195 protein-coding genes and 6 pseudogenes (1 of these 201 only partly in view) are annotated in these 228,243 nt (G+C 70.5%); 90 read left to right on the top strand and 111 right to left on the bottom strand.

All coding sequences use genetic code 11. From position 1 onward, the window contains the following. Positions 1-2,244: the 5' portion of a protein kinase gene (locus D7X30_RS00985; RefSeq protein WP_233591300.1), read on the bottom strand. Its footprint begins 1,755 nt before the window's first position; only the first 2,244 of its 3,999 coding nucleotides appear in the window; the start codon lies at positions 2,242-2,244; its stop codon lies off the left edge, out of view. Positions 2,245-2,353: 109 nt separating this feature from the next. Beyond that, on the bottom strand, positions 2,354-4,237 hold the full coding sequence (locus tag D7X30_RS00980; RefSeq protein WP_120560949.1) for a lipase maturation factor family protein: 1,884 nt from the start codon (positions 4,235-4,237) through the stop codon (positions 2,354-2,356). 139 nt (positions 4,238-4,376) lie between these two features. Between D7X30_RS00980 and D7X30_RS00975 the strand changes: the two genes are divergently transcribed. Then, on the top strand, positions 4,377-5,030 hold the full coding sequence (locus D7X30_RS00975; protein ID WP_233591299.1) for an MBL fold metallo-hydrolase: 654 nt from the start codon (positions 4,377-4,379) through the stop codon (positions 5,028-5,030). A 3-nt stretch (positions 5,031-5,033) separates the two neighbouring features. On the opposite strand, the gene D7X30_RS00970 is transcribed toward D7X30_RS00975, so the two are convergent. Both D7X30_RS00970 and D7X30_RS00965 read right to left on the bottom strand, forming a co-directional pair. After that, on the bottom strand, positions 5,034-5,828 hold the full coding sequence (locus D7X30_RS00970) for a hypothetical protein (protein ID WP_120560948.1): 795 nt from the start codon (positions 5,826-5,828) through the stop codon (positions 5,034-5,036). Continuing rightward, entirely contained in the window at positions 5,818-6,720 is a 903-nt protein-coding gene (locus tag D7X30_RS00965) for a dimethylarginine dimethylaminohydrolase family protein (RefSeq protein WP_233591298.1), read from the bottom strand. The genes D7X30_RS00970 and D7X30_RS00965 overlap by 11 nt, the downstream gene beginning before the upstream one ends. A gap of 182 nt (positions 6,721-6,902) precedes the next feature. On the opposite strand from D7X30_RS00965, the gene D7X30_RS00960 reads away from it, so the two are divergent. Next, positions 6,903-8,513, top strand: coding sequence for a Na+/H+ antiporter (locus D7X30_RS00960; RefSeq protein ID WP_120560947.1), 1,611 nt, complete (start codon positions 6,903-6,905; stop codon positions 8,511-8,513). Between the two features lie 22 nt (positions 8,514-8,535). On the opposite strand, the gene D7X30_RS00955 is transcribed toward D7X30_RS00960, so the two are convergent. Then, the gene (locus D7X30_RS00955; RefSeq protein WP_120560946.1) at positions 8,536-9,198 is read right to left on the bottom strand and encodes an SRPBCC domain-containing protein; all 663 of its coding nucleotides are present in this window, start codon (positions 9,196-9,198) and stop codon (positions 8,536-8,538) included. Next, a complete protein-coding gene (locus D7X30_RS00950; protein ID WP_120560945.1) occupies positions 9,195-9,845 on the bottom strand; it encodes a 2OG-Fe(II) oxygenase in 651 nt (216 codons plus the stop codon). Before D7X30_RS00950 ends, D7X30_RS00955 begins: the two co-directional genes overlap by 4 nt. Before the next feature lie 288 nt (positions 9,846-10,133). Between D7X30_RS00950 and D7X30_RS00945 the strand changes: the two genes are divergently transcribed. Continuing rightward, entirely contained in the window at positions 10,134-12,404 is a 2,271-nt protein-coding gene (locus tag D7X30_RS00945; RefSeq protein WP_199724137.1) for a di-heme oxidoredictase family protein, read from the top strand. A 77-nt stretch (positions 12,405-12,481) separates the two neighbouring features. On the opposite strand, the gene D7X30_RS00940 is transcribed toward D7X30_RS00945, so the two are convergent. Continuing rightward, positions 12,482-13,789 (bottom strand): hypothetical protein, encoded by a 1,308-nt coding sequence (locus D7X30_RS00940; protein ID WP_120560943.1) that lies wholly within the window; start codon positions 13,787-13,789, stop codon positions 12,482-12,484. Between the two features lie 315 nt (positions 13,790-14,104). On the opposite strand from D7X30_RS00940, the gene D7X30_RS00935 reads away from it, so the two are divergent. Next, the gene (locus D7X30_RS00935) at positions 14,105-14,812 is read left to right on the top strand and encodes a hypothetical protein (RefSeq protein ID WP_120560942.1); all 708 of its coding nucleotides are present in this window, start codon (positions 14,105-14,107) and stop codon (positions 14,810-14,812) included. A 16-nt stretch (positions 14,813-14,828) separates the two neighbouring features. Here D7X30_RS00935 and D7X30_RS00930 read toward each other — a convergent pair whose 3' ends face one another. Continuing rightward, positions 14,829-17,777: a hypothetical protein gene (locus D7X30_RS00930; protein WP_147443059.1), complete on the bottom strand. Its 2,949-nt coding sequence runs from the start codon at positions 17,775-17,777 to the stop codon at positions 14,829-14,831. A gap of 144 nt (positions 17,778-17,921) precedes the next feature. Here D7X30_RS00930 and D7X30_RS00925 point away from each other — a divergent pair, with 144 nt between their 5' ends. Beyond that, positions 17,922-19,631 (top strand): GTPase, encoded by a 1,710-nt coding sequence (locus tag D7X30_RS00925; protein WP_120560940.1) that lies wholly within the window; start codon positions 17,922-17,924, stop codon positions 19,629-19,631. A gap of 222 nt (positions 19,632-19,853) precedes the next feature. Here the strand turns inward: D7X30_RS00925 and D7X30_RS43760 are convergent. Beyond that, a pseudogene (locus D7X30_RS43760) lies at positions 19,854-20,021 on the bottom strand (M23 family metallopeptidase); the annotation flags it as partial. A 607-nt stretch (positions 20,022-20,628) separates the two neighbouring features. On the opposite strand from D7X30_RS43760, the gene D7X30_RS00915 reads away from it, so the two are divergent. From D7X30_RS00915 to D7X30_RS00885, 7 genes are all read left to right on the top strand, one after another. Then, on the top strand, positions 20,629-21,267 hold the full coding sequence (locus tag D7X30_RS00915; protein ID WP_120560939.1) for a TetR/AcrR family transcriptional regulator: 639 nt from the start codon (positions 20,629-20,631) through the stop codon (positions 21,265-21,267). A 20-nt stretch (positions 21,268-21,287) separates the two neighbouring features. Next, entirely contained in the window at positions 21,288-22,187 is a 900-nt protein-coding gene (locus tag D7X30_RS00910) for a sterol desaturase family protein (protein WP_120560938.1), read from the top strand. A 180-nt stretch (positions 22,188-22,367) separates the two neighbouring features. Continuing rightward, the gene (locus D7X30_RS00905; protein ID WP_120560937.1) at positions 22,368-23,957 is read left to right on the top strand and encodes a glucose-6-phosphate isomerase; all 1,590 of its coding nucleotides are present in this window, start codon (positions 22,368-22,370) and stop codon (positions 23,955-23,957) included. 954 nt (positions 23,958-24,911) lie between these two features. Then, a complete protein-coding gene (locus tag D7X30_RS42530; RefSeq protein ID WP_233591297.1) occupies positions 24,912-25,136 on the top strand; it encodes a hypothetical protein in 225 nt (74 codons plus the stop codon). Between the two features lie 120 nt (positions 25,137-25,256). Continuing rightward, positions 25,257-25,838 (top strand): class I SAM-dependent methyltransferase, encoded by a 582-nt coding sequence (locus D7X30_RS00895; RefSeq protein ID WP_120560936.1) that lies wholly within the window; start codon positions 25,257-25,259, stop codon positions 25,836-25,838. Positions 25,839-25,895: 57 nt separating this feature from the next. Continuing rightward, positions 25,896-26,666, top strand: coding sequence for an SDR family NAD(P)-dependent oxidoreductase (locus D7X30_RS00890; protein ID WP_120560935.1), 771 nt, complete (start codon positions 25,896-25,898; stop codon positions 26,664-26,666). A 42-nt stretch (positions 26,667-26,708) separates the two neighbouring features. After that, positions 26,709-27,236, top strand: coding sequence for a hypothetical protein (locus D7X30_RS00885; RefSeq protein WP_120560934.1), 528 nt, complete (start codon positions 26,709-26,711; stop codon positions 27,234-27,236). On the opposite strand, the gene D7X30_RS00880 is transcribed toward D7X30_RS00885, so the two are convergent. The 10 genes from D7X30_RS00880 to atpG all read right to left on the bottom strand — a co-directional run bounded on the left by D7X30_RS00880 (position 27,226) and on the right by atpG (position 36,252). Further along, entirely contained in the window at positions 27,226-28,236 is a 1,011-nt protein-coding gene (locus D7X30_RS00880; protein ID WP_120560933.1) for a cytochrome d ubiquinol oxidase subunit II, read from the bottom strand. The two genes, D7X30_RS00885 and D7X30_RS00880, sit on opposite strands and share 11 nt — an antisense overlap. Next, positions 28,226-29,572 carry a cytochrome ubiquinol oxidase subunit I gene (locus D7X30_RS00875; protein WP_233591390.1) on the bottom strand — a complete coding sequence of 449 codons (1,347 nt, stop codon included), beginning with the start codon at positions 29,570-29,572 and terminating at the stop codon, positions 28,226-28,228. Before D7X30_RS00875 ends, D7X30_RS00880 begins: the two co-directional genes overlap by 11 nt. A 36-nt stretch (positions 29,573-29,608) precedes the next feature. Beyond that, positions 29,609-30,106: a hypothetical protein gene (locus D7X30_RS00870; RefSeq protein ID WP_120560931.1), complete on the bottom strand. Its 498-nt coding sequence runs from the start codon at positions 30,104-30,106 to the stop codon at positions 29,609-29,611. Then, positions 30,103-30,507 carry a phage holin family protein gene (locus D7X30_RS00865; protein WP_120560930.1) on the bottom strand — a complete coding sequence of 135 codons (405 nt, stop codon included), beginning with the start codon at positions 30,505-30,507 and terminating at the stop codon, positions 30,103-30,105. The genes D7X30_RS00870 and D7X30_RS00865 overlap by 4 nt, the downstream gene beginning before the upstream one ends. A gap of 193 nt (positions 30,508-30,700) precedes the next feature. Beyond that, positions 30,701-31,732 carry an ADP-ribosylglycohydrolase family protein gene (locus tag D7X30_RS00860; protein WP_120560929.1) on the bottom strand — a complete coding sequence of 344 codons (1,032 nt, stop codon included), beginning with the start codon at positions 31,730-31,732 and terminating at the stop codon, positions 30,701-30,703. A gap of 434 nt (positions 31,733-32,166) precedes the next feature. Next, a complete protein-coding gene (locus D7X30_RS00855) occupies positions 32,167-32,436 on the bottom strand; it encodes a hypothetical protein (RefSeq protein ID WP_120560928.1) in 270 nt (89 codons plus the stop codon). A 139-nt stretch (positions 32,437-32,575) separates the two neighbouring features. Beyond that, complete coding sequence (locus D7X30_RS00850) at positions 32,576-32,980, bottom strand: F0F1 ATP synthase subunit epsilon (RefSeq protein ID WP_120560927.1); 405 nt, start codon at positions 32,978-32,980, stop codon at positions 32,576-32,578. Between the two features lie 29 nt (positions 32,981-33,009). Beyond that, a complete protein-coding gene (locus D7X30_RS00845; protein ID WP_120560926.1) occupies positions 33,010-33,567 on the bottom strand; it encodes a hypothetical protein in 558 nt (185 codons plus the stop codon). A 12-nt stretch (positions 33,568-33,579) separates the two neighbouring features. Next, complete coding sequence (atpD, locus tag D7X30_RS00840; protein ID WP_120560925.1) at positions 33,580-35,025, bottom strand: F0F1 ATP synthase subunit beta; 1,446 nt, start codon at positions 35,023-35,025, stop codon at positions 33,580-33,582. A 330-nt stretch (positions 35,026-35,355) separates the two neighbouring features. Further along, entirely contained in the window at positions 35,356-36,252 is an 897-nt protein-coding gene (gene atpG / locus D7X30_RS00835) for an ATP synthase F1 subunit gamma (RefSeq protein ID WP_120560924.1), read from the bottom strand. Between the two features lie 273 nt (positions 36,253-36,525). Here atpG and D7X30_RS00830 point away from each other — a divergent pair, with 273 nt between their 5' ends. Both D7X30_RS00830 and D7X30_RS00825 read left to right on the top strand, forming a co-directional pair. Further along, entirely contained in the window at positions 36,526-37,173 is a 648-nt protein-coding gene (locus D7X30_RS00830) for a vancomycin high temperature exclusion protein (RefSeq protein ID WP_169822710.1), read from the top strand. 115 nt (positions 37,174-37,288) lie between these two features. Then, positions 37,289-37,564, top strand: a complete 276-nt coding sequence (locus D7X30_RS00825) for a hypothetical protein (RefSeq protein WP_120560922.1) — start codon at positions 37,289-37,291, stop codon at positions 37,562-37,564. Positions 37,565-37,666: 102 nt separating this feature from the next. Here D7X30_RS00825 and D7X30_RS00820 read toward each other — a convergent pair whose 3' ends face one another. After that, a complete protein-coding gene (locus D7X30_RS00820; protein ID WP_120560921.1) occupies positions 37,667-39,157 on the bottom strand; it encodes an SMI1/KNR4 family protein in 1,491 nt (496 codons plus the stop codon). Between the two features lie 215 nt (positions 39,158-39,372). Here D7X30_RS00820 and D7X30_RS00815 point away from each other — a divergent pair, with 215 nt between their 5' ends. Then, positions 39,373-39,732, top strand: coding sequence for a co-chaperone YbbN (locus D7X30_RS00815; protein WP_014400290.1), 360 nt, complete (start codon positions 39,373-39,375; stop codon positions 39,730-39,732). A 4-nt stretch (positions 39,733-39,736) separates the two neighbouring features. Here the strand turns inward: D7X30_RS00815 and D7X30_RS00810 are convergent, their stop codons facing one another. Beyond that, positions 39,737-41,602, bottom strand: coding sequence for an ABC transporter ATP-binding protein (locus D7X30_RS00810; protein ID WP_120560920.1), 1,866 nt, complete (start codon positions 41,600-41,602; stop codon positions 39,737-39,739). Between the two features lie 37 nt (positions 41,603-41,639). Then, the gene (locus tag D7X30_RS00805; protein WP_233591296.1) at positions 41,640-42,596 is read right to left on the bottom strand and encodes a universal stress protein; all 957 of its coding nucleotides are present in this window, start codon (positions 42,594-42,596) and stop codon (positions 41,640-41,642) included. 460 nt (positions 42,597-43,056) lie between these two features. On the opposite strand from D7X30_RS00805, the gene D7X30_RS42185 reads away from it, so the two are divergent. Next, positions 43,057-43,218: a hypothetical protein gene (locus tag D7X30_RS42185; protein WP_199724136.1), complete on the top strand. Its 162-nt coding sequence runs from the start codon at positions 43,057-43,059 to the stop codon at positions 43,216-43,218. A gap of 86 nt (positions 43,219-43,304) precedes the next feature. On the opposite strand, the gene D7X30_RS00800 is transcribed toward D7X30_RS42185, so the two are convergent. Further along, complete coding sequence (locus tag D7X30_RS00800) at positions 43,305-43,514, bottom strand: CsbD family protein (protein ID WP_014400294.1); 210 nt, start codon at positions 43,512-43,514, stop codon at positions 43,305-43,307. Between the two features lie 302 nt (positions 43,515-43,816). Here D7X30_RS00800 and D7X30_RS00795 point away from each other — a divergent pair, with 302 nt between their 5' ends. Beyond that, complete coding sequence (locus D7X30_RS00795) at positions 43,817-45,601, top strand: methyl-accepting chemotaxis protein (RefSeq protein ID WP_120560918.1); 1,785 nt, start codon at positions 43,817-43,819, stop codon at positions 45,599-45,601. Between the two features lie 166 nt (positions 45,602-45,767). Then, the gene (locus D7X30_RS00790) at positions 45,768-46,127 is read left to right on the top strand and encodes a VOC family protein (RefSeq protein WP_120560917.1); all 360 of its coding nucleotides are present in this window, start codon (positions 45,768-45,770) and stop codon (positions 46,125-46,127) included. 6 nt (positions 46,128-46,133) lie between these two features. Here D7X30_RS00790 and D7X30_RS41845 read toward each other — a convergent pair whose 3' ends face one another. The 3 genes from D7X30_RS41845 to D7X30_RS00775 form a co-directional block, all read right to left on the bottom strand. Continuing rightward, complete coding sequence (locus tag D7X30_RS41845; protein ID WP_158619175.1) at positions 46,134-47,030, bottom strand: hypothetical protein; 897 nt, start codon at positions 47,028-47,030, stop codon at positions 46,134-46,136. Next, a complete protein-coding gene (dgt, locus tag D7X30_RS00780) occupies positions 47,008-48,456 on the bottom strand; it encodes a dGTP triphosphohydrolase (protein WP_120560916.1) in 1,449 nt (482 codons plus the stop codon). Before dgt ends, D7X30_RS41845 begins: the two co-directional genes overlap by 23 nt. 75 nt (positions 48,457-48,531) lie before the next feature. Beyond that, positions 48,532-50,115 carry an NAD(P)/FAD-dependent oxidoreductase gene (locus D7X30_RS00775; protein ID WP_120560915.1) on the bottom strand — a complete coding sequence of 528 codons (1,584 nt, stop codon included), beginning with the start codon at positions 50,113-50,115 and terminating at the stop codon, positions 48,532-48,534. 212 nt (positions 50,116-50,327) lie between these two features. Here D7X30_RS00775 and D7X30_RS00770 point away from each other — a divergent pair, with 212 nt between their 5' ends. The 7 genes from D7X30_RS00770 to D7X30_RS00740 all read left to right on the top strand — a co-directional run bounded on the left by D7X30_RS00770 (position 50,328) and on the right by D7X30_RS00740 (position 59,844). Further along, positions 50,328-50,813, top strand: a complete 486-nt coding sequence (locus D7X30_RS00770) for a chemotaxis protein CheW (RefSeq protein ID WP_120560914.1) — start codon at positions 50,328-50,330, stop codon at positions 50,811-50,813. Beyond that, entirely contained in the window at positions 50,810-52,513 is a 1,704-nt protein-coding gene (locus tag D7X30_RS00765; RefSeq protein WP_120560913.1) for a protein-glutamate O-methyltransferase CheR, read from the top strand. Before D7X30_RS00770 ends, D7X30_RS00765 begins: the two co-directional genes overlap by 4 nt. Before the next feature lie 12 nt (positions 52,514-52,525). Beyond that, the gene (locus D7X30_RS00760; protein ID WP_120560912.1) at positions 52,526-53,140 is read left to right on the top strand and encodes a chemotaxis protein CheW; all 615 of its coding nucleotides are present in this window, start codon (positions 52,526-52,528) and stop codon (positions 53,138-53,140) included. Continuing rightward, the gene (locus D7X30_RS00755) at positions 53,137-54,780 is read left to right on the top strand and encodes a methyl-accepting chemotaxis protein (RefSeq protein ID WP_120560911.1); all 1,644 of its coding nucleotides are present in this window, start codon (positions 53,137-53,139) and stop codon (positions 54,778-54,780) included. Before D7X30_RS00760 ends, D7X30_RS00755 begins: the two co-directional genes overlap by 4 nt. 3 nt (positions 54,781-54,783) lie before the next feature. Then, the gene (locus tag D7X30_RS00750; RefSeq protein WP_120560910.1) at positions 54,784-56,934 is read left to right on the top strand and encodes a response regulator; all 2,151 of its coding nucleotides are present in this window, start codon (positions 54,784-54,786) and stop codon (positions 56,932-56,934) included. Next, positions 56,931-57,977, top strand: coding sequence for a chemotaxis-specific protein-glutamate methyltransferase CheB (cheB, locus tag D7X30_RS00745; protein WP_120560909.1), 1,047 nt, complete (start codon positions 56,931-56,933; stop codon positions 57,975-57,977). Before D7X30_RS00750 ends, cheB (D7X30_RS00745) begins: the two co-directional genes overlap by 4 nt. A 133-nt stretch (positions 57,978-58,110) precedes the next feature. Beyond that, complete coding sequence (locus tag D7X30_RS00740; protein WP_120560908.1) at positions 58,111-59,844, top strand: ATP-binding protein; 1,734 nt, start codon at positions 58,111-58,113, stop codon at positions 59,842-59,844. Position 59,845: 1 nt separating this feature from the next. On the opposite strand, the gene D7X30_RS00735 is transcribed toward D7X30_RS00740, so the two are convergent. Continuing rightward, positions 59,846-60,766 carry a LysR family transcriptional regulator gene (locus D7X30_RS00735; protein WP_120560907.1) on the bottom strand — a complete coding sequence of 307 codons (921 nt, stop codon included), beginning with the start codon at positions 60,764-60,766 and terminating at the stop codon, positions 59,846-59,848. A gap of 123 nt (positions 60,767-60,889) precedes the next feature. On the opposite strand from D7X30_RS00735, the gene D7X30_RS00730 reads away from it, so the two are divergent. From D7X30_RS00730 to dctA, 3 genes are read left to right on the top strand one after another with little or no spacing between them, the layout of a single operon-like run. After that, positions 60,890-61,657: an SDR family oxidoreductase gene (locus D7X30_RS00730; RefSeq protein WP_120560906.1), complete on the top strand. Its 768-nt coding sequence runs from the start codon at positions 60,890-60,892 to the stop codon at positions 61,655-61,657. Positions 61,658-61,712: 55 nt separating this feature from the next. Next, positions 61,713-63,494: a monovalent cation:proton antiporter-2 (CPA2) family protein gene (locus D7X30_RS00725; RefSeq protein WP_120560905.1), complete on the top strand. Its 1,782-nt coding sequence runs from the start codon at positions 61,713-61,715 to the stop codon at positions 63,492-63,494. 16 nt (positions 63,495-63,510) lie between these two features. Further along, a complete protein-coding gene (gene dctA / locus D7X30_RS00720) occupies positions 63,511-64,836 on the top strand; it encodes a C4-dicarboxylate transporter DctA (protein WP_120560904.1) in 1,326 nt (441 codons plus the stop codon). A 16-nt stretch (positions 64,837-64,852) separates the two neighbouring features. Here dctA and D7X30_RS00715 read toward each other — a convergent pair whose 3' ends face one another. Next, the gene (locus tag D7X30_RS00715; protein WP_233591295.1) at positions 64,853-65,275 is read right to left on the bottom strand and encodes a response regulator; all 423 of its coding nucleotides are present in this window, start codon (positions 65,273-65,275) and stop codon (positions 64,853-64,855) included. Positions 65,276-65,516: 241 nt separating this feature from the next. Between D7X30_RS00715 and D7X30_RS00710 the strand changes: the two genes are divergently transcribed. From D7X30_RS00710 to D7X30_RS00695, 4 genes are all read left to right on the top strand, one after another. Beyond that, the gene (locus tag D7X30_RS00710; RefSeq protein ID WP_120560902.1) at positions 65,517-65,711 is read left to right on the top strand and encodes a hypothetical protein; all 195 of its coding nucleotides are present in this window, start codon (positions 65,517-65,519) and stop codon (positions 65,709-65,711) included. Between the two features lie 100 nt (positions 65,712-65,811). Further along, the gene (locus tag D7X30_RS00705) at positions 65,812-67,290 is read left to right on the top strand and encodes a sensor histidine kinase (protein WP_120560901.1); all 1,479 of its coding nucleotides are present in this window, start codon (positions 65,812-65,814) and stop codon (positions 67,288-67,290) included. Continuing rightward, the gene (locus D7X30_RS00700; protein WP_120560900.1) at positions 67,272-68,669 is read left to right on the top strand and encodes a sigma-54 dependent transcriptional regulator; all 1,398 of its coding nucleotides are present in this window, start codon (positions 67,272-67,274) and stop codon (positions 68,667-68,669) included. The genes D7X30_RS00705 and D7X30_RS00700 overlap by 19 nt, the downstream gene beginning before the upstream one ends. Before the next feature lie 443 nt (positions 68,670-69,112). Then, positions 69,113-70,633, top strand: coding sequence for an ATP-binding protein (locus D7X30_RS00695; protein ID WP_120560899.1), 1,521 nt, complete (start codon positions 69,113-69,115; stop codon positions 70,631-70,633). Positions 70,634-70,659: 26 nt separating this feature from the next. Here the strand turns inward: D7X30_RS00695 and cheB (D7X30_RS00690) are convergent, their stop codons facing one another. From cheB (D7X30_RS00690) to D7X30_RS00660, 7 genes are read right to left on the bottom strand one after another with little or no spacing between them, the layout of a single operon-like run. Beyond that, on the bottom strand, positions 70,660-71,691 hold the full coding sequence (gene cheB, locus D7X30_RS00690; protein WP_120560898.1) for a chemotaxis-specific protein-glutamate methyltransferase CheB: 1,032 nt from the start codon (positions 71,689-71,691) through the stop codon (positions 70,660-70,662). After that, positions 71,688-72,509 (bottom strand): protein-glutamate O-methyltransferase CheR, encoded by an 822-nt coding sequence (locus D7X30_RS00685; protein ID WP_120560897.1) that lies wholly within the window; start codon positions 72,507-72,509, stop codon positions 71,688-71,690. Before D7X30_RS00685 ends, cheB (D7X30_RS00690) begins: the two co-directional genes overlap by 4 nt. 13 nt (positions 72,510-72,522) lie before the next feature. Further along, on the bottom strand, positions 72,523-74,892 hold the full coding sequence (locus D7X30_RS00680; protein ID WP_120560896.1) for a HEAT repeat domain-containing protein: 2,370 nt from the start codon (positions 74,890-74,892) through the stop codon (positions 72,523-72,525). Continuing rightward, complete coding sequence (locus tag D7X30_RS00675) at positions 74,889-77,432, bottom strand: methyl-accepting chemotaxis protein (protein WP_120560895.1); 2,544 nt, start codon at positions 77,430-77,432, stop codon at positions 74,889-74,891. The genes D7X30_RS00680 and D7X30_RS00675 overlap by 4 nt, the downstream gene beginning before the upstream one ends. Next, complete coding sequence (locus D7X30_RS00670) at positions 77,413-77,859, bottom strand: chemotaxis protein CheW (protein ID WP_120560894.1); 447 nt, start codon at positions 77,857-77,859, stop codon at positions 77,413-77,415. Before D7X30_RS00670 ends, D7X30_RS00675 begins: the two co-directional genes overlap by 20 nt. Beyond that, a complete protein-coding gene (locus D7X30_RS00665) occupies positions 77,856-79,928 on the bottom strand; it encodes a chemotaxis protein CheA (RefSeq protein WP_120560893.1) in 2,073 nt (690 codons plus the stop codon). Before D7X30_RS00665 ends, D7X30_RS00670 begins: the two co-directional genes overlap by 4 nt. After that, on the bottom strand, positions 79,925-80,317 hold the full coding sequence (locus D7X30_RS00660) for a response regulator (RefSeq protein ID WP_120560892.1): 393 nt from the start codon (positions 80,315-80,317) through the stop codon (positions 79,925-79,927). Before D7X30_RS00660 ends, D7X30_RS00665 begins: the two co-directional genes overlap by 4 nt. Before the next feature lie 202 nt (positions 80,318-80,519). Here D7X30_RS00660 and D7X30_RS00655 point away from each other — a divergent pair, with 202 nt between their 5' ends. Next, a complete protein-coding gene (locus D7X30_RS00655) occupies positions 80,520-82,064 on the top strand; it encodes a response regulator (RefSeq protein ID WP_120560891.1) in 1,545 nt (514 codons plus the stop codon). 80 nt (positions 82,065-82,144) lie between these two features. Then, entirely contained in the window at positions 82,145-82,540 is a 396-nt protein-coding gene (locus D7X30_RS00650; RefSeq protein ID WP_158619174.1) for a response regulator, read from the top strand. Positions 82,541-82,550: 10 nt separating this feature from the next. On the opposite strand, the gene D7X30_RS00645 is transcribed toward D7X30_RS00650, so the two are convergent. After that, positions 82,551-82,931: a response regulator gene (locus D7X30_RS00645; RefSeq protein WP_120560889.1), complete on the bottom strand. Its 381-nt coding sequence runs from the start codon at positions 82,929-82,931 to the stop codon at positions 82,551-82,553. 185 nt (positions 82,932-83,116) lie between these two features. Between D7X30_RS00645 and D7X30_RS00640 the strand changes: the two genes are divergently transcribed. The 4 genes and pseudogenes from D7X30_RS00640 to D7X30_RS42525 form a co-directional block, all read left to right on the top strand. Next, positions 83,117-86,014 (top strand): PAS domain-containing protein, encoded by a 2,898-nt coding sequence (locus D7X30_RS00640; RefSeq protein ID WP_120560888.1) that lies wholly within the window; start codon positions 83,117-83,119, stop codon positions 86,012-86,014. 72 nt (positions 86,015-86,086) lie between these two features. After that, on the top strand, positions 86,087-86,731 hold the full coding sequence (locus D7X30_RS00635) for a TIGR02269 family lipoprotein (RefSeq protein WP_120560887.1): 645 nt from the start codon (positions 86,087-86,089) through the stop codon (positions 86,729-86,731). A gap of 24 nt (positions 86,732-86,755) precedes the next feature. Further along, on the top strand, positions 86,756-87,484 hold the full coding sequence (locus D7X30_RS00630; RefSeq protein WP_120560886.1) for a double-CXXCG motif protein: 729 nt from the start codon (positions 86,756-86,758) through the stop codon (positions 87,482-87,484). Between the two features lie 164 nt (positions 87,485-87,648). Then, positions 87,649-88,061, top strand: a pseudogene (locus tag D7X30_RS42525) (hypothetical protein); the annotation flags it as partial. Here D7X30_RS42525 and D7X30_RS00620 read toward each other — a convergent pair. The 4 genes from D7X30_RS00620 to D7X30_RS00605 all read right to left on the bottom strand — a co-directional run bounded on the left by D7X30_RS00620 (position 88,028) and on the right by D7X30_RS00605 (position 92,681). After that, the gene (locus tag D7X30_RS00620) at positions 88,028-89,206 is read right to left on the bottom strand and encodes a serine/threonine protein kinase (protein ID WP_158619173.1); all 1,179 of its coding nucleotides are present in this window, start codon (positions 89,204-89,206) and stop codon (positions 88,028-88,030) included. The pseudogene D7X30_RS42525 and the gene D7X30_RS00620 overlap by 34 nt on opposite strands. Positions 89,207-89,323: 117 nt before the next feature. Continuing rightward, a complete protein-coding gene (locus D7X30_RS00615) occupies positions 89,324-91,258 on the bottom strand; it encodes a serine/threonine-protein kinase (RefSeq protein ID WP_158619172.1) in 1,935 nt (644 codons plus the stop codon). Beyond that, positions 91,255-92,190 carry a DUF2381 family protein gene (locus D7X30_RS00610; protein WP_147443058.1) on the bottom strand — a complete coding sequence of 312 codons (936 nt, stop codon included), beginning with the start codon at positions 92,188-92,190 and terminating at the stop codon, positions 91,255-91,257. The genes D7X30_RS00615 and D7X30_RS00610 overlap by 4 nt, the downstream gene beginning before the upstream one ends. Before the next feature lie 95 nt (positions 92,191-92,285). Further along, positions 92,286-92,681 (bottom strand): hypothetical protein, encoded by a 396-nt coding sequence (locus D7X30_RS00605; protein WP_120560882.1) that lies wholly within the window; start codon positions 92,679-92,681, stop codon positions 92,286-92,288. Between the two features lie 256 nt (positions 92,682-92,937). Here D7X30_RS00605 and D7X30_RS00600 point away from each other — a divergent pair, with 256 nt between their 5' ends. Next, positions 92,938-94,272, top strand: coding sequence for a hypothetical protein (locus D7X30_RS00600; protein WP_120560881.1), 1,335 nt, complete (start codon positions 92,938-92,940; stop codon positions 94,270-94,272). Between the two features lie 183 nt (positions 94,273-94,455). After that, positions 94,456-96,099: an ATP-binding protein gene (locus D7X30_RS00595; RefSeq protein ID WP_120560880.1), complete on the top strand. Its 1,644-nt coding sequence runs from the start codon at positions 94,456-94,458 to the stop codon at positions 96,097-96,099. Here the strand turns inward: D7X30_RS00595 and D7X30_RS00590 are convergent. Together D7X30_RS00590 and D7X30_RS00585 are read right to left on the bottom strand one after the other, a co-directional pair. After that, a complete protein-coding gene (locus tag D7X30_RS00590; RefSeq protein WP_120560879.1) occupies positions 96,041-96,451 on the bottom strand; it encodes a hypothetical protein in 411 nt (136 codons plus the stop codon). The genes D7X30_RS00595 and D7X30_RS00590 overlap by 59 nt on opposite strands. A 94-nt stretch (positions 96,452-96,545) precedes the next feature. After that, positions 96,546-98,519 (bottom strand): ATP-binding protein, encoded by a 1,974-nt coding sequence (locus tag D7X30_RS00585; RefSeq protein WP_120561682.1) that lies wholly within the window; start codon positions 98,517-98,519, stop codon positions 96,546-96,548. Positions 98,520-98,791: 272 nt separating this feature from the next. Between D7X30_RS00585 and D7X30_RS00580 the strand changes: the two genes are divergently transcribed. The 10 genes from D7X30_RS00580 (at position 98,792) to D7X30_RS00535 (ending at position 110,961) form a co-directional block, all read left to right on the top strand. Next, entirely contained in the window at positions 98,792-99,244 is a 453-nt protein-coding gene (locus tag D7X30_RS00580; protein ID WP_014400341.1) for a Fur family transcriptional regulator, read from the top strand. 200 nt (positions 99,245-99,444) lie between these two features. Then, positions 99,445-99,822: a response regulator transcription factor gene (locus D7X30_RS00575; protein ID WP_120560878.1), complete on the top strand. Its 378-nt coding sequence runs from the start codon at positions 99,445-99,447 to the stop codon at positions 99,820-99,822. A 46-nt stretch (positions 99,823-99,868) separates the two neighbouring features. Further along, complete coding sequence (locus D7X30_RS00570; RefSeq protein WP_120560877.1) at positions 99,869-100,354, top strand: hypothetical protein; 486 nt, start codon at positions 99,869-99,871, stop codon at positions 100,352-100,354. A gap of 164 nt (positions 100,355-100,518) precedes the next feature. Beyond that, positions 100,519-101,784 (top strand): TolC family protein, encoded by a 1,266-nt coding sequence (locus tag D7X30_RS00565; RefSeq protein ID WP_233591294.1) that lies wholly within the window; start codon positions 100,519-100,521, stop codon positions 101,782-101,784. Positions 101,785-101,883: 99 nt separating this feature from the next. Further along, positions 101,884-102,954 (top strand): efflux RND transporter periplasmic adaptor subunit, encoded by a 1,071-nt coding sequence (locus D7X30_RS00560; RefSeq protein WP_120560875.1) that lies wholly within the window; start codon positions 101,884-101,886, stop codon positions 102,952-102,954. Then, positions 102,951-106,064, top strand: a complete 3,114-nt coding sequence (locus D7X30_RS00555; RefSeq protein WP_120560874.1) for an efflux RND transporter permease subunit — start codon at positions 102,951-102,953, stop codon at positions 106,062-106,064. Before D7X30_RS00560 ends, D7X30_RS00555 begins: the two co-directional genes overlap by 4 nt. Further along, positions 106,061-106,744, top strand: a complete 684-nt coding sequence (locus tag D7X30_RS00550; protein ID WP_120560873.1) for a response regulator transcription factor — start codon at positions 106,061-106,063, stop codon at positions 106,742-106,744. Before D7X30_RS00555 ends, D7X30_RS00550 begins: the two co-directional genes overlap by 4 nt. After that, on the top strand, positions 106,741-108,117 hold the full coding sequence (locus D7X30_RS00545; protein WP_120560872.1) for a sensor histidine kinase KdpD: 1,377 nt from the start codon (positions 106,741-106,743) through the stop codon (positions 108,115-108,117). Before D7X30_RS00550 ends, D7X30_RS00545 begins: the two co-directional genes overlap by 4 nt. A 147-nt stretch (positions 108,118-108,264) precedes the next feature. After that, on the top strand, positions 108,265-109,830 hold the full coding sequence (locus tag D7X30_RS00540; protein ID WP_120560871.1) for a hypothetical protein: 1,566 nt from the start codon (positions 108,265-108,267) through the stop codon (positions 109,828-109,830). A 222-nt stretch (positions 109,831-110,052) separates the two neighbouring features. After that, positions 110,053-110,961 carry a metallophosphoesterase gene (locus D7X30_RS00535; protein ID WP_120560870.1) on the top strand — a complete coding sequence of 303 codons (909 nt, stop codon included), beginning with the start codon at positions 110,053-110,055 and terminating at the stop codon, positions 110,959-110,961. Positions 110,962-110,988: 27 nt separating this feature from the next. Here D7X30_RS00535 and D7X30_RS00530 read toward each other — a convergent pair whose 3' ends face one another. Beyond that, entirely contained in the window at positions 110,989-111,519 is a 531-nt protein-coding gene (locus D7X30_RS00530) for a DoxX family protein (protein ID WP_233591293.1), read from the bottom strand. 125 nt (positions 111,520-111,644) lie between these two features. Here D7X30_RS00530 and D7X30_RS00525 point away from each other — a divergent pair, with 125 nt between their 5' ends. From D7X30_RS00525 to D7X30_RS00510, 4 genes are read left to right on the top strand one after another with little or no spacing between them, the layout of a single operon-like run. Then, a complete protein-coding gene (locus tag D7X30_RS00525) occupies positions 111,645-112,535 on the top strand; it encodes a transporter (protein WP_120560868.1) in 891 nt (296 codons plus the stop codon). Next, positions 112,535-113,272: a hypothetical protein gene (locus tag D7X30_RS00520; protein WP_120560867.1), complete on the top strand. Its 738-nt coding sequence runs from the start codon at positions 112,535-112,537 to the stop codon at positions 113,270-113,272. The genes D7X30_RS00525 and D7X30_RS00520 overlap by 1 nt, the downstream gene beginning before the upstream one ends. Beyond that, complete coding sequence (locus D7X30_RS00515; protein WP_120560866.1) at positions 113,269-114,576, top strand: ATP-binding protein; 1,308 nt, start codon at positions 113,269-113,271, stop codon at positions 114,574-114,576. Before D7X30_RS00520 ends, D7X30_RS00515 begins: the two co-directional genes overlap by 4 nt. Next, on the top strand, positions 114,573-115,130 hold the full coding sequence (locus tag D7X30_RS00510; protein ID WP_120560865.1) for a response regulator transcription factor: 558 nt from the start codon (positions 114,573-114,575) through the stop codon (positions 115,128-115,130). The genes D7X30_RS00515 and D7X30_RS00510 overlap by 4 nt, the downstream gene beginning before the upstream one ends. Positions 115,131-115,601: 471 nt before the next feature. Here D7X30_RS00510 and D7X30_RS00505 read toward each other — a convergent pair whose 3' ends face one another. Together D7X30_RS00505 and D7X30_RS00500 are read right to left on the bottom strand one after the other, a co-directional pair. Beyond that, entirely contained in the window at positions 115,602-117,614 is a 2,013-nt protein-coding gene (locus D7X30_RS00505; RefSeq protein WP_120560864.1) for a hypothetical protein, read from the bottom strand. A gap of 258 nt (positions 117,615-117,872) precedes the next feature. After that, positions 117,873-119,452 (bottom strand): annotated as a pseudogene (locus D7X30_RS00500) (IS3 family transposase). Between the two features lie 52 nt (positions 119,453-119,504). Between D7X30_RS00500 and D7X30_RS00495 the strand changes: the two are divergent. Beyond that, positions 119,505-119,957: pseudogene (locus tag D7X30_RS00495) on the top strand (integrase core domain-containing protein); the annotation flags it as partial. A 681-nt stretch (positions 119,958-120,638) separates the two neighbouring features. Here the strand turns inward: D7X30_RS00495 and D7X30_RS41530 are convergent. Continuing rightward, the gene (locus D7X30_RS41530; protein WP_147443057.1) at positions 120,639-121,097 is read right to left on the bottom strand and encodes a hypothetical protein; all 459 of its coding nucleotides are present in this window, start codon (positions 121,095-121,097) and stop codon (positions 120,639-120,641) included. Positions 121,098-121,288: 191 nt separating this feature from the next. Here D7X30_RS41530 and D7X30_RS00490 point away from each other — a divergent pair. From D7X30_RS00490 to D7X30_RS00480, 3 genes and pseudogenes are all read left to right on the top strand, one after another. Further along, a pseudogene (locus D7X30_RS00490) lies at positions 121,289-121,681 on the top strand (NAD-dependent deacetylase); the annotation flags it as partial. Between the two features lie 120 nt (positions 121,682-121,801). Beyond that, complete coding sequence (locus tag D7X30_RS00485) at positions 121,802-122,281, top strand: hypothetical protein (protein WP_120560862.1); 480 nt, start codon at positions 121,802-121,804, stop codon at positions 122,279-122,281. A 201-nt stretch (positions 122,282-122,482) separates the two neighbouring features. Further along, positions 122,483-122,797: pseudogene (locus D7X30_RS00480) on the top strand (recombinase family protein); the annotation flags it as partial. A gap of 149 nt (positions 122,798-122,946) precedes the next feature. Here D7X30_RS00480 and D7X30_RS00475 read toward each other — a convergent pair. The 6 genes from D7X30_RS00475 to D7X30_RS00455 form a co-directional block, all read right to left on the bottom strand. Then, positions 122,947-123,213 (bottom strand): hypothetical protein, encoded by a 267-nt coding sequence (locus tag D7X30_RS00475; RefSeq protein ID WP_120560860.1) that lies wholly within the window; start codon positions 123,211-123,213, stop codon positions 122,947-122,949. A 495-nt stretch (positions 123,214-123,708) separates the two neighbouring features. After that, positions 123,709-124,239: a hypothetical protein gene (locus D7X30_RS41525; RefSeq protein ID WP_147443056.1), complete on the bottom strand. Its 531-nt coding sequence runs from the start codon at positions 124,237-124,239 to the stop codon at positions 123,709-123,711. Between the two features lie 546 nt (positions 124,240-124,785). Continuing rightward, positions 124,786-125,202 carry a hypothetical protein gene (locus D7X30_RS00470; RefSeq protein WP_120560859.1) on the bottom strand — a complete coding sequence of 139 codons (417 nt, stop codon included), beginning with the start codon at positions 125,200-125,202 and terminating at the stop codon, positions 124,786-124,788. Then, on the bottom strand, positions 125,202-125,495 hold the full coding sequence (locus D7X30_RS00465; protein ID WP_121714281.1) for a hypothetical protein: 294 nt from the start codon (positions 125,493-125,495) through the stop codon (positions 125,202-125,204). The genes D7X30_RS00470 and D7X30_RS00465 overlap by 1 nt, the downstream gene beginning before the upstream one ends. Before the next feature lie 86 nt (positions 125,496-125,581). Further along, entirely contained in the window at positions 125,582-126,064 is a 483-nt protein-coding gene (locus D7X30_RS00460) for a hypothetical protein (RefSeq protein ID WP_147443055.1), read from the bottom strand. 59 nt (positions 126,065-126,123) lie between these two features. Continuing rightward, positions 126,124-127,059 carry an Imm5 family immunity protein gene (locus D7X30_RS00455; RefSeq protein WP_120560856.1) on the bottom strand — a complete coding sequence of 312 codons (936 nt, stop codon included), beginning with the start codon at positions 127,057-127,059 and terminating at the stop codon, positions 126,124-126,126. A 615-nt stretch (positions 127,060-127,674) separates the two neighbouring features. Between D7X30_RS00455 and D7X30_RS00450 the strand changes: the two genes are divergently transcribed. The 6 genes from D7X30_RS00450 (at position 127,675) to D7X30_RS00425 (ending at position 132,135) form a co-directional block, all read left to right on the top strand. Further along, a complete protein-coding gene (locus D7X30_RS00450) occupies positions 127,675-128,256 on the top strand; it encodes a type IV toxin-antitoxin system AbiEi family antitoxin domain-containing protein (protein ID WP_120560855.1) in 582 nt (193 codons plus the stop codon). After that, complete coding sequence (locus D7X30_RS00445; RefSeq protein ID WP_120560854.1) at positions 128,253-129,158, top strand: nucleotidyl transferase AbiEii/AbiGii toxin family protein; 906 nt, start codon at positions 128,253-128,255, stop codon at positions 129,156-129,158. Before D7X30_RS00450 ends, D7X30_RS00445 begins: the two co-directional genes overlap by 4 nt. Before the next feature lie 108 nt (positions 129,159-129,266). Then, positions 129,267-130,763 carry a hypothetical protein gene (locus tag D7X30_RS00440; protein WP_120560853.1) on the top strand — a complete coding sequence of 499 codons (1,497 nt, stop codon included), beginning with the start codon at positions 129,267-129,269 and terminating at the stop codon, positions 130,761-130,763. An 84-nt stretch (positions 130,764-130,847) separates the two neighbouring features. Further along, positions 130,848-131,279: a VOC family protein gene (locus D7X30_RS00435; protein WP_120560852.1), complete on the top strand. Its 432-nt coding sequence runs from the start codon at positions 130,848-130,850 to the stop codon at positions 131,277-131,279. 11 nt (positions 131,280-131,290) lie between these two features. Further along, a complete protein-coding gene (locus D7X30_RS00430; RefSeq protein ID WP_120560851.1) occupies positions 131,291-131,653 on the top strand; it encodes a helix-turn-helix transcriptional regulator in 363 nt (120 codons plus the stop codon). Then, positions 131,650-132,135: an SRPBCC domain-containing protein gene (locus tag D7X30_RS00425; protein WP_120560850.1), complete on the top strand. Its 486-nt coding sequence runs from the start codon at positions 131,650-131,652 to the stop codon at positions 132,133-132,135. Before D7X30_RS00430 ends, D7X30_RS00425 begins: the two co-directional genes overlap by 4 nt. Before the next feature lie 19 nt (positions 132,136-132,154). Here D7X30_RS00425 and D7X30_RS00420 read toward each other — a convergent pair whose 3' ends face one another. The 3 genes from D7X30_RS00420 to D7X30_RS00410 all read right to left on the bottom strand — a co-directional run bounded on the left by D7X30_RS00420 (position 132,155) and on the right by D7X30_RS00410 (position 138,109). Continuing rightward, a complete protein-coding gene (locus D7X30_RS00420; RefSeq protein WP_120560849.1) occupies positions 132,155-133,096 on the bottom strand; it encodes a hypothetical protein in 942 nt (313 codons plus the stop codon). Positions 133,097-133,289: 193 nt separating this feature from the next. Next, a complete protein-coding gene (locus tag D7X30_RS00415; protein ID WP_158619171.1) occupies positions 133,290-134,858 on the bottom strand; it encodes an ATP-binding protein in 1,569 nt (522 codons plus the stop codon). Positions 134,859-135,064: 206 nt separating this feature from the next. Next, positions 135,065-138,109, bottom strand: coding sequence for a TonB-dependent receptor domain-containing protein (locus D7X30_RS00410; RefSeq protein WP_120560847.1), 3,045 nt, complete (start codon positions 138,107-138,109; stop codon positions 135,065-135,067). 362 nt (positions 138,110-138,471) lie between these two features. Here D7X30_RS00410 and D7X30_RS00405 point away from each other — a divergent pair, with 362 nt between their 5' ends. Beyond that, positions 138,472-138,891: a hypothetical protein gene (locus tag D7X30_RS00405; protein ID WP_120560846.1), complete on the top strand. Its 420-nt coding sequence runs from the start codon at positions 138,472-138,474 to the stop codon at positions 138,889-138,891. Positions 138,892-138,898: 7 nt separating this feature from the next. Here the strand turns inward: D7X30_RS00405 and D7X30_RS00400 are convergent, their stop codons facing one another. From D7X30_RS00400 to D7X30_RS00380, 5 genes are all read right to left on the bottom strand, one after another. Further along, entirely contained in the window at positions 138,899-139,312 is a 414-nt protein-coding gene (locus D7X30_RS00400) for a helix-turn-helix transcriptional regulator (protein WP_223639461.1), read from the bottom strand. 310 nt (positions 139,313-139,622) lie between these two features. Further along, positions 139,623-140,231, bottom strand: coding sequence for a putative glycolipid-binding domain-containing protein (locus D7X30_RS00395; RefSeq protein ID WP_120560844.1), 609 nt, complete (start codon positions 140,229-140,231; stop codon positions 139,623-139,625). A 60-nt stretch (positions 140,232-140,291) separates the two neighbouring features. Then, on the bottom strand, positions 140,292-141,116 hold the full coding sequence (locus D7X30_RS00390) for a DUF4157 domain-containing protein (protein ID WP_233591292.1): 825 nt from the start codon (positions 141,114-141,116) through the stop codon (positions 140,292-140,294). Then, on the bottom strand, positions 141,076-141,474 hold the full coding sequence (locus D7X30_RS00385; RefSeq protein ID WP_233591291.1) for a hypothetical protein: 399 nt from the start codon (positions 141,472-141,474) through the stop codon (positions 141,076-141,078). Before D7X30_RS00385 ends, D7X30_RS00390 begins: the two co-directional genes overlap by 41 nt. A gap of 152 nt (positions 141,475-141,626) precedes the next feature. Next, a complete protein-coding gene (locus tag D7X30_RS00380; RefSeq protein ID WP_370051364.1) occupies positions 141,627-142,874 on the bottom strand; it encodes a metallophosphoesterase in 1,248 nt (415 codons plus the stop codon). Positions 142,875-142,997: 123 nt separating this feature from the next. Here D7X30_RS00380 and D7X30_RS41520 point away from each other — a divergent pair, with 123 nt between their 5' ends. Beyond that, positions 142,998-143,378, top strand: coding sequence for a hypothetical protein (locus D7X30_RS41520; RefSeq protein ID WP_147443054.1), 381 nt, complete (start codon positions 142,998-143,000; stop codon positions 143,376-143,378). Between the two features lie 7 nt (positions 143,379-143,385). Continuing rightward, the gene (locus D7X30_RS00375) at positions 143,386-143,763 is read left to right on the top strand and encodes a DUSAM domain-containing protein (RefSeq protein ID WP_120560842.1); all 378 of its coding nucleotides are present in this window, start codon (positions 143,386-143,388) and stop codon (positions 143,761-143,763) included. Between the two features lie 43 nt (positions 143,764-143,806). Here D7X30_RS00375 and D7X30_RS00370 read toward each other — a convergent pair whose 3' ends face one another. The 4 genes from D7X30_RS00370 to D7X30_RS00355 are packed head-to-tail and all read right to left on the bottom strand — an operon-like array spanning position 143,807 to position 148,055. Further along, the gene (locus tag D7X30_RS00370) at positions 143,807-146,194 is read right to left on the bottom strand and encodes an MYXO-CTERM sorting domain-containing protein (RefSeq protein ID WP_120560841.1); all 2,388 of its coding nucleotides are present in this window, start codon (positions 146,192-146,194) and stop codon (positions 143,807-143,809) included. Between the two features lie 50 nt (positions 146,195-146,244). Further along, positions 146,245-146,745, bottom strand: coding sequence for a hypothetical protein (locus D7X30_RS00365; RefSeq protein ID WP_120560840.1), 501 nt, complete (start codon positions 146,743-146,745; stop codon positions 146,245-146,247). A gap of 15 nt (positions 146,746-146,760) precedes the next feature. Then, on the bottom strand, positions 146,761-147,261 hold the full coding sequence (locus tag D7X30_RS00360; protein ID WP_120560839.1) for a cupin domain-containing protein: 501 nt from the start codon (positions 147,259-147,261) through the stop codon (positions 146,761-146,763). 14 nt (positions 147,262-147,275) lie between these two features. Further along, positions 147,276-148,055: a class I SAM-dependent methyltransferase gene (locus D7X30_RS00355; protein WP_120560838.1), complete on the bottom strand. Its 780-nt coding sequence runs from the start codon at positions 148,053-148,055 to the stop codon at positions 147,276-147,278. Positions 148,056-148,154: 99 nt separating this feature from the next. On the opposite strand from D7X30_RS00355, the gene D7X30_RS00350 reads away from it, so the two are divergent. Next, the gene (locus D7X30_RS00350; protein WP_120560837.1) at positions 148,155-149,450 is read left to right on the top strand and encodes a citrate synthase; all 1,296 of its coding nucleotides are present in this window, start codon (positions 148,155-148,157) and stop codon (positions 149,448-149,450) included. A gap of 95 nt (positions 149,451-149,545) precedes the next feature. Beyond that, the gene (locus D7X30_RS00345) at positions 149,546-149,833 is read left to right on the top strand and encodes a hypothetical protein (RefSeq protein WP_199724135.1); all 288 of its coding nucleotides are present in this window, start codon (positions 149,546-149,548) and stop codon (positions 149,831-149,833) included. A 96-nt stretch (positions 149,834-149,929) separates the two neighbouring features. Here the strand turns inward: D7X30_RS00345 and ychF are convergent, their stop codons facing one another. From ychF to D7X30_RS00315, 6 genes are all read right to left on the bottom strand, one after another. Beyond that, on the bottom strand, positions 149,930-151,039 hold the full coding sequence (ychF, locus tag D7X30_RS00340) for a redox-regulated ATPase YchF (protein ID WP_120560836.1): 1,110 nt from the start codon (positions 151,037-151,039) through the stop codon (positions 149,930-149,932). Between the two features lie 45 nt (positions 151,040-151,084). After that, a complete protein-coding gene (gene atpF, locus D7X30_RS00335) occupies positions 151,085-151,633 on the bottom strand; it encodes a F0F1 ATP synthase subunit B (RefSeq protein WP_120560835.1) in 549 nt (182 codons plus the stop codon). 139 nt (positions 151,634-151,772) lie between these two features. Next, positions 151,773-152,003, bottom strand: a complete 231-nt coding sequence (locus tag D7X30_RS00330; RefSeq protein WP_120560834.1) for an ATP synthase F0 subunit C — start codon at positions 152,001-152,003, stop codon at positions 151,773-151,775. 143 nt (positions 152,004-152,146) lie between these two features. After that, a complete protein-coding gene (gene atpB / locus D7X30_RS00325; RefSeq protein ID WP_120560833.1) occupies positions 152,147-153,199 on the bottom strand; it encodes a F0F1 ATP synthase subunit A in 1,053 nt (350 codons plus the stop codon). Continuing rightward, positions 153,199-153,612: a hypothetical protein gene (locus tag D7X30_RS00320; protein WP_120560832.1), complete on the bottom strand. Its 414-nt coding sequence runs from the start codon at positions 153,610-153,612 to the stop codon at positions 153,199-153,201. The genes atpB and D7X30_RS00320 overlap by 1 nt, the downstream gene beginning before the upstream one ends. Then, positions 153,609-153,875 carry an AtpZ/AtpI family protein gene (locus D7X30_RS00315; RefSeq protein WP_120560831.1) on the bottom strand — a complete coding sequence of 89 codons (267 nt, stop codon included), beginning with the start codon at positions 153,873-153,875 and terminating at the stop codon, positions 153,609-153,611. Before D7X30_RS00315 ends, D7X30_RS00320 begins: the two co-directional genes overlap by 4 nt. Positions 153,876-154,258: 383 nt before the next feature. On the opposite strand from D7X30_RS00315, the gene D7X30_RS00310 reads away from it, so the two are divergent. Then, positions 154,259-154,753 (top strand): YbhB/YbcL family Raf kinase inhibitor-like protein, encoded by a 495-nt coding sequence (locus D7X30_RS00310; protein ID WP_120560830.1) that lies wholly within the window; start codon positions 154,259-154,261, stop codon positions 154,751-154,753. A 16-nt stretch (positions 154,754-154,769) separates the two neighbouring features. Here D7X30_RS00310 and D7X30_RS00305 read toward each other — a convergent pair whose 3' ends face one another. The 7 genes from D7X30_RS00305 to D7X30_RS00275 all read right to left on the bottom strand — a co-directional run bounded on the left by D7X30_RS00305 (position 154,770) and on the right by D7X30_RS00275 (position 162,013). After that, positions 154,770-155,384 carry a hypothetical protein gene (locus D7X30_RS00305; protein ID WP_147443053.1) on the bottom strand — a complete coding sequence of 205 codons (615 nt, stop codon included), beginning with the start codon at positions 155,382-155,384 and terminating at the stop codon, positions 154,770-154,772. 15 nt (positions 155,385-155,399) lie between these two features. After that, positions 155,400-156,230 (bottom strand): DUF692 family multinuclear iron-containing protein, encoded by an 831-nt coding sequence (locus D7X30_RS00300; RefSeq protein WP_120560828.1) that lies wholly within the window; start codon positions 156,228-156,230, stop codon positions 155,400-155,402. Between the two features lie 4 nt (positions 156,231-156,234). Continuing rightward, on the bottom strand, positions 156,235-157,077 hold the full coding sequence (locus tag D7X30_RS00295; protein WP_120560827.1) for a methyltransferase domain-containing protein: 843 nt from the start codon (positions 157,075-157,077) through the stop codon (positions 156,235-156,237). A 21-nt stretch (positions 157,078-157,098) separates the two neighbouring features. Next, entirely contained in the window at positions 157,099-159,228 is a 2,130-nt protein-coding gene (locus tag D7X30_RS00290) for a carbohydrate binding family 9 domain-containing protein (RefSeq protein WP_120560826.1), read from the bottom strand. Next, the gene (locus D7X30_RS00285; RefSeq protein WP_120560825.1) at positions 159,225-160,541 is read right to left on the bottom strand and encodes an MFS transporter; all 1,317 of its coding nucleotides are present in this window, start codon (positions 160,539-160,541) and stop codon (positions 159,225-159,227) included. Before D7X30_RS00285 ends, D7X30_RS00290 begins: the two co-directional genes overlap by 4 nt. Next, positions 160,538-161,161 (bottom strand): hypothetical protein, encoded by a 624-nt coding sequence (locus tag D7X30_RS00280; protein WP_120560824.1) that lies wholly within the window; start codon positions 161,159-161,161, stop codon positions 160,538-160,540. The genes D7X30_RS00285 and D7X30_RS00280 overlap by 4 nt, the downstream gene beginning before the upstream one ends. 573 nt (positions 161,162-161,734) lie before the next feature. Then, complete coding sequence (locus D7X30_RS00275) at positions 161,735-162,013, bottom strand: PqqD family protein (protein ID WP_158619170.1); 279 nt, start codon at positions 162,011-162,013, stop codon at positions 161,735-161,737. A 317-nt stretch (positions 162,014-162,330) separates the two neighbouring features. On the opposite strand from D7X30_RS00275, the gene D7X30_RS00270 reads away from it, so the two are divergent. Further along, positions 162,331-165,000, top strand: a complete 2,670-nt coding sequence (locus tag D7X30_RS00270; RefSeq protein ID WP_120560822.1) for a GAF domain-containing protein — start codon at positions 162,331-162,333, stop codon at positions 164,998-165,000. 17 nt (positions 165,001-165,017) lie between these two features. On the opposite strand, the gene D7X30_RS42180 is transcribed toward D7X30_RS00270, so the two are convergent. Further along, positions 165,018-167,585, bottom strand: a complete 2,568-nt coding sequence (locus D7X30_RS42180) for a serine/threonine-protein kinase (protein ID WP_199724134.1) — start codon at positions 167,583-167,585, stop codon at positions 165,018-165,020. Beyond that, complete coding sequence (hemL, locus tag D7X30_RS00260) at positions 167,569-168,864, bottom strand: glutamate-1-semialdehyde 2,1-aminomutase (RefSeq protein ID WP_120561678.1); 1,296 nt, start codon at positions 168,862-168,864, stop codon at positions 167,569-167,571. The genes D7X30_RS42180 and hemL overlap by 17 nt, the downstream gene beginning before the upstream one ends. 193 nt (positions 168,865-169,057) lie before the next feature. On the opposite strand from hemL, the gene D7X30_RS00255 reads away from it, so the two are divergent. From D7X30_RS00255 to D7X30_RS00235, 5 genes are all read left to right on the top strand, one after another. Continuing rightward, complete coding sequence (locus tag D7X30_RS00255; protein WP_120560821.1) at positions 169,058-170,365, top strand: AAA family ATPase; 1,308 nt, start codon at positions 169,058-169,060, stop codon at positions 170,363-170,365. Continuing rightward, positions 170,362-171,057 carry an HNH endonuclease gene (locus tag D7X30_RS00250; RefSeq protein ID WP_120560820.1) on the top strand — a complete coding sequence of 232 codons (696 nt, stop codon included), beginning with the start codon at positions 170,362-170,364 and terminating at the stop codon, positions 171,055-171,057. The genes D7X30_RS00255 and D7X30_RS00250 overlap by 4 nt, the downstream gene beginning before the upstream one ends. A 38-nt stretch (positions 171,058-171,095) precedes the next feature. Next, complete coding sequence (gene gloA, locus D7X30_RS00245) at positions 171,096-171,482, top strand: lactoylglutathione lyase (RefSeq protein ID WP_120560819.1); 387 nt, start codon at positions 171,096-171,098, stop codon at positions 171,480-171,482. Between the two features lie 193 nt (positions 171,483-171,675). Then, positions 171,676-173,004: a magnesium transporter gene (mgtE, locus tag D7X30_RS00240; RefSeq protein ID WP_120560818.1), complete on the top strand. Its 1,329-nt coding sequence runs from the start codon at positions 171,676-171,678 to the stop codon at positions 173,002-173,004. Positions 173,005-173,025: 21 nt separating this feature from the next. Continuing rightward, positions 173,026-173,949 (top strand): hypothetical protein, encoded by a 924-nt coding sequence (locus D7X30_RS00235; RefSeq protein WP_120560817.1) that lies wholly within the window; start codon positions 173,026-173,028, stop codon positions 173,947-173,949. Here D7X30_RS00235 and D7X30_RS00230 read toward each other — a convergent pair whose 3' ends face one another. The 3 genes from D7X30_RS00230 to D7X30_RS00220 all read right to left on the bottom strand — a co-directional run bounded on the left by D7X30_RS00230 (position 173,950) and on the right by D7X30_RS00220 (position 175,956). After that, the gene (locus tag D7X30_RS00230; protein ID WP_120560816.1) at positions 173,950-174,699 is read right to left on the bottom strand and encodes an SDR family NAD(P)-dependent oxidoreductase; all 750 of its coding nucleotides are present in this window, start codon (positions 174,697-174,699) and stop codon (positions 173,950-173,952) included. A gap of 109 nt (positions 174,700-174,808) precedes the next feature. After that, positions 174,809-175,729, bottom strand: a complete 921-nt coding sequence (locus D7X30_RS00225; RefSeq protein WP_120560815.1) for a tetratricopeptide repeat protein — start codon at positions 175,727-175,729, stop codon at positions 174,809-174,811. Continuing rightward, positions 175,726-175,956 carry a hypothetical protein gene (locus tag D7X30_RS00220; protein ID WP_171423096.1) on the bottom strand — a complete coding sequence of 77 codons (231 nt, stop codon included), beginning with the start codon at positions 175,954-175,956 and terminating at the stop codon, positions 175,726-175,728. The genes D7X30_RS00225 and D7X30_RS00220 overlap by 4 nt, the downstream gene beginning before the upstream one ends. 199 nt (positions 175,957-176,155) lie before the next feature. Between D7X30_RS00220 and D7X30_RS00215 the strand changes: the two genes are divergently transcribed. Next, on the top strand, positions 176,156-176,989 hold the full coding sequence (locus D7X30_RS00215) for an SDR family NAD(P)-dependent oxidoreductase (protein WP_120560814.1): 834 nt from the start codon (positions 176,156-176,158) through the stop codon (positions 176,987-176,989). 4 nt (positions 176,990-176,993) lie between these two features. On the opposite strand, the gene D7X30_RS00210 is transcribed toward D7X30_RS00215, so the two are convergent. The 6 genes from D7X30_RS00210 to lspA (D7X30_RS00185) all read right to left on the bottom strand — a co-directional run bounded on the left by D7X30_RS00210 (position 176,994) and on the right by lspA (D7X30_RS00185) (position 181,898). After that, positions 176,994-177,368: a hypothetical protein gene (locus tag D7X30_RS00210; RefSeq protein WP_233591290.1), complete on the bottom strand. Its 375-nt coding sequence runs from the start codon at positions 177,366-177,368 to the stop codon at positions 176,994-176,996. A gap of 195 nt (positions 177,369-177,563) precedes the next feature. Further along, positions 177,564-178,079 carry an HAD family hydrolase gene (locus D7X30_RS00205; protein ID WP_120560812.1) on the bottom strand — a complete coding sequence of 172 codons (516 nt, stop codon included), beginning with the start codon at positions 178,077-178,079 and terminating at the stop codon, positions 177,564-177,566. Between the two features lie 13 nt (positions 178,080-178,092). Beyond that, positions 178,093-179,196, bottom strand: a complete 1,104-nt coding sequence (locus D7X30_RS00200) for an MXAN_5187 C-terminal domain-containing protein (protein ID WP_120560811.1) — start codon at positions 179,194-179,196, stop codon at positions 178,093-178,095. 40 nt (positions 179,197-179,236) lie between these two features. Continuing rightward, entirely contained in the window at positions 179,237-180,538 is a 1,302-nt protein-coding gene (locus D7X30_RS00195; RefSeq protein ID WP_120560810.1) for a prolipoprotein diacylglyceryl transferase, read from the bottom strand. 86 nt (positions 180,539-180,624) lie between these two features. After that, positions 180,625-181,239 carry a signal peptidase II gene (gene lspA / locus D7X30_RS00190; protein ID WP_120560809.1) on the bottom strand — a complete coding sequence of 205 codons (615 nt, stop codon included), beginning with the start codon at positions 181,237-181,239 and terminating at the stop codon, positions 180,625-180,627. 32 nt (positions 181,240-181,271) lie between these two features. Continuing rightward, on the bottom strand, positions 181,272-181,898 hold the full coding sequence (lspA, locus tag D7X30_RS00185; RefSeq protein ID WP_120560808.1) for a signal peptidase II: 627 nt from the start codon (positions 181,896-181,898) through the stop codon (positions 181,272-181,274). A 141-nt stretch (positions 181,899-182,039) separates the two neighbouring features. On the opposite strand from lspA (D7X30_RS00185), the gene D7X30_RS00180 reads away from it, so the two are divergent. Continuing rightward, positions 182,040-182,393: a hypothetical protein gene (locus tag D7X30_RS00180; protein WP_120561676.1), complete on the top strand. Its 354-nt coding sequence runs from the start codon at positions 182,040-182,042 to the stop codon at positions 182,391-182,393. Positions 182,394-182,457: 64 nt separating this feature from the next. Here D7X30_RS00180 and D7X30_RS00175 read toward each other — a convergent pair whose 3' ends face one another. Next, positions 182,458-183,702 carry an endonuclease/exonuclease/phosphatase family protein gene (locus tag D7X30_RS00175; protein ID WP_120560807.1) on the bottom strand — a complete coding sequence of 415 codons (1,245 nt, stop codon included), beginning with the start codon at positions 183,700-183,702 and terminating at the stop codon, positions 182,458-182,460. A gap of 241 nt (positions 183,703-183,943) precedes the next feature. Here D7X30_RS00175 and D7X30_RS00170 point away from each other — a divergent pair, with 241 nt between their 5' ends. Next, positions 183,944-184,711, top strand: a complete 768-nt coding sequence (locus D7X30_RS00170; RefSeq protein WP_120560806.1) for a Mut7-C RNAse domain-containing protein — start codon at positions 183,944-183,946, stop codon at positions 184,709-184,711. Between the two features lie 81 nt (positions 184,712-184,792). Then, positions 184,793-185,614 (top strand): hypothetical protein, encoded by an 822-nt coding sequence (locus tag D7X30_RS00165; protein ID WP_120560805.1) that lies wholly within the window; start codon positions 184,793-184,795, stop codon positions 185,612-185,614. Between the two features lie 9 nt (positions 185,615-185,623). Here the strand turns inward: D7X30_RS00165 and ileS are convergent, their stop codons facing one another. From ileS to D7X30_RS00125, 8 genes are all read right to left on the bottom strand, one after another. Further along, positions 185,624-188,518 carry an isoleucine--tRNA ligase gene (gene ileS / locus D7X30_RS00160; RefSeq protein ID WP_120560804.1) on the bottom strand — a complete coding sequence of 965 codons (2,895 nt, stop codon included), beginning with the start codon at positions 188,516-188,518 and terminating at the stop codon, positions 185,624-185,626. 53 nt (positions 188,519-188,571) lie between these two features. Beyond that, positions 188,572-188,868, bottom strand: a complete 297-nt coding sequence (locus D7X30_RS00155) for a hypothetical protein (protein WP_120560803.1) — start codon at positions 188,866-188,868, stop codon at positions 188,572-188,574. A gap of 30 nt (positions 188,869-188,898) precedes the next feature. Further along, positions 188,899-189,588 carry a hypothetical protein gene (locus D7X30_RS00150; RefSeq protein ID WP_120560802.1) on the bottom strand — a complete coding sequence of 230 codons (690 nt, stop codon included), beginning with the start codon at positions 189,586-189,588 and terminating at the stop codon, positions 188,899-188,901. Between the two features lie 10 nt (positions 189,589-189,598). Continuing rightward, the gene (locus tag D7X30_RS00145; protein WP_120560801.1) at positions 189,599-189,931 is read right to left on the bottom strand and encodes a hypothetical protein; all 333 of its coding nucleotides are present in this window, start codon (positions 189,929-189,931) and stop codon (positions 189,599-189,601) included. Between the two features lie 2 nt (positions 189,932-189,933). Next, positions 189,934-190,926 carry a pilus assembly protein gene (locus D7X30_RS00140; RefSeq protein WP_120560800.1) on the bottom strand — a complete coding sequence of 331 codons (993 nt, stop codon included), beginning with the start codon at positions 190,924-190,926 and terminating at the stop codon, positions 189,934-189,936. Beyond that, positions 190,926-192,596 carry a pilus assembly protein TadG-related protein gene (locus D7X30_RS00135; RefSeq protein ID WP_120560799.1) on the bottom strand — a complete coding sequence of 557 codons (1,671 nt, stop codon included), beginning with the start codon at positions 192,594-192,596 and terminating at the stop codon, positions 190,926-190,928. The genes D7X30_RS00140 and D7X30_RS00135 overlap by 1 nt, the downstream gene beginning before the upstream one ends. A 5-nt stretch (positions 192,597-192,601) precedes the next feature. Next, on the bottom strand, positions 192,602-193,408 hold the full coding sequence (locus D7X30_RS00130) for a TadE/TadG family type IV pilus assembly protein (protein WP_120560798.1): 807 nt from the start codon (positions 193,406-193,408) through the stop codon (positions 192,602-192,604). 168 nt (positions 193,409-193,576) lie between these two features. Continuing rightward, positions 193,577-195,013: a sigma 54-interacting transcriptional regulator gene (locus D7X30_RS00125; RefSeq protein ID WP_199724132.1), complete on the bottom strand. Its 1,437-nt coding sequence runs from the start codon at positions 195,011-195,013 to the stop codon at positions 193,577-193,579. Positions 195,014-195,090: 77 nt separating this feature from the next. Between D7X30_RS00125 and D7X30_RS00120 the strand changes: the two genes are divergently transcribed. Continuing rightward, a complete protein-coding gene (locus D7X30_RS00120) occupies positions 195,091-196,110 on the top strand; it encodes a RimK family alpha-L-glutamate ligase (protein ID WP_120560797.1) in 1,020 nt (339 codons plus the stop codon). 195 nt (positions 196,111-196,305) lie between these two features. Further along, positions 196,306-196,977, top strand: coding sequence for a DsbA family protein (locus tag D7X30_RS00115; protein WP_120560796.1), 672 nt, complete (start codon positions 196,306-196,308; stop codon positions 196,975-196,977). Positions 196,978-197,038: 61 nt separating this feature from the next. Here the strand turns inward: D7X30_RS00115 and D7X30_RS00110 are convergent, their stop codons facing one another. After that, positions 197,039-198,025, bottom strand: coding sequence for a hypothetical protein (locus tag D7X30_RS00110; RefSeq protein ID WP_120560795.1), 987 nt, complete (start codon positions 198,023-198,025; stop codon positions 197,039-197,041). A 183-nt stretch (positions 198,026-198,208) separates the two neighbouring features. Between D7X30_RS00110 and D7X30_RS41840 the strand changes: the two genes are divergently transcribed. From D7X30_RS41840 to D7X30_RS00095, 3 genes are all read left to right on the top strand, one after another. Next, positions 198,209-199,144, top strand: a complete 936-nt coding sequence (locus D7X30_RS41840; RefSeq protein ID WP_158619169.1) for a hypothetical protein — start codon at positions 198,209-198,211, stop codon at positions 199,142-199,144. A 218-nt stretch (positions 199,145-199,362) separates the two neighbouring features. After that, positions 199,363-200,211 carry a carboxypeptidase-like regulatory domain-containing protein gene (locus D7X30_RS00100; protein ID WP_120560794.1) on the top strand — a complete coding sequence of 283 codons (849 nt, stop codon included), beginning with the start codon at positions 199,363-199,365 and terminating at the stop codon, positions 200,209-200,211. A gap of 151 nt (positions 200,212-200,362) precedes the next feature. Further along, positions 200,363-202,336, top strand: coding sequence for a cell wall metabolism sensor histidine kinase WalK (locus D7X30_RS00095; protein WP_147443052.1), 1,974 nt, complete (start codon positions 200,363-200,365; stop codon positions 202,334-202,336). Here D7X30_RS00095 and D7X30_RS00090 read toward each other — a convergent pair. Both D7X30_RS00090 and D7X30_RS00085 read right to left on the bottom strand, forming a co-directional pair. Further along, a complete protein-coding gene (locus tag D7X30_RS00090; RefSeq protein WP_199724165.1) occupies positions 202,333-203,379 on the bottom strand; it encodes a PD40 domain-containing protein in 1,047 nt (348 codons plus the stop codon). The two genes, D7X30_RS00095 and D7X30_RS00090, sit on opposite strands and share 4 nt — an antisense overlap. A 76-nt stretch (positions 203,380-203,455) precedes the next feature. Beyond that, positions 203,456-205,066, bottom strand: coding sequence for an N-acetylmuramoyl-L-alanine amidase (locus D7X30_RS00085; RefSeq protein ID WP_120560791.1), 1,611 nt, complete (start codon positions 205,064-205,066; stop codon positions 203,456-203,458). Positions 205,067-205,461: 395 nt separating this feature from the next. On the opposite strand from D7X30_RS00085, the gene D7X30_RS00080 reads away from it, so the two are divergent. Further along, positions 205,462-206,199: a metallophosphoesterase gene (locus D7X30_RS00080; RefSeq protein WP_120560790.1), complete on the top strand. Its 738-nt coding sequence runs from the start codon at positions 205,462-205,464 to the stop codon at positions 206,197-206,199. A 170-nt stretch (positions 206,200-206,369) separates the two neighbouring features. Next, the gene (locus tag D7X30_RS00075; protein WP_120560789.1) at positions 206,370-206,951 is read left to right on the top strand and encodes a DUF2378 family protein; all 582 of its coding nucleotides are present in this window, start codon (positions 206,370-206,372) and stop codon (positions 206,949-206,951) included. Positions 206,952-207,015: 64 nt separating this feature from the next. Here D7X30_RS00075 and D7X30_RS00070 read toward each other — a convergent pair whose 3' ends face one another. Beyond that, positions 207,016-208,032, bottom strand: coding sequence for a hypothetical protein (locus tag D7X30_RS00070; RefSeq protein ID WP_120560788.1), 1,017 nt, complete (start codon positions 208,030-208,032; stop codon positions 207,016-207,018). 400 nt (positions 208,033-208,432) lie between these two features. Next, on the bottom strand, positions 208,433-210,430 hold the full coding sequence (locus D7X30_RS00065; RefSeq protein ID WP_370051363.1) for a potassium transporter Kup: 1,998 nt from the start codon (positions 210,428-210,430) through the stop codon (positions 208,433-208,435). Between the two features lie 183 nt (positions 210,431-210,613). Here D7X30_RS00065 and D7X30_RS00060 point away from each other — a divergent pair, with 183 nt between their 5' ends. Continuing rightward, positions 210,614-213,184, top strand: coding sequence for a GAF domain-containing protein (locus tag D7X30_RS00060; RefSeq protein WP_120560786.1), 2,571 nt, complete (start codon positions 210,614-210,616; stop codon positions 213,182-213,184). Here the strand turns inward: D7X30_RS00060 and D7X30_RS00055 are convergent. The 5 genes from D7X30_RS00055 to D7X30_RS00035 all read right to left on the bottom strand — a co-directional run bounded on the left by D7X30_RS00055 (position 213,181) and on the right by D7X30_RS00035 (position 219,315). Beyond that, positions 213,181-214,197, bottom strand: coding sequence for a hypothetical protein (locus tag D7X30_RS00055; protein WP_120560785.1), 1,017 nt, complete (start codon positions 214,195-214,197; stop codon positions 213,181-213,183). The two genes, D7X30_RS00060 and D7X30_RS00055, sit on opposite strands and share 4 nt — an antisense overlap. After that, complete coding sequence (locus D7X30_RS00050; RefSeq protein ID WP_120560784.1) at positions 214,194-214,826, bottom strand: hypothetical protein; 633 nt, start codon at positions 214,824-214,826, stop codon at positions 214,194-214,196. Before D7X30_RS00050 ends, D7X30_RS00055 begins: the two co-directional genes overlap by 4 nt. A gap of 11 nt (positions 214,827-214,837) precedes the next feature. Continuing rightward, complete coding sequence (locus D7X30_RS00045) at positions 214,838-216,565, bottom strand: hypothetical protein (protein ID WP_147443051.1); 1,728 nt, start codon at positions 216,563-216,565, stop codon at positions 214,838-214,840. Positions 216,566-216,588: 23 nt separating this feature from the next. Further along, complete coding sequence (locus D7X30_RS00040) at positions 216,589-217,134, bottom strand: hypothetical protein (RefSeq protein ID WP_120560782.1); 546 nt, start codon at positions 217,132-217,134, stop codon at positions 216,589-216,591. 90 nt (positions 217,135-217,224) lie between these two features. Beyond that, entirely contained in the window at positions 217,225-219,315 is a 2,091-nt protein-coding gene (locus tag D7X30_RS00035; RefSeq protein WP_233591289.1) for an alpha/beta fold hydrolase, read from the bottom strand. Positions 219,316-219,608: 293 nt separating this feature from the next. Between D7X30_RS00035 and D7X30_RS00030 the strand changes: the two genes are divergently transcribed. Next, positions 219,609-221,096: a DUF4397 domain-containing protein gene (locus D7X30_RS00030; protein ID WP_158619168.1), complete on the top strand. Its 1,488-nt coding sequence runs from the start codon at positions 219,609-219,611 to the stop codon at positions 221,094-221,096. A 2-nt stretch (positions 221,097-221,098) separates the two neighbouring features. On the opposite strand, the gene D7X30_RS00025 is transcribed toward D7X30_RS00030, so the two are convergent. From D7X30_RS00025 to D7X30_RS00015, 3 genes are all read right to left on the bottom strand, one after another. Next, positions 221,099-221,764, bottom strand: coding sequence for a DUF3575 domain-containing protein (locus D7X30_RS00025; RefSeq protein WP_120560780.1), 666 nt, complete (start codon positions 221,762-221,764; stop codon positions 221,099-221,101). Positions 221,765-221,940: 176 nt separating this feature from the next. Then, positions 221,941-225,522 carry a M1 family aminopeptidase gene (locus tag D7X30_RS00020; protein ID WP_120560779.1) on the bottom strand — a complete coding sequence of 1,194 codons (3,582 nt, stop codon included), beginning with the start codon at positions 225,520-225,522 and terminating at the stop codon, positions 221,941-221,943. Next, on the bottom strand, positions 225,519-226,445 hold the full coding sequence (locus D7X30_RS00015; RefSeq protein ID WP_120560778.1) for an ABC transporter ATP-binding protein: 927 nt from the start codon (positions 226,443-226,445) through the stop codon (positions 225,519-225,521). Before D7X30_RS00015 ends, D7X30_RS00020 begins: the two co-directional genes overlap by 4 nt. Before the next feature lie 108 nt (positions 226,446-226,553). Between D7X30_RS00015 and D7X30_RS00010 the strand changes: the two genes are divergently transcribed. Next, positions 226,554-227,084, top strand: a complete 531-nt coding sequence (locus D7X30_RS00010) for a hypothetical protein (protein ID WP_147443050.1) — start codon at positions 226,554-226,556, stop codon at positions 227,082-227,084. On the opposite strand, the gene D7X30_RS00005 is transcribed toward D7X30_RS00010, so the two are convergent. After that, a complete protein-coding gene (locus tag D7X30_RS00005; protein WP_370051368.1) occupies positions 226,993-228,189 on the bottom strand; it encodes a GntR family transcriptional regulator in 1,197 nt (398 codons plus the stop codon). The two genes, D7X30_RS00010 and D7X30_RS00005, sit on opposite strands and share 92 nt — an antisense overlap. Between the last annotated feature and the right edge of the window lie 54 nt (positions 228,190-228,243).

Genomic DNA, 228,243 nt, shown 5'->3' with positions numbered 1-228,243 from the left:
GAGCGCCGCGGCCTCCGGTTCGGAGAAGCCCAGCCCCGACAGCGGCGGCAGCGACGCGTCTCCGCTCGTGGCGGTCCGCGACAGCGCGGCGAACACCGTGCGCCACAGCCCCAGCGCTCCCGCGGAGCGAGGGTCTCCACCCCACGCGTACACCACGCGCGGCGAGGCGCCCGCGGCCAGCTCCGACACCGCCTCCAGGAAGCGGCTGCGTCCCACGCCCGAGGGCCCCACGAAGAGCCGCGCGCCGCCTTCGCCCTTGCACGCCGACTCCACCACCATCGCCGCCTGGGTCAGCGCCTCGTCGCGCCCCACCAGCGCGTCCACGCGGGTCGCGGGCGCGCCGGACTCCACCCGCCACGCCGTGCCGCCGGGCAGCTCGCGCGCCATGCCGATGCGCACCCCGCCCGCCTCCACCAGCAGCGCCTTCACGGAGGCGCCCACCAGCAGCTCGCCGGACACCGCCGCGTCCGCCAGCGCCTGCGCCCGCTCCAGCCCCAGGCCTGACAGCCGGGGCGCCCCGGCCTCCGAGCTCGTGCGCACCACGCCGGACTCCAGGCCCCGCCGCACGTTCACGCCCGCGCTGCCCAATTCCTCCGCGCACTTCAGCGCCCGCGTCGCATCGTCCGCGCGCGCCTGCGGCAGGCCGAAGGGCAGACACCAGTGCGTGTCCGACAGCGCCATCGCCTCCACGTGGTGGCGCGCCGAGACCTGCGCCACCGCCTCGCGCAACCGGACCGCGTGGGCCGGCTCGCCCGCGACCACCAGCAACGTGAGCCGGCGCATCTGCGCCTGCGCGTCCATCGCGCGGATCTTCACCGTGGGGCCCGGGGCCTCGTCTCCCAGCGCCGGGGGCCCGTCGTCGTCCTCGTGCGCGGCAGGCGGCTCGGCCAGGGCGGAGGCCGGCGGCGCGGGCACCTCCATCGTCGGGTCGGTGGGCGGCTCGTGCACGGCGCCGTCGCCGCGGCGCGCGGGCGCCTTGGCCGTTGGCGCGTCGGGGAGGTCCTCGTCGCCCAGGTGCACGGGCGGCTCGCGCAGCGCGGGCATCACCGGCAGCCTGGGCGAGGCGTCTCCGGAGCCGGAGCCGGAACCGGACGAAGGCGTGAGCGACTTCTGCGCGGCGTCCACGCCCATGGGCGTGAGCGAGTTGCCGCACGCGGGACAGAAGCGACTGGTCGCGCTGGTGGACTGGCCACAGCGCGGGCACGACACGTTGGAGGGCTCGCGGACCTGGGGCAGCCCGGGCTCGCCGCTGCCCGCGTCGCGCAGACGCGCCAGCACCGTGTCGCCCACCAACCGCGTCACCACCGCGGGGACGCTCTCCTCCGGCGGCTCCGGCGTTTCATCCAGGTAGGACTGGAGCGCGCGGGCCACGTCCGCGCAGCGGGCGAAGCGCTGACCGGGGGCGCGGTGGAGCATGCGCAGGATGATCTGCTCCAAGAGCGGCGACAGCCCCTCCACGAACTGCGAGGGCCGGGGCACCGCCGCCAGCGCGATGCGCCGCATGGCCTCCGCGGGGTTGTCCGTGTCGATGAACGGCCGGCGCGTGCACAGCTCCCACAGCACCACGCCCAGCGCGAACTGGTCGCTGGTGCCGGAGACGGGCTCGTTGCGCACCTGCTCCGGCGACATGTATCGCAGCTTGCCCTTGAGCACGCCCGTGCGCGTGCGGCTGGCGCGGATGGTCGCCTTGGCCACGCCGAAGTCCACCACCTTCGTCAGGCCGTCCAGGCGCACCATGATGTTCTGCGGGCTGATGTCCCGGTGCACCAACTCCAGCGACGCGCCCTGGCTGTCTCGTGCGTGGTGCGCGTGATCCAACCCCAGCGCCGCGTCGCGGATCATCTGCGCGCAGACGCGGTGGGGCAGCGGCGTGCCGGCCCGCTGCGACGCCTTCGCCAGGCGGCCCAGGTTCTCGCCCTCGATGTACTCCATGGCGATGTAGAACGTGCCCTGCCACGCGCCGACCTCGTACAGCGAGACGACGTTCGGATGGTTCAGGTGCGCCGCGACGCGGGCCTCGTCGAGGAACATCTCCACCGAGCCGTCGTGCTCCAGCAGGTCCGGCAGCAGGCTCTTGAGGATGACGGGGCGCTCGAAGCCGCTCACGCCCACCTGACGTGCCAGGAAGATTTCCCCCATGCCCCCCACGGCCACGCGGCGCAGCACCGCATACCTGCCGAAGATGAGGGAAGACGAGGAAGCACCGGACACCATCGCCCTTGAACCGTACCCAGCGATCCCCATCCCCCGCCAGTCCCCGGCTCTTCGCTTTCGCACGGGGAGCCATTAGCCGCTCCGCCCCCGTGTGGGGTCCTGGCGTACCGGGCGCGAGTCACGTGGACCCAGGCATGTTTCAGACGTGCCAGGTCAGCCTCCCCGCCTGCTCGGACGACCCGGGCGCGAGGGTCAACGGCGACACATACAGCCCGCGCCGCTCCCGCTTCCACCAGGCCCCGGTGCGCTGGCGCTCCGCCCGGGACGTCATCCGGTAGTCGTGGAGCACCGCCCGTACGAGCCGGGGCGGACGGTCCGGGAAGGGGTTGGACGCGAACAGCCCCAGCACCTCCGGCGAGCCCTCCAGCAGCCGCTCCATCAGGGCCAGGAACCATGAAGGCGGCGACCCCAGCGCGGCGAACCACATCTGCCAGTCCAGCCGGGGCTGATGCGGGGCAACCTGGCGCGGTGGCTGGTCCACGCCCGACGTCTTGTATCGGAACGGGTACTCCACCCAGTGCTCGCCGTCGTCCGAGCCCTCCACCGTGATTTCCGGCCTGTCCACCGTCATCACCGCGAACAGGCCGTAGGAGTTCACCGAGTGCAGCGGCATCACCCGGTCCTCCAGCCAGTCCACCGCCCGCACCAGGCGCTCCGGGCCGCGCGGCCACCACCCCATCCGGCGCAGCTGCTCCACGGTGCCCAGCGTGAGCAACGGCACCGCCGCGGCCACGGACAGCGCCGTGCCCGGCACCGACGGCCGCCGCGCGGGCCCGGCGTCGCGCCACAGCGACTCCGGCAGCACGCGCCGCAGGGCCGCGTCGTCCAGCAGCCACAGCCCCAGGGCCAGCGACTGGACGTTGAAGAAGCCGTAGTTGCCCGTGGCAATGATGGCCGCCTGCAACGCGGAGAGGATGCCGAAGGTGGCCTGCCGCACGCGCCGGGGACCGAAGGCGAGGAACGGCACCGCCGTCTCCGCCGCCAGCACCGCCGCCGTGCCCGCGTGGCGCACCTGGCGTGGAAGCTGGTGCGCGGCCCAGCCGCCGCGCGTGGGCAGGGGCGCGGTCTCGAAGTACACGTCGCACGCGCTCAACTCGCGCCACGTCCGGTCACCCGAGTGGAACTTGCTGATGCCCGATCCGAAGTAGAGCCGGAACACGAGCATGCGGAAGAGGAACACCTCCAGCGCGGACACGTCCCGCTTCCCCAGCCCGGGCCTCACGCCGACCGGCGCGGTGAGCGCGCCCAACAACCCCATCTCCAACAGCAGCACGTCCCACTGGAACGACAGGAACTCGCGCCCCAGTGACACATAGGACAGGTACAGCGCCCACAGCGCGGCGGCGCTCGGGAGCGGGGCCACGTTGAGGAGCAGCGCCAGCGACAGGGCCTGCCCCACGCGGCAGCCGCGCACCAGCGCCGCGTCCGACGCGTCCTTCCAGAACACGGAGGGACGGCGCCAGCGGCCCTGCGCGGCCCAGCGCTCGGACTGTGCGACGTCGCGGATGGGACGGATGCCCTTCTCTCCGTAGAGCCCCAGCACCTGCTTCCCCAGCGACGTGAAGGCGACGAGGAACGTGCCGCCCAGCAGGCGCATGAAGGCCCAGCGCACCCGCCGGTGCTCCGCGGGCTCCGTCACGCGGCTGAACAACCACGTGTCCCACCGCGACGCGCGCCGGCGGTGGTGCGCGATGACCGAATACACCGCGCCCGCCACCTGCCGGACGCCGGGCAACAATCCCAGCCGCGCGGCCAGACGCGTGCTCCAGCGGGGCGACCAGGCGAGCATGCGGAAGACGGCCTCCGCGCCGGACGAGCGGCGCCCCGACGGCTCCACCAGCTGCATTGCCCGCAGCATGTCCTTCCTCGAAATGCCCAGGAGCTTGAGCAGCCACCTGCTCCCGCGCGCGAAGCGCACCCGGCCACCGGTGTCCTGGCGCCAGCGCGCCACCCAGCGCTTGCAGAAGCCGCAGTCCCCATCGAACAGCACCAGTGGTCGCATCTCGTGGGTCATCGCGCGCATCGGGTCGCTCCTTCGTCCAACGACAAAGGTGCGCGCGGCGGTCGGGATGCGAAGGGGGCAGGAGGGCTCGCTGGAGGGGCAGGCGGGCAGCGGAGCGCGGACCCCTGTCATCCGGGGACAGGTGCCTAGCTTTGTCCGCATGAGCGAGCCCAAGGCCCAGGCGAAGAAGACGGATGAAATCGTCCCCGGCGTGCACCACTGGACCGTCTCCGACGACCGGCTCGGCGGCATCCGCAGCGACGCCTACGCGGTGGTGGACGACGACGGCACCGTCACCCTCATCGACCCGCTGCCCATCGACGAGAAGGTCCTGCGCAAGCTGGGCGATATCGACGCCATCGTGCTCACCGCGGGCAACCACCAGCGCTCCGCGTGGCGCCTGCGCAAGGTGTTTGGCGTGCCCGTCTGGGCGCCGGAAGGAGCGCAGGGCCTGGAGGAGAAGCCGGACTTCGAATACGTGAACGGCACCACGCTGCCGGGCGGCCTCAACACCTTCCAGACACCGGGGCCCACGGAGGCCATGTACACGCTGTGGCTCCAGAAGAGCCCGCACGCCGTGGTGTTCATCTCCGACCTGCTGTCACACGAGGGCCGGCGCACGCCCACCTTCGTCCCCGGCGAGTACCAGGATGAACCGCTGCGCACGCGCACCAGCATCCAGCGCATCCTGGACCACCTGCCCATCCAGACCGTCTGCTTCGCGCACGGCGCGCCCATCCTCAAGGACGGCGCCAGCGCCCTGCGCAAGGCCCTGGAACAGGACGACGAGTTCCCGCACGCCCCCGCGCCCTGAGCCTCAGCCCGGAGGCACTTCGCGCACCAGCACGTGGCCGTCGTCCTGACCGGGCGGCGCCAGCTCCAGCCGTGCCCCGGCCTCCGCCCGGTCCAAGAGCGCGCCCAGCGACAACAGGTCGGTGACGGGGATGCGCGTGGCGGGCGCGGGCGCATCACCCCGGAGCATCGCCCGGGCCACGTTGGCCTCATTGGAGAGGTCCGTCTCGTAGACGAAGGTGCGCTCGTCGTAGTCGTGGCCGCCGGGGACACGCCCCACCAGCCGCATGGGCCCCAGCCGCGAGTGCACGCGCACGGCGGGGTTGTCCCACTGGGTGACGCCGCGCAGCCGCTTCGCGCGCACCATACCCAGCGTGAGCAGCTTCACCCACGCGGACGCGCCCCGCCCCGGCAGGAAGCTGAACAGCGACACGCCCACGAACAGCCCCGGCGTCAGGGACGGCGCCACGTAACAGGCCGCGCCAATGGCCGACTCCTCGTCCGCCAGCAGCAGCCGTTCGCGCGCGGGCGCCTTGAGCAGCCGCGCGGGACAGCGCAACAGCCCGATGGCGCCGGGCAGCAGGTACAGGTCCGACAGCACCCAACGCGGCACGCCGATGCCGCCGAACGCCAGCTGATTGAGCGTGAGGTATTGCCGCGCGAGCTCCGCGTTGTGCTCCGCCAGCAGGTGCGTCACCGGGATGCCGTACGGCGCCAGGTCCAGCGACGGGACGTGCACGCCGGAGCCCAGCGCCTGCAACGACAGCTCCGGGGTCGCCGCGAAGAACGCCTGGGCCTGCGACGCGAGCTCACCCGCCATCGGCTTCGAGGTCCTTCGCCACGACGTCCAACCGGTACTCGGGCGGAAGCGTGACGCGCGAGGCGTCCACCGACGCGCGCGACACGAGGCAGCGCGACGAACCTCCGCCCTTCTCCGTCAGCTCAGGCATCGGCATGGACACCACGCGCATGCCCAGGCGCTCGAAGGTCTCCACGATGTGCGCGGGCATCACCGTGGGCGCGAGCAGGTCCCTGCCCAGCGGCAGCCCGTTCGTCGCATAGCGGCGGATGTCCGCCTCCGTCACCCGCACCAGCCGGTTCGCGCCGAAGCGCTGCTCCAGGAGCGCCACCGACTCCGGCGCCATCACGTCCGGGCACACCACCAGCCGGTCTACCGCCGGCAGGGGCAGCACCGCCATGTTCCCGTGGAACGCGGGCTCACGCACCTGCACGCGCAGCACCTCGCCGGGGAAGTGCTTCTGGGCCGCCTCCAGCCCGTCGAGCGTCGTACGCCCGCCCCAGAACAGCAGCGTCACGCCGTCGAACGTCGCCACGTCGCCGTGCGCCTCCCAGATGCCCACGCCCGGGTCCACGACCTCCAGGCCCAGGCGCCGGGCCAGCGGCGTCCAATGGTCGCGCTCCGTGAAGCGATGCGCGCTCATCATCCTGGGCAGGAGGAACAGCGGGGCCTGGCCCTCGCGCGCCACCACCTGGCCGCACTCGGCGGCATAGGGCATGCCCGTCAGCGCGTCCGACGGCGAGGGCAGCGCCACCACCGTGCCGCCTCGGGACTCGATGTGCCGGGCGAGCGTCAGCCACTCCCGCCGCGCGCCGCGCGCATCCGCCGGAGCGGCCTCACGGCTGCGGAAGTTCGAACGGCCTCGCAACGCCCAGCCCCGGCCCGGGGGTGACATCAGGAAGAGGTCCATCATCCCTCGCTTCTAGCCACCGCCCCGGAGCCTCACAACGCATCCGTCTCCAGCCCTGAGAAAACAGTCTGGCAAAATGCAACGCCCGCCCGTCCCCTCTCATTTCCCTCCGAAAGGGGGTTGCCCCACCGCCCCGCGCGCATGGCATTCTCGCGCTTTTTGAGCACAAACGGGGCTGGGGATTCATGCACTTCGAGTTGGCCTTCGTGCTGCTCTTCTCCATCGCGACAGCGGTGGCGATCGCGGCGCGCTACTTCAAGTTTCCGTACACGGTGGCGTTGGTGCTGGCAGGCCTGGGCCTGGGCATCGTGCAGGCCTTCGAACCGCCGCACCTGACGAAGGAGCTGCTGTTCGCGGTCATCCTGCCGGGTCTGCTGTTCGAGGCGGCGTTCCACGTGGACTTCCGCAAGTTCATGAAGAACAAGCTGGCCATCACCTCCATGGCGATTCCGGGCGTGGTGGCGTCCATGGCGCTCACGGCGCTGCTGTTGTCCCCGGCGATGAGTGGGCTGAACGCGCTGGAGGGCTTCGGCCTCATCCACGCGATGGTGTTCGCGTCGCTCATCGTGTCCACGGACCCCATCGCGGTGGTGGGCCTGTTCAAGGCGCTGGGCGCGCCCAAGCGGCTGGCCATCCTGGTGGAGGGTGAGAGCCTGCTCAACGACGGCACCTCCGTGGTGCTCTTCACGCTGGTGGTGGGCGTGGCCGGAGGTCAGGCCTTCACCGTGGGCGGCGCGGTGATGGACTTCATCAAGGTGGCGGGCATGGGCGCCGTCATCGGCGGGGCGGTGAGCTGGGCGGCGTCCAAGGTCATCCTCCGCGTGGAGGACGCCATGGTGGAGATCACCCTCACGGTCATCGCCGCGTACGGGTCCTTCGTGGTGGCGGAGCACTTCCACTACTCGGGCGTCATCGCGGTGGTGGTGGCGGGCCTGCTGTGCGGCAACTGGGCGGCGCGCATGGGCATGGGCCCCACCACGCGCATCGCGGTGGAGAGCTTCTGGGAGTACCTGGCGTTCGCGCTCAACTCCGTGGTGTTCCTGCTCATCGGCCTGGAGGTGAAGCTGTCGTCGCTGCTCGACTCGTGGCTGCCCATCCTGCTGGCGTACGGAGCGGTGCTGCTGGGCCGCGCGGTGGTCGTCTACGGCGTGTCCGGCCTGCTGCGGTTCACGTCGGAGAAGCTGCCTTGGAAGTGGAGCGCGGTGCTCACCTGGAGCGGCCTGCGCGGCGCGGTGTCCATGGTGCTGGTGCTGGGTCTTCCGGCGGACTTCGCCCACCGAGAGCTGCTGGTGAACATGACGTTCGGCGTGGTGGTGCTGTCCATCATCTTCCAGGGACTCACCATGGCGCCGATGCTCAAGAAGATGGGCATCACCGGCCTCAAGGACGTCTACCAGGAGAAGTACGAGCTGGCCCGAGGCAAGCTGGGCGCCATCCACGCGGCGCTCGCGTCCCTGGAGTCCATGCGCCGCGGCCGGGAGATTCCGGTGGACGTGCTGGAGCCCCTGGAGCGCGACTACCAGCAGAAGGCGCAGGCGGTGGAGCAGGAGCTCACCACGCTCAAGCAGCAGTCCAACCGCTTCCACGAAGAGGAGGAGCAGGAGGCCATCCGCCGCGTCCTCATCGTGGAGAAGGACTCCCTCTTCAGCGCGTACCAGCAGGGCACGCTCAACAAGGAGGTCTTCGAGCACCTCACCGCGGAGCTGGACGAGCGCATCGCCAAGGCGAAGGACGCGGAGGCCCACGTCCCGGAGGAGGACGTCCCCGCGCCCCCGCCGCAGGCCCTGGCCTCCTGAGCGCCACCGGGGGGCGGCGGCGTCAGCTCGCGCCGCCCTCCACCCGCGACTGGAGCACCGCGCCCAGCACGTCCGCGGTGTCCTCGCGCAGCCGCGACAGGTGCGTGTAGAGCACCTCCTCCACCTGGGCCACCGCCTCCTTCGGCGCGCCTGACTCGCGCAGCCCCGCCAGCACCGTGTACGCGGCCACCGCCAGCGGCCCCACGTAGCCGCGCGACTCCTCCCAGAACTCCTCGAAGCACGGCACCGCCTCGCCCGCTACCACGCGCGCGAGCCGTCCCAGGCACGCCTCCCAGTAGGCGCGGTGCGCGTCCCGGGCCGCGTCGTCCGCGAACGGTCCCTGGCGCAACTCCAGCCGCGTGCCGTCCTCCGCGAGATGGAAGGTCAGCTCCGCCCGGGTGCGCCCCGGCGGCACCGGCCCGCCACCCTCCCAGTCCATCTCCAGCGCCAGGAACCGCCCCGGCTCCACCTGCACGATGCAGCCCACCTGGGAAAACACCCGACCCGCTGAGTCCCTCAAGCCCACCCGGTAGGGCTGCCCCAACGCACCGGGGTCCGGCGCGTGCGTGCGGTAGCAGCCCGGCGGCGCGCCGAACCAGCGGCGGATGAGCGCGGGCTCGGACAGGGCGGGGAATACAACATCCGGCGGCGCGGGCAGCTTCCACTCCAGCGTCAGGTCGCTCACGCCCGCACCCCCGAGCGCGTGCGCAGCTCGAAGCGGGGCACGTTCGTCAGCTGCTCGTCCGGCGCGCGGTACTGCTCCACCACCAGGCTGATCCGCGAGCCCCCCAGCCCCTCCGCGCCGGAGGTGATGGACTCCACCTCATGCAGCAGGTCGCCCCGGAACATCACCAGCGCGTTCTGTCGCGGCGTCAGCTCCGCCACCCGACCTCCCCGGTGGTACAGCCGCAGCGCCCCGCCCCGGAGTTCCTTCGGAACCTGGACATACAGCACGCTCACCGCCACCGGGCAGCCGATACTCGGACCGTAGAATTCAAGACTCCGGTCGATGTGCGCCGCCACGCCCCGGCCCTGCCCCACCAGCAGCGGGTTGAGCAGGAAGGCGTTGCACTCCGGCAAGAGCGTCTTCGCCAGGTACGGCGCGAACGCCGGGAAGCGCTGGTGGACCTCCGGCAGCGCGTCCCGGCGGAACGTCAGCGAGAAGCCGTACGTGCCGGAGAACTGCCCCGACAGGTTCGACTCTCCCAGGAGCGACGAGCCCAGGATGGCCGAGCGGATGGAGGCCATCGTCTCCTCCGGGAGGACGTCCGGTGTGCGGTGGAAGAAGGTGTCGAGCCGGAAGGCTCCACCCCACGGTGGCTGGAAGCGCATGGCCCGGAGTCTACCCACCCACGCCGCGCTGCCCCATCCCCCGCCGTCACCCGGGCGGAGGCCCTCCACGGCCCCAGCGCAACACAACGCGTCAATCCCTGACAACACGGCGCGTCAGGGATGACATCAATTTCACTTATTTATCAGTTATCACGTCTAAGTCGAATTCTCCGACCTCCCACCTTGCGGCTCCCAGGCGTTCAGACTTTCTTCGGACAAGCTACGAAGTCCCCTTCGCAGCGCTCGCCGTCCCACGCCCCATCCACCCCCACAATGGAGTTCGCAACCATGAGCCGAAGCAGACTCACGGGAATCGCGCTCGCATTCCTGGCCGTCAGTTGTCTGGCGGTTCCCTCCGCAGAAGCCGCCACGTATGGCGTTACGCCATCGGGCTCATCCGCCCTCTTCTATGTCGACACGACGGACTGGGCCGACATCCACTACAAGCTCAACGACGGCCAGCAGCTCAACATCCGCATGACGGTGACGGGCGGCCGCAACCAGTTCACCGTCAGCGGCCTGAGCGCCGGCAACTACATCGACTACAACTTTACGTACTGGGATGTGTCGTGCGCCTGTGCGCGCGACACGACCTGGACGCGCTACACGCATACCGGCACGGGCGGTGGCACGGACGCGGGCACGGGCACGCCTGATTCGGGCACGGGCACTCCCGACGCGGGCCCTCCGCCCAACGGCGACGCGGGCCCGGTGGTGCCGCTGTTCACGAGCAGCACCGCGCTGGAGCCGGCCACGGTGGAGAACACCTCCACGGCCCTCATCACCCGCGTGGGCGACCGCGTCCGCGACCGCCACATGCGCGAGGACCAGTACCAGGCCTACGACCACTACCTGAAGCTGTACTTCGAGAAGCGCACCCACTGGATTGAAATCGTGGACACGGTCGCCAAGGGCGGCAGCGTCATCACGGTGAACCTGTACACGATTTATCCGTATGACTCGCCGGACTTCCGCGCGTTCTTCCGCGGCCTCAACACGGTGGCGGAGTACTTCCACAACGCGGACTTCGTGAAGGTGAACGACTACAAGTACACGTCGTCGGTGAACTTCAACGCCAAGGAAGGCCGCGCCATCCGCGTGGGTGACCGGATGGAGCTGGAGATTGGCGTGTTCCTCCAGGCGCCGGTGGAAGGCCGCTTCAACTACTACTCCACGGGCATGCTCTACATCGTGGGCCAGGGCGGCATCGTGCCCTTCGAGGGCCAGGGCAGCATCCGCGACTCCTTCCCGCTGCCGGAGAAGGCCTGGGCGGGCGGCCGCACCACGCTGCACACGCCGTTCTCCAACGAGCCGGACAACCGCTTCCTCCAGATGGCCACCAACCTGGCGCCGGTGAACGCGCAGCCCTTCGTGGAGGGCCGCCGCCTGCACCACACGAACTTCCGCGACGGCAGCCACTCCGAGCCGGACAACCCCCTCTTCACCGCGCACGCGAACAAGCTGGGCAACAACTACGTCAACGTGTCCTGCATCTCCTGCCACAAGCAGAACGGCCGCGGCCTGCCGCCCACCACCACGAACACCACGCTGGACAACTACGTGGTGAAGGTGGGCAAGGTGAACGGCGGCACCGTGACGGTGGACCCCGCGCTGGGCTTCCGCTTGCAGCCGCGCGCGGTCAGCGGCACGCCGGAGGCGGACGTGCGCATCGGCAGCTGGACGACGACGGCGAGCGGCACGCTGCCCGGCGGCACGACGTACAGCCTGCGCAAGCCCAACTACAGCTTCCTCAACGTGACGCCGACGAACTTCTCGGCGCGCATCACGCCGCAGCTGGTGGGCCTGGGTCTGCTGGAGGCGGTGCCGGAGTCCCAGATTGCCGGCCTGGCGGACCCGAACGACGCGAACGGCGACGGCATCTCCGGCCGCATGCAGACGGTGAAGGACCCGGAGACGGGCGTCACGCGCATGGGCCGCTTCGGCTGGAAGGCCGGCACGGCGCGCGTGAAGCACCAGGTGGCCGAGGCGCTCAACAGCGACATGGGCGTGACGACGAACGTGTTCAAGACGCAGGACTGCGGCTCGTCGCAGCAGGGCTGCGCGGGCACGAGCACGGAGCTGGGCGACAGCGAGCTGGACAAGATGACCCGCTACATCGCCCTCCTGGGCGTCCCCGCCCGCCGCGACCACTCGGACGCGACGGCGATGCAGGGTGAGACGGTGTTCACCAACGCGGGCTGCGCGAAGTGCCACGCGCCCACGCTGACCACCAGCCAGTACAGCGCGATGAACGAGCTCCGCGGCCAGACCATCCGTCCGTACACGGACCTGCTGCTGCACGACATGGGCGCGGGCCTGGCGGACAACCTGCCGGAAGGCCAGGCCTCCGGCGCCGAGTGGCGCACGGCACCGCTCTGGGGCATTGGCCTGACGGCGGGCGTGTCCGGCGGTGAGGCGTACCTGCACGACGGCCGCGCGCGCAGCGTCACCGAGGCCATCCTCTGGCACGGCGGCGAGGGCGAGGCCGCCAAGCAGGCCTTCGTGAACCTCAGCGCCGCGGACCGCAACGCGCTCCTGAAGTTCGTCAACTCGCTGTAAGGCGACAGGCCGGCTTCAAACCCAGACGCCGGGCGGGAGGGGCCATCCGTGCCCCTCGCGTCCGGCGTCGTGCCGTTTCAGGGCGCGAGGGGCGGCGCCTCGTAGCCCACGGTGCCGGCGGCATTGCCGTCATAGGTGCTGGCGCTCTGGGTGAAGGTGGCGTTCTTGAAGACGAAGACGCCCCAGCCGGCGCCCTGCGACACGAGCGAGTCGGACAGTTGCAGCCGGCCCCGCCCCAGGCCGCTTCCCACGGAGATGCTGGCCCGGATGTCGCCCGTGCGCGTGAAGTAGTCACAGCAGAAGGGGTCCGAGCCGCCGTGGCTCACCCGCGCGTGGGCGAGGACGTTGTCCGGGTTCAGGGAGAGGATGGAGATGCCCTTCCAGTACCCCGGCGTCTCCGTCCTGCCCGTGAACACGATGGGCGCCTCCGCCGTCCCTCGCGCCACCAGGGAGCCTGTCTCCGTGATGCGGAGCCCGGACTCCGCCTCGAACTGGAGGCGCACCCCCGGCTCCAGGGTGAGCGCCCCCGCGTACTCCACGGTCGTGTCCGGAACGCCGGTGGAGACACCATAGGGCACGTCCAGCTTGCGCAGCGTCTGCGCCGTGGCGGTGTCCGCTTCCGGCGCCGCCAACAGGTGGACGGCGTTGTCGCCGTTGGCCTCCGGCTGGGTGGGGCTGTTCCCGGAGTAGATGCTCGCGCCGTCCAGCGCGCCCGCGGTGGACACGCTCACCACCACGGGGGCGCCCAGGTTGCCCCGGAAGAGGTTCCGCGAGAAGCCGGGCAGCCGCGCCTTGTTGAAGGCGAACAGCCCCTGCGTGCCGCTCTTCTCCACCGTCGTGTGCGCGATCCGCACCTGGCTGCTGGCTCCCTGGTTGGAACCCACCACCACGGACGCCCGGGCCTCCAGCCTGCCGCCCGGCCCGTAGAAGAAGTCACAGCAGAAGGGCTGCTCGCTGCCCGCGTAGGAGATGACCACGTGCTCCAGCGCGTTCTCGGGGGTGTTGGACTTGAAGGCGAGCCCCTTCCAGAAGCCCGGCGTGGGCGTCGTCCCCGTGAAGGTGATGGGCGCGGCCTCGGTGCCCACCGCGTGAAGGGAGCCCGTCGCCGTGACGAGCAGTCCCGCGTCGGGACCGAAGCGGACCACCGTGCCGGGGGCGAGGGTGAGCGCGCCGTGCACCTCCACGACGCCCGTCACCTCGTAGGAGCACCGCTCCTCCCCCGGCGCCCAGGCCGTCGTGGAGGTCAGGGCCTTGGAGATGGTCCGGACACAGCCGCTGGGGGAGGGGTCCTCGCCGGGGTCATCCCCCGGCCCGGCCGGGTCTCCGCCGCAGGCCGTCAGTACGGAGGCCACCGCGAAGGGAAGGAGGGACAGGTATCGCGTCATGCATGCCACCCAGGAAGGAGCCAGCGGCGAAGGCCGCGCTCGCGCAAGGGGGATACGCCGGCCCCGCCCGCTATTCTCACGAAGCGCGAAGTAACTCCCCGGGCTCACTGTGCACGCATGAACGGGCACACCCTACTCCACGGCGGGAACACATCCGCGGATGCGCCCTGACACCCCAAGTGGCCCAGACGACTGCGCACGGGAGCACGGTCGGCGTCCGCGATGCGCAATGGCAGACAAGTGCGGTGGAGTCCCCACTCCCGGCCTTATGAAGCGTTCCGACATTTCCGGTGTCCCTTTCCCCGGAGAACGCCCATGGCGCATCGTCCCGCCCCTCCGCCGCCGCTTTCCGACAATGCCATCCAGGTAGAGGCCGTGGCCTTCATGGATGCACGGGGACACTGGCTGACCGCCGTCGCGGCGCGGCGGGTCGCGGCGGTGCGCGAGTTCTTCCGGCAACACGCCCACCTGCGGCGCGACTTCCTCCGGGAGCGGGCCGAAGAGGAGCGCCAGGAGGGGCGGCTCGCCCTGGAGCTGTTCTCCCGCGCGGTCCAGCGCGTCCGGTGGCTGCTCACCACCGGGGAAGGCCCCACCACGCGCATCCATGGCGCGGAGGCCGGACGCGACCTGGGCCTGCTGTTCGCGGGCACGGACTCCGGACTGGATGGCCTGACGTCGGAGCGGGACCAGCGCTGGAACCTCAACCACCCGCACCCGCTCCCGCCCACCGGCTTTCGCACCAGCCGCCTCAATGAAGACGGCCCGCGGGAGGACCAGACCCACCACCTGGCCTTCTACGCGATGTTCGGCGCCTCCAACGACAGCTTCCCCGAAGAGCAGCTGAACAAGCTGATGGGCACGCTCAGCGACATGGGGCCTCCGGATGAACAACACCTGGCCTGGGACGGCATCGACCTGGGGCGCATGCTGAGCGACCCGCGCTTCGACGTGAACGCCTGGCTCTGGAAGACCGTGGGGGACACGTGCCAGGTCCCGCCGGCCGCCGAGGCCGTCGCGAGCTGAGGGCCGTTGGAGCGGCTCAAGGGATGGGCGTCAGCGGCAGCAGGACGAGCTCCTTGGGGTACTTCGCCGGGTCGTCGGGTTTGCCCCAGGGGATCCGCACGTAGGACAGCCAGCGGCCATCGGGCGACACCAGGGGGGCGCGCACGCCGTAGGCCTCGGACTCCAGGGGCAGCTTCCAGCACATCAGTGGACGCACCGCCGTGCACAGCCACGTCGGGCGGTCGCGCTTCGGGGCGTGCAGCAGGAACCGGCCCTCCCCCAGCGATGCGGAGCCTCCGCCTGCCCGCGCCGCGAGCGCCAGCTCCTCCACGGTGGGTGCACGCGTGCGCACGGGGCCCACGTCCTCGGGGACTTCGATGACCTTGAACTCCGGGGCCAGTTCGCCGCGCGAGGTGTCCGCGATCAACGAGGCCCGCGACGACAGCGGCAGGACGTCGCGCATCTGTTCCGAGAGGGGAACGGAGCGGCCTCCCATCGGGTAGCACGTGCCCGGGTGATACTGCGACTTCAGGAGCAGGTCCTCACGCGGGAACGGGCGGTCCTGCCTGGCGACCACGGGCCCCCACTCGCGCGCCGCCGGGTCGTAGCAGCGCACCTGTGCGCCATCCGCCTGGACCAGGCACAGGGTGCCATCCCGCCAGTACAACTGGGGCTGGAGCTCCGGGGGGATGCTGGGGACGAACGGCACCTGGCCGATGACCTCCGCCTTGCCCTTCACCGCCCCGACGCTCAACGGAAGAGGAAGCGTGGCGGCCTTGAGCCGCTGCTGGAGGACGCGCATGCCGTAGCGTTCCGCGCAGGCGCCGTCGGTCTTCAGCGAGACATGCAGCTCCGGGTGGCCCCCATCCGCGAGCGCCCGCCGGGCGGAGATGGCCTCCAGCGCCGTGGAGAGACAGCCCATGCGGGAGATGTGCCCGTCCTCATTCGGCTTCTTCCCGTACGAGACCTCGCGCGCGTCCTCATTCAGCTTCACCAGCCGCGCGAAGGCGTTCAGGGCCTCAATGGCGGGCGCGTCGTCGCGGGCGAGCAACGCGTGGAGCCGGGTCTCGGTCTCCGGCGCCAGGGCCCAGCGCACCGCGCCGAACGCCCCCATGTTCGCGGTCAGCGTCAGCGCCGGAAAGTCGGGCACGCCCTCCACCCACAGCGACAGACGGCCCGGCTGGCAGCGCATCTTCACATCGCCTTCCGATGACCGGCTGTCCCCGGTGACGGCGGAGGCGTAGCGGACGAACTTCAGGCCCCCGGGTACGGTCAATTCCTGACGCAGCTTCACCCAGCCGCTGTGGCAGGCATCCGCCGGGTCGAGGGGGTTGTACGGCGAGGCGGTGCGCTTCGTCTCCAGCTCGAAGGGGATGCGTGGATCCTGGCCCAGGTCGCAGGAGATCCTCGCGCGGGTAAGTCGCTCGTCGTCGTTCCACTTCAGCGCGGGCCCGTCCCAGGCCGGCTTCTGCATCACCACGTCCGTCCGCACGAGGCGCGGTGCCGTCGAAACGGGCTCGCGGGGCGCGACGTACGGCCCCAGCTCCAGGGAGCGCACGACCAGCCCCAGCGTGCGGTCATCCGAGTCCACCTTGCTCGGAGCGGCACCGCGCAGGTAGGCGACCCACCGGCCGTCCGGGGACACGCGGACCTCCGACAGCCGGTTGCCGCCCTCATCCTCAGGCCCACGGTCCCATTGGAGGGACCAGCACCCCAGGGGCCTGCCCACGGAGCAGAACTGCTTGCGGTCCTCGTCCAGGATGAACCGGCCTCCGCCGAGGAGCCGGGAGCCGGTGGACGCGAGCATCGCCTTCTTCATTTCCTCCGCTTCCGGCGCGCGCAGGCGCGGTGGACCGTCCCCTTCGGGGACCTCCATGACGACGGCCTCGTGGTCCCACGTGCTCCAGAGCAGGACGGCCCGGGGAGACAGGCGCAATTCAGGCTGGAAGCTTTCGGGAGGACGGACGTTCCGGGTCCCCAGGGGAATGCCGCAGCGACCCATCCGCGGGCTCCAGGCGGACTGATCACCCCGGTTCACGGAGACGGCCTTGCCCCAGCGCCGCGCCACGGGGTCGTAGCAGCGCATCCGCTTACCGGTGTCCTGCTGCACCACGCACAACCGACCCTGGCGCCAGAACAGGTCCGGGTCCGCTGTCGAGTCCGGCTCGGGCGGCTGGAGCTCGCCGATGGTTTCGGGCTCGCCTGTCTTCAACGGCGGGCGGTCTCCCTCCAGGTCCGGAGCCAGGACATCGCGAGGGATGTACGTCCCCAGGTCGCCGCCCGCGGCCAGGACGGCGCGATTCCGGGCGCGCTCGAGCGCGGCGGCCAGCCCCGCGACGCTGTCCGCCTCCGGCAGTTTCGTGTCACGACCGGACAAGCGGGAAGGGACGCCCTTGCCGACCAGGAAATCCAGCTCCTCCAGCGCCCCGCGGGCCCCGGCGTCGTCGCGGACCAGCAGGGGCAGGATGCGCGCTTCGCTGTCCCGGGACACCCGCAGCCTCAAGGGGGTGGCGGTGGCGCTGGTACCGATGGGCTCCAGCGTCAGCAGGGGGGCCTCGGGCACGCCTTCCACGGACAGCTCCAGCCGCCGCGCCTCACAGCGGACGCGGATGCGGGGGCGCGGGGGAGGCGGTGGCAGTTGGGTGCCAGGAGCGTCATCCAGGATGCGAAAGCGGCGCTCGACGTGTGAGCCATCTGGCAGGGACAGCTTCTGGGTGATGACCGCCTCGGCGGGCCGGCAGAAGTCCGGAATGGCCTGCGTCACGTCCACGGACTGGGAGACGGTGATGTCGGGGGTCTTGCCTGGCCCCAGGTCGCAGGCAGCGGACTCCGTGAGCTTGGGAGGAAGCGCCTTCGCCTCCGCGAAGGTCCGAGGCTCGGCGGCGAGGACCACGCCTTGCGACGGCGGTTCCGCGGCGAAGGCCAGGGTCGCGGACAGGGTCAGCAAGAGCCCCAGACACCCCCCACGAACGGAACGAAAGTGCATGTGCCCCGGACCGTATCAGCAGGCCATCCCCAGCCGTCCAGCCAGGGGCCGGTGAGCGCGAGCCGCGGGGGAATGCACGCTGGCGCACCGTCGCCGCGCATCTTCGTAGCCAGCGCGAGCCCGCCGCGCCACGCTGGCCCCTCCGTGGACGACACCCGCCTTCCCGACCCCGAAGCCCTCCGCCCGCTGCTCACCGACGCCCTGTCGCTGCCCGCGCTGAAGCCCCATGGCCCGCGCCTGGAGCGGCTCCTGGAGGACTACACGCGGGGCGTGGCCCGGAAGGACGCGCCGCTCGTCGTCGCACTGGTGGGCGCCACCGGCGCGGGCAAGTCCACCCTGCTCAACGCCCTCTCCGGCCAGAACCTCTCCCGCGAGGGCGTGGACCGCCCCACCAGCACCGTCTCCACCCTCTTCGCGCCGGAGGGCACGCCCACGGACGAGCTGGCCCGCACCGGCGCGCGCGTCGTGCGCTACACGCCCGGTCCCCAAGGCCTGTGGAGCGGCCAGGTCTTCATCGACACGCCGGACCTCAACAGCGTGGCCACGGCGCACCGGGATGTCGCGCGCGCCGCGCTGGACAAGGCGGACGTGGCGCTCGTCGTCATGCACCGGGGCAGCGTCGCGGAGGCCACCCAGGTGGAGTTCCTCGCCGAGTTCGCCCGCCGCCGCGCGCTCGTCTTCATCCTCAACTTCGCGGACGAGCTGTCCGCCGAATCCCGCGACGCGCTGAAGTCCCAGGTCCGCCGCGTGGCCACCCAGCACTACGGCCTGGCCGCGGAGGACGTGCCCGTCTTCGCCATCAGCGCGCGCGCCGCGAAGGACGGCCAGGACGTCTCCGGCGAGTTCGGCCCGCTCCTCTTCCACCTGCGCGGGCTGGCCACCCAGGCCGTCGCCGCGCGCGTGCGCCACACCAACGCCCTGGGCGCGCTGGAGGAGTTCGCCAACACCGTCCAGAAGGCGCTGGACGACACGGACGCACTGCTCGCGAAGACACGCACCGCGCTGGACGCGGGGCTCGCGCGCGCGGCGGAATCGCTTCAAGGCGACTTCGACGCGCGGCTGTCCCTGGCCCACGGGCACCTGGCGTCGGAGGTGCGCAGGCAGGCCGCGGGCCGATTCTGGGGCCCGGCGGCGTGGGGGCTGCGGCTGTCGTTGTGGGGCGCGTCCGGGATGGGCGTGGGAGCGCTCGTCGCGCGGCGCAGCCTGCCCGCGGGGCTCGCGGTGGCGGCGGCCTCCACCGTGGTGGACGCGGTGAGGGACCGCACGCGCGCCCGCGCCGCGGAGGTGGCCGTGGTGGAGCCCTTCGAGGACGACTTCCTCGCGGAGTCCGCCGCGCGCACCGCCCTGGCGGAGGCGCGCAGCGTGGCGCGCACGCAGGGACTGGAGGCGGAGAGCCTGGGCGTGCCGGACGTGGAGGTGATGCTGGCGGAGCTGCGCGTGGCCCGCGCGGGCGCCTGGCGCTACACGGCCTCCACCGCCGTCGCGGAGGCCGTGGCCCGCTGGTGGCGCACGGCCCGGTGGCTGGTGTTGCCGCTCATCAACCTGCCCCTGCTGGCGCTGCTGGGGCACGTGGGCTACCGCGTGGTGCGCGGATACGTCGAAGGCCCCCTGTTGCCGTTGGAGTACTTCCTCAACGCGGGGGCCTTCTTCGGGCTGCTCGCGGGCGCCGGAGCGCTGCTCGCGTCAGCGAGTCTCGTCGGAGCCGCTCGCCATGCGGGGAGAGCGGGCCGGGGGCGTTTTGTCGAGGCCCTCGCCGCCCTGGGCAGGAGGCTGGGAGAGGCCGTCGATGATGGCCTTGGCACCGGGCGGCAGGCCGCGCGACGCATCCTGGAGCGGATTCGCGCTGTCGGGTGACATGGACATGACGGCCTGGCCGGGCAGGTGGACGCCGCCGTTGGAGGCCATCATCGGCTGCGCGGAGTCCTTGCACAGCGGCGCCGACACCAGCGTCTCACGCACCGGATCGCCAAAGCCCGCGATGCGCGCGGGCACGGAGGGGTTGTTCCACCCGGCGCCCTGCTCCTTGGCGACCTTGAAGTGCAGGTGCGCGCCGCACGCCCAGCCCGTCGCGCCGGAGAAGCCGATGAGCTGGCCCTCCTTCACGCGCTCACCGGCCTTCACCACCACGGCGCTGAAGTGCAGGTACTGCGTCTCCAGCCCGTCGCCGTGGGAGATGACGACGTAGTTGGCCAGCGGCGCGAACTGCTCGCCGCACCCGCCCTGCTTGCTGTCGCCACGCGCCATGCGCACGACGCCGTCGTGCGACGCCACGATGGGCGTGCCTTCCGGCATCCGGAAGTCCCACGCGAACGTGTCGTTGTGCTGGTGGCTGCCGGTCTCATGACCTTGGCTCACCGTATAGATGCGACCACATGCGAAGGGCACGCCCACCTCGGGCAGGTTCGCAGCCGCCTGAGCGGGAGGAGGGAGGACAGGAGCCGAAGCCAGGAGGGAGCCGACGAGAAGAGCGGTAATGGTCATATCGGGGCGGGCGGACAACCGGTGCAAGGGCTTGCGCTATTTCCCTTGGATTTTCGCCCAGTCCCGAACGGATCACTAGCAGCCGAGCCACGCCCCGCTCCGTCCCAAGGGGGCGACCCTTGACCACACTCCAGAGGGAAAATGGCCCGAAAGCACAGGAGCGCCTGACTCCCTGTCTGCTCAGTTGGCAGGCATCAAGCCTCTCAAGCCTTGCCGCTCCAATCCCTGTCATCTGACCGGATATAAAGGCAGACGCCCGCCTGCTCGAATGCCCTACGGGCAGGCCTGGGCGTCCGCGGATCGCCCCCCTCCGGAACCGGCCTCCAGAAAGTGACTGGTCACTTTTTAAGTTGGCGGTTATCGTTCCGGCATGTCCCCGAAGTCCGCCTCCAAGAAGGCCGCGGCCCCGGTGCGCCGCACGCAGGCGGAGCGCCGCGAGTCGACGCGCCGCAAGCTGCTGGACGCCACCATCGAGACGCTGGTGGAGCAGGGCTATGCGCGGCTGACGACGGTGGAGGTGGCGAAGCGGGCGGGGGTGTCGCAGGGGGCGCTCTTCACGCACTTCGAAACGAAGGAGGAGCTGCTCGCGGTGGCGGTGGAGCACCTCTTCCCCCGCCTCATCCAGGACTTCCTCGCGGGCGTGGGAGCGCGTCCGTCCGGGAAGGACCGGGTGGGGGCGGCGGTGGACATGTTGTGGACGGCCTACCAGCGGCCGGAGTTGCAGGCCGCCATCGAGCTGTACGTCGCGGCGCGCACCAGCCCGGAGCTGCAGAAGGCGCTGGCGGTGGTGGATGGGCCGCACCGCCAGAACATGCACCGCGTGGCGCGCGAGCTGTTCCCGGACGTGGCCGCCACGCACCCGGAGTTCGACGGCGTGGTGGAGCTGGCGCTGGACGCGGTGCAGGGCGCGGCGGTGGGTGGAGCCGCCCGGCCTTCGGATCCAGCGCACCGCCGCATGTTGGACACGCTGGCGCGCTTCATGCGCATCGCGTTCGCACCCAAGGATTGATTCGCAGGAGGTCAGCAGCCATGGACATGTCGCACATCCCCGACCTCATCACCCCGGCCATCCCGGTGTTCGTCATCACCGTCATCGCCGAGGCCCTCTGGGTGCGGAAGCTGCGGCAGGAGCGCGGCGAGAGCATCAAGGGCCACACGTGGAAGGACACGTTCGCCAGCCTCTCCATGGGCCTGGGCAACGTGGCGGTGAGCGTGTTCTGGAAGGGCGTGGCGTTCGCGGGCTACGCGGCGCTCTACCACCTGACGCCCTTGCGCCTGGGCCACGGGCTGATGGCGTGGGTGCTGCTCTTCTTCCTGGAAGACCTCTGCTACTACGCCTTCCACCGCGTCCACCATGAGAGCCGCTTCTTCTGGGCGTCGCACGTGGTGCACCACTCCAGCCAGCACTACAACCTGTCCACGGCGCTGCGGCAGACGTGGACGCCGATGACGGGCTGGGTGTTCTGGGTACCGCTGGCGCTGCTGGGCTTCTCCCCGGAGATGATCGTCACGCAGCAGGCGGTGAGCCTGCTGTACCAGTACTGGATCCACACGGAGGCCATCGACCGGCTGCCGCGCCCGGTGGAGTGGCTGTTCAACACGCCTTCGCACCACCGCGCGCACCACGCGTCCAACGCGGCCTACATCGACGTGAACTACGCGGGCATCCTCATCATCTGGGACCGCCTCTTCGGCACCTTCGTCCCGGAGACCGAGCGCCCCATCTACGGGCTGACGAAGAACCTCACCACGCACAACCCGGTGCGCATCGCGTTCCACGAGTTCGCCGCCATCGCGAGGGACGCGGCCCGCCCGGGGCCGCTGAGCCAGCGGCTGGGCTACATCTTCCGCAACCCGGCCTGGAAGCCCAAGGGGGCATCGCAGCCGGCGGAGACTCCGCCCGTGGAGGCCGCGCCCTCGGCACCGTAGGGCCCGCGCCCTTCCGGGTGGAGGACAGCTGAGGGGTGGAAGCGACGTCCAGGCGACGTCCAGGCAACGGGGACCGCGACATCGTTGCGTCCGCGCCGTGCGGGCCTTGCTACGGTGCGCCGCGACGGTTCTGGCGGGCGCCGCGCATGAGGTCGGCGCCCCTTGCAAGGGAGTCGGGTCATGACGGAGCGCGAGTTGTGGGAGCGGTACCAGCGGCACCTGTGCGTCGTCCCTTCCTTGGGGCTCACGCTGGACATCTCCCGCATGAACTTCGGCGCGGACTTCCTGGACGGGATGCGCTCGCGCATGGACGCGGCGTTCCAGGCCATGGACGCGCTGGAGAAGGGCGCCATCGCCAATCCGGATGAGAAGCGCCGCGTGGGCCACTACTGGCTGCGCGCCCCGGAGCTGGCGCCGGAGGCGGAGCTGAAGACGGCCATCACGGACATGCAGGCCCAGGTGGCCGCGTTCGCGAAGGACGTGCACGCGGGCAAGGTGAAGCCCGTGAAGGCGCAGAAGTTCACGCAGGTGCTGATTGTCGGCATCGGCGGTTCGGCGCTGGGTCCGCAGCTGGTGGCGGACGCGCTGGGCAGCGGCCGGGACGCGATGCAGGTGCACTTCCTGGACAACACGGACCCGGACGGGATGGACCGGGTGCTCAACGGCCTGGGCGAGCGGCTGGCGGAGACGCTCACCGTGGTCATCAGCAAGTCCGGCGGCACCAAGGAGACGCGCAACGGCATGCTGGAGGCGGAGGCCGCCTACAAGCAGCGCGGCCTGGACTTCGGCGCGCACGCGGTGGCGGTGACGGGCGACGGCAGCGAGTTGGACACCTACGCCAAGGGCCACAAGTGGCTGCGCACCTTCCCCATGTGGGACTGGGTTGGCGGGCGCACGTCGGTGATGTCGGCGGTGGGGCTCCTGCCAGCCTGGTTGCAGGGGCTGGACGTGGACGGCTTCCTCGCGGGCGCGAAGGACATGGACGCGGCGACGCGCGTGCATGACGCGGCGGCGAACCCGGCGGCGCTGCTCGCGCTGATGTGGTTCCACGCGGGCGGCGGCAAGGGCCAGAAGGACATGGTCATCCTGCCGTACAAGGACCGGCTGATGCTGATGTCCAAGTACCTCCAGCAGCTGGTGATGGAGTCGCTGGGCAAGGAGCTGGCGCTGGACGGCAAGGTGGTGAACCAGGGCATCGCGGTCTACGGCAACAAGGGCTCCACGGATCAGCACGCCTACGTGCAGCAGCTGCGCGAGGGCGTGAACAACTTCTTCGCCACCTTCGTGGAGGTGCTGAAGGACCGGGACGGCAAGTCCCTGGCGGTGGAGGGCGAGAACACCAGCGGCGACTACCTGCTCGGGTTCCTGCTGGGCACGCGCCGGGCGCTGTTCGAGAAGGGCCGCGAGTCGATGACGCTCACCGTGCCGGACGTGAGCGCGCGCACCGTGGGGGCGCTGATTGCGCTGTACGAGCGCGCCGTGGGCCTCTACGCGAGCCTTGTGAACATCAATGCCTATCACCAGCCGGGCGTGGAGGCGGGCAAGAAGGCCGCGGGGCGCGTGCTGGAGCTGCAGGGCAAGCTGCTCTCGAAGCTGAAGGCGGCGAAGGCGGAGGCGCGGTCGGCGGATCAACTGGCGCAGGACATTGGCGCGGCGGATGAAGTGGAGACGGTGTTCAAGCTGCTGCAGCACCTGTCCGCGAACGGCGACCACGGCGTGAAGCGCTCGGGTGGAGTGCGTCCGGCGGAGGCCCGCTTCCAGTCCGTGTGACAAATCATTGCCCGCCAGGGCAATGCCTGACGGTTCCAGGCCACGGCTAGCCTGGACCGTCATGGGCCGAGCACACGCTGTGGGGCTGTGGCTGTGCGTCCTGGGCGGGCTGGCGGCATGCCCGGACGTGCACCGCCCGGGCGGCAAGCTGGACCGGGCGGCGCACAAGGATGCGGTGGAGCAGATCCCGAGATCCATATGCAGTGAGGAGGTTTATAGGCTGCTCTGTCCCGATGACGCCGAGCCGAGCGAGGAGTGCATCGCGCGGTGTGGTGGCCCATGACGCGGCCCTGGCACGTTCCCGCGAGCTTGGTGGCTTGCCTCGTCCTCCTGGCCCCCGCCCTCTTCGTCCTCCAGCAGGTGCGGGAAGCCAGTGCGACCCCCAGGCCGGAGCCGGCGGAGGGTCTGGTTCCCATGCTGACCTACGACGAGCGGATGCGGCGGGTGACCTATCACCACACCTGCTCGAAGCAGGCCGACTGTGAAGCCCCTCTCGTCTGTTACCGCGACATCCGCTTCCGGCGCTATTGCACGGACAGCGCCTGCACGGCCGACAGCCAGTGCCCCGAAGGGCAACGATGCACGAGCCTGCCGGTCCCCAGCGCGGGCGGAATCCTGGTCAGGCTCTGCGCGCTCGTTGGCATTCGCCAGGAGGGGGAACGCTGCTTGGAGACCGCTTTCGATGCGACCTCCGCATGCAGGGCCGAGTTCGAGTGCGTGGGGAGGGATGGCTACTGCGCTCGTGCCTGCACCCCTGGCCAACCCGGGGCGTGTTCGGAGGGATTCTTCTGCGCGGACGTGAAGCCGAAGCCCTCGTGTCTCCCTACGTGTGAGGAGCACGGCTGCCCTCAGGGGGAACGCTGTATCCCCTTCGCGGAAGGCACCTCCATCTGCGCATCCATCTATGGTCCGAACTGCCTGGATACCCCCTGTCCCGAGGGCCGCAAATGCGAGGTGGTCTCGCACTCGAAGTTCCCGGGCAAGGTCTGGGCGGAATGCATCCAGCGTTGCTCCGCCACGAACCCGACGTGCGGCGAAGGACAGGTCTGTGACCGCTACCACTGCATCCAGGCCTGCGACCCGAACGGCCCCAACCCCTGCGCCGAGGGCTTCCACTGCGACCGGCGCGGCGAGAAGTTCCCGTGGTCCTGTCAGCCGGACACCTGGCGCGGCGGTTGATCAGCGCCCGACGCTCTGACTGCCCCAGGGTCGACACCTTCATGGCCCTAGGCGCACGGGATGTGGAGGGCCCGGACGGGTCCCATCGTGAGGATTCGACATCCTCCAGGACCCCTCTCGATGAAACCTTCATCCGTCTTCCTGCTGGCCCCTCCCCTCCCCACTCGAGAAGCCGAAGACCCGTGGCCCTTCGCCGCGCACGGCTGTGTGCGCAGCCGCGATGACGTCACCCTGGCCTCGCTCCCCCGCGCGCGCTACCGCTCCGCCCTGGAGATTGGCGGCGGCATCGGCCTGCTCACGGAGAAGCTCCAGGCGCGCTGTGACGCCCTGCTCTCCGTGGAGACCTCCGACTCCGCCCAGGCCCGCGCCATCCACCGCTGCCGCCACCTGTCACACGTGCGCTTCCAGCAGATGAGCGTGCCGGAGCGCTACCCCGAGCAGACCTTCGACCTCACCCTCGTGTCCGGGCGCGGCGCCTGGTGGAGCCTCCCGGAGCTGGCCCTCGCGCAGCAGCGCATCCTCGAACACCTGGAGCCCGGCGGGCACCTGGTCCTGGTGCACTGGACCGGCCAGACGCGCGACATGCGCTGCAGCGGCCACGAGGTCCACGACGCCTTCCGCCGGCTCGCCCCCAGGCGCCTGCGCCACCTGCGCGGCGAGATGGAGGGCACCTGGCGCCTGGACATCTTCGAACGGCTTTGAACGCCCCCGGTGAATCCCGTCCCCCACCCGGCCCGGGCCAGCGGTAGAAGGGACGGTATGGAACTCGGAATCACGGGGAAGTCGGCGCTCGTCACCGGCAGCAGCAAGGGCATCGGGCGGGCCATCGCCATGGTGCTGTCGCGCGAGGGCGCCCGGGTGTGCATCTGCGCGCGCCACCCGGAGCAGTTGGAGGTCCTCGCGAAGGAGCTGCGCTCCGAGGGCGCCCAGGTGGCGACAGTGGTCACGGACGTGGCCACGCAGGAGGGCGCGTACCTGGCGGTGGACTCCACGGTGCGCGCCTTCGGTTCGATGGACATCCTGGTGAACAACGTGGGCGGCAGCGGCGGCGCGGGCGCCTTCGACGCGGCCAGCACCCAGCAGTGGAACGACGTCATCCAGCGCAACCTGATGTCCGCTGTGTGGTGCAGCCAGCGCGCGGTGCCGCTGATGCGCCAGTGCGGCGGCGGCAGCATCGTGCACATCAGCTCCATCTTCGGCCGCGAGTACGCCACCAGCGCGCCCTACAGCGCGGCCAAGGCGGGCCTCATCGCGCTCACCAAGGAGATGGCCGTGGACCTGGCGTCCCAGCGCATCCGCGTCAACGCCGTGGCCCCGGGCTCCATCTTCTTCCCTGGCGGCAGCTGGGACCGGCGCAACCAGCACGACCCGGAGGCGGTGTCCAAGATGGTGCGCGAGCAGATTCCCTGGGGCCGCTTCGGCACGCCCGAGGAGGTGGCGGACGTGGTCGCCTTCCTCGCCTCGGAGCGGGCGAAGTGGGTGACGGGCTCCACCGTCCCCGTGGACGGCGGCCAGGGCCGTGCCTACTGAACCCGGTTGCGGTATGGAGTCCGCGCGAATGAGGCCAATGCATTGCTGAAGCTCTACAAGAAGGACGGCGACACCCTGCGCTACTGGGAGGCATGGGAGCACGAGGGTGTCGTCACGGTGCACTGGGGCACCGTCGGTGATGGAGGCGAGCAGAAGGCCGTTCCCGTCCCCCCGGACGAGGACCCCGACATGGTCATCGCTCAAGAGGCCGAAGCCCTGGTGGACGCCGGCTACGACGAGCCCGAGCCGGACTCCATGTCCGTGCTGCTCGTCGAATACACCGTGCAGGGCAAGGGCACCGGCCACGACTTCGAGCAGCGCAACGCCGTGGAGGAGCTGCTCACGGACGCGCTCGGCTGGACGGGCAACGGCGAGGTGGAGGGCGGCGAGACGGAAGAGGGCGTCATGCGCGTGCACTGCCGCGTGATGGACCCCGACAGCGCCGCGCGCACCGTGGTGGAGGCCCTGGACTCGGAGGACCTGCTCGAAGGGGCCCGCGTGCTGGTGGCGCGAGGCGATGAGAAGCCCCGCGTCGTGCACCCGCCGCTGTTCCCCGTGCTCAAGTCGTAGGCTGGCCCCGGGGCCCGAAGACGCGGAACAGCAGCACCAGCGACGGCCCCACCGTCACCAGGCCCACCCCGAGCGCCACCAGGAGCAGCCGCTGCACCACCGGCTGCGCCGCGGCGCTCTGGAGCGTCAGGTGCGGGTAGACGAGGTACGGCGCCTGCGACACCGCCCACCCCAGCACGATGAGCCCGCCCTGCGTGGCCGCCGCCACCCGCGCGGCCCGGAAGCGCCGCGTCCACAGGAGCCCGAACGCCGTCACCGCCGCCACCGCGGTCCCCACGTGCAGCGCCAGCGCGAACGGCGTTCGTGACAGCCCGAGCCAGATGCGGGGCGCGCCCTCGCGCGACAGCAGCAGGGCGGCCAGGGCCAGCGGGAACAGGAGCCCGCCCGTCACCAGCGCCCGGCGCCGGAAGTCCTCCGCCAGCTCCGGCGTCCGCGCTTCGTGCGTGAGGTACACGGCCGCCAGGAACGCGAACAGGCCCAGCGTCAGCACGCCCACGGACAGCGCGAAGGGCGACAGCCACGACGCGAAGAAGCCGCTCACCACCGCGTGCCCCTGCATGCGGATGGCGTCGCTGGCCACCGCGCCCACGCACATGCCCAGCAGCAGCGGCGCCACCACGCTCGCCACGCTGAACACCACGCCCCAGCGGCGCTCCACCGCGTCCCCGCGCGTGTCGTAGGCGCGGAAGGTGAACGCCGTGCCCCGGAACACGATGCCCAGCACCAGCAGCGTCAGGGGAACGTGCAGCGCCACGCTCAGCGCCGCGAAGGCGCGAGGAAAGCCGCTGAAGAGCAGCACCAGCCCGACGATGAGCCAGACGTGGTTCACCTCCCACACCGGGCCGATGGCGTGGGCGATGAGCGCGCGCTGCTCCGCCTTGCGAGGCCCGCGCGCCAGCAGGTCCCACACCCCACCGCCGAAGTCCGCCCCGCCCAGGAGCGCGTACAGCACGAACGTGCCCGCCACCGCGAGCCCCAGCACCGTCGTCTCAATGGACATGGGCCACCTCGCCATCCGCGGGCGCGCCGGGCGTCTTGGACCCGGGCAGCGTGCCCGCCACCTGCCGCCAGAGCACGAAGAGCACCGTCACCCCGAGGAACAGGTACACCGCCGTGAAGGTGAAGAACGGCGCGGCCAGGTGCGGCACCGGCGTCACCGCCTCGCCCGTGCGCATCACGTCCCGGACGATCCACGGCTGCCGGCCCCACTCCGTGACGAGCCACCCCGCCTCCAGCGCCACCAGCCCCAGCGGCCCCGCCCAGAGCCACGCGCGCATCATCCCCTTGCCGTGCGGCCACTCGCGGCCGCGCCACCGGCGCCACAGCGTGGCCAGCGCCAGCAGCGCCATCAGGGTGCCCGTGCCCACCATCACCTGGAAGGCCATGTGGACCTTGGCCACCGGCGGCCAGACGTCGCGAGGGAACTCGTTCAGCCCCTTCACCTCCGCGTCTGGATCCGCGAACGCCAGGATGGAGAGCCCCTTCGGCAGGTCGATGGAGCCCGCTACGGTGCCCGTCTCCACGTCCGGCCATCCGCCCACCCGCAGGGGCGCGCCCGCCTCCGTGTCGAAGTGCGCCTCCATCGCGGCCAGCTTCACCGGCTGCTCGCGCGCCACGTGCTTCGCGGACAGGTCCCCCACCAGCGGCTGCGCGAGCGCGGTGACACACGCGAGCGGCAGCGCGATGGACAGCGCCTTCCGGTGGAACCCAGCGCCCGGGTGCTTCAGGAGGATGAAGGCGTGGATGCCCGCCATCGCGAACGCGCTGGCCTGATAGCAGGACAGCAGCACGTGCGCCGTCTGGTACTGCCAGCCAGGGCTGAACATGGCCACCAGCGGCTGCACGTCCGTGGGCCCCGACGGCGTGGGCGTGAAGCCGGACGGGTTGTTCATGAACGTGTTCACCAGCGTGACGAAGAACGCGCTCGCCGCGCCGCTCACCGCCACCATCACGCCGCTGAACAGGTGCAGGCCCGGCGACACGCGCTCGCGGCCGTACAGGTAGATGCCCAGGAAGATGGCCTCGGTGAAGAAGGCCACGCCCTCCAGGCTGAAGGGCAGGCCAATCACTTCGCCATAGCGGCCCATGAACTCCGGCCACAGCAGGCCCAGCTCGAACGAGAGCACCGTCCCGCTCACCGCGCCCACCGCGAACAGGATGGCGGTGCCCTTGGCCAGCTTCTCGCTGAGCTTCCGGTAGTCCGCGTCCCCCGTGCGCCGGTGCTTCAGGTCGCTCAACACCATCAGCACCGGCAACGCCACGCCGGCCGCCGCGAACACGATGTGGAACGCGAGCGAGAGCCCCATCTGCGCGCGCGCATAGAGCAGGTCCGTCATGGACATCAGTCTGCTTTATGCGCGCATTTTACGCATTCAGGATTTCTTATCCTTGTCCGCAGGCACCTTGGTAATGGCCCGCGAGGGCACCAGGGTCTGGATGGAGTTGCGGGCCACGGCGGTGGCGAGCGACGTGGCGAAGATCATCACCACCTTGCGGCCCAGCTCCGCGCCCAGCGGCTTGTCCTCGATGCTGGTGGCCACGCGGTCCGGGTGGGCCCAGGCGCGCTCCAGGGCCCTGCGGCGCTGGCGGCGCACGCGCTCGTCGTGGTGGCGGGCTCGGTAGATGGCGAACCCCACACCCAGGCCCACCGCCACCAGGGCGGCGGCGCCCACGGTCATGAGCAGGTCCTTGTTCTGGTTGACGTGGTAGCGCACGTCCGTGGCGCGGGTGCGCCGGCGGTCCAGCTCCTCCAGGGTGAGCAGCAGCTCGTCGCGGATGCGGTCCGCGGTCTGCTCCACCTGCTCGCGGTCCCCCATGCGCCTGGTGATGGCGTGGTCGGCGTGCGCTTCGGTCTCGGGTGCCTGGCTCATTGCAGCGTCTCCCGGGTCATCTGGAGGTCCGTCTTCAAGCGTTCCTGGGTGTGGACCAGCGGCTTCTTGGGAATCCGCTTCGTGCCCAGGAACAGGAGGAGGCCGGCCACGGCCAGCAGCACCACGCCCACGATGAGCACGCCCACGGCGGCTCCCAGGGGCAGCGCCAGGCCCAGCGCGACGAAGAGCACGGCCAGGGACGTGAGGGCCAGCACGGCCCCGGCGCCCAGGAAGATGCCCGCCAGCTTGGCCGCCTGCAGCTCCTGCTTCAGCTCCTTCTTGGCGTGCATCACCTCCGCCTTCACCAACAGGCGGGTTTCCGACAGCGCGTGCCGGATGAGTTCGGGGGTGGAGAGCGTCTCCAGCTGGCTGCGCTCCAGGCGTTCTGATTCGAGATCCACGACCGTGCCTCCGACAGGATGACTTCCAGGGCATCACCGCTGGACGCCTGCCTGGCGTCCCGGCTGTCCCGGGTCTGTCCCTCAAGGTGGTCAGGAAGGGTGTGTGGGAGAAGTCCCGCCGCACACCCCATCCACGTCCGGCTGCCTGCCTGGTGCCCCCACCCTTCCGGGCGGAGCGGGGCGGGGCTGGCGGCTAGCGGCGGGTCTTCTGATGCGCGATGGCCGTGGCCAGCGTCTCGCGCACCTGGCGGGCCCGGAACAGGCGGTCCGAGGTGTCCAGCAGGTTCTCCGCGTACAGCACCTGCTTGCGCAGGCGGGCCGGGATGGCGCGGGTGCCCAGGTGCGCGCCCAGCAGGGCGCCGGTGAGGGCCGCGGCCACGTCCGCCTCGCCGCCGCAGCGCAGCGTGAGGACCACGGCCTCGCGGAAGTCGTGCGGCACCTTCAGCGTCGCGTACAGCGACGTGAGCAGCACCGGCACCACGTGGCACGGCAGACCGTCCACGCCCTTCAGCTCGCTGGGGGGCACGCCCACCTTGCGCAGCTGGTTGAGCGCGCGCTGGGTGTCCCACGTCAGCAGGCGCGGCAGGTGGCGGATCTCCTCCGCCAGGTTCTTGTCGTGCACGGCGGCGGACAGCGCCAGGGCCTCGCAGAAGGCCGCGGGCGTGAGGGCCTCCTGCTCCATGCCCAGCGCCACGGCCTGCGCGAACGCGGCCGCGGCGGCGGCGCAGACGGGGTCCTTGTGCGTGATGACGGTGAGCACGCCCGCGTCGTGCGGCAGGCGCGCTCGCTGGCCGCTTTCGAAGAGCCCCACCACCAGCGCGCGGCTGAGCACCGACGGGCACTTCGTGCCGAGCGGAGCCCCCGCGCTCATCCACGGCGTGCCGCTGGCCAGCCGCTGCAGCGATTCCGACAGGCTGCGCGGCGGCTGGAGGATGATGCCCTCCTGCCACAGCCACGCCAGGTGCAGCGCCGCGCTGCGGCCGTCCACCTTGCCCTCGCGGATGACGCTCTCCGCGGCCGCGAGCAGGAGCTGCGTGTCGTCGCTGAACTGGCCCTTGGCGAACTTGCCGCGCGGCCGGGGCGCGAAGTCCTCCGCCAGGCCGGGCAGCCGCGCCAGGCTCGCCGGGGGGATGCCCCTCAGCGGAAAGCCGAGCGCATCCCCAATGGCGAGCCCGAGAAATGCCGCATGGAACCTGTCCTGGCGGTCTGCGGGAGTCAGCGGCATCGGAGGGGCGGAGATTACCCGAGCCTCAGCCAAGGACGAGCACCGAGATGAACGCTGCGAGGGCGCGCGACGTGATGGCGGATCGATCATGGGGCCTTGACGTGCACGGAGCGGGTGCGGTGGAGCGCTGGACAAGAAAGGTCCCGCTGGATTGCACCACGCGCGTCGCCACTGTCCGCCTCCTCTGCCGTCACCACGGCGCAACCGGGGGCGCGGTAGCTATCGCATCCCGCTGCGTTTCAGCAAGCAGGCGGGCCTGTTGAAACGCGCGAGCACGCGTGCATGTCCAACTTCGAATGCTGCGCATGGACCGAAAGGGACGCACGGGTGGCCGCGCGTGGGTGCGCAAGGCGCCGTGCGCGTGCGCTGCCCACGGGCTCAGGTGTTCACCTTGACGCGCGCGACTTCACTTCGTCCACGCGCGTGCACGCGGATCACGCGTCGTCGCGGCCCAGGTTCACCACCGCCATCAAGCGCGCCACCACGGCCTCCGCGCCCTGGTGCAGCCGCGTGCCGTCCCACAGCGCGGGGGACGTATGGCCGCCGCGCTCGCGCCAGTCCTTCTCCACCTCTTCGTAGGTGAGGTTGCGGAAGCGCACCCGGTCCTCCAGCGCGTGGTCCGTGACGAAGCGGCGCGCGGTGGCGGACGGAGGATCCGCGATGCGGTGGAACAGCTCCAGGACGGGCGACTCGGGCGTGCTCATGACTTGAGCCGCATCATGCGCCGTCCGAGCCCCGGAACGCGAAAAGGGTGGGGCGCCGGCCCCCACGTCCTTGGGGGATTCGGAGCACCACCCTTCCGGTGCTGCACGCGCGCCCGGGAAGGGGCTCGCGGGTGAATCCCTAGCGGGACTCGGAGGCGCTGATGCGCGCGGCCTCGCGGCGCACCGCGGCCTGCTCCAGCGCGTAGCGCGCGTCCGCGGCGTTCAGGTCCTTGAGGCGCGCCTGGGCCTCTTCCATGCGGCGGCGGGCACCCGCGACGTCGATGCCGTTGACGTGCTCGGCGGCGTCCGCCAGCACCAGCACCTTGTCGTTGCTCACCTCCACGAAGCCGCCCGCCACGAAGTAGCGGTCCTGCTTGCCCGCCTCGATGAGGGTGAGCGTGCCCGGCTCCACCAGCGACAGGAACGGCGTGTGGCCGGGACGCACGCCGAACAGGCCCTCTCCGCCCGGCACGATGGCCTCGTCGGCCTGCACGGACAGGATGCGCTTCTCGGGGGTGACGATCTCGACAGTCAGCTTGGCCATGAAGGTCCTCGTGCTACCGCACTACCGCATCAGAAAGTCAGCCGCTGGGTCTGCGCGCCCACCGGCTCGAACTCCAACACCCCGGCGTCCGTCAGGCGGGGGCCCTTGCCCGGGATGCCCAGCGTGCCCTCCAGCCACTTGAGGTGGTGGGCCAGCTGCCGCACTTCCGGAAGCTGCTTCGTCGTCATCAGCTCCGTCAGCCGCCGCTCCTGGAGCTTCTGCCCGGTGCGGTCGAACTGGGCCGCCACCATCACCCGCGCCCACGCCAGGCTCTGGCCCTTCGGCTTCTTCTTGCCCTTGCTGGGGAGCGGCTTGCCCTTCTCCACCAGCGGGTAGAGCACCCAGACCTTCTCCCCGTCGTTGGACGCGAAGTAGAGGTCATCCACCGTCCCCACGCACACGTCCGCCGACCAGAGGGGCCCGCTCTCCTTGAGCACCTCCAGCCGGCACTTCCCCACGCCCACGTCCACCGAGCGGACGCTGTAGAGGCCGTTCGCGCTCACCCGAGCCCGGCTGCCGCGCTCCCCCGCCAGGGCGGAAGGCGCGGCACCACAGACGAGCAAGGCGAGCGCGACGGTCAGGCGCATGGGAGCTTTACCTTACGCCGCCGCCAGCCTGCTGGCCTTCTCCCGCGCCTCTTCGATGGTGCCCACCATGTAGAAGGCGGACTCCGGGAGGTCGTCGTGCTTGCCGTCCACGATCTCCTTGAAGCTGCGGATGGTGTCCTGGAGCTTCACGTAGCGGCCGTCCAGGCCCGTGAAGACCTTGGCGACGAAGAACGGCTGGGACAGGAAGCGCTGGATCTTCCGGGCGCGCGCCACGGACAGCTTGTCCTCTTCGGACAGCTCGTCCATGCCGAGGATGGCGATGATGTCCTGGAGCTCCTTGTAGCGCTGCAGGACACCCTGGACGCGGCGGGCCACGGAGTAGTGCTCGGCGCCCAGCACGTCCGCGGACAGGATGCGGCTGGTGGAGTCCAGCGCGTCCACGGCGGGGAAGATGGCGAGCTCCGCGATGGAGCGGCTGAGCACCGTGGTCGCGTCCAGGTGGGCGAACGCGGTCGCGGGGGCCGGGTCCGTCAGGTCGTCCGCGGGCACGTAGATGGCCTGCACGGAGGTGATGGAGCCCTTGGTGGTGGAGGTGATGCGCTCCTGCAGGCCGCCCATCTCCGTGGCGAGCGTGGGCTGGTAACCCACCGCGCTGGGGATGCGGCCCAGGAGGGCGGACACTTCCGAGCCGGCCTGGGTGAAGCGGAAGATGTTGTCCACGAAGAGGAGCACGTCACGGCCCTCCACGTCGCGGAAGTACTCCGCCATGGTCAGCGCGGAGAGGGCCACGCGGGCGCGGGCGCCGGGCGGCTCGTTCATCTGGCCGTACACGAGGACCGCCTGGCTCTTCTCCAGGTTGTCGGTCTGGATGACCTTGGTCTCCTGCATCTCGTGGTACAGGTCGTTGCCTTCGCGGGTGCGCTCACCGACGCCGGCGAACACGGAGAAGCCGCCGCGCTCCACGGCCACGTTGCGGATGAGCTCCTGCAGGAGCACCGTCTTGCCCACGCCGGCGCCGCCGAACAGGCCGATCTTGCCGCCACGGGTGTAGGGGGCGAGCAGGTCGATGACCTTGATGCCGGTCTCGAACATCTGCACGCGCACGTCCTGCTCCGTGAACGGAGGGGGGGCGCGGTGGATGGGCCAGTACTCGGTGGCGTTCACCGGGCCCATTTCGTCCACCGGCTCGCCGGTGACGTTCATGATGCGGCCCAGGGTGGCCTTGCCCACCGGCACCTGGATGGGGGCGCCCGTGCTGCGCACCGGCATGCCGCGGCCCAGGCCCTCGGTGGAGTCCATGGCGATGCAGCGCACGGTGTTCTCGCCCAGGTGCTGCGCCACCTCGATGGTGAGGTTGTCCTTCTCCGCGCCCAGGTTGGGGTTGGTCAGCTTGAGGGCGGCGTACACCTCAGGGAGCCCGCCGGGCGGGAACTCCACGTCGACCACGGGGCCGAGAACCTGCGTGATCTTGCCAGTCGTCGGGACTTGAGCGCTCATGGGACTCCTCTGCCTTGTCTCGTGTGGCGAGCGGCCGGGGCGCCGCCGCCCGTCAGGAAATCGAACCCCGAAGAGGGGTGTGGGCGGGCCCCCTTTACCGGGGGGTGCCCGGCAGGGTCAAGCCTCCCGGGTCCGCGCACGTAAGTCCCGCTTAGCGGAGCGGTGTCCCGTACGCCAGTCCCTTGCCGTGTCCCTCTGCCCCGCCTGCCCGGTGGGGGGCCTGAGTGGGGGTCTGGAAACACGAAGGGCCCGTGCTGCCAAGCGCTCGTGGGAGCGCGAAGCATCGGGCCCTTGAGTCTGAAGCCGGGGGACGGCCGGGTGGGAGGCGGGCTACTTGAGGGCCTCGGCGCCGGAGACGATCTCCATGAGCTCCTTGGTGATGACCGCCTGGCGGGTGCGGTTGTAGAGCAGGGTGTAGCTGGAGATCATGTCCGTGGCGTTGTTGGTGGCGTTCTCCATGGCGCTCATGCGCGCGCCCTGCTCGCTGGCCACGCTCTCCAGCAGCGCCCGGTACAGCTTGATGTTCACCGCCTGGGGCACCAGCCGGTCCAGCACGGCCTGGCGGGACGGCTCGTACTTGAAGTCCACCAGGGCGGGCGCGGCGGCCACGGTCTCCGGGGTGGGCGTGGCGGCGGCCTTCGCCGTGGCGGGCTGCAGCGGCAGCAGCTGCGACACGACCACGTTCTGGGTGATGGCGGAGACGAACTCGTTGTAGACGACGTAGACCGCGTCGACCTCGTCGTTGAGGAAGGCGGCGGCCAGCTCTTCCGCGACGTTGGCGGCGGAGCGGTAGTTCAGCGTCGCGTACAGGCCGGCGAAGTCCTTGCGGATGGACTGGCCGCGGTTGCGGAAGAAGTCGTTGCCCTTGCGGCCCACCGTGGAGACGCGCACCTGGAGGTTGCTGTTCTCGTACAGGTAGCGGTTGGCGCGGCGGATGACGTTGGAGTTGAAGCCGCCGGCGAGGCCGCGGTCGGACGTGAGGAGCAGCAGCTCCACGCGGCGGATGGGGCGGGTGGCGAGCAGCGGGTGCGCCAGCTCCTGGTCGGCGGAGCGCACGGCCAGCTCGGAGATGATCTGCTCCAGCGTCTGCGCGTACGGGCGGGCGGCGAGGATGGCGTCCTGCGCCTTCCGGAGCTTCGCGGCGGAGACCATCTTCATGGCCTTGGTGATCTGCCGCGTGTTCTTCACCGAGCGGATGCGCTTGCGGATGTCGCGAAGGGACGCCATGGACCGGAAACTCCTCTGAGACGTGCGGCGCGCGCCCCGTGACAGCCCGGGCTGGCCATGAGGGACGGCGGGCCCCCTATATAGGCGGGGCGGGGGCCGGTCAACGGCGGGGTGCCCGGACGTAGCCCCCCTGCCGGCCTCCAATAGCCCGCCGCCACAGCCGTCCGGGGGCCGGGCGGGCGTGACCAGTTCCCGGCAGAGGACCGCGGGTGGTGCTTTCCGAGCGGGGGGCGCCGGAAGAGAATGGCCCCTTCCGACTGTTCCGCGGGGTCCATGAAGGCTGGCGGCACGACCAGGGTGTGGGTACGCAGGGGCCTGGGGCTGCTCGGGCTGGCCCTGGCCGTCCTGCTGGGTCTGTCCCACTTCGTGCGCCTGCGCTACCAGGGCCGCATCGTGCCGCTGGCGGTCGCGCCGGAGGCCCCCGTGGCCCTGGTGTTCGGGGCGGGGCTGGCGCCGGGCGCGGTGCCGTCGCCGGTGCTGGCGCAGCGGCTGGACGCGGCCATCGCGCTCTGGCGGCAGGGCAAGGTGCGGTCGCTGCTGGTGAGCGGGGACAACTCCGCGCCCTTCCACAACGAGACGCGGGCCATGCGGCGCTACCTGCTGGAGCACGGGGTGCCGGAGGACGCGGTGGTGGGGGACGAGGCGGGGCTGTCCACCTACGACAGCTGCCTGCGGGCGCACTCGGTGTTCGGCGCGAACCGGGCTGTGCTCGTCACGCAGCGCTTCCACCTGTCGCGGGCACTCTTTATCGCCAACTCGGTGGGCATCGACGCGTGGGGCGTGGCGGCGGACGAGGGGCGGGCGACTCCCTGGCGCTACACGGTGCGCGAGACGCTCTCCCGGGTGCTGGCGCTGGGGATGGTGCTGCTGGAGGTGAAGCCCGGCAGCACTGACGGCCAGCCGCCGACGGCTCCTCGCTGACGGGGGGCCGGGCCCGCCAGGCAGGCGGGCGGCGTCCATTGCCGCTCCCGTCCGGGGGGCCCATTTTCGTGGGGACACGGAAGCTTTTCTCAACCGTCCCTGTCGAGGAGACCCCATGAAGTTCAACAAGCTCGGAGACGAGGATGTGGGCGAGTCCACCTCGCTGCGCCATCGGAACCCGGACACCGGAGAGGACGAGATCAACATCTCGGACCAGGACCTGGCGCTGTCGCCGCCCATGGAGGAGGAGGCGGATGCGCGGGACATCCTGCCGGATCAGATCCAGCGCTTCGGCCGGGGCGATGAAGAGGAAGAGGAGCGCGAGTTGACCGCGCAGCCCGACGAACCCGGACCGCGCGCCCAGTCGCCGGACCTGCTGCCCGAGGGGTAGCCGGGTCCAGCAGGCTGTTGCGGTGTAAAAACAGGGCGCGTCTCCGGACATGGGACGCGCCCCTTGTTTTCAGGTGGGGCCTCGAGGGAGGCCCCGTGCGACTCAGGACCTACGGCGCGAGGACTTCTTCGCGGCGGCTTTGCCCGTGGCCTTCTTCGCGGCCCCGCGCGTGGATGCGCCCTTCTTGGCGGCGGCCTTCTTCGTGACCGCGCCCTTCCTGGGGGTGGCACCCTTCTTCGCGGCGGCGCCGCGCTTCTGGGCCGCGCCCTTCGCGGTTGCACCCTTCGCAGCGGACTTCTTCGCGGTAGCGCCACGCTTCTGGGCCGCGCCCTTCGCAGCGGACTTCTTCGCGGTGGCGCCCTTCTTCGCGGCAGCGCCGCGCGTCTGAGCGCCCTTCTTCGCGGTGGCACCCTTCTTCGCAGCGGACTTCTTCGCGGTGGCACCGCGCGTCTGAGCACCCTTCTTCGCGGCGGCCTTCTTCGCGGTGGCACCGCGCGTCTGAGCACCCTTCTTCGCGGCGGCCTTGCCCGTGGCCTTCTTGGCGGCTCCACGTGCGGGAGCGGCCTTCTTCGCGGCGCCCTTCTTGCTGGCCGCCTTGCGCGATCCTGCCCTGGTGGAGCCGGCTTCGCTCGGGGCCTCCGCTTCGGAGGCTTCAGCCTTCTTCGCGGCACCCTTGCGCGTGCTCTTCCGGGCGGACTCGGACGGCACCTCCGCGGCGGCCTTCTCGCGGCGGGCCTTCTTCACGGCGGGGCGCTTGGGCTCGGGCTCCTCGAACAACTCCTCCTGCTCGGGAGCCTCCTCGTCGGAGGCTTCGGCGGCCTCGGCCGCCTCCTCACCGGTGTCCTCGGCCAGTTCCTCCTCCAGCTCCTCCTCGCTGGACACCTCGGCCTCCTCGTCCTCGGCCTCCCCGGCTTCGAACTCGTCAGCGGCCTCCGCGGCTTCGAGTTCCTCGTCCTCGCCCGCGTCACGGGCCAGGGCGGCCAGGGCGCTCGAGTAGTCGCCGCCACGGCCAGCGTGCGCCTCCTCGTCCTCCGCCGCCTGCGCGGCCGCACCGGACAGCGCGCCCTGGAGCACGGCGTTCATGGCGCGCGCGAAGGTCCGCTCCCCGAAGCTCTCCACCTCTTCCACGGGCGGAATCAGCACCTCGAGCATGTCCTTGAGCGCGCGGTACAGCCGCATCTCCTTCTTCTCGCCGTCCCAGGTGCCGAAGACCCAGGTGTCCCCGTCCAGCGCGTCCACCCAGCCGGGCAGCGGCCCGCCGCCGTCCCCCTGCTCCTCCATCGCGGACTTGCGCGCGACGAACAGGTGCCGGTGCGCCCCCTTCAGCCCGAAGCGCCACACTCCCGCCGCGGGCAGGCCCACCACCATCAGCCGGGTCTTCTCCAGGACGCTGGGCGCCCCCTCCTCGCCACGCAGCGGGAACAGCCGCACCTCGCCCTGGAACTCACCGCCGTTGAGCGCCTGGTACAGGTCCGCCAGGTCCTCGGGGAACGGGACGCCGCACTCCGTCTCCGCGCGGCGGACCTCTTCCGCCTGCACACCCTCCGAGGTCGCCTTCGCCGACTTGCGCAGTGCCTCCAACCACTCGTGCATGACCCCTCCACGACATCGACAGCCACCAGGGCTCGCACCTTACGGCGCCTTGGGCCCCCGTGAGCAGTGTGCATGTCGGGTTTCGTCCACCCGACGCCCTGTAGACATATCTGGACAACCTGACACGCCCGCCCCCTCCATCCCTCCTGGCCGCCTGCCCCGGGTCCAGGCAACCCGGATGGAAGCCCGTCCCCCCGGGCGTTAGGAAGGGCGCCATGGCGCATCCCGTAAGCATCGAGGCGACGACCGAGACCTTCGACTCGCTCGTCATGGAACCGCGCGACGAGTTGGTGGTGGTGGACTTCTGGGGCCCCGGCTGCCCGAACTGCGACATCTACGCCGCCGCCGAACCGGAGCTCCTCAAGGAGCTGGACGGCGCCCCCATGCGCGTCGTCAAGGTCAACGCCTACGAACACGAGGCCCTGGCCACCCGCTTCGGCCTGTTCGGCATCCCCACCTTCCTGCTGTTCCGCAACGGGAAGCTCCTGGGGAAGATGAGCCAGTACTACGGCAAGCCCTACTTCCTGGGCGTCATCCGGGACCACCTTCCCGGCGGCGCCAAGGCCCAGGCCTGAGCCTTCAGTCCCGGTAGCCGCGCGCCTGCAGCCGGAACAGGTGCGCGTACCGCCCGTCCAGCGCCATCAGCTCGTCGTGGCTGCCCAGCTCCTGCACCGTGCCGTTGTGGAGCACGGCGATCTGATCCGCCATGCGCACCGTGGAGAAGCGGTGCGAAATCACGATGGCGATGCGGTCCGCGGCCAGCGCCTGGAAGCGCTCGAAGAGGGCGTGCTCGGCCTCCGCGTCGATGCTGGCCGTGGGCTCGTCCAGGATGAGCACCTCCGCGTCGTCGCGCATGAAGGCGCGCGACACCGCCAGCTTCTGCCACTGGCCGCTGGACAGCTCCTGGCCCTTCTCGAACCAGCCGCCCAGCATCGTGTCGTACTGGGCCGGCAGGGCCGCGATGACGGAGTTCGCCCCGCCCTGCTCCGCCGCCCGTTCGATGCGCGGCCGGTCCTCCAGCGCGGGCACGTGTCCCAGGCCGATGTTCTCCGACACGCTGAACTGGTAGCGCACGAAGTCCTGGAACACCGCCCCGAAGCGGCTGCGCAGGTCATCCGCGTCCATCCCCGCCATGTCCACGCCGCCGTAGAGAATCTGCCCCTCCGTGGGCTCGTACATGCGCAGGAGCAGCTTCACCAGCGTGCTCTTCCCCGCGCCGTTCTCTCCCACCAGCGCCAGCTTCTGGCCGGGCTTGAGCGTGAGGTTCACGTTGCGCAGCGCCCACGCGTCCTTGCCCGCGTAGCGGAAGGACACGTCGCGCAGCTCGATGGCGTTGCTCCTTCCGCGCGGCGCTGAGACGGCGGGCAGCACCCGCGGCGCGCTCTCCAACGTGGGGATGTCCAGGTAGGCGAAGAGGTTGCTCATGAAGAGCGCGTCCTCGTACATGGAGCCCACGCTGGTGAGGATGCCCTGGAACGCGGCCTGTCCCTGCCGGAACACCGCCAGGTACAGCACCATGTCACCCACGGAGATGCCGCCGTCAGCCGCGCGGCTCGCCACGAACAGGTAGCAGCCGTAGAAGGCCGCCAGCGACAGCAGGCCCAGGCCCAGGCCCCACACCATGCGCTTGCGCGCGAGCGCCCGGTCCTCCGCGAAGAACTTCTGGAACAGCTCGCGGTAGCGGCCCAGCACCAGCGGCCCCAACCCGAAGAGCTTCACCTCCTTCACGGTGCTGTCGCGCGTGAGGATCCACTCCAGGTAGTTGAGCTTGCGGCCCTCCGGCGCGCGCCACGAGTACAGCCGGAAGCCCTCCGCCGCCAGCCGCGCCTCCGCGATGAACGCGGGGACGGACGCGGCGAGCAGCACCACCACGCTCCACGGCGACAGCGCCACGAGCAGCACCGCGTAGGTGGACAGGGTGATGACGTTGCGCACGATGCTGAACGCCTGCATCACCAGCGACAGCGGGCGCGCGTTCGCCTCCCGCCGCGCGTTCTGCATCTTGTCGTAGGTGTCCGAGTCCTCGAAGTGCTTGAGCTCCAGGTCCAGCGCCTTCTGGAGGATGCGCTCGTTGAGCAGGTTGCCCAGGTGCGCGCGCAGGAGGTCCTTCGTGAGCGTGAGGCCCCGGTCCACCACCGCGGAGGCCACCATCAGCGCGAACTCCGTGGCGACGAGCCCCACCACGCGCGAGCTCGCCGCCGCGTCGCCCTTCGCCGCGGCCACCACCGTGTCGACGATGAGCTTGCCCACCCACGCGATGCCCGCCGGCAGCACCGCCGCCACCAGCGTGAGCACGCCCAGCACCACCGCGCCCCGGGGGCTCGCCCGCCAGAAGAGGCGGAAGGTGCCGGGCAGCTGCTTGAAGAGGACGCCCGCGTTCTTCAAGCGGGCCCGGAGCGAAGGCGGGGGTGTCGGCAAGGGGCGTGGCAAGGTGCCGCCCCTCATAACGCCTCGACACCCGCCGCGCTGGACTTCCCTGCTTTCAGGAAGCCGGTGCGCCCCCGCCGTCCGGCAGGGCGGCGGGCGGGGCGGCGTGCCGCGAGATGAGCACGTCGCAGCGTGAGTGCCGCAGCACGCCCTCGGTCAACGCGGTGGGCGGATTCGCCGAGGACATGCCCAGCGTGAGCAGGTCCGAGTCGCAATCCCGGGCCTCCGCGAGGATGCACTCGCAGGGGTCTCCGAAGCGCAGGCGGATCTCCAGCGCCCGGCCCGTCTCCCGGTACGGCGCGAGGAAGCGTCCGAGCGCCCTTCGCGCCACGTCCTCATGCTCCTGCCGCAGCCGCAGCTGCTGCGTCACGGGGGCGTCCTCAAGGCGCAGGGCCTCCTCCTCGTCGCGCAGGTCCACCACGTGCAGCACCTCGATGGGGGTCGAGGCCGGACACAGGCGCATCGTCAGCTCCAGCGCGCGGCGGGACTCCCGCGAGAAGTTCACCGCGACGAGGGGCCGGTGGTAGACGCGGCCCGGGTGCGGCATCACCACCAGCACGGACGCGTCCACCTCCCGCACCAGCCGCATCACCATGGCGTCCTCCGGCAGCGGCTTCACCGGATGGACCAGGTGCGGCCGGCCCACCACCAGCACCTCCACGCCCTGGTCCTTCGCCAGCCCCGCCGCCTCGTGCGGAGCGTCACCCGTGCGCAGCTCCTCGCGCACGTCCACGTCCGGCCGCTGCCGCAGCCGCTTCGCCGCGGAGGTCACCGACCGGCGCAGGCACTGCTCGCCGTCCACCGCTCCATACGGGCCGGTGTGGCCGTCCAACCGCGGGCTCACGTGCAGCACGCTGAAGGCCGCCCCCTGCGCGAGCGGAAGACGCAGCGCGCGGGCGAGCGCGAACTCGGATTGCAGGGAGAAGTCCAACCCCACCGCCACCCGCCGCAGCCCCCGCTGTGCGCGGAGGAAGCCGTCGGGCAGCAGGGGCAGGCTCCTTCTGGAAGACACGTTTGGCCTCATCTCGACTCCCTTCCACCTCACCGCTGGGACACACCGCGCGGAAGGACCTGCCGCCTCACGCGGGCCCTCATGGACATACATTCAGACCCGTCGGTGGATGTGCCACCCGTCTTCTGCGGGGACGCTGCGTCCGCAGCCGGGCGGCGGGGCACGCGAGCGGCGTGGCCCGGCGGGACGCTCCGGCAGGGGCAGGCGGACAGGCCTTCCATCCTCTGGACGGCGTCCTTTTTCTGTAACGTTTTCAGGGCGCCGCACCGCTTCGTTCAAGGACTCCAGGGCAGGCGTGCGTTCAGGGCCGCTAATTCAACGGTTTGAGACGTTCACCGCTGGACCCTGGGGAATGGGGGCGCTTTCGGAGGCTCGGCCAGCCCTTTGCAAAGAGCTCTGACCGGCCTCTTACGAGGCCATGGGCGGCGGGTCGGACGGCAGGTCGCAAGGGAGCGGGAACATGCGAGGGGTCATCACCGGACGTGAGGTGGTTGCCAACCTGGGACTCATCTACCGGGAGTTCGGAACAGCCTGTGTGTTGCGCTGTCTCTGGGTGATGCTCAGCGGGAAGTCCACCACCTTCCTGGAGGTGGCGTGTCCCTGCGAAAAGATGCGGCCGTGAGCACACACCGATGAAGACAGCTCGGGCCGCGGGAAGCCATGGCTTCCGCGGCCCGAACGGTTTCAACGGCGGTGTGAGGTGTGGCGCTAGCGCTGATACGGATCCGCGTCACCTCGGCGCACTTCCTCACGCTCGTCGGTCTTGTCCTTGATGGCGTGCTTCACGTCCTCGACCACGCCCTTGACCTTGCCCTTGAGCGTGTCCGCCTTGCCTTCGGCTTCCAGCGAACGGTCGCCGGTCGCCACGCCCACGGTTTCCTTCACCTTGCCCTTGGCCTTGTCAGTCCACTCGCCCATGGCGTCCTCCTGACGTCGGTGTGTGAATCGTTGTGGAGGACAACGTGCGCACGTCATGGCCGCGCGGCAGGTGACGGTGGCTCGTCCGCACGGCCGCCCTGCTCGGGCCGGGACAGACCGGAATGTCAGGCAATGAACAATGCGGGGCGCGCGGTGAAACGACACGCGCCCGGCCCTCCCCACCCGTTGCGTCCCTGTTATCCACGGAGACCCGGGAGTCTGTATGGCGAGACGAAGACGTTGCATTGACGCACCCGCACTTCGCCCGCAGGCTTGAGCCGTTCAACCGGATCCGTCACCCGATGACACAGCCATCACACCCCTCGACCCAGGCGCTGCTCTTCAAGCTGCTCTTGCTGCGCACGCTGGTCGTCACGGTGGCGGTGGCGCCGGCCATCTACGTCGACATGCAGCTGCTGGACGTGGACGCGAGCCACGCGGGGTTCGTGCTGGGCGTCGTCACGCCCATCGTCATTGGCGGGCTGGCGTTGGTGGTGCCCATTGGCGCGGTGGGTGCGCTGTTGCGGCACGCGGTGGAGGCGAAGGCGAGCCCCGCGGAGCGGCTGGGGCGGCTGTTGCGGCTGCCGGGTGTGCTCACGTTCGTGGAGGCGCAGGCGGGCTGGTTCCTGGGCGGCATCTTCTTCAACGGAGCCATTGGCCTGGCGCTGGACCGGCCGCCGCGCGTCATCCTGGTGGGCGTGGCGGTGGCGATGAGCGCGGGGCTCTTCAGCGCGCCCATCATGTACATGCTCTACGAGAAGGCGCTGGCGGCGGTGACGCTGGAGGCGTTCCGCCGCGCGCCGCACGAGCGCCCCGCCGGTGAGGGGCTGTTCCTGCCCCGGCAGAGCTGGTTCCTGCCGGCCATCGTCGTGTCCGCGCTGCTCATCACCTGCATCACGAGCATCGCCACGTTGCAGCTGCGGCTGGAGAAGAACCTGTCGTCGCTGGCGGACGACCTGGAGCTGTCGGGCGAGTACCGGGGCGCTGCGCGGGTGCGCGCGCGCATCCATCCGTTGCAGCGGGACCTGACGTTGCCGGTGGCGTTCCTGGGCGGGTTCGCGGCGCTGGGGGCCATCTTCACGGCGGCGTGGGCGGCGCGCCGGCTGGCGCAGGGGGCGAGGGCGGTGGGGGCGTCGCTGGACGCGCTGGTGGAGGGCCGCGCGGCGCCGCCGCAGTGGGTGTCCACGGATGAGCTGGGCGATTTGTCCGCGCGTACGTGGCTGCTCTATGAGCAGTTGCAGGAGCTGCCCCGGGCGCTGAGCTCGTCGGCGGGGCACCTGGCGAAGGCGGGCACGCGGCTGACGGAGGCGAGCGACCAGCAGAACCGCACGCTGTCGCGGCAGGCGTCGGCCATCCACCAGGCGCGCACGACGGCGCAGGAGATCCAGCAGATGTCGAAGCTGGCGGCGAGCCGCGCGGGGAGCGTCCTGCAGGTGGCGGAGCGCGCCGCGGCGATGGGCAAGCTGGGCGAGGAGTCGCTGGCGGGCACGGAGCAGGGGCTCGACGACATCCGGGGCCTGACGCACGGGTTGAATCAGCAGGTGGTGGACCTGGGCACGCGCGCTCGCGAGGTGGGCCGGGTGTCGGAGGTGGTGAAGTCGCTGGCGGACCAGTCGCACATGCTGGCCATCAACGCGGCCATCGAAGCGAGCCGCGCGGGCGAGCAGGGCCGGGGCTTCGCGGTGGTGGCGCGGCAGATGCGCGAGCTGGCGGACCAGTCCATCAAGGCGACGGGCCAGGTGCGCGGGCTGCTGGAGGGCATGGAGACCGCCACGGGTGAGGCGGTGGTCACCGCGGACAAGAGTTCCGCGGGCGTGGAGGCGGCGCTGGTGCCGCTGCGCAAGAGCGGCGAGCGGCTGCGGGAACTCATCAAGCTGACGCACGAGTCCGCGTCGGCGGTGCGGCAGATTGCCGAGGCCGTGGCGCAACAGCATGCGGGCGTGGATCAGCTGTTCAGCGCGGTGAGCGAGATGGACGAGCTGATGGCCGCGACGCTGCGGCAATTGGGCACCACGCAGGAGGCGGCGACGGCGGTGGCCCAGGCGACGGGGCAGGTGTCGGAGCTGGCGGAGCGGTACGTGTCGTAGTCTGGCATTCCGTCTGCCATTGCATTAGCCTCCCCACCGGTCGAAAAACGGCGGACCGGTTCGGTGAGCCCCGGTCACTTCCATGGTGGAAGCACTTGTCCGTCTCCTTCGGGATTCAGGACCCACGGCCCTTCGAAGGCATTCGTGTGCCTTCGCGAGGCCCACCATGAAGCTGAATCACCTTGATCTGCAGGTCCCCGACGTCCAGGCCACCGCCCGCTTCTTCACGCGCTACTGCGGCTTCACGTCGCACGCGAAGAACCATGACTCGCCCGCCATCGCCATGCTCGGCGGGGCGGATGGCTTCGTGCTCATCCTCCAGCGCCGCAAGCGCGACTCCGACGTCTTCCCCGAGGACTTCCACGTCGGCTTCCTCCAGGACTCCGAAGCCCCCGTGCTCGTCTTCCATGAGCGCGTGAAGGCAGATGGCCTGGAGGTGTCCGACGTCATCCGCAACAACCGGGGCACCCTCGTCTACTGCCGCGCACCGGGCGGCATCCTCGTGGAGGTGAGCTGCCGCCCCTGAAAAGGGTCAGCCGGTGCTCTGCAAGGTGGGCTCTTCCCGGGACGTGGACCTCCACTCCCGGGAGTGCCAGTCGAGTTGCTGGGGACGCGGCAGCTTCCATTCGAGCTGACGCATCCGGGGAAGCTCGACGGGCCTCGGCCGCGTGGCCGTCACCTTCCCACTCACGATCCGGATCAGGCGCATCAACTGGTCCCGGTCGAGACGGATGCGCCCGTAATGGGAGAGCTGAATGGCCTCCAGCTCCGCCGCATCGATGCGGGAGCCATGATGGGCAACGTAGCGCGCGAGCCGGGGTCCCAGTGCGTAGTGGAGCTTCCTCGCCGTGAGCAGGGACCGGACCACACAGAGGCCCTCGTAGGGGTTCTCCTCCAGGTTGATGTCGAGCACCTGCTCGCGCACCGCACGGAAGAAAGCGTCTCCGTACACCTGACGAGCACGCCCCTTCCGGGTGTCCAGCTCCGCTGTGACGGCCTCCACATTGAGGAAGGTCGTCCTCGGCAGGTGCGCGAAGTCCCCTCCGGGAACGAGCCTCTGCTGGAAGGCCCACGTGGACTCCAGGGTCCAGATGTCCACCGGCAGTTTCTGGACCTGGAGGCGCAGCCCCCCGAATCGGTTGACCCGGACCAACTCCCGAGCGAACGCCTCCCGGAGCGTATCCCCCGTCGCCCCCGCCACGACCAGGTCCACGTCCCGGGGCGCCGCCGTCGCCGACACGGCCAGCAGGTCCCGCAGCGTGCCGCCGAAGACGAAGACCTGCCAGTCATGCTTCCGGAAGACGTCCAGGAGCGTCCGCATCGCGCCGTGCCACGGATGCGGCACACGGGTGACGAAGTCGCTCAGACGCTTGCGCAGGACCCGCCGCGGGTCGTGGAGGATGGCGCTATCCGTGGGTGAGCTGCGCATGGAGGCTGCAAGCGAAGGTGTCTGTCATTCCACAGACGTAGTCGGTCACCAACTGGATGCGATGGTACAGCGGAGGAAGGCTCGAGTTCTCGCAGGCGGACTCGAACGCGGTCCGGTAGTTCCTCGACAGCAGGTTGTAGACCTTGCCTTCAGGGCTCTTGTTGAACTTCTTCCAGTCCTTGCCCGCGGTGTCCATGGGGACCGGACATCCATGGGCCCCCTCCCAGAAGATGTCCATCAACCCATGGATGACCCGGCGGCCCAGGGTCTCCAGCCGGAGCGTCTCCGGGGCGTTGTAGACGCGCTCGCGCCCGAAGCGCTTGCACACCTCGATGAGCCGGGACGCCCCACTGGCACCGATGAGGTCTCCCTGCTCCAGCGCCTCTCCCTGCATGAGCCGCGCGTAATGCCGCTGGAAGGCCGCGAGGATTTCCCGCTTGGCGTGACCAATGACCATCGTCCGGAAGTGCTGCGCGAGGGCCTCGTCCCGCGCCCGCCCCTCCAGCGGCGTGTCCGCATTCTCGATGTAGTCATGGACGCTCTTGAGGACGGTCTTCGCCATGCCGGAGTCGTCGTGCTTCTCCAGGAAGGCTTCGACCTCCGGCCAGCTCACGATGCCCTTCTTGACCCCGTCCTCGATGTCCACGGTCGCGTAGACCATGTCGTCACAGGCCTCGACGAGGTACGCGATGGGGTTGCGCGCGATCCCGGTTCCGGTGAGCGACCGGACCCTGTCCACGAGGCGCTGCTCCGAGGCGAAATAACCGGGCTTCTTCCTGTCGGCGGGACCGGTGTCGGACGTCTCATCCGAGGCCGCCGTGTATTTCATCGCGGCCGACAGCGTGCCCACCGTCAGGTTCAGCCCGTAGGAATCCGCGAGCAGTTGAAGGCGCGACACGATGCGCAGCGTCTGGGCGTTTCCCTCGAACCGCAAGAAATCACTCCGGAGCTGCCCGGCACGAACGGTGGCGGTGTCCGCCTCATGAAGGAGCCCCTGCCCCTCTGCTCCGAAGTGCGTCCGGAACCAACTGCCGATGGCCTCTTCGCCCGCATGGCCGAACGGGGGATTTCCCAGGTCGTGAATGAGACCGCACGTCGCCGCGATGGCTTCGATGTCGAGCACCTGCTGGCTGGAATCGAGGTGGCCCTCGCGCAACATCCAGCGGGCCGCGCCACGCGCGAGTCCCCGGGCCAGCGTCGAGACCTCCATCGAATGCGTCAGGCGCGTCCGGACCGCGTCGTTCGGCTCCAGCGGAAACACCTGGGTCTTGTCCTTGAGGCGCCGGACCGGAGTGGAGAAGACGGTCCGGTCATAGTCCCGATCGAACTCGGACCGGCCATCGTCCTCCAGCGAGGCAGAGGCCCGTCCGCCCTCGGCCTCGCGGATCCGCGTGTCACACAACAAGGTCTTCCAATCCAGCCCCATGATGTCCCCCTTGGTTCGACGATGTCGCCGAACCTAGCGGGGAGGTCTGACAGGGGATGACCCGACGCGTGCCCTTCAGCCGCTCCGCGCCATGCGGAGCGGCGCCTGTTCTCCGGCGTCCTCCATCGGCGGCACGTACGGCCAGCCCTTCAGCGGCCCCTTGCCCGCCTCGCGCGTGAGGTAGTCCGCCGCGATGTTCGCGCTCTCCATGATGGTCAACAGCCCGCTGCCCGGGTGCGTCCCTCCGCCCACGAAGTACAGCCCCTCCACCTGCGCGTTCTTCACGCGGGGCCGCAGCGGACCCAATTGCATCCAGGTGTGAGACAGGTTGAACACCGCTCCCCGGAACACGTTGAAGTCGTCCCTCCACGTCTCCGCCGTGAAGTAGCGCTCCGCCTTCACGTGCTCTCGCAATCCCTTGATGCCCACCTTCTCCAGCATCTTCGGGATGCGCTCGCGCAGCGTCGCTTCCGTCTTCGCCCAGTCCACCGGGCGCGCCGTGTTGGGCGTGGGCACCAGCACGTACAGCGTGGAGTGCCCCTTCGGTGCTCCCGTGCCGTCCGTCACTCCCGGGTTGCACACGTAGAAGGGCGGATCCTCCACGTCCACCGTGCGGTCCTCCAGCGCGTCCTTGTCCGTGCGCCTCGCACTCTCCGACAGGTAGATGAGGTGGTGCGGCAGGTCCGCGTACGTCGTGTCCAACCCGTAGTACGCCATGAACGTGCTGCACGAATACTTCGCCCGCTCCAACGCTCCGTCCGACAGCCTCGAGCCCTCCCGCAGCTCCGGCGCCAACAGCTTCTGCGCCGCGTACGCCAGGTCCGCGTTCACCACCACCGCGTCCGCGTCCAACACCTCGCCGCTCGCGAGCTTCACCCCCACCGCGCGCCCGGCCTCCGTGCGCACCCGCTCCACCGCCGTGCCCATCCGGAACGTCACGCCCAGGTCCTGGGCGCACTTCATCATTCCTCGTGACAGCTCCCGGAAACCGCCCTGCACGTGCCACACGCCGAAGCACAGCTCGATGAACGGAATCACGCTGAACACCGAGGAGCACGTCGTCGGGTGCAGCCCCAGGTACTTCGACGGATACGCCAGCGCGTACGTCATCCGGTCGTCGTGGAAGAACGAATCCAGCTGCCGGTAGAGCGTCTGCCACGGCTTGAAGCGCAGCGTGGGCGCGAGCCGCCAGGGCGCGTAGTAGTCCAGGCTGCCCGCGTTCGTGCAGATGAACTTCTCGTACGCGAGCGCGTACTTCCGCCTCCCGTCCTCCATCCACTCCTGGAGCGCACGCCCCTTCCCCGCGCCGAACTTCTCCAGGTCCTGGCCCATCCGCTCCAGGTCCCGCCGCGTGTCCAGGTGCGTGCCGTCCCAGAAGTGCACGCGCGTGTTCGGGTCCACCGGCACCAGCGTGACGTAGTCCTCCAACTGCTTCCCCGCGCGCCAGAAGATCTGCTTCAGGATGCCGGGCAGTTGGAGGATGGACGGGCCCGTGTCCACCGCGTACTCGCCGTCCCGACCCAGCGTGAGGCCCTTCATCCGGCCACCGGGCACCGCGTCCTTCTCCACCACGGTGACCCGGAAGCCCTGCCCCGCGAGGTTGATGGCGGCCGTCAGGCCTCCCGGGCCCGCGCCCACGACGATGACGTGCTGAACCATGTGCCTCACGATGCCCGGCCCCATGCCGCCTGGCGACTGTCCCCTGAGGACGGCCCGCACGAAAAAGCGTTTCCGTCCGGGACTCCGGGCGCTCCGCCGAACGTTGGCTCCAGGCCGGACCCGCTCCCTTCCCCGGGAGCGTTCTCTGGAAGACGGGCCTACATCCTGAATCCCCAGGGTGCCCTGCCTCCTGTAGCCTGCGACGCGCATCCATGAATCCCCCCTCGGAGGCCCGCCCACAGGAAGTCCTGCTGTTCACCCTGGAGCGGCAGCGCTACGGCCTGCCCGTGGAGGATGTGCGCGAGTTGGTGCGCGCCGCGCGCCTCACGCCCCTGCCCCGGGCCCCCGACGTGGTGGCGGGCCTGCTCAACCTGCGCGGCGAGCTGCTGCCCGTGCTGGACCTGCGCCGCCGCTTCCGCCACCCCGCTCGCGCCCTGTCCCCCATGGACCACTTCATCGTCGCCTCCACCGGTGGACGGCTGGTGGCGATGCGCGTGGACCGGGCCGAAGGGCTGCACGTCGTCACCCCCGAGGAGTGGGACCCGTCTCCGCGGGAGCTGCCGGGCGTGGGGTACGTGGCCGGGGCCGCGAAGCTTTCGGACGGGCTCGTGCTCGTGCACGACCTGCGCTCCTTCCTCTCCGAGGCGGAGGCCCTGCAACTCGACACCGCGCTCGGAGTGCTTCCGGAGCCTGCTTGATTGGCGGCGTCCTCCCCCCGGGATTCAAGGAGGTGCTCGCCCTGGTGGAGGAGCGCGCGGGGCTCGCCGCGCCCAGCTGCCTGGCCGCCGCGCTGGAAGGCATCCAGCGCGCCATGGCCCGCGCCAACCAGGACAACGTGGAGGTCTACCTGCGCGCGGTGTCGTTCGACAACGCGCTCCTGGACGACCTGCTCACCGAGCTCACCATCGGGGAGACGTACTTCTTCCGCACCCACGAGCACTTCGACCACCTGCGCCGCGTGGTGCTGCCGGAGCTGCGCGAGCGCCGGGGGCAGGAACACCTGGTGCGCGCGTGGAGCGCGGCGTGCTCCTCCGGCGAGGAGCCCTACTCCATCGCCGCGCTGCTGATGGCCGAGGGCTGGGAGGACCACATGACGGTGCGCGCGACGGACGTGTCGCGCACGGCGCTCCAGCGCGCCCAGCAGGCCCGCTACACGGACTGGTCCCTGCGCGGTCCCTCCGCGGACCGCATGCGTCCCCACCTCAAGCAGGAGGGCCGCTTCTACTGGCTGTCGCAGGACGTGAAGCGCCACGTGCAGCTGGGCTACCTCAACCTGGCGCTGGAGACGTGGCCCTCGGCGGAGAGCGGCCTCTGGCAGCTGGACGTCATCTTCTGCCGCAACGTCCTCATCTACTTCAACCGCGCCACCATCGAGGGCGTGGCGCGCAGACTCCATGCGTCGCTGGACGACGGCGGGTACCTGTTCACGGGGCCGTCGGATCCGCCGCTGGGGGACTACGCGCCGCTCGAGCCCGTCCTCACGGAGTGGGGCGTGCTGTACCGCAAGCCCCTGGCCGGCTCGAACGCCGGGCACTTCGTCCCGCTCCAGCCCCTGGCGCCACTGCGCGCGGATGGCACGCCCTTCACCGCGGGCACGCCGGGTGCGGCCTCTGGCGGACGTCCCGGAGCCGGGGTGTTCCCCGCGGCGGCCCCGGGCGCATCGGCGTCGCCGGGGGCCCGGCCGTCTCCGGCGGGAGGCGCCGTGACGGGACTGCCCGCCGCCGGGTTGTCCTCGACCGCTGGAGCGGATGGAGCGACCGCGGGGGGCTCCCCACCGTGGACGTCCGGGACCGGCACGCCTGCTCCGGGTCCCGGCTCCTACGGCGGCGCTCCCGCTCCGGGGACTCCGGCCGCTCGCACCGGTGATGCGTCCACGTCCGGGACCCGCACCCGCTTCACGCTCAGCGTGGAGGCCCTGGAGGCCGTGCGGGTGGCGCTGGCTCGCGGCGACTGGCGCGAGGCCGCCCGGCGGGCGGGGGCCCAATCGGCCGACCCGGAAGGCGCCCTGGCCGCGGTTCGTGCACTGGCCAACCTGGATCCGCGCGCGGCGCTGTTCGCTTGCGAGGAGGCCGCGGTTCGTCACCCACTGGTCGCCGGTCTGCGGTATCTGGAGGCCCTGCTGCTCCTGGGGCAGGCGCGGCTGTCCGACGCGGAGAGGTCCGCCCGGCAGGCGCTCTACCTGGAGCCGGGGCTCGCGGTGGGCCACCTGCTCCTGGGCCATGTGCTGCGCCGGCAGGACCAGTCCGCCGCCGCCGCCCGGGCCTACCGCGAGGCGGAGGGGCTGTGCCGGAAGCTGTCGCCAGAGGCGCTGGTGCCGCTGGCGGAAGGTGAGCGGGCCGGAGCGCTGGCGGACGTGGCCCGCGCGGAGTCGCGGCGCCTGGAGCGCACTGAAGGCTAAAGAGGCGAGCGGATGCCGAAGCGCGAGGGAAACATCGACTGGGACAAGGCCCGGGCCCGGCTGGAAGCGCTGGAGCGCGCCACCGAGGCGCGCGACTCCTTCACCGACGAGGCGGCCCTCGCCGCGCTCGACGCGCGCGCCCTCTCCCTGGCCCGCCCGGCGGAGGTCCCCGTGCTGCCCGGCAGCCAGCGGGAGATGGTGCGCTTCCGGGCCGCGGGCCAGACGTATGCACTGGAGTCGCGCTTCATCCTGGAGGTCATGCGCGCGCCGGAGCTCACCCTGCTGCCGGGCGCGCCGCCGCTCTTGCGCGGCCTGACGCTCTTGCGCGGAGAAGTGCTGCCCGTGGTGGAGCTGGCCCCGCTGTTCGGCCGGCCCGCGGCGCAGGGCACCGGCCCCGTGCTGGTGGTGGGCACGGCCCGCGCGGAGCTGGGCGTGCGCACGGATGAGGTGATGGAGGTGGCGGTGCTGACGGTCACGGAGCTGTTGCCCGCGCCCCCCTCCCTGGAAGAGGAAGCGGGCGCGCTGGTGTCCGGCGTCAGCCCCGACGGCACGCTCGTCCTGGAGGGAGAGGCCCTCCTCGCCGACGAGCGTCTCGTGTTCGAGCTTTCCGAAGAAGGAGTCGCATGAGCATCGGGAATCGCATCGCGCTGGGCTTCGGGCTGTCCCTGCTGGTCCTGCTGATCATCGCTGGCGTGGCCTTCCAGGGCGCCCAGCAGCTCACCACCACCACCGAGGGCCTGCTGGAGGCCCACAACAACTACAAGCTGCTGCGCGAGGTGCGCGCGCTCGTCGTGGACGCGGAGACCGGCCAGCGCGGCTTCATCCTCACCGGTGAGGAGACCTACCTGCGCCCGTACCAGAACGCCATGGCCGAGCTGCGAGCGGACCTGGACGCCCTGCGCCCGGCGATGGCCCGCTACCCGGATCAGCGCACCCGCTTCGTGAAGCTGGAGCCCCTGGTCCTGAACAAGCTGGACGAGCTGGCCGACACCATCCGCGTCCGCCGTGAGCAGGGCTTCGAGGCGGCCCAGGCCATCGTGAAGACCAACCGCGGCCAGAAGGAAATGGAGACCATCCGGGAGCTCATCTTCGAGATGCGCGACACGGAGGAGGAGCGCTGGAAGCTCTACTCCGACGCCGCCACCCAGGCCGCGCAGCGCAGCGTCTGGGTGCTGGCGCTGGGCACCCTGCTGGGCCTGGCCATCGTGGGCGTGGGCAGCTTCGTCATCACCCGCGGCATCACCGACCCCCTGCGCAAGCTCACCTTCGGCGCGGAGCAACTGGGCAAGGGCGACCTCACCCACCGCATCGACGTGCGCGGCAAGGACGAGATGGCCGACCTGGCCGGCGCCTTCAACGCCATGGCGGAGCGCCGCCAGCAGGCGGAAGTCCAGCTGGCGAAGCAGTCCGAGCAGCGCGAGCACACCCTCAAGACCGTGGCGGAGTTCGTCAACCAGCTGGCCGGCGCGTCCTCCGAAATCCTCGCCAGCACCACCGAACAGGTGGCCGGCGCCCAGGAGCAGGGCACCGCCGTCACGGAGACGGTGAGCACCATCGAGGAGATCACCAAGACGTCGGAGGAGGCCGCCGGGCGCGCCCGCGCCGTGAGCGAGTCCGCCCGTCACTCGGAAGAGGTGGGCCGCTCCGGCCGCCGCGCCGTGGAGGAGGCGGTGTCCTCCATGGGCGCCGTGCGCGAACAGGTGGAGTCCATCGCGTCGCGCATCCTCGCCCTGGCCGAGCAGGCCCAGGCCATTGGCGACATCATCACCACCGTCAACGACATCTCCGAGCAGACGCACATGCTCGCGCTCAACGCGTCCATTGAAGCGAGCCGCGCGGGCGAGCACGGCCGCGGCTTCGCCGTCGTCGCCTCCGAGGTGAAGGCCCTGGCGGATCAGTCCAAGAAGGCCACCGCGCAGGTGCGGCAGATTCTCGGGCAGATCCAGAAGGCCACCCACGGCGCGGTGATGACCACGGAGGAGGGCACCAAGAGCGTGTCCGCCGCCACCCGCGTCGTCACGGAGGCGGGCACCACCATCCAGCAGCTGGCGGACCTGCTCACGCAGGCGTCGCTCACGGCCGCGCAAATCGCCGCGTCCGCCAACCAGCAGGCCACCGGCATCGGGCAGATCCGCCAGGCGATGCACGACGTGAACCAGGCCACGCAGCAGGGGCTCATCTCGTCGCGGCAGACGGAGCGCGCGATGCAGGACATCAACGCCATGGGCCAGAAGCTGAAGGGGCTGCTCGGGGAGTTCGGGCGCTAACCCATGGATCGCGACAGGCTGGCGCAGGCACTGCTGGACTCGTTCCTGGAGGAGCTGGAGGGGCACGTCGTGTCCCTCAACCGGGACCTGCTCGCGCTGGAGCAGGCCCCGGCGCGCGCGAAGGAGCTCGTCCCGGGCATCTTGCGGACGCTGCACAGCGTGAAGGGTGCGTCGCGCGCGGCCAGCGCCAGCATGGTGGAGAACGCCTGCCACCGCATGGAGGAGGTGCTGGAGCCGCTCATCCACGGGCGCGCGCCCTCGCCGGACCTCTTCGAGCTGTGCTTCGCCACGGTGGACGCGCTGGACGACGCGGGCCGCCGCCTGGCCGCGCGCCAGGACCTGTCCGGCTCGCCGCTGGAAGCGCTGCTGCCCCAGTTGGAGCAGGCCGCGCACGGCACGCCCACCCAGACTCCCGTGCCCGCGCCGAAGCCGGCGCCGCCCGCCCCTGCTCCCCATGAGAAGCCCGCGGAGGCCGAGCCGGAGCTCTCCGTCCCCTCGCAGGCCAGCGGGGAGACGCTGCCGGTGCGCGTGTCCGGGCAGAAGCTGGACGCGCTCCTGGGCCGCAGCGGTGAGTTGCGCGTGGCGATGCTGCGCCTGGAGGGCCACGCCGAATCCCTGGAGGCGCTGCGCGACGACGTGATGGGGCTGCGCGAGCGGGTGCGCGGCACGCCGTCCGAGACGACGCTGCGCCGCGTGGAGCTGGAGCTGGCGCGGGTGGCGCGCGTGCTGGCGCAGGACCGCCGCGCGCTGTTCCAGTCCTCCACCGGCCTGGATGATGAGGTGCGCCGCGCGCGCATGCTCCCCTTCGAGGAGGGCTGCACCGGACTGGAGCGCGCCGCGCGCGACGTGGCGCACGGCCTGGGCCGGCGCGTGCGCATGGAGGTGCACGGCGGCGGGCTGGACCTGGACCGCTCGCTCTTGCAGTCCCTGCGCGAACCTCTACTGCATCTGGTGCGCAACGCGGTGGCGCACGGCCTGGAGTCGCCGGAGGAGCGCGTGCGCCACGGCAAGCCGGAGGAGGGCCGCGTGGTGCTGTCCGCGCGGCTTCGCGGCAGCCGGGTGGAGGTGGCGGTGGAGGACGACGGGCGCGGCCTGGACCTGGAGGCCCTGCGCGAGCGCGCGCGGACCCGAGGCATGGAAGCGCCCGAGGACGACGAGGACGCGGCGCGGCTCGTGTTCCTGCCGGGCCTGTCCACCGCGAAGAAGGTGACGGCGGTGTCCGGCCGGGGCGTGGGCCTGGACGTGGTGCGCGCCCAGGTGGAGGCCCTGCGCGGCAGCGTGGAGGTGGCCTTCAAGGCGGGCCAGGGCACCCGCTTCACGCTGGACGTGCCCCTCACCCTGAGCACCCTGCGCGTGCTGCTGGTGTCCGTGGGCGGGCAGGTGCTGGCGCTCGCCAGCGAGGGCGTGGACCGGCTGTTGCGCCTGTCGCCCTCCGACGTGCGCGAGGTGGAGGGCCGCATGTCCTGGGTGACGCCGGAGGCGCTGGTTCCGCTGGCGTCGCTCGCGGGCGTGCTGGATCTGCCCCCGGGGCCGCCGAAGGCGCGGCCGCCCGCGGTGGTGCTGTCCGCGGGCACCGCGCAGGCGGCGCTGGTGGTGGACGAGGTCATCGCGGAGCAGGAGGCGCTGGTGCGCTCGCTGGGCAGCCGCGTGAAGCGGGCCCGGCACGTGGCCGCCGCGGCGGTGCTGCCGGATGGGCGCATGGCGCTGCTGCTCAACCCCGCGTCGCTGGTGCGGGCCGCGGGGGGACGCCCCTCCGCCCAGTTCTTCCCCACGCCCAAGGAGCAGGTGGCGCGCCGGCGCGTGGTGCTGGCGGACGACTCGCCCACGACGCGCATGCTGGAGCAGAGCATCCTGGAGAGCGCCGGCTACGACGTCACCGCGTGCGCGGACGGCGCGGAGGCGTGGGAGCGGCTCCAGGCGGGCGGCGCGGACGCGCTGGTGCTGGACGTGGAGATGCCGCGCATGGACGGCTTCCAGGTGACGGAGGCCGTGCGCACCTCTCCGCGCTTCGGACGCGTGCCGGTGGTGCTCGTCACGTCGCGTGAGAAGCCCGAGGACAAGGCGCGCGGCCTGCAAGCCGGCGCGAGCGCGTACATCGTGAAGAGCGCGTTTGACCCCACGAGTCTGCTGGAGACCCTGAGGCGACTGCTATGAAGACCGAACCGTTGCGCATCCTGGTGGCCGAGGACTCACCCACCGCCCGGCGGCTGCTGGTGGAAATCCTGCGCACCGACCCGGCGCTCACCGTGGTGGGCGAGGCCAGGGACGGCCTGGAGGCGGTGGAGCTGTGCCAGCGGCTGCAGCCGAACCTGGTGACGATGGACATCCAGATGCCGCGCATGGACGGCCTGGACGCCACCCGCCGCATCATGACGGAGGTGCCCACGCCGGTGGTGGTGGTGTCCACGCTGGTGGAGCGCGACATCCAGACGTCCATGGCCGCGCTGAGGGCCGGGGCGTTGGCGGTGCTCCAGAAGCCGGTGGGCCCGGAGTCGCCGGACTTCGAAGCGGACAGCCGCCGCCTGCGCGACACACTCAAGGCCATGTCCCAGGTGAAGGTGGTGCGCCGCTGGCCGGACCGCGCCGCCACGCCGCAGCCCCCGCTGGAGTCGACGCCCACGCCCGGCACCCGCCCGCCCGCCGTGCTGGCGATGGCCGCGTCCACCGGAGGCCCCGCCGCGCTCTACCGCATCCTGTCCGACCTGGGAGGCAGGGACACGCCCCCGCCCCCCATCCTGCTGGTGCAGCACATCGCGCTGGGCTTCGGCTCCGGCCTGGCCACGTGGCTGGGCACGGCCACCAAGCTGCGCGTGAAGGTGGCCGAGGACGGCGAGCCCCTCACCCCTGGCACCGTGTACCTGGCCCCGGACGACAAGCACCTGGGTGTCACCACGGACCACCGCGCGCAGGTGTCCGGCGCCGCGCCCATCCAGGGCTTCCGGCCGTCCGCCAACTGGCTGTTCCGCAGCGTGGCCCGCGCCTACGGGCAGACGGCTCTGGCGGTGGTGCTCACCGGCATGGGGCAGGACGGCCTGGACGGCATCCGGGACCTGCACCAGGCGGGCGGGCGGGTGATCGCCCAGGACGAGGCGACATCCGTGGTCTACGGCATGCCCGCCGTGGTGGTGGGCGCCAACCTGGCGCACGAGGTCCTGCCGCTCGGGCAGATCGCGCGGCGGCTGCTGGCCCTGATGTAGCCCACGGGTCGGCTCACCTGAAGTGTTGGTTGAGTGAAATTCATTTCAGGGAGTTCGTGGCCGGAATGGCGGGCCTGGAACGGAGTGTCAATATCGGGTCCAATCCGGGCCTTCCCCCAGCCCCTTCTTCCTGATGAGCGCGCCCATAACCGGTCTGGCCTACGAAGCGGTGTTCGCCGCCATCCCCGACCCTGCCTACCTGTTGGATGGCACGGGCCGGCTGGTGTCGTGTAGCGCCGCGGGCGCCCGGGCGCTCGGCCGTGAAGCAGGCGCGCTGGCGGGCCGGCACTGGAGCGAGCTGGGCCTGCCGCACGAGGCATTGGCCGCGCTGGAGTCCGCGCGCGTCCGCGTGGTGACGCTGCGGGAGTCCACCACCGTGGAGGCACCCTGGCCGGGCGCGCAGGGCATCCGCCGGCACGCGCTGGTGCTCACGCCGCTGGGCACGGACGCGGATGCGTCCCCGACCGTGCTGGTAACGGCGCGGGCGCTCACGGAAGCGGAGGCCGTCTATTCGCGCGCGCTGGAGCTGGAGCAGGCCGCGCGCGCGGAGGTGGAGACCGCCGAGCGCCGCCGCTCCTTCCTGTACCAGGCGATGACGACGCTGTTCACGCACCCGCCGGATCCGCAGGGCATGTACACGCTGCTCGCGCACCTGGCGGTGCCGGACCTGGCGGACTGGTGTCTGGTGGACGCGCTGGAGCAGGGCCCGTGGGTGGGCCGCGCGGCGGTGGCGTGCCTGGATCCGACGCAGCAGGAGCGCGCCCGGGGACTGCCCATGCGCACGGAGCTCCGCGAGGACGCGCCCGTGGGCCTGTTGCGCGTGCTGCGCACGGGCGAGCCGGAGCTGGTGCCCGCCGTGACGGAGTCGCTCTTGCGCGCGGCGGCGGCGGAGCCCGCGCACCCGGCGATGCTGGAGGCGTTGCAGGCGCGCTCGTACATGATCATCCCGCTGCGCGCGCGCGGCCACACGCTGGGCGCGGTGACGTTCGTGAGCTCCGGCTCCGGCCGCCGCTACGGCCCGGACGACCTGGCGCTGGCGGAGGACCTGTGCCTGCGCGCGAGCCTGGCCATCGACAACGCGCGGCTGGTGGGTGAGTCCCGCCGGGCGGCGCGCGCGCGCGAGGACCTGCTCGCGGTGGTGTCGCACGACCTGAAGAACCCGCTGGGCGTGGTGCAGCTGGGCGCGGCGCTGCTCCTGCGCGGCACGGCGGGCAAGCCGGGCGGCGAGGCGGTGGCGAAGCAGGCCACGCGCATCAACGACGCGGCGGAGCGCATGTCGCGGCTCATCTCCGACCTGCTGGACTGGGGCCGCCTGGAGGCGGGCCACCTGCCGCTGGAATTGGGCGAGCACACCGCCGTGGCGCTGGCCACGGAGGCGCTGGAGGCCATCCGGCCGCTGGCGGAGGCCAAGGGGCTGCACCTGGAGGCGGACCTGCCCACGGAGGGCCTGCGCGTGAAGTGCGACCGCAGCCGCGTGCTCCAGGTGATGGGCAACCTGATGGGCAACGCCGTGAAGTTCACCCCGCCGGGCGGCACGTTGGCGGTGAAGGCGGTGATGCGCGGCGGCGAGGTGTCCTTCGACGTGCGCGACACGGGCAATGGCATCGCGCCGGACGCGCTGCCGCACATCTTCGACCGCTACTGGCAGGCGCGCGACGCGGCCAGCCGGGGCACCGGCCTGGGGCTGGCCATCGCCAAGGGCCTGGTGGAGGCGCACGGCGGCTCCATCCGCGCGGAGAGCATCCTGGGCACCGGCAGCGTCTTCACCTTCACGCTGCCCGTGGCGCACATCGGCATGCCCGTCGCCGCCCCGCAGGCCGCGGCCTCTGGCGGCATGTCGCGTCCGCGCGACACCTACGAGCACTGATTCAGCGCCCCTTCCTCCTCGCGGGAGGGGTGAGCACCTGGCGCGCGTGCTCCAGGAAGGCGCGCAGCGCGGGTGACACCTGCGCTCGGCTGGGGAAGTAGAGGAAGAGGCCCGGCACGGACGCGGCGTACTCCTCCAGCACGCGGCGCAGCGTGCCCGCCTTCAGCTGCGCCTCCACCTGTGACTCCAGCACGTACGCCAGGCCCAGTCCGGCCTCCGCCAGCCCCAGCCAGACGCGCTCGTCGTTGGTGGTGACGGTGCCACGCACCGGCAGCCGCCACGTGCGCGAGCCCTTCTCCAAGTCCCACGGCAGCAGCGCGCCGGTGTTGGACGAGCGGTAGGTGAAGCAGTCGTGCTGGAGCAGATCCTTCGGCTTCACCGGCGTGCCGTGGCGCTCCAGGTACTCCGGAGTACCCACCACGATGAAGCGGAACGGGGGCGCGATGCGCACCGCCACCATGTCCCGCTCCAGGTACTCCTCCAGCCGGATGCCCGCGTCGAAGCCCTCCGCGACGATGTCCGCCTTGCGGTTCTCCACCACCAGGTCCAGCTCCACCTGGGGATGCCGCTCGCGGAACGAGGCCAGCAGTGGCGTGAGCACGAAGGGCAGCGCGGTGGACGGCAGGGTCAGCCGCAGCGCGCCCGTCACCTCGCCGGGCCGCGCGGACGCGTCCTTGAGCGCCCCCAGCGCCTGCGCCACGCCCGGCCCGGCCTGTTCCACCAACCGTCGTCCCGCCGCCGTCACCGCCACGCTGCGCGTCGTGCGCGACAACAGCGGCACGCCCAGCCGTTCCTCCAGCTGGCGCACCGTGTGACTCAGCGCGGAGGCGGACACGCCCAGCTCCGCCGCGGCTGCCGCGAAGCTGCGGTGCCGCGCGACGGCGATGAACTGGTGCAACGCATTGAGCGGGGTCAGGGCCATTCCTGAGTTTTCTTCAGGAGTCCATCCGGATTCCAGACCTACTCCCGGAAGCGCCCGTTTCCTATCCCTTGTCCTGTCTCGCGACAGCAGCCCCCCTTCCCAAGCGCGAGCAGGAGTCCTCCCATGGCATCCCCTACCCTGCCTCTGTCCGGCCGCGTCGCCGTCATCACCGGCGCCTCCAGCGGCATCGGCGCCGCCACCGCCCTGCGACTCGCGCGGGACGGTGCGAGTGTCGCCCTGCTCGCCCGCAGCAAGGAGCGGCTGGACTCGCTCGCCTCCACCATCACGCAAGGAGGTGGCCGGGCGCTCGCCCTGGGCACCGACGTGCTGGACGCGCGGTCCGTGAAGGAGGCCGCGAAGGCCATCGCGGGCGAGCTGGGCGTCGCGGACCTGGTCCTCAACAACGCCGGGTACATGCGGCCCACACCCATGGAGGCACATCCCACGGAGGACTGGGAGCGGATGATCGACCTGAACGTGAAGGCCACCGTGCGCGTCGTGGAGACCTTCGTGGAGCCGCTGCTGGCGGCGGCGAAGGCGGGCGGGCGCTCGGACCTCATCAACGTGTCGTCCGTCGTCGCGCAGACGGTGGCCCCGAACTTCAACGTCTACGCGGCCACCAAGGCCGCCGTCACCCACCTGTCCCGCCACCTGCGCGCGGAGCTGGGCCCCCGCTTCGTCCGCGTGATGGCCCTGGAGCCGGGGCTGGTGGACACAGCGCTGCACGACGGCAACACCGACCCGGGCGCTCGGGCCTGGCTGGACAGCGCCCGGAAGTCCCTCACCTGGATGTCGCCGGAGGAGGTCGCGGGCATCATCGCCTTCGCCACCGCCCTGCCGCGGCACATCAACTTCCAGCAGCTCACCCTCATGCCCACCCAGCAGGCCTGAGCCTCACCCCACGCCTGTTGCCGAGGTGGCCTTCAGCGTGCCATGCAGGCGCCTTATGTCCTTCCTGCATCAGGCGCTGGTGTTCCTGGCCGCCGCGGTTGTCGCCGTGCCCCTCTTCAAGAAGCTGGGGCTGGGCTCCGTGCTGGGCTACCTGGCGGCGGGCGCGGCCATCGGACCGTATGGCGCGGGCCTCATCTCCGACGTGGAGAACGTCCTCCACACCGCGGAGCTGGGCGTGGTGCTGCTGCTGTTTGTCATTGGCCTGGAATTGCAGCCGTCGCGCCTGTGGAACCTGCGCCGCTCCGTGTTCGGCATGGGCGGCGCGCAGGTGGTGCTGACGGGCCTCTTGCTCGCGGGCGTGTCGAAGGTGCTGGGTTTGTCCTGGGGCGCGGCCATCGTCGCGGGCTTCGGCCTGTCGCTGTCCTCCACCGCGTTCGCGCTCCAACTGCTCGGGGAGAAGAACCAGCTCACCACCGAGCACGGGCAGCTGGCCTTCGGCATCCTCCTGTTCCAGGACCTGGCCGTCATCCCGCTGCTGGCCGTGCTGCCGCTGCTGGGCAGGTCCGACACGCCGGCCACGGAGGCCGGGTGGCTGATGGCCGTGAAGGCCGTGGGCGCGGTGCTGGTGGTGGTGGTGGCGGGCCGCTACCTCTTGCGGCCGGTGTTCCGCGCGGTGGCGTCCGTGCACAGCCAGGAGCTGTTCACCGCGACGGCGCTGCTCGTGGTCGTGGGCACCGCGTCGCTGGTCAGCGCGGTGGGCCTGTCCATGGCGCTGGGCGCGTTCCTCGCGGGCGTGCTGCTGTCGGAGTCCGAGTACCGCCACGAGTTGGAGGCGGACATCGAGCCCTTCAAGGGCCTGCTGCTGGGCCTGTTCTTCATCGCCGTGGGCATGTCCGTGAACCTGGCGCTGCTCGCGCGCGAGCCGTTGCGCGTGCTGGCGCTGGTGCTGGGCCTCACGTTCCTCAAGGCGCTGGTGCTGTACGGACTGGGGCGCGTGGGGCTGAAGAAGCCGGGCTCCGCGGAGAGCCTGGCGGTGGTGATTTCGCAGGGCGGTGAGTTCGCCTTCGTCCTCTTCTCCCTGGCCGTGTCCTTCCACGTGATGGACCGCGAGCAGGCGGACCTGCTGGTGCTGGTGGTGGGCCTGTCCATGGTGGTGACGCCGTTCCTGTCCGCCATCCACGAGCGCTGGGTGGCGCCGCGCTTCAAGCACAAGGGCCCGCAGCGCGAATACGACGTGTCCCCGGAGGAGGACCACCCGGTCATCATCGCGGGCATGGGGCGCGTGGGGCAGGTGGTGGCCCGCCTGCTGCGCGCCCGCCGCATCGGGTTCACCGCCATCGACGCGAGCGCGGAGCACATCGACTTCATCCAGCGCTTCGGCAACCAGGTGTTCTACGGCGACGCGTCCCGGCTGGACCTCTTGCGCGCCGCCCGCGCGGAGAAGGCCAAGGTGTTCGTGCTGGCCATCGACGACATGGCCGCGTCCCTGCGCACCGCGCAGATGGTGAAGGAGCACTTCCCGCACCTGACCATCTACGCGCGGGCGCGCAACCGCGAGCACGCGTACCGGCTGCTGGACATGGGCGTCACCCATCTCATCCGTGAGACGTTCGACGCGAGCCTCACCATGGCCGGCGACGTGCTCCAGGAGCTGGGGCTCACCTTCGCGGAGGCCCGCCGCTCCGTGGAGCGCTTCCGCGAGCACGACGAGGCCCTGATGCTGGAGAGCGCCAAGGTCTTCAAGGACGAGAAGAAGTTCATGGAGGTCATCGTCCGCGCGCGCCGTGAGCTGGAGCAGCTGTTCGAGAAGGACGAAGCCGAGCAGAAGTCGGTCTGAGGGGGAATACACGACCATGAGCGCCGACAGCTCCACCCCCTCTGGGGGCCACTCCAAGTCCTCCCGCCTCTACCTCTGGGTGCTGGCCGCCATCTTCGCGGGCGGCCTGCTGGGCCACTTCGCGCCGTCCACCGCGGTGAAGCTCAAGCCGCTGGGCGACGGGTTCATCGCGCTGGTGAAGATGCTCATCTCCCCGGTCATCTTCCTGACCGTGGTGCTGGGCGTGGCCAACGTGGCGGACATGAAGAAGGTGGGCCGGGTGGGCGGCAAGGCGCTGCTCTACTTCGAGGTCATCTCCACGTTCGCGCTCATCATCGGCGCGCTGGTGGTGACGGTGCTCAAGCCCGGCGTCGGCTTCAACGTGGATCCGCGCACGCTGGACGCGAGCGCCGTGGCCCGCTTCGCCCAGCAGGCGCATGACCAGTCCACCATGGGCTTCCTGCTGCACATCATCCCGCGCACCTTCGTGGACGCCTTCACCGGCGAGGGCGACCTGCTCCAGGTGCTGCTGCTGGCGCTGCTGTTCGGCTTCTCGCTCACGGCCATTGGCGCGACGGCGAAGCCCGTGGTCGTCCTCTTCGAGGCGCTCTCCAAGGCCTTCTTCCACATGATTGGCACGGTGATGAAGCTGGCGCCCATTGGCGCGGGCGCGTCCATGGCCTTCACCCTGGGCGCCTACGGCATCACCAGCCTGGGCCCGCTGCTGCGCCTGATGGGGTGCTTCTATCTGGCGTGCGTGCTCTTCGTCGTCGTCGTGCTGGGGCTCGTCGCTCGGGTGACGGGCTTCTCCATCCTGAAGTTCCTGCGCTACATCCGCGCGGAGCTGTTCCTGGTGCTGGGCACGTCATCGTCGGAGTCCGCGCTGGTGCCGCTGATGCAGAAGCTGGAGCGGCTGGGCTGCTCCAAGTCCGTCGTGGGGCTGGTGGTGCCCAGCGGCTACTCCTTCAACCTGGACGGCACCAACATCTACCTCACCATGGCGGCGCTGTTCGTGGCCCAGGCGCTCAACGTGGACCTCACGTTCACGCAGACAGCCACGCTCTTGGGCGTGGCGATGCTCACGTCCAAGGGCGCCTCCGGCGTGACGGGCGCGGGCTTCATCACCCTGGCCGCCACGCTGGCGGTGGTGCCGTCCGTGCCCGTGGCGGGGCTGGCGCTCATCCTGGGCATCGACCGGTTCATGAGCGAGGCGCGCGCGATCACCAACTTCATTGGCAACGGCGTCGCCAGCATCGTCGTGTCCCGCTGGGAGAACGAGCTGGACCGCGAGCGGCTGCGCGCGGAGCTCAACGGGCAGCCCGCCCCCGAGGCCCCGCCCGCCGACGCAGGAACTCCGGCCTGAGCCTTCAGGGGCCTGTTCAGGGGTGCGCCACCGCGTCGCGCACCGCCTCCTTCAGCACGTCCAGGTCCACCGGCTTGTCCAACAGCTGCCGGGCGCCCAGCCGCAGGGCCTCCGCGTGCGTCTCCTCATCCGCGAAGGCGCTGAGCAGCAGCACGGGGCACGCGATGCCCTGGGCGCGCAGCCTCCCGAGCGCCTCCAGGCCGGTGCGCCCCGGCATGCGCACGTCGCTGACGATGAGGTCCGGCGGAGCGAGCGTGCCGCCGTGGCCCTGCATCATCGCCACGTAGTCACCCAGCTCGAAGCCGTCCTCCACCTCCACCACCGTGTAGCCCGCGCGCATCAGCGTGCGCACGAGCATCGTGCGCATCGCGTCGTCGTCCTCGGCCACCAGGATGCGCGCGGCGTGCGTTGCTTCTTCTCGCGGAGGTGCGTTCGTCATTCGAGTGCGGAGGAGCATGGCGCATGCCACGTGCCCTGGAGAGACGTGGATCCGTCATGCCTCGTGGGGTTCCGGGGCATCCTGCCCCCGTCGGGGCAATGTGCCCCAGGGCATGCATGGGCATCCGGCCCCGCGTTGGCAGCGCGCCACTCGGGGGCGCGTGTTGGCATGACCGATGCTCTAGCTCCGGTCAGCCCCGCACCCCACTTCACACCTCGCGGGTCTGACTCGGAGTCTCTCCATGAAGCGCACTTCCGCCCTGGTCCTCGGCCTGTCCCTCTCTCTCGCCTCCATGGGCGCGTTCGCGGCCGCCCCCAAGCCCGCCAAGAGCGCGCCCGCCGCCCAGGCGAAGGCCGGCGCCAAGGCGAAGAAGGCGAAGCAGGGCACCTCCCAGAAGGCCCCCGCCGCTCCGGTTGAAGGCTCGAGCAGCAACTAGCCACACACTGTCGTGACGCAGCACCCGCGGTACCCGTAGCGTACCTCCCCGGTCCGTGTGTTCCTTCCCCCTCACGCACGAACCGGGGGTTGCCTCTTCCGTGAAGCTCGCTCGCAAATTCACCCTGGCCCTCGTGCTGCTCGCCGTCGCGGTGATGGCGGGGCTCCAGGCGTTCCAGGTCAACCGGGAGCTCGCCCGGTCGGAAATCGACACGCAGCATGACCACCGCCTGCTCGGTCACACGCTGGCTGGCTCCATTGGCAAGGCGTGGCAGCTGGCGGGTGAGGCCGAAGCGCTCACGCTCCTCAACCAGGCCAACCGCTTCCAGGAGCAGGTGCGGCTGCGCTGGGTGTGGCTGGACGGTGGACCGGGCTCCGGCTTCGCACCGGCGCTGCCCCCGGCCCTGCTGCTCAGCCTGCGCGCGGGCAACGACGGCTGGCTGATGGACAACACCACCAGCCCGGGCGTGCTGCGCTCATACACGCCGGTGTTCCTGGGCCGGCGCATGGGCGCCATTGAAATCACCGAGTCCATGTCCGAACAGGAGATGCACGTGCGCACCACCGTGGTGGGCACCTTCATCGCCACGGCGGCGCTCTCCCTGTTCTTCCTCCTGGCCGCCATGGCCATGGGCCGCAAGCTGGTGGGCCAGCCCGTGGAGCAACTGGTGCACCTGGCAGGACGGATTGGCGAGGGCGACCTCACCGCGCGCGTGCCCCTGCGGCGCGAGCGCGGCGACGAACTGACGACGCTGGCGGTGGCCATGAACCGGATGGGTGAGCAGTTGGAGGAGACACGCGCGCGGCTGGCCGTGGAGACGGCGGCGCGCCTGCGCACGGTGGAGCACCTGCGGCACGCGGACCGGCTCACCACGGTAGGCAAGCTCGCGTCCGGAGTGGCGCACGAGCTGGGCACGCCGCTCAACGTCGTCATGGGCCGCGCGAAGATGGTCTCCTCCGGCGAGGCGGAGGGCGACGAGGTGAACGAGTGCGCCCGCATCATCTTCCAGCAGGCCCAGCACATGACCGGCATCATCCGGCAGCTGTTGGACTTCGCCCGGCGCCGCACGCCGTCCCGCGCGCCGGAGGACTTGTCCCTGCTGGCGGAGCGCACGCTGTCGCTGCTCAAGCCCATGGCCACCAAGAAGGGCGTGATGCTGTCCCAGGAGGTGCCCCCGGGCTTCACCGTGGAGGTGGACTCGGGGCAGTTCCAGCAGGTGCTCACCAACCTGGTGATGAACGCCCTCCACGCGATGAACCAGCCCGGCACCTTGCGCGTGCGCTCGCAGGTGCTGCGCGCCACGCCGCCCGCGGACGTGGGCGGCCCGGAGCAGGACTGGGTGCGGCTGGACGTGGAGGACGAGGGCTCGGGCATTCCCGCGGACGTGCTGCCCCACGTCTTCGAGCCCTTCTTCACCACCAAGGACGTGGGCGAGGGAACGGGGCTCGGGTTGTCCGTCTCCTATGGGATGGTGCGGGACCACGGCGGCTGGATTGACGTGAAAAGCGAGCTGGGCCGTGGGAGTTGTTTCTCCATCTACCTGCCGCCAGGGAAGGACGCATGCCAGGCCGCATCCTGATTGTCGAAGACGAGCGCGAGATGCGCGCCATGGTGGAGAAGGGCCTCCAGCGCCGGGGCTTCCAGCCCGTGGCCGTGGCCGCCGCGGACGAAGCCCTCCAGAAGCTGGCCGCCGAGGACTTCGACACCGTCCTCACCGACCTGCGCATGCCCGGCATGGACGGCCTGGCGCTGTGCGAGCGCATCGTGCTCAACCGGCCGGACATCCCCGTGGTGGTCGTCACCGCCTTCGGCAGCCTGGAGACGGCGGTGGCCGCCATCCGCGCGGGCGCCTACGACTTCATCACCAAGCCCATTGACCTGGACGCGCTGGTGCTGGTGCTGGAGCGCGCCGTGCAACACCGCGCCCTGCGCGCGGAGGTGCGCCGGCTGCGACAGGCCCTGGACCAACGCCAGGACGACGGCGCGCTCGTGGGAGAGAGCCCCGCGCTCAAGCAGGCGTACGCGCTCATCGACCGGGTGGCGGACGTGGACGCCACGGTGCTGATCACAGGTGAGAGCGGCACGGGCAAGGAGGTCGCCGCGCGCGCCCTCCACGCGCGGGGCCGGCGCAAGGAGGGGCCCTTCGTGGCCATCAACTGCGCGGCCATGCCGGAGCAGCTGCTGGAGAGCGAGCTGTTCGGCCACGCGAAGGGCGCCTTCACCGACGCGAAGGCGTCACGCACGGGCCTGTTCGTGAAGGCCCACGGCGGCACGCTGTTCCTGGATGAAGTGGGCGAGCTGCCCATGACGCTCCAGCCGAAGCTCCTGCGCGCGTTGCAGGAGCGCGTGGTGCGCCCGGTGGGCGGGGACACGGAGACGCCCTTCGACGCGCGCATCGTCGCCGCGACCAACCGCGACCTGGAGCTGGCGGTGGAGGAGAACCGCTTCCGCGAGGACCTCTACTACCGGCTCAATGTCATTGGCCTGGAGCTGCCCCCGCTGCGCGCGCGCGGCAACGACGTGCTGCTGCTGTCGCAGCGCTTCGTGGAGCAGTTCGCGTCCCGCACGGGCAAGAAGGTGGTGGGCCTGTCCCCCGCGGCGGCGCAGCGCCTCTTGGCCTACGGGTGGCCGGGCAACGTGCGCGAGTTGCAGAACTGCATCGAGCGCGCCGTGGCGCTCACGTCCTTCGAACAGCTCACGGTGGATGACTTGCCGGAGCGCATCCGCAACTACAGCACGCCGCGCGTGGTGCCGGAGAACACGGACCCGTCGGAGCTGGTGACGCTGGAGGAGCTGGAGCGCCGCTACATCCACCGCGTGCTGGAGGCGGTGGGCGGCAGCCGCACGCTCGCCGCGCGCATCCTGGGCGTGGACCGCAAGACGCTCTACCGCAAGCTGGAGCGCGGAGACACCGAACCCCGGGAGGCCCGGGAGCCTCGCGAGGCGAAGAAGCCCTGAGATGGGGAGGGACAGGACCCACCACCCCCGGGTGGCGACCGCCCCGTTTTCCCATCTCCTGGGAGACCCTGGACCATCCGCTCCGGCCGCAACCCTCCGCCATGGGCGCAAGTCGCGTCATCCCTCGGGGCGGGCCCCCGCCTGGCCTCGCACGGGGTATGGTTCCGGGAGGATGCGTTCCGTTCCCGTCCAGAGCCGTGTCTTCTGTCGCGTGGTGGACCTCGCGCGCAAAGCAGGCGACAGGAATGTCACTGACCCGTTTCCTCCAAGAGGTTTCTCCCTACCCTCGGAAATCCACGAGTCCTTGTTTCGCGTAGACAGGCGGTCAGGACGCCAGCCGTTGTCCTGGTTCCGTGCTCCGGCGTTGAAGCCGGGCACGCTCCGCGGCACCGCTGTGTTTCCCACCTGAAGGAACCCGCTCCCCGTACCCCCACGACCCACCGATGGCCCACGCTCCCGCCCGCCCGCGCTCCCGTCCTTCCGCCCCGTCCCCGACGGAGGCCTCTGGCCCGGGTCTGCAAGCGCTGCTGGAGGCGCTGCCGGAGGCCTTCCTCGGCGTGGACGCGGGCTGGCGCATCACCTGGCTGAGCCGGCGCATGCGCGAGCTGCTGGGGCCCCGCGTCCAGCCGGGCGATGACCTGCGCAAGAAGGTGGCGGACGTGCTGGGCCTGGGCCCGCACCTGCGCCTGGACGTGCCCGCCACCGAGCAGCCCTCCGCCGAGCCCTACGAGCACCGCTGGCACGAAGGCGGCTTCTGCTTCGAGGTGAGCACCCGCCCCGTGGACGGCGGCCTGCTGGTGCACTGCCGCGACATCACCCGCGAGTTCCAGGCCCGCCACGAGTTGCAGCGCGTGGGCCAGCTCTTCCAGGCGGTGATGGAGGGCACCACCGACGCCATCTACATCAAGGACATGGATGGCACCTACCAGGTCATCAACTCGGCGGGCGCGCGCGCCGTGGGCCGCAGCACCGTGGCCGAGGTGCGAGGGCGCACCGACGCGGAGCTCTTCCCGCCCGACGAGGCCCGGATCAACGTGAAGCACGACCGGGACGTGCTCAAGGCGGGCCATCCCCTCACCTACGAGGATTCGCACCTGAACCCCAGCGGGGACGTGCGCGTGTGGCAGTCCACCAAGGGCCCGCTGCGCGACCCGGAAGGCAACGTGTTCGGCCTGTTCGGCATCAGCCGCGACATCACCCAGCGCAAGTGGGCGGAAGACGAAGTGCTCCGGCACGCCGAGTTCCAGGAACACCTGATGGGCATCATCAGCCACGACATCCGCAGCCCGCTGGGCGCCATCATGAACTGGTCGCGCGTGCTCGCGGCCGGCGGGCCCGCGGAGGAGACGGCGCGCACCAGCCAGCGCATCGCCACCGCGGCGGTCCGCATCGAACGGCTGACGCGCCTGCTGCTGGACTTCACCCGCGCCCGGCTGGTGGGCGGCGTGGTGATCGAGCCGCGCGGCACGGACACGCAGGAGCTGCTGGCCAAGGTGGCGCACGAGTTCCGCGTGGCCTTCCCGAAGCGCGACATCGTCGTGGAGCACAAGGGCAACACGCAGGGGCAGTGGGACCCGGACCGCCTGGCGCAGGTGGTGTCCAACCTGGTGGAGAACGCCCTCAAGTACAGCCCGGCGGACGCGCCCGTGCTCCTGTCCACGCACGGCCTGCGCAACAAGGTGGTGGTGACGGTCCACAACCAGGGCCGCCCCATTCCGGAAGCCACCCTGCCCCACCTCTTCGAGCCCTTCCGCCAGGGCCCGCAGCAGACGCGCACGCTGAAGATGAGCTACGGCCTGGGGCTCTACATCGTGCGCGAAATCGTGCACGCCCACGGGGGCACCATCGAGGTCACCTCCACCGAGGGCGACGGCACCACCTTCACCGTCACGCTGCCGCGCCGCGCGCCGCCCCGGAAGGGCCCGCCGCCCGAGCCGCCTTCGCCTCCCTCGCACCGCGCCTGAAGAAGCGGGCGCTGCCCCGCGGTCCGTCAGACGAAGCGCGAGATGAGGGGCACCAGGGCGTCCAGCGGCGCGTTGCCGTTGGACAGGCCCGCTTCCGCCACCGCGCGCGGCATGCCGTACACCACGCAGGAGGACTCCGCCTCCGTGAGCACCACGCCGCCCGCGGCGCGCAGGGCCCGCGCGCCCTGGAGCCCGTCCTCGCCCATGCCGGTGAGCACCAGCCCCAGCGCGTCCTTCCCCCAGACCTCCGCCACGCTCTGGAAGAGCACGTCCACGGAAGGGTGGTGCGGGGTGCCCAGCGGATGGCGGTCCAGGCGCACCAGGTTGAGCGCCCCGTGCCGCGCCACCTTCAGGTGGTGGCCCGCGCGCGCCAGCACCGCGCGGCCCGGCACCAGCTCCATGCCGTCGCTCGCCTCCACCACCTCCAGCGCGCTCTGCGAGTCCAGCCGCTTCGCCACGGCCTCCGTGTAGCCAGCGGGGATGTGCAGCGCGAGCACCACCGGCGCCGGGAAGTCCCTGGGCATCGCGGACAACAGCCGCGTCAGCGCCTGCGGCCCGCCCGTGGACGTGCCCACCGCCAGCAGCTTCGTCGACGTCGCGGGCAGGGGCTTCAGGGACGGGGCATCCACGGCCTCCGCCAGCTCCTGCTGGTAGCGCGGCACCGCGCGCCCCGCGATGCGCACCTTCTCCACCAGCTCCGCGCCCAGCTCGTAGAGCCGGTCCGTGGCGAGCGCCGTGGGCTTGTGCACCAGGTCCACCGCGCCCGCCTGGAGCGCGGCCACCGCCAGCTCGCTGTCCGCGCCCGCGCTGCTCACCACCACCACGCGCGGCGCGTCCGGCATGCCGGCCAGCGCGCGCAGGAAGCCCGCCCCGTCCAGCGACGGCATCACCAGGTCCAGGGTGATGACGTCCGGCTTGAGCTCCGCCACCCGCTCCAGCGCGTCCAGGCCGTCGCGCGCGGTGCCCACCACCTCCAGCCCCTCCGCATCCGACAGCACCTTGCGCAGCACCTTGCGCGCGAACGCCGAGTCGTCCACCACCAGCACGCGCAACGTCATGAGTCCGCCTTGCTGTAGAAGAACGCGCCGCGGCGCTCCTCGCAGCGCAGCGCCGTGCCGAAGCGCATCAGGGACTCGGAGGTGCCCACCACCAGGTGCCCGCCGGGCCGCAGCGCCCCGGTGAGACCGTCCACCACGCGGCGCGCGGTGTCGTCCTGGAAGTAGATGAGCACGTTGCGGCAGAGGACGGCTTCGCAGCTGCCCGGCTCCGGGTAGCCCGCGGTGTCCACCAGGTTGAGCTGGCGCCACTCCACCCGGGCCATCAGGTCCGGCCGCACGCGGGGACGGCCGTCCACCATGTCCAGCCAGCGCCCCATCACACCCGGAGGCAGCGCGCGCAGGCAGCGCAGGTTGTGCTCCCCCGACTTCGCGCGCTCCAGCGCCTTGGAGCTCAGGTCCGTGGCCAGGATGGACACGTCCCCCAGCACGCCGCGCGAGTCCAGCAGCATGGCCAGCGTGAGGGGCTCTTCACCGGTGGAGCACGCCGCGCACCACACGCGGGGCTTGCGGCCCGCGCGCACCTCCGGCACCAGCAGCTCGTCCACCAGCACCTCCAGCGCCTGGGGCTCGCGGAAGAAGTACGTCTCGTGGACGAGCAGCGCCTCCACCAGCGAGTCCAGCGTCTCCGGCCCCTTCGGGTCGTAGCGGAGGAAGTAGTAGTAATCGAGCAGCGAGTCGAACCCGGCATCCAGCGCCCGGGTGGACAGCTTCTCCGCCAGCAGGTCCCGGTCCTCGGGCCCGTAGTGCAGGCCCGAGCGCTGCTCGATGAGCATGGAGAGGATGGCCAGGACCTGCGGGGACAGCGGCAGCGCACTCATGGCCGTATGTGTCCTAGCGGCCCAGGGCCAGCAGGCAGGCGCGTCGCACTTCCGGGTCCTCGTCGCGGTGGGCGGCCTTGTCCAGCGCCTCGCGCGCCTCCACCGTGCCCAGCGCCGCCACGGCGGGGGCTGAAGCCCGGCGTCCGGCGGGGCTCGCGCCGATGAGCGACTGCATCAGCGCCGCCCTCGCGTCCGCCCGGCGCATGCGCGCCAGCGCCGCCACCAGCAGGGGCGCCGTCGCGTCGTCCGACACCTCCAGCGCCGCCATCAGTCCGGGCAGGCGCCCTTCCACGGGCAGCGCCAGCGCGGACACCACCTGCTCGCGCAGCATCACGTCGCCCAGCAGCGACACCAGCTGCTGCGTCGCGTGCGAGCCCGTGCGTGTGGCGAGGAAGCCCACCGCCGCGCTGCGCACGCTGTCATCCCGGTCCCCGGCGGCGCGCAGGAGCGCGGGCAGCGTCTCCGGCGCGTCGTACTCCGCCACGGCGGACAGGGCGACGAGCCGCGTGGCCGGATCCTCCGAGTGCACCGCCTCCAGCAGCACCGGCAGCGCGTCCGGCCGCCGGGCCACGCCCAGCCCCAGCAGGGCCGCGCGGCGCACGTCCGCGTCCGCGGATGAGGCCGCCCGGCGCAGCGCCGCCATGGCGCTCTCCGTGTGCATGTGCGCCAGCGCGTCCACCACCGCCACGCGCACCTGGCCCGCGTCGTCGTTGGCCAGCGCGACGATGGCGTCCGCGGCGGCCTCCTCGTTGAGCTTCCCCAGCGACTGGCACGCGTAGTAGCGCACCCACGGGTCGCGGTCGTTCAAACCGCCCAGCAGCGTGGAGGTGATGCGCGCCTGCTTGTCCGTCTGGCCCAGCGCGCGCATGGCGGTGGCGCGCGTGCGCTCCGACTCATGGTTCGCGGCGGCCAGCAGCGCGTCCACCGCGCGCGGGTCGTCGATGAAGGGCAGGCCGTAGATGGCCGCGTCGCGCAGCCGCTCGTCCGGGTCCCGCATGGCCAGCAGCAGCGCGTCCAGGCCGCGCGGGTAGCCGAAGTACGCCACGATGCGCAGCGCCGCCCGCCGCTGGCGCACGTCCGTGGAGCGCGCCGCCTCCAGCGCCAGGTTCTCCGTCGTCTCGCTGCCCAGCGACTGGATGGCGCCCACCACCGCCTGCGACACGCGCGGGTCCTCGTCCGCCAGCCGCGCGAACAGGGCCGGCACCGCGGACGTGTCGCCAATGCGCGACAGCGTCTCCGCCGCCAGCGCGCGCACCGTCGCGTCCCGGTCCTCCAGGCACAAGAGCACGTCCGGCACCGCCGCGGAGCGCTTGCCCACCAGGGGCAGCAGCACCCGCCTGCGCGAGCTGTCACCCTCGCGCAGCGCCTGCAGAATCTGCGCGTCCGCCTCCGCGCCCAGCTCACCCAGGGCCGCCGCGGCCGCGCGCGACACACCCAGGTCCTGCGAGTCCAAAAGCTTCAAGAGCCCCGTGGCCGCGTCCGCGCCGCCCACCCAGCCCAACAGGCGCGCCACCGAGGTCTTCTCCCCCGCGTCCGCGCCCGCGATGACCTGGGCCAGCCTGCGCCCGGTGGGGTGCGGCTCCGACGAGGTGGAGCGCAGCACCGACGGCACCGTGCGCGCGCCGCCGAAGCGCTGCACCTGCGCGTCGTGGATTTCGACCAGCGCCACCGCCGCCACGCGCACCACCGCGTCGTTGCCGCGCTGGAGCAGGCCCACCAGCGCGGGCACCGCGGCCTCCTGGCCGGTGCGGCCCAGCGCGCGCGCCGCCTCCAGGACGTAGAAGGGGTCGGACAAGAGCGCCATCAGCGCCGGCACGACGGTGGGGTCGCCCGAGCGGCCCAGCACGTCGATGGCGGGGAAGATGCGGAAGAAGTTGCCGCTGCCCAGCGAGGACAGGAGCGCGTCCACCGCCGCGCCGCCGCCCACGCGGCCCAGCGCCTCGATGGCGGCCACCGCCACGTTGTCGTCCGGGTGGACGATGAGCCGCGACAAGAGCGGCACGGACCTCCGGCTGCGACGGCGTCCCAGCACCTGGGCGGCGTCACACACGATGGCCGGGTTGGGGTCGTCCCCCAGGAGCTCCACCGGGCCCTCCACCTCGCCCGTGGCGGCCACCAGCGCGTCCACCGCCGCGGCGATGCGCGCCTCGTTGTCCCGGCGGTGGCGAAGCACCTCGCACAGGGGCTCCACGGAGGCGGAGCCCAGGCGCGCCAGCGCGGACACCACGGCGCGGCGCACCGCCCACGACGGCGCGTCCAGCCCGGTCACCAGCACCGGCAGGCTCGCCGGACCCCGGCGCGCCAGCTGGTCCACCTCTTCCACCCGGGCGCGGTCCTCCGCGGACAGCGACAACGGGTGTTGCTTCGCGGTCGTGCTGCTCACGTGGCCTGCTCCCTCGTGTTCCGGGGCGTCCCCGGCTCCGTGGCGCCCAACAGGCCGCTCAGGTGGCTCAAGCCCTCTACCTGCTCTCCGTGCAGCCGCGACAGCTGTCCCAGCCGGCCCGCCACCTCCTTCACCTCCTTGGCGGTGACGGCCATGGCGCGCGCCTGCTCCGCCGTGGTTCCGGCGATCTCCTTCGAGCGGATGCGCATGTCCTCCACCGACCGGCCCAGCTGCTCGCTCATCGTGGCCTGGTCCAGGGCGGCCCTCGCCACCGCCGCCACGCCCGTGGCCTGCTTCGCGGCGGACAGGGTGAGCAGGGACAGGGCGTCCGTCTGCTCATCCAGCGCGCGCGCGGTCGTCTTCGCCACCCGGCGCACCTCCTCCGCGCCGCGCACCAGGCTCGTGAGCGCCTGGGCCTGCTCGTCCGTGGCGCGCGTCACCTCCTTGGCCAGGGTGGCCACCTGACGGCTGGCGAGTTCGCCCTGCTTGAGCGCGCGGGCCTGCTCCGACATGGCGCGCGTGGACTGGGCCACCTCCTTGCGCGTGGCCTCCATGGCCTTCGTCACCTCCTGCGCGGCCTTGGCCTGCTCCGCGATGCCGGTGAGCGTGCGCTGCGTGGAGGTCGCCACCTCCTGCGCTGTCGCCCCCAGCGCCCCCACCTGCTGGCCCTGCGCCATCACCGCGGCGCTCACGCCCTGCACCAGCTGGCGCATCTGCGCGGCGCCTCGGGCCAGGTCCGTGGCGGCCTGGGCCTGCTCCTGCATCGCGCGCGACACCTTCTCCGCCACCTCCGTCAGCTGGGTGTTGGAGCGCACCGCGTCGCGCAGCGCCTTGGCCTGGTCCTGGGTGGCCTGGGTGGTCTGCCGCGCCATGCGCCGCATCTCCGTGCCGCCCTGGGTCAGCGCCTGCGCGGCCTGCGCCTGCTCCGCCGCGGACGCGGCGATGAGCCGCCCCTGCTCGCTCACCTTCGCCGAGGCCTGCACCAGCGCCTGCACCGCCTGCACCTGCTCCGTCGACGCGCGCGACGCCTCGCGCACGTTCGAGCCCAGCTCGTCCACGCCCTTGAGGATGGTGCCCAGCGCGCGCTCCGCGTCTCCCGCCAGCGCCGCGCCCTCGTCCGCCGCGCGCACGCCCTCGCCGGTGGCCACCGCCGCCTCGCGCGCCGTCGTCTGGAGGCCCCGGACAATCTTCGCCACGTCACTGCTGGCCGCCGCCGCGCGGTCCGCCAGGGCGCGAATCTCCTCCGCCACCACCGCGAAGCCGCGGCCGTGCTCACCCGCGCGCGCCGCCTCGATGCTGGCGTTGAGCGACAGGAGGTTGGTGCGGTCCGCGATGAGGTTGATGGTCTGCACGATGTCGCCAATCTCCTCGGCGCGCCGGCCCATCTCCTTCATCACCCCGGACGACTCCACGATGGACTGGCGGATGCGGCCGAAGCCCGCGATGGAGCGCCCCACCGTGGCGCCGCCCTCGCGCGCGCTCGTGCCCACGCGCTCCGCGGCCAGCCGCGCCTCCTCCGTCAGCTGCGCCGCGCGGCGCGTGGAGGACTCCAGCTGCGAGGACGCGGTGGCACTGGTGGACGCCAGGCCGTTGATGCTCTCCGCCCCGCGGGCCACCGCCTGGGCGGAGCGAGACAGCTGCTCGATGGTGGCCGCGTTGGCGTCCACCACGGCGGCGTTCTTCTCCGCGGTGGCGGCCACCTCCTCCACGCTGGCGGCCACCTCCTGCACGGTGGACGCGGTGGTGACGGCGCTCGCCTCCAGGGTGCGCGTGTGCTCGGCGACGCCGCGCACGCTGCGGGCCACCTGCTCCGACGTGGCGGCCGTATCCTCCACGCTGGAGGCCATGGCGGCCGCGTCGCGCACCACGTCCTGGAGCGTCTTGCCCAGGGACACCACGGCGCCGGACACCTGGCCCATGCGCTCGCCCACGCCCTGCGCGTCCGTGGCCAGCCGGGTGATGCCCTTGGACATCTCTTCAATGGTGGCGGCGACCTCCTCCGTGGTGGCGGCGCTGGTCTGGTTGCGCGACACCAGGTCCTCCACCGTGGCGGTCATCTCCTGCATGCTCGCCAGCAACTCCTCGCTGGAGGCGGCCAGGTCCTCCGCGTTGGCGCTCACGCCCTTCACCGAGCGCGCCACCTCCTCCAGCGTGGAGGCCGTCACGTCCGCGCTGGAGGCGAGCGTGCCCGCGTCCTTGCGCACGCCGGACACCGACGCCGTCACCTCCTGCATCGTGGCCGCGTTGGTCTCCGCCTCCTGCTGCACGCCCTTCGCCGCTTCGCCCACGGACAGCTGGCTGCGCACCAGCGACTGCACCGCGGCGCTCGTCTGCTCCACCTGCGCGGCCACGGACTCGATGGCGATCCGCACCTGCTCGCCCGCCGCCGCCTGGTCGTTGCCCGCGGACGCGAGCCGCGTCGCCAGCTGCTCGGTGGACTTCACCAGCCCCACGCCCTCCGCCACCTGGAGCGAGGCGCGCTCCGCCAGCGCGCGAGCGTCCTCCAGCTTGCGCACGCTGTTACCGTTGTCCGTCGACATCCGCCGCCTCCTCCCCCACCACCCGGGGGAAATCGATGAGCATCACCAGCCGCGGGCCCACCTGCGCCACGGCCTTCACGAACCCCTTCGCGCCCTCCACCACCATGGGTGGGGGCGGCTGGATGGTGCGGGGATCCAGCTTCAGCACTTCGCGGGCGCTGTCCACGAGCAGCCCCACGGTGCGCTCGCCCAGCTGCCCCACCACCACCCGTGAATCCAGCGACTGCGTCCCCGCCGGCAGCCCGAAGCGGACGCGCGCGTCCACCACGGGGATGACCCGGCCGCGCACCTGCACCAGGCCGGCCACGTGCGGAGGCGCCCCGGGCACCGGCGTCGCGCCGGTGAAGGACTCCATCTGCACCACGTCCGCCGCGGGCATCGCGTATTCGGCCCCGTCCACCTTGAACAGCACGTGCAGCACGTTCATGACACCCACTCCCCTGCCCTGGACGCACGCTTGCGGCGGCCCGCGCGCGCCGCGCCCAGCGCGCCCAGGTCCAGCACCAGCGTGGGCTGGCCGTCACCCAGGTCCGTGGCGCCGGCCACGCCGGGCACGCGCACGAGCGGATCCTCCAGCGGCCGCAACACGATCTCCTGCTGTCCCACGAGCTGGTCCACCGCGAAGGCCACCGGCTCACCGCGCTGGCGCACGATGAGCGCCTTGGCGCCCTGGCCCGCCGCGCTGGCGTCCACCGTCGCGTCCAGCAGCCGCGCCAGCGACACCAGCGGCACCGCCGCGCCCCGGCGCTCCACCAGCCCCAGGCCGTCCGCGCCCGCGGGGCGCACCACGCCCGCCACGTCGATGAGCTCCTCCACGGTGCCCACCGCGACCGCGTACCGGCGGCCCGCGCACTCGAAGACGATGGCATCCATCAGCGTCACGGTGAGGGGGACGCTCAAGGTGAAGGTGGTGCCCGTGCCCTTGCGCGTCTCCATGCGCAGCTCACCGCCCAGCTGCTCCACGACGATGCGGCGCACGATGTCCATGCCCATGCCCCGGCCGCTGGTGCGCGTGGCCTCCTGGCGAGTGGACAGGCCGGGCCGGCACAAGAGGTCCAGCAGCGCGTCCGCGGAGTCCGGCACGGGGGCCTTCGCCGCCTTCGCCACCGCCTTCGCGTCCACGCCGCGTCCGTCGTCGCGCAGGGTGAGCTCCAGCTGGCCGCTGGCCCGCGCATGGCAGCTGAGGCGCACCAGCCCCTCCGCCGCCTTGCCCGCCGCCTGGCGCTCCTCGGGGGACTCCAGCGCGTGGTCCACGGCGTTGCGCACCAGGTGCACCAGCGCGGGAAGCAGCCGGTCCGCCACCGCCTTGTCCAGCTCCGCGTCGCCCACGTCCAGCTCCAGCCGCACCGCCTTGCCCGTGGCGCGGCGCAGGCCGCGCACCAGCAGGGGCAGCCGCTCCAGCACGTCACCCACGCGAACCATGCGCAGCCGAAGGATGGCCGAGCGCAGGTCGCGCAGCTGGCGGCCGTTCTCCTGGAGGATGGCGGTGAGCTCGCGCGTGGGCGCGCCCGCCTGGGTGAGCGCCGCCACCGCGCGCATCAGCCGCGAGCGGTTGACCACGAGCGCCGCCAGCCACTCCATGGCCTCGTCCAGCCGGGACACCTCCACGCGCAGCAGGCCACCGCCCCGGCGCACCTCCGGCTCGTCCAGCTCCTCCTCGAGGACGGCGGCACCGGGCAGCTCCGCCGCGCCGCCGGGGACCCCGTCCTCGGGCGGGAACTCGGCGGGCCCGGCAGCCTCCAGCGAGCGCACCGCGGCGGGAGCGCCGCCCACGGCGTCCAGCAGCACGGCGTCCTCCGCGCGGGTGATGAGCAGCAGCGCGAACGCGAGCGACGCGCCCCCCGCGGCGGCGCCGGACAGGGGCAGCACCTTCACGATGTCCGCGAGCTTCGCCACGCGCTCGCGCACGGTGTTGATGTTGAGGCCCCTGGCGGCGCGCTCCGACGACGGCACGAAGTCCAGCCGCAGCGCGCGCTGACCGCCGGCGAGCCCGCCCTCCAGCTGCTCGCGCTCGGACGGGGCCAGGCGGGAGGCGAACGAGGCCTCCGCGTCCAGCTTCACGGGCCGGGCCCGCTTGGGGGCCGCGTCCCGCACCTGCGGCCCCAGCGCCTCCAGCGCCTCCAGCAGGTTCGCGGGCGCGGGCGACGCGGCCTTCCCGGCGCCCAGCTGCCGCACGCGCAGCTCGATGGCGCGCAGGCCCTCCACCAGCGGCTCCACGCTGGACTCGGGCAGCCGGCCGCCGGCTTGATCCGCCAGCCGCAGCGACGCCTCCATCCAATGCGCCAGGGAGACGACGGGCTCCACGTCCACCATGGCGGACAGGCCCTTGAGCGTATGCAGCGCCCGGAACAGCTCGCGTACGGCGCGGGGCTGGGCCTGCCCCTTGCGCACGGCCTCCTCCACCGCGAGCAGGTCCTTCTGCGCGGAGGCGAGCAGCTCATCCGCCTCCGCCAGGTACGCGGGGAGGAACTCCGCGAACTCCCCGTTTCCCGTCACCCGCGCGGCGCCTCGGCCGAGGTCTTCTCCAGGAGGGCCCGGGCGGCGCCCTGGATGGAGTCCGGCGTGAAGGGCTTGGTCATGAAGCGGTCCGCGCCAGCCTGCAGCGCGCGCTCGCGGGACGCCTCGTCGCCACGCGTGGTGACGATGATGATGGGCAGGTTGCGCAGGTGGTCCTGTCCGCGCACGAACTCCACCACCTCGATGCCACCGATGTCCGGCATGTTGAGGTCCAGGACGAGCAGGTCGTACGGCTTGAGTGACAGCTGCTCGATGGCCTCCAACCCGCTGGACGCCTGGGTGAAGTGGCTTTCCGGATAGGGCCGCAGGCAGGCGACCACCATGTCGCGCATCACCTTGCTGTCATCAACGACGAGTACCTCGGGCATGGCGTCCTCTGGAAACGACCGGCCAAGCTAGATCGATTCCGACCCGCTGAAAGAAATGAGTCATCCGGCGCGCGTTGAACGTTGGCTTGTCCACGCGCGCCTTGGACGATGTGCCACGGCGGGCGACGAAGCGCCACGGCTGCCCGCACATCCGGCACCCTGCGCCCTCCTGTTTTTCCGCCCCGGGGACTGAATTTCAACCATGCGCCCGCCTCCTCCGCCCGACACCTCCTTCCCCTGCCCGCCGGGCCCGCCTCCACCTCCCCTGGAGCACGCACCTTGCGTCTGGGTGGTGGACGACAGTGCCAGCGAGGCGCGCTTCATCAAGACCGCGCTGGGAACGGGCTTCCAGGTGGAGACGTTCCCGGACGGCGCCGCGATGCTCGAAAGGCTACACGCCGGGCGAGCACCGGACGTGGTGGTGTTGGATTGGGAGATGCCGGGAATGTCCGGTCCGGAGGTCTGTCAGTTCCTGCGTGGCCAGCGGGAGACCCAGGCCCTGCCGGTGCTGCTGCTCACCGCGCACGGCCGGCCGGAGGACCTGGTGCAGGGCCTGCGCGCGGGCGCCAACGACTACGTGGCCAAGCCCTTCCGCACGGAGGAGGTGCGCGCGCGGGTGGACGCGCTCGCGCGCACCAAGCGGCTGGTGGACGACGTGCGGCGCACGAGCGAGGAGAAGGCGGAGGTGTTCGCGCAGTTGGACGCGCTGCTCACGTCCTCGCCCGTGGGGCTGTCGCTGCTGGACCGGGACCTGCGCTTCGTGCGCGTCAACGCGCGCATGGCGAAGCTGGACGGGCTGTCCGTGGACGCCTACCCGGGCCGGGCGCTGGCGGAGGTCCTGCCCCGCTTCGCCGCGCGGCTGGAGCCCGTCCTCCGCCGCGTCATGGAGACGGGCGAGCCCGTGGAGGAGCTGGGCTTCACGCTGGAGCACCCGGACGCGCCCCACGGCGAGCTGTACGTGATGGCCAGCTACCACCCGGTGCGCACCGCCCGGGGTGAGGTGGTGGGCGTGGGCGCCGTGATGGTGGACGTCACCCGGCTCAAGCAGGCGGAGGCGGAGCTGCGCTCGACCGCGGAGTTCCGCGAGCGCTTCCTGGGCATCGTGGGCCACGACCTGCGCAACCCGCTCAACTCCATCCGCATGGGCGCCAGCTTCCTCGTCGCCAGCGAGCAGCTGCCCCCCTCGATGGAGCGCACCGCCAGCCGCATCATCAACAGCACGGACCGGATGACGCGGATGATCACCGAGCTGTTGGACTTCACCCGCAGCCGGCTGGGCAGCGGCATCCCGCTGACCCCGGCCGCCACGGACCTGGGCCAGGTGGCGCGCCAGGTGGTGGAGGAGCTGGAGCTGGTGCACCCGCGCCGCACCGTGAAGGTGACGTCCACGGGCCCCCTCACGGGGAACTGGGACGCGGACCGGCTGGCGCAGGTGCTGAGCAACCTGGTGGGCAACGCCCTCCAGTACAGCCCGGCGGACACCACCGTGGAGCTGTCGCTCGTGGGCGAGCCGGAGCAGGTCCTCGCGCGGGTGAGCAACACGGGGGTGGCCATCGCTCCGGAAGAGCTGGAGAGCCTGTTCCACCCCTTCCAGCGCGCGCGCACGGGCGCGCATGTTCCGTCGGGCCTGGGCCTGGGCCTCTTCATCTCCGACCAGATTGCCCGAAGCCACCGGGGCGCGCTCACCGTGACGTCGGACACGCAGCGGACGGTCTTCACCCTGACGCTGCCGCGCGGGGGCGCATGAGTCACGGAGGGCACACGCCCCCCCGCTCCCGCGCCTCCCGGCCGTCCAGGCCCACGAGCCCCCTGGAAACGCTGGGACCCGTGCCCTACCGTGCACGCGTGTCCACTCCGCAACACCGCACCACCCTGCTCCTCGTCGAGAACAACGAAGACGTCCGCGAGGCGCTGCGCGAAATCCTGGAGTCGGAGGGCTACCGCGTCCTCACGGCGGCGAACGGCCAGGACGCGCTGCACCTGCTGGCGGAGCAGGAGCGGATGCCCGCCCTCGTCCTGCTGGACCTGGTGATGCCGGTGATGGACGGCCACGCCTTCATCGAACACCTGCGTGGCACGGGCGCGCTCGCGCTCACGCAGGTGCTGGTGCTGACGGCGCACCCCACCCTGCCCTTGCCGCAAGGCGTGGCTGGACGGCTGGGCAAGCCGGTGAAGCTGGAGGCACTGCTGGACGCCATCGCGGTGCACACCACGACGGCGTGAAGCCGGGCGCTCAGGCGGCGGCGGGACAGTGCCGCGCCACCATGGCCAGGAGCTCCGGGATGTCCACGGGCTTGCGCAGCAGGCCCACCGTGCCCGGCGGGGCCTTGGCGGAGAAGTGGGCGGTGAGCATCAGCACGGGCAGCTCGCGGTAGCGCGCGTCCTCCCGCAGCCGGTGGAGGAACTCGTGTCCGTCCATCACCGGCATCATCAGGTCCAGCAGCACCAGGCAGGGCTGGTCGTTGTTGGCGGCGAGGACGTCCAGCGCGGCCTGGCCGTTGGCGGCCTGGAGCACCGTGTAGTCCTCCATCTCCAGCAGCTCCGCCACGACCTCACGCAGGTCCGGTTCGTCGTCGACGATGAGGATGGTGGAACGCGAGGGGGTGCTGCTCACCGGCGGCAGCCTACGCAGGTCGTGCCGCTGGCGCCAGGAATGACGTGCCTCCCTGCCCGTCGCGGCGCGCGGAAATTCCGCGTGGGGCAGGCCCCCGTCCGGCCGCCTGTCGGGAATCACGAGGGAAACCAGGCGGGTCGGTTGCACCGGGAGGCCCGAGCCCCTACCCCCTTCTCTACGGCCCCATGAAACTCATCGCGGACTTCATCGAAGGGAACCTGGACGTCCTGGTGCGGCGCTTCGCGGAGGCGGCGCGCGGGCTGGAGAGCACGCAGGGCCTGAAGCCTTCGGAGCGCATCTCCACGGTCCCGGAATATCTCCGTGCGGTCGCGGCCATCTGCCGGCACGGCTCCACGCCGGAGCGGTTGGAGACGCGGGCGCGCCTGGAGGAGGCCCACATCAACCTGCGGCTGCGCGTGGGCGCCACGCAGGAGGACGCGACGGACGAATACACGCTCCTGGGGCGGCTCATCCCCCAGCTCTGGGAGGACGCCCAGCCGGAGCGCAAGCCCGGCGCCTCGGGCCTGCAGTGCCTCTTCCAGCAGATAGAGGAGGCCATGGAGCACGTGGTGCTCCTCTTCTCCGGCGACTCGATGGAGGACCGCCAGCGGGAGAAGCGCTTCCTGCGCCAGATGGACGCGCTGGCGCCCCGGTCGCTGGAGCCCGGCACGGACATGCAGGGCCCGCTCAAGCCGCTGGTGGAGCTCATCGCCCGAGCAATGGAGGCCGCCGGGGCGGAGCTGTTCCTCGTGGACGCGGGCGGCCAGAGGATGTTCCCCGCCGCGCACACCCTGCACCTCGTTCCGCCTCCGGGCCGGTGGGCGGACGCGCAGGGGCCGTCCTTCCTGGGCCGGGTGGCGCGCTCCGAGGAGCCGCTGGTGCTCGCGCAGGCGCGGGGGCTGGAGGACTTCGAACGCGAAGGGCTGGAGGCCAGTGCGTGGAGCACCCTGCTGGGCCTGCGGCTGTGGCCCCACGGCACCCTGATGGGCGTCCTCTGCGTGGGCTTCGCGGAGGCTCGGCCGGTGCCGCCGCAGGCCAAGCGCTTCCTGGAGACGCTGGTGGAGTACCTCGCCGGCATCCTCGACCGCGCCCTGCTGATGGGCCGGCTGAGCGAAGCCCACGCGCAGTTGGAGGCGTCGGAGACGCGCTACCGGCTGGCCAGCCAGGCGGCGGCGGACACTGTCTGGGATTGGAACCTGCTCACCCAGGCGGTGGCATGGAGCGGGGAGACGCGCAGGCTGCTGGGCTTCGCGCCCGAGGAGATTGGCCCCCTGGCACAATGGTGGGTGGCGCGCATCCACCCGGAGGACCGGGAGCGGGTGGCGCACGGCATCCACGCGGCCATCCAGGGCATGCAGGCGCGCTGGCAGGACGAGTACCGGTTCCTCAACCGCCAGGGCGACGTCGTGCGGGTGCTGGACACGGGAGTCATCCTGCGCGACGCGGCGGGCCGGGGTGTGCGCATGGTGGGCGCCATGCAGGACGTCACCTCCCGATGGGAGGTGGAGAACGGAAACGAACAGCAGCTGCGGGAGGCTCGGACCGCGCGCGTCCAGGCGGACACGGAGCTGAGCCAGTTGCACGCGCTGCTGCGGCAGGCGCCCGTCGCGCTCGCCATCCTCCGGGGGCCCGCGCACGTCGTGGCGCTGGCCAACGACCGCGTCTGCCAGCTCTGGGGCCGCACCAGCGATCAGGTCCTGGGCCGTCCCGTGCTCGAAGCGCTGCCGGAGGTGGAGGGCCAGGGCATCCGGGAGCTGCTGGACGGAGTGCTCACCACGGGGGTGCCCTACGTGGGCCACGAACTGCCCGTGCGGCTGGCGCGGGCCGCGGGCGGAGCCCTGGAGGAAGCGTACTTCAACCTCATCTACCAGCCGCTGCACGAAACGGAGGTCGGCCTCCAGGGCATCCTCGTCGTCGCCAACGAGGTCACCGAAGCCGTGCAGGCCCGTCAACGGGCGGAAGGTCTGGCGGGGACGCTGCACGCCAGCGAGGAGCGCCTGCGGTTGGCGCTGGACGCGGCGGACATGGGCAGCTGGGACATCGAGCTGGCCACGGGGCGTGGCACCTGGGACGCGCGCTTCCGCGCCATGCTGGGCCTGCCCGCCCAGGGGGAGGTGACGCTCGACGAGGCCATGCGGTTCGTCCTGGAGGAGGACCGGCCCCAGGTGGGGCGCGCGATGGAGGAGGCCGCCCGGCCCGGAGGCGTCGGCGAGTACGCGAGCGAGTTCCGCGCGCGGCTCCCGCGGGCAGGCCAGGCCGAGCGATGGATCTCCGGGCGGGGCCACGTGCACTTCGGGCCGGACGGACGGCCCCTGCGCTTCGTGGGCACGGGGCTGGACGTGACGGAGCGCAAGCTCGCGGAGGAGGCGGCGCGCCAGCGCGCGGAGTTCGAGCAGTACCTGGTGGGCATCGTGTCGCACGACCTGCGCAACCCGCTGAACGCCATCATGCTGGGCACGGCGTCGCTGCTCCGGCGCGAGGAGTTGAACGAGCGTGCGACGAAGGCCGTCCTGCGCATCCAGGCTTCCGCGGAGCGCGCGGTGCGGATGATCCGCGACCTGCTGGACTTCACCCAGGCGCGTCTGGGCGGGGGGCTCCCGGTGCAGTGCCAGGACCTGGAGCTGGGGGCGCTGGTGCGGCAGGCGGTGGAGGAGGCGCGGATGACCGCTCCGGAGCGCGACATCCAGTTGTCGCTGCCGCAGGCAGGCCTTCGCGGCTGCTGGGATCCGGACCGCGTCACGCAATTGCTCATCAACCTGCTGGGCAACGCGCTGAAGTACTCGCCGGAGGACACGCCGGTGGCGGTGCGCCTGCGGGAGGTGCCCGGGGGCGTCCTGCTGGAGGTGCACAACGGCGGAGCCCCCATCGCCTCCGACGTGCTGCCCCGCATCTTCCAGCCCATGCAGCGCGGGGCGCCGGGCACGGACGCGGCGACGCGCAGCGTGGGCCTGGGGCTCTACATCGTGCGGACCATCGTGCATGCGCACGGCGGCACCATCGACGTGACCTCCACGCGGGAGGCGGGCACGACGTTCACGGTGCGGCTGCCGCACGCCGACGCGAAGGAGGCCGCCGGAGCGTAGGGGCGCGGGGCCGGTGCCAGGGCGACGGCCATTGAGTGGCATGACAGGCCACGATGCTAGCCTTTGCGGCATATGCGGAAATCCCTGTCGTGCGGGCTGTTGGTGTTGCTCCTGGGAGCGTGTGCGACTCCGACTGCCCTCCTGACGCAATGGGAAGATGCGGAAAGGGAGTGCAGCGAGCCTGATGAAGACCACTGCGTCGCCCTGCTCTGCGGGGATGACGCCTGTGGCTTCTACCGCTGCGAGGACGTGCCCGGAGACGTGGTGCTGGCGCGCGGTCTGCCACCGCGCCCACCGCCCGCCGCCGCCGCACCCGCACCGGGAGGCGGCCCCCAGCGCACCTGGGGCAGCGCCATGAATCTTCCCGGCGGCGGGGAACCCATCATGGTGTTTCCCTGGTACGGCACGCCCAAGCCCGTCCCGCCCCAGCTCCCCCCCGGACGCTTCGAGAAGCACCACATCTTCCCCCAGGCACCCGAACTCGCGGCGTGGTTCAAGGAAAAGGGCATCGACATCCACCTGTACACCCTGCCCATCCCGCGCCACATCCATCAGCGCATCCACAACGGAGGACCGCGAGGCGGCGAGTGGAATCAGGCCTGGAAGGACTACAAGAACGCCCATCCTGAAGCCCCTCCCGTGGAGATCTTCAAACACGCGGGGGAGCTCATCTATCGATTCCAGCTCCTGGGTGGCCCCATCCAGAAGTACAACTGACGCCTCAGCGCAAAGGAGCAAGAGGTGGATCGGTTTTTCTGGGTGACCGAAGACCGCGACGTGGCCAAGCACTACAGCGGGGATTTGAACGCGAGTCACCCCTGGGGACTCCCCGGCATCAAGACGTGCCCGGGATGTGGCCAGACCTGGAGCAACGCCGGCCACGAGTACCCCTGCGTGGACCTCAACGCACTCCCGGAACGGGCCTCTTTCGAGGAGCCACGCGCGGAGCCCTTCCATGAATTCGCCCGGCTTCGCGAACAGGTTCGGCCCTGGGCCCCCCCGGGCGCTTCGCTTCCTCCTGGCACGAAGTTCGGTCCGCTGATGGGTACCGCCACGGGACGCTTCGCTCCATTTATCTGGCTGGGCGATGCGCTGATGTTGATGACCCGAGAGGCATTCGAACACATGCAGGCGCAGGGCGTGCGCGGGCTGCTGGGATGCAAGGCGATGCTCCGGTTCCGGCAGCAATCCCCCCACCAGGAACTGCTGGAGCTCCAGGTGGTCCCCCAGGGCCGGCTGCACCGGGATTGCCTTCCGGATGACCTGCCGCCCCCCTGCACCACGTGTGGACGAATCGGTCTGCACCGGCCGGAGTCCCCCCTCCTCGACGCGGCCTCCTTGCCCACGAGCGTGGACCTGTTCCGCGTGGGCAACTTCGCCACGATGATCATCGCCACGGACCGCTTCCGCGACGCCGTGCTCACCCGGGGATTGGAAGGAATCATCTTCCGCGAACTGCCCACCCGCTGAGCATGCCAACAGGGCGGCGGCGCCAAGCACCACCGTGTTGGTGAACCCGCAGCCACCAGACGCCCCGATGGCGGCGCGACTCCACGTCGTGACCGTAGGGGGTCCTCGGGTGGCTTTCGTGCGTCTGGCGCCTCCGAGCATCACTCTCGTTGCTGGAGGCGTACATCCCCACGTCCCAACTTCCCGTCCTCGACATCGTTCTCACGAACGACAAGAACTTCAACGCGCGCGCGACGCGCTCCTGTCCTACTGGGAGCACGTCTCCAACGGCGGCCGGATGTTCTGGAGCGTCGCGGTCGGAAAAGGGCGAGCGCCGATTCTGGCACGAGTACTTCTACGAGCTCATCCAGGTGCTGGAGCCCTCCGAATATGAAGGGGACCCAGAGGCCTGCTGGAGGCGGCGCGGCGCAAGCTGCCCATCGTCGTCCCCGGCTACGAGGACTCCACGTTTGGGAACATCTTCGCGTCCTACGTGAAGACGGGTGAGTGCGGCGCGAGCATCGTCAAGTCGGGCATCGAGTACATGGCCGACTTCTACGACCGCTACGCGGGGCTCTCCGCGGGCCAGGACGTCGGCAAGTGCAGCACGCTGCCGGAGGGAAAGGCGCCTACGTCCACCTGGAATGCCTCCAGCCGTGGCGCCGTCTTCTCCAGCGCCCACTGGAACTCCGCCGCGGCTTCCGCCCCACCATACGGTCCGCCCAGCGCAGCCGCGTGGGCACGGAGGTCCACCTCCAGCGCCTCCGCCGTCGCGTAGCGCTCCGACGGCGCCCGGCGCAGCAGCCGGTGGAAGATGGCGCGCAGCCCTGGCGACAGCCGCGCCATCAATGACTCCAGGTCCTCCGGCCGGTAGGCGGCGGCGTGCAGCACCACGTCGGCGTACTCGCCCGAGCCGTGCCCCGCCTGCGCCGCCACCATCATCCCCTGGAACACGCGCTTCGCGTCCGCGTCCGTCAGCCGTGCCTCCAGGTCGCCCAGCAGCGCGCGGGGCAGGCTGTACAGGTGCAGGCCTGTCGCCAGCTCCAGCAGGATCAGCCCCAGCGAGAAGAGGTCCGAACGCGCATCCGCCCCTTCTCCGAACAGCACCTCTGGTGCGCCGTAATACACCTCGCCGTGCGGCCTCGTGATGCTGGAGGGCACCCGGCCCTGCATCCGGGAGAGGACATCCCCCAGGTCCGTGAGCGCCAGCGCGCCCTCCGGCCCGAACCGGATGCCTTGCGGATGCAGGTCGCGGTGAACGAAGCCCAGCGGAGCCCCTCGCGCGTCTGTCTTTCCATGCAGGAACCCGAGCAACGACGTGAGCTGGAGGCCCACGTGCACCAGGAACGCCTCGGAATACGCATGAACATACACCAGCGGCAGCATCGCCACGTCATCCAGCGTGCAGCCCGGGACGCGCTCCCATTCAAAGAAGAGCAGGCCGCCCACCTCGTGGCCGCCGTGCAGCCGGGCGATGCGCGGATGCTCCAGCAACCGTGAGAGCGCCAGCGTCTCCTGCAACCGCGCCCGTGGATCCCTCGACGGGAAGATGTCTCCACCGCGCAGGGACAGCGCCTGGAGGAACACGGGCACGGGCTCACGCCCGGGTTGCCTCCGGATGGCCAGGAAGTGCTGCTCCCCGTGGCCGCGCCGCCGCAGGATGCGCTCCAGCTCGAACGACTTGGACCCTGCCTTGAACAGTACTTCGGGAAGGGGAGGCTTCACCGTCCTGGATGGGCTCATGCCGTGCGGGCTCCTTGGAGAACAACGCCAGACTACTTTCTGGGTTGCCAGCCTCTCCATGACCCATCAGGTTGTATTAGAACGTTTCTCCAGGCCCGGCGTCCCGTCAAGAATGGCTCACGGGAACTCGTGTACGACGGTATAGACCCACATGCGAGGCATCCGGACCGCGTCGGGCTTGGAGCCCTCGACCCACTCGCCGCCATCATGGTTCCCGTAGACGAAGCACACGGGATGGATGCTCCCGTCGGGCAGCTCCGCCTTGGTGTAGCGGCCCGTCACCCGCCCCCCCCCCGTCCAGAGACGCCCATACAGGCGGGTTCCCTCGGGCAGATGTCCATACTGCTCGATGACGAGGCTGACGATGGGGCCGTCGTGGACGATGGCGTCTTCGGCCCCCCGGCCGGGTTGCGTGATGTCCGTATAGACGCTGGCGCTGCCACCCTTGTTCACGCCGAGCTTCCGCATCGCCTCCAGGGACCCCGTGGGGCATCGGCTCGCGTCCGGCCGCACCTGGGCGCCCGTGCAGGCCGTGAGGACGGCGGCACCCACTGCCGCGGAGCACCGCTTGAGCGTGCCAGACCGGGCGGGCGTGGGAATGACGGCCGCCTGCTGCGGCGAAGGGGGAGGCATGGCTTCTATCTCCTGCGGAAAAGGGACGGGTGGGGAGGTGCCCATCGATGGACTGCGAGCTTCTTCCGGCCCGGGACGGGGCGCCATTTGCTGGACGTTTCGCGTCTCGCTCACTGCCAGCGGGGGCTCCTCCCACACCAGGGCCCGCCGCAAGCCCCACACCGTGAGGCCGGCGACGAGCGGCCCCACCAGCAACACTGCGAATGTCCCCGAGAAGAGAGGACGAGAGCAGCCCCCGCGAGTCCGTGCCTGGAGTGCACGGAGCGACCGGGCCTCGGAGGCGGCCACCTTCGCGGGATCGCGTCTGCGTAGCTCGCGGGCCTCGCGAAACCGGCGGGAAGCCTCCAGGTGGCGGACGCGAGCGTCCCGCAGGGCGACCTCCTGCCCCGGCATCACGGGGCCCCGGACCTCCTCCGCCTCCAAGGTCGTGCGTGAACCGCTGGCGGTCCGTTCGCGCCAGTCGAACAGCGGCGCATCCCAGGCCGAACCGCCATCCGCCAGGTGCTGGCGCAGCGCACCTGCCAGCAATGCCGTGCTTTCGGGACGCCGCTCCGGCTCGAAGGCCAGCAACCGCATCAAGGCCTCCGACAGTTCCTCCGGCACATGGGGGTTGAGGTTCCTGACGATGCGCAGGCCCTGGGGCTCTGATGCATCCCGGGGCGCGCCCCATTGCGCGGCGGGGTACTGATCCGTCAGCAGGCGATAGAAGGTCACGCCGACCGCATACAGCTCGTCCGCCACGGAGTAGGCATAGGGACTGGAAGCGCCGGGCCGGCGCTCCGACAGCACGCGCCACATGAACAACTGGGGGCTGTAGTAGCGCGGACTGCCCGGCGGCAACCGGGCGGTGGCGGTGAGCACGGGTGCCCCCGCGTACCAACCTGCGCCCCAGTCCAGGACTTTGACCCTGCCGTCAGGCGTGACCAGGACGTTGTCACCCTTGAAGTCCCGGTGCAGTGCACCCTGGCGGTGCGCGGCGCTCAGCGCCTCCAACACCTGCACCAGCAGGCCCGTCAACTGACGGGCGGTGGGATTGCGGGCCAGCGCCCATTCGTAGAGCGACTCTCCCTCCACGTACTCCATCACGAGGTACGGGTGTTCCACGGGCCCCAACCGCCAGACACCGTAGGTGATCAACCGCACCACCGAGCGGTGTCGTACGCGGGTCAGCAACTCCGCCTCCCGCGCGAACCATCGCTCTCCGGGACGCCGGGACAACTTCAAGGCATACAGCCTGCCCCGAGGGCGGCCTGCCCGACGCACTGAGTACGTGGTCCCGTACCCTCCCGCCCCCAACCGCGCCACCACCTCCCAGCGGTCCACGCGGGTTCCAGGCGGCAACCACTCGGGGGAGAGCAGGACCCGTCCCAGCACCGCCTCCGCATGGCGAAGCCCCAGCTCTGGTGACTCACTGCTCACGGGGACAGCCCTTTCCATCGCACGGAGCGATCACCTTCCTGATTCCAGACCTCCAGCACATAGCGCGCCTGGGGATCCAGGCCCTCTGGCAGATGCCATTCCAGGACCACCTGGCCGCTCGCGCCAGGTGCCAGCCGGTCCTCCAACATCCGAACGGGAATCTCACGATGAATGACCTGCCCCTCCTTCTCATCCGGCCCCAACTGGATGAGCCGTCCCACGCCGGGTACCCACAGTGCGGAGCCGGGTGAGTTTCTCAGGGTGAAGGCCATCAACCGGGTTTGGATGTGGCGGTAGAGAAGCGCACTCCTCACGACCTCCAGGCCTGGCGTTTCAACGGCCGTAGGAGGCCGCTCCACCGACACCGGCTCCCGCCCCAGCGCTCCGGTGAGCACCGCCCCCGCCAGTCCGGTCTGGGCGCACTGCGCACGCAGGGTGGCGAGCCCCGCCTCGGCGGCGACGCACCGTCCCCGCAGCAGGGACAGCTCCTCGCCCAGGTCCTCGGCGGACAGCGCGTGGCGGGACACCTCCACCACGGTGTCCACCTCCTTGGGGTCGGTGACGAGCAGGAAGGACACCTGCCGGGGTGCGTCCTCTCCCGCGAAGCGCGCGGTGATGAGCGGTCGGGACGTCTCCGGCATGGCCACGGCGGGGCGCAGCACCATCACGCCCGGGTACACCTTCAGTTGCCCGAACAGCGGCGCCAGCGCCTTCGTATCCACGGACGCGGGCAGGATGTCCTCGTTGAACACGACGGTGGTGACGGTCCCGGGAGCGACGCGCAGCAGGTGCAGCGTCGTGGCCTCCTCCGCCCGCACCACCAGCTTCCGCTCCCGAGTGACTCGCGGTCCGGAGGCCCCAGCCCACGCCGGAACCGCCGCGCCCAGCATCATCAGCAGGATTGGACAGACAACCAGACGGGGCGTAAGCACGAGGGGCAACCTCCAGCATCACACCCTAACAGATAGGGGTGACGTGACACGGAGGTTTGGAGCCCGGCATGTGACAGGTCGTCCAGCGGAGCCACCTACGTCGGCCCCGGAGGGAACTTCTTCATGAGTTCTTCAGGCAAGGGGGTCCGCAGGAGTGACTGCTGGCCTCCGCCAGTCCGGATGACCTGGAACCCTTGCCCCGCGATTCTGAGGAGGTCTCCATCCTGCCCCTTGTCACTCTCCAACCACTCTTCCGCAGCCTGACGCGTCTCGAACGTCCCCGCGACGACGACATCCTCGATGGCGGGCGTATCGAACGAACGGAAGAACGCACGGTATTCGTCCAGCCGTCGTCCTTCCTGGATGTAGATCAGCGCGACCGCCGCGATCCGCAGTGCTTCATCCTCCGCTGAGCCCTCTTCGTACTTCTCATTGATGCGCCGAAGCACGTCGAGCACCGACTCCACCTGAAAGCCTTGATTGTATTTCATGAATATCTTCCTAGAGGGCAAGAGGAGCGAGGAGCAACGCCCCCGCCGCACAGATGTCTGCGGACGCTCGAGACGCCCTGAGGTACTACGGTGATGCGCTGAGCATTCGCCGCCCCGGAATGGAGATGGAGGCACAGGTCCGGAGGGTCAATCTCATCTATGAGGGGGGCGACCTGAAACCTGTCGACCCGGGAGCATGGAGAACGGCCGTGGAACAGGTTGAGACCAAAATCCAAGGAGTGGAGGTATCGACTCAATGAAGGCGTTTGAATTCCATGAATTGGGCACGACGGACAGGCTCCGGCTTTCGTTCGACGGCACCTTCAACCCCCTTGCGGACTTGGGGGTCGAACTGGAGCCGTTCTTCCATGCGCTCGAGACATACGCGGGGGAGTGGATGCCAGACCTCATCAAAGGCAAACGACAAAGGAAGTACTCCCGCACCGCTGTCTGGAAGACCCTGAAGGAAGAGCGCAACGAAAACAGTACATCCATCGGTCTCTATCGAACGGAATCACCAGCCTTGGACATCGGGCTTGATCTTTGGTTTCCGCCGCTCCCGCCAAGACTGCATGTATGGATTGCAGTCCAGCCGATGTCGCTCTTCGCGGACGCGGAAATCTGCGACAAGTTCACGGAGATGGTCCGTGCCTGGGCCAGCCGCCATCCTGCAACCCATGCCATGGCCAACAGCCTGGCCGAAGACCAGATGTCGGGTGCTCCCGACTTCGGCCGCGATCAAAGAACCTCGCGAAGAGACGGATTCGACAAGATTTACGAGGTCTGTTGGCTGAATGTCTTCGGCCCGAAGCTGGTCGCTTCCGTCGGGCGCGAGCGGATGCTGTCCACGCCTGCCCACCGCGTGGAAGAACTCCCCAACGGCTCCGTCCTGCTGGTGCTGTGGCCCACCGCCGCGGACTTCGCCAGTGACGAGGCGCGCGTGGCCCAGGCCCGTGCCCACGTCCACCTGCGGCCGGACCTCGACTTCGACACGGTGCTCCGCACGCTGAGGGAGCGCAGTGCCGCACTCGTCCCCGTCGAGCCCCGCTTCCATCCGGACCTGGCACCTCTGCTTTCGCGGGTGGTGGACAGGGTCGCCATCAGTGAACGGCAGCGGAAGATCGCTGAACTCAATGCCTTCCAGCCACCCGAACCGGAAGAGTGGCTCCCGGCCGACCTGCCCTCGGACGTAGCGAGTCCAGCGCAGGTCCACAGCGGCGATAGCGACCTGACCGAAGGCCTCGTGGCCGCCCTGCATACCCACGTGCCCAGCATCTTCGACGCGACACCCGAGTCCCTCACGGACCTCGACTTCTACTTCTGGCGGGAGAACTTCCCGGAGCGCTACAAGCGGGACCTCATCGACTCGCACACCGCCCCGGCCCTGGGGGCCTATCTGGGTGGCATCCTGGTGAAGCACCTGGGGGGGACCTGGATTCCGCGACAGAACCCCGAAGAGTCTCAGGTGCGTGTCGGCCAGCGCGTCTGGCTGCCCTTCCTCCGCGCACGCCGCTACATGGAATCCCGCCAGTCGCTGCTGACGCACTCGCTCACGCAGTTCTTCCGGGAAGCGGAGCGACACAGGTCGTGACAGGAGCCGCGCTCGTGCGCTCCATGAAGTGCCCGCGGATACGGCGCACACCCGCTTCACCAAGTGTTGGCGCATCAACGACCGTGACTGGCTGTCTACAGGGCAACCAACCCTCATGAGGCCGCTGCCCGCCGCCACTAGACTTGGGTCTGACGGACGCACTAGGACCCCGTCCATCGCCCGATGCCCTCTGCCCCCCCCACACGCCCCGACCCGGCGGCACGCCCCACCGTGTGGCTGTTGGAGGACTCGCCCACCGAAGCCCGGGCCACGCAGGCGGCGCTCGCTTCCGCGTGTGACGTCACCGTGTTCCCCGACGGGGCCGCGCTGGTGGAAGCGATGGGCTTCCAGCAGCTGCCGGACGCGCTCGTGTTGGACCGGGAGACGCCCGGACTTACCGGCCTGGAGGTCTGCGCCTTCGTCCGGAGCACCCCCGCCACGGCCCGCATCCCCGTCCTGCTGCTCACCTCCCACCAGCGCCCCGAGGACGTCATCGAAGGACTGGGCGCGGGCGCCAATGACTACGTCTTCAAGCCCTTCCGCCCCCAGGAGCTGGTCGCCCGCGTCCTGGGGCTGGTCCACTGGAGCTGGCAGCAGCGCCGGCGCGAAACCGAGGCGACGAAGGAGCTCGACGACAGCCGCCAGGACCTGTCCGATGAGCAGGCGCGCCGCACCCTGGCGGAGAGCACGCTCGTGGAGGTCCGCGCCGCGGAGTTGCGCGCCTGGAACAGTGAACAGCGCTTCCGGCTGGCCGCCCGCGCCACCCAGGACGCCATCTGGGAATGGACCCCCCAGACCGACACCCTGGAGTGGAGCAGCGGCGGACGCGACCTGCTGGGCCCGCTGGACGAGCCACGCGTGCCACGCCTGGACTGGTGGCGGAGACACATCCATCCGGATGACCTCGCCGCCGTCCAGCGCGGCTTCCGCGAAGCCCTTGATGGAAGCGGCGACGTGTGGCGCAGCAGCCACCGGCTCCGCGACACGCACGGCGCCTGGCGGGAAGTGGAGGAGCACGCCCTCATCGTCCGCGACGCGGATGCGCGCGTCGTCCAGGTGGTGGGTGCCCTGCGGGACGTGACCGCCCGGAAGCAGTTGGAGCAGGAGGCACGCCAGCGTGGTGACTTCGAGCGGCAGCTCATCGGCATCGTGAGCCATGACCTGCGCAGCCCGCTGTCCTCCGTCCTGCTGTCCGCCTCGCTGCTCCTGGAGCGAGAGAACCTCGACGACTCACAGCAGCAGCGCGTGCACCGCATCCGCACCGCCACCGAACGGGCCGTGCGGATGATCCGCGACCTGCTCGACTTCACCCAGGTGCGCCACGGCGACTTCCCCCTCCAGCTCCAGGCCGCGGACTTCCATGCCCTGGTGGAGACCGCCGTCGAGGAGGCCCAGACTCGCGCCCCCGGACGTGTCTTCCAGGTCACCTCCACGGGCGACGGCGCGGGGACCTGGGACGCGGACCGGCTCGTCCAGGTGGTGAGCAACCTGCTGGGCAACGCGCTGACCTACGGCGACCCGGCCGCCCCCATCCAGGTGCGCAGCCAGGGGACGGGGGACACGGTGGTGCTGGAGGTCCACAACGAGGGCCCCCCCATCTCCCCGGAGCTGCTGCCGCGCCTCTTCGCCCCCCTGGAGCGCGGCACCGCCCACCAGGGAGACCGCGCGAACCGCAGCATCGGCCTGGGGCTCTTCATCGTGCGGCAGGTGGTGCACGCCCACGGCGGCACCGTGAGCGTGACGAGCCTGCCGGAAGCAGGCACCACCTTCACCGTGCGCCTGCCACGCCACTCCCCCGCTTCGCGGCCTGGCCCACCGCCCGGGTGAACTGGTCGATGTCATAGGGTTTCAACAGCAACTCGATGACATCCGGACCGGTGTACGCCTTCGCGCCCTCGCGGTTGGTGGTGGTGAGCACGAAGGGGATGCCCGCGGCGGCCGGGTTCGCGGCCAGCTTCTGGAACGCGCGCCAGCTCAAATCAAACGGCACGCTGATGTCGTAGACGATGACCGCCGGCGCCGTCACCTTCACCAGCGTGGCGAAGTCCAGGGGGCCGCGGATGACGTCCTGCACGCGCACGCCCTTCGTCTGGAAGCCCGCCCCGTCGAGCACCTCCTCCAGCGCCTCGATGAGGTCCTCGCTCCCGTTGAGCACCAGCACGGTGGGTCGCTTTTCCATGCGGGGAAGGTGCGTCCTCCTGCCCGGGTGAAAAGCGTCCCAGGGCCCGCGGATGTAGCGCATCCGACAGAGGCGCCGGTCGCCCGGACGGCCGTCAGGCGTGGGCCACCACAGGCCCCGCGCGAGGCAGCCGCACCCGGAACGTCGCCCCCTGCCCCAGGGTGCTCGTCACCGCCACCTCGCCGCCGTGCGCCTCCACGATGCGATGCAGGCGATACAGCCCCAGCCCCAACCCACCGTAGTTGCGCGTGGGCACCGCGCGCTCGAAGCGGCGGAAGAGGCCGTCCACCCGGTCCGGCGCGATGCCGATGCCGTGGTCGCGCACCACCAGCCAGGCCGTGTCCTGGTCCGCCCGGACCTCCAGCTCCACGGGCTTGCCCGGACCGAACTTCACCGCGTTCACCAACAGGTGCGTCACCACCTGCCCCAGCCGCAGCGCGTCCCAGTGGCCCACCGCGGACGCCACGTCGCGCACCACCAGCAGGCACCCCGCGCGCGCCGCCAGCTCCTCCGAGCGCAGCACCACGTCCCGCACCACCTGCCCCAGGTCCACGTCCTCCAGGTTCAGCCGGGGCGCGTGGCCCTGCATCTGCGACACGTCCAGCAACCCCTCCACCAGGTCCGCCAGCCGCTGCACCTGCCGGTCCGCCGCCACCAGCGCGCGCTCCAACCGCTCCGGCGCCACCTGTCGCTCGTGCTTCAGCGCCGCCGCCGTGCCCTGCACGCGCAGCCGCAGCGCGGCCAGGGGCGTGCGCAATTCGTGCGCGGCCACCGCCAGGAACTCGTCCCGCACGCGCACCGCCTCGCGCGCCTCGCGGTACAGCCGCAGCTGCTCCGTCACGTCGCCAATGATGCCCGCCATGCGCACCGGCCGGCCCTGCGCGTCGCGGATGGCCCGGCCCCGGCTCACGCACGAGCGGTAGCCCCCGGCCTCGTGCTTCAGCCGGAAGGACACGTCGTAGGGCGTGCCCTGCTCCAGGTGCCGCGCCAGCGCGGACGCCACCTCGTCCCGGTCCTCCGGGTGCACCCGCGCCAGGAAGGCCTCGGAGGTCCCCGGAAAGTCCTCCGGCTTGAGCCCCAGCATCTCCAGGAGGCGCGGGCTCCAGTACATGCGCTGGTTGCGCACGTCCCAATCCCACACACCGTCATAGGAGCCGGACACCACCAGCCGGTAGCGCTCCTCGCTCTCGCGCGCGGTGCGCTCGGCCTGCTCCAGCAGTCCCACCCGCCGCTCCAACTGGCGCACCATCGAATACAGGTGCGTCTCCGTGGACAGCTCGCCGGGCACGGGCGCGGGCAGGGGCCCCTCCGCGCGTGACTCGCGCAGCAGCATGGCCACCAGCTCGTCATCCCCCTGCGCGCGCCGCACGAAGCCGTTGGCCCCCACGTTGGCGGCCATGCGCAGGTCCAGCTCGTCCGGCGCGGTGGCGTGCGTGAGGATGACCGGCACGCGCGCGAGCTTGGGGTCCTGGCGCAGGGCCAGGCACAGCCGGAAGCCGTCCAGCCGGGGCATCAGCACGTCCGCCAGCACGATGTCCGGCGGATGCCGCCGCGCCAGCTCCAGCGCGGACATCCCGTCCTCGGCTTCCATGAGCTCGAAGCGGAAGGGCGCCAGCGCCAGCTGCAGGAGCTTGCGGTAGACGGGGTCGTCCTCCGCCACCAGCACCCGCAGCCCGGCCCGGCGGTCCTCCGCATCCCGCACCTCCCGCGGCAGGGCCCGGCGCACCGCGTCCACCCGGGCCCCCAGCGACATTCCCGGCGCGAGGCCCCCCGCCACCGGCAGGCCCGACCGCCGCAAGGCGTCCTGCTCGGCCGGCGGCGCCTCCGCCCAGAGGGAAGCCCCGGACGCGGCCAGCGCCTCACGCAGCGCGTCCAACTGCCCCGCCGCCGAGGCCAGCAGCGCCCCCGCCGCCAGCACCAGGTGCACCGGCGAGGACTCGCGCAGCGCCTGCACCAGCGGCTCCACCCCCTCCGCCAGCAGCACCCGCCAACCCTGCCCCTGGAACGCCAGGGACAGGAGCTCCCGATGAGGGCCCGGGGCTTCGACGAGCAACAGGGTGGGCTTCATTGGGGGCGGAAGGAGGAAGACGGGCGCGGGCGACAGGTCGTTCTGGGAGGCGGGACCCCAACGGCCCGCCACCAGGGTGTGGAAAGGGCGCAGTCTGGTGACAGGGGCCTCCGAGTCAAGGCAACCCTTTGGAAGTGTTGGAAGTTGGAAGGCCACGAACCAGGGAGACCCGCCGCTAGCCTGCCGCGTCACTGGTACAACCGGGCTACAGGTACACTTCGTTTGCACGGGCGCGGGCGACGTGGCGCGGCGGGTGTGTTATTCGACCGCGCATGGGTGCCAAGAAAGTCACGGCGCAGGAGAAGCTGACCGGGTTCCAGGATCGGATTCGCGCCGCGGGGCTGCGCAGCACCGCCCCCCGCGTGGCCGTGCTGCGCAAGCTGGAGACCGCCACCGCCCCCATGAGCCACGCGGACCTGGTGGAGGAGCTGGGCGGCGAGGGCTACGACCGCGTCACCATCTACCGCAACCTCACCGACCTCACCGAGGCCGGACTCGTCGTGCGCGCCGACCTGGGCGACCACGTCTGGCGCTTCGAGCTCAAGCGCGCCGGCGCCACCGAGCACACCAACAACCACCCCCACTTCACCTGCACCGACTGCGGCACCGTCGCCTGCCTCCCCGAGGAGTCCGTGCGCCTCACCACCGCCCGGGGCGTCCCCCGCGCAGTGTCGCAGCGCGCCGTGGAAGTGCAGCTGCGCGGCCTCTGCGACCGCTGCGAGTAGGGCCCCCCCTCCCCTCCCCTCCCGCTGGGCAACCGGACTGGCGAGCCCCTGCTGGGGATGTGCTCACTGGTAGGCATACGCCTACACATGAGCTTCCGCTCTCCTGACCCCGGGTACAGATTCGTCCTGGCGAAGGCGGGGACCCGCCGTTCCGGCTCGGGGGACGGTGCGGGCGCTCCAGGGTTCGCAGGGGGATTGGGATGGAAGCCCATCACACGTTGCTGGTCGTCGACGACGACATGGACATCCGGGATGCGCTCCAGGACGCGCTGGAGCTGGAAGGCTACGCCGTGCAGCTGGCGGCGGACGGGCTGGAGGCGCTGGAGCGGCTGCGCTCATCCGAGCCCCGGCCACAGCTCATCCTCCTGGACCTGATGATGCCGCGCATGGACGGCGTCGCGTTCCGCGAGGCGCTGCGCCACGAGCGCGCGTGCTCGGACATCCCGGTGGTGGTGGCCAGCGCGGACCTGGACGTGCGCGACACGGTGGATGGAATGGGCGTGGCGGGCTACCTGCGCAAGCCTTTGGACCTGTCCGCGCTGCTCACCACCGTGAAGCAGCTGTGCCTGCCCGTCTGAACGTTGAGCAAGGACACGAAATCCATCCACGAAAGGGAGCGGGACCATGAAGAAGCTCATCATCGCGGCAGTGATGTGTCTGGGAACGACTGCCTTCGCGCAGGAAACCACCGGCACGCCGGAGAACCCGGGGCCGAGCGCGCCCAGTTCGCGTCAGCACGGTCGCCGGTCCACGGGCATCGAGGCCCAGCAGGTGGGCCCCGCCATCGGTGACGCCGCGAAGAGCGTCGTGGGCGCGCAGACCTCCAAGGAGGAGGCGGCGCAGACGGGCGTGTGGAAGGAGAAGCACGCCTTCAACATGGAAGGCACCGTGAAGGCCAAGGACAAAGACGACATCACCCTGGCGCGCAAGGACACGCTGCCGGAGGTGAAGCTGGAGGTGCGCGACAAGACGAAGGTGACCCTGGACGACCAGCCGGCGAAGGTGAGCGACCTGCCGGAGGGCGCCAACGTGCGCGCGAAGTTCCAGCTGGAGGGGGATGACTCCGTCGCGCTGGAGCTGAAGGCGACCTCGCCCAAGCCCAAGAAGTAGTCCGGCGGTCGGACCGGTTCTTCAATGCCTCACACCGGGCCCGCTTCCCACCGAGGGAGCGGGCCCGTCGTCTTCGCGGGAAGAAGCCGGGACGCCATAAGCAGGGCTACGTGCTCGATACAGGGCCCGGCGTTCTCTGAGACTCCTCTCACGGACGTCTCAGGATGCGCTCGCGCCGGGTCTCTACCGTGCCTCGCATGGTGGTTGCCCTGACCGCGTTGCTGCTCGCCGCCTCGCCCGCACCGACTCCGATGAGCTTCGCGGAGGCGCTCGCGCTGGCGGAGCGTGCCCCCCTTCCCGCCGCCGCCGCGCGCGCCGTGGTGTCCCAGCGCACCGAGGCGTCCCGGGTCTCTTCGCTGTCCAACCCGCAGCTCGTGGTGGAGCCCGGCTGGCGGCGTTCAGCCGCGGCGGGGAGCGGACTGGACCTGCGCGTCGGCGTGGCCCAGCCGTTCCACCTCTCCGGCCTCGGCACCGCGCGCAAGGAGGCCGTGCGGCTGGAGACCCGGACGTTGTCGGAAGAGGCGCGCTCCGCGCTGTTGGCCCGCCGGCTGACCGTCGCCGAGGCCTGGCTGTCGCTGTGGGCCGCCGAGCAGGCCCGGTCGCGCGCGGCCGAGGAGGTGCGGCTCGCTGACGAGTTTCACGAGAGGGTGGAGTCCGCGGCGGCGCTGGGTGCGGCGACGAAGCTGGACGTGGCGGAGGCCGCGACCTACGCGGCCGATGCGCGACTCACGGAGCTGGACGTCCAGGGCGTGGCCGTGGCGCGCCGCGCGGAGCTCTCCCAACAGGTGGGCGCGCGGCAGGCGGTTTCCGTCACCGCGACGGGCCCGCTGCCCGAAGTGGCCCTGCCCCCGGAGTCGCGGTGGCCGGCGTTGCAGGAGCGGGCCGCGGACCTCCCGGAGGTGACCTTTCGCATGTCGCTGGCCCGCGCGGAGCGTGCCCGCGCGGACGAGGCGAAGGCGGCCAAGGGGTTCCAATTGCAGCTCGGCGCCGCGGCCCTGCGCGAGTACGACGGCGCGGTGGGAGCAGTGGCCACGGTGGGCCTGACGCCTCCCGTGTTCGACCACGCCGAACGCGAGCGCGGCACCCTGCTGGCGAACGCCGCGCGGCTGGAGGGTGAAGGCCTGGAGGCCGCCGCCGCGGCGGCTTCAGCGCTGGCGCTCGCGCTCCACGAGGTGGAGCACTCCCACGAGGTGGTGGAGGTGCTGCGCGGCACGCTGCTCCCCGGCGCCGAGGAGGCGGCGAGGCTGGGCGAGCTGCTCTTCCGCGCCGGAGACACCACGGTCCTCGAAGTGGTGCGCCTGCGGCGCGCGCTCACCCACGCTCGCATCCGCCTGGGCCATGCGCTGGCGGAGGAGGCGCTGGCGCGCGTGCGAGCCCGGCTCCTCATCGATGCGCTCGCTGCGTCCGCCACGAAAGAAGCCACCCCCTGAGCACGGCCTGCCTCGCGCCGCTCCACCGCGGCGCTTCGCACCGGCTCCCTCATTCCACGCCGACACACCTGGCGCTCCTGCCCCGGAAGGCGCTGCACCATGAAACACGTCCTGCTCCACACCCTGCTGCTGGCAACCGTCCCGGGTTGCGCCTCACCGAAGGAGGAGCCCCCCGCGACCGCCCGTCTCGAGGCGCCCCGCCCCAGCTCCGCCTCCGCGTGGGTCCAGCCCCGTCCCGCCCGAGGCGTTCCGCTGACGGAGGCCCCCGCCCGCGTGCTGCCCTCGCCTGAAGGCGCCGCCGTGGTGGGCGTGCCCCTGCGAGCCAGCGTGTCCCGCGTCGCGGTACGCCCCGGCCAGCAGGTGAAGAAGGGCCACGTGCTGATGGAGGTGCGCATGCCCGAGGCCGTCCAGGCCGCGGGACGGCACCAGGCGGCGACGCTCCGTCGTGAGGCCTACGCCAGGCGGCGGGAGCAGCTGCTCGCCCTCCAGGCACAAGGCATGGCGCGGCTGACGGAGCTGGCCGAAGCCGAGACCCAGCTCGCGGAGGCCCAGGCCGAAGCACAGGCCGCGCTCGCGCTGCTCGCGGTGGCGGGACTCAACGCCGCGGACGCCGCCGCCGTGGCGCGCGGGGGCCCGGTGCCGCTGCGCAGCCCCGTGGAGGGCATCGTCACCGAGGTCTCCGGCGTGCTGGGAGAGACGCGTGAAGGCGGAGGCGCGCCACTGGTGCGCATCATGGGAGGGGGTGAAGCCCTGCTCGAAGCCCGCTTCGCCCGCCCCCTCCCCGCCGAGGCGCGCTTCGAGCTGGTGCTCCCCGGAGAGGCCCCGCTGCCGCTGAAGGAAGCCGGCCGCGCGCCCGCCATGGACCCGCGCGATGGCACCACGGCCACGTGGTTCATCCCGGAGCCACCGCGCGCCCTGCCCTCGGGCCTCACCGGCAGGGTGCGGGTGCGCGCGGACAGCCTGCCGGGCGTGAGCGTCGTCCCCGCGAGAGCGCTGCTGCTGGAGTCCGGCCAGGCGGAGGTGCTGGTGCGCACGGCGGCCGGCTTCCGCCGTCAGCCGGTGGAGGTCGTGGCCACCTCCGGCGCGGAGGCCCTGGTGCGCGGCGCCGGAGAGGGAGACGTGGTGGCCGCGGACGCGGAGTCCCTGCTCCTGGCCGAGGGCACGCGATGATTGCCCGCCTCGTGGAGGCCAGCGTCCGGCATCGCGTCCAGGTGCTCGTGCTGACGGCGGTGCTCGCCATCGCCGCGGGCGCGGTGGCGTGGCGCCTGGAGCTGGACGCGCTGCCCGACATCACCACCAACCAGGTCCTCATCCTCACCCGCGCCCCGGGCCTCACGCCGGAGGAGGTCGAGCGGCTCGTCACCCGTCCCATCGAAACCGCGCTCGGCGGCATCCCCGGCCTCGTCGAGCACCGAAGCCTCTCCCGCTACGGCATCTCCTCCGTCACCGCCGTCTTCGAGGACTCCGTGGACGCCTACCGCGCGCGCCAGGGCGTGCAGGAGCGCCTCAACGGGCTCGCCTCCAGCCTCCCGCCCGGCGTGGAGGCGCCGGAACTCGGTCCCCTCACCGGCGGACTCGGGGAGGTCTTCCACTTCACGCTGGGCTCCCCCCTGCGCACCCCCGCCGAGCTGCGCGAGCTGGCCGAGTTCCGCGTGGCCCCGCTCCTGCGCGCCGTCCCGGGCGTCGTCGAGGTGAACAGCTGGGGAGGCCAGCAGCGCACGCTGGAGGTGCGCGCGGACGCGGCGAAGCTCGCGGCGCGCGGGCTGACCCTCTCCGACGTGCGGGGCGCGTTGGAGGAGGCCTCGGGCGCCGTCCCCGGAGCCGCCCTCCCCGCCGGAGAGCGCCAGGTCCTGGTGCGCGCGGTGGCCCGTCCCCCGGGCGCCACGGAGCTGGGCGGCGCCATCATCCGCACGCCCGGCGGCGCCACCGTGCGCGTGTCGGACGTGGCCGAGGTCGTCCCAGGCGCCCTGCCCCGCATCGGCACCGCCACCGCCAATGGCCGGGGCGAGACCGTCTACGTCATGGTGCAGATGCTCCGCGGCGCCAACGCCCTGGACGTGGTGGAGGCCCTCCACGCCCGCATGCCCGACGTGAAGGCCGCGCTCCCGGAGGACGTGCGGGTGGACCTCGTCTATGACCGGGGCGTCCTCGTGCGCGGCACGCTGCGCACGGTGGCGAAGAACCTCGCCGAGGGCGGCCTGCTCGTCATGGCGGTGCTGCTCGCCCTGCTGGGCAGCCTCCGGGCGGGCCTGCTCGTCGCCTCGGCAATCCCGCTGTCCATGCTGGGGGCCGCCATGGGCATGGTGCTGCTGGGCATCCCCGGCAACCTGATGAGCCTGGGCGCCATCGACTTCGGCCTCCTCGTGGACGGCGCGGTGGTGATGGTGGAGGGCGTGTTCCATCACCTGGGCCACGCACGCGGCCCGATGTCTCGCGAGGCGTGGCGCGACAAGGTGGGCTCGGTGACGGCCTCCTTGTCGCGGCCCGTGTTCTTCTCCGTGCTCATCATCATGCTCGTCTACGTGCCCGTGCTGTCGCTCACCGGCGTGGACGGGAAGATGTTCCGCCCCATGGCCCTCACGGTGGTGCTGGCGCTCGCCACCTCGCTGGTGCTGGCGCTCACCTTCATCCCCGCGGCGGCGAGCCTCGTGCTGCGTCCCCGGGACATCCCCGAGCGCGAGCCCTGGCTGGTGCGCGCCGTGGAGCGCGCCTACCGCCCGCTGCTGGAGCACGGCCTGCGCCACCCCGCCTGGGTGGCGTGTGGCGCGGGGGCCCTGCTCGTGCTGGGCGCGGTCCTCTACCTGCGCGCCGGCATCGAGTTCACCCCCCAGCTCAGCGAGGGCGACCTGGTGGTGCAGACGACGCGCGGGGGAGACATCGGACTGGAGTCCTCCGCGCGGGAGGCCGGCCGGCTGGAGGCCGCCCTGCTGCGCCACGTCCCCGAGGTGACGCAGGTGGTGTCACGCGTGGGCAGCCCCGCGGTGGCCACCGACATCATGGGCCTGGAGCAGGCGGACGTCTTCGTCACCCTCAAGCCGCGCGAGCAGTGGCGCCCCGGGCTCACCCCCGAGACACTGGTGGAGGACATGCAGCGCGCGCTCGATGCCCACGCTCCCGGAGGGGAGCCCTCCTTCACGCAGCCCATCCAGATGCGCTTCAACGAATTGCTCGGAGGCTCCGTCGCCGACGTGGCGGTGAGCCTCTACGGCGAGGACCTGCGCGAACTGCACCGGCTGGCGGAGGCCGTGGCCGCCAAGGTGACGGGCGTGAAGGGCGCGGTGGACGTGCGCGTGCTCGCGCCGCCCGAGGTGTCCCTGCTGGAGGTGGAGCCCCGTGCGCTGGACGCCGCGAGCGTGGGCTTCTCCGTGAGGCAGGTCCTGGAGGCGGTGCAGGGGGTGCGCACGGGCCTGGAGGTCGGCGCCACCTTCGACGGGCCCGTGCGCGTGCCCATCGTCCTGCGGCTCGGAGCGAATACGGAGGCCTTCTCGCTGGAGTCCCTGCCGCTGCCCACCGCGTCGGGGAGCCTGGTGCCGCTGTCCCGCGTGGCGGACGTGCGGCTGACCTCCGCGCCGGCGCTGGTGAACCGGCAGGAGGGACAGCGCCGGCTGGTGGTGGGCTTCAACGTGCGCGGCGCGGACCTGGGCACGGTCGTGGAGACCGCCCGGGCGCGCGTGGCGGCGGAGGTCCCGCTCCCGCCCGGCTACCGCGCCGTCTGGGGCGGCCAGTACGAAACGCTGACCGCAGCCACGCGGCGGCTCTCGGTGGTCATCCCCGCGGTGGCGGTGCTCATCGTGACGGTGCTCATCGCGGCCTTCGGGCGGCCGAGGCCGGCGCTCATCATCTTCACGCACGTCCCCTTCGCCTGCGTGGGCGGCATGCTGGCGCTGTCGCTGCGAGGCATGCCCGTGTCCATCTCCGCGGCCATCGGCTTCATCGCCCTGTCGGGCATCGCGGTGCTCAACGGCGTGGTGTGGGTGTCGCGCCTGCTGCACCATGAAGCGGCGGGCATGCCGGTGAAGGAGGCCGTGCGCCTCACCGCGAGCGAGCGGCTGCGCCCGGTGGTGATGACGGCGCTGGTGGCCGCCCTGGGCTTCGTGCCCATGATGCTGGCGCGGGGCATGGGGGCGGAGGTACAGCGGCCCCTGGCCACGGTGGTGGTGGGCGGGCTGGTGACGTCCACGCTGCTCACCCTGGGCGTGCTGCCCTCGCTCTATCCGTGGCTGTCCCGGCGCCGCACCCGGACCGGGCCCCTGCCCACGGCACCGGAGGAGCCCGCATGAAGCTGCTGCTGGTGGAGGACGAGGAGCGCATGGCCCTGCTGCTGCGCCGGGGGCTGTCCGAGGCGGGCCACCAGGTGGACGTGTGCGAGCGGGGCGAGGACGCGCTCCAGCAAGGCATGGACGTGCCGTATGACGTCGTGCTGCTGGACTGGAACCTGCCGGACCTGGACGGGCTCGCGGTGCTGCGGCGCTGGCGCGAGCGCGGACTGCGCACCCCGGTGATGCTCCTCACCGCGCGCGGCACGGTGGGCGAGAAGGTGGTGGGGCTGCGCGCCGGCGCGGACGACTACCTTGCGAAGCCCTTCGCCTTCGAGGAGCTGCTCGCGCGGCTGGAGGCCCTGCACCGCCGGGGCGACACGGGCACGCCGGTGCGGAACATCGGCCCGCTGGTGCTGGACGCCCGCCGGCGGGTGCTGCGGCACGGGGACCAGGAGCAGCCGCTCACCGGGCGCGAGTTCGCCCTCTTCCAGGAGCTCGCGGGGCACCTGGGCGAGGTGCACTCGCGCTCGGAGCTCCTCATGCGCGTGTGGGGTGACGCCTTCGACGGGCCCCCCAACATCGTGGATGTGTACGTGGGCTACCTGCGCGGGAAGCTGGCCCGGCTGGGAGCGGGGAGCGCGGTGTCCATCCAGTCCGTGCGCGGGGTGGGCTTCCGGCTGGTGCGGGGGGAGTCGCCGTGAGGCTGGCCGTGCGGCTGTGGCTGCTGGGCGCGCTCGTGCCGGTGCTGGGCGTGGTGCTGGCGTTGCTGCTGGCGGGCCAGCTCTTCGAGGCGTACCTGGAGCGCGTGGTGGACGACGCGCTGCTGTCGCAGGCCGCCACGGAGGCGGTGAGCCTCTTCGACGGCCCCGGAGGGGAGCCCCACCTGCACATGGAGGATTCGCCGCTCTCGGGCCTGGTGCAATCCTTCGCGCCGGTGGCGGAGGTGTACGGGCCGGACGGGCGGCGCGTGCTGTCCTTCCCGCCCACGGCCGACACGTCCGGAGAGCGGCTCCAGCGGCCCCCCGACACGGACGCGCCCCGGCTGGAGACAGTGCGCGAGGGCGACGCGCCGCTGCGCCGCGTGACGGTGCGCGTGGTGTCTCCCCGGGGCATGCCGTACGTGCTGCGGCTGTCCGCGTCACTGGCGTGGCAGGAGACGGCGGTGCGCGCCTTCCATGGCATCACCCTGGGGCTGGCCGGCCTGCTGGGGCTCGTGTTCTTCGGCCTGCAGACCTGGCAGGCGCGGTGGCTGGAGCGCAGGCTCGCGGAGCTGCGCGGCCTCATCACCCACCTGCGCGAGGGCCTCTGGTCCGGAGCACCCGCGGGAGGGACGGCCAGGGACGAGGTGGCGGAGGTGGAGGCCGCGCTGCGCGAGGCCGCGAAGCGCCTGTCGTCCGCGCGCGAGGCCCAGGAGCAGCTCATCGCCCGCGCCGCGCACGAGCTGCGCACACCGCTGGCGCTCATGCGCACCCAGCTGGACCTGGCGCTGTGGAAGGAGCGCGATGGCGCCGAGCTGCGCGAGTCGCTGGAGGAGACCCGCCGCGAGGTGGAGCGCCTGTCCCTCCTGGCGGGCAACCTGCTGGACCTCGCCTCCTTCGGCCGTGGCGCGTGGGAGGTGAAGCCCGAGGACCTGCGCGTGCTGCTGGAGGATTCGTCGGCGGCGGCGCGAGCCCAGGCGGAGGAGCAGGGCGTCTGGGTGACGGTGGAAGCGCCGGAGCCAGCGCCGTGTCCCGTCCACGCCAGCTCCGTGCGGCAGGCGGTGGACAACCTGCTGGCCAATGCGCTGCGCTTCGCCCCGAGCGGCACGGAGATCACGCTGCGCGCGGAGCGGCACGACGGCCTGTGGCGGCTGGCCGTGCGGGACCGGGGGCCCGGCATTCCTCCGGAGCACCGGGAGAAGGTGTTCACCCCGTTCTACCGCGCGGAGCCCTCCGGCCGAGGCGCGGGCCTGGGGCTCGCGGTGGTGCAGGAGGTGGCCCGGCGGCACGGCGGCCGCGCCTTCGTGGCGGAGCCCCAGGGCCCTGGCGCCGAGGTGGTGATGGAGCTGCCCGAGGCGGGACCGGCCACGAACTGACGGCCCTCACTTCACTGCCCTTCCAGGGTCGCCCCATGCCCTGACTGGGAAGAAAATTGCCCTCTCCCCAGGGAATGCCGCACGGACAGCCTGCTCTCCGGGGCGGGTACGCCGCTTGCTTAGGTGGCGCGTACGCGTAGGGAGACCATGGTGAATCGACGACTGCTGGGGCTGGGCGTGTGTGCGGGTGCGGTGATGCTGTCGGCGTGGGGGTGCGGCGGGACGGATTCGCCCACGACCCCCATTGATGACACGAACAATGTCGACCCGAGGCCAGGGGTGGATGCGGGGACCGGCGGCGACACCGACGCCGGGACGGACGTGGACGCGGGCACGGACGCCGGCACCGACGTCGATGCGGGCACGGATGCGGGGACCGATGCCGGAACGGATGCGGGCACCGACGGCGGCACGGACGCGGGCACGGTGGTGGATCCGTGGCCAGAGGATCCGGTGACGAACTATTCGGACCGCTACGGCATCGGCAGGGTGAAGTCGGTCGGCATCGACCTGGGCAAGAACATCTGGGTGCTGGACGGCGACCGCATTGGCGTCGTGCGCGCGGACACGCAGAAGCTGGTCTGGGTGTCCGGCGCCGTGGGCCAGGCGGCCACGGGCCAGCCCTCCACCGTCATCTGCGGCGGTGAGGCGGGCCGCGCCTACGTGGGCTACAACGCGCCGGGCCTGGGCGAGGATCCGGAGTGGCCGGACATCCACCCCAACTTCATCGTCACCGCGAAGCCGTGCGAAGTCGCGGTGAACGAGACCACCTGCTTCCCCTTCAGCACGCGTCGGCTCAACCTCTACACGCAGGGTGACGTGGATGCGGTGAAGCTGGACGCCAACGGCCAGGTCGCCCTCGAAAGCCACATCAACCAGTCACGCCGTGCCAACATCGACGCGAACGGCAAGCCCTTCATCCAGACGGGCCCGACCGTGGTGGACGGCGTCAGCCTGGGCATCCGCAACAGCAACGACCACCACTTCGACGAAGACCGCGCCATGGTCAGCTGCACGTCCGTGCTGCGCGGCCCGAACAAGGGCGACGTCTTCTTCGGCACCAACCACGGCGTCGTGCGCCTGCGCGGCCTGACGTTCAACGCCCACCGGCACCCGGTGTGGTTCAAGAAGGATCCTGAGAAGCCCAACTCCCAGGGCTCGCAGCAGGCGGGCTACACCTACGGACTGGGCATCTCGCCGTCGGGTGACGTGCTCATCGCGAACGACTGGAACTTCGGCACCGTCACGCCCGACACGAAGATGGAGACCTGGGACGACACCACCACGCCCACCATCAACCAGCAGAAGGTGAAGTCCTCGTTCCTTCAGGACCTCAACTCCCAGGAGGAGTTCGACTTCTGGCGCGGCTTCCAGCAGACGACGGACAACAAATACTACCTGGGCAGCAGCACCTACGGCCTGTGGGAGATGACCATCGGCTCGGCTGGCAATCCCTCCCAGAGGGGCACGCGCATCGGCGCGGACGTGCCGGCGCTCGGCAGCATCAACACGCTGGCCTCCACGAATGACGGCTCGCTCTTCATCGGCACCAACGCGGGCGGCCTCTACCGGCTGACCCCGTCCAAGACGGTGGAGAAGGTGGCGAACGTGCGCGGCAACAAGGTGCTCCAGTTGGTGTACGACGGCTCTGGCACCTCCGGCCTGCTGCTGGTGCTGACGTCGGAAGGCCTGACGGTCCTGCGCGGCTACTGAGCAGGACTCCCACCTTGACGCCGGGGCGGCGCGCATGTCGCACCCGGCGCCACGGAGGGGAAGGCCGCCTGGAAGGCGCGGGAAATGTTCTGGAGGGAGGCCCGGTTCTGCTTCCGCCCCCTGCCTTCGCGCAAGGGGGCAGGCGGGCCGGGCCCCCGGGCTTCACGGCCCACCGGACTGCTCTCTACAATCGCCCTCGCCCCGCCGGAGGAATCCGAACGCATGCGCTTGAGACTCGCCCGCCGCCGTCACGCCGCTGGTGCCACCTCCTCCCTCGCCCTCTCCGAGGCAGTGGAGCCCCACGGCCGCAACGAGCTCCAGGCGCGAGGCCCCGACCCCTTCCGGCCGGACCGGCGCCTGCGCTGGCGCGACCACTTCGTCCTCACCGAGCACCTGCTCCAGTTGGACAGCATCCACCCGGAGCACGACGGCCTGCGCATCGCGCAGCTGTCGGACGTGCACGTGGGCCAGGCGACCAGCGACGTGCGCATCCGCCGCGCGGTGGCCGCGGTGAACGAAGCCGCGCCGGACCTGGTGTTCCTCACGGGCGACTACGTCACGCACAGCCCCAAGCCGCTGCCGCGCGTGCGCCAGCTGCTCCAGGGGCTCAACGGCCCCGTCTTCGTGGTGATGGGCAACCATGACCACTGGGTGGACGCGCCCTACCTGCGCATGTCCTTCGAGGCGCTGGGCTACACGGTGCTCCAGAACGAGCACCGCGTGGTGCACGTGAAGGGCGCGCCGGTGACGGTGCTGGGCATCGACGACGGGCTCACCGGCATGGAGGACGTGGAGGCCACCTTCCGGGGCGCGCCCTCGTCCGGCACGCGGCTGGTGCTGGCCCACACGCCGCCCACCGCGGACAAGCTGCCCGCGCACGCGGGGCTGGTGCAGTTCTCCGGGCACACCCACGGCGGGCAGTTCATCGTCCGGGGCCTCACGGAGGCCCTCTTCCGCCGCGCGGGCCAGCCGTACATCCGCGGCCACTACCGGGTGAACGGCAACCACCTGTACGTGAACCAGGGGCTGGGCTTCGGCTTCGGCGGGCCGTACCTGCGCCGGGGCAGCACGCCGGAGGTCGCCTTCTTCACCCTGCGCACGCAGCAGGCCGCCCACGTCGGGACGACCTGATCCACGAGCAGGACGGCGCGCCCGCCTTCAGCGCAGGGGCGCGCCCAGCTTCATGCCGCCCAGGGCGTTCTCGCGCTTCTTGCGCGACAGGCTGAAGGGGCCGGGCCCGAAGTAGACGATGAGCAGGGCGCCACCCGCCATGGAGAGGTTCTTCATGAAGTGGATGAGGTTGTTCTGCGCCTGGACCGGGTCATCCATCTTCCAGAAGTGATGGACCATGAAGGCGGACGCCACCAGGAACACCGCGAGCATGGCCGCGCCCAGGCGGGCGAAGGTGCCCAGCAGGACGCACAGGCCCCCCACCACCAGCACACCGCCGGACACCAGCACCGCCGTCTTCGGGTCGGGCACGCCGGACGCCTGGGCGTAGGCCGTGAGGGCCTGGAGCTGGATGAAGTGATTGAGCCCGCTGGTGATGAAGATGACCGAGAACAGCAGCCGTCCCAGCGGTGCGAGCAGCCCCATGAATGACCTCCATGCCTCCGGCGTGTCCTCCCTCAACGCGGACGGGTCGGTGTCATTCTCCAGATAGGCACGGATGGGCGGGCGGACAGCCATCCCCCGCTCCCCTGCCCGCTCCCCTGACGGGTGGACAACCGGTCCGTCCCCGGGGTGACGCACCGGCGGGCTGCGACAACTCGCCACAGTGTGCTGGGACGGGGGGACGCTAGGGTGCCCACGCCTTGAGAACCCCCACCCTGGCCCTCCTGAGCGCCGCGCTCCTCCTCGTGCCCACCGCCCCGGCCTGGGCCTGCGCGAGCTGTGCGTGTGGGGACCCCACCCTCACGTCGATGGGAGGCGAGCAGCCCTTCGAAGGGCGCCTGCGGCTGTCCACGATGCTGCGCGCGTGGGGCCACACGGAAGGGGTGACGGGCGTGGACGCGCAGCGGCTGCGCGAGCTGCGCATGGACGTGGCGGTGGCGTACGCACCCAGGCCCTGGCTGGTGTTGGCGGTGAACCTGCCGCTCCAGGCCCGCGAGGTCCAGGACGTGAGCCTGGGACTGGAGCGCGGCTGGGGGCTGGGCGACATCGACGTGACCGCGAAGGCGTTCGTGTGGAAGGACAAGGAGTTCTCGCCGGACCATCTCATCAGCGTGGTGGGCGGGGTGAAGCTGCCCACGGGCCCCAGGCTCCACGCGAGGGACGGCACGACGCTGGGCATCGACGCGCAGCCCGGAAGCGGCTCCGTGGATCCGATGGCGGGGCTGGCGTGGCAGGGCTTCCGGGGCAACTGGTCGTTCCTCGCGAGCGCCCTGGGCTTCCTGCCCTCGCGAGGGCGCGACGACTTCCGGTTGGGAGCATCGGTGCGCACGCAGGTGGCGGCGCAATACCAGCCATCCCCCCGGTGGGCGGTGCGGCTGGGCGTGGACACCCGGGCGGAGAAGGCGCCGGACACGAACGGCACGCCGGAAGAGGCCGGCGGAGGCTTCATCGCGTACGCGTCACCGGACGTCCTCTTCAGCCCGGGCATGGACGTGGTGGTGCAGGCCGGGGTGCGCATTCCTGTCGTCAACCAACTGCGCCGGGTGTCGTCCACGCCCATCGCGGTGCTCTCGCTCGCGTACGACCTGTGATGATCCGCTCCTCGTGTCTGGGATTGGCGCTGTTGGCCCTGAGCGCGTGCGGCGAGCGCGTGGACGGAATGACCGTCACGCTGGGCCTGGAGCACCGGGCCACCGCGCAGGGCGTGCAGGCGGCGGGCGGCGAGCGTTCCTTCACGCGAGCGGATGGCCAGGTGCTCACGCTGACGCGCGGCTACGTGACGTTGGGCAGCGTGGAGTTGAAGCCGTGCGAGGAGGCGCTGGGGTGGCGGCTCCTGAAGGCGCTGTCTCCCATTGGCACCGCGCACGCGCACTCGGTGGGTTCGCCGTTGAGGCTGGGCACGCCGCACGTCAGTGGCCTGGAGCGGCCGGACGGGAGCGTGCTGAAGCTGGGCACGGTGCGTCCGCCGCCGGGGCGCTACTGCCGGGCGAGGCTCACCTTCGAGCCCGCCGACGCGGACGCGGAGGGGCTGCCGGGAGCGGACAGCGGGGTGGACATGGTGGGGCACACGCTGTGGCTGGAGGGGACGCGGGTGCCCTCGGGCGGCGGTGAGCCCCAGCCCTTCCAGCTGGTGACGTCCAACCTGGCCACGGTGGACGTGGTGTTGGACGGGCTGACGCTGTCCGAGGACGAGCCGGCGGCCGAGCGAACCTTCGCGCTCGCCTGGGACACGTGGCTGGCCACGGTGGACCTGGAGTCACCCGGGGCGGCAGCCTCGGCGCTGGACACGGTGGCCCGCTCCGTGGCGATGTCCTCCGTCGCGCCATGACGTCCTCTCCGCCGCCCTCCTCCGAACCCTCGCTCCGGGCCCGCATCAACCTGGTGTGGCTCTTGAGGCTGCGCTGGGGCGTGCTGGTGGGGCAGGCGGTGCTGGTGGCGGTGGCGGTGTGGGGGCTGAAGCTGGCGCTGCCGGTGCCCGCGCTGGTGGCGCTCTTGGGCGTGGAGGCGGTGACGAACGCGGCGGTGCGCGCGGGGCTCGCGAGGGCGAGGCCGGTGGCGGAAGCGGCCATCTTCGGGCTGATGCTCTGGGACACGCTGGTGCTGACGGGGCTCTTGGCGTTGAGCGGCGGGACGCACAATCCCTTCACGGCGCTGTACCTGGTGAACGTGGCGCTGGGCACGGTGCTGCTGCCGCCGCGCCGCACGTGGGCGATGCTGGGCTTCACGCTGTTGGCGTTCGGGTCGCTGTTCGTGTTGCAGGACGTGACGCTGCCGGGGCTGGAGAGGCCAGACCACGCGGAGCTGATGCGACTGCACCTGAGCGGCATGTGGGTGGCATTCGCGGTGGCGGCGGGCTTCATCGTGTATTTCATCCAGCGAGTGACGCGAGCGCTGGCGCTGCGTGAGCAGGAATTGGAGCAGACGCGGGCAAGGCACGCGAGGCAGGAGAAGGTGGCCTCGCTGGCGACGCTGGCGGCGGGAGCGGCACATGAATTGTCCACGCCGCTGTCCACCATCGCGGTGGTGGCGAAGGAGCTGGAGCGAGCACTCGCGGCGTCACAGACGTCCGAGTCCGTGAGAGAGGACCTGAGGCTGATCCGTCAGCAGGTGGACCGCTGCCGGGACGTACTGGTGCAGATGTCCGCGGACGCGGGCCAGACGACGGGCGAGCCCTTCCAGGCGATTCCCCTGGAGCGGCTGGTGGAGGAGACGCTGTCAGAACTGTCCGGCCGGGAGCGCGTGAAGGTGGACGTGCCGGAAGCGTTGAAGGCGCACCCGGTCCACGGACCGCCAAGGGCATTGGCGCGGGTGCTGAGGGGCCTGGTGAAGAACGCGCTTCAAGCAACGCCCAAGGGTCGAGGCGTGGAGCTGCGAGTACTGCCGGAGGGCACGGGAGCGAGGCTGGAGGTGCGCGACGAAGGCCAGGGCATGCCGGAGACGGTGCTGACACGCGCGGGCGAGCCGTTCTTCACCACGAAAGCGCCGGGAGAAGGCATGGGCCTGGGACTGTTCCTGGCGCGCTCGCTGGCGGAGCAGCTGGGCGGGTCGCTGGAGCTGCGCTCGAAGGCAGGAGAAGGCACGACGGCGAGCCTGAGCCTGCCGGGCGCGGACGCGAAGGAGGCAGCGGCATGAGCACGGCCCCAGTGGATCAACGCCCCAGCCTGCTGCTGGTGGACGACGACAGCACCCTGCGTGAGCGATTGGCACGAGCCTTCCGCGAGCGCGGCTGGGACGTGACGACAGCAGGCAACCACGACGAGGCGATGGTCGCGGCAAGGCGCGAATCACCGGAGTACGCGGTGGTGGACCTGCGCATGCCGGGGCAAAGCGGTCTTGAGTTGGTGAGAGACCTGCTGGCGGTGGACGCGTCCACGCGAGTCATCGTGCTGACGGGTTACGGAAGCATCTCCACGACGGTGGATGCCATCCGGCTGGGAGCGGTGAACTATCTGCCGAAGCCGGCGGACGCGGACGACATCCTGGCGGCGTTCGCGAGGGCGGAAGAAGCCCCGAACGTCGCCGCCCCGGAGACGCTCCAGGCACCGTCCCTGGCCCGAGCGGAGTGGGAACACATCCACCGAGTGCTCGCGGACAGCGCCGGCAACATCTCCGAAGCCGCGCGAAAGCTGGGCATCCACAGAAGGTCGCTCCAGCGGAAGCTCCAGAAGTACCCGCCATCGCGCTGACGCAGGGTCTTCACTTCCGTTGCCGGACTCCGAGATCCATATTCAGGCGTTCCACGAATCGACCGGCTGCTTCTTGGCACCCACACCCATCTCCTCGCACCCCAACCTGATGTAAAAACCCTTGAACAGTGGAAAGAGTTCACCCAGGCGAAGCTTCTCGACACAAGCAAGTGCCGTGGCGCCCGCGCGTGACGCAGCCCCTGCCATAGGATCCAGGACGACAAGCCAATCACGACCCGTCCGGCGGCCGACAGTCCTTTCATGCTGGCACCAGCTGATGAACGGTTACCGCTCATCTATGCTCACTCCAACAAGGCAGCGTTGCGACGACCCGTTGAATCCGCCCCAATGCCGGCGTCAGCACGTTGCATCGGGTCGAGGGGACGAAGAGGCCAGCGGGGGCGGAACGAAACGAAGAGGCCCGGGGCTCCCGGCGGGAGGGGCCCCGAGCCTACGTCGCACCTGTCTGGCTCAGCCGATCGCTATCGTCCCGGGGAGGTGCTTTCCGCTGCCGTCCGTCCTGATCCAGTTCCAGTCGTAAGCCAATTCGAAGTTCGAATCCGGATTGGAGGCCATGTGGAGGATCGCCTCCATCGGGTCCCTCGGGCTGCCATCTTCGTTGAACATGTGGTCGATGGCGTTGTTGTGAGGCTCGCTCACTGCCTTGGACTTGGCCGCCACACGCCGCTGGATTTCCTTCACGTCGGCGGCGGTGAGGTTGAGGGTGATGGGCGCCTTGTGGTCGCGTGCGTACCGCGCCTTGTCACGGTCGCCCGTGAAGGAACGCACCAACTCCTCCCGGGCCTGGGGTTGGTTGGTATCGAACTTCAATTGGTACTTGTCCTCGCTCTCGATGGCGTTGTTGTTCTTGTCGTACTTCCGCTCGACGGTCACCTTCGGCTTGCCGCCGCCGTATTCGAAGTCCGCGGTCATCGACTTCGTCCCATCCGGATTGTGGATGATGAGGTATTCGACCGAGTTCTTCGCGCCCTCGCTTCCAATGCTGAAGGGTCCAATGTCGAGGCCGAGCTGGGAAGCCGACTCGAAGGAGACCTTGTCGATGCGAAGCGTGTTGGAGACGCCGGGGCCCTCCTTTTCGGGGATGCGTCCGTCCTTGGCGAAGGACTCGAACGCCTTCTTCCCGTCCTTGTTGGACAGGTCGAACTCGGCGGTGCGCAGCTTGTAGTCCTTCAGCGTGTCGGCGCGGCCCGCGCTCACTGACACCGGACCGACACCGAGGCTCACCTTGCCGTTGTTCTTGATGAACTCGGAGGGACCCGACGTCATGGTCAGCTTGTCGCCATTGCGACTCACCTCGATGGACATGCCCTTTCCCTTCGTCACCTCGCTGGAGAGGCCCAGCTCCGCGGCGCCATAGGAGAGGCCCTTTTCGAGCGAGTAGCCGGCGAACGTGCTCTGCTCCATCTTGAGGGAGGTGCCGTCCGGAATCGTTTCCGGATTGAGCGGATGCGGAGGCGCGATTTCGCCGCGCTTCAGCTTCTCGTAGTCTGCCTCCCGCATCGTCACTTCGTACTCCATGGACTTGCCGGCCTTGGCGCCGACAGTGACGGACGGGTCGACCCCCCCCACCTTGGCCTTGGAGTACTCGACCGTGCCGGACGCGGACACGGTCGTCTCGGCGGTGATGGTGACGGTGACGTTGCCGTTCTCCTTCTTCACATCCTTTTCGAGAGTGTCGCTGAACTCGACGGACACCGGTCCCGCCTGGCCGGGAACGGTCGTCTCGTGCGGTTCGGTCGTGACGGGGTTGGGGACGGAGCCTCCGCCGCCGTCCACCGCCGCGCTGTCCGCGACCATCATCTTCTGGAGCGCGGGGGATATCTTCGCGTCGGCCAGGGCCTGGGCCCGCTCGGGTGAGCCCGGCTCGGTGTTGAGCACCTTCGCGGCAGTGGTGCCCGGGATGGAGCCCGCCTCGGAGTACTGCGGCTGCTCCTTGAAGAGGGACTTCATGTCCTCGTAGCTCTTGCCGTTGCTCGGGTCGAGCACGCGGCCGCCCTGGCGCACGACGACGTGGCCCGCCTGTCCCTCCACGCCGCCGCGCGAGTCCTTCAGGAACACCATTTCCGAGCGGGCCTGGATCGCGGGCGAGCTCTTGTTCAGGAAGTCCGCCGCTTGGTCGAGGCAGTTGACCTTGCGGTCCTGGATGTTCTCGGTGAAGAGCGACGTCGCGGGCGCCTTCTCTTCGTCGGCCTTGGCCAAGCGGTTCGCCTTGCCATCCTGGGTGTCCTTGGTGGGCAGCGTGCCGGCGGGAGGCGAGCCTGGGGTCAGCTCGGGGCCCTTCGCGGGCGGGGCGCCGGCCTGGAAGGAGGAGCGGAACCGGTCCTCGCTGGGCGACTTCACCTGCTTGACCTGCCGCGCCTGTTCTTTCTGGCGGGCCTCCTCCGCCTGACGGGCCTGTTCCGCCTTGCGGAGGGCGACGGATGAATTGACACCAGAGCCTTCAGGGACTCGCGTACCGGACATGGGGGACCTTGAGGGAAAGAGATCGTTTCGCTCCTCAAGAGCGACCCACCTTGTCGCCGTCCCAAAAAAGGTCGGTCCCCGTGTCCACGGGTTCAACTCCTGTCTCCCCGACCCTCGGTGACGCGGGCTGGAGCGCTGCTACCAGTCGTCCTTCTTCCTCGGGAATTTGTTCTTGTCCGCGATGCGATGCGATGCAGCAGCGCGAAGTCCGTGAGCCGTCCGGCGGTGAGCGTCAAGGTAGTTGTCGCGTGAGAGGGTTCAGCCGATGTGCTTCAGCTCCTGCACTTCCGGTGAGGGGTTGAGGCGCACGGGGCCCGCGGGCGTCCAGTCGCGGGTGTCGCGGCTCCAGCGCTCGGGGTGACGTGCGCGGGCGCGCTGGTACACCTGGTGGCGCTGGGCGAGCAGGGCTGCATCGCGGCCGAAGTGTCTGTCGTCGGGCGTGACGAAGCGGATGGCGGAGTGCCGGTGCTCGGTGTTGTACCAGGCCACGAAACGCGCCACCCATGCATGAGCCTCCCCGACAGACGCGAAGGGGCGCTGAGGGAAGGAGGGGCGGTACTTCAGTGTACGAAAGAGGGCCTCGGAAAAGGCGTTGTCGTCCGAGACGCGGGGCCGGCTGAAGGAAGGCGCCACGCCCAGCCATTGCAGCGTCGCGAGCATCGTGGCGCCCTTCATGGGGCCGCCGTTGTCCGAGTGCAGCACCAGGCCCTGGGGGCAGCCTGCGGCCTGCCAGGTTTCGCGGATGAGGGCCGCGGCATGCGTGGAGGACTCCTCCTCGTGGACGCGCCAGCCCATGATGCGGCGGCTGAAAACATCCACCACGAGGTACAGGTAGAGGAAAGTGCCCTTCACCGGGCCCTTCAGGTAGGTGATGTCCCAGCTCCACACCTGGCAGGGTGCGCTGGCGGTGTGCTCGGCCCTGGGGCGCGGCGTGGGCGGCTTCGCGGGGCCCCGGTGGGCCAACTGGCCCGCTTCGCGCAGCACCCGGTAGAAGCTCGCCTCGCTGGCCACGTACTCGCCCTTGTCCGCCAGTCTCGGCACCAGTTGCTTGGGCGAGACGTCGCGGAACTCCTCGCTGTTGGCCACCGCCAGCATGCGGCGCTTCTCCGCCTCGGACAGGCGGTTGGCGGGCCGGGTGCGCGGACCTCCCCGCCCGTCCTGCGCCGTCTGGGGCTTCCTCCAGCGTTGAATCGTGCGCGGCGCCACCCCGAGCCGCTCGCAAACGGCCTCCAGCCGCACGCCTTGCTGGAGGGCCTCCGCCACGTGGGCGAGCGTCATTTCTCGCGCCTCTCGTCCGCTGCGTCGTCCTCGTCGTCTACGTCCTTCTCGTCCCAGCCCATCGCCTGAAGTTTTTTCGAGCACCAGCAGCGCCGCCGCCTCCGCCAGCGCCTTCTCCTTGCGGCGCAGCTCCCGCTCCAGCTCCTTCACCCGCTTTTCCCAAGGAGGCCAGCCGCCGACGCTGGCTGGCCGTCAGCACTCCGGAGGGGGCCGTCTGCGCGCCTTGGGAAAGTGCTCCAGCGGCTGCGGCCCGCCACTCCGCCAACTGCGCTTCGTGCAGCCCTTCCCGGCGCAGAAGTGCTCCCAGCGTCTCGCCCTCCAGTCCGTGCGCCTCCGCCAGCACGCGCAGCTTCTCCTCGGGCGTCCACTTCTTCGGACCGGCAGGCTTCTTCTCCTCGGGCGGGGGCGTCATCGCCACCAACTTATTCGCCTCCCGCAACCACTCTCGACAACGTCGGCTGTGAGACACCCACCTGGCGGGCCAGCGCCGCGGCACTCACCGCACCGGGACCCACCATCCGCTTCACCATCTGAGACTTGAATGCATCCGTGTACGGCACTGCATCCTGCCTGCCCTCGCCCCCAATGCGTGGTCATCCCGGCCATTCAGCCGAGGCGACAACTTCCCTGACACAGGGGGCCTCCATGACCTCCAAGCCCGTGGCCCTGCTGATGGCGGACCTCGGCGTGACGAAGACGCACTCCCGGCCCCATGTCTCCAACGACAACCCCTTCAGCGAGGCCCACTTCAAGACGCTGAAGTACCGGCCTGACTTCCCCCTGCGCTTCGGCTGCCTTGAGGACGCCCGCGGTTACTGCGGCGACCTCTTCCGCTGGTACAACGAGGAGCACCACCACTCGGGGCTGGGGCTGCTCACCCCTCACGACGTCCACCACGGCCTGGCCGCCGCGCGCCTCGCGGCCCGCGCCACCGTCCTCGAGGCCGCCTTCGCCGCGCACCCAGAGCGCTTCTCCCACGGACCGCCGAAGCCCCTCGCCCTTCCGAACGCCGTCTGGAGCAACAACCCCGCTCGGCTTGCCAACTCACATCAGGCTGCTCAGTAATCTTACGCATCCACTGTCTCATTCACGTTGACAGGTTCCGCAGCCGCTACTGCGCGTCCGTGAGGTCCGATGGGTCGTGCTTCTCCATCTCCTCACGGTGCTCACCGCGCTGAGGTTCAACAACACCCTCTCACGCTTGACGAAGCGCTGCCTCCAACGCTTCGGGCTCAGCCGTGAGCTTTGACAGATCTACATCCAGCTCACCTGACCACCACGCCGGAACAAGTGCTGTTGCATGTTCGTAGGAACGGCAGGCACTGCACCACTCCCAACTCGCTCCGCGCGACACGTACAACTCTCCATCAGTCACGACCTCAACCTTCTTTCCATGCTGATAATACCGATGAAGTGTTCGTGCGCCACAGACCGGGCATGGCGAGGACAAGTTCAAGCCCTCTCTTGATCCTGCGAAGACAGCATACCACTCCCGCAGGCACTCTTCCGGCACCCCCCGCCAAGCCTGACCATGACCGGTGCTCATCTTTCACCTCGAATGAATGCCTCAAGGGCATTCCCAGCACCACAGGGACTTCCATCACCAACAGACGACATATTTCCATGAGGCTTATGAATACCGCCACACAGACAGTCGCGCCCATGACTCAATTCATGCGCGATAGTATTTGCAAGAGTGGCTTCGTCGGCAAGCGCGTCGGGGCCAACGCGAATCACCCTCCCCCCTCATCTCAGATGGCGAAGACGTTCCACGAATCGACCGGCTGCTTCTTGGCACCCCCACCCATCTCCTCGCACCCCAACCTGCTGTAAAAGCCCTTGAACAGTGTTCTCATAAGCACCAGACCAAGCTTTGGTCTCATCGACAATTCCAGCCCCAGAAACTCTCGCCAGCGAAATCGCCAACGCTGCGGCCAAGACGTACCCCATCGGCTCAAGCTCGCCTCCCACTTCGAGCATTGCTTCGAGCTCTCCATCAGGCGCTTCGACCACCGTACAAAACACCAGGCTTTGCGGAGCAACCGTGGCAAACCGCCAGACAGCCATGCCGCGACCAAGCTCGCGCAAGCTCGCGTACTCGTCTTGATTTCCGAAGCCATCGAGCACCACCACCTCAGGAGGTGGCGCATCAATCAATTCGGCAATAGCTCTCGATGCACCAACAATGACATCCCCAAGACCCATCTTTCCACTCGCACGAACAGCCAACGAACTCCCCATCACCACCCCCGACCAGGAAGTAGCACGACGCCATCCCCAGCAAAGACTGTGATCCTACCAATGACACCTTGATTTGGTATCCGGCCCAAGCCTCCAATCGGAACCAAGGCAGGCGCATCATGCATCCGAACCAGTCGTGTTGAGTCGAGCAACTCCATGGAGCCTTGATGGTCACGCGGTGCTCGAACGAGGAGTGCCCGGGGAGCGCGGGGTTCCATGACGAGGCCAGCTACGGCGAGGTGCCGACCTGCACCGACTGCGGGGCCAACCTGCGCCCAGGCGTCACCTGGTTCGGCGAACCCGTGGAGAGCGAGTCCCTGGAGCGCGCCGTCCGGTTCATCCAGGCGGCTGAGGGATACCCCTTCTACTTCCTGGCGGCGGGCACTTCAGGGCAGGTGCTCCCGGCCGCCCTTCTCGTGAAGCTGGCCCGGGCGTACGGCGCCCACACTGTCCTCGTGAACGTCGGGGAGGCGGAGAACTCCGCCGACTTCGACACCATCCTCGACGCGCCCGCCGGCCAGGTACTCCCGCGTCTCCTCGGAGCCTGACCCCGCGGGGGGCGCGCGAGCCCCGTCCGCCATCCGAGCCGCGCCTCCCCAGAGGAGTCCCCCGCCACCAACGCACAGCAAGCATCAACCCCACACCCACATCCGCCTGGAGCCCTCGCCATGTCCATCCCACGCGACTACTGCGACCTCGACTCCACCTCGATGCTCACCCCCGTGGACCTCGTCACCCTGGCGGAGGAACTCGCAGACTTCCTCGACTGCGGCCGGGAGGACTTGGTGGGCTGGTACCGCTCGCTGGCCATCGCACTCTTCGAGCGCTTCAACCTGCTGCGCCTCCCCCAGCAGCAAGCGGTGGCGGAGGCGACGCAGGGGGCGGCCCTCCTCAAGGTGCTCGGGGTGGTGGAGGCGCCCGACCACCACAACGCCCTCGGCCGCGCCTGGGCGATGCGCGAGCGGCTCCTGGCCCTCCCCGACTTCGAGGCCGGACTGATTGAGGGCCGGCCCTTCCTACTCGCTATCGGCCGCAACGTCCTGTCCAAGCCGGTCCGCCCTCTCGCCAAGGAGGTGTCCGACTCCCTGCTGGCCCACGCCCGCCAAGCCATCGGACTCACCCGGAAGCTCCAGACGTTCGACTCCTGAGGCAATGGCCGCACCCGCCCGCTCACGCCCCCAGTGCCTATCGAGCCCACCCGCCACCAACCGCCCAAGGAGCCCGCCATGACGACCGCCGCCTACCTTCGCGTCTCCAGCCGAGCCCAGGACACCGCCACCCAGCGGGCCGCCGTCGAGCGCGCAGCCTCCGCCCGGGGCGACACCGTCACCCACTGATACAGCGAGAAGCGCAGCGGCAAGACGCTCGCCCGGCCCGAACTGGAGCGCCTCCGGGCCGATGCCCGGGGTGGCCATGTCCGCCGGCTGTACGTCTTCAAGCTGGACCGGCTCACCCGCTCGGGCATCCGGGACACCTTCGAGGTCATCGAGGAGCTACGCGGTGCCGGGTGCCAGCTGATGTCCATCAGCGATGGGTTCAGCCTGGATGGGCCTGCGGCGGAAATCATCCTCGCGGTCATGGCCTGGGCCGCAAAGATGGAGCGCCTGGGCATCAACGCGCGGATTGCTGCCGCCCGGGAGCGGGTGGAGTCCGCAGTCGCCTGAGCGAGGCTGTCTCGGAAGTAGACTACCGGCCCCCCTGCTCACCACAGTTGCTCAGAGGGCCGTCAAGCAGCAGGACGACCCCACCATTTCGGGACAGCCACGCTCGGAATCGCAAGGCGCCACCTACAGCCGCCCGCTGCAAGTGGGAATCAATCTTCCGCTCGAGCGATAGAGACGTACTCAAGAGCCAGCCGGACCAACTCCTCCATGTCGGCCACGGGGCGCTCGGTCATCATCTGGCCGGGCCCCATGTGGGAGAACGTCCACGTCTCCCTTCTCTTGCATAGCGCGAACGCTACGTAGTTCCCGGTCGCGGGGTGCCTGTAGCGGCACATAATCATTGAGTCAGCCCCCCCCATGTAGCGGACCTCGATACCCCTGCTCCGCAGGAGTTCAACCGCCTGCGCCAAGTTCACTGACTCCCTCCTTCCGAGCTGCCTCCTGCGCCTCTGGACGTCCGAGTAACGGTCCAGAAGTGGGCCGGTCTCGTAACCCAGATGTACTCCGACCTGTCCATCTTGGCCTCGTAGCCAATACCGGGACCTGGCGACTCAGGAGACGCCTCAGCCTGCGGCCCCCACGGGTCCCGAATCCGAACCTGCTTGGGGGTCGTCTTGTCGACAATCACTGCATGGGCGGGGCCATAGGAGCCTCGCATGAACGCAATGTACGGGTAGCTCTGCTGTTCAAGCTCGTCAGGATACACAGGTTTTGCCACCCACTGGGTACCGGAGTCAGGCTCGTACTTGTTCATCGCCCTGGCGAGACTTGGCGCATCTGTTCCCATCTCAGGCGAGAAGTTTGAGGCATCGCGAAGGTCTGTCTCAGAAACACCGGGGCGATCCGCTTGGCCGGCCCTCACGCGGTCCATGCCCCTGGTCCTTGACACGGAAGCGACTCTTGCCGACTGCTTACTCTCCAGCCGACTCAAAGGAAACTGGAGAGCCGCCCCCATACAGGACTTGAGCGTCTCCCCTTGAAACGCGCTCAGCCAAGCTCCGGCCGACGAAAATGGGGACCTTGTCCTTGGAAACGAGGGGACTCTCCTTTTCAACAAACGCCAGGAGTTCCTTCATCATGTTCTTCAGGCGCATTCCCTCCGCGCCCCCACCGGGCGACGCATCAAGATAGAACCGCCCTGGAATCACATCGCGGTCCCGCGCCTGTGCTCTGGTCCACTCCAAACATGCACCAGCCTTGGGATAGACATGGAACTCGCCATCCCGCCCGACCACGGGAGCAACGCGACCCTGAACAAGAGCCAGCAGGTCTGCCGGAAACACGACCTGCTGGGGACTCGAACATTGCCCGACCGGCACCGCCTCTAGCTGAAGGGTCGTTGAAAACCGTGGTGCGCACATGGCCTGCCAGCGGTCCCTCAGAAACTCACAGAGCCGTTGCTCGTCACGCGCATCAGCTGCGATTCGAAACTGAGTACTCATGGCTGCCGATTCCCTACTGGACCCCAGCTGGGCTGAAGGTGCGGATTTACGACGGGGCCTGCAGCCGGATTCGTCTTGTCCCAGAAGTAGATGGTCTCATTGCGTAGTCAGGCGATTCAAGAATATCCTGGACTACTTCACGCTCGCGCAGAATCGGGTCCCCACGTTTGTTCAGGCCACCAATCTGGTGAATCTCGCCGGGGCCAGCGGCATCTGCAGCTCGGTTTCCGAACGGCACCTCGGTGTCTAGGCCTTGCTGCTTGAGACGCTCCTGAATCTTTTGGTGCCCGGGGCCACCGCTTCGACCACCGCGGCTGTGCTGGAACCACTACTCATACGGCAGCTGGCCTCCTCCATCAACGTACCGGCGATACCGCCAGACGTCGCCCTCAGGGGTTCCCTTGGGCGGCTTCGCAGTTGCGGCTGCCTCGTCGCGCACATTGGGCGGCCCACCAGGCTCTACATTGGTCCCCGGCCTGTCCTTGGCCTCAGAAACGGTCCGTTCGCGCCCCCTCTGTCCACCGCCGTCGCGTTGACGAGGAGTCGTCACGTCCGCTGCCGGAGCTCCGCAATCCATCCATCCACGTTCGGGTCGCCGGTTTCCCGTAGGGCCTGGACGACCTCCGGCTTCAAAGCCTTCTCAATCTCCGAAACGGGCTCGGGGAAATAGAACCGTTCCACCAGCCATCCCTGGTCGAACGACTCGACGCTGAGCGGAAGTGCCCCGAACAACTGCTCGTATTCAGGCTGACCGCCGTACTCGGACCTGAGCCAGGCCAGGAAGAGGAGCTTCATCTGCACGAGATGATCCTCCCGGTTCCACGAAGAGCGGTTCGGCTCTCCCTTGCGCCAGAACTGTGGCTCTACGAGCCACTCGACGTCACCGAGACCCGATGCGGCGGCCTGAGCCAGGACCGTAGGCTTCGGCCTGATGAGATAAAACGCCTCGTGAAGCATCGCCATCACTCCTGGACTTCGCCTGCATGAATCAGGCGCCAGCCACCCTCCGCGAAGGCAGCGGCTTCGACGTCAACCGACTCGCGAGTGGAAACCGACCGGAGATCCTTCCGCGCATGCGTTTCCGGCAACATTTCCCCCTCAAGTCGCAAGCGCTTTACCCTTTCTGTCCCCTGCCAGAGTTCACAAACACAGGGGCTGATGAAGCGGGGGCCCTTCTGGATCCTTCCCACAAAAACCACTTGGCCGTCGGCGAAGCGGAAGACATTTTCGATAGCCATCTCCCATTTCATGTTCATGTCCCTGTCGACACGGTCCTTTCGGATTTCAACATGAGTCAAGAATCGCCTCTCCGCAATGCGTAGCCGGCTACAAGCCGTGAACATCACTTCGACAGCCCTCCGGCAGGTAGCCAGGAACTGCCCGCAAGGAAGGAGGCATAGCGTTCCCGCAGATCCCGGATCATGACGCCTCGATCGTAGGCGCGAAGCAGCACTTCTCCGCCCTGTAGTGAGACCAAGGTCCTGCACGAGAGGCGAACCGACAGTGCTCGACCCAGCTGATCCCCCAGCACAGCATCCATCTCCTTCCCGAAGTACTCGCGCTGGCCAAAAATCTGCACCTCCACCACGAAGGCGTCCAGGTCCAAACCCCATGCATCATTGAGTTCATCAACAAGGCGATGGGTACGAAGAAACGCTCTCGTGTAAGCCAGCTCGGCGGAGAGGTCCTCAACGGAAACATGAAACCCAAGGACGCTCGCCTCGGATAGATCACCTTTCAATCCCAGGCATCCCCGCAGGGCGCTCTCGACCCCAGCCCTATCCCGCGATTCTACTGCAATGCGAACAAAGGCTTCTCCGAACATGTACACGTCTCCGTACTCACGGCAACCGAACCTCGCGAAGCCCCGGTAGATCCAACTCATCAACCACAGAGATTTCCACCGAGCACGTCTCCCTGTGCGAGACTCTCCGCACCATCGCCAGACAAGACCAACTCGGCGGTCATCCCAGCATCAAGCGCCTGGAGGCTGTAGCCATAAGCGTGGATCTGCTCGATGCAAATCGAAACTGGCCGATCGCCTGAGCGAATTGGCGGAGCATACCCATCAGGTGTTCGCACGTGCGTCCGCTTGAACGCGACCGAGAAGACATCGCCGACGCAGATGATGCCTTCGATGAGGCGTCCGGCCGCGCGTACGCCACCCGGCCGTGGATTGACCATCAACACTTCGAATTCGATGGGTCTGCTCGCCACGGCTCGATACGCATGGGGTACAGCTTCGGACAGCCACCACTCCCAGAACTGAAGCCGGCGCTCGGGGTCGGATGATGCGTCCCAGGAGGGCCCGCCCGCGGAGGCAGCCGCTGCGAACATGGACGCATCCATGTCTTCCGCATCGACCTGGTTGTCGCGCAGGTTCTCATCGTCCTCAGTCAGCTGGAAAGTCTCGTCGTCGATGCAGGTGAGCAGGGCCTGCACCGCGGAGAATCCCGCTGCGGCTCCCTGCGAATCCTCATCCGAAGACGACAACTCCACCATGTGGTCCCAGGCCCGCTGCCAGAGTGCCTGGGCTTCGATCTTGTCGAGCCGCCCCACCCTCATCGCTTCCGCCGAATCCAGCACCGTGTGCGGCGTGCGGTCCTGTGTGGACTTCAACTCCCAGAGAGGAAGCACATGCCGGGCAGTCGTGAGCGCCAGCGCCACACGCCGGGCATACCCTGGTCCACGCCCCTGCTCACGCCCCAGCGACCTCCAGATCTTCCGCCGCAGGCCCAACGAAAGGTCGTGCACGGGGTCCGCTCGCACTGACTCAATCGCCCGTTGAAGCAGGGACTTCAAAATCTCGGGCTCACCCATCCTCAATCTCCACGTTCGGCCTCCCCTGCATCGATTCAAGGGGCATCAGGCGGCAGACTCCCCCATGCGTCCGGATTCTCCGGCTCGGGTGTCAGCGCGAGCCGGGTGAACCGGCCACCCCGGACCTCAACAACCGCCCACAATTCGGCCAGGCAATTCGGGCAGCGGCCAGGTCCGTAAGCCCAGACGTCTCGCCCTACTGCAATTGGGTCAGGCCCCACGGGCGACCGCAGCATCCTGGGTGCAAGCCCCCAGACAATATCGCCGGCAGAAAAACGCCTGTGCTCCAGGACACCGATGTCCGCCTGAAAGGTGACCTCGCCCAGGCAACCGCAGGCACTGCACCCAACCACTCCCAAGAATTCATTGCACCTGCCCATCGCGCAGCCCCCTCAGCTCCACAGCAAGGCGGAGGATGACGAAGCTTCCTCCGTCGCGCTGATGCAAGCCGCTCGCTTCCGTAGCCGTGATTGGGCCTTCCTGCGGAGCGCTTCCCACTCCTCCAGGCCCCTCCACCCGTACTCTGGCCGCACAAAACTAAAATCCGATGAGATTTTTGTGCGGATCACCGCGACCCAACTTGCACGAAACTAAAATAGTCCTATATTTTCGTGCATGAGCGCCGAGCCCCCAATCAAGCCGGACTGGGACCAGCTCTACCGCGTGGCCGAGTCCCAGGAGGGCCACTTCACGACGCAGCAGGCGGCCCAGGCCGGCTACTCGCCCCAGCTGCTCGCCCACTACGTGCGCATCGGCCGGGCTTCGCGAATCCAGCGGGGCATCTACCGGCTGGTGCACTTCCCAGCGGGCGAGCACGAGGACCTCGTCGCGGTGTGGCTCTGGTCCGAACAGATGGGAACCTTCTCCCATCAGACCGCACTCGCGCTCTACGACCTCTCCGATGTCCTGCCCGCGCGGATCCACCTGACGCTCCCAAAGGCGTGGAAGACGCGCCGCCTGCGCGTGCCAAAGCCCGTTGTGCTCCATTACGCCGACCTGCTCGACTCCGAGCGCCAGTGGGTGGGGGCCGTCCGGGTCACGACTCCCTCCAGGACATTGGATGACTGCGCGCGGAGCGCGCTCACTCCGGACCTGATGCGTCAGGCCGCGCTGCAAGCCCTGCATCGCGGCATGGTCAGGGGCTCCCTCCCAACCGTGGAGGAGGCACTGAAGCCCTTTGGAGGCCTCGACGCGTGACGAGCCGCACCTATGCATCGCCCGCGGCCTTCAAGCAGGCGCTGGAGCAGCGCCTTCGCCAGGAGGCCCAGAAGCGCAACCTGCCACTTGAACGTCAGCGCGAGCTACTGGTCTTCAGCCGCTTCCTCGCCCGCGTCCACGCGAAGCTGGGCTCCAGCGTCACCCTCAAGGGAGGACTGGTGCTGGAGCTCCGCATCGAAGGGGCGCGAGCCACGAAGGACATCGACCTTCGCATCCAAGGCGACCCCAGCGGACTGCTGCTCCAGTTGCAGGACGCCGCAAGGCACGAGCTTGGCGACTTCTTTTCGTTCGAGGTCCGCCCGGATGACGAGCATCCCAAGATCCAGAACGAGGGCATTCGCTACGAAGGGCTGCGCTTTCGCGCGGAGTGCAGGCTCGCCCAGAAGCTCTACAGTCGCCCTTTCGACGTGGACGTCGCCTCCGGAGAGCCCATGTTGGGAACGCCGGATGAGGTCACGGCCCCGGACGTGCTCGGCTTCGCGAACATCGCGCCGCCCCGCCTGCGGCTCTACCCCGTCGAAACCCATCTCGCGGAGAAATTGCACGCATACACGATGCCCAGACTGCGGCCGAACTCCCGCGTGAAGGACCTGCCCGACCTCGCGCTGCTGGCGCAGGCACGGAAGCCACTGGAGGCAGTGCGGCTGCGACAAGCGCTCAAGCTGACCTTCGACTTCCGAAATACCCATCCACTGCCGGGCGCCCTTCCCCTCCCTTCCAAGGATTGGGAGAGGCCCTACGCGGACATGGCCCAGGACAATCAGCTCCCCTGGCCCACCCTGGAGAAAGTGACCGAAGCCGCGAAACGTTTCCTCGATCCCGTCCTGGAAGGGGCATCCATCACCCGTTGGGTTCCGGAAACCTGGAGTTGGAATCACTGAACAAGGGCTGACGACAGACCACGAACGTGCAGATGCCCCCCCTCTGGCCTTTCCGTCGCGGAACAGGCTCTACTGAGAGGCGCTTTGCATTTCTCTCAGGGGGACAGAATGCATTGTCGTTGGCTCACCGTCGCAGTGCTTCTGCTGTCTGTCGGATGTGCCCACTCGAAGCGTGCACCCGAAGCGGAGCTGCCCAAGTACGAGCACGTCTTCCAGAAGCCGCTGGCGGAGGCGCTCGCCGCCACGCGCCAGCTGCTGGAGGAGCAGGGCTACACGTTCGAGGAAACGGAGGATCCGAACCAGCTCGTCACCACCTGGTCCGAACCCGACCGGGCCGGCTCGCGCAACACCACCTACACGCGCTACCTGGTGACCGGCGTCAGCGTGGCCCCGCGCCAGTCCGTCGTGCGCATCTTCCGCATGACACAGCAGGCGGCGGGCAATGACGTCGAGTGGAAGAAGGTGTGGTGGAAGGTGTACATGGAACGCTGGGAGCAAGAGGCCAATCCCTTCGTGAAGGAGGTGGACTTCGGCCAGGACGACGCGATGACCAAGCGCCTGTCCATGCTGCGCGGCGCCCAGCACGGCACCCGCGACCTGGACCTGGAGCAGGCCCTCACGCTGCGGCTGGAGTCCGCTCCCTCCGTCGAAGTCCTCGCCGGCAACGCAGCGGAGGAGAAGCGCCCCACCGCCGTGCGGGCGCCGGAGTTCTACCTGGAGCGCTGGAAGGATGAGCTCCCCGCGGAAGGACCGTGCACCACGTCCGTGCGCGGCCTGCCGGAGCTGCTGCACCCGGGCCTCACGCTGCTCATCGGCGAGCAACTGGGCTCCAACGAAGCGCCGGACGTGGTGGGCCACGTGGTGTGCCAGGCGGCGCAGACAGGGCTCGCCGTGGTGCTGGGCCTGTCACTTCCCGAAACGGAGCAGGCGCGGGTGGACGCGTACCTGTCCAGCCCCGGCGCCCCCGCCGACCAGGACGCGCTGCTGGAAGGCCGCTTCTGGACGCGCACGTACCAGGACGGCCGCAGCAGCCGCGCCGTGATGGACCTCATCGACAGGATGCGGGCCCTGCGCGCGGCGGGCCTGCGCGTGACGGTGGTGGCCTACGACACGGACGTGTTGAACGGCAGCGAGCGCGACGCCGCCCAGGCTCGCGTCTGGACGAAACGCCGTGCCACGAAGCCAGACGAGGTCCAGGTGGTGCTCGCGGGCAACACGCACACCCAGATGCAGAAGGGCACGCAGTGGGACCCGTCCTTCACCCCCATGGCGCACCTGATGAAGGAGAACCGTTCGCTCATCGTGCTGGACATGAGCTACGCGCAGGGCACGCGCTGGGGCTGCGACCTGGACCGCGACAGCAAGCTGGTCTGCGGCATCGTGGGCGCCACGCCCGCCCCGGCGGTGGCGGCCCGCCCCGGCCTGAGCCCGTACATCCAGATGCGCAAGACCTCCGCCACCGAAAGCCTCCAGGGATTGCTGTACGTGGGCAAGCTCACCACCTCCCTGCCGGCCCTCCTCGGGCCGCGCATGGCGCCGCCCACCGACCCCGCCCAGGCCCCCCGGATGCCCGGCCGCGACCAGCCTCTCCCGGGCATCTTCTAGCGGCTCACAGGTTGACGAACGTTAACGCCAGGGTTAACCATTCACCCTGACGTTAACGAACTTCGTCCGCCCGGAGCCACCGCCATGAAGCCCATCCCCGAGGACTGGCCGCGCATCTCCTCCAGCCTCTTCTACGTGGACGCTCCCGCCGCCATCGACTGGCTGGAGCGCGCGTTCGGCTTCCAGACGCGCCTCAAGGTGGAGGGCGCGGACAACACCATCGTGCACGCGGAGCTGGCCTACGGCGACGGCGTCATCATGGTGAACTCCTCCGGGCGCCACGGTCTCCACCAGAGCCCCCGGCTGCACGGGGGCGTCAACACGCAGACCCTCACGGTCTACGTGGACGACGTGGACGCCCACTGCGCCCAAGCGCGCGCGGCCGGCGCCGACATCATCCAGGAGCCCGAGACCAAGAACTACGGCGACGACTGGGGCACCAACCGCACCTACGGCGCCCAGGACCTGGAAGGCCATCGCTGGTGGTTCACCCAGCGCGTCTTCGGGCCGAAGTAGGTTCCTCCGTCATGGCCACCCCGTCCGCGCTCGACCGCACCCTGGCCGCCCTCGCCGACCCCACGCGCCGGGGCGTCGTGGACCGGCTGCGCCGCCGGCCCCACCCCGCCGGAGAGCTGGCCGCCGCGTTCGACATGAGCCCCCCGGCCATGTCCCGCCACCTGCGCGTGCTGCGCCAGACGGGGCTCGTGGAGGAGCGCATCGACGCGGACGACGCCCGCGTGCGCGTCTACTCGCTGCGCCCGGAGCCCTTCGCCGCCCTGCGCGGCTGGCTCGACGAGGTGGAGTCGTTCTGGGGCGAGCAGCTGGGCGCCTTCAAGGCCCACGCCGAACGCACCCGCGGCACGAAGCCCTCCGGGGGCCGCAAGTCATGACGGCCGACCGCGCCCGCGTCACCACCTTCGTCGCCGTGCCTCCGCTGGACGCCTTCGAGGTCTTCACCGAGGAGACCGACCTCTGGTGGAACAAGGGCCCGCGCTACCGCGGCCTCCAGAACCCTCGCGGCGTGCTGCGCTTCGACCCGCCCGGCCCCGGCGGCCGCCTGCTGGAGTCCTTCGAGGAGGAGGTCTACGAAATCGGCCGCGTGCTCGTCTGGGAGCCCGGTGCGCGGCTCGTCTTCCAATGGCGCGCGAGCAACTTCGCCCCCGGAGAGACCACCGAGGTCGACGTCCGCTTCGAGCCCACCTTCGGCGGCACCCGCGTGGTGCTCGAGCACCGGGGCTGGGACGCCATCCGCATGGACCACCCCGTGCGCCACGGCCAGGATGGAGCGGCCACCGTCGCGACCATCGGCCGCTGGTGGGGGGACCTCGTCACGCGCTACCGGCTCCACGCCGCGCGGCCCCACCCCACTTGAGAAAGCCCCCTCCCGCTGACTACTTGCAGGGGCCGCAGTCCGAGCAGCGGTCCGGCGTGGTGCTGGCGCCGCACTTCTCCGTCAGCTGACACACGCCGTCGCCGCAGCGGTAGATGTCCTGGGGCAGCATGCGCGTGGTGATGGGCCGGTAGTTCACCCCGTTGTACGTGCAGCGCGTGTAGTACGTCCGCGTGGCGTCCAGCGTGCAGTAGTACCGGCACGCCCCCACGTGCTGCATGGGCGCACACGTCGTCGTGTCACTCCAGGACGACAGGCCGCAGGTGCGCACCGTGCTCTCGTCGTAGTCCAGGTACGCGCCGTCATTCGCCGCGAACACGCCTTCACCCGTGAAGAGGTTGCCGAAGAAGCACGCCTCCTTCTCGCTGTAGGTGCTCAGCTCGTCCTGGGTGTACGGCACCGCCCCGCCCACCGCGTCGCGCCCCAGCACGGAGATGTTCACGTGCACTCCGTACTTGTTCGCGTGCGCCGCCAGACACGCGCTCACCACCTGCTGCTCCGCCACCGACATGGGCTGCCCCGCGGACCAGTCCGGCGCCAATCCCAGACTCCCGTCCCAGACGTAGGGCTTGCCCGTGGCCGGGGCGTGGTACCTCAGCGTCGTCCCCGCCGCCATCGAGCACTTCACCACGTAGCTCATCACCATGTCCGACAAGGCAGGGGCCTGATGGAACCAGGTCCGGAACGCGTCCGTGGCCAGGCCATTCACTGTCAGCCCATTCACTGTCAGCCCATTCACCGTCAGGCCATTCACTGTCAGCCCATTCACCGTCAGCCCATTCACCGTCAGGCCATTGGTGGAGGCGAGCGCGTCCGAGGACTGGCCCACCTCCTCCGTGGCATCGCCGATGGAAGCACCGCAGCCCACCAGGGCCGCGGCCAGGCAGAGCGCCGTCCAGGGGGAGGAACGGAGCAAAGAGCTGCGAGGGGGATTGAGATGCATGGGGACTGCCTCCGCGTGAGGGCCTCACGAGCCGTGCGGCCTGATCAACCGGTAAACGCACTCCGATGAAGCGCGCAGCATCCCTGCCCTCCCGGCCCATCCCCTTCGGTCCTTCGCACAACACGCGCGGCGTGCGGCGGCGGACGCTCCCTCCCTCAGCGCATGGCGGCGAACGCTCACCCCTTCCAAAAGATCAGGCGGTTCGCGTCCGACTCCGGCCGGCCTTCGCCTTCGCCTTCGGGCGCGGCGGCCGAGGCAGCCGGACCGTGAACGTCGTGCCCTCCTTCTGCGTCGACGCCACCTCCACCGTGCCCCCGTGCGCCTGGACGATCTCCTTCACGATGAACAGTCCCAGCCCCAGCCCGCTGTTGCGCCGGCCGCCCTGCTCATGCTCGCCCTCGCCCTGGCGGAATGGATCAAACAGCCGCTCGCGCAGCTCCTCCGGGATGGGGCTGCCGGGGTTCTGCACCTCCAGCACCTGGTGCTCGCCCTTCGTCCAGCAGCGCAGGAACACCGGCGCGTCCGGACTGCCGTGCTCCAGCGCGTTGCCCACCAGATTGGAGAGCACCTGCGCCAGCCGCTCCGCGTCCCACTCCCCTTCCGCCTTGCCGTCCACGTCCACGGCCACCGCGCGGTCCGGGTACGCCGCGGACAATTCGTCCACCACCTGCTGACACACCGCCCCCAGGTCCGTGGGGCCCTTGCGCAGCGGGATGCCGCCGGCCAGCCGGGCGCGCGTCAAATCCAGCAGGTCCGCGATCATGTTCCCCATGCGCGTCGCGGAAGATTCAATCCGCTGCGCATGCTGGCGGTGCTGCTCCGGCGTGCACTCCAGCGGCCCCCGGCGCTTCTGCGCCCGCGCGGACAGCACGATGGCGTTCAGCGGATTGCGCAGGTCATGCCCCAGGATGCCGATGAAGCGCTCGCGGAAGCGCGCCTCCTCCACCATCGTCTCCATCTGACGGGTGCGCTCAGTGACGTCCATCATCGAGCCGATCATCCGCACCGGGCGCCCCTCGTCGTCGCGCGCCAGCACGCCCCGGTCCAGGACATGCGCCCAGCTGCCGTCCGCGCGCTGGAAGCGGTACTCCTCGCTCCAGACGTCACCCGTGGACGCGACGAACTCCACCAGCCGGTCCACCACCCGGTCCCGGTCGTCGTCGTGCACGCGCTCGCCCCACCAGCCCAGCTTGTGCTCCAGCACGGACGTGGCGTGGCCGAACGCGTTCCCCGTGCCCGGGTCCCACCGCACGTGGTCCGTGGCGAAGTGCCAGTCCCACAGCACGTCATGCGTGGCGCGCGTGGCCAGCCGGTAGCGCTCCTCCGCCTCGCGCAGCGCGCTCACCGTCTGCTCCGCCCGGGCCAGCGCCGCCTCCACCTCCTGCCGCGCCGCCCGCTCCCGCTCCGCCTGATGCGCGTCCGCCGCCTGGCCCTCGTCGCGAGGCAACAGCCACAACGCCAATCCCTCTCCGTGCCGCACCACCACGTACCGCCGCCCCGCCGCGTCCCCCGGCAGCAGCCCCACATGAGGAACACCGCGCATCAGCACGCGCACGAGCGCCGCCATGTCGAACAGCGCGGCGCCCTCCCGCGTCCACAGGGACACGTGACGGCCCAGCTCCAGCGAGCGCACCCAGCCCTCCGCCGGGACGTTCATGGACGTCCAACGGAAGTCGAGCGCTTCGCCCGTCTCCCCGTGCAGCGGCTCGAGGAAGATACAGGGCGTCTCGCTGTCAGCGGGCAGTTCCCATGCCGGAGCCATTCCCGGCCCCCAGGACAAACCCATCATCGTGCTCCCCCCGACGCTACAGGTCTGTTCCCCCACCCTTCACGTCGGTGCCGGGCAGGCTGGAAAAACCCGCGTCTCACGGAATACTGACACATCTGGCCACGAGTGGAGCAGCCCTGGAGGGCAGGGTGCGCGAAATTCGGTTCACCCCCGAGCAGTGACCTGCCCTTCAGGACAGGTCAGTACCGGCCCTTGACGCCGATGATGGGCAGGGCAATGGGCAGACCCACCGCACTCTTGGTCAGGGGTTGCCGGCTGTAGCCGCCGCCCAGGTAATCGAAGCCCAGCGTCTCCGTGTTGAGGGTGACGTTGAGCATGTCCAGGTAGGCCTCCAGGCTGAACGTCTCATAGGCCCAGGCCTTGGAGACGCGCAGGTCGAAGCGGAAGAAGGCCGGCAGCCGGTCCACCTGATCGCGATCCACCTGCACCCACGTGGGGCGGCCGTCGGTGTCCACGCCCTCGCGGTGCGTCTGGCTTCCCAGGGTGCCGTACTCCGGGCGTCCGCTGTTGAAATGGAGCACGCCTCCCAGGGTGATGTTGTTGGAGAACTTGTGGCTGACCACCAGGTTCAGGATGTGTGTCTGGTCGAACGCGAAGGGCAGATCCGCGGTGTCCTCGGAGACGGCCCGACCTGACGAGTCATACCGGTAGAAGGTGGTGCGCCGCGTGCTGCGCTGGAGGCTGTACGAAAGCCAGCCGAACCAGTTGTTCCCCAGCGGGTAGCGGATGAGCAATTCCAACCCATACGCCAGGCCATGGCTGGTGAAGTCCGGCAGGTCCCAGTCGTCCCGGCTGATGGGCGGTCCATCCACGTCCACCTGCCGCGCGCGCACCCGGCGGAAGCCATCCTGGCGGACGCCCCCACCCCCGGGCGCGGGCGGCGGCTCGTCCGGATCACCGCCGATGTCGTCCAGGTCGTCCGTCAGGCCCTCGTCGGAGAAGGGCGTGAGTTCAATGGTGCGCAGCATGGGGTTCACATAGACGTCCAGCCCCACCTCCCACTTGTCGAAGGCCTTCCACTCCACGCCCGTGGAGAGCTGCACGCCCTCCTGGAGGCCCAACAACAGACTGCCCACGTCCACCACCGGCAGGCTGATGAGGGTGGTGGGAGGCTGGTGGAAGATGCCGGCGCCGCCCTTGAGCGTCACGGTGTCGGTGAGCTTGTGGCGCACGGTGAGGCGCGGCTCGATGACCTTGTGGTCGAACCCGCCGGACAGGTGGTAGCTGTCCAGGCGCAGGCCGGGCACCACCGTCCATCTGTCATTGGGCGTCCACACGGCTTCCGCGTACGCACCGGTGAAGGTGGCCAGGGCCACGGGCACGCGCACCGTGTCCTCCTCCACCTCCTGGCCGTTCTCCACCGTGAGCACATCCACGATGGCGCGCTTGTGCTCCAGGTCCGCGCCCGCGCGCAGCAAGAGCCGCTCATCCAAGGGCACGCTGTAGCCCAGGCGCCCGGAGAAGTTGCCCTGGTCGATGTAGATTTCGTTCCCGTTGTCCGGACCGCGCGACACGACGGCGAAGCGGTCCATGCCCCAGGTGCCGCCAAGCTCGAGCTCGCCCTTGCCCAACGGGTGGCGGCCGCGCAGGTCCACGCGGTGGAAGGCGACGGACTGGAGCGCGGTGTCGCCCTGGTCGTCCTGCGCCTCCGAGCCGAAGGTGTCCGACGAGCCAAAGGCAAACAGCCGCAGCTTGCCCTGCCCCACGTCCTGCTCCACGCGGGCCTGATAGTCCCAGAAGTCCAACACCACCTTGGGATTGGTGCGCCCCGGCGGCGGCGGGTCCTGCAACTGATTGGCCGCGAGCGCGATGATCCACGGCGTATAGGAATAGCGGCCCGCGAGGCTGACACTGGTGCCGGTGGACTTGAAGGGCGTTTCAATGAAGAAGCCCGCGTTGATGAAGTCCGCGTAGGCGCTGCCGTGCACGCGGTCATCACGAGGCCGGGTGAGGCGCCCGTCGATGGCGCCGCCCATCAGCCGGCCGTACTGAGGCGGCGGCGAGCCTGGGTAGAAGTCGATGGCGTCCAGGAAGTCCGGGTGGATGACCGCGGGCCCCAGGAACAGGTGGAAGAGGATGGGGATGCGGATGCCGTCCAGGAAGTAGCCCGTGGACGCGGGCTGGCTGCCGCGCACCACCGGGTACGCCACGCCGGACAGCATGCTCCCCACGCCCGGCAGCAGCATGACCACGCGGAAGGGGTCGCCCATGGTGCCGGGCACCTCCCGCAGCTCCGCGTCGTGCAGCGTGATGCGGCTCACCTCCGTGCGCTCGCGGTCGCCGCGAACCACCGTCTCGTAGGGGTTCACCACGAGCGGCTCCAGGCCGTAGACGACCTCCAGCGACTCGCTGGCCTTCAGCGCCTCGCGGAACAGGCCGGGCTTGTGGCCCGGGGCGAACACACGCACCGCCTGGCCGCCCGTGGGGAAGCGCGCCTCGAAGCGGCCGTTCTCGTCCGTCTGCACCGGCGAATCCGGCGCCGCGTCCGACACCAGCGTCGCCCCAATCAGCGGCCGGCGGTTGCCCTTCTGCCGCACCAGGCCCTTGAGGGTGATGGGGCCCTGGGGGACGAGCGTGCCGCCGTCCGCACCGCTGGCCACGGGGACGGGCGCCTCGAAGCGGTACTCGAAGAACAGGCGCACCGCGACGGGCTGGCCCTCCATCATCGCGGGAGAGAAGCGCAGGGACGGCGCCGCGTGCAGCGCGGCCTCGTTGAGCAGCGGGTGCACGCCCTCCACCAGCGTGGCGGTGTCCACCTCGCCCGCCTCGTCCACCAGCAGCTCCAGCTTCACCGTGCCCGCCACGCCCTCGCCCACCAGCCGGGGCGGGTACGGCGCGGGCGAGTCCCGCACCAGCGCGGGCGGCACGAAGGCGGCCAGCGCGGGGCCTCCGTCCGCTCCGTCGCCTGGAGCCGCGCCGGGCTCCACCGCCCAGCCACCGTCCGTGGTGCGCTGGAGGTCCGCCTCCTTCGCGACCGTGCCCGTGCCCCCGTCCTGGGGGCCGTCCCCCTCCGTCCACGGCACGTCCATGCCGCGCGGAGCGGAGCCGGTGGTGAGGTTCTCCTCCGTGACGGGAAGGCCCGCGTCCAGGGTGTCGCCCAGCCGGGCACCGCCAGGGTCCGCTTCAGGGGATTGGGCTCTAGCGGTCAGCGCCGGCCACGACAGACACAGGGAAAGCGCCAGCGCGGCGGCGTGCCAGGGCGTGCTCCTCTTCGCGAAGGTCATGGGCGATGGCGTTCGTGCAAGGCGGGTCCCGGCCATCATCCATGAGGCCAGGGGATGTCCGCCCTGACAAGCGCTGCTCCGTGACGCGTGCCATCACCGCCCGACCGGGGCCGTGCGGGCGGCGAACCCTTTCCGCTGGAGGACATTTACCCTCCGCGTCACGTCTCGCCGTGGATGACGAGGTGGGTCCCTGGGACGGGGCGCCCCATTTCGGATCCATCCCCACCTTCCAGGAAGTCGCCCTTTCCCATTTCCCCGGACGCCATGCCCATGGTGGAACGCCCCAACCCTTCCAGACTTCTCTCCAACGACATGCTCCAAGGCAGGGTTCGCGCGGCGCCCGGCGTCACGCGAGCCTGCTTATGATTCCGCCGCCGTCCCTGCGCTACCTTCCCCACGGACTGCTCGCGTCACTGCTGTTGGGCCTGATGTTGATGCCGCTGCTCTTCCCGCCGTCGCTGGCGCGCGCGGGCAATGAAGGACCGGACACGTTCATCGACGAAGGGCCCCCCGGGGCCACGCCCTCCAGGGAGGCCACCTTCGTCTTCACCGCCACCACGCTGAAGCCCGTGTTCTGGTGCTCGCTGGATGGCAGCCTCTACATCCCCTGCGAATCCCCGTGGCGCCTGAAGGACCTGCCCATGGGCGAGCACACCCTGGACGTGTACGCGGTGGACGTGAACACCGCGCAGCGCGACCCCACCCCGTCCGGCTGGGTGTGGCGGGTGACAAAAGCCGACCCGCGCGCGGGCACGGCCCGCCCTTCCGCGTCCGCGCCCTGAGGCCCTTTTAGCGGCGCGTGGGCAGGATGGCGCTGGCCACCAGGCTCATCAGCTTGAGCTGGGGGCGCGGCAGCCGGCGCACCGCGCGCAGCAGGCGGCGCATCTCCGGCAGGTCGTCCTTGTCCGTGGAGTCCTCCTCCCACAGCCCCGCGCCCGCCGCCGCCGCCAGGGCCAGCCCCAGGGACGCGTCCGCGGACAGCTGCAGCGCCAGGCACAGGCGGAACAGCGTGGGGACGCTGGGCATCATCTTGCCCCGCTCCAGCCGGCCGTAGACCTCCGACGCGATGCCGACGCGATCCGCCACGTCCGCCTGCGTGAGGCCAGCCCGCAGCCGCGCGGCCCGGGCCGCCGCCCCCACGCTGACCGCCAGCTTGCGCTCCAACTGCCGCCGCGACAGCGCCGCCGCCGACGCGGGCGCCACACGGGGCTTCTTCCGGACGCGGCCGGATGCGAGAGGACCTCGGGGGTGGGTTTTCACCACATCAACCTTGCACGTGACGTCCGGTGGGGTGGCCGCAAGGCTCGCGACCCCTCCACCGCCGGAACGGTTCAGAGGTCGTTATAACCCGCCACGTCACCCGGGCCCATTCCTATATGGGAGGTAGTCCTGCATTCCCACGTCCACCGGAAGCGCGTCGTTCATGGCTCCATTAGCCCACATGAAACGACATGCGAGTCCTGGAAGGACTGGGAGATTGTCCGGGTTCGGGGCCCTGGGGTTGCGCCGGGGCTCAACCGTCCGTCGTGGCGACGCGTTCCCAGCCATCCGGGTAGTGCGTGACGAGCCCCAGGGCGTCGGTGTCCAGCTCGGCGACGAAGGTGCCTCCCGCGCTCTCATAGCGGTAGCGGGTGGAGGACAGCCGGGTGTAGCGCTGCTCCAGCCGCTCCAGGGACAGGTCCGGCAGCCGCACCCACGCGGCCGTCGCGTCCCGGGACTGGCCCGGCTCCAGCCCCAGACGGCGGATGGGCAGGGTGTTGGTGGCGGGGGTGACGCTCAGGTCCACGTCCACGCACCCGCGCAGCTCCGGCACCTCGCGCCCGTCGCGCCACCAGCGCTGGTGGTCATCCACCTGGAGCACCAGCGTGCGCCGCGTGCCGCCCTGGTGCACGGCCAGCCGCGCCTCGCGCGTGTGCCAGTCCGGGTCGCACGCCACGGTGTAGCGCACGAGCAGCGGCAATCCCTCACCCACCCCCACCACGGTGCCGGTGAGGAGGGGTCCCAAGGCGGACTCCCACAGCTCGAAGTGCTCGGTGCCGGGGGACTCCAGGCGCCGCCAGGTCAGGGATTGGAGGCAGCGGCCCTCGGGCGCTCCGCCGGGCCGGGCGGTGCGCGCCGTCATGGGACGGGGCTCCGGGGGCTCGGGAGTGTCACCGAGCCGCCTCGGGAGCCGCCTCGGGTCTCACGGAGCGCCGCGTCCGGCGTAGAGGCAGTCCAGGGCCTCGTCCAGCAGGCACAGGGCGGCGTCGCTCCAGCCGCGCAGCCGCTGCTGGGGCGTGGGGCGGCCCACGTGGGGGATGAGCTGCGCGTCGGCGGCGTCCTCGATGAACTGGGCCTGCTGCTCCGGGTTGAGCTCCGCCCAGCGCCGGTGGCCCACGGCCTTGCGCCAGTTGTAGCCGTCACCCAGGTATTGGGCGGCGAGCGCGCCGCTCAGGTAGCCCGTGCCGCCGTGCTGGTGCTGCCACACGTGCGTGAGCTCGTGCACCAGCAGCCGGAAGCCCACCGCGCCGTAGCCGGGCGGGATGAAGAGGACATCCCCATGAGCGAACGCGCGGCCCGGCAGGCCCAGGAGGCCCAGGGCGCCTTCCTTCACGCGCACGCAGCGGTAGTCCAGGCTGTCGCCGAAGATGGGACGCAGCCGCTCCACCTCCGCGTCCGTCAGCCGGCGGCCCACGGGCTCCAGGCCCGTCACCACCTGCACGGCGGACAGCACGCGCCCGCCCAGCATCAGCACCAGGTCCACCGGCACCTGCGCCACGCGGAACAGGCAGCGCTTGAGCTGCGGCAGCCCGTCGCGTGAGCGCCCCGTCGCGCAGCGGGCCATGCCGCTGGCGAAGAGCATCAGCGCCAGGTACGCGCTGCGCGCGGCGCCCGCGGACGCCCCGGCGATGCCGGTGAACAGCCCGTGGCCCGCGTCCGCCACCCGCGCCGTCAAAGGCGCCAGGCGGGGAGCGTCACGGCGGGAGTCACGGACGGCTTGCGGATTGAGCGAGGTGGGAGACCCCAAGGACCCTCTCCAGGAGCGTGCGCAGCTCACCGGCCCGCCAGGGCCGGCCGAGTGCGAAGTGGGTGTCACAGGCCGTCAGGAACGTGGCGCTCGCTTCAGGACGGAAACCGGAGGACAGGAGGATGCGCGGACCGTGGAAGCCCCGGTCCACCAGACGGCAGAGGAAATCGCTCACGACGCGGCGATCCGCGTCGAGGTCCAGCACCAGCCCGTCCACCGCCACGCCCATGTCCAGCCGCCGGTCCGCCGACGTCGCCCCCAGCGCCGTCACGATCCGGCACCCCAACCCCACCTCACGCGCCACCGCCAGCCGGACCTCGGGGGCCTCGGAGACCACCAGCAGCACCGGCGCCGCCATCCCCGTCCGGGGCGAAGCGACCGGGCCCCGGGTCCCGCGCCGCGCACCCGGGACCGCGGGCGCCGTGGGACGGCTGAAAGCGAATTCCGGGACAAGGAGGGAAGACGGTGCGGTGGACACGTCCCGAACAATAAGCAGCAAGAACGGAAATATCAAGCTTGGCTTGAATCACCGGCAGAACGGGGAGCTCCTACCAGGGTGAGGGCTGCGATCTCCGGGGCGGGACCCAGGCGGAGCGGGGGTCCCCAGTAGCCGGTGCCGCGGTGCGTATAGACCCGGGTCCCGGCGACGGTGGCCAGGCCCTGGACGACGGGCTGCTGGAGCTTCACGAAGAACATGAAGGGGAAGATCTGCCCGCCGTGGGTGTGGCCGGACAGCTGGAGGTCCACGCGCAGGCCCTGCAGGGACAGGGCGGTGCGGGGCTGGTGGGCCAGCAGCAGGCGGGGCACGTCCGGCGGGGCGCCGGCGAGCGAGAGGTCGGGGCGGCTCTCCAGGGGCGGATCGATGTGGCCGGCGTCGTGGTCGGTGACGCCGGCGACGACGAGCCGGGCGCCGCCGCGCTCCACGACGCGGTGTTCGTTGGTGAGGACGGTGATGCCCAGCCGGGCGACCTCGGCCATCCAGGCGCGGGCGCCGTGGTAGAACTCGTGGTTTCCGGTGACGTAGTAGACGCCCAGCGGGGCCTCGAGGGACGCGAGCGGCGTCATCTGGTCGCGCAGCTCGTCCACGGAGCCGTCCACCAGGTCGCCGGTGATGGCGACGATGTCCGGCTTCAGGGCGTTGACCTGGTCCACCACGCGCTGGAGCCACACGCCGTCCAGGGTGGGGCCCACGTGCACGTCGGACAGCTGCACGACGCGGATGCCTTCCAGGCCGGGCCCCAGGTCCTTCAGAGCCACGGTGGTGCGCTCCACGCGGGCCTTGCCGCGCGCGGTGACGAAGGCGAAGGCCACGGCGGGCACGACGGTGCCCAGCACGGCGGCCGCGCGGCCCCGGGCGAGCGCGTGCATGTCCGTGACGGTGCCGGACAGGGACAGCGCGGCGCCGACGACGTCCGAGGCGAGCACGGCGGTGAGGAACACGCCGAACGCGCCCAGCCAGAGGTACGCGCCCCACTGGATGACGCGGGAGAAGCCGGTGGCCTCACGACGCGCGGCGCGAAAACCCGCCAGCAGGACGAGGAAGCAGAGGCCCAGCAGTCCCCAGCCCACGGCGGCCCAGGGAGCGGGCCAGCCGGGCGCGGTGAAGAGGCGCAGGCCGATGTAGACGTGCAGCGCGACGGGCAGACCCAACCCCAGGAGGAGGGACAACCCCCGCCGCCAGCCCGGAGCCCCGGCCGAGCGCCGGGCCCGCCGCGAGGAAGCTTCTTCCGAGGACACGTCCGTCGTCACGCGCGCCACCCTGTCATCCCGGGAGCCGGGACGCCTTCGAGCGCGGGAAGATAACGGCCACCCCCACGCCGCGCCCGCCGACCCGGCCGGACGCCTGGCGGGCCCGCCATGAACCAGTATTTCTTGGTAAACATGAAATCATCCCCTGGATATTCCTGGCTCGCGCTGGCGCTGTGCAGCGTGTTGACGACGGGCTGCGCGACCGCGACGTGCATCGACAGCGAGACGTGCTGCGTGGAGGCCCACCCGGGCAATCCGGCCGCGTGTGGACTCACTGACGCCGAGGCCGCTGCCCTCCTGGGTACTGCGGCTGCCGGAGCAGCAGCGGTCGGCGCCACGCTCAAAGAGGTGGATGATCCGAACGAGGGATGGCGACAGCACTGCATTGACCGCTACGTGCAGTGCAAGGACTCGAAGAAGCCGCGTTGGTTGGGCGACTGTTACGCCTGCCTGCGAAACTGCGAGGGCCAGAAGCAGTGGCCATTCGACCTCTGCCGTCCTCGCCGCAATTAGGAGCCCCATGAACGAGCAGGATTTGAACTGGGACGACGTTCGGGACCTCTCGCGTCGCGTCTCGGCCGGGGAGCCGTTCACGCTCACCGCCGAGTCGCGTTCCATCCTCCAGCGCACCGGCCCCCAGGTCGGCATTCCAGCAGCAGACGTCGAGCGGGCGCTTCAGAGCGAGGCAAGCGCCGCAACGCTGCTCACCGAGATTGCAAGGCGCATCCGGGATGGGTCCCACCGTTTGTCACGCGCCCTCAGCGAAGCGACGAGGCTCCAGGAGACGAGCAACATGGCCGGCGCGCGGCAGGTGCTCCGCGCCATCGTGGAGGACGAAGTGGTGCCGCTCTACCGCGACATCGCGCAAGTCCAGCTCGAAGCCCTGGATGAAGGCTGATGGCCCGGGCGCGGCGCCCGCGAGGCACCGCGCCCTGCCCCTGTCAGCTCCGCGAGCGGCGGCGGCGCACCAGGGCGCCCAATCCCACCAGCGCCCAGAGGCTGATCATCCCCGCGGGCGCCGAGCCGCAGCCGCAGCCCACGTCCAGGTCGGTGGGGCCTCGCACCTGGAAGCCCACCTCCGGTGAGCGCAGCCCCGCCTCGCCCTGCGCGGTCACCACCTGCGCGACGACCTTGTGCGCCCCCGTCGCGAGCGCCTTGTCCGCCGTCAGCACGTGGCGGAAGACGCCTTCGCCATCCGCGGTGGCGGTCGCGAGCGCCGTGCCGTCCAGCTCCAGCCGCACGGTCGTGCCGGGCAGCGCCACGCCCACGAACATGAAGGTCGGATCCACCGTCGCGCCCTCCTCGGGCACGAGCACCATGGGCGTCGCCGGATCCGCCGGGCCCGCGTCGGTGCCGCCATCCGTTCCGCCGTCCGCGCCGGCCACCACCACCTCGAAGCCCACGACGTCGGAGTACGGCCCGTCATCGCCCGCCTCGTTGTGCGAGTGCACCGTGACCTTGTGCGTGCCCACGCTCAGCGGCGCGGAGTCCGGCACCTGGTAGCGGAAGCGCCCCAGCAGGTCCAACGGCACGATGTTGTCCGGCCCGTCGTCGATGACCACGCCCACGCTGGCGCCATTGGGCGCGGTGCCGGCGAACAGCGGCGTGGGCCCCACCGTGTCCCCATTCGAGGGCACCACCAGCACGGCCATCTGCACGACACCACCGTCCGCGAGCACCACCGCGGGCGTGGTGAAGCGCACCGGCGTGGAGGGCTTGCTCGCCACGCCCAGTGACTCCGCCCAGGCGACCACGTCGTGCGTGCCCGCGGTCAGCGGCGTGGTGGGGTCGTAGGTGAAGCGGCCGTCCGAGCCCGGCACCGCCGCGCCAATCTCGCGCCCATCCACGACGATGTGGACGGCCGGCCCGTTCGTGCCCGCGGTCCCTTCGAAGCGAGGGCGCGTGGTGGTGGACGCCTCGCCCGACACGGGCACCGTGATGACGGGCGTGACGGGAACCTGGAAGGGCTGGGCCATCTCCTGCACCGTCCCCGCGGACGGGCCCCCTTCCGGAGTGCCGCCATCCGACGTCGCGGAGGCCGGCCCCGCGCCGTACGAACCCGCGCCCGGGTAGGCGGACACACCCGCGCTGCCCGCGCTCACGTTGGGCACACACGCGAGGGTCTTGCCCTCGAGCAGGATCCGGCCCCCGGCGCCACCACCGCCCGGTCCGAAGGGCTGCTTGTCCAACTGGGTGTTACCGCCCGCGCCGCCCCGCGCCTCGACCCCGCCGCAGTTCACGATGTCCACCGCGCGCAGCACCACCGCGCCGCCCGCGCCGCCACCGCCCGCGCCGTCGTTGCCCGTCGAGGCCCCCGCCGTCGAGCCCGAGGCGCTGTAGACGCCCTTGCCCTCGAACGCGGTGGAGCGGATGAACACCACGCCGCCGCCCGCGGCGCCGTTGGAGCCGGCCGCGTCGGAGCCCTGCCCCGCGCCGCCGCCGCCTCCGAACGCGAAGCGTTCGAACACTAAGTAGCTCAGCGCCGCGCCACCCAACCCACCCTCCACGCGCGCCCCATCGTCCGAGGTCGTGCGCCCACCGATGCCGCCCGCGCCACCGTGACCGCCGCCGCCACCGCCAGCCGCCGCGCAGTTGCCGCCGCCACCGCCGTTGGTCAGGTTGCCTCGCCCGGTGGAGAGGCCGCTCCGGGACACCGTGCCCGCCACGCCCTCGCCACGCTCAGAGCCGCCCTTGCCATGCTCCAGCTCCAGCCCGGTGCAGCCCGCCAGGCCCGCGACGTCGGCCCGGAAGACGCCGCCCAGGTAGCCCAGGCCATCCGCGTCGATGCGGCCTTCGTTGACCACCTTCCCACTCACCAGCATCGCGAGGATGCCGCCGGACTTGCCGTTCCACGGCGACACGGTGAGCCGCGCCCCCGCCTCGATGACGACGTCGGAGTACTCGGCCACGCGCACCACCTGGGCGCGGCCCGCCGTGTAGCCGTAGCGCAGCGGCGCGGTCAGCAAGAGGGTGGCGGGCGTGGAGGCCGTCACCACCACCACCCGCGCCAGCTCCCAGCGCCCCAGCGCGACCGTCCCCGCCAGCGACACGCCCTTCACGTTGCCCACATCAGGCACGGGCGACAGACCGGTGCTCTCGTGGATCATCACCAGATCGCCACCGGAGAAATCTGAACTGAACACCACCAGCTCGTCGCCCCCCGCCGCGACACTCTTCCCCAGGGGGCCATCCACGCGCAGGGCGAGGCCCTTTCCCGCGGCGAGGTTGAGCACGCCGTCGCGTCCGGTGCCCAGGCCAAAGGAATCCGGCTCCGCGCGAGCAACCTGCGTCAGGAGCAATCCAACGATGAGAGCCAGCGTGATGCGCATGCCCCCATGGTGCCCCACCGGGCGTCCGGGGTCGAGGGAGGCCAGCCGCCTCAGCGCGACGGAACCAGGTCCTGAAGCCCCCGGGTGTTGACGGGCGCGAAGAAGGGCTGCCGCAGGAGCCGTCCCAGTGCGCGGCGCTCGACGCACAGGAGCTGGAGCGAGTCCTCCCACTCCCCCAGCACGGCCACCGCGCGAACGTCCGCCGCGTCGCGGTACAGGTCGTTGAGGTTGTGCACGAGCGCGGACACGTCCTCCACCTCCCAGCGCTCCGTGACGTCGCCTGCCGCGACGTGCAGCTCCAGCGCGGGGCGCTCGCGCACGTCCACCACCTTGAGCTTCCGGGCCGCGCCGCCCATGGCCGCGGTGAGCGGGCCCACCAGCTCATCCGGGCGGACGCCGTACCCCACGGTGAGCCCGCCCACGAGCAGGCCCGCTTCGCACAGCCGCAACAGCGACACGTGGGGAGGCTCGCCCTTCGGCAGCAGCCCGGAAGCGGCGGCGGAATCCTTGAGCAGCCGCTCGCGGTCGAGCGCATCCAGCAGGGAGGCCATGGCCGGGCCACCCTATCAGGGCTCCTCGCCCTCCCAGTAATCCACCTGCGCGTCCAAAGGCAGATACGCCATCAGCGTGCGCGACGCCTTGTCGCCCCCGGGCGCGGCCCCCGCGAAGACGCCCACCTTCTTCGAGTCCGGATACACGAGCACATCCGGCGCCTCCATGGTGGAGAAGCACAGGTAGCGCAGCGGCTCCGCGCCGTCGTTGATGAGCTGGTGCGCGCACTCCGCGCCCGGCGGCAGCGCGACGTAGTCCCCTTCGCGCACGGGCAGCGTCTGTGTCCCCAGGCGCAGCGAGCCCGTGCCGGACAGGACGTAGACGGCCTCTTCATTGCCCAGGTGGTAGTGCAGCGGCCACGAGCGGCGGCCCGGCGGAAGCTCCACCAGACTGCACCCGAGCTTGCGCCCGTGCGCGGCGGCGCCCAGTTGCTTGCGCTTGAGCGCCACGCGGCTGCCGTGGGCGAGCTCGGTCCAGGGAACGTCTTCGGCGTGGATGAGGTGGGGCGAGGCCATGGTGGACTCCTGTTTCACGGGCGCTCCGCGACGAGCGCGAACACGCGGTGGGGAACGGACATCGGCTCCTGGGGGAAGCGCGCGGCGAGGAGCTCGGCCAGCGCGGCGTCGAAGCGGGCCACCTGCTCGGGCGCGAGCATGGCGCCAATCCGCGCGTTGGCGCGCATCCGTCCGCGCCACGCTTCGTGGGTGTAGGGCGTGAGCGTGTCGAAGGTGAAGGACGTGAGGGACTGGAAGCCGGCCACGCCCACGTCGCGGAACCACTGCGGGTAGATGCCCACGCCCTGGCCGAAGTGGTCCACGGCCAGTTTGACGCGGGGGCTGAACTCCTCCACCAGGGCCTCGGTGGCTTCCAGCAGGTTGCCGGGCAGGGCCGTCCAGTCGAAGTGACAGAGGATGAGCTTCCCGCCGGGCTTGAGCAGGCGAAACACTTCGCGCGCGGCGGCGGCGCGGTCGAACCAGTGCCAGCACTGGCCCGCGAACACGCGGTCGAAGGAACCTGAAGGCAGACCGGTGTTCTCCGCGGGCGCCTCACGGAAGTCCACGGTGAGGCCCTCGTCGTGAGCGAGTCGTGCCGCGGCCTCCAGCTGCGGTGCGGACACGTCCAGGGCGGTGACGTCGCAGCCGCGCCGGGCCAGGTTGCGCGCGACGGTGCCGGTGCCGGTGCCCAGGTCGAGCACCCGCAGGCCGGACGCGAGCACGCCGTCCTGTTCGAGCCGTGTGTAGAAGGCCTCCGGGAAGCCTGCCCGGTGCTTCGCGTAGTCCGACGACGTGCGTCCGAAATCCACGTTCATTGTCGCTCTCCCCGCCAGGAACAGCCTCGCCATGGGCGGCTCAGCTCGACAGGATGGTCCAGTCGAGTCGAGACTCCGCGCCAGGGAGGCACGCGAAACATGGTGCGTCGTGCAGGGGGACGTTCTCAATCTCGATTCGACCATCCAGTTGAGGAGGAGCTGCTGCGCGCGGAGGAGGCGGCGGCCCTGCTGGGGGTGAAGCGGGCGACGCTCTACACGTACGTGAGCCGGGGGCTCGTGCGGTGCGTGCCGGAGAAGGGCACGAAGGAGAACCGCTATCTGCGCGCGGACGTGGAGCGGCTGAAGACACGCCATGACGCCCGCGCGGGCCACGCGGCGGTGGCGTCCGGAGCCCTGCGCTGGGGCGAGCCCGTCATCGACTCGTCGGTGTCGCGCATCAGCGAAGAAGGACTCTCGTACCGGGGCCGCGACGCGGTGGAGCTGGCCACGCGGGGCCACCGCTTCGAGGACGTGGCGGAGCTGCTGTGGACCGGGCACCTGCCACTGGAGTCCACGACGTGGCCCGCACCGGAAGCGCCGCCGTCGCCCCTCACTCCCACCGCGCTCGCGGCCATGCTCCCGCGAGACACTCCGCCCTTGTCCTCCCTGGCCGCGCTGGTGCCGCTCCTCGCCGCGAGCGACGCGGGCCGCTTCGCCGCGCCCGTGGAACAGGACCTGCTCCGCGCGCGACGGATCATCCGCCACCTGGGCGCATGGGTCTGCGTGGCCCAGGCACCCGGCCGAGTGTCGCGCGCATTGAAAGAACCCACGGTGGCCGCTTCACTCGCCACGGCCTGGGACGCGAAGCCGAAGCGGACCGCGGAGCTGATCAACCTGGCGCTGGTGCTCTGCGCGGACCACGAGCTGAACACCTCCACCTTCGCGGCCCGCGTGACAGCCTCCTCCGGCGCGGACCTGTACGCGTGCATCAGCGCGGCGCTCGCGGCCATCTCCGGCCACCGTCACGGCGGCGCCTGCGACCGCGTGGAGGCGCTCATCGCGGAGGTCGGCCGTCCCGAGCGCGCCGCGCAGGTCATCCACGGCCGCCTGCGCCGGGGCGAAGCCGTGACGGGCTTCGGCCACCGCCTCTATCTGAAGGGAGACCCGCGCACGCCGCCGCTCATCGACGCCGCGTTGAGCGTGAAGCCCGAGTCCCTGAAGGTCCGCGTGGCCCGCGCCGTCATGGACACCATGCGGGACGCTGGCCATCCCCCACCGTCCCTGGACTGGGGCCTGGTGATGCTCGCGGACGCGCTGGGCCTGCCCTCCGGCGCCGCCACCGTGCTGTTCAGCCTGGGCCGCACCGCGGGCTGGGTCGCCCACGTCCTGGAGCAGCGTGAACAGGGCCACCTGCTCCGCCCCCGCGCCCGCTACGTGGAAGCCCCCGCCCGGTAGCACCGTGAAACATTCCACGCGGCTGTCACATGGCGTGCACGCCGCGCGGCTTTCCGTTTGGCGCTCCGGGCTCCCGTGCACACACTGGCAGCCCTGTGAGCACCTCCCGTCCGACCCTGCCCTATCCCGCCCTGATGCTGCTCGGCAACGTGGCCTTCATCGCCTCGTGGATCGTTATCCTCAAGCGCCCCGAGGGCTGGCAGGTCGTGGGCCCCGTCCTCCTCGCCCTCTTCCTGGCCCTGCGCGTGGGCGGCGTGTGGAAGTACGCCCTGAACCACCCGGACCCCTCTGGCCGCACCAGGCGCTCCGCCATCCTCTCCACCGTGCTGGCCGTGCTCGCCGTGGGCCTCTGGGGCTACACATGGATGAGCGGTCCCCGCTAGGGATGAGCGGCCCCCGCTAGCAAACGAAACGGGCGCCCCTTCCGTGAGTGGAAGGCAGCGCCCGTCGTCACTTCCAACAGCGGGGAAGGCCCCGCGTCAGACGTTGAAGCGGAAGTGCATGCAGTCGCCGTCCTGCACGACGTACTCCTTGCCTTCCACGCGCAGCAGGCCCTTCTCCTTCACCGCCGCCTCGCTGCCCAGCTTCACCAGGTCCGTCCACCCGAAGACTTCCGCCTTGATGAAGCCGCGCTCGAAGTCGGAGTGGATGACGCCCGCCGCCTGCGGCGCCTTGAAGCCCTTGTGGATGGTCCACGCGCGGCACTCCTGCTCGCCCACCGTGAAGTACGTCCACAGGCCCAGCAGCTTGTAGCCCTCGCGCACCACCTTGTTCAGGCCGGGCTCCGTCAGGCCGGAGTCCGCCAGGAAGCCGGGGCGGTCGGACTCGGCGAGCTGCTGGATTTCCGACTCCAGCGCCGCCGCCAGCACCACCACGCCCGCGCCCTCCTTGGCGGCCATCTCGCGCACCTGCTGCACGCGCGGGTCGCTGTCTTCCTTGCCAATCTGCCCTTCGCTGATGTTCGCCACGTACAGCACGGGCTTGTCCGTCAGCAGGAACAGGTCCTGGATGGCCGCCTTCTCGTCGTCGGTGAGCTTCTGCGCGCGCACCGTGAGGCCTTCATCCAGCTTCGCCTTGATGCGGTCGAGCAGCGCGACTTCGGCCTTCGCCTCGTCGCCCGCCTTGCCACCCATCTTGGTGTTCTTCAGCGAGCGCTCGCGGCGCTTCTCCACGGTCTCCAGGTCCTTGAGGCACAGCTCCGTGTCGACCACGTCCCGGTCCCGCACCGGATTCACGCCTCCCTCGACGTGAGTGACGTTGTCGTCCTCGAAGCAGCGCAGCACGTGGAGCACCGCGTTCACCTGCCGGATGTTCCCCAGGAACTGGTTGCCCAGGCCCTCGCCCTTGGACGCGCCGCGCACCAGGCCGGCGATGTCCACGAACTCCAGCGACGTGGGGATCTTCTTCAGCGGCTTGACGAGCGCCGACAGCTGGTCCAGGCGGTCGTCCGGCACCGGCACCACGCCCACGTTCGGCTCGATGGTGCAGAACGGATAGTTCGCCGCCTGAGCGCCCGCGGCGGACAGGGCGTTGAACAGGGTGGACTTGCCCACGTTGGGCAGACCGACGATGCCAATGGAGAGAGCCATGATGGATTCCTGGAACAGGCGGGCGCGGCGGAAGACTCCCGGCCGTTAGGCCGAGCGGCGGGTCGCCGTGGCGCTGGTGGCGCCGGGCAGGCCCTGCACGAACTGCTCGGCCAGCGCGCGGTGCTTGGCGTCGTCCATGCGCTCGCTCATGAGCTTGCCGGCCACTTCCATGGCCAGGTCCACGGCCATGGAGCGGACCTCCGCGATGGCCTTGGCCTTCTGGTCTTCAATCTCGCGGCGGGCGGACTGCTTCAGCTCCTCCGCCTCCTTGCGGCTCTTGGCCATCAGCTCGTCGCGGAACTTCTCCATGTCCGCCTGCACGCGGCGGGTGGTCTCCGCGGCCTCGCGGCGGGCCTCGGCGATGGCCGTCTTCTGGTCGGCGAGCAGCTTCTCCGCCTCGGCGCGCTCACGCTTCGCGCTCTCAATGGCGTTGGTGATCTGCTTCTCGCGCTCCTCGACGAGCGACAGGATGGGCCCCCACGCCTTCGCCCGCAGCACCAGCAGGACGATGACGAAGGTGACGATGGTCCAGAAGATGAGGCCCGGACGGACCTCCACGAAGCTGCTGGCGGCGAGGACAGAGGGCAGGAACATGGCGGGTCCCGGTGAAGCGAAAAGACAGAGGGAGGATGCGGGAGACTTCAGGTGAGACGGTACGGCGGTACCACGAGCCGGAACGCCGGCGCCGCTTCTTCCCGAAGAGGACGCCGGCTCCCGTTGCGACCTGTCGGCCTTACTGCTTGATGGCGAGCAGGATGCAGACGACCAGCGCGAACAGCGTGGCGCCTTCGATGAGGGCCGCGGCGATGATCATCGTGGTGCGGATGTCGCCACCGGCGGCCGGCTGACGGCCCGTGGCGTCCATGGCGGCGGCGGCCAGCTTACCGATGCCGAGCGCGGCGCCGATGATGGAGAGGCCGGCGCCGATACCGGCGGCGAGGAAGGCAAGAGCGAGGTTGGTCATGGGAGCACGTCTTCTTTCGTGATGCGGGACCCGCTTGTGGGGGGGTCGTGGGGGCCCTTTAGGACTACCTCCGGCGGCCTTTCGAACCGCCGGGTCTTCAACCGGGGCGCGCCGTCGTTTCCGACAGGCGCCCCGTCAACTTGTCAGCCCAGGTGGTGGGCCTTGCCGTGGTCGTGGCTGGCGCCGGTCTCATGGTGGTCATCGTGGTGGTGGCCCATGGCCACGCTCATCCCGATGAACAGCGCCGACAGCATGGTGAACACGTACGCCTGCACGAAGGCCACGAACAGCTCCAGCAGGTAGATGCCGAAGGCGAACGGCACGCTCACCAGCGCCACCGCGGGGTTGCGGAGCATGAAGATGAGGCCCAGCAGGAAGAAGATGACGATGTGGCCCGCCAGCATGTTGGCGAAGAGACGGATGGTGAGCGCGAAGGGCTTGGTGAACAGGCCCAGGACCTCCACCGGAATCATGATGGGCCACAGCCAGGGGGCCACGCCGCCCGTCAGGTGCTTCAGGTAGCCACCGATGCCCGCGGCGCGGATGCCCGCCGCCTGCGTGACGAAGAAGGTGCACAGCGCCAGGCCGCACGTGACGGCGATGTTGCCCGTGGCGGTCGCCATCCAGGGGAACAGGCCCAGCAGGTTCATGAAGAGGATGAAGAAGAACGCGGTGAGCAGGTAGGGCACGTAACGGGGGCCCTCCTCCTTGCCGATGTTCTTGATGGCCAGCTCGTCGCGCACGAACAGCACGAGCATCTCGAAGAGGTTCGCCCCGGCGCCGCGCGGCACGAGCTTCGTCTTGTCGCGGTTGCTCCAGATGAGCAGCGCGCCGATGAGCAGCAGCGCCGCCAGCCACATCATCACCGTGTGCTTGGTGATGGAGAGGTCCAGGCAGCCCTGGCCCAGGCCCGGGTACACCTCGCCGTGGCCCCCGTGCGTGTCCACCATGGGCGTGCAGGCGCCCTCGTGGAACGGGATGAGGATGCGCGGCAGGTGGATGGGGATGTGGTTGTGGCTGAGGGGGACCTCGAACTCGTACTCGTTCGAGTCCGCCACGTGGTGGAGGATGTAGCCGGCGACGTCCTCGCCCTCGGCGTCCTGGGCCTCGTTCGCGGAGCCGTGCTCATTGGCCTGGTCGGAGGCCCATACGGCGCCCGCGAACAGACAGGCGAACAGCACCATTGCCTTGCGCATCACTCGTCTCCGCCCGCCGCGTCTTTCGACGCGGCCATCACGTAGCTGACTTCAATCCACTGCAGCGCGAAGTAGACGCCGAAGAAGCCGCCCACGAACGCGATCGCGCTCAAATTCCGGGACACCACCCACGCCAGCCCAATCCCCACGCCCACGCCCCTGAGGGCGAAGACCACACCGACCACCTTCAACGCCGCCTTCAAATCCGCCTGCATCGCCGCGCGCCGCTTCAGCACCAGCGCCAGCACGCCCGTCACCGCCGCGATTCCCACACCCAGCAGCGCGGCGACCCGGTCCTCGGTCACCTTCGGCAGCGCCGCCGCCACCACCGCGCCCACGCCCATCACCGCCGCCGCCAGCCCCGCGTGCGTCCAGAACGGGTCCCGCTTCGGCTGTCCGCCCGTCCCCGTCACTTGCGCTTCCCCAGCCGCGTCATCGCGTGAAGGAAGCCGTAGAACCCCACGCCAATCCCCACCAGGCTCAAGCCCAGGAGCAGCCAGGGCGACGTCCCCAGCCACTTGTCCAGGAAGTACCCTCCCAGGACCCCCACCACCGCCCCGCCCACCAGCTTCCAGACCGCGGAGATGTACGGCTCCGCCGCCCGCATCTGCCGGGCCGTCTCGCCCAGCTCACTGCCCGGCGCATCCGCCTGCTTCCGAGGCTCCTGGTCTGCCATGCGGACGCCTCACCAAACCCCGGGAAAGTCTTGGGTTTCCTTCACCAACCCCGACCCCGCCCATACACGCGCGGGCGCCGCTTAGCACCGAATGAGCGGCGCGTGCAACCGGTACGGGGGCGCGGGGCACCCCACCGCCAGCAGCGGTTGCGGCACCCGCAAGCGCAGCTACCACGGCGCCGGGGCCATGGGGGCGGTTTCTCCTCTAAACGAGGGCCTATCCGGGCAGGCGGCCCGGGGGGCGCCCGGTGGATCAGCGGGGGCACGCCCCCAGGGGGGTGACGGGCGGCCGGGCGGAGCGCCCTCCGTCTCTCAGCACCGGGACTCCGGCATCGCCAGCTTGGCAGGGGTCACGTTGGCCGTTCAGGCCCAAGGAGTCACGCATGCCGAAGCCGCTCGAGCTCACCTCGCCGAAGTTCAAGGACGGGATGCCCATCCCCATCGCCTACACCGGCGAGGGCGACGACAAGGCGCCTCCCCTGCACTGGGAGAACCTCCCCGCCGGGGCCAAGAGCCTGGCGCTCATCGTGGAGGACCCGGACGCGCCGGACCCGGCGAACCCCCAGCGCACCTTCTGCCACTGGGTCCTCTACAACCTCCCCGTCAACACCCAGAACATCCCGGACGGGGCCACCTTGGACGTGCTGCCGGAGGGGGTGCGGCTTGGGCGCAACGACTTCAACCGGCAGGACTACGGCGGCCCCATGCCGCCCATCGGCAGCCACCGGTACTTCTTCAAGCTGTACGCCCTGGACACGGTGCTGCCGGACCTGAACCAGCCCAACCGCACGCAGCTGCTCAAGGCGATGGAGGGCCACATCGTGGGGGAGACGCAGCTCATGGGCACCTACGAGAAGACGCACCACCGCAAGCACTGAAGGCGCACGGGGCACCTCAAGGTGACGGCAGCTCGCGCAACATCACGGCGGGCAGGCCAGGCACCTTGAGGTACTCCACGCGCGTGGGCTTCGGCTCCACCGGGGGCCAGCCCGGCGCGTCCAGCGCGGCGAGCAGTGTGAGCACCGGGTAGTCGAAGGACTCCACGCGCGGGCCTGATGCCGGCATGGGGGCAAGACCCCACGCGAGCGACAGGCGCAGCCGTTCGCACCGCGCCAGCTGTGGCACGTAGGCGGGCAGCCGCTGGAGGAGCTTCGCGTGCGGGGCGTGCTCGCCCGCCTCCAGGAAGTGGCAGTACGCAATGGCCTCCTCGCGGTTGAGCACTTCAGGCAGCACGTCCTGGAGGAAGCGCGCTCGCAGCGGGCCCAGCTCCGGCCGCTTCGCTTCGTCCACCCAGGGGAGCTGTTCACGCACGCGCTCGGTGCGGTGGAAGTCCATCATCCGGCCCGCGCGCTCCACCACCACCGGATCCACCCGCTGGAGTGCCTCCGCGTCCAACGGCGTCAGGCCCAGCGGGGCCAGGGCTTTGGGGGCATCGAGGCGCCACGCTTCACGGAAGCGCGGATCCACGTGCAGCCGCGCCAGGACTTCCAACGTTCGTGGATAGCTCATCGTCGGTCGCTCATCTCAAGCCGCGCTCGCGCCGCAGCGCTGGAGGATGGCGCGCGCGCGGGCCAGCTCCTCCACCAGCCGCGCGAACGGAGGAAAGCCGCTGTCCATCTCGAAGTTCACCCCGCGCACCGGGCTGCGTGGCGCCACGTACTCCAACAGGCGCCACACCTCCTCCGGCGACGGCGCGGAGTGGCTGTCCAATCTCAACCCCTCCATCGTGACGCCGCCGGCCAGATGCACCTGCACCACGCGCTCCAAAGGCAGCCGGTCCAGGAAGGCATACGGGTCGAACCCGTGGTTGACCGCGTTGCAATAGAGGTTGTGCAAGTCCAACAGCAGTCCGCAGTCCGCGCCCTCCACCACGCGGCGCAGGAACTCTGCTTCATCCAACGTGTTGAGCGGCGTGTGGAAGAGATACGCGATGTTCTCCACCACGAAGGGCACGTCCAGGTCCGCCCGCGCGGCCTTCACGTTGCGCACGCACGTGGCCACCGCCTCCTCCGTCAGCGGCACCGGCGTCAGCGCTCGCAGGGGCAGGTTCCCCACGCGCGTGAAACACAGGTGGTCTCCGTGCCAGACGCTCCGGGTGACGTGGCGGACGCGCTTCAAGCCGTCCCGGTAGCCGGGCGCGTCCACGCCGTCCGAGCCCACCGACAGCTCCAGGCTGTGGCCCACCAGCGGATAGCGCTTCGCGAGCAGCTCCAGCCGCCGCTCCGAGTCCGGCGTGAGCGGCAGGAAGTGCTCGGGCGTCACCTCCAGCCAGTCCACGCCGGGGTTGCCACGCGCCAGGTGCGGATTGAGGTCCCAGCGGTAGCTGAGCCCCACGCCCAGGAAGGGAAGGCCCATGGCGTCAGGCCTTGCGCCGCGCCATCACCTGGAGGTGCTGCCCCAGGACGGCGAAGCCCTCGTGCGCCAGCTTCTCCTGCAACGCCAGTATCTCCTCGCGCGCGGCCCACGCGTCCCACGGCTTCTCCGCGGTGCCGCCCTGCGCGGCCGCCATCGCCTTGAGCATGTCGAAGAACATCACCGGCTTGCCGAAAATCTCCAGCAGCTCCGCGCCCGCGTCCGCCACCGCGCGCTCCAGCTCGCGCACCGTGAAGGCGTGCACCGGCAGGCCATACGGGCACGTCGTGCGGCCGTCGTGGAGCGTGCGGAAGGCCTCCTGCGGCTTGCCCAGCTTCAGATAGCCGGCGAACGCCTCGTAGCGGTTGTCCACGCCCAGCACCACCGGCGCGCCCGGCTTCGCCACGCGCACCAACTCCTTCACCGCGCGCGGGTACGCATCCAGGCAGTACGACACCGGGTCGCCTTCGCAGAAGACCAGGTCGAAGGCCGCGTCCGGCAGCTCCAGCGCCGCGACGTTCCCCTCCACGAAGGTCACGCGGTCCAACAGGCTCTTCGCGGCGAACTGGGCCCTGGCGCCGTCCAGCATGCCCGGAGAGATGTCCAGCACGGTGACGTGGTGCCCTCTTTCCGCGAAGCGCGTGCCGAACTTGCCGCCCCCGCCGCCCGCGTCCAGCACGCGCCAGGCCGTGCCGTCCTTCGGCAGCAGCGCCTCCACCGGCTTCCAGGTGAGGTGTTCGTACGTCAGCCAGAACAGCTTGATGGCCGTGGCGTCCGGCGCGCCCTGGTCGTACTTCGGGGACACCTCGTCGTAGCGGCGCTTGAGGCTCTGCGGGTCGGCGGCGGTCATTCGAATGCCCCTTGGGACAGGTCAGTAGTTGAAGGAGATTTTCGAGAGGATCCGCCGCTCCTGGGAGCCGCCGAAGGGCTGATCCGTGTAGACGAGGAAGATGTCGCTCCACTGGCGGTAGTGCCACCCCACCATCGCGTCCAGGAACGTGCCCTTCACGGAGTTGTAGTCCGCCAGCTCGTACACGCCGCCCTTCTGCAGCGTCAGGCGCGCGTAGAGGTCCGGGCTGAAGTGGTAGCGCAGCTGCGCGTAGCCAGAGAAGCTGTAGCCATCCCCGGACGTGCCGTAGAGGTCGCTGTTCGTCGGCACGTTGAAGTTGCGCGTGTAGAAGCCGCTGAAGCGCGCGACGATGTGCGGCCCCACCTTCATGTTCACCGCGCCGTTGACGCCGCGGATCTCCCCGCCCAGGAAGCGGCCGGCGACGGCCGTCAGCGTGTAGCTCTGCCAGTCGTGCGGGAACAGGGTGAAGCCGAACGTGCCCAGCCGGTCCCGGAAGCCCAGGTTGTCGTCGTAGATGCCCTCCAGGTAGAGCGCGAAGTCGTGGTGCAGGTAGGGCTGCACGTTGAGGCGGTTGCGCCAGCGCGTGCGTTCGCCCTCGTGGTTGCGGCGCCACAGCGAGTCCCACGTCACGTCCAGCCGGGGCAGGAAGCGCCACCCGGGGAACGGGTTCAGGAACAGGCGCGAGTTGTAGCCCTGCTTGTCCACCACCGGCGTCCAGCCCAGCGGGTTCGCGTAGTTCTTCCCGATGTCCTCGAACTGCAACCAGAACTCCGACAGCGTGTCGAAGCGGTGCAGGCCCACGTGGTACGCGTCCGAGTCCTCGTTGCCCAGCGGGCTCCAGCTCTTCAGCGCCTGCGCCTGGATGAAGAACTCCTCGAAGAGGTGGAAGTTGCCGTCCACGCCCACCGTCTGGAAGTCCGAGTCCCCGAACAGCCCGCCCCGCCCGCTGCGGTTGAGCGCCACCAGGGCAATCATCGACCGCTTGCCGATGTCCTGCTGCAAGCGAATCACGCCGGAGTTGACGTTCTCGAAGATCTCGCGGCCATTGGCGTCCCGGCCGGTGGAGTCGCGGTGCTGCACGTCCAGCAGCGAGAAGTTGAGACCGCTCACCCTGCCGGTGAGCTGCAGGCCGCCCCACACCCGGTCATGCGGCCTCAGCGCGATGCGGCGCGAGGTGAAGACGTTGATGGGCGCGATGAAGAGGTGCTCGCTCTCCGTGAAGAACGCGCGGCGCTCCGGCAGCAGCGGCAGGTCCGTGTCCAAGAGGAGGAAGCTCTGGTCCGCTTCCGCGTCGCTGAAGTCCGGGTTGGCGGTGAGCTTCACCGACAGCCAGGGCGTCGGGTCGATGCGCGCGTCCGCGCCCACGTTGGGACGGAAGACGCCCCGGTCATCCGTGGTCTTGAGCGCCACCGTGCTGGCCACGTACGGGGTGATGCTGAAGATGGAGCGCGGCTTGATGCCCTTGAGCCCCTCCAGGTGCGGGTAGCGGCTCACCTTCGCGCTGTTGACGCCGTCCGGCGTCCAGTTGCTCCACTCCTGGTTGCGCGACTGTTCGCGGTCCAGGAGCATGCCGAACGACATCTCGTCCTTCGCCTCGAACTGGAAGTTGGCGAACGGGATGCGCACCTCCGAAATCCACCCGTCCTTCACGATGGTGGACTTCGTCTCCCACTCCCCACGCCAGTTGGTGGAGAACGCCTCGCCGTCATCCACGATGCGCCCGTCGGTGCGCACGCCCAGCGGGTTGGTCCAGAAGTAGTACGCGTTCCGGTGGTCCAGGAACGTGTCCAGGATGATGGTGATGTTGTCCTCCTGGTGGAGGAACCCCTCGTTCTGCACCGTGTAGCCGGTGATGCGCTCCGGCTTGGAGTCGATGCAGTGGAAGAGGAAGTACAGGTTGTCCTGGTCGTAGAGGATGCGGACCTTGGTGTCGTCCGGCGCGGGCTTGCCGTAGTTGACGCGCGTGAGGTACCAGCCGGCGATTTCCGGGGCCGCCTGCCACGCGGGCTCATCCCCCTTGCCGTCGATGGTGATGACGTCCTGCGTCCGCGTCGCGGTGACCTTGTACGTCGAATCAGCGTGTCCCAGCGTGGGCACCAGCGCGGCCAACAGCGCGGTGCCCCAGCGACACACGTGGCGAAGGGGGCTCATCCGGGCTCCGAGGTAGGGGTGAGGGCGGCCACGGGGGCCGGTTCAGGCGTGGAGTGGGAGGACGCCTCGCGCACGCGCGACACACAGCCGAGCGCCAGCACGAGGGCCACAGACGAAAGAAGGAACGTGGAGCCGATGCCGGCCCGCTGCGCGGTGAAGCCATAGGTGACGGGCGCGAGCACGGAGGCCAGCGCGCCGCAGGCGCCCAGCGCGCCCATGAACCGGCCGCGCTCGGAGGGCGCCGGGGACTGCTCCACCACCAGCGCGGACGCGGAGGAGCGGTGCAGGCCGTCGGGGATGGCCAGCAGCACCCAGGCCACCACCAGCGTCATCAACGCGGCGCCGTCCGGCAGCCATCCCGCGGCCCCCAGCACCGCCGCCATCACCGCCATGCCCGCGAGGCCCGGCACAATCAATCCCACGCGCCGGGACAGCCGGTCCGACAGCCGTCCGCCGAAGGGCTGCGCGAACGCGTACGTCAGCCACGACGCCGCCACCAGCGGCCCCACCGCCTCCCGGGGCGCGCCCAGCTCCACCGCGTACAGCGGCAGGTACGTGGGGAACAGCGCCAGCGCGAAGGTGAAGAAGAACTGCCAGAGGAACAGCGCCGCCGCGCCCGGCCGGTCCTTCACGTAGGTGAACGGCGACCAGAGCCCCCGGAACACCAGGCCCCATGCCGCGCCCGCCCCACCGCGCACTGCCTCCGCGCGCGGAGGACGCGCCGGTTCGTTCAGCCCCAGCAGCAGCAGGCTGCCCGCGAGGAACAGGCCCCCCGCCAGGAAGAAGGTGCCCGCCACCGACAGCGTGCGGATGACGGCGGAGGACGCGAACAGCGCCGCGACGAACACCAGGTTCGACGTGGCATCCAGCAGCGCGAAGAGGGTGGCGCGCTGCCTGGAGGGCGCGAAGTCCGCCACCATCGCGTTGGACACCGGCGCCGCGCTGCGCGACAGCAGCATCTTGAGGATCATCACGGCGGCGAGCGGCTGCGGGTCGTCCACCAGCGCCACCGCCGGCACCATCAGCGACGTGACGAGCGACAGGCCCACCACGAAGGGCTTGCGCCCATGGCGGTCCGACAGAGCCCCCAGCACCGGCTGCACGAAGATGGGCAGCAGCGCCCCCACCGTGTAGAGCGCGCCAATCTCCTTGAAGCCCAGCCCGCGCTCGCGCAGGTACAACGGCATCACCGGGTTGAGCAGGCCTGAGGCCGCCATGCCCAGCAGCCCCGAGCCCAGCATCACCCGCAGGTTCCCCAGCCCCCGCGTCAGCCCGTACATCTCCCGGATGGCACCCACGCCCTGGCGGATCATCCCCCCACCCCTCCCCCGGCGTCGGGTCCGTCGGGGCGAGGCTTCAGCCCCAGCACCGCCTCCACTGCCTTCGTGAGCGTGGGCACCGGCCGCACGTCCAGCGCCGTCAGGGGCGCCGCGTCGAACCCGCTGCCCTCCGGCACGAACACCGCCACCTTCCCCGCCCCCGGAAACACCTGCTTCACGTAGGACTGCGCCACGCCCAGCTTTCCCTGGAGGAACTCGCGCGGCGCGGGCGCGAGCTTCTCCCCATGCGCCTCCAGCGCCACGCCCGTGCCCAGGAAGGGCGACGGCAGCGGCAGGCCCCCGAGCAGCGCCACCCACGCGACGAACAGCGGCAGCGACGCGCTCCGGCCATCCAGCGTCACGTTCCGGCCGCGCGGCGAGACGTGCAGGTCCGTCTGCTCCCACGGCAGCGCGTAGCGCGCGCGGCCCACCGCCGACAGGTGGCGCGCATGGTCCTGCCACGCGGGGGTGAAGGCATTGCCCCGCGACACGTCCGTCCACAGCCGCCCCTTGCCGGGGCCCACGGACACCTCCACGGGCACGACGCGAAAGAGCGCGTGTCCGCCGACGTCCGCCTGGGTGAAGAGCAACACCTGCGTGGATGCGGGCAGCATGGGCGGGGAGGAGTGTCGGCGTGCGAGAGGAAAGACACGGCCGGGAGGAGGACCACAGACCTCCTCCCGGCCATGAAACGCGTTACTCCGCGACGACGATCACGCTCATGCCGTTGGAGCAGGTGCACTTGTCGGTGGCGGCGGAAACGCGGACGATCTCGGACTGGATGTACATGGTGGTTCTCCTGGGTTTGATGTTTGGGGTTTCAGGGAAACGACGGGCGCGACTACTCCGCGCTCACGGTGGTCGAGGCGATGACCATGCCGTTGGAGCAGGTGCACTTGTCGGACGACGCGGACACGCGGACGATCTCGGACTGGATGTACATGGTGATTCTCCTGGATGGATTGCTGCGTTCACTGCCACTGCGGTGAAACATGGCGGAGTGTGGACAGGGGGTCTGACATTGCCTGCCAACACACCGGTGCTTCATTCCAGCCGTGAAAGGACGTCTCACGTCTGGCATCACGCGCACCCGGGGCGACCCGGGCACACGGGATTCCCAAAGGCCAGGACATGGCCCGGCCTGTCCCTCTCACGAGGGAAAAGGCGCTACAGCGGACGGCGGAAAGTCAGACGGGACGCGAGGGCTCGCACAGCCCCAGCTCCTGGAACTGCGTCACGGTGCGCTGGACGTCGGCGCGGATGGCCTCTTCCTGACCCGAGGCGCCCAGCCGGAGCGCCAGCGACGCCACCGCCCCGTCCAGGGACGTGTCGCCCTGGCACAGCTCGAAGATGCGGGCGGCGGTCTCATTCACCCGGAAGACCTCCCCGCCCTCGGTGTCCAGGAGGAAGAAGGCTTCGCCCTGCTGCTGGACGATGACGCCGGAAGTCGCGCGGGGCAGATTCAAGACATCCCCCTCCGAAGGCGCGGCCCTTGGGGATTCCTGACGGAAGCGGAAGGCGTCGGAACCCGGCTCAAGCCGCGCTGTTATAATTCCATGCTTCTAGGTGTTCTCACAAACACTGTCAATACATGCAAGGATTCAGGTTGGGGACCCATGAGAGGGTTTGCGAACGTGCCGGGTCGTGAGGCGCCGCGCCGGTCCAGGGCGGGGACCGGCTGTTGTGCGGTGGTGGGCGATTGACGGGCGGGGGTGGCTTCACCGCGGGGGGCCAGGGGTGCGAAGGTGGGGGGGTGAGGAGCACAGAGCGCACGAACCGTCGGGTGGGGACGGTTTCCGAGGAACCGGAGGCGGTGTACCGCCTCTTCGACGACATGCCCCTGGGCGTGTTCGTGCTTCGAGACGGCCTGCTCATCCACGCGAACACGGCCCTGTCGCGCCTGCTGGGCGTGGAGCGCGAGCAGCTGCTCGGCAGGCCGGTGACGGCGCTCCTGTGGGAGCCGGGGCCGCAGGAGGATCCGGCGGACCGGATTGCTCGGCGGCTGGGGTCGTCACCCGTGGCGGGCACCTATGAAGCGTGGCTGCACGTGGGCACCGGCGGGCTGCGCGTGGAGCTGACGGTGCACCCGCATGCCACGGATTGGGTGGTGCAGGTGCGCGACGTGACCTCCCGCGTCCGGCGCCGCATGGTGCTGCGGCGGCTGGCGGAGCTGGGAAGCGAGGTGCGCGCGCTGCACTCCGAGGACGCGGTGCGCGAGGAGGTGTTCCGGGGGCTGGAGGCGCTGGAGCTGGGCTTCGCGTGGCTGACGCCCCGGGGCGTGGGCGTGGAGCTGTCCGTGGCGGGACTGTCCCCCCGGCTGGTGCCGCACGCGCCATCGCTGGGAGGCCGCGTGCGGGTGGAGGCCCCTGGCGGCTGGGCACCCGCGCTGGTGCGCACCTGGCGCGACGGCGATGCGTGGATGGAGGACCTGGGCGTGGAGGCGTCCCGGTTCGTGTCCGAAGCGCGCATGGACGCGGTGCTGGCGGTGTTCCGGCGCGTGGAGACGCACCGGGCGGTGGGCGTGCGCATCGACGTGGAGAACGCGCCCACGGCCATGCTGGTGCTGGCCGCGGACTGGCTGAGTGAGGAGGACGTGGCGGCGGTGCGGCTGTTCGGCCAGCAGGTGTCGTCCGCGCTGGACGCGGCGCGCACCATCCAGCGGCTGAGCGTGCGCGCGACGGCGCTCACCGCGCTGGGACGGCTGGCGTCACAGGCCGCGTCCGCGCCGCACCCGCGCGCCTTCTTCGGCTCCGGCACGGAAGAAATCTCAGGCCTGCTGGGCTGCGACGCGGTGTGCCTGCTGTTGCCCGCGGACACGCGGCACGAGTCGGGCGAGTCCCTGGAGCTCGTGTACGCGCGAGGCCTGTCCGAGGACGCGGTGGCGCGCGTGCGCCGCGCGCGGCTGGGGTCGCTTCCGCGTCCGGGCGGGATGCCGGACGCGGTGCAGGTGCTGGACGCGGAGGCGTGTCCCGCGCCCACTCGCGACGCGCTCCGGGCGCTGGCGTTCCAGACGCTGGTGTCTGTGCCGCTGCGGGTGCGCTCGCGCGGCGTGGGCACGTTGAGCGTGCTGTTCCACGCGCGCCGCCGGCTCACCGCGCTGGAGGTGGAAACGCTCCAGGCCATGGGCACGCACTTCGCGGCGGCCATTGAATCCCACCGGCTGCTGGACGAGGTGCGCGGCCGGGCGGAGGACCTGGCGCTGATGCACGAGGTGGGCAAGGCGCTGGCTGCCACGCTGGAGCTGGACCGGCTGCTGGCCACGGGTGTCACCAGCCTGGCGCGCATCGTGGACGTGCCGGACGCGTACGTGCTCCTGCCGGATGCCCAGGGGAACCGGCTCGCCATCCGCGCGGCGACGGGCAGCCACCCGGAGCTGGTGGGGCGCCACGTGTCGCTGGACCTGTCGGCGAATTCGCTCGCGGGCCAGGTGTTCCGCACGCGCCAGCCGCTCCGCGTGGAGGACGCGCGGCTGGAGGTGCGGGTGGACGACGAGCTGCGCCGCGCCGCGGAGGCCCAGTCGTACATGGTGCTGCCGCTCGCCGTGCACGACCAGATGGTGGGCGTGGCGGTGATGGTGGAGACGCGCCGGCCCCGCCGCTTCACGCCCGCGGAGCTGGAGCGCGCGGACGCCATCGCCAACCAGCTGTCGCTGGCGCTGGAGGGCGCGCGGCTGGTGGAGGACCTGAAGCAGAGCTACGCGGAGCTGGCGCGCGCGCAGGAGCAGCTGGTGAACCGCGAGCGGCTGGTCGCGCTGGGCGAGCTGTCCGCGGTGGTGGCCCACGAGGTGCGCAATCCCCTGGGCGCCATCTTCAATTCGGTGGCCACCATCCGCCGCATCATCGGGCCGGAGAATCCGGCCATCCCGCTGGTGGACATCGTGGGCGAGGAGGCTGACCGGCTCAACCGCATCGTCGCGGACCTGCTCACGTTCGCGCGGCCTCCGTCGCCGCACCTGTATCCGGTGTCGGTGACGCAGCTGTTGGAGGAGGCGGTGGGCAGCGCGCTCTCCGACGTGGGCGGCACCTCGCCGCCGCCGGTGCGGGTGGAGTGGGTGATGGAGGAGGACGTGCCGTCGGTGACGGTGGACGAGCGGCTCATCCGCCAGTGCTTCCTCAACGTGGCGCTCAACGCCGTGCAGGCCATGCTGCCCCAGGGCGGCACGCTGCGCGTGATGGCGCGCAAGGCGTGGATGGACCGGGCCGGCGTGCAGGTGGAGATCAGCGACACGGGACCGGGCATCCCGGCGGAGCTGCGCGTGCGCGTCTTCGAGCCCTTCTTCACCACCAAGGCCCAGGGCACCGGGCTGGGGCTCGCCGTGGTGAAGCGCATCATCGATTCACACGTGGGTCAGGTGTCGCTGGACGCGCCGGAGACGGGCAAGGGCACCATCTTCCGCCTCTTCCTGCCGCTGGAGCCGCCGGTGGCGCCGAACCTGCCCCTGACGGGCGTCTGACGGAAAAAGGCGCGCGCTCAGGCGCCGCCTTCGCCGCCGTTCAGGAAGAGCCACATCACGCCGAAGCCCAGGCCGCACGCCAGGGCCACCACCGCGAGCATGGCCCAGAAGCGGTACTGGGGCGGGATGGGCCACAGGCCCTGGAGCGGGCTGCCACCCGCGGACTTCGCGGGCCGCTTCTTCTTGTTGTCGCGCTTCTGGGCGGCGAGCTCGGCTTCGCGGCGCTTCAGCTCCGCTTGCCGGAGCGCCTCGGAGATGTCCATGTCGTAGCCCACGAGCGTTTCGCGCGTCTTGGTCCGCACCTGCATGGGGCGCGTGTCGTGGGGCCGCTCATTCACGACGGGGGCCTGGCGGCGCGGGGCCTCCTTCGGCGCGACGTAGGGGGTGGCCTTCTCGTCCAGGTAGGCCGGCATGTTGCCCGTCGTCTGGGACAGGGCGCCGAAGATCTTCGCGGCCTCCAGGGCCTCGGTGGCTTCGCCCGCGCCCTGCGGCGCCCAGGGCACCGGCAGCTCGTCCTGGGACATGGGGCGGGTGGCGTCCGGGAACGCTTCGGCGGGACGCGGTTTCGGGGCGGCGCCGACGGTGGTCTGGGGACGGGGCTGGGATGCAGGAGCGCGCGGCGCCGCGTTCGCATTGGGACGGCCGGGCTTTTCGACGTCGGTGCTCTCTTCTTCCGCGTCGTCGTCCGTGCCCGGGCGCGCAGCCATGGGCGAGGAACCGGCGCCCTCGGTGGCGTCGTCCTCGCCGGAGCCCGGGGTCCAGCCGCCCTTGCCGGTGGCGGGCAGGCCCGTGGCGCTCTTGCGCGCGGGCCGCTCGTTGGTGGTGGAGTCCTCACTGCCTGCGCCGGGAGTCCAGCCCGGGCGCGAGGGGCGGTTCTGCATCGGTGAGTCCTCCGGGGCCGGGGGGGGCCCCTCACTGTGAGACGCTCGAAGGTGTGTAACGGAGTCTTTCGCGTCCGGGCCCGGATTCCAATCCGGCCGAGACGGTTCTTCCGCCGGAGCCTGCCTGCCCGAAGGGGAATCCGTGGGCGCGGGGGTGCGCTCCCCCGGGTCGGTGGTGTCCTCGGAGCCCGGGCCCCCACGGGAGTCCAGGGGGCCGGGAACCTCCTGGGGGGTGGCTTCGTCCTCACCCGGCCCGGGAGTCCACTGCGCGCGAGCCGCTCCGGGCGCCGCCTCCGGGGCCTGGGGAGGAAGCCCCGGCGTGGTGGGCTCCGCGGCGCCAATGCCTGGCAGCCAGGCATCCATGGTGATTTCCAGGTTGTGCAGCCGCGCCGGAGGCGCCTTGCGCGGCAATTCCGGCGCGTCGCCAGACTCCTCCTGGAGCCTTTTCGCCTCCGCCGCCGCGCGCAGCGCCTGCTCCACCTTCGCCGCGTCCAGGGCCTCGGTCTGCTGCCCCACGGTGGCGTACTCCGGCGGCTGCGGCTTCGCGGCGTCCCGCGCTCCGCTCTCCGGGCCCGCGCCCTCCGCCCGCCGCAACTTCGCCGCGTCCAGCGCCTCCGTCGCGATGTCCTCCTGCGCGCGGAGCGCCTCCGCCGCGTCCATGGCCCCGGGGGGCGCGAGCACGGACGGGAACTCCTGACGCGTGTTCGCGCGCTCGGGCTGCTCGCGCAGCAGGTCGTCCAGCACCTGCTGTTCGATGACCTTCTCGCGCGGGAAGGCCGCGGACATCAGCCGCACCAGGTCCTGATCCGTCACGGTGGGCGCCAGCTTCTCCTTCAGCGCGCCCAGCGCCTCCGCCATGGCCGTCGCCGTGGGGAAGCGGTCGTTCGGCTCGGACGCCAGCGCGCGCGCCAGGAACGCGTCCACCGCGCGCGGCAGGTCCGGCCGGTAGCGCCCCGCCGGTTCCCACTGCGGATAGGCCGCGCGCCGCCAGCGCTCCAACGGGTCGCCCCGCTGCGACAGCGGCTTCCACGAGAACAGCTCCCACAGCACCACGCCCACCGCGTACAGGTCCGCGCGCCGGTCCACCGTGCGCTTGCGGGCCTGCTCCGGCGCCATGTACGTGAGGTTGCCAATCACCACGCGCGGCGCCGTCTGCTGCTCCTTCAGCGTGGACTGCGCCGCGCCGAAGTCGATGATCTTCACCTCGCCCGCGTAGCTCACGCACACGTTCGCGGGGGACAGGTCGCGGTGCACCAGGTGCAGCGGGTGCCCTTCCTCATCCGTCGCGTCGTGCGCGTACGCCAGGCCCTCGCACAGCCGGATGCCCATCTGGAGCAGCGGCCCCAGGGGCATCATCCGCTGACGCTGCCGCAGGCGGTACGCGAGCCGGCTGAGCGTCTTGCCCAGCACGTACTCCATGGCGAGGAACAGCTGCCCGTCCACCTCGCCCATCGCGTACACGCGCGCGATGTTCGGGTGCGCCAGCCGCACCACCACGCGGGCCTCGTCGCGGAAGCGGCCCACGAACTGCCGGCTGTCCACCAGCCCCGGCAGCACCTTCTTCACCACCACCGCGCGCCCCACGCCCTCCTCGCGCGCGAGGAAGACCTCCCCCATCCCCCCGGCGCCAATGCGGCGCACGAGGGTGTAGGGACCGAAGCGCACGGGCCCGGTCAGGGCCTCTGGTTCAACGGGCGTCGCCAAGCGCGCGGAACGCCTTGCGGGCCGCGGCGAGCACGTGCGCCACCTCCGGCTCGCCGATGGCCAGCGACACGAACGCCGCCTCGAACTGGCTGGGCGGCAGGTACACACCTTCCTGGAGCATCGCGTGGAAGAAGCGCCCGAACTTCGCCGTGTCCGCCTTCTTCGCGGACGCGTAGTCGAACACCGGCTCCGCCGTGAAGAACACCGTGAGCATGCTGCCCACGCGGTTCACCGTCACCGGCACGCCCGCCGCCTTCGCCTCCGCGCGGAAGCCCTCCTCCAACAGCAGGCCCAGCTGCTCCAGCCGCGAGTACGTCCCCGGCGCCGCGAGCGCCTTCACGCACGCCAGGCCCGCCGCCACCGCCACCGGGTTCCCGGACAGCGTGCCGGACTGGTACACGGGCCCCTCCGGCGCCACCTTCGCCATGATGTCGCGCCGGCCGCCGTATGCCCCCAGCGGCATGCCTCCACCCACCACCTTCGCCATGGTGGTCAGGTCCGGCTTGAGCCCGTACAGCTCCTGCGCGCCGCCGCGAGCCAGCCGGAAGCCCGTCATCACCTCATCCAAGATGAAGAGCACGCCGTGCTTCTGGCAGAGCTTCTGCAACCCTTCGAGGTAACCGGGGCGCGGCACCAGCACGCCCATGTTGCCCACCACGGGCTCGATGATGGCGCAGGCGATGTCCTTGCCCTTCTCGTTGAAGATGCGCTCCACGGCCTCCAGGTCGTTGAAGGGCGCGGTGAGCGTGAGCGACGCCAGCGCGGACGGCACGCCCGGCGAGTCCGGCAGGCCCAGCGTCTCCACGCCGCTGCCCGCCTTCACGAGGAACGGGTCACCCGCGCCGTGGAAGCAGCCCTCGAACTTGAGGATGTAGTCGCGGCCGGTGAAGCCGCGCGCCACGCGGACGGCGGCCACCGTGGCCTCCGTGCCGCTGGAGACCAGGCGCACCTTCTCCACCGAAGGCACCGTGGCGCAGAGCAGCTCCGCGAACTCCACCTCCGCGGCGACGGGCGCGCCGAACGTGGTGCCGCGCCGGGCGGCCTCCAGGATGGCCTCCACGATGGGCGGGTACGCGTGGCCCAGGATGAGCGGGCCCCAGCTGCCCACCAGGTCCACGTAGCGGTTGCCGTCCACGTCGGTGAGCCACGCGCCGGAGCCCTCCTTGAAGAAGACGGGGTCGCCTCCCACGCCACGGAAGGCACGCACCGGAGAGTTCACGCCACCCGGGATGCGCGCCTGCGCACGGGCGAAGAGGGCCTGGCTTTGAGCGTGTTTCATGCCGGTGGGCATAGCACGCGCCGGACGCGCGTCCCTGCCCCGAGTGGCCCTCCGATGTCGCCTTTTCACCCCCGAGCGGACGCCTGCCTGGCTGACCGGGGCGCGCTCGCAACGTAGGGAATTCACGTGCGTCGCCAGGGACCTGGACGATACTGGCGGGCAAGCTGTTCCACAGGTCCCGACGAAAGCACCGATGAGAATCGAGCGCATCGAGGTCAAGAACTTCCGTGGATTCGCGTCGCGAGCCTTCGAGTTCTCGCCCTCGTTCAACGTGCTCATCGGCGACAACGGCACGGGCAAGACGGCCATCCTCGACGCGCTCTCCATCGCGGCGGGCGCCATCTTCCTGGGACTGGAGGGCGCCACCCCTCCCGGCATCCATCGCGATGACGTGCGGCGCGTGATGCACACCACGGGCGAGGTGCCCACGCTGGAGGCCCTCTACCCCGTGGAGGTGCGCTGCCGGGGCCTCATCGAGGGAAAGAGCCTGGAGTGGGCGCGGACCCTCGAAGGCCCCAACAAGCACACCACCCATGGACAGACATCCGACCTGTCCAAGCGGACGCTGTCCTGGCGCTCACAGGTCCGCAAGGGCAAGGACGTCGTCCTGCCGCTCATCGCCTACTACGGCACCGGGCGCCTCTGGCTGCAGCGCCGGGCCCGCCAGTCCACGGCGTCGGATGGAGCCAGGGTCCTCAAGCCCCGCTCGCGGTTCAGGGGCTATCACGGGTGCCTTGACCCCTCCTCCAATCACAAGGACTTCGTCTCCTGGTTCAAGACCATGGAGCTGATCCAGCTCCAGGAGGGGCGCGCGCTCGGCACGTTGGGCGCGGTGAAGCACGCGCTTCGCGAGTGCATGCGGGACTGGACGGACGTCCGCTATGACTTGCGGCTAGGCATGCTGGTCGCGAGCAAGAAGGACGGCGCCCAGCTGCCCTTCGACATGCTGAGCGACGGCGCCCGGAGCATGCTCGCCATGGTGGGCAACATCGCCTACCGGTCCGCCACCCTCAATCCGCACCTGCGTGAGCAGGCGCCCTCCCAGACGCCGGGCATCGTCCTCATCGACGAGCTGGACCTGCACCTGCACCCCAACTGGCAACGCGAGGTGGTGGACGACCTGCGCAAGGTCTTCCCCCAGTTGCAGTTCGTGGCCACGACCCACTCGCCCTTCATCGTCCAGTCGCTGCGCGAGAACGAGCTCATCAACCTGGATGATCAATCCCGCGAGACGCTCCCCAGCCGGAGCATCGAGGACATCGCGCAGGAGGTGATGGGCGTGGAGCTTCCCCAGCGCAGTCACCGCCATCAGGTGATGATGGAGGCGGCGCGGAAGTACTACGCGGCGCTGGAGCAGGCGAAGGGCGCCAAAGGCAAGGAGCTCCAGCGCCTCAAGCAGGAGCTCGACGAACTCTCCGCGCCCTTCAGCGACGACGTCGCCTACCACGCCTTCCTGGAGATGCAGCGAGGCAAGGCCGGGCTCCCCGGAGACGGTTCGTGAGACCCGTGGAGCGGGGGGACTGGCCCGTCGACAACGACGGCGTGCGCCGGACCTTCTCCGACTACCCGGAGGCGCGGGGCGCGCTCATCGAGCGCATGGGTGAATACTGCGCGTTCTGCGAGGGCAGGATGAACGCCAGCCTCGCCGTGGAGCACATGCTTCCGCAGGAGCATCACCCCGGGCTCGCGCGGGACTGGCACAACTTCCTGCTCGCCTGCGTGAACTGCAACAGCACCAAGAGCGCCAAACGCATCCGCCTGGGGAGCTACTACTGGCCGGACCGCGACAACACGTCCCGGGCCTTCGTCCACGCCGCGGACGGGGTCGTGACCGCGGCGCCAGACCTGAGTCCCCAGGAGCGGCGCCGCGCGGAGCGGACGCTCCAGCTCACGGGGCTCGACAAGCTGCCGCCCCACCACCCCAGGGCCAGCGACCGCCGCTGGCAGCATCGCAGGGAGGCATGGGCTCGAGCGGAAGAAGCCCGGGACTGCCTCGCCGCCTCGGACACGCCCCACATGCGACGGCTGGTCATCCGGCAGGCCACGGCGCTGGGCCATTGGTCCATCTGGATGACTGTCTTCGCGGCGGACGCGGACATGAGACAGCGGCTCATCACCGCGTTCACCGGCACCGCCAGGGCCTGCTTCGACACGGCCACCCGGCCCGTCCCCCGCGCGGGCGGCGCGCTTTAGCCTGCGCACCTACACGCGGGCGCGGTTATAGCCACCGCATGCGCATCCTCCACACCATGCTCCGGGTCGGCGACCTGGAGAAGTCGCTCGACTTCTACACCCGCGTGCTCGGCATGACGCTCCTGCGCCGCCAGGACTACCCGGACGGCAAGTTCACCCTCGCCTTCGTCGGCTACGGCCCGGAAGACACCCACCCGGCCCTGGAGCTCACCCACAACTGGGACACGGCGAAGTACGAGCTGGGCTCCGCCTACGGCCACATCGCCCTGGGTGTCAGCGACATCCACGCCACCGCCAACGCCATCCGGCAGGCCGGCGGCAAGGTCGTCCGTGAGCCCGGCCCCATGAAACACGGCACCACCGTCATTGCCTTCGTGGAGGACCCGGACGGCTACAAGGTGGAGCTCATCCAACAGAAGACCTGACCCACCCCGGGGTGCCCCGGGGTGCCCTCCCGTGAACCGGCGGACACGGGTGGCATGGGCAGGCAGGCGGACGGGACTTTCCGCTCGATGTTTCGCGCCTTCCGCTCGCCGCGCCCCCGGCGGGGGTGTAGAGAGGCCCGCGCGCGATGCAGCGAGGCGCGCACCCTCCCCCTCTTCTTTCGAGGCCGTCGTCATGGTGGAGAGTCCCCAGAGCCAGAACGCGCTGTCCCCCGACGAGCTTCACGAGGCGTGGGCCGTGCTCTCCGTGGACGAGCGCCTGGAGGGCTTCCGCCTGCTGCCCGCGGCGGTGGCGGACGACTTCTTCCTGGGCCTCAGCGCGCGCGAACAGGGCGAGCTCATCCTCAGCCTCCCCCCGGCCGAGCGCCGCACCTGGGTCCGCCTGCTCCCCCCGGACGACCTGGCCGACCTGGTCCAGGCCGTGGAGCCGGAGCAGGTGGACGCCATCCTGTCCCAGCTGGACGACGCCAGCCGCCGCGAGGTGAACGTCCTCCTGGCGTACTCGGAGGACGACGCGGGCGGTCTGATGAACCCGCGCTTCGCCCGCGTGCGCCCGGACATGAGCATCGACGAGGCCATCGGGTACCTGCGCAAGCAGGCGCGCGAGAAGGTGGAGACCGTCTACTACGCCTACGTGCTGGACGCCGAGCAGCGGCTGCAGGGCGTGCTGTCCCTGCGCCAGCTCTTCCAGGCCGCGCCGGACAAGCGCGTGGCGGACGTGATGATTCGCGACGTCATCACCGTGGCGGAGAACACGGACCAGGAGGCGGTGAGCCGCACCTTCTCCGAGCACAGCTTCATGGCCATGCCCGTGGTGGACGAGCAGCGGCGCATGAAGGGCATCGTCACGGTGGACGACATCGTGGACGTGGTCCAGGAAGAGGCCACGGAGGACATCCAGAAGGTCGGCGGTATGGAGGCCCTGGACGCGCCCTACTTCGACGTGGGCTTCCTGGCGATGCTCAAGAAGCGCGCCGGCTGGCTGATGGTGCTCTTCCTGGGGGAGATGCTCACCGCCACGGCCATGGGCTACTTCGAGCACGAGATTGCCCGCGCCGTCGTGCTGAGCCTCTTCATCCCGCTCATCATCAGCTCCGGCGGCAACTCCGGCAGCCAGGCCACCACGCTCATCATCCGGTCGCTGGCGCTGTCGGAGATGCGGCTGAAGGACTGGTGGCGCGTGGCCCGGCGGGAGCTGAGCACGGGCCTGGCGCTGGGCGCGGTGCTGGGCGTGGTGGGCTTCACCCGCGTGATGGTGTGGCAGGGCCTGTTCCACAGCTACGGCGAGCACGCGTTCCTCATCGGCATGACGGTGGGCGTGTCGCTGGTGGGCGTGGTGATGTTCGGCACGCTGTCCGGTTCCATGCTGCCGTTCATCCTCCGGCGCGTGGGCTTCGACCCCGCGAGCGCGTCCGCGCCCTTCGTGGCCACGCTGGTGGACGTGTCCGGACTCGTCATCTACTTCACGGCCGCGAGCCTCTTCCTGAGCGGCACCCTGCTGTAGTCAGCGACGCTCCCGGGTCCCATGATTCCCACCCACCGTCGGCGCACGCTCACCCTCGCGGCGCCTGAAGCCCCCGGCCGTCCCACGCACGTCTCCGCCGCCAGCGGCCTGGTGCGCGCGGGGGACTGGCTCTACGTCGTCGCGGACGACGCGCTCCACCTCGCAGTGTTCCCCGCCACCGGAGACGCGCCGGGCCACACCGTGCGCCTCTTTCCCGGAGAGCTTCCGGAAGGTCACGCGGAGCGCAAGGCGGCGAAGCCGGACCTGGAGGCGCTGTGCCGGCTGGGTCCGTCCGCGTCCTTCGCGCACGGGGCGCTGTTGGCCCTGCCGTCGGGGTCCACGCCCGCGCGGCGCCGGGCGTCGGTGCTGCCCCTGAACGCGGACGGGACGCTCGCGGGCGAACCGCGCACGGTGGACTGCACGTCGCTCTACGTGCAGCTGGAGCGCGAATTGGTGGCGCTCAACGTGGAGGGCGCGGCGGTGGCGGGCAAGCGGCTGCGGCTGCTCAACCGGGGCAACGGCGAGGGCGGTGTGGACGCGCTGGTGGACCTGGACCTGGACCGCGTGCTGGCCAGCCTGGACGTGGGCGTGATGGGGCCAGAGGCCGTGCGCACCGTGCGCCGGTGGGAGCTGGGCGAAGCCAATGGTGTCCGGCTGTCCTTCACGGACGCGTCGCCGCTGCCAGACGGGCGCGTGGTGTTCACCGCCACGGCGGAGGCCTCGCGAGACCGCGTGGCGGATGGGCCTGTCATGGGTTCCGCGGTGGGCGTGCTCGCGCCGGACGGCACGCCCGTGTACCTGGACGCGGTGGACGTGCCCGTGAAGCTGGAGGGCGTGGACGCGCGCGTGGAGGGTGGCCGCGTCCACGTGCTGCTGGTGGCGGACGCGGACGACCCGTCAGTGCCCGCGCCGCTCCTGGAAGCCGCGTTGCCCGTGCCGGGCTAGCTAGCCGCCGCGCTTCACCAGCAGCGGCCCGAAGGCCTGCGCCACCGGCATCATGGAGATGACGTTGATGTTCACGTGCGCGGGGCGCGTGGCCACCCAGTACGCCGTGTCCGCGACGTCCTCGGGCGTGAGCGGCTGGGTCTTCTCGTAGAGCGAGGCGGCCTTCGCGTCGTCGCCACGGAAGCGCACGTTGGAGAACTCCGTGCCGCCCAGGAGCCCCGGCTGGATGTCCGTGACGCGCACCGCGGTGCCGTGCAGGTCCGCGCGCAGGTTGAGCGTGAACTGATGCACGAACGCCTTCGTCGCGCCGTACACGTTGCCACCCGGATAGGGGAACTCGCCCGCGATGGAGCCGATGTTGATGACGTGCCCCTGGTCGCGCGCCACCATGCCAGCGAGCGCTTCACGCGTGCAGTACAGGAGGCCCTTCACGTTGGTGTCCACCACCACGTCCCAGTCCTCCAGCCGCGCCGCCTGCGCGGGCTCCATCCCCAGCGCGAGCCCCGCGTTGTTCACCAGCACGTCCACCTGCGCGAAGTCCGCCGGCAGTGAAGCGAACGCCGCCTTCACCGCCGCCTTGTCCGTCACGTCCAGCGTCACCGGCAACAGCCGCTCGCCCAATTCCGCCTTGAGCGCGTCCAGCCGGTCGCTGCGCCGCCCGGCGGCGATGACACGCGCGCCCTCCTTCACGAAGCGGCGCGCGATGGCCTGCCCGATGCCCGCCGTGGCCCCTGTCACCAGCACGATCATGTGAATGCCTCCCACGCGAGAAGGGCCGTTGCGCCCCATCAGGGCACGGCCCGGCCGTTACATGGCACGCGGGAGGAATGGGCGCACGCGAATGCGCCCGGGGAGCGCGTCAGTCGCCGCGGTCGCGGGCGGCCTCTTCGGCGCTGCCGCCCATGGCTTCCACGGAGGTGCGCGCCTGCTTGCTGCGGTCGAACGCCACCTCCTTCTTGCCAATGCCCTCCACCGTGAGGTTGGCCAGGCGGCGGCGTGCCCGGGTGATGGCGTCCTGCACCAGCGACGGGTCGGGGTGCGTCTTCAAGCACTCCACCCAGGTCTCGATGGCCTTCTCGTTGTCGCCCGCGTCCGCGCGCAGTTTTCCCATCTCGAAGAGGGCGTGCGGCGCCAGCTCCGAGTCCGGGAAGCGCGTGCGCAGGTCCGCGTACGTCTTCAGCGCTTCCTGGCGCTTGCCGTCCACCATGGCCAGGGCCTGCGCCTGGAGGAAGAGCGCGTCGTCCACGTAGGGGCTGGTGGCGAAGCGGTCCGGCAGCTTCTTCGCCTCCAGCTCGCACTGCGGATAGTCCTGGAGCTCGAAGTACGTCTTGGCCACCTGGTACTGCAGCTCCGCGCTCTGCGGCGGGTTGCGGTGCAGCGCGGCGGTGAGCTGATCAATGGAGCCGCGCAGGTCGCGGTAGTGCACCCGCAGCAGCTCCGCCAGGATGATGCGCGCCTCCAGCGACTCCGGCGCCTCCGGGCACTGCTGGATGAGCTGGCGGTAGACGCTCACCGCCTCCTTCACCTTGCGCTGCTCCAGCCAGTACACGTCGGCCGCGCCCTTGAGCGCCCGGGCGCGCATCACCAGCGCCTCCGGGGTCTCGTCGCGCAGCAGCATCTCGTAGGCCTTGCGGTACTCCACCAGCGCTTCGTCCGGACGCTTCTCGAAGATGGCGTCGCGCGCGCGCTGCATGTGGTCCACCGGCTTGTCACGGCAACCGGTAACGGCCAGCGCGCCCACCGCCAGGACACACGCCCACCGAGACAGCCCGCGCCTCATTGGCAGGACTCCGGGATGAGGCGCACGCAGCGCGTCTCGTCACAGCGCACGCACTCGCGCTCCGAGGAGACGTCCGTCACGCACACGGAGACACGCGACGTCCTGGGGCAGTCCTCGGACGTCACACAACGGTAGAGCCCCCCGTCGGTCCGGGTGATGTCCACCGGAGTCGAGCCGCAGTTCTCCAGGTCGTTGCATCCCAGGAGCGCCGCCGCCGCGACTGCCATTGCTGCCACCAAGGCGCGTTGCACGGCTGTGGGTTCTAGCCAACTTCCGACCTGGGGTCACGAACCGTGCGCCCGCCTGCCCGCCCGGAAGCGGGAGTTCCCCGGGAAAGCGAGCACCCGCGCATGGCCAGCATTTCGCCCTCCGTGCTAGCCCTGTCGCGTCACGTCTTCCCCCCTCGTGTCCCAGGAGTCCTGAACCATGAGTCTTCCCTCTCGTCCTCGCGCGGTGGTGACGGGCGCCGGCAGTGGCCTTGGCCGCGCGTTGTGTGAAGCGCTGGCGGCCCGGCAGGCACGGGTCATGGTGTCGGACATGAACGCGGCCAGTGCGGAGGAGACCGCTCGCCGCGTCACGGAGCTGGGCGGCGAAGCGCGCGTGCACCCGTGCGACGTGACGGACCCGGACGCGGTGGAGGCGCTGGCGCGCGCCACGGACGAAGCGTTCGGCGGCGTGGACCTGGTGGTGAACAACGCGGGCGTCGCCACCGGAGGCGCGGTGGGCACGCTGCCCCTGTCCGAGTGGAAGCGCGTGCTGCACGTGAACCTGTGGGGCGTCATCCACGGCTGCCACGCGTTCGTGCCCCGCCTGCGCAAGCAGGGCTCCGGGCACGTGCTCAACATCGCGTCCGCGGCGGGGCTCGTATACGCGCCGAACCTGGCGGCCTACAACACGTCCAAGGCCGCGGTCGTCGCGCTGTCGGAGACGCTCTACGCGGAGCTGCAGCCCCTGGGGCTGGGCGTCACGGTGGCGTGCCCCACGTTCTTCCGCACGAACATCGCCGCCGCGGCCGCGCCCTACTCCGACCCGGAGACGCGCCGCATGAGCGTGAAGCTGGTGGACCAGTCGAAGATTGGTGCGGAGTGGGTCGCCGAGCGGCTGCTCAAGGCGGTGGACCGGGGCGCGCCGCACGTGCTGCCCATGGCGGATGCGCGCTGGTTCTGGCGGCTGCGGCGGCTGGCGCCCGGGCTGTTCCTCCGGGGCGTCATCGCGGTGGAGAAGCGCATGCGCGAGCGCACCGCGCGCATCCCCGGCTAGAACATCAGTTGCTGCGCTGCTGCGTGGGCGCCTTGCCGGACGTGAGCACGGTGGTGTCCACGGACGCCATCGAGTTGCGCTGCTTGACCATCCGCGCCTTCTGATTCTGCTTGTCCTCGTGCTTGAGGATGGCGGCCATGTGGGCGTCGGCCACCTTGCACTGGATGGCGCTCACCTCCTGGTGACGCCGCCCCAGCTCGTTCCACATGGCGAGCCGGCCCTGACTGCCCAGGAGCCGGTCCTCGACCGCGTCCAGGGCCTGGTCCATCTGCTTGCCCTCGGCCTCCAGGGCCGCGAGCCGCGCTTCGGAATCCTCGGGGGACTGCCCGCATCCGGTGGACACGGCGAGCCCCACGGCCACCGCCAGTCCGAGCCACATCCGCCGCATCCCCACGTCGCCTCCCAGGTGTCTCGGGCCGTCCACCGGCCTTCAGGCAGCGCAAGGTAGGAACGGGCCCTGGGAGCGACAACCCGAACGCCAGCCAGGGAGGTAGGCGTTTCCAGGAGCGAACGTTTGGGCATCTTTCCCGTCCCACTGTTTTGACGGTGGGGCAGAAGGGCCGTGAATTCGCCATCAGGGCGCGACGCGCGCCCGGTGCTTCAGGATGAACTCACACACCTCGCGCGCGGCGCCGAAGCCCGCGGCGCGCTGGGCCACGTAGTGCACCTGGGCGCGCACCTCGTCCGGCGCTTCCGGCACGGTGGCGGAGAAGCCCACCGCCTTGAGCAGCGGCAGGTCCACCACTTCGTCACCCATGTAGCCGCAGTGCTCGGCGGACACGTTGAGGATGGCGAGCAACTTCTCGAAGTGCGCCACCTTGTCCTGGCTGCCGAAGTGCACGTGGCGCAAGCCCAGCGACTGCATGCGCATCTGCGCGGAGAGGCTGTCGCCGCCGGAGATGGCGGCCACCTCGATGCCCACCTCCTGCAGGCGCTTGATGCCCATGCCGTCACGCACGCTGTACATCTGCGTCCACCCGGAGTTGGGCACCCAGAAGATGCGGCCGTCGGTGAGCGTGCCGTCGATGTCGAAGATCATCACCGACAGGCGCGCCACCCGAGCCTTGAGCGACTCCAGGTCCTGGTTCATGCCGTGCCTTTCGCTACTTGGGCACGGCCTTGAGCGAGGCCTTGCCGTCCTTGATGACGACCTTGAACTCCACGGCCTTCGCGTTGTGCTGCTTGAGCAACTCCGGCACCTGCTTGCGCAGCGTGGCCGCCACCGACTCGTAGGACAGCTTGGACGTGTCCTCCTGGCAGCGGCGCTTCGCGGTGACATACGCGTCGTACACCGCGCGCAGCTTGTCGTCGGACATGCCGCCACCAGGGCCGGCCGCCGCGGGACGGGGCGCGGCAGCAGGAGTCGCAGCCGGACGCGCGGGCTGCTGCGGAGCCGCCGCCGGAGCCTTCGTGGCCATGCCCGGAGGCACCGCCGGACGTCCCGCCGCCGGAGTCCCGCCCGGAGCCACCGCCGCCGTCACGGAAGGCAGCTTCGACGTCCCCGCCGCCGGGGTCCCCACGGGCGCGATGGACGGCAGTCCGCTCACGGGCGAGACCGCCGGAACCGACTGCTTCGGCGGCACCAACCCCGCGGGCGTGCCCCGGGGCGCGCCGGCCGGCTGCGCCGCGACAGGAGCCATTGCCGGACTGCCCCGGAAGGGCGTGCCGACCGGGCCCTGCTGCTCCGCCTGGTACTCCGAGGCGAGCTTCGGCTCGTTGATGGGGCGGCGGCCGGTGAGCTCTTCAATCTCCTCGAAGTCCATGTCGTCGACTTCTTCGGGGATCTCCACCACGCCCTTCTGGCGGTCGCCGGTGGCGTTGGCCTGCTTCGTCCCGGCGCGGCGGCGGGCCTTGGCCAGGTCGCGGCGGTAGGTGCCGGCTTCAATCTCCTGGATGGTGCGCACCCACAGCCGCTCGTAGGTGAGGAACTTGTTGTGGAGGCTCTGCACGCGGAACTTCACCGACGTGCTGCGGATGAAGGCCCCCTTGAGCTTCAGCATCCGCTTCTTCAAATCTTCATGCGCGCGGATGGGCGCCTGACGCTCCATGCCCATGAAGTACTGCTCGTAGTTGTGGCGCAGCTCCGCGATGGCCGCCTCCAGCTCCTCACATTGCTGAAGGGCGGCTTCGCTGGAGGAACTGGCGTCCTGTTGCGCGGGTCGGCCCCCACCTTTGGCGGCGGGCCGTGCGTTGTCGGGCGGCGGCATGTTCCCGGGAGTGTCCCCAACCCGGGCGCGGCTCGCAACCTCAGGCCGCCGACGGTGTAGGCCCCAGGCCAGCGGCCTCACCCGCCGGTCGGTGGCGCGCCATCAGCAGTGCACCGAAGGTGAACATGCACAGGGAGATGAACTGGCTGGTGGACACGTTGTACCAGGCCTCCAGGGGCACCGCCCCGGCCAGCCCCTGGGCGCCCAGCGACTCCAGCAGGCCGTGCAGGGTGCCGCGCTCCACGTCGCCCCGGAACAGCTCCACCGTGGTGCGCAGGCAGGCGTAGGCCATCAGCCACAGGGCGAAGATGTGCCCGTGGAAGCGGCGGAAGCGGCGCGCGTACAGGAGCGCCACGAAGAGTACCAGCTGCCCCACCGACTCGAAGAGCTGCGTGGGGTACACCGGCAGCGTGGTGCCGTGCTGGGCCACCCAGTCGGAGATGCGCACCGCGCCCGGCGCGGCGTGGTGGAGCACCTGCCCGGTGGCCTCCACCACGAAGCGGTCATCCGCGGCCTGCGAGCCATACGCCAGGCTGGACGCGCGCCCCAGCTGGCCGAACAGGTCCTGGGCCAGTCCGGAGCCCGGGAAGGTGACGCCCGTGTGCGAGTGGCTCCCGGCCATGTCGCCCCAGCAGCACCCGGCGGAGAAGCAGCCCAGGCGCCCCAGGCACTGCCCCAGCGACACGGTGGGGATGCACACGTCCGCCAGCCGCAGGAAGTCCAGGTCGTACCTGCGGGCGAAGAGGAACGCCGCCAGCCCCGCGCCAATCAGGCCGCCGTAGAACACCAGCCCGCCGCCCAGGGAGAAGGCCTGCGTCCAGTCGCGCGCGTAGTCCTGCCAGTTCACCAGCACGAACAGCACGCGGCTGCCCACGAGCCCGCCCACCAGCACCCAGAACGCCAGGTCCAGCACCTGCTCGCGCTTCTTCGGCCCCTCCGTGTCCACCCAGCCCCGGCCGTCCACGAAGCTCACCCTGCGCCACTCGTCCTGAGCCAGCCGGCCCGCCACCGACACCGCGGTGACGAAGCCCGCGGCCAGGAGCACGCCGTAGGTGTGCAGCGGGATGCCCTCGCCCTTGCCGCCGGGGAAGGCGTCCGCGGGCAGCGCGTACATCAGGCCGAAGTACGCGAGGAAGCCGCCCACCACCGCGAACCCCACCGCGCGCAGGAGCTTGTCCTGGAGCGACGCGGGGCCCTCCTTGCCCGTCTTCGCGTCCACCGGCCCCAGCGTGCCCTTCCAGCCATTGACGGCGACGGAGGCCACCACTCCCACCGCGGCGGCGTACAGCAACAGCTGCATCCACAGCGTGGTGAAGGACAGGCGAAACAGGACCGGGAGCATGGGGACCTCTTGCCCGGGAGGCCCGGACGAACGGCGGGGACAACCGGGACGGGCGGGAGGGACATTCCCGGCCCGCCGTCACGCCACTACGCGGCCTTCGCGGGAGTGGCGGCCTCCGGCTTCTCCTTGCGCACGAAGGCATCCACCACGAGCATGCCCACGCCGATGCAGATGGCCATGTCCGCGACGTTGAACGACGGCCAGGCGGCCTTGTCGTACCAATGGGCCTCCAGGAAATCGATGACGAAGGCCCGCGCCACGCGGTCGATGTAGTTGCCCAGCGCGCCGCCCAGCACCAGCGGCAGGCCCCACAGCGCCCACACCTCCGCGGGGTCCGTGCCGGTCAGCTTCCGGAAGTAGAAGACGATGAGCAGCACCGCGCCCACGCTCACCAGGTGGAAGAGCGGGCCGCGCACGTGGGGCGGCAGGTCGCGGAACATGCCCCACGCGGCGCCCGGGTTCTCCGCGTAGCGCAGGCGGAAGAAGTTCTCCGCCACCTCCACGTGCGTCTTCGGCTGGAAGTGCAGGCCGCGGCGGCCGGGCTCTTCCGCGGGCGAATAGAACGCGCCCAGGCGTTCCGACAGGGTGGTGGCCCCATCGAAGCGGGTGGTGAGGTCGCGCACGACCAGGTACTTCGTCCACTGGTCCAGCACGATGACGCCCAGCGTGAGGGCGAGGAGGATGACGTATTTGCGCGGCACGGAGAGGGCTTATACCAGCCCACCCCCGCGCGTCACGGCTGGGGGCTCGTGCCCTGGGGCAGCGGCTGCGCGGCCGAGGCCTCCGGACGCAGCGAGTCCAGCAGCATCAGCGCCACGCCCACGCAGATGGCCGCGTCCGCCACGTTGAACGTGGGCCAGCGCATGCCCGGCTGGTTGCGCCAGTGCCAGTCGATGAAGTCGATGACGTAGCCCCGGATGAGCCGGTCCACGAAGTTGCCCAGCGCGCCGCCGGTGATGAGCGCCAGCGCCACGCGCACCCCCTTCTGCGACGGCTCCGTCTTCCGGTACAGCGTCAGGATGAACCCCAGCGCCACCAGGCTCACCACGTGGAAGAACGCCTTGCGCGCCGTCTCCGGCAGGTTGGAGAACATGCCCCACGCCGCGCCCGGGTTCTCCACGTAGCGGAAGTGCCAGTAGTCCTCGATGAAGCGGTACGGCCGCGTGTTCTTGCGGAACACGCCCTCCACCGGAGGGTCGTTGTCCAGGTTCTGTTCGCTCAGGAAGCCGGACACGCGCGAAAGGCCGCTGCGGCCATCCAGCGCTTCCGTCAGCCGGGACACGGCCAGGTACTTGGTCACCTGATCCGCCGCCAGCACGGCGAGGACCACCACGAGGAGGAGACGGAAGGAGGCTTTCATGGGGTACCCGAACCTCTATCGTGCCCCCGGGAGCCCTGACAACCCGGACCCGGGCCGCAGACCGCCGGCCCGCCTGCCCTCTCCCTCCCGGAGTCCACCCGTTTCGGGCATGGTGCGCCCATGGCGCCTGTTGAGCCCGACGTGAAACCTTCCACTCCCGACATTGCCCCACCCGGAACCACCACGCCCCCGGCGGCGAAGCCGTCGTTGATGGCGCGCTTCAAGACGCTGCTGGTGGACTACGGCCCGCTGGCCATCGCGGTGAACTACCTCATCTTCGGCCTGGTCATCGTGGGCTTCTGGGCGGCCATCCGGGCCGGCTTCCAGCCCCAGGGCACCGGCGCCCAGGCAGGTGCGTGGGGCGCGGCCTACCTCGCGTCGCAGGCGGTGAAGCCGCTGCGGCTGGCGGCGGTGTTCGTGCTGACGCCGCTCATCGCGCGCATCCCGCCGGTGGGGCGCTTCATCGCGAAGAACAAGCACAAGTGGAGCTTCTGAAACGGCACGGGCCGGGCACCGGGGAGCTCCCGATGACCGGCCCACGTTGCCTGCGGGGTGCCCGTTAGAAGTTGGGCGTGCGGAACGTCTTGATGACGCCCATGTGCTGCATGCTGGCCGCGCCGCTGTCGGAGTTCAGCGCCGGGTAGATCTCCGAGATGGGCGTGTACACGCGGCTGTCGAGCACCAGGCCGTTGTTGAAGGTGCTGCTCCCGATGACGGTGGGCACCTGATACTGGCGCAGGTCCAAGTCCACGAGCACGTGGTCATACGGCTTGCTGCGGCTGGCGTTGGTGCCGTCCTTGCCGTTCTTGTCCACCGGGTGCGGGCCCGCGGTGTCGACCACCTGCTTGAAGGTGGAGATGCACGACTCGGAGCGGGAGTCGGTGTTGAAGTCGCCGCCAATGGTCAGGTAGTCGCTCTCCGGGACGTTGGCCTTGATGTACTTCACCAGGTTGGTGGCCTCCGTGTTGCGGACGCCGGAGCCTTTGGTGAGCAGGTGCACGCTGACGACCCAGAGGTCGCGCGGGCCCGGGATGTCGATGCGGGCCCAGGCGAAGTCGCGGTTGGACACCTGGGTGTCCGTCCATTCGCCCGAGTCGATGATGGGGTAGCGGCTGATGATGCCGTTGGGGATCTGCGCGCCGGTCTCGCGGTAGTAGTAGAAGCCCGGGCCGACGGCCTGGTCGACCATGGAGCGGATGTCCGCGGCGGAGTCCGACTTGTAGTTGAACTCCTGGATCATCACGACGTCGGGCTTCACGCCCGCAATCAGCCGGATGCCGTGGCCCGGGTCGTAGTCCTGGCCGTTGCCGCTGGAGAGGTTGGCGGCCATCAGGCGGATCTGCGTGTAGCCACCGTCGGTATCCGTCTCGCCAATCGGGCCCGCGTCCCCGGAGCCACCGTCAGTCGGCGAGCCCGCGTCGGTCGTGGTGCCCGCATCCACGGACGTGCCTGCATCCGTCGTGGAACCGGCATCGGTCGAAGTGCCCGCGTCGTCGGTCGTGGTGCCCGCGTCGTCGGTCGTGGTGCCTGCGTCGACCGTCGAGCCCGCATCCTCCGCCGTGCCGGCATCATCGGAGCCCGGGTCCACATCGGTTCCGGCATCCTCGGTGGTGCCCGCGTCTTCCGTGGGCTGTCCCGCGTCGGCTCCGGCATCATCGGAGGTGCCCGCGTCGGTGCGGGTCCCGGCATCGACGGAGGTCCCCGAGTCCGGAGGCGTGATGGGCTCTTCACCCTCGCCACAAGCGAGGGCCATCAAGCCTATTGCCACGAGGGGGCGGAGGAACGGGGAGAGCTTCATTGCCATGCAGGGCCTGAATCCTTGCTTCCGAGGGGTGTCGAGGGGGGTGACCCGTCGGCTTCGGCGCGCCGACTGGCGCGTGATTATAGAAGTTTGCAAGAAGGCTGTCCCCTGACCGCCCGTGAGGATTACGTCACCGCCTTTCAAGAATCCGAGAGTTTCGCCGCCCCGTAGCTGGGGAAGGCGTGGATTCAAAGAAAGACATCAGGGCGCCGGCTACGACGCAACAGGACGTAAGGAGTCCAGGATGTCATCACGGCAGCTGACGGTGCGGATCCACGGCGCACTGAACGACTTCGTCGCACCGGAGCGCCGGGGGCAGGCGTTCACGCATGTACTGCAGGGCAGCCCCTCGGTGAAGGACCTCATCGAGTCGCTGGGTCCGCCGCACCCGGAGGTGGACGTGGTGTTGGTGGATGGAGCGCCGGTGGACTTCGCACACCGCGCGGAGGAGGGCACGAGCATCGACGTGTATCCGGCGTCGGATCCGTCGGCACCGCAGGTGGCGCGGGAAGCGCGAGTGGGGCCACCCATCCCGGAGATGCCGCGCTTCATCCTGGACGTGGGGTTGGGGCGGCTGTCGGGCTTCCTGCGGATGCTCGGCTTCGACACGCTCTGGCGCAACGACTACGCGGACGACCAGCTGGCGCGCCTGTCCCACGACGAATCGCGGGTGCTGCTGACCCGGGATCTGGGCGTGTTGAAGCGGTCGGAGGTCGTGCTCGGCTACTTTCCGCGAGAGACGGATCCGGCACACCAGTTGGTGGAGGTGGTGCGGAGGTACGGCCTGACGTCACGCATGCGGCCCTTCTCCCGCTGCATCGCCTGCAATGCGCCGCTGTCCACCGCGACGCCGGAAGAAGTGCAGGGCCGCGTCCCGGAAGGCGTGACCCAACGCCACAGCCACTTCCAGCAGTGCCCCGGCTGCAAGCGTGTCTTCTGGCCCGGCACGCACCATGAACGCATGCAGAACCTGGTGGAGACGCTGCGCAAGCTGGAGGCGGCCAATCCCTAGTCAGCCCCAATTCCTGCCAGAGTATTTTCGCCACGAATTGGACGCATCCCTGGGAAACGGGTTCATTGCCATCCGGCCAACATGACCCTTTCTCATTCCCGTCCCCTGCTCTTGGGCGCCGCGATGTTGATGGCTTGCGCTTCCAGCAAGCCCTCTGTCGCCTCGGCTCCCGCCGCCACCAGCCAATCCCTCTCCACGCCCAAGGCGCGCGTCCTGGCCGAGCCCGACTGGGCGGGAAGCTACGTCATCCAGCTGCGGTCAAAGGGCACCTGGATCCAGGGGGACAAGCGTTTCGACTGGTCGGACACCATGCGGTTCGGTGGCATCCTCCGGGTCCACATGGATGCCACCCGGGGAGAGGGCCAGGGCACCGCCCAACATGGGTTCGTCAACCTCAGCAGAATCTCCAAGATGACGGACGGGACCCAGGTCACGGAGGAGGTGGACGGATCATGCGCCCATAACGTGCTCCTCCCCGTGCCCACGGAGCCCCTGTCATTCCCCACGGACGACACGTTCCTGTTCCGGGCGGTCGTCTCCCAGGCGGAGCACTTCCGCTGCGGCGCGTTCCGCAAGGTTGCCGGAGGCGAGACTCAGAGGACGAAGGTCGCGGCCCCCCCATTTCCCTCGCTTCCGCCCGCGCTCTTCACGTTCCCTCTGCCAACGGGAGGCAAGCCGCAACTCCTGGGCCGGCTGCGCTTCGTCACCATCGGCGACAAGGTCGTGCAGGAACGCCCCACTGAGCTCCGTTGGGGAGAGACCCCTATCGAATGGGAAATCGATTGGGACCTCCGGCCCGAGGATACCGGTGGGGCCTTCCTCAAGCTGCAGCCCGAAAGCAGCGAGGACTATGACAACTGGCTTCCCATGGGCCCCAAGCTCGAACCGGCCCCCAAGCCCTGAGCCTTGCTTTCAGCTCAATGCCTCACGGCACTTGAGACAGACATCGTCCCCCTGCCCGACCGCTTCGGAATACACCCAGCAGCGCGGGCACTTGGTGCCCAGGGCCGGAAGCACCTCCGCGGACAGGGATGCGCCGTCACCGAATGTCTGTGAAACATCCAAGGCCTTCGCTGAATCAGACGGAGCATCCGCCAGCTCCACCTGGCTCACGATGAACAGCCCGGGCAGCTCCGCGAGGTGCGCATCCAGCATCTCGCGGACCGGGCCCGTGGCGCTCAGCGCTACGCGGGCCTCCAGTGACGCGCCGATGCGCTTGTCCCGCCGCGCCACCTCCAGCACGCCTTGCACCGCGCTGCGCACCGCGAAGAGCTTCGCGTAGCGCGCCTCCAGCTCCGGCGGCATCGTGGCTTTCACCTCCGCGAAGCCCGCCAGGAACACGCTCTTGGCGCGCTCGCCCGGCAGGTGCTGCCACGCCTCCTCCGCCGTGAAGCTCATCACCGGCGCCAGCAGCGGCAGCAGCACCGTGAGCACCTCGTGCAGCACCGTCTGCGCGCCCCGTCGCGCGGGCCCGTCCTGCTTCGCCGTGTAGAGCCGGTCCTTCAGGATGTCGAAGTACACGGCGGACAAGTCATTGGCGCAGAAGTCCACCACAGTCGCGTAGACGAGGTGGAACTCATAATCCTCGTAGGCCTGCCGCACCCGCGCGGCCACCTGCGCCAGCCGCCCGCGCGCCCACTGGTCCAGGGGCAACAGCTTGTCCCCGGCCACCGCGTCCTTCGCCGGGTCGAAGTCGTGCAGGTTGCCCAGCGCGTACCGCAAGGTGTTGCGAATCTTCCGGTAGCCCTCCGACAGGCCCTTGAGGATGGCGTCCGACAGGCGCACGTCGTTGCGGTAGTCGCTCGCCGCCACCCACAGCCGCAGCACCTCCGCGCCGTACTGCTGGATGACCTTGTCCGGAGCCACGGTGTTGCCCCGGCTCTTGGACATCTTCTCGCCCTGACCATCCACCACGAAGCCATGCGTCAGGCAGGCCTTGTAGGGCGCCACGTCGCGCGTGCCCACCGACACCAGCAGCGAGGAATGGAACCAGCCCCGGTGCTGATCACTCCCCTCCAGGAACAGGTCCGCCGGCACACGCTGCCGCTTCGCCAGCACCGCGGACGCCATGCACGCCGAGTCGAACCACACGTCCAGGATGTCCGTCTCGCGGTGGAACTCGCCCTTGCCGCAGCGTGGGCACGTGAAGGCCTGCCCGAGGAACTCCTTCACCGGCGTGCGGTACCACACGCCCGCGCCCTCCTTCTCCACCGCCGCCGCCACCCGCTCCATCACCTCCGGGGACACCACCGCGTCGTCGCACCCGTCGCAGTACGCGATGGGAATCGGCACGCCCCAGCTGCGCTGCCGGCTGATGCACCAGTCCGGACGGCCCTCCAGCATGCCCCGGATGCGCGACTGTCCCCACGACGGCACCCACTGCACCTGCTCGACCTGCTCCAGCACCACCTGCCGGAACGTCTGCGTGCCGTGGAACGGCGCGTCCATCGGGATGAACCACTGGTAGGTCGCCGCCTGGATGACCGGCTGATGGCAACGCCAGCAGTGCGGATAGCTGTGCGTGACGGTGTCCGACCTGTCATTGAGCAGCGCGCCCCGCTGCACCAGCAGGTCCAGCACCACCGGGTTCGCCTCGAACACGCGCCGGCCCGCGAGCACCTCGCCCACCGTGTCGTCGTAGCGGCCGTCCGCGCGCACCGGGTTGTAGATATCCAGGCCGTACTTCAAGCCGACCTCGTAGTCCTCCTGGCCATGTCCCGGCGCCGTGTGCACCAGCCCCGTGCCCGCGTCCAACGTGACGTGCTCACCCAGCACCACGCGCCCCTGCCGCTCCAGGAACGGGTGCTGATACGTCACGTGCTCCAGGTCCTCGCCCGTCGCGTACGCGAGGATGCGGGACGGATCCACCAGCGCCGGAGACGACACCTCCCCCGTGGGCAGCTGCACGTGCTTCACGGCCAGCTCGTCCGACTTCACCTCCGCCAGCACCTTCGCCAACAGGTCCTTCGCCACGCAAAGGACGCGGTCCTCCAGCCGGTAGAACACGTATTCGAACCCGGGGTTCACCGCGATGGCCAGGTTGGCCGGCAGCGTCCAGGGCGTGGTGGTCCAGATGACGAAGGACACGCGCTGCCCCTTCAACTGCGGCAGCTTCTCCACCAGCGCCGGCCCCGCGTCGAAGGCCACGTACACGGAAGGAGACGTGTGCTCCGCGTACTCCACCTCCGCCTCCGCGAGCGCGGTCTGGTCCTGGAGGCACCACGCCACGGGCTTCTTGCGCCGGTACAGCATGCCCCGGCGCGCGAACGCGGCCAGCTCGCGCACCTCCTGCGCCTCGTAGCTGAAGTCGAGCGTCCGGTAGGGCGCGTCCCACGTCCCAAAGACCCCCAGCCGCTGGAACTCCGCGCGCTGGATGTCCACGAACTCCAGCGCGTACTCGCGGCAGCGCTCCAGCAGCGCGTCGCGCGACAGCGTGCGCTTGTCCAGCTTCTGTTCCTTGAGGCGCTTCTCCACCGCCTGCTCGATGGGCAGACCGTGGGTGTCCCAGCCGGGGATGAAGTCACACGGGCGCCCGGAGAGGTTCCGGAACTTCACCACGATGTCTTTCAGCACCTTGTTGAGCGCATGCCCGGCATGCAGGTGGCCGTTGGCGTACGGAGGCCCGTCCGCCAGCACGAAGGGCTCACGGCCCGCGTTCTTCGCGAGCAATTGCGTCCACACGTCCTGCTCCCGCCACCAGGCGAGCAGGCGCGGTTCGAGCTGGCCCAGGTTCCCCTTCATGGGGAACTCCGTGCGCGGCAGGTGGACGGTGGCGTCGAGGTCCTTGCGGGAGGGGGCGTCGCTCATGGCTTGAGCGCCCGTAACACCCTCCCGCCGGTCCTTCAATCACACCCGCGAACTCACTCGTCGTGGTGGTCGTCGCCGTGGTCGTGCGAGTGCGGCTGGGGCGTGTTCTTGCCCTTGCCCTTGGGACACTTCTTGGCGCACTTCGCCTTCGCGGTCTGGAACGCCTTTGTGCACTTGTCCGTGCAGTTCCGGTCCTTGGCGGAGCACTTCTTCACACAGGCCTGCATCGTGGAGCCGGCGCTGATGGAGCACTTCTCGTCGCACGTCTGCGCGAGCGCCTGGGGCGCCACCAGCACGGCTCCCAGCGCCATCAGTCCCAGCCATCCCCGCACCGCGATACGCGTCGTCATGTCGCTCTCGTCTTCCCTTGCCCGCTGGCGTCACTCGCCCGGGCGCATGTCATCGTCTGGCGCCGCGGCCCGGCGCACCAGCCGCACCGCCACCTGGCCTTCCTTGGTGACCGCTACGTTGAGCGCGACCTCTTCCGTGGAGGACTTGAACACACGGGGTTGGATCTCCTTGAACCCCGCCTTGGTGAGCACCTCGCGGTAGAAGGCCTCCACCTCCGTGGTCGTCTTGCCCGGCACCGAGTAGCTCACCGTGTGCGAGCCCTCCGTCTGCGCCGTCAGCACCCCGGCGCCTCCAGGGAAGACGGGCAGCCCGGCCGGCTGCGGGGCCTTCGCCGCGCCCAGGTTCGCCTGCCCCAGGAACACCGTGGTGGTGCCGTCCGGGTTCACCTGGAGGATGGCCGTGTAGGAGATGAAGTTGCGCGTGTCGAGGGCCGTCACCATCGGTTCGCGCAAGAGCTGCGGCTGCTTGTACGCCTCATCCACCGAGAAGCCCCAGGCCTGGAAGCGGTCCACCACGCTCTGGAGGATGACCTGCGCCTTCTCCTTGCTGCGCACCGCGAGCAGCTTCACCGGCACGCCATTGGCGTCCACCTGGCCTGGCACGTCCACGACGCTGACGGTCTTCGGGATGTCCCAGGTGAAGTTGGCCCGCTGCGCCCAGGCAGGAGCGGAAAGCCCCAATACCAGCGTCAGGGCCGCCCCACGAATCGCGCGCATCATCCCGCCCCTCCTACCCGCCGCGGTGCGAACGCGCGGCCTTGACGGACTTGCCCGACTTCGGACCCGTGTCGCCCTCCGGCTTGGGGCAGCGGGCCTTGCACTGGTTGAACTGGGCCTGGAACTTCTGCGCGCAGCGCGAAGAGCAGGTGCGGCTGCTGTCCTTCGCCGACCCCGGGCTGCTCGGCGCCGGACAGGCGGTGATGCAGGCGTTGAGCGTGTCCCCGTTCTTCGTCGCGCAGTCCGTGTTGCATGAGTTGCTGTCCGCGCGCGCGGGAGACGCCGTCAGGCACACACCCAGCACCAACGCCAGCACTCCACCCGACAGCAGGCTTCGCATCTTCATCTTCAGCAATCCTTTCCAAGGAAACAGCCGTTACGGTCCAGATAGCCCAGACCGTAATGAGGCGTGGTGATGCCAATCAGCGCGCCGGGCGACGTGTTCCACAGGTTGCCCAGGGGCGTCGGCCTGAGCCAGGCCTGCATGAATTGGCTCTCCTCACCCGCCGCGCTCATCCAGAAGGTGTTCTCCCGCTGCATCAAGACCAGGGGCGGCAGCGGATTCATGAAGAGGGCATCCATGGCCAGGAAGCTGGCGTAGGTCGGGATGGGCAGCGTGGTGGGCTCGTAGACACCCTTCGTGGCCGCATAGAACGGCCCGTTGGTGCACGGCAGCGCCATGTCCTGGAACAGTAAGCAGGTGGCGGACTCAAGCTCATTCGACAGCCCCCAGTCATCCACGAGCATGGAGAAGCGGCCCCGGCAGGTGCCGCCCACCGCGCGGCCAATGCCACACACCTGGATGTTGGCGTGGGCCGGGTCCTGGTGCTGCTCCTTGTACAGCCCCGTCTCCGAGGACTGGTCCAGGAACCGGGTGGGGATGTTCCAGGAGCTCAGGTTCGCCTGGGACGTGCACGCCGTGCCGCCCTCGTCGCGGTAGACCAGCCGGGTCAGCACGGGGCCATCCCACTCCAGCCCCCCGTTCCGGTCGCAGCTCACGCGCAGGTCCGAGCCCCGCGTGAACACCTGCGTGATGGTGTCGCCGCGGTTGACAGACGACAGGCCGTTGAAGTCCGCGTAGCGCGCCTGCGCGTCCTCGCCCGCGCGCCGCATGGAGTCATGCGCGGAGCCGTAGTCCGCGGGGATGTCGTGCATCTCCCCGTGCGTGCCGTTCCACAGCGCGGACACGGCGGCCTCCTGCACCTTCAGCGACAGGAAGCCCACCTCCGCGAAGTGGATGCCGAACACCAGGATGGTGATGAACAGGGTGACACCGAGGGCCGCCTCCACGATGGACTGGCCCCGCGCCCGCCGGGCATGACGACGAAGATGGCTGTGCATCACTGGAACCCCCTGAAGCCGACGCGGCGGAGCTCTTCGATGGTCTGGGCGGAGGACGGAGAGGTGGAGCGCAGCGTGTCGATGGCGTCCTGAAGGCCAGACTCGTCCGTGTCCACCGGCACCAGCGTGGCGCGCCAGTAGGGATTGAGCAGGTTAGGCGGCTCACTCCAGTGGGAGATGCCCAGGCTGCGGCCGCGGTGGTAGTACGCGATGCCCGTGGACAGCGCCGTCTGGACGCCCAGCGGTGTGACGCCGTCCGCCATGGTGGCGCTGGTATTGTCGAACTTGCCCGCGTTCGGGTTCGGGTTGCTCGCCTTGAAGCGGAAGCGGAACGCCAGGTTCCACGGGTCCTGCTCCATCGCGGACATGTTGCTGCGGTCGCGCTGGATGACCGCGAAGTTCTTCGGCTGCCCGAAGTTGTTGTCCGCGCCGTTGGGCCACAGCTCCGTCAGGTTGTAGTCCATGAACGGCGGCCAGATGCCCGGGCAGCTCGACGGGCCGCCCAGACACGGTGCCAGCATGTGTCGCGCGAAGGGCGCCGGGTCCGTGCCGCCAAACCACATGTGCGTGGGCGTGGGCATGACGCCACCGGAGGCCGCGAACAGGGCAAGGGTCGGGACCGTACCGCCCACCATCACCGGGCACGGCGGCCCACCGCCATGCGCGATGTGGTTGTAGATGAAGGCCACGAGGCCCTCGTCCTCGGCCGTGACGGCGGGAGCGTAGGGGGGAAAGAACCCGTACTGGAGGATCGGCTTGCCGAAGTGGGCCGTGCCCGCGGCGACCGGGAGCGAGACCATGTCCGGCGGCAGGATGACGAAGGCCAGGTTCGCCTCGTGCGCGACGTACTGCTGGAGCAGGCGCGACGTGACGAAGGTGAAGCCGCGGCTGCCCATGGCCGCGTCCACGCTGTGGGCCACCGTCAGCGGCAACGGATCACAGACCGCGCCACCACCCACGCACGCCGTGTTGTCCGCCAGCTCGTTCCGGGAGACGTTGCCCGCGGACGGCGCCAACCACCCCGCGTCGCGCGGGTTCCTTCCCGGCACCAGGTCCCCCAGGATGTCGTTGGCGAAACCCTGGTCGCCCACCTTGTCCTCGAGGCTCATGTAGTCATTCAGCGAGGAGGCATACAGCGCGCCCGCCGCCACCTGGTGCAGGCGCATCTGCAGGCCCACCATCGGATCCAACGCCTGGAACACGGCCTCCACGCGCAGGTCCTCGCGCTGGAGCATGGTCATCAGCCGGCCCAGGTCCGTCACCCCACGGATGCCGCACTGGCACATGCGGGCGCAGAAACCGTTGGACCAGGCGCAGGGGCAGCCCGCGGTGGCGAACGCCTGGTAGACGGGCACCCACGCCCCGTAGCCCATCTTCGCCGCGTTCAACTCGCCCCGGTAGAGGCTGGCCCAGTTGAGCAGGCTGGCCGCGCCCGCGTTCGCCACCATGTGGGCGATCTCCGCGCGGTTGCTGACGGCGATGGTGTTGAACGTGCGCGCCGTGGCCACCGCGTTCGAAAACGCGGCGGCATCCGCCACCGTCTGCACCTCGATGCGCTCGCGCACCTTCATGGTGAACGACAGCGTGAGGGCCACCATCAGCAACAGCAGCAGCATGCTGAGGACGAACAGCACCAGGGTCTGACCGCGCTGGGAGAAAGAGCGCTTCATGGTTTTCACCGGGGACAGGCCATGGTGGCGAAGAAACGCGACTTCACGGGCGTCATCATTCGCATGGTGAACGTGGTGATGATGGGGAAGACGTACTGCCGGTTGAGCACGCGCTCCGCCAGCTCCGCGCCCAGCTCGCCGTCCAGCACGTGCGACGTCGTCACGTCACTGCCGTTCCAGTTGGCATTGCGCTCGGCGACGATGAGCGGGTTCGCGTCCGTGTAGGGACGCAGGTTGAAGTGCGCCAGGAACATGCGCGACATCACCCAGTTGGCGAACGGGATGCGCAGCGGGTACCAGAACACCAGCTGCACCTCCAGCCGCCGCAGGTGCCCCGGCCGGTCGAAGTCGCTGTCCTCCGGGCTGTCCACGCCGCCGCCCGCCAGGTCCCGCTGGATCCACACGATGCTGCGGTTGTGGACGCCGTCCATGCCGGGGCCCGGACCGCCGGAGCCCGCGTAGCGGTTGTTCATCCGCGCCGCGAACGCCTCCGCCAGGAGCCGGGGCGCGTCCGAACCCGCGCCGCGGCCCAGCGGACCGTTGAGCGAACCCGTCCCCTGCCCCATGAACGAGTGGAAGGTCGGAATCAGCGCCAGGATGGCCGCGTGGGTCATCCGCTCGCAGTCCCCGTGCGCCACGCTGCCCGCGCGCGTCGCCCGGAAGGCCGCGTAGTGCGTCATCACCCGCGCCTGCATCATCAGGAACAGCTGCAGCGCGCCCAGGATGAGGAACGTCACCAGTGGCAGCGACAGCGCGGCCTCCACCAGGGCCTGGCCGGATTCGCCTGCTTCACGGGGGGATCGTGCGCTCATACGGAGGCTCATCCTGCGGGATGGGGGAATCTCGCAGTATCCGTCAAGTGACCGCCGACACACTGCGTCGGGGTCTGAAAGGGGGGCCGGGATTGTCTCAGAGGACGGGCCCGGTGAAAACTTCCTGGGGATGTAACACCCTCAGTGGAACCGTGTGACGACGCTGTTTCAGCGCGGTTTCAGCCCCTTGGCGTCGAGCTGATACTTCTTCACCAGCCGCTCGATGGACTTGCGGTGCAGCCCGCTCTCCCGGGCGGCGCGGGACAGGTTGCCCTCGCAGCGGGTGAGGACGCTGGTGACGTACTCGCGCTCGAAGTTCTCCAGGAGCTGCTCCTTGGCGTCCTTGAAGGCCAGGTGCTCGTTGAAGGGCAGCGGCCCCTCGCGGGCCTGGCCCCGGACGCGCGGGGGCAGGTGGGAGGGCAATATCTCCTCGCCCTCGTCGGAGAAGGTCAGCACGTGGGAGAGCACGTTCATCAGCTCGCGCACGTTGCCGGGCCAGGCGTAGGCCATGAGCAGCCCCAGCGCCTCCGCGGAGAAGCGCTTGCGGCCGTGCGTCTCCACCACCTCTGGCTCCGCCAGCGCCCGCTTGAGGATGAGCGGGATGTCGTCCCGGCGCTGGCGCAGCGGCGGCAGCTGGATGTGGATGACGGACAGGCGGAAGTAGAGGTCCTCGCGGAAGTTGCCCGCGGCGATCTCCTTCACCAGGTCGCGGTGGGTGGCGGCGATGACCCGGCAGTCCACCTCGATGACGTCGTTGCCGCCCACCCGGCGCACCTCGCGGTTCTCCAGCACGCGCAGGAGCTTGGGCTGCAGGTCCAGGCGCAGCTCGCCCAGCTCATCCAGGAAGATGGTGCCCCCTTGCGCGCGCTCGAAGGCACCGGGGCGGCTGGACGTGGCGCCGGTGAAGGCGCCCTTCTCGTGGCCGAACAGCTCGCTTTCGATGAGGTTGGGCGGGATGGCGCCGCAGTCCAGCACCACCATGGGGCCCTTCTCACGACCGGACAGCTCGTGGATGGCGCTGGAGACCAGCTCCTTCCCCGTGCCCGTCTCGCCCTGGATGATGACGGACACGTCCATGGGCGCGATGCGCTTGATGAGCCCGAACACCTGCCGCATCTTCACGCTCTGGCCCACCATGCCGCACAGCTCGCCCTCGCGGTCGGGCTCCACCGCCACCTCTTCGTCCAGGGGAGCGAAGGTGATGACGGAGGAGCCGGCGCGAATCTGCGAGCCCGGGGACAGGTAGGCCCGTTCAATCCGGCGGCCGTCCAGGAAGGTGCCGTTGGTGGAGTTCAGGTCCACCAGGAGGTGGCCGCGCTCGGTGTATTGCACCTCGAAGTGGTGGCGGCTGGCGGTGCGGTCCTCCACCAGCACCAGGTCGTTGCCCGGGTGGGCCCCGCAGCGCAGCCGCTCCTTGTCGCTGACCATGGAGCGCCCGGTGTCCGGCCCCGACGTCACCAGCAGCCGGCACTTGTGCAGCTTCACGCTGGCGCGCGGATCCACCACCAGTGTCTCCCCCAGCAGGGGGGACTGGGAGGACAGCTCGAGGCCGACGTCTCCGGGATTGGTGTGGATGTCGTCGGGATGCGGGTTGGGTGCGGTCATCAGTGAACGCGAGGATAGCAAAGGGTGCCCACGCACCGTGCCTCCACGCCCGTGCGTGCTAGTGTCCCGCGCCCCGCATGCCCCCCCGAAAAGTCCAGCCGAAGAAGGCGCCCGTCCCGCCTGGCGCACAGGCACCCGAGCGCGGTGACGCACCGCGACCCAAGCGGCCCCGCGCGAAGAAGACCGTGGCCATCCTGTCCCGCAAGCGCTCGCTGTACTCGACACGCCGGCTGGTGGAGGCCATCAAGGCCCAGGGGCACCGGGCGCTCGTGTTCGACACGCTGCGCTGCTGCCTGCTGCTGGCCCGCGGCCAGCCGCGCATGACCTACCGCGGCGCGGAGGTGAAGGGCGTGGACGTGGTGATCCCGCGCATCGGCGCGTCCATCACCGCGTACGGCCTGGCGGTGGTGAACCACTTCGAGATGATGGACGTGCCGGTGCTCAACCCGCCCACGGCCATCGCGCGAAGCCGCGACAAGCTGCGCGCGCTCCAGTTCCTCGCCCGCGCGGGCCTGGACATGCCCCGCACGGTGATGGCGCACGACCGCGGCAACGTGCGCAAGCTGGTGCAGGAGGTGGGTGGCCTGCCCGTCATCATCAAGCTGATCAAGGGCACCCAGGGCGTGGGCGTGATGATCGCCCACACGCTGCCGGAGGTGCAGACCATCCTCGACACCTTCTGGGACCTGGGCCAGGAGATCGTCCTCCAGGAGTTCGTCGCGGAGAGCGAGGGCCGCGACGTGCGCGCGCTGGTGGTGGGCGACACCGTGGTGGGCGCCATGCGCCGCAAGGCGAAGAAGGGCGAGTTCCGCTCCAACATCCACCGCGGCGGCGAGGGCCGCGCCATCACGATGCCCCCGGACTACGTGGAGGCCGCGGTGAAGGCGGCGCGCATCATCGGCCTGGAGGTCGCGGGCGTGGACATGCTGGAGGGCCGCGAAGGCCCCCGCCTGATGGAGATCAACTCCAGCCCCGGCTTCGAGGGCCTGGAGGGCGCCACCGGCAAGGACATCGCGGGCCACATCGTGGAGCACGCGTTGGTGTACGCGGGGACCCGGGCCAGCGCGTTGCGCACACGGGCGGGCCGCGCTTCCTGAACGAGATGTGGTGTTGAAAGCAGGCGCGCGAGCAGCACCTGCGTGCCTGCCCGCCTGCTCCGTGGCATGCGTGCGGGACTTCACGGTGCGCACGGTGCCTTGGATGCTCCTCAGGAATACGGGAATGCCTTCGGGCGGGGATTGTCCAGGGGTGTTGGCAGCGGCGGGGATGCGCCTCTAATCTGGCGACCCCCGATGAAAACGCTGCACAAGCCGCTGCAGATCACCGTCTACCAGGATGTGCTGTGCTCCTGGTGCTACCTCGCCGACCAACGGTTGGAGGTGCTTCGCCAGGAGTTTGGCGACGCCGTCCGCTGGAGCGTGCGTCCCTACCCCTTGCGTCTGCACGACGCCCTGCCCACGGAGCGCGAAGTGCGCGGGCTGGTGGAAGAGGTGAAGCGCGCGCAGCGCGAACCCGACCCCACGGCCTCGCTGCTCTCCACGGACCTGTGGCTGGGCGGTGATCCACCGCGCTCCAGCGTGCCGGCGCTGGCGGCGCTGGAGGCGGCGCGGTTGCAGGGGCCGCAGGCGCGGGCCTTCCTCGCGCGGTCCATGCAGCGCGCCGCGCTGGAGCAGGGCGTCAACGTGTCGCGCTCGGATGTGGTGTTCGAGCTGGCGTCGCGCGTGGGCCTGTCCATGAACCAGTTCTCCGCGGCCTTCCGTTCGGAAGAGACGCGCCGGCTCATCTACGACGAGCACCGGCTGGCCGGCAGCCGTGGCGTGCGCGGCGTGCCCACGCTGGTGATTGGCGGCCGGTGGATGCTGTGCGGCCTGCGCGAATTGTCCGAGTACCGCGAGCACATCCTCGCGTGTCTGGGCAAGGTCGTCGCGCCCCGCTCGGGTTCCTCCGAGCGGCTGGTGCACTGAAGTCCCCCGCGCGCCTTCGCTCCGTTTCGCGAAGGCGCGCCTCCTGTGCTTCCCGCGGCGTTCAGCCCGGGAAGGACTCCGCGGCGTCGTCGCGCGGGGAGCGCAGGGCCAGGAACATCCCCGCGATGAGCAGCTGGGCCAGCGCCATGCCGGGGATGAAGCCCACGCAGCACGCGAAGACCCCCGCCAGCATGACGGCGCCCCCCGCGAACCCCACGCCCAGGATGCCCAGGCGATGACCGCGCGCGGCCTCCCAGCTGCGGCGCAGCACCTCCAAGGGCGAGGGCGGCGCGTCGTCGTACGCGAGCTCCGGCTGGACCAGGTACAGCGGCAGCGCCAGGTACGTGATGGGCCCCACCAGCACCAGGACCCCCAGCCCCATCACGCCGATCATGGGCGCCAGCGCGTTCGAGAGCTGGTCCGTTGAGGAGTCCAGGTCCACGCCGCTCAGCAGGCCCGTGCCCACGAGCGTAAGGATGGCCAGGACGCCCAGCAGGACCAGCGGCACCAGCACGATGACGAAGACGAGGAGCATCGTCAGCGTGTAGGGCACCGCCTTGTGCATCTGGCTGAAGAGGCGCGCCACGTCCGCGCGGCCGCCGTGCAGCACGTCGAAGCACACGCGCAGCAGGCCCAGCTGCACCAGGCCCTGCACCAGCTGCTGCGCCACCAGCCCCACCACGCCCAGCACCCCGGCGAGGACGACACTGTCCACCGCCGCGCCGATGCCCGTGGCCACGTTGATCAACAGCTGCGCGCCCAGGGACACGCCCAGGTAGACCAACACCGCGAGCGACAGCATGCCCCACTCGCGCTGGAACGCCGCCCAGCACACGTCCCACAGGTTGCTGAAGGTCCAGTCCTCCCGCCGCAGCGGGAACGTGGCGCCGGAGCGCTCCCGGCACGTGGGGCAGCGCGGCGACGCGCCGCCCTGGCTGCACGTGTCGCACGTGAAGTTGCCACAGCGGGCGCAGGTGCCCGTGGCCTCCCGCCCCGGGTGCAGCGCGCAGGACGCCCCCATCGCGCGTCCGAAATCCACATCCGACATCCGCATGCCTCCGAAGGCGCGGCGCCCCAGGGGCCGCGACCCGGGTGTCATATCAGGCGGGCCCCTCGCCTTCCCGGCGGGCGGGCGTTCCGGGTGAATTTCCGGGGAGGCGGGCCGTCATGGGGGCAGAGGTTGCGAAGCGGGACGCTTTGAGGGTCCACTTCCGCGACAGGAGACTTCTTCATGAACCGCTTGCTCGCCCTGGTCGTCCCCGTGGCCCTGCTGATGGGGACGGGCTGTGTCGTCGAGGCCCACTCGCATCGCCCCGTCCGCCGCGTGGCCTACGTCGCCCCCGCGCCCGTGGTGGAGTACCGGTTCGCCGGCGCGCACCCCGTCCCCGACGACTACGGCGGCGGCTGGTGCCCTGAGGACTACGCCCACGTCCACGACTACCAGCCGCCCCAGGCGTCCTACGTCTACACGGACAACGTCTACTACTACCGGGGCCCGACGGTGGTCTGGTACTGGGACTACCACCCCACCCCCAGCGGCGCGTACTGCAACTTCCACGGCCGCCACCAGCACGACTTCTACCCGCAGGGCTCGTGGGGCGCGGGCTACTCCTACGACCGCGGCACCCGGGGCTACCGCTGGAGCAACAGCCACTCGGCCTCCGCGGGCCCTGGCGGCCGTAACAACATCGCCCCCTCGCGGCCCGCGCCCGCTCCGGCCCCCGTCAACCAGGGCCGCAACCCGCCTCCCGGCGGCACGGGCACCGGCGCCCGGCCTCCCAGCGGCTCCGGCTGGGGCCGCGGCAACAACGTCGCTCCCTCCAACAACTCGCGGGACAACGACCGGGACAATGACCGGGACAACAGCCGCAACAGCGGCGGCTGGGACACCCCGGCCAGCAAGAGCCGCGACGACGACAAGGACAACAACCGCGGCAACCGCGGCAACAGCAACAGCGGGAGCAGCGGGAGCAGCGGGAGCGGCAATGGCCGGAGCAGCGGCGGCTGGAGCACCCCTCCCAGTGGCAACAGCGGCGGCGGCAGCAACAGCGGCAGCAGTGGCCGGAGCAGCGGCGGTAGCAGTGGAAGCAGCAGCGGCAGCAGCGGCGGCGGATGGAACACCGGCAAGAGCTCCGGCTCCTCCGGCAAGAGCGGGTCGGGCTGGTAGGCGCTCCGCCTCCTCATCCCTGGCGTGACCCGCGGCACCGGGCGCGGCCTTCCGTTTCCAGCGGAAGGCAGGCTCCCGGTGCCGACGTGTTTTCAACATCCGGAGGGCCCGGTGTCCGGTGCGTCCGGCCCGCGAGCGCGACGGTGCGTCATGCAGGGGACGGACGACACCGGGGGGCGGATTGCGTGCCCTCCCAGCCGTGAAGATGTTGCCGCCCGATGAAACACTACATTCGGGCGGCGGGTGGTGCCGTGCTCGGGCTGTTGGCGATGGCCTGTGGCGACGGCGGATTCACACCGGACCCCGGCGTGCGGACCGAGGACGCCGAGGCGGTGGACCTGGAAAACCTTCGCATCCTCGTGAGCGGCGAGGCACGCGTGTTCCCGGAGGCCGAGGGCGTGGCCGCGGCACCGGCGTCGCTCACCGGGATGGCGCTCACCGTGGAGGAGCCGCTGCGCGTGGCCGTCAACGACGCGGCCGCCACCTTCGCCACCGGAGAGGTGTCCGAGGACGGCGCCTTCCGCGTCACCGGCGTGCCCGTGCGCGACGTGCACCAGGGGCTCGCGGTGGGCCTCGTGCACGACGGCCTCGTGCGCAGCACCACGCTCGTCTACGACACCGCCTTCACCGGCACCCGGCCGCGCACGGACATCATCGATGCGCACGCGTGGGCCCTCCCCATCGCGTTCGTGGATCAGCTGGGCGCCGCCGTGGGTGCGCCGCGCCTTCAAGGCCACACCGGGGACCCGGAGGCCACCCTGGCCTCCGCGGGCTTCGTGCTGGGGCGCGTGGTGGACCTGAACGGTCAGCCCGTGAGCGGCGCGCGCGTGGCGTTGAACCGCGCCGAGCTGGCGGACCGCGTCTACTACCCGTCCGGTGACCTGACGTCCGTGGACACCGCGGGCACCGCGGCCCATGGGCTGTTCCTCTTCGTCCACTCCGGCGCCGGGGTGGCCTCCTTCCAGCTGTCCGTGGAAGGCACCGACACGTACGTGCCGCGCAACGTCGACGTGGGCCCGGGGCTGGGCGTCGTCCTCACCGTGTATCCAGGCCGCTACGCACCCTGACCCAACCCTGGACAGGTCGGACATCCCCGCCTAGGACGGACATCCTCCCAACCCCGGCGTCCCATTGCCGGGGGGGCCCCAGACACGTGATTGTTGTGGCAGGATGCAGGGCTGGCGTTCCGGGGGGACGCGGATGATGAGCGGCCGATCCATGCCACGAAGCACGGCGATGGTCCGTGCCCTTGCACGCAGCTCCGCGGCGGCCGCCTGCCTGGTGGGCCTGTTGGTGCTGGTGGGCTGGGCGTTGGATGTCATGGTCCTCAAGTCCATGGGCGCCGCGCTCCCCGCCATGCGCCCCAGCGCCGCGCTGGGGTTGATGCTGGGTGGGGCCGCGCTGGGCCTGCGGCTGCCGGCCACTCCCCCTCGCTTCCAACACCGGCTGGGCACCGCGCTCGCCCTGGCCACGGCCCTGCTGGGCGCGGCGAGCCTCGTGGATGGCGTCATCACCGGAGGCAACGGGGGGCTGGACGCGCTGTTCCTGCGCGTCTTCGGCGAGAACGGCGGCGCGGCGCCCGGCATCGCGCCGTCGCCCCTGACGGCGCTGTGCCTGATGCTCCTGGGGCCGGCGCTGGCGCTGGTGGACCGGGGCCATCCGCAGCGGCTGTCGTGGTCGGACGCGCTGGTGGTGCTCGCGCTGATGGCGGCGCTGACGGGGCTCAATGGCTTCCTGCTGGGCCCGCTGGTGACGCCCGTCGCTGCTCCGTTCTTCCAGGAGCGCAGCATGGGGCTGCACACCACCTGCGTGCTGATGCTGCTGGCCATGGGCACGCTGTGCGCCCGGCCGGAGCTGGGGCTGATGGCGCGGCTCACGCGGGACACGCTGGGCGGCTTCGTGGCCCGGCGGCTGGTGCCGGTGACGCTGCTGGGGCCGCCGGTGCTGGGGCTGACGCTGGTGTTGATCCACCTGACGGGCTGGCTCAGCCACGACGCGAAGCTGCCCCTCTTCGCCACGGTGGTGGCCGCCGGCGGCGTCACGCTGGTGCTGCTGGCGGCGCGAGCGCTGGACGTGCTGGACACCGAACGCATGCGGGCCACGGCCGCGCTGGAGTCCTCCGAGGAGCGCTTCCGCACCTTCCTGGACACCGCGCCGGACCCCATGGTGGTGGTGGACGCCACCGGCCGCGTGCGCTTCGCCAACGCGGAGGCGGAGCGCGTCTTCGGCTACCGCCGGGAGGCCCTGCTGGGCCGCGAGGTGGAGCTGCTGGTGCCGGAGGGGCTCCATGGCCCGGCCGCCGCTGGAGAGGGCCCGGGGCGCGCCACGGGCGGGCGGCTGGTGTCCGGCCAGAGGCAGGACGGCACCAGCGTGCCGCTGGAGGTGCGGCTGAGCCCGCTGGAGGGCGAGGACGACGCCACGCGCATCGCCATCCTGCGTGACGTCACCGAGCGCCGGGACCTGGAGAAGCTGCGCGAGGAGTACGTGGGGCTCATCTCCCACGACCTGCGCAACCCGCTGAACACCATCAACCTGCGCGCCCACCTGCTCCAGCGCGCGCTGCACGAGCGGAAGCTGGAGCGCGAAGGCATCATGGCCCAGGCCATCATCCACAACGTGGAGTGGATGAGCACGATGATCGAGGAGCTGCTGGAGGGTTCGCGGCTGGAGTCCGGCCGGGTGAACCTGCGCCGCGAGGCGCGTGACCTGGGCCGCTTCCTGGCGGAGGTGCTGGAGCGCGACGTGCCGCCCGACGCGCGCGAGCGCTTCCGGCTGCACCTGGCGGATCCGCTGCCACCGGTGCCCATGGACGCCGCGCGGCTGGAGCGCGTGGTGACGAACCTGCTGACCAACGCGCTCAAGTACAGCCCCAAGGGGACACCGGTGGACGTGCGGCTCTCCGCCGCGCACGACCACGCCGTGGTGTCGGTGACCAACCAGGGCGCGGGCCTGTCCCCCCGGGACGCGGCGCGCCTGTTCGACAAGTACTACCGCACGGAGGACGGCCGCTCGGCGGACGGCAAGGGGCTGGGGCTGGGGCTCTACATCAGCCGGCTCATCGTGGAGGCCCACGGCGGCCACATCTGGGTGGAGAGCGAGCCGGACCGGGGCGTCACCTTCTTCTTCAGCGTGCCCCTGGAAGCCCCCGCCGCCCCCACGGCGCCCGAACCGCTGCGCCAGCGCGCGGGCTAGCGCGGCACGAACCAGCGCGGCAGCCAGTCCGCGCCCTTCGCCGTGGTGAGCCGCGTCTGGCCGGTGCCGTCCGGGCGCATGAGGTACAGGTCCGTGTCGCCGTCTCGCTCGGACACGAACACCAGCGCCTTGCCGTCCGGGCTCCACGCCGGCATGTCGTCGCGGTGCTGTCCGTCCGTCAGCGCCACCGGCGCGCCGCCCGTCACGTCCGCCACCCAGATGCGGCTCTTGCCATCCGCGAGCCGGGCCACGTACGCAACACGCTTGCCGTCCGGGCTGAAGACCGCCTCGCGCTCGTCACCCGCGAAGCCCTCTCCGGACAGGGCGCGCAGGTCCGCGCCGTCCGCGCGCACCAGGTACATGCGCTCCTTGCGCTCGCGGTTGCTCACGAACAACAGCCACTTGCCGTCCGGACTCCACTGCGGCGTCCGGTCCTCCATGTAGAACGTGGTGATGCGGCGGGGCTCACCCGTGCCGTCCGCGCGGAAGACGTAGACCTCCGGGTCCCCGTCACCGCTGCACACGCACGCCACCTCCGTGCCATCCGGAGACACCGCGGGCTCGAAGCAGCCTGCCTTCACGTGCGTCAGCCGCGTGTCCACCGCGTTCGCCGCGGGCAGCACGCGCACCACGTCGCTGAAGCCCTGCGCGTCGGACTCCGCCACGAGCCACGTGCCGTCCGGCGCCCAGCTCGCGTTGCGCGCGCGGGGCCGGGGCGGATGCAGCGCCACCTGGCGGCCTCCCTCGAGCGGCTGCAGGCGCAGCTGCTGGAAGACGCGCCCGTTCGCCTCGCCCGATGCAATCACCAGCAGCATGCGGCCGTCCGGCGACGGCGGGCCGGGGTACTCGTCCTCCGGCGCGGAGGTGACCTGCGTCTCTTCTCCAGCGGGCGTCACCCGCCAGACGTCCTTCTGTCCCGCCCTTTCGGAGAGGAAGACGATGGTGCCCGGCAGGGCCCGCCGCTCCGCCTCCGACAGGGCGCCGGGCACCGGGGCTCCGCCAGCGCCGCCGCAGCGGCCCTGACAGCCCATGGCGCCCAGCATGGCGAGCACGGCCCACCACCGCCGTGCCCGCGAGGGCCCGGAACGCTTCCGCCGTTCAAGGCCCTCGTGCCTCACGTCAGCGCACCCGGACGGCGTCGGCCATGACCACGAAGCCCGGGGTCGTCCAGCGGCTCAGCTGCACCTTGTTCCAGCCGGCGCTGAAGCTGAACGTGCCCAACTGCACCCACTTGCCTCCGTTGGCCTGCTGGTTGACGGACACGCGGCCCACCTCGGTGCCCGCCGCGTTGTAGGCGATGAACGGCGCCGTGGCGGAGCGGTTCGTGCCCGCCACCCACCAGGCGTCAATCGTGCGCGTCTGCGCGGTGGGCAGGTAGAACTCGAACGAGGCCGGCGCGGAGATGGCCTCCGTGGCCGCGTAGAAGTAGCCGCTGCCGTAGTAGCCAGCGCTCGTGCCCTCCGACCAGTTCCCCGTCAGCGAGAGCCTCGCCTTGGACGCGTCGTTGTTGGCGCTGTTGCTGTCGATGATGATCTCACCCGTCGGCTGCGCGGTGCCGCAGTAGCTGTTCACCTTGCTGAGGTACGTGGACCACGGCCAGTTGGGGCCCGGGTCCGTGCGATTCGCCGGCTGCAGCTTGCCGTGCGCCACGATGTGGTAGCTGTCCTTCACGATAGAGTTGTCGCGCGCGATGTCGCACGACAGCTTCGCGGACGCGTCAATCTGCCCGGCCGGGAAGGACGTCTGGCTGGCGTAACCGCCGTGCTCGATGCCGATGGTGAAGTTGTTGGACTGCACGCCGTTGAGCCACGCCTCCTTGCCACCGTTGAGCGACGAGTCGTAGTTCGCGCCGATGTGGTAGGCCCGGTGCGCCTCGCGCACCAGCTGGGAGATTTCGGAGCCGCTCTCGTTCACCACGTAGTGCGCGCTCACGCCCGCGGCGCTGTTGGTGAGCCAGCTCCAGCACGAGCCGTAGGAGCCCTCACAGGTGTGGATGATGATCATCAACGGGTTGTGCGACCTGCTCGTGCTGTAGTTGCCCGACGGCGCCGCGCGCCAGATGGACGACGCGTAGTCCGGGCCCGCCGCCATGGCGCGCACCTGGGGACGCGCGAACTTCGCCTCCACCTTCACGGGCTCCAGCGACACGGCCACCGAGCCGTCCTGGTTGAGCTCCACCGCGCCCTCGTTCATCACCGCGTACACAGAGCGGTGCACGTGCTCCGCCTGCGCCTCCGGGTTGGTGATGCCGCTCAGCTCGGCCACCACCGGCGCCCACGCGGACAGGTCTCCGCGCTCCACCTTCGCGTCCGTGGCCAGTTGGGACAGCCGCGCCGCGCCCGCGCGCAGGTTGGACAGCGCGTCCGTGCGCGCCGCATCCACCGTCACGCCCGCCAGCGCCGCGCCCTGCTCCAGGTCCTCACCGCGCAGCGCCATCAGACCGAACGCCGGCTGCTGGCCCGGGAACTCCGCCTCGCCCCGCACCATCTGCCAGCGCGTCTCCGCGTAAGAGACCGCCTTGAGCAGCTCCACCGGGACGTTGAACTCCTGGGCGGCCTGCGCGAACAGCGGGTCCAGCTCACGCGGCAGCGTGCTGCCCGCCGTGTCCGTGGAGGGCTGCGACGGCGTCTCGGCCGGAGGGGCCTCGGGGGGCTGCTGCGCCTGGGGACCGCACGCGGAAAGCACCAGGGCGACGGCCGCCGCCGCGAAGGGATTGCGGAAGGTTGACATGAGGGGACTCCAAAGTCGGGGGAGGGACTCCACGCCTTCTCAGCACCGTGCGTGCCAGCCGCTTCCATCCCGTCACCTTCGTCCAGTTTTCTTCCGCGACCGGTGCATGCATGCTCCACCCGCACCCGGCGCGCGGCGTTCCTCGTGACTTCAAACACCTGAAATCACGGAATTACTTACATCGCGGGACCCGCTGTTTCACGCGGAGTCCGAGATGGTGCATGGGTGCCGCACTGCCGTATTTCAGGACATCCGTGACGTAACGTTTTGTTACACCATTTCTTGTATTAATCACTATTTGAACCCTTGGCGGACCGCGACGAAAAGCCGTCCGGGCGCGCGCCGCGCTGGAAGGGCCGACATGGGGCCAGGGCATCCGCTATGACGCCAGCATCATGCGGCTCTTCGGTATTGGCGACACGCACCTGCCCTCCACCCGGCAGAAGGACATGCACCGCTTCGGCTGGACGGACCACCCGCTGCCCTTGCAGCGCGCGTGGGACGAGCGGGTGCGGCCGGAGGACGCGGTCATCGTCGCGGGCGACATCTCCTGGGCCACCCGTGCCCACGAGGTGATGGAGGACCTGGCGTGGCTGGACGCGCGACCGGGGCGCAAGGTTCTGGTGCGCGGCAACCACGACTACTGGTGGGGCGACTCCGCGTCCAAGCTGCGCAAGCTGCTGGAGCCGTTCCGCACGCTGGAGGGCTTCCTCCACAACAACGCGGTGGTGATGGGCCCGTGGGTCATCGCCGGCACGCGGCTGTGGACCGCTCCGGAAGCGCCGCCCATGCCCGGAGGGGAGATGGGCGACGAGCAGGGGGATTCCGGCTACGTGGAGCGCGAGACGCGCCGGCTCAACACGTCGCTGGAGGACGCGCTCAAGAAGGAGGCGGCCTCCCCCACGCCGCTCACCCGCATCGTCGCGGTGCACTTCCCGCCCGTGTACGCGAACGAGCGGGCCACCGCCTTCAGCGCCCCCATCGAAGCGTTCGCCCCCAAGGTGTGCGTGTACGGCCACCTGCACTCGAGCGGCATCCCCGCGGGCTTCACCGGCGAACGTGCGGGCGTGCGCTACGTGCTCGCGTCCTGCGACGCGGCCGGCTTCGCGCCGATGCTGCTGGACGAGCGCTGACGCCCTCCCCGGCTGGGAGCGAAAAGACCCTCTGAACCTGCCGCGTTGGCCCGGGCACCGGACATGGGAGGTCGGGACGGGTGCGACGCCCGGTGAAGCGCTTTGTCGACAGGTGAAAAGAGGCCGTTAAGCTGGCCCCGGGTTCGCCCGTGAACCAAGGAGTGGAAGTCATGCCGTCGGACAAGGCCGAACTCGCCGCCCGGATCGCCATCCTCCAGTCGGGGGACTCCATCCGTGGACTCATCTTCAAGTCCGTCTTCGGCCTGGTGCAGCAGCACGCGGGCGCCATCGGAATGGAGAAGCTGCGCGTGGGGGAGCTGAACCACGACTACGCGGAGCTGCGCTCGTACCCGGCGCGGGAGTTCCTCACGCTGCTGTACAGCGCGGCGGACGTGCTGGAGGGCGCGCTCGGCGCCCAGGACGCGGTGTTCCACGCGTGCGGCGAGGTGAGCATCACCCGCTACTCCACCGGGCCGGGGATGCTGGTGTTCGGCATCATCTCCCGGGGCGACCCCCAGAAGCTCTTCGCGGGCGCGCAGATGGCGTACAGCGCGGCGGTGTCCTACGGCAACCGCGAGTACCTCACGACGGGCCCCAAGTCCGGCACCCTGCGCATGCGCCGGGACATGATGCCGCCCGCGTACCACGTGGGCATCCTCACCGGTTCGCTCAAGGTGCTGGGGCTGACGGGCAAGGCCACCGCGAAGCCGCAGGGCATCGACCGCGTGGACTACGACATCGAGTGGACCTGACGCGGGACGCGGGGCCGCGCGTCGGCAGCGCTTCGGGTGCGCTCCCAGCGGACTTCAGGGGACTTCAGTCGACGCGGGTGTAGGTCACGTCCAGCTGCGCCACCACGCGCTCGCCCACGGACGCCCAGCAGGCGAAGGTGTGGTCCGCGCCGCGCACGCAGGTGCGGTGCGCGCCGAACACCACCGTCTGGCCCGCGTAGGCCAGGCTGTCCGCGGACAGCTTCACGTCCTTGGCCACGAAGCGGGCGCCGGGCGCGCGCTCCAGCGCGCGGCCCAGCGTGGTCGCCATGCGCGTCATGCCGCCCGCGACGACGGCCACCGGCATCACCGGGTGCATGGCGAAGTGGCCCTTGCACAGCTCCGGGGTGACGACGAGCGACGAGCTCATCAGGTCGCCCTCCATGCGGAAGTCCTTGAGGTCCAGCGGCTTGCTGTACGGGTTCTGCCGCAGCTTCGCCCACTCCTCCGGGGTGCGCTGCACGGTGTCCGCGGGGCGCGGCTCGCGGCGCATCTCCTGGCGCGCCTCGCCGAACAGGCGGGTGAAGGCGGCGGCGGACAGCACGTTGTAGTCCACCTCAAGCTTGAACAGCGGCGTGCCGTCCGACGAGGACAAGAGCGTGCGCGCCGTGCAGGTGCGCTTGCCGGTGTACTCCGCCTGCGCCAGCGCCCAGAGCATGTCCGTGGCGCGCTCCTGCGCGGTGGGCTGCAGCCACTGACCGCGCGCCGCGCTGGCCAGGTAGAAGTGCTGCCCGTCCTTGGGCGCCACCAGCGCCGCGCCGCACGAGCCCAGGATGGCCAGGTGCCGGCCCGCCTCGCCCAGGCCCAGCGGCATCGCCTCCGCGTCCGGCGCCATCTGCACCGGCACGCGCGCCACCACCTCACCCGGCAGCACCGTCACGTCCTTCAGCGCGAAGTACGGATCACGCACGCAGATGCGCGGGTACAGCTCCTGGGCGCTCAGCACCGTGTACGGCGCCGCATCCGACAGGGGCATCCGGGGCTCGGCCATCCACGGCATGACGGGCTTCACCGGAGAGATGGCCGGGGACGACACGGGGGCGGGGGCGATGGCCTGGAGCATGGAAGGGCTGACCTCGTTTCAGACGCCGGGTGCCGGGGGACACCTGGCCGCAGGGTAACCAAGTTCTATTACGCCGGGACAGTACTTTTCCCTGCCCCGCGAAAAGATTCTCGATTCATCGACGAAAGTGTTGCTGCCCTGCCGTATTTTTCTATCTGAACCGGAAAAAACGGACGGGGGCGGTGTAATTTGAAGCAGGCAAGCCCCTGCGTAAAGGGCTGTGTGGCAGCCAGTTCCCGACACCCCCGGGTCGGAACAACCCCTCCCTCAAGAGCCCTGCCCATGTATTTTCAGGCGGTTACGAGGCGGAATAAACCTCAAGCCCTGTAAAACACGTGCAACACCAGCCGAGTAGCTTTTCTACTCCCGGGGTGAAGTCCCGGTGCGGCAAGGCTTTGGATTACAGCTCCACCTGACTGCCCAGCTCCACCACGCGGTTGGGCGGAATCCGGAAGTAGGCGGTGGCGCTGCGGGCGTTGCGGCTCATCCAGGTGAAGAGGGCCTCGCGCCAGACGGCCATGCCGGGCTTCTTGGTGGGGATGAGCGTTTCGCGGCCCAGGAAGAAGCTGGTTCCCATGAGCTGGAACTGGAGGCCCTTCTCCCGGCAGCGCTTGAGGATGTCCGGGATGCTGGGGTTCTCCATGAAGCCGTAGCGGGCCACGACGCGCACGAAGCCCTGCTCCAGGGGCTCCACTTCCACGCGCTCCTGGGCCACCACGTGGGGGATCTCCTCCGAGATGATGGTGAGCAGCACCACCTGCTCATGAAGAACCTTGTTGTGCTTGAGGTTGTGCAGGAGCGCGGGCGGGGTGCCTTCCGGGTTGCCCGTCATGAAGATGGCGGTGCCGGGCACGCGCACGGGCGGGTGGTCCCCGAAGCTGCCCAACAGGTCCTTGAGGCCCAGGCTGGCCGCGCGCAGCTTGCCGGCGAGGATGTCCCGGCCGCGCTTCCAGGTGGTCATCAGCGTGAAGATGCAGACGGCGAGCAGCAGCGGGAACCAGCCGCCGTCCGCGATCTTCGCCGCGTTGGCGCCGAAGAAGGCCAGGTCCACCAGCATGAAGAGGCTGGCGATGGGCAGGGCCACGGAGCGGCGGACGCCCCAGCGCTCCCGGGCCACCACGTAGGCCAGCACGGTGGTGATGCCCATGGTCGTCGTCACCGCGATGCCGTACGCGGCCGCCAGCCGGCTGGAGGAGCCGAAGCCCAGCACCAGCGCGATGACGCCCACCAGCAGCGCCGCGTTGATGCCGGGCAGGTAGATCTGCCCCATCTCCTCCGCGGACGTGTGCACCACCTCCATGCGCGGGCAGTAGCCCAGCTGCATGGCCTGCCGGGTGGTGGAGAAGGAGCCGGAGATGAGGGCCTGCGACGCGATGACGGCCGCGGCGGTGGACAGGGCGACCAGCGGGTACAGGGCCCAGTCCGGGGCCAGGAGGAAGAAGGGGTTGCGGGCGGCCTCCGCGTGGCGCAGCAAGAGCGCGCCCTGGCCCAGGTAGTTGAGCACCAGCGACGGCAGCACCAGCAGGAACCAGGCCCGCCGGATGGGCCCCGCGCCGAAGTGGCCCATGTCCGCGTAGAGCGCCTCGCCGCCCGTCACCACCAGGATGACGGCGCCCAGCACCAGGAAGCCGTGCCACCCGTTGTCCATGAAGAACTGCACGCCGTGCACGGGCGACAACGACCAGAGCACCGCGGGGTTGTGCAGCAGCTCCTTCACGCCCAGCACCGCCAGCACCAGGAACCACACGGTCATCAGGGGACCGAACACCGTGCCGATGCCGCCCGTGCCCTTGCGCTGCACCATGAACAGCAGCAGCAGGATGACGAGCGAGATGGGAATCACGTACGGCTGGAAGACGGGGGTGGCCACGCTCAGGCCCTCCACCGCGCTCATCACGGAGATGGCCGGGGTGATGACGCCGTCGCCGTAGATGAGCGCCGCGCCGAAGAGGCCCAGGGTGATGAGCACGGGCCGCGCGCGGTGTGACTGGCCCCGGGGCCGGTGCATCGCCAGCGCCATCAGCGCGAGGATGCCGCCCTCGCCCCGGTTGTCCGCGCGCATCACGAAGATGATGTACTTCACCGACACGACGATGATGAGCGACCACACGATGAGCGACAGCACGCCCAGGACGTTGGCCGGCGTCGGCGTGACGCCGTGCGCTCCGGTGAAGCATTCGCGCAGCGCGTAGAGCGGACTGGTTCCAATGTCTCCGTAGACGATGCCTAGCGCGCTCAGGGCGAGCATCGCGATGCGTTTGGGAGATTCCGGCCCCTCCGAAGGGGCGGCCGGTGATTCCGAGGGTGCGTTCACGGCCCCCGCTTTAGCCGAACCCGTGCCCGGAGCAACCGGCGCCTTGCCGCTCCTTTGGTTTCCAACCGCCACAGGTGTTCCCATGTGCGCGCTTGAGCGCCCTGCCCTCGGGGGTGCCGGGCCGCGGAACGAGGCAGGTGCCCGCCACCAACGCTTCCGGTGGGTGGGTGTCGAGCATCCGCAGAAGTCAGGGATGGCGGGACCTGGGACGCAGAGCGCCGCGAGCGGGGGCATGCTCCCATGGCGGGTGCAACGGGGGGACGTGGCATGACGATGGTCGCAACCAGACTGGGGGAGGCGCGGCAGTACGGGGCGCGGCTTCCGGAGATTGAAGAGCGGCTGGCGCTGCTGGCGGAGGCCTCGCGGGTGCTGGCGGACGCGTCGCTGGAGCCCCCGGCGGTGATGGAGCGGCTGTGCGGGTTGGTGGTGCCCTTGTTGGGCTCCGCGTGCGCGCTGCGGCTGTTGTCGGAGGACGGGTTGTGGCTGCGCACGGTGGCGTCGGCGGCGGCGGTGCCGGAGGCGCGCGTGCGGCTGCAGGCGCTGTTCTCCCAGCGGGTGCGCGCGGACGAAGGCGTGGCGGCGGAGGTGCTGGACACGGGCGTGGCGCAGGGGGTGGAGGCGGTGCTGGTGCTGCCGCTGCGGGCCCGGGGGCGCGCGCTGGGGACGCTGACGGTGTGGCGGGAGGCGCCGGAGCCGGCGTCTTTCGATTCAGCGGAGCAGTTGCTGCTCCAGGAGCTGGCGGACCGGGCGGCGCTGGCGCTGGACGTGGCGCGGGCGTACGCGTCCGAGCGGCTGGCGCGGCAGGCGGCGGAGGTGGCGGCGGGAAGGCTCGCGCGGCTGCAGCACGTCACCGCGGAGCTGTCGGAGGCGCTCACCGCGGCGCGCGTGGCGGAGGTGGTGCTGGAGCAGGGATTGGCGGTGGCGGACGCGAAGGCCGGGGCGCTGTGGGGCGTGGCGCCGGACGCGACGAGCGCCTCGCTGCTGCGCTGCGCGGGCTGCACGCCGGACGCGGCGGAGCGGCTGAAGCGGATGCCCCTGGAGGGGGACTCGCCGGTGGCGCGGGTGCTGCGCGAGTCGCGGCCGGTGTGGCTGCCGGCGGAGGACGCGCTGTCGGGGTCGGAGCGGCCAGCGACCTCGTCCGCGTGTCTGCCGCTGGTGGCGGACGGGCGGGTGCTGGGGGCGCTGGTGTTCACCTTCGGCCTGCCGCACGGGTTCGACGACGACGAGCGGGCCTTCCTCCAGCTGGTGGCGCACCACGCGGCGCAGGCGCTGGCGCGGGCGCGGCTGTTGGAGCGCGAGCAGCGGGCGCGGGCGGCGCTTCGCGAAGCGCACGGGACGCTGGAGGCCATCATCCAGGCGAGCCCCACGGCCATCATGCTGCTGGACCCGGACGGCACGGTGCGGCTGTGGAATCCGGCCGCGGAGCGGATGCTGGGGTGGACGGCGGAGGAGGTGCTGGGGAAGGTGTTGCCTGCGGTGCCGCCGGAGCACTGGGAGGCGTTCCGCCAGGGCCTGGAGCGCGCCACGCGGGGCACGGTGCTGGATGGCGCACCGCTGGCGGCGCGGAGGCGCGACGGTGGCGCGGTGCAGGTGGCCATGTGGACGGGGCGCGTGCACCCGGCGAGCGGCCCGCCGCAGTGCCTGAGCGTGATGGTGGACATCACCGAGCGCCAGCGCGGCGAGGCGGCGCAGCGCTTCCTCGCGGAGGCCGGCGGGGTGCTGGCGGGGAGCCTGGAGGAGGAGGAGACGCTGGAGCGCGTGGCGCACCTGGCGGTGCCGCAGTACGCGGAGGCCTGCGGCGTGTTCCTGGAAGACGAATCCGGCGGCGTGCGCTGCGTGGCCACGGCGGGCGTCGAGGACGGAGAGGTGCCGCCCCCGGGGCTCGCGGTGGTGGCGCGGGTCGTCCAGTCCGGGAGGCCGGAGTCGCGCTCGGGGCTGTCGGAGGGGGACCCGTCGTACGCGCGGGCGGGCGGGACGTGCGCGTACCTGTGCGTGCCGCTGCGGGTGCGCGGGCACACGCTGGGGGCGCTGACGTTCGTCACGTCGAAGGGGGCGTACGACGCGCACGACCTGGCGCTCGCGCAGGAGCTGGCACGGCGGGCGGCGCTGGCGCTGGACAACGCGAGCCTCTACCGGGACGCGCGCCAGGCCATCCGCCTGCGCGAGGAGTTCCTGTCCATCGCGAGCCATGAGTTGAAGACGCCCATCAGCGCGCTGCAGCTCCAGGTGCAGAGCCTGCTGGCGGGACTGAATCGGTCGGGAGCGGCCTTCGACCCGGAGCGGCTCAAGCGCGGGCTGGAGCGGGTGGACCGGCAGGTGAAGCGGCAGACGCTGCTGGTGAACGACCTGCTGGACGTGTCTCGCTTGAGCGCGGGGAAGCTGGAGCTGGTGCTGGAGCCCCTGGAGCTGGGGGCGCTGGTGCGCGAGGTGGCCGAGCGCTTCGAGCAGGAGTACGCGCGCTCGGGCACTCCGCTGGAGCTGTCGCTGGCGCCGGAGGTGCTGGGGCAGTGGGACCGGCTGCGGTTGGATCAGGTCTTCACCAACCTGTTCTCCAACGCGCTGAAGTACGGGCGGGGCAACCCGGTGCACGTGTCGCTGGAGGCGGAGGACGACCGGGCCCGGCTGCGGGTGAAGGATGGCGGCATCGGCATCGCGAAGGAGCACCTGCCGCGCCTGTTCCACCGCTTCGAGCGCGCGGTGTCCGAGCGCAACTACGGCGGCTTCGGGCTGGGGTTGTGGATCGCCCGCCAGATCGTGGAGGCGATGGGCGGCCACATTGAGGTTGAGAGCGTCCTGGGCGAGGGCTCCACGTTCATCGTGGAGCTGCCGCGAGGCTAGCGATGGAAGGCGGGGAGGCCTTCCGCGATGAAGCCGCAGCCGCGCTGGGACTCGCGGCGGTGGAGGACGTGGCAGCGCTCGGGGGTGGAGCAGTCGGTGTCGTGGGTGCAGGGCTGGAAGCAGTAGCCGCTGACCTCATCGCAGGTGAGGCCCAGGCCGCATGGAGTCTTGTCATCACAGCGGGTGCGGCACTCGAAGGCCTCGGTTTCGAGGGTGGGCTCGGCGAAGCCGCGCAGGCAGTCCTGGTTCGCGGCGCAGGGCGAGGCGTCCAGGCAGGCGGGGCCCACGAAGGGGCGGCAGATGGGCACTTCGCCCGGGTAGTCCGTCTCGCAGCGTTCGCCCTGCGGACAGGCGCGGTCGCGGCAACTGGGGACGCAGGCGCCGCGGACGCGGTAGGGATTGGGGGCGCACTCGGTGCCGGTGGCGCAGGCGTTTGCGTCGTGAACGTCGCACGGTGGGCCGCAGAACTCATGGACGCAGAGGAGCCCCGGAGCGCAGCGGCCCTCCAGCTCACGTGAGTACCCGGTGCAGCGCTCTCCCGCGCGCAGCTTTCCCCGCGGCACGCAGCGCCGGAGGACCTGGCCCGAGGCGGAGGTGTCCACGGGGTGGCAGGTGTCGGACGGGGTGCAGTCCGACGCGTCGTCGCAGAAGCGGTGCAGGGGCTGGCAGTGGCGAAAGCCGAAGTCCGGGTGATGCGCGCACACGGTGTCGGCGGGGCACGCGTCGTCCGAGTCGCAGCGGTCCTCGCAGGTGAGGGAGCCCTGGGTATCCGCGTGGCAGTTGGAAGGGACGTTCGACAGGCGGATGCCGGTGCTCAGCACGACGACGTCAGGAGGTTCGCTCCCTTCGCTGTCCGGGTCGTCGCTGGATTCGAGGTGCAGGCGGACGGGCTCGTCCGACAGGTCCGCCTGCGCGGTGAGGTCCGGTCCGGGCCACGCGAGCCACACGCCCGTGCCCACGGCGGTCACGAGCGCGGTGAAGGCGATGAGGAGGCAGAGCTTGCGTGGAGTCACAGGTCGAGCACCTGCTGCATCCAGCGCTGGCTTTCCTCGTCCCGGGTCACGAGTCCGTCGAAGCGGCCCGCGCGCATCATCTCCACGAGGGCCGTGTCCTGTGCGACACGTTCGGGTTCGAAGCGCGGGAAGTCCATGTCATCCCATGCGTCCGGAGAGGGCGTTGTCCCCATCGCTACGCTTTCGATGCTCCGGGCATAGGCATCGAAGAAACGGTCGAGATTCGATGCGACCGGGAGGACTTCCTTCTCGATGTGGTCATCGATGAAGACCACGGGTTGCAGGCCCAGCGAGTCCGCCAGCCCGGGCACGAGCGCGAACCGATACGCCAGGCTGGGGACTTGACCAAACACGAGACACGAAGGGAAAGGAGCCGCTCCCTGCTCCCGGAGCGTCCTGTTGATGGCCACCACTCCGTGCGCTCCTTCCGGGGCGTAGAGGACAAGCTCGGCCAGCCGCGCGTCCCCTACCCGCCTGAAGACGGCTGCGAGCAGGGGATCCAGGGGCTGCCCCGGGAACAGCTCCCGGCCCGTCGAGTCTTCCGTGGAGGCAATCCCCAGCCGCAACGGCAGCCGCTGTTCGCGGCACCGTGCCATCAGACGCTCAAGCCCCTTGAGTGAGGACTCCATCCACGCTCCCTTCACCGCTCCAGCAGCCCCTTCACCGCACGGAGCGCATTCTGCTCCGCGGTCGCGAGCGCGGAAGCGGATTCCGCTGGAACGTGGACGCGATGGAACCACGAACCATATTGCTGATCGATCACCCGGGAGAGCGCTTCCACCTGTCTGTTGTCCAGTCGCTGCGCTTGCTGCCCCACGGACTCCCAGACCCTGTTGATGCTCCGGTGCACCGTGCGCTCGACGGCGACCAGGTTCGTGCCCTGGTTGATGTCCATGCGCGGGAACAGGCGCGCATACTCCAGGGGGATGCGGTGGTGGATTTCATATTCCTCCATCCTCAACGGTCCCAGCTCCCGGGCGAGCCGGGGGTTCACGGTTTCGAAGTACTCACGCCGCGCCCATTGCCGGAGCCGCTTCTTCGCCTGCCGGTCGAGTGGCTCATGCAGGGCCTTCTCCGCCCGAGCCAGGATGTGCCGCAGCTCGGCCTGCTCCCCGGCCTTGAGCGCCACCAACCCCTCCGCCTCCACCTTCATCCAGATGCGCTGGAGGGCTTCGCGCTCGGCGGGCGGCGTGCGGATCAACACCGTGCGGAACCACTGTGCAGCCTTCGCCCCGCCCCTGCCCAGCACCGAGACCACCGTGGGCGCGACGGCCTCCATCGCCCCGAGCGCGCCCTTCGCGATGAAGCCTCCCACGTACCAGTACGCGAGCTGCTCGAAGGACCACACTCCCGCGAGGCGCGCACTGTCCTTCACCTCCTCACGCCAGTGCCGGAGGATGTCCTCCTGCATCGCCCGGTACTCCCTGGCGATGTCCTGCATCTCCTCCGGAGGCGCGGCGGGCTCGAGCGTCGTCGCGGCCACCACCCTCCAGCGTGGCTCGGCTTCACCGCGCACGTGCCTTCCCTCCAGCTCCACTTCGACGCTGCGGCTTCCCACCGCGTTCGCGAAGGGCAACAGCGCCTGCACCACCGGCATGCGCAGGTCCGCGCTGCCGGGCGCGGTCCTCCGGCTCGAACCCTCCTGGACCTCGAAGACGCCCAGCTCCACCGCTGGATGCAATCGCAGTCCTTCGAACTGGAGCCTTGCCCTCTCATGCACCCGGCCCTCCCAGGGCACGCGAGACGCGGGCAGCAGCTGCCGGGCCACCGTCAGCACATCCGACACCAGGGGCCCGGATGCTCCCGGTAGGGACTCGGGCACCGTTCGCGAATGGACCGAGACCGGCCCGCGGACCGTCTCCAGGTCGAAGCGCCAGCGCTCCAACCCGCGCTCCAGCGTGAAGCGCAGGCGTCGCGGCTTCACGCCCACCAGCGTGGACAGGCTCCGCGTCAGCTCGCGGGAGAACCCGCTCCACTCCACGGTCGCACCGGCGCCCTGCCCCGTCGCCGTGCGCCGGAAGGACAACAGCGTCAGCGCACCGCCGTGCACCTGGTAGTCGAAGGTCCACGCCTCGCCCGGAGCTCCGCGCGCACCCGCGACCTCCCAGAGCTCACGCACCACCCGGGCCGCTTCCGCCTGCCGGGCGCGCTCATCGCCCACGGGCGAAGCGCGCTCCAACGCTCCCTCTCGCGTGAATCCGAGGCCCGCGCGTTCGGCCGGGGTGTCGTCACCCGTCGCCTCTTCGAACGACTCCCGCTCGAAGGACCCATCGCTCGCGCACGCGGCCAGCGCGAACACCCACAGGAGCCCCAGCACCGTCAGCACCCGGTGCCAGGACGCCTCTCCACGGGAATCGGGACGCGTCATCGCGTCCCGAGCCTACGGTGAAACTACAGCGCCAGGAGCAGCAGCGACGCCTGCTCCGCGGGCGAGGCCGCGAGGAAGGCGTCCGGCAGCGTGATGACCGTGGGCGGCATGAACGAGCGGTCGCAGCTGCGCTTTCCCTCGTAGGTGCGGCCCTCCTCCTTCGCCTTCAGCCGGTACGTGCAGTCGCGCACGTACACCGTCAGCTCCTGCGGCGACAGCGTCAGGTTGACGGGGCGCCCGTAGAAGCCGCCCTTCGCCTTCACCGCGTCGCCTTCCTTCTTCACCTCCAGGTTCACCACCGAGGTCCCGATGTTGCCCTTCACCTTCTCGTCCTCCAGCTTCAGCGTCACCGGGGCGTCCGCCACGCGGCCTCGCAGCTCGCCTGGAAGACGGGACACCTGGAACTCGGGCCCCGTGACGTTGTCCGGCGTCATCCGCAGGTTGAACTGCGTCCGCGCGACGCTGAAGGCGATCTGGTCCTGCTCCGAGGACGCCCACGCTCCGCCCATCCCCGCGAGTACCGCCAACATCCCCACACCCCGACGCAATGACTGGCTGTTGCGCTTCATGGATAGGACTCCCCTCGCTGACATGGACAATGTGTAACGTCCCCGGGGCGGCGACATATCGGCCGCGCCCGGGTTCCTCCGAAGTGGGGGCTACTTTCCGCCCGCTGCCCCGCTCCCCTGCCCTGCCGCCGGGCCCTGCAGGTGCTTCTCGAAGAACATCAGCGCCGTCGTCTGGGCCATGTCCCGGTTGGTCTTCTTCTGGAACCCGTGCCCCTCGTCCGTGGCCAGCAGGTACCAGACGTCCGAGCCCTTCTTGCGCACCGCCTGGACGATCTGCTCCGCCTCCGACTGCGGCACGCGAGGGTCGTTGGCCCCCTGCTGCACGAAGAGCGCCGCGCGAATCTTGTCCACCGACCCCAGCGGCGAGATGCGCTCCTGCACCTTGCGCACCGCCGGGTCGCGCTCGTCGCCGTACTCCGCGCGCCGCAAGTCCCGCCGGTATGCCTGCGTGTTCTGCAGGAACGACGGCAGCGACGAGATGCCCACCACGTCCACCGCCGCCTTGATGCGGTCCGGGAAGAACGCCGCCGTCGCCAGCGTCATGTAGCCGCCGTAGGAGCCGCCGTAGATGCCCACCCGCGCCGCGTCCAGCTCCGGCCGGGAGGCGACGAAGTCCAGCGTGGCCCCGATGTCCGCCAGGCTCGCCTCGCGCTTCACGCCGTCATCCATGGCGCGGTACGCCTTGCCGTACCCTTCCGAGCCGCGCACGTTGGGCAAGAGCACCGCCATGCCCAGCTCCGTGACCATCAGCTGCGTCTGCGCGCTGAAGATGGGCTGGCTCTGTCCCTCCGGGCCGCCGTGGAACATCACCACCACCGGCACCTTCCCCTTCGCGTTCTTCGGCAGGTACAGGAACGCCGGCACCTTCACGCCGTCCGTGGACGGGTAGCGCACCAGCTCCGGCTCCACGAACGTCTCCGGATCCAACCCGCCCACCTCCGAGCGCGTCCAGCGCGTGGTCTTCTTCGTGCCCAGGTCCACCGTGAAGATGTCCAGCGGCACGCGCGCCGACGTCAGCGAGAACGCCACGCGGTCCGACCGTTTGGCCGGGAAGCGGACCTGCGAAATCACCCCGCGCGGCGTCTCCACCGGCGACAGCGCCTGCGTGCGCGTGTCCAGCAGGTACAGCCGGCCGAAGCCCTCCTCGTTGATGGCCACCGCCAGCTTGCGCCCGTCCGGAGACAGCTCCAGGTCCTGCACGTTCCAGCGCACCGACTTCGTCAGCGACGGCGGCGCGGCCGGAGGCGCGCCCGTGAGCGGCAGCCGGTACACCTCCGCGAAGTCGCTGTAGCGGTCCGTGGCCACGTACACGCCCTGCCCGTCGTGCGTGAAGACGGCGGCGTCCACGCTGCCCTTGCCCTCCTTGGGCGTGAGCTGCGTGCGCGTGTTCGTCTTCACGTCCACCACGCTCAGGTCCGCGTCGTCCGCCGCGCGGAACTGGCGCACCAGCAGCTTGGAGCCGTCCTGGGAGAACTCGAGCGGCGCCCAGCTGCCCTCCACCTCCGTCACCCGCTTCGCCTGCTTGGGGTCCGCCGTGGGCGCCACGTACACGTCGGTGTCCTTGCCGTTGCGCCCCGTGCCCGCGTACGCGAGCCAGCGCCCGTCCTTCGACACCACCAGCTCTTCATGCCGGCTCTTGCCGTCCGTCAGCAACTCCGAGCGGCCCGTGCGCCGGTCCAGCTTGAGCACCTGGTAGAACTCTCCGCCGCCCGTGTCCTGCAGGTAGAAGATGATCTGCGGGTTGCCCGGCAGGAAGCGCGCCCGGTTGATGGGCTCCTTCGTGAAGGTGAGCTGCGTGCGCGAGCCCAGCGGCATCTCCACCAGGTGCAGCTGGTTGACGTCCGCGAAGCGCGTGGAGATGAGCACCTGCTGGCCATCCCCGCTCACGTCCAGGAGCTGCGCGGAGCGGGACTCCAGGTACTGCTGCACACGCTGGGAGAGCGCGGGCGGCACCGGCGGCACGCCGCTCACCCACAGGTTGGGCAGGCCGGGCAGCGGGGCGATGCCAGGGACGGCGGACGGTGCCTTCGCGGCGGCGGCCGGCGCGGGGGGCGTCTTCGACGACGCCGGCGCGGGCGTCTGCGCCGTGAGCAGGGACACGATGAGCGGAAGGGACGCGAGGTTCATGGTGCCGCCGACCCTACCAGCGCCGTCGTGTTCCCCGGCATCCACGCGCGCCATTCCTTTCTCCTCGCGCGATGATGCGTTTTGAACAGGGGATGGCCCAGGCCAGGTGATGCACCGCGGCGGCCGGGCGACCGTGACGGCGTGGACGGTGATCGCACTCCGCGTCTCCACGAAAGCCCCCGCGACCGTGATGCCCGGGACTTGCGACGTGCGCCGGTGCACAACGTCGCGGGCGGACAGTGGCCCTTGCGTGGGGGTTCGCCCGCGTGGGGGGGATGCCCACCCTTACCCCTGTCGACATCGGTGCCGAGCCGCGTCCGCGGCCCGCCGAGGAGGGGGACTTCGACATGGCCTGGATGCGGGGGAAGACACTGCTCGTCGTCGCGCTCACGTCGCTGGGGGTGTTCGCGCCCGCGTGCGGAGGCGGCTCGGCGGAGGACTCCGACGCGCCGCCCACCCAGGACGGGCCGGTGCTCGTCCCGCCCACCCAGGCGCAGCTGCGCATCGTGCAGGCCGCGCCGGGCGCTCCCGCGATGGACGTGTACCTCGCCGGTGACCCCACGCCCGTGGCCCGGGCCGTGGCCTATGGCGCCACCACGCCCTACCTCACGCGCGACGCGGGCGCCGCCACCGTGGAGCTGCGGCCCACGGGTTCGGCGGCGAGCTCCACGCCTGTCGTGTCCCAGCCGGTGGGCATGGAGGCCGGGACGCGCTGGACGGTGGTGGCCGCGGGGGCCCTCGGCGCCTCGGACTCCGGCGCGGCGATGCGCACGATGCTCCTGCGTGACAACACCGTGCCCGCCGACGGAGGCCAGACGCGCGTGCGCATCGTCAACGCCGGCACGGACGCGCCGACGGTGGACGTGGACCTGGGCAATGACGGCTCGGTGGAGGTGGGGGCGCTCGCGCGCTTCAAGGACTCTGGAGAAGCGGCGCTGGTGCTTCCCTCCGGCGCCGCGTTCCAGGTGGGCCTCCGCACGGGTGGCCAGGCCCTGACGTCCTTCACCGTGCCCGCGCCCGGCTCCGGCACCGACACGCTCATCGTCGCCACCGGCCTCATGTCCGCCCCCGCGCGCGCGGGTGACGGCTTCTCGCTGCTCACCGCGGGCCGGGACGGCACGCTGGCCATCCTCCGGCAGAACCCCACGGTGTACGTGCTGCACGCGTCGCCGGACGCGCCCGCGCTGGACCTCTTCGACAGGGACAACGAGCTGACCGGGGGCCTCGCGTACGGCGCGCTGTCCTCGCCGCTCCAGGTGCCGCCGGGCGCGTACACGCTGGACTTCTTCGCCGCCGCGTCCGGGACGGAGCGTCCCACGAGCGCGCCGGTGGTGACGGCGACGACGCCCACGCTCGTCCCGGGCGAGCGCTACCTGATGGTCGCCGCGGGCTACCTCGTGCCGCCCCGGCCGGCCGCGTCTCCCTTCACGCTGCTGCCCCTCACGGACCGCTTCGCGAGCGACCCGTCCAACCTGCGCCTGCGCTGGGTGCACGCGGCCGCGGACACGCCCGCCGTGGACGTCGGCCCGCTGGGCTCGGAGCGCCGCGTGCTGCCGGACGCGCCCTTCCTCGATGTGCCCTTCGCCTCCGCCACCGCGCAGGACGGCCTGCCGCTGCCCTCCGGTGGCACCGTCACGCTGGGCGTGGTGCCGTCCAACGACGCCAACCGCGCGCCGCGCACGAGCTTCTCCGTGACGCCCCAGCCGGACACGCGCGTCTTCGCCGTCGCCACCGACACGCCCGGCGCCGCGCCCGGCAGCTGGGACCTCCAGCTATTGTGGGTGGACACCACCCGCACGCCGTGGACCGTGAGCACGCGGGCGCATGGGCCCTGACGTCAGAAGGCCCAGCCCACGTTGAGCACGATGCGCTGGGTGAGGTTCCACGTATTCTGGTGGACCGGCACCTCGACCACTCCCCCCTGCTCGGTCGGGCGCACGGAGACATAGGAGCGCGCTTCGCGGCGGGCCCCCAGCCCCACGCCGCCCTGCACCGTGAAGCCGGGCTCCAGAACCACGCTGTATCCCACGACCGCCGCTCCCCCCACGGTCCAGAAGTCCGTACGGTTGTTGTCGTATGGCCCCGCATCCTCGGGAAGCCTCACGGTCGAGCCGGAGATGAGCCCCAAGCCCACCTCCAGGCGCGGTGACAGCCACAGCCCCTGGGGCGCCTGTCCCGTCAGGTAGAAGCGCACCGATGGCGCCAGGCCGAACTGGTGGTACTTCTGGTCGAAGCCTTCCAACCCGTAGGGCTGGAGCTCCTCGAACCGCGACCGCTGCTGGGAGAAGGACGCGAACACGCCCAGCCCCACGGAGAAGCGCTCCCCCATCACGCGCTCCCCTTCGAGCGACACCTCGGAGATTTGATTCTGGATGGGAACGGACACCGTCACCACGTTGCGCCGCTCCACCGGGAACGACCCCGTGGTGACGCCCTGCTCCGCGAACGCCACCGCCGACACGAACATCAGCGACACACCCAGCTTCCACTGCGTCGAGACCATGTGATGAACCCCCGTCATGAAGCCGGACCCCCAAGGTCCGCCATGCTGGGGGACGCCCATCGCAATCGATGTGCCACCCTGCTCGCAGAGGGAGCGGCACAACGGTGACGTCTGACATCGTGACAACGTGTCCCCGCTGCGCGGAGACACGCGTGTCACCGTGTCATGTCATCGCGTCACGGAGGCGTGAGCTTCGCCTGGGCCTGCTCACGGCGCAGTTGGAGCACGCGCACGTCCGGATCCACGAGCAGCCGCTCCGGTTCGAACTCCGAGCGCAGCGTCACCTGCACCGCCTCGCCCGCGCCGGGCTCCACGCGCGTCACGGCCCCCGCGGCACCCAGGGGCGTGTTGGACTCCCCGGCCTTCGTCACCGTCACCTCCACTGGCATGCGGCCCGCGCCCACGTTCGTCACCGTCGCCGTGGTCACCCACTGGCCGCCGGACTTCGTCACGCGCGCGTCGCTGACGCGGTACTCGGGCACCACGACCTCGAAGAAGGCCTGCCGGGTGAACCTGTCGAATGCTTCGGGAGACGGCGCGAACGGGCGCATCACCGCGATGAAGTCCTGCAGCACCGGATGGTCGGCGTTGTTCATGTATTGCTTCAGGAAGGCCTGGAGCCCCGCGTGCATCGCGTCGCGGCCCATCAGGTCCTCCAGCATCCAGAACGTCCAGCCGCCCTTCTCGTAGAGGACCACCGTGTCGCCGTCGCGCGAGCCGTCCAGCTTCACCAGCGGCTGCTCCGCGTCCACGCGCCGGTCCTTGCCGTAGCGCTCCTCCATGCGCTTCGCGGTCTGCCGGCGCGCCTCCTGCCCGTCGAGTTGCTCGATGAGCTTCAGCGATGAGTAGTGCGACATGCCCTCTGACAGCACGTTGCCGCCGGGCCCCTTGCCGGGGATGAGCAGGTCGCCCCACCACTGATGCGCGGCCTCGTGCGCGGTGACGAGCAGCACCGCGTTCGACTCCGGCGTCGTCCGCGTGAGGAACCCGATGGACTCCGAGAACGTGATGTTCGTGGGGAAGCCCTGCGCGTAGTTGTCCAGGCCGGCGAACTCGGACAGCTTCAGCTCCGCCCATGGGAACGGGTGGAACCACTCCGAGTAGTACCGGCGCGCGGCCTCCAGCCCCCGCATCATCTCCGGCACGTTGTAGCCGTGCGCGGGGGAGTGGAACACCACCGAGCCCGCGCCGTCCACGCGGGTCCACCTCCCCGCGATGACGTTGAAGAAGCTCACCGGGTGGTCGCTCCGCCACACGGTGGTGCGCCGGCCGTCCTTCACCGTGTCGCTTTCGCGCACGCCCACGGAGTTGAGCGTGTAGGCCTCCGGGCCGCTCACGCGGATCCGGAACGGGAACGGCATGTTGCTGCCCCAGGCGGCCTCCGTGGGCCCTTCGTAGAAGTCGTCCGCGTACACGCGCGGCTCGTAGCGGTTCTCCTTCGGGTCGATGCCGCGCTCCTCCTCGTAGCCCACCACCGGCGCGAACGTGGGCGTCTCGCTGGTGAGCACCACGCCGGACGGGAGGATGAACTCCCTGAACGCGCCGCCCTCGCGGGACACGCCATCCGGCACGTGGCCCGCATACTGGAAGCCCACTGTCACCTTCGCTCCGGGCGGCAGCGGCGGGGACGGCGTGAAGACATACAGCCCGGCGCGGTCCTCCGGCGTCACGTCCTGGCCGTCCAGCGTCCAGCGCACGTCCGTCCAGCCATCGCCGCCGCTCAAGGCGAAGCGAGGCAGCGCCACGGTGTGCCGGTTCAGCAGCGTGTACGTGCCCTTCATGCGGAAGGCGCTCGACTCCGGCTCCAGGTCCACGTCCAGGTCCACGTCCGCCAGCATGGGCTGCGGCGCGTCCTTCCACGTCGCCAGGTTCTTCTGCCAGTACTCCTTCGCGCGCTTCTTCGCCGCCGCGCCCTGGTGGCCCTGCCCCACGAGGATGCCCAGCCACACCAGCGCCACCACCGGCACCGCCAGGTACGGCGCCAGCCGCCACAGCCCGCGCGCGAGGCCCGAAGGCTTCAATCCCTCCAGCGTCGTCACCGAGTCGCGGACGCGGCGGCCGTCCAGGCGCACCGCCAGCGCGGTGAAGAAGACGGCCGCGCCCAGCGCTGCCACGCGGTTGAGCACCAGCGCGGCGCGATCCACCTGGAAGGCGCCCAGGTCGGTCCACCGCACTGCGTCCCACAACGGCCAGTTCGTCACCCAGGTGAGGTCGCCGCGCACGGCGAGGTAGCCGGTGAGGCCCAGCGCGGACAGGGCCAGCGCGTAGGTGCCGAAGCGGCCTCCCGTCACCGCGCGCGCGGCCAGGATGAAGCCCGTCCACAGGAGGAAGGTGGGGAACAGCAACAGCCCCCACACGAGCACGTACGGCGTCAGCGACAGCGGCACATTGCCCTGCGACACCTGCACCAGCGTGCCCGCGAGCGCCATGGCCGCGAGCAGCGCCACCGCGACGAGGCTGTTCGCCAGCGCCTTGCCCAGCAGCACCGACAGCGTGCGCACCGGGGTCGCGTCGTGGATGGGCGCGAAGCCGGAGGCCTGCTCACGCTCCAGCGACTCCACCACGTAGAACATCAACAACAGACACACGAGCACCGACGCCTGCCCCATGGTGCGCACCGCGAAGCGGCCGGGCACCAGCAGCAGGCTCGTGTCGAAGGGACCTATCGCCGTGGCGCCCTGCGACACCACGTGCAACATCAGGAGCGGCAGGAACAGGTAGAGCCCCGGCTGAGACAACAGGCCCCGCCCCTCCGCGCGCGTCACGGTCCACAGCCCCGTCCAGAAGCCCGGCGGACGGACAACCATGCGCAGCGCGGACAGCGGTGCCTCCGCGTGCGACAGCGCCACCTGCGTGGGCGGCGCGTCGATGACCACACCCTTGCGAGGGGTCTTCGTGCGCACCTCGCCCCGGAGCGCACGGCGGAAGTGGCGTTCGCTCCAGGCCACCGCGCCCAGGCCCAGGGCCATGAGCACGAAGCGGCTGGTGACGAAGAGGGCGTCCAGCCCCACGGGCTGCGTGTTGTAGAAGTCCACGCCCCGGTCCACCTTGATCCACGTCTCCGTGAGCCACCGGAAGCCGCCGGGGTCCAGCGCCATCAGGAACCGGTTCACGCGCGGGTCCAGCCAGCCGGGGGACCAATCCCAGAGGAAGAACGCGCTGAGGAAGAACAGCCCCACCGGCAGGAAGTACACCGGCACCGCGCGGCGCGTGCGCTCGCCCGTGGCGAAGGCCGCGCCCGCCATGAAGACGATGAGCGGCAGGCCGAACCACACCGCGCCGCCCACGTAGTTCCCGAACGCGAAGGGCCCGCGGAACTCCGCGTCCGCGCCCGCCGGCACGACGTGGTGGAAGAAGACGAGCAGCCCCATCATCCACCCGAGCGCCAGCACGTACGCGCCCAGCACGCCCGCGAACTTGCCCCACACGTACTCCGAGGGCGTCAGCGGCGTGGTGTGCAACAGCGACTGCACGCGGGCCTCGTCGTCGGAGATGACGGACATGCCCGCGCCCACGGACACGAAGAAGGTGAACAGCAAGAAGGAGAGCAGCAGCACCGTCTGGGCGACGGCGAAGGCGCTGGTGATCCACGCCTTCTTGCCGCCCACCTCCGTGCTGCCCGCGGCGATGGTGACGTTGCCGGAGGACACGCCCCACACCAGCAACACCAGCAGCACGAGCAGCACCCAGAACAAGGGGCGCCGTGTCTGGTGCCGCCACTCGGTGCGCGCCACGCGCCAGAGCCGGGCCGCGTTCACGCGCCCACCGCCGGGCCGGATGCGGACACCGGCGCCGGGGCCTTGGGCTCGGGCGCGTCCTTCATCAGGAGGAGGTAGGCGTCCTCCAGCGTGGGCGGCGTGCGCTCGAAGCCGGGGGGCACGGGCGTGCCCGAGGTGGCGTGGATGCGCACGCGGTTCTTGCCCTCGAAGAGCACGGCCTGGGTGACGCGGTGGGCCTGCTGGAAGGCGGCCATGTCGGCCGGGGGGACGGTGCCCTCGAAGAGGGTGTCTTGGAGGGCGGCCTTCGCCTCGGTGGGGCTGGTGATGGCCATCACGCGGCCGTGGCGGATGACGGCGAAGCGAGGACAGAGCATGGCCACGTCCTCCACGATGTGCGTGGACAGGAGCACCGTGCGCTCGTGGGCCACCTCCGCGAGCAGCCGGTAGAAGCGCTGGCGCTCCTCCGGGTCCAGGCCCGCGGTGGGTTCATCCACGATGAGGAGCTTCGGGTCGCCGGCCAGGGCCTGCGCGATGCCCAGCCGCTGCCGCATGCCGCCGGAGTACTCCTTCACCTTCCGCTTCGCCGCGAACGTGAGGTTCACGCGCTCCAGCAGCTGGGCGCACAGGGCCTTCAGCCCTTGCGGCGCGGTGACGCCCTTGAGCTCCAGCAGGTAGCGCAGCATGTCCTGCCCGGAGAGGTACGGGTAGAAACCGAACTCCTGCGGCAGGTAGCCCAGGTGCGGGCGCAGCGCCTCCGGGTGGCGCACGAGGTCCAGGCCGTCGAGCGTCACCTCGCCGGAGGTCGGCTCCAGCAGGCCAGAGAGGATTTTCATCAGCGTGGACTTGCCCGCGCCGTTGGGCCCGAGCAGCCCGAACATCCCCTTGGGGACGTCCAGGTCCACGCCACGAAGGGCCGTCACCGGGCCCGGATACACTTTCACCAGGTTGCGCAGGCTGAGCATGTGGCCCGTTCTACGCCGAAGCTCGGGGTTCCATTTCCAGCTTCGAGCACGAAAGGGCGCACCGCGCGTCCACGAATGCCCTCGCGCGGTGTGCTAGACAGCCAGGGCATGAACCTTCGACCTGTCTGCTTTTCCCTCGTGGTGGGCGCCTTCGCCATCCTGGGCTGCTCGGGTCCAACCTATCTTCACGGCAAGGCCCTGGAGCAGAACGAGTACCGGGGCTACGGCGAGTACCTGCCCGAGCGCGACCGCGAGGTGCTGGCCCAGGCGGCGGCGGTGAAGGACGCGGCGTCGGTCATCTTCCTGCAGGAGACGTTGCCGGAGGGCATCGAGATGACCTCCCACATGCTCCAGGTGAAGGACGGGTATTCGCACCAGTTGCTGGGCAAGCTGGCCTTCAGCCGGGGGCGGGTGGACTCCAAGCAGGACCTCATCGCGCACGTGAGGAAGGTGGCGCTGGCGGCGGGGGGCGATGCGGCCGTCGGCCTCTTCCTGCTCACGCCGGCCAACGACTACACCCAGGCGCAGGCGGTGGAGGCGGTCATCCTCAAGCTGGACCCGCGCGTGCGCGCGAAGCTGCGTCCGGACGAAGCGACGGTGAAAGGCTCGTCGGTTTCCCCCGGCATTGAACTGCTCTGAGCAGGTCGCCTGGAGCGAGGGAACCCGAGGCGGGCTGTCCCAGGGAATGCGCAATGGACCGCCAGAGACGAGCCACCCACCGTCTCAGGCGGCCGTGAATCCCGCCCCCCTCCTCAAGCTCCGCCACACCTGTTTGTCCATGGGCGCGAGTGGGTGATGGTTCGGATTGAAGGCCGCCATCCGGAGGCGAAGCGTCCCAACTTGTCCGACAGTCGGGCAGGTCGCCCAAGGCCACTCCCGGCAAGTTCGTCCCGATGTCGGGCTCCACGGGAGGGGCCTCCTCAGGGAAGCAGGGAGCAATCCCAAGCACTTGGAGGTCCCCAGCGGCTGACGCGACGCCGTCGAGGTCGCGTCCCTCGCCCAAGGGCTGTGCCTCCAGCGCCTCCTCCTGCCCGATGACTTGCGTGGACTCGCCGAGACGGCACTCCTGGGCGCAAGGCCGTGCCTCCGGCGCACCGTCCCGCGCGGTGGCTGACATAGGGGCGCGGAGAAGGTCCTCCTGGGAGCATGGGGCCTCTGGAGACACAGGCTTCGTGGGGACGGGAGCGAAAGCATTCAGCACGAGCTCATCGCGAGCCTTCAGCAGCGCCGGCAGCTCGTGCTGAAGTGCCAGCACGTCGCGCTCGTGCAGAATCGCTGTCACGCGAACGGCCCATGCGCGCAGCGCCTCTCCGCCCATGAGCGGCAGCAACTGGGCTGCGCCTCCCAGGAATGCCCGCTGCAGGGACTGAACGAGGAGCACGTGCCCGGGACGCGCCGCCACCCGCGCTGCCTGCCGTAGCAACTCGAATTCCACCTGGGCGCAGGTTGCACCCGACTCCCAGCGCGCCGCGTCCTGCAACTGGAAGCACGTGCTCCCCAGTCGGTCCAGGTCGAGGTCCGAGGCCCTCGCGCAGCAATCGGCCAGAAGCTCCACCAGCACCTGCCGCTTGAGGCTGAAGTAGCCCTCCAGCAGCCACCGGGCGTCCGGGTTGCTCGCGTCATGCAGCGCCAGGCCCAGGTTCTCCAGCGTCAGCGACTCATCCAGCGCCACCGCGCGCGTCTTGCGTCCGGAGCGTTGCACCACCAGGCCCCTCGCCGCCAGCCGTCGCAGCGCCTCACGGATGGTGCCCCGACATACCTCATAGCGACGCGCCAGCTTCGCTTCCGAACCAAACTG

It is taken from the genome of Corallococcus sp. AB011P, assembly GCF_003611605.1.
GTDB lineage: Bacteria > Myxococcota > Myxococcia > Myxococcales > Myxococcaceae > Corallococcus > Corallococcus coralloides.
Note: the sequence above shows the minus strand (reverse complement) of the source record. Positions and strands in the feature narration are given on the sequence as shown.

Coding starts and splice junctions, on each gene's coding strand:
- D7X30_RS00135 (WP_120560799.1), bottom strand. CDS start 192,596: ATGAAGCGCTCTTTCTCCCAGCGCGGTCAGACCCTGGTGCTGTTCGTC.
- D7X30_RS00470 (WP_120560859.1), bottom strand. CDS start 125,202: ATGGCGATGCTTCACGAGGCGTTTTATCTCATCAGGCCGAAGCCTACG.
- D7X30_RS00945 (WP_199724137.1), top strand. CDS start 10,134: ATGAGCCGAAGCAGACTCACGGGAATCGCGCTCGCATTCCTGGCCGTC.
- D7X30_RS00960 (WP_120560947.1), top strand. CDS start 6,903: ATGCACTTCGAGTTGGCCTTCGTGCTGCTCTTCTCCATCGCGACAGCG.
- D7X30_RS00965 (WP_233591298.1), bottom strand. CDS start 6,720: ATGATGGACCTCTTCCTGATGTCACCCCCGGGCCGGGGCTGGGCGTTG.
- D7X30_RS00585 (WP_120561682.1), bottom strand. CDS start 98,519: ATGAAGCCCACCCTGTTGCTCGTCGAAGCCCCGGGCCCTCATCGGGAG.
- D7X30_RS00140 (WP_120560800.1), bottom strand. CDS start 190,926: ATGCACAGCCATCTTCGTCGTCATGCCCGGCGGGCGCGGGGCCAGTCC.
- D7X30_RS00605 (WP_120560882.1), bottom strand. CDS start 92,681: ATGAAATACAATCAAGGCTTTCAGGTGGAGTCGGTGCTCGACGTGCTT.
- D7X30_RS00030 (WP_158619168.1), top strand. CDS start 219,609: ATGGCCTGGATGCGGGGGAAGACACTGCTCGTCGTCGCGCTCACGTCG.
- ileS (WP_120560804.1), bottom strand. CDS start 188,518: ATGAGCGACGCCCCCTCCCGCAAGGACCTCGACGCCACCGTCCACCTG.
- atpG (WP_120560924.1), bottom strand. CDS start 36,252: ATGGCGTCCCTTCGCGACATCCGCAAGCGCATCCGCTCGGTGAAGAAC.
- D7X30_RS00550 (WP_120560873.1), top strand. CDS start 106,061: ATGAAGCTGCTGCTGGTGGAGGACGAGGAGCGCATGGCCCTGCTGCTG.
- D7X30_RS00080 (WP_120560790.1), top strand. CDS start 205,462: ATGCGGCTCTTCGGTATTGGCGACACGCACCTGCCCTCCACCCGGCAG.
- D7X30_RS00755 (WP_120560911.1), top strand. CDS start 53,137: ATGAGCATCGGGAATCGCATCGCGCTGGGCTTCGGGCTGTCCCTGCTG.
- atpD (WP_120560925.1), bottom strand. CDS start 35,025: ATGAGCGCTCAAGTCCCGACGACTGGCAAGATCACGCAGGTTCTCGGC.
- atpB (WP_120560833.1), bottom strand. CDS start 153,199: ATGCGCAAGGCAATGGTGCTGTTCGCCTGTCTGTTCGCGGGCGCCGTA.
- D7X30_RS00910 (WP_120560938.1), top strand. CDS start 21,288: ATGGACATGTCGCACATCCCCGACCTCATCACCCCGGCCATCCCGGTG.
- D7X30_RS00520 (WP_120560867.1), top strand. CDS start 112,535: ATGATCCGCTCCTCGTGTCTGGGATTGGCGCTGTTGGCCCTGAGCGCG.
- ychF (WP_120560836.1), bottom strand. CDS start 151,039: ATGGCTCTCTCCATTGGCATCGTCGGTCTGCCCAACGTGGGCAAGTCC.
- D7X30_RS00285 (WP_120560825.1), bottom strand. CDS start 160,541: ATGATCCGCCAGGGCGTGGGTGCCATCCGGGAGATGTACGGGCTGACG.
- D7X30_RS00300 (WP_120560828.1), bottom strand. CDS start 156,230: ATGGGCCTTCCCTTCCTGGGCGTGGGGCTCAGCTACCGCTGGGACCTC.
- D7X30_RS00915 (WP_120560939.1), top strand. CDS start 20,629: ATGTCCCCGAAGTCCGCCTCCAAGAAGGCCGCGGCCCCGGTGCGCCGC.
- D7X30_RS00090 (WP_199724165.1), bottom strand. CDS start 203,379: ATGCTGGGCGCCATGGGCTGTCAGGGCCGCTGCGGCGGCGCTGGCGGA.
- D7X30_RS00655 (WP_120560891.1), top strand. CDS start 80,520: ATGCGCCCGCCTCCTCCGCCCGACACCTCCTTCCCCTGCCCGCCGGGC.
- D7X30_RS00510 (WP_120560865.1), top strand. CDS start 114,573: ATGAGCACGGCCCCAGTGGATCAACGCCCCAGCCTGCTGCTGGTGGAC.
- D7X30_RS00280 (WP_120560824.1), bottom strand. CDS start 161,161: ATGCTGCCCGCATCCACGCAGGTGTTGCTCTTCACCCAGGCGGACGTC.
- D7X30_RS00070 (WP_120560788.1), bottom strand. CDS start 208,032: ATGCTCCAGGCCATCGCCCCCGCCCCCGTGTCGTCCCCGGCCATCTCT.
- D7X30_RS00170 (WP_120560806.1), top strand. CDS start 183,944: ATGTCATCACGGCAGCTGACGGTGCGGATCCACGGCGCACTGAACGAC.
- D7X30_RS00360 (WP_120560839.1), bottom strand. CDS start 147,261: ATGGCCTCGCCCCACCTCATCCACGCCGAAGACGTTCCCTGGACCGAG.
- D7X30_RS00555 (WP_120560874.1), top strand. CDS start 102,951: ATGATTGCCCGCCTCGTGGAGGCCAGCGTCCGGCATCGCGTCCAGGTG.
- D7X30_RS00695 (WP_120560899.1), top strand. CDS start 69,113: ATGGCCCACGCTCCCGCCCGCCCGCGCTCCCGTCCTTCCGCCCCGTCC.
- D7X30_RS00205 (WP_120560812.1), bottom strand. CDS start 178,079: ATGAACCAGGACCTGGAGTCGCTCAAGGCTCGGGTGGCGCGCCTGTCG.
- D7X30_RS00725 (WP_120560905.1), top strand. CDS start 61,713: ATGTCCTTCCTGCATCAGGCGCTGGTGTTCCTGGCCGCCGCGGTTGTC.
- D7X30_RS00330 (WP_120560834.1), bottom strand. CDS start 152,003: ATGACCAACCTCGCTCTTGCCTTCCTCGCCGCCGGTATCGGCGCCGGC.
- D7X30_RS00620 (WP_158619173.1), bottom strand. CDS start 89,206: ATGAGCCCATCCAGGACGGTGAAGCCTCCCCTTCCCGAAGTACTGTTC.
- D7X30_RS00870 (WP_120560931.1), bottom strand. CDS start 30,106: ATGAGCCAGGCACCCGAGACCGAAGCGCACGCCGACCACGCCATCACC.
- D7X30_RS00065 (WP_370051363.1), bottom strand. CDS start 210,430: ATGGGAACACCTGTGGCGGTTGGAAACCAAAGGAGCGGCAAGGCGCCG.
- D7X30_RS00485 (WP_120560862.1), top strand. CDS start 121,802: ATGTCCATCCCACGCGACTACTGCGACCTCGACTCCACCTCGATGCTC.
- D7X30_RS00530 (WP_233591293.1), bottom strand. CDS start 111,519: ATGGCTGTCCGCCCGCCCATCCGTGCCTATCTGGAGAATGACACCGAC.
- D7X30_RS00130 (WP_120560798.1), bottom strand. CDS start 193,408: ATGAGCGCACGATCCCCCCGTGAAGCAGGCGAATCCGGCCAGGCCCTG.
- D7X30_RS00085 (WP_120560791.1), bottom strand. CDS start 205,066: ATGTCAACCTTCCGCAATCCCTTCGCGGCGGCGGCCGTCGCCCTGGTG.
- D7X30_RS00660 (WP_120560892.1), bottom strand. CDS start 80,317: ATGCCCGAGGTACTCGTCGTTGATGACAGCAAGGTGATGCGCGACATG.
- D7X30_RS41530 (WP_147443057.1), bottom strand. CDS start 121,097: ATGGGTCTTGGGGATGTCATTGTTGGTGCATCGAGAGCTATTGCCGAA.
- D7X30_RS00535 (WP_120560870.1), top strand. CDS start 110,053: ATGCGCTTGAGACTCGCCCGCCGCCGTCACGCCGCTGGTGCCACCTCC.
- atpF (WP_120560835.1), bottom strand. CDS start 151,633: ATGTTCCTGCCCTCTGTCCTCGCCGCCAGCAGCTTCGTGGAGGTCCGT.
- D7X30_RS00775 (WP_120560915.1), bottom strand. CDS start 50,115: ATGGTTCAGCACGTCATCGTCGTGGGCGCGGGCCCGGGAGGCCTGACG.
- D7X30_RS00590 (WP_120560879.1), bottom strand. CDS start 96,451: ATGGAAAAGCGACCCACCGTGCTGGTGCTCAACGGGAGCGAGGACCTC.
- D7X30_RS00980 (WP_120560949.1), bottom strand. CDS start 4,237: ATGCGCGCGATGACCCACGAGATGCGACCACTGGTGCTGTTCGATGGG.
- D7X30_RS00570 (WP_120560877.1), top strand. CDS start 99,869: ATGAAGAAGCTCATCATCGCGGCAGTGATGTGTCTGGGAACGACTGCC.
- D7X30_RS00100 (WP_120560794.1), top strand. CDS start 199,363: ATGAAACACTACATTCGGGCGGCGGGTGGTGCCGTGCTCGGGCTGTTG.
- D7X30_RS00050 (WP_120560784.1), bottom strand. CDS start 214,826: ATGGAGTCCTCACTCAAGGGGCTTGAGCGTCTGATGGCACGGTGCCGC.
- D7X30_RS00850 (WP_120560927.1), bottom strand. CDS start 32,980: ATGGCCAAGCTGACTGTCGAGATCGTCACCCCCGAGAAGCGCATCCTG.
- D7X30_RS00155 (WP_120560803.1), bottom strand. CDS start 188,868: ATGACGACGCGTATCGCGGTGCGGGGATGGCTGGGACTGATGGCGCTG.
- D7X30_RS00095 (WP_147443052.1), top strand. CDS start 200,363: ATGCCACGAAGCACGGCGATGGTCCGTGCCCTTGCACGCAGCTCCGCG.
- D7X30_RS00430 (WP_120560851.1), top strand. CDS start 131,291: ATGGCCACCCCGTCCGCGCTCGACCGCACCCTGGCCGCCCTCGCCGAC.
- D7X30_RS00215 (WP_120560814.1), top strand. CDS start 176,156: ATGAGTCTTCCCTCTCGTCCTCGCGCGGTGGTGACGGGCGCCGGCAGT.
- D7X30_RS00120 (WP_120560797.1), top strand. CDS start 195,091: ATGCCCCCCCGAAAAGTCCAGCCGAAGAAGGCGCCCGTCCCGCCTGGC.
- D7X30_RS00970 (WP_120560948.1), bottom strand. CDS start 5,828: ATGGCGGGTGAGCTCGCGTCGCAGGCCCAGGCGTTCTTCGCGGCGACC.
- D7X30_RS00060 (WP_120560786.1), top strand. CDS start 210,614: ATGACGATGGTCGCAACCAGACTGGGGGAGGCGCGGCAGTACGGGGCG.
- D7X30_RS00685 (WP_120560897.1), bottom strand. CDS start 72,509: ATGAGTGCGCTGCCGCTGTCCCCGCAGGTCCTGGCCATCCTCTCCATG.
- D7X30_RS00710 (WP_120560902.1), top strand. CDS start 65,517: ATGAAGCGCACTTCCGCCCTGGTCCTCGGCCTGTCCCTCTCTCTCGCC.
- D7X30_RS00125 (WP_199724132.1), bottom strand. CDS start 195,013: ATGACCGCACCCAACCCGCATCCCGACGACATCCACACCAATCCCGGA.
- gloA (WP_120560819.1), top strand. CDS start 171,096: ATGCGCATCCTCCACACCATGCTCCGGGTCGGCGACCTGGAGAAGTCG.
- D7X30_RS00210 (WP_233591290.1), bottom strand. CDS start 177,368: ATGTGGCTCGGACTGGCGGTGGCCGTGGGGCTCGCCGTGTCCACCGGA.
- D7X30_RS00455 (WP_120560856.1), bottom strand. CDS start 127,059: ATGGGTGAGCCCGAGATTTTGAAGTCCCTGCTTCAACGGGCGATTGAG.
- D7X30_RS00890 (WP_120560935.1), top strand. CDS start 25,896: ATGGAACTCGGAATCACGGGGAAGTCGGCGCTCGTCACCGGCAGCAGC.
- mgtE (WP_120560818.1), top strand. CDS start 171,676: ATGGTGGAGAGTCCCCAGAGCCAGAACGCGCTGTCCCCCGACGAGCTT.
- D7X30_RS00875 (WP_233591390.1), bottom strand. CDS start 29,572: ATGACGGACCTGCTCTATGCGCGCGCGCAGATGGGGCTCTCGCTCGCG.
- D7X30_RS00145 (WP_120560801.1), bottom strand. CDS start 189,931: ATGAAGATGCGAAGCCTGCTGTCGGGTGGAGTGCTGGCGTTGGTGCTG.
- D7X30_RS00375 (WP_120560842.1), top strand. CDS start 143,386: ATGAACGAGCAGGATTTGAACTGGGACGACGTTCGGGACCTCTCGCGT.
- D7X30_RS00540 (WP_120560871.1), top strand. CDS start 108,265: ATGGTGAATCGACGACTGCTGGGGCTGGGCGTGTGTGCGGGTGCGGTG.
- D7X30_RS00045 (WP_147443051.1), bottom strand. CDS start 216,565: ATGACGCGTCCCGATTCCCGTGGAGAGGCGTCCTGGCACCGGGTGCTG.
- D7X30_RS00220 (WP_171423096.1), bottom strand. CDS start 175,956: ATGGCAGTCGCGGCGGCGGCGCTCCTGGGATGCAACGACCTGGAGAAC.
- D7X30_RS00950 (WP_120560945.1), bottom strand. CDS start 9,845: ATGCGCTTCCAGCCACCGTGGGGTGGAGCCTTCCGGCTCGACACCTTC.
- D7X30_RS00905 (WP_120560937.1), top strand. CDS start 22,368: ATGACGGAGCGCGAGTTGTGGGAGCGGTACCAGCGGCACCTGTGCGTC.
- D7X30_RS00450 (WP_120560855.1), top strand. CDS start 127,675: ATGAGCGCCGAGCCCCCAATCAAGCCGGACTGGGACCAGCTCTACCGC.
- D7X30_RS00115 (WP_120560796.1), top strand. CDS start 196,306: ATGAAAACGCTGCACAAGCCGCTGCAGATCACCGTCTACCAGGATGTG.
- D7X30_RS41845 (WP_158619175.1), bottom strand. CDS start 47,030: ATGCGCAGCTCACCCACGGATAGCGCCATCCTCCACGACCCGCGGCGG.
- D7X30_RS00295 (WP_120560827.1), bottom strand. CDS start 157,077: ATGACCGCCGCCGACCCGCAGAGCCTCAAGCGCCGCTACGACGAGGTG.
- D7X30_RS00365 (WP_120560840.1), bottom strand. CDS start 146,745: ATGGCCTCCCTGCTGGATGCGCTCGACCGCGAGCGGCTGCTCAAGGAT.
- D7X30_RS00670 (WP_120560894.1), bottom strand. CDS start 77,859: ATGAACGTGCTGCACGTGCTGTTCAAGGTGGACGGGGCCGAATACGCG.
- D7X30_RS00025 (WP_120560780.1), bottom strand. CDS start 221,764: ATGGTCTCGACGCAGTGGAAGCTGGGTGTGTCGCTGATGTTCGTGTCG.
- D7X30_RS00640 (WP_120560888.1), top strand. CDS start 83,117: ATGAAACTCATCGCGGACTTCATCGAAGGGAACCTGGACGTCCTGGTG.
- lspA (WP_120560808.1), bottom strand. CDS start 181,898: ATGAAAGCCTCCTTCCGTCTCCTCCTCGTGGTGGTCCTCGCCGTGCTG.
- D7X30_RS00700 (WP_120560900.1), top strand. CDS start 67,272: ATGCCAGGCCGCATCCTGATTGTCGAAGACGAGCGCGAGATGCGCGCC.
- D7X30_RS00935 (WP_120560942.1), top strand. CDS start 14,105: ATGGCGCATCGTCCCGCCCCTCCGCCGCCGCTTTCCGACAATGCCATC.
- D7X30_RS00575 (WP_120560878.1), top strand. CDS start 99,445: ATGGAAGCCCATCACACGTTGCTGGTCGTCGACGACGACATGGACATC.
- D7X30_RS00315 (WP_120560831.1), bottom strand. CDS start 153,875: ATGGCAGACCAGGAGCCTCGGAAGCAGGCGGATGCGCCGGGCAGTGAG.
- D7X30_RS00930 (WP_147443059.1), bottom strand. CDS start 17,777: ATGCACTTTCGTTCCGTTCGTGGGGGGTGTCTGGGGCTCTTGCTGACC.
- D7X30_RS00880 (WP_120560933.1), bottom strand. CDS start 28,236: ATGTCCATTGAGACGACGGTGCTGGGGCTCGCGGTGGCGGGCACGTTC.
- D7X30_RS00355 (WP_120560838.1), bottom strand. CDS start 148,055: ATGAACGTGGATTTCGGACGCACGTCGTCGGACTACGCGAAGCACCGG.
- D7X30_RS00860 (WP_120560929.1), bottom strand. CDS start 31,732: ATGCCGCTGACTCCCGCAGACCGCCAGGACAGGTTCCATGCGGCATTT.
- D7X30_RS00830 (WP_169822710.1), top strand. CDS start 36,526: ATGAAGGCTGGCGGCACGACCAGGGTGTGGGTACGCAGGGGCCTGGGG.
- D7X30_RS00600 (WP_120560881.1), top strand. CDS start 92,938: ATGAAGGCGTTTGAATTCCATGAATTGGGCACGACGGACAGGCTCCGG.
- D7X30_RS00230 (WP_120560816.1), bottom strand. CDS start 174,699: ATGATCGTGCTGGTGACAGGGGCCACGGCGGGCATCGGGCAGGCCATC.
- D7X30_RS00760 (WP_120560912.1), top strand. CDS start 52,526: ATGCCGAAGCGCGAGGGAAACATCGACTGGGACAAGGCCCGGGCCCGG.
- D7X30_RS00505 (WP_120560864.1), bottom strand. CDS start 117,614: ATGTCCGGTACGCGAGTCCCTGAAGGCTCTGGTGTCAATTCATCCGTC.
- D7X30_RS00225 (WP_120560815.1), bottom strand. CDS start 175,729: ATGAGGCGCGGGCTGTCTCGGTGGGCGTGTGTCCTGGCGGTGGGCGCG.
- D7X30_RS00895 (WP_120560936.1), top strand. CDS start 25,257: ATGAAACCTTCATCCGTCTTCCTGCTGGCCCCTCCCCTCCCCACTCGA.
- D7X30_RS00200 (WP_120560811.1), bottom strand. CDS start 179,196: ATGCCGCCGCCCGACAACGCACGGCCCGCCGCCAAAGGTGGGGGCCGA.
- D7X30_RS00560 (WP_120560875.1), top strand. CDS start 101,884: ATGAAACACGTCCTGCTCCACACCCTGCTGCTGGCAACCGTCCCGGGT.
- D7X30_RS42185 (WP_199724136.1), top strand. CDS start 43,057: ATGCGAGGGGTCATCACCGGACGTGAGGTGGTTGCCAACCTGGGACTC.
- D7X30_RS00940 (WP_120560943.1), bottom strand. CDS start 13,789: ATGACGCGATACCTGTCCCTCCTTCCCTTCGCGGTGGCCTCCGTACTG.
- D7X30_RS00440 (WP_120560853.1), top strand. CDS start 129,267: ATGCATTGTCGTTGGCTCACCGTCGCAGTGCTTCTGCTGTCTGTCGGA.
- D7X30_RS00730 (WP_120560906.1), top strand. CDS start 60,890: ATGGCATCCCCTACCCTGCCTCTGTCCGGCCGCGTCGCCGTCATCACC.
- D7X30_RS00350 (WP_120560837.1), top strand. CDS start 148,155: ATGGTGCGTCGTGCAGGGGGACGTTCTCAATCTCGATTCGACCATCCA.
- D7X30_RS00425 (WP_120560850.1), top strand. CDS start 131,650: ATGACGGCCGACCGCGCCCGCGTCACCACCTTCGTCGCCGTGCCTCCG.
- D7X30_RS00110 (WP_120560795.1), bottom strand. CDS start 198,025: ATGTCGGATGTGGATTTCGGACGCGCGATGGGGGCGTCCTGCGCGCTG.
- D7X30_RS00795 (WP_120560918.1), top strand. CDS start 43,817: ATGACACAGCCATCACACCCCTCGACCCAGGCGCTGCTCTTCAAGCTG.
- D7X30_RS00395 (WP_120560844.1), bottom strand. CDS start 140,231: ATGACGGCGCGCACCGCCCGGCCCGGCGGAGCGCCCGAGGGCCGCTGC.
- D7X30_RS41520 (WP_147443054.1), top strand. CDS start 142,998: ATGAAATCATCCCCTGGATATTCCTGGCTCGCGCTGGCGCTGTGCAGC.
- D7X30_RS00820 (WP_120560921.1), bottom strand. CDS start 39,157: ATGCACGAGTGGTTGGAGGCACTGCGCAAGTCGGCGAAGGCGACCTCG.
- D7X30_RS00515 (WP_120560866.1), top strand. CDS start 113,269: ATGACGTCCTCTCCGCCGCCCTCCTCCGAACCCTCGCTCCGGGCCCGC.
- D7X30_RS41840 (WP_158619169.1), top strand. CDS start 198,209: ATGAACCGCTTGCTCGCCCTGGTCGTCCCCGTGGCCCTGCTGATGGGG.
- D7X30_RS00165 (WP_120560805.1), top strand. CDS start 184,793: ATGACCCTTTCTCATTCCCGTCCCCTGCTCTTGGGCGCCGCGATGTTG.
- cheB (WP_120560909.1), top strand. CDS start 56,931: ATGAAGACCGAACCGTTGCGCATCCTGGTGGCCGAGGACTCACCCACC.
- D7X30_RS00385 (WP_233591291.1), bottom strand. CDS start 141,474: ATGGCGGCGCCGGTGCTGCTGGTGGTCTCCGAGGCCCCCGAGGTCCGG.
- D7X30_RS00565 (WP_233591294.1), top strand. CDS start 100,519: ATGCGCTCGCGCCGGGTCTCTACCGTGCCTCGCATGGTGGTTGCCCTG.
- D7X30_RS00035 (WP_233591289.1), bottom strand. CDS start 219,315: ATGGCGCGCGTGGATGCCGGGGAACACGACGGCGCTGGTAGGGTCGGC.
- D7X30_RS00740 (WP_120560908.1), top strand. CDS start 58,111: ATGAGCGCGCCCATAACCGGTCTGGCCTACGAAGCGGTGTTCGCCGCC.
- D7X30_RS00750 (WP_120560910.1), top strand. CDS start 54,784: ATGGATCGCGACAGGCTGGCGCAGGCACTGCTGGACTCGTTCCTGGAG.
- D7X30_RS00305 (WP_147443053.1), bottom strand. CDS start 155,384: ATGAGCTATCCACGAACGTTGGAAGTCCTGGCGCGGCTGCACGTGGAT.
- D7X30_RS00370 (WP_120560841.1), bottom strand. CDS start 146,194: ATGCGCATCACGCTGGCTCTCATCGTTGGATTGCTCCTGACGCAGGTT.
- hemL (WP_120561678.1), bottom strand. CDS start 168,864: ATGAAACACGCTCAAAGCCAGGCCCTCTTCGCCCGTGCGCAGGCGCGC.
- D7X30_RS00825 (WP_120560922.1), top strand. CDS start 37,289: ATGAAGTTCAACAAGCTCGGAGACGAGGATGTGGGCGAGTCCACCTCG.
- D7X30_RS00635 (WP_120560887.1), top strand. CDS start 86,087: ATGCGGAAATCCCTGTCGTGCGGGCTGTTGGTGTTGCTCCTGGGAGCG.
- D7X30_RS00405 (WP_120560846.1), top strand. CDS start 138,472: ATGATTCCGCCGCCGTCCCTGCGCTACCTTCCCCACGGACTGCTCGCG.
- D7X30_RS00195 (WP_120560810.1), bottom strand. CDS start 180,538: ATGCTCCCGGTCCTGTTTCGCCTGTCCTTCACCACGCTGTGGATGCAG.
- D7X30_RS41525 (WP_147443056.1), bottom strand. CDS start 124,239: ATGAGTACTCAGTTTCGAATCGCAGCTGATGCGCGTGACGAGCAACGG.
- D7X30_RS00435 (WP_120560852.1), top strand. CDS start 130,848: ATGAAGCCCATCCCCGAGGACTGGCCGCGCATCTCCTCCAGCCTCTTC.
- D7X30_RS00465 (WP_121714281.1), bottom strand. CDS start 125,495: ATGAACATGAAATGGGAGATGGCTATCGAAAATGTCTTCCGCTTCGCC.
- D7X30_RS00175 (WP_120560807.1), bottom strand. CDS start 183,702: ATGGCAATGAAGCTCTCCCCGTTCCTCCGCCCCCTCGTGGCAATAGGC.
- D7X30_RS00410 (WP_120560847.1), bottom strand. CDS start 138,109: ATGACCTTCGCGAAGAGGAGCACGCCCTGGCACGCCGCCGCGCTGGCG.
- D7X30_RS00015 (WP_120560778.1), bottom strand. CDS start 226,445: ATGCTCAGCCTGCGCAACCTGGTGAAAGTGTATCCGGGCCCGGTGACG.
- D7X30_RS00595 (WP_120560880.1), top strand. CDS start 94,456: ATGCCCTCTGCCCCCCCCACACGCCCCGACCCGGCGGCACGCCCCACC.
- D7X30_RS00810 (WP_120560920.1), bottom strand. CDS start 41,602: ATGAGGGGCGGCACCTTGCCACGCCCCTTGCCGACACCCCCGCCTTCG.
- D7X30_RS00255 (WP_120560821.1), top strand. CDS start 169,058: ATGAGAATCGAGCGCATCGAGGTCAAGAACTTCCGTGGATTCGCGTCG.
- D7X30_RS00290 (WP_120560826.1), bottom strand. CDS start 159,228: ATGAGCCCCCTTCGCCACGTGTGTCGCTGGGGCACCGCGCTGTTGGCC.
- dctA (WP_120560904.1), top strand. CDS start 63,511: ATGAGCGCCGACAGCTCCACCCCCTCTGGGGGCCACTCCAAGTCCTCC.
- D7X30_RS00815 (WP_014400290.1), top strand. CDS start 39,373: ATGGCGCATCCCGTAAGCATCGAGGCGACGACCGAGACCTTCGACTCG.
- D7X30_RS00975 (WP_233591299.1), top strand. CDS start 4,377: ATGAGCGAGCCCAAGGCCCAGGCGAAGAAGACGGATGAAATCGTCCCC.
- D7X30_RS00855 (WP_120560928.1), bottom strand. CDS start 32,436: ATGAGCACGCCCGAGTCGCCCGTCCTGGAGCTGTTCCACCGCATCGCG.
- D7X30_RS00735 (WP_120560907.1), bottom strand. CDS start 60,766: ATGGCCCTGACCCCGCTCAATGCGTTGCACCAGTTCATCGCCGTCGCG.
- dgt (WP_120560916.1), bottom strand. CDS start 48,456: ATGGGGCTGGATTGGAAGACCTTGTTGTGTGACACGCGGATCCGCGAG.
- D7X30_RS00415 (WP_158619171.1), bottom strand. CDS start 134,858: ATGGCTCCGGCATGGGAACTGCCCGCTGACAGCGAGACGCCCTGTATC.
- D7X30_RS00235 (WP_120560817.1), top strand. CDS start 173,026: ATGATTCCCACCCACCGTCGGCGCACGCTCACCCTCGCGGCGCCTGAA.
- D7X30_RS00800 (WP_014400294.1), bottom strand. CDS start 43,514: ATGGGCGAGTGGACTGACAAGGCCAAGGGCAAGGTGAAGGAAACCGTG.
- D7X30_RS00770 (WP_120560914.1), top strand. CDS start 50,328: ATGAATCCCCCCTCGGAGGCCCGCCCACAGGAAGTCCTGCTGTTCACC.
- cheB (WP_120560898.1), bottom strand. CDS start 71,691: ATGACGTTGCGCGTGCTGGTGGTGGACGACTCGGCGTTCGCGCGCAAG.
- D7X30_RS00420 (WP_120560849.1), bottom strand. CDS start 133,096: ATGCATCTCAATCCCCCTCGCAGCTCTTTGCTCCGTTCCTCCCCCTGG.
- D7X30_RS00845 (WP_120560926.1), bottom strand. CDS start 33,567: ATGCGCCTGACCGTCGCGCTCGCCTTGCTCGTCTGTGGTGCCGCGCCT.
- D7X30_RS00310 (WP_120560830.1), top strand. CDS start 154,259: ATGCCGAAGCCGCTCGAGCTCACCTCGCCGAAGTTCAAGGACGGGATG.
- D7X30_RS00075 (WP_120560789.1), top strand. CDS start 206,370: ATGCCGTCGGACAAGGCCGAACTCGCCGCCCGGATCGCCATCCTCCAG.
- D7X30_RS00675 (WP_120560895.1), bottom strand. CDS start 77,432: ATGTCGACGGACAACGGTAACAGCGTGCGCAAGCTGGAGGACGCTCGC.
- D7X30_RS00580 (WP_014400341.1), top strand. CDS start 98,792: ATGGGTGCCAAGAAAGTCACGGCGCAGGAGAAGCTGACCGGGTTCCAG.
- D7X30_RS00040 (WP_120560782.1), bottom strand. CDS start 217,134: ATGAAGCGCAACAGCCAGTCATTGCGTCGGGGTGTGGGGATGTTGGCG.
- D7X30_RS00460 (WP_147443055.1), bottom strand. CDS start 126,064: ATGTTCGGAGAAGCCTTTGTTCGCATTGCAGTAGAATCGCGGGATAGG.
- D7X30_RS00150 (WP_120560802.1), bottom strand. CDS start 189,588: ATGATGCGCGCGATTCGTGGGGCGGCCCTGACGCTGGTATTGGGGCTT.
- D7X30_RS00715 (WP_233591295.1), bottom strand. CDS start 65,275: ATGACGAACGCACCTCCGCGAGAAGAAGCAACGCACGCCGCGCGCATC.
- D7X30_RS00010 (WP_147443050.1), top strand. CDS start 226,554: ATGAACCTTCGACCTGTCTGCTTTTCCCTCGTGGTGGGCGCCTTCGCC.
- D7X30_RS00790 (WP_120560917.1), top strand. CDS start 45,768: ATGAAGCTGAATCACCTTGATCTGCAGGTCCCCGACGTCCAGGCCACC.